The following is a 230,686-nucleotide window of genomic DNA, read 5'->3' as shown; positions in this document are numbered from 1 at the left end:
GCAGGCCGCTCATCACCGCGCGGCCGATGATGCTGTGGCCGATGTTCAGCTCATGCATTTCCGGCAGCGCCGCGATCGGCAGCACGTTGTGGTAGGTCAGACCGTGGCCGGCATTGACCTTCAGCCCGCGCTCGCTGGCGAAACGGGCGCCGTTGGCGATGCACTCCAGTTCGGCACGCTGTTCCAGCTCATTTCCGGCATCGGCATAGGCGCCGGTGTGAATCTCTATATAGGGCGCGCCGGCGCTGACGGCGGCCTCAATCTGACGCGGGTCGGCGTCGATAAACAGGGAAACTTTGATACCCGCCTGCGTCAGGCGTTCGACGGCGCGGGTCACTTTATCCAGTTGCCCGGCCACGTCCAGCCCGCCTTCGGTGGTGACTTCCTGACGCTTCTCCGGCACCAGGCAGCAGAAATGCGGCTTCAGCTCGCAGGCGATACCGACCATTTCGTCCGTCACGGCCATTTCCAGGTTCATGCGGGTCTGAATGGTCTGACGCAGCAGGCGCACGTCGCGGTCGGTGATATGGCGGCGATCTTCACGCAGATGCACGGTAATGCCGTCGGCGCCGGCCTGTTCCGCGATAAACGCGGCCTGAACCGGATCGGGATATTGGGTACCGCGTGCATTACGCAACGTGGCGACGTGATCGATATTTACACCCAGCAATAGCTCTGCCATGACGATTCCTCTGCGCGGAGATGAACGGAAACGGAAAAAGAGTAGTTTATACCCCAGCGCCCCGGACAGAACAGCCCGGCGTTAGGGGACAGCCTCAGGAAGCGCGCACCGGCCGTTTGACGACAAACTGACGAAACAGCTCCCGGCTTTTCAGCGGTTTGCCGCCCAGATAAGGCTTCAGCGCCATACGGGTGAAGCGTTTGGCGGCGCGCAGCGTTAGTACATCAGGGAAACGACGCTCTGACAGGGCGCGCAGTTCGCGCCCGGTGAAACTCAGTTGATCGACCACCAGGCTGGCGATAAATCCTTTTTCCTCACGGTAGCGGTAGGTCATTTCGTCAGCCACCGGTTCACCACTGCCCGCACAGTGCAGAAAATCGACGCCATACCCCAGGTTGCCCAGCAGCGCCAGCTCGAATTCACGCAACGCATGCTCCGGCGAACCGGTGGTGGCCGCCAGCGCCTGAAGACAGTTCAGATAGTCGAAGAAAAGCGAAGGGTAGCTGGTTTCCTGCTCCAGGACGCGGGAAACCAGTTCATTGACGTACAGGCCGCTGTACAACGAGATCCCGCTTAACGGCAGGCTGAGGGAAACCGGCTCCGCGCTGCGCAGCGTTTTTACTTCCCCCTTGCCGCCCCAGCGCACCAGCAGCGGCGTGAAGGGTTGCAACGCGCCTTTCAGCGGCGAACGGCGGCTGCGGGCGCCTTTAGCCAGCAAACGCACCCGGCCATGCCCCTCCGTGAATAAATCCAGCAACAGGCTGGTTTCACTGTAGGGCCGCCCGTGCAGAACAAACGCGCGCTGCCAGCCGTCCATCGGCGTCCCCGTTACAGGTCGTCCACGTAACCCAGGCTGCGCAACGCACGTTCGTCGTCCGCCCAGCCGGATTTCACTTTCACCCACAGTTCCAGGTGAACCTTGGCCTCAAACATGGCTTCCATATCCTGACGGGCTTCGATGCCGATCGTCTTGATTTTGGAGCCTTTGTTGCCGATAACCATTTTCTTCTGCCCATCCCGCTCTACCAGGATCAGGCCGTTGATGTCGTAACCGCCGCGCTCGTTGGCAACAAAACGCTCGATTTCCACGGTAACGGAATACGGCAGTTCTTCGCCGAGAAAACGCATCAGCTTCTCGCGGATGATCTCCGACGCCATAAAGCGCTGGGAACGATCGGTGATGTAATCTTCCGGGAAATGGTGAACGGCTTCCGGCAGATGCTTGCGTACGATCTGCGCGATAGTGTCTACGTTCATCCCTTTTTCAGCGGAGATCGGCACCACGTCGAGGAAGTTCATCTGCTGGCTGAGGAAGGCGATATGCGGCAGCAACGCCGCTTTGTCGGCAACGTTGTCGACTTTGTTGATCGCCAGGATCACCGGGCATTTCAGATCGCGCAGCTTGTTGACCACCATCTCGTCGTCCGGCGTCCAGTGCGTGCCTTCCACCACGAAGATCACCAGCTCGACGTCGCCGATGGAACTGCTGGCCGCACGGTTCATCAGGCGGTTAATCGCGCGCTTCTCTTCAATGTGCAGCCCCGGCGTATCGACGTAGATCGCCTGATACGGCCCCTCGGTATGGATACCCATGATGCGGTGACGGGTCGTCTGCGGCTTGCGCGAGGTGATCGAAACTTTCTGCCCCAGCAACTGGTTCAGCAGCGTCGACTTGCCCACGTTGGGACGTCCGACGATGGCAATAAAGCCGCAATAGGTTTTTTCTTCGCTCATTCCAGCTCCAGTTGCTTCAATGCCTGCTCTGCGGCGGCCTGTTCAGCCTTACGCCGGCTGGAACCAACGCCGACGACCGGTTCGTTCAGTCCGCTGACCTGGCAGTGAATGGTAAATTCCTGATCGTGCGCCTCGCCGCGCACCTGCACCACCAGATAAGAAGGCAGCGGCAGATGACGGCCCTGCAGGTACTCCTGCAGGCGCGTTTTGGGATCCTTTTGTTTATCGCCGGGGCTGATCTCGTCCAGACGCGAGCGATACCAGTCCAGGATCAGTTGCTCCACCTTGTTGATGTCGCTGTCGAGGAAAATGCCGCCGATCAGCGCTTCCACGGTGTCCGCCAGGATCGATTCACGGCGGAAACCGCCGCTTTTCAGTTCGCCCGGCCCAAGACGCAGGCATTCGCCCAGCTCGAATTCACGGGCCATTTCCGCCAGCGTATTGCCCCGCACCAGCGTGGCGCGCATCCTGCTCATGTCTCCCTCGTCCACGCGCGGAAAGCGGTGGTACAGCGCGTTGGCGATCACGTAACTCAGGATAGAGTCACCTAAAAACTCAAGACGCTCGTTGTGTTTGCTGCTGGCGCTGCGGTGCGTCAACGCCTGCAATAACAGCTCCTGCTGTTGAAAAGTGTAGCCCAGCTTACGTTGAAGCCGGTTAATTAAGATGGGATTCATGAGATACCAATAAACGTAGAATGCGTCAAAACCGCAGCATACGGAACAGGCCTGCTTTGCCGTTAGCCAATCCAAAGCTGTTTCGTTTGCAGTGGCTTCCCGAAACGGGAGCCAGCTCGTTGTTACCGCTCAGTTGATTATTCTACAACGACTAAAAACAGAATGCTGCGGTAATAGCGGGTTGTTTATCGGATAAATAAACATTTTGATGATATTTATGTCCGGGCAACCCAAAGTTGCCCGGATAAGGAGGAGAGAAAATTAATGAATGCCGCCGATACGGCTCAGACGAACGCCGGTCGGCCACTGCCCTTCCTGCTTCTCAAAGCTCATCCAAATCGCCGTGGCCTTACCGACCAGGTTTTTCTCCGGCACGAACCCCCAGTAGCGGCTGTCGGCGCTGTTGTCACGGTTATCGCCCATCATGAAGTACTGCCCTTCCGGCACCACCCAGGTTCCCGCCGGTTGGCCCGGCTGACGGTAGTAACGCGCCAGCATGTCCTGCGCCTGCGGTACGGTGAGGATGTTGTGGGAGACGGAGCCCAGCGTTTCCTGGCGCAGGTTCATGCGGTAACCGTCACCGGCGCTCTGATCCACCGGGATCTGGAAAAAGCCGTTGCTGGTTTCGCTGCCCACCCGGCCGAAAGTCTGCACAAAGGTGCTCGGCTCGGTGGTGCTGTAGGTGATCGCCAACGCTTTGTCGCAGCTCCGCCCGCTGTTGCAACCAGGATGCACGGTGATTTCCTTGGAATAGGGATCGTAAGTGACTTTATCGCCCGGCACGCCGATCACGCGCTTGATGTAATCCAACTGCGGGCTGGGCGGATATTTGAACACAGCGATATCGCCACGCTTGGGGTGCCCGGTGGGGATCAGCGTGGTCTGCGTGATGGGATCTTTAATGCCGTAGGCGAATTTCTCGACCAGGATAAAGTCGCCAATCAGCAGCGTCGGCATCATAGAACCGGACGGGATCTGGAACGGCTCATAAATAAATGAGCGAATGATCAGCACCAGTGCCAGCACCGGAAACACCGAAGCGCTGGTTTCGATCCAACCCGGCGCTTTTACCGCAGCTTTGGCGCTTTCCGTATCCAGCCCCGCGGTGGTTTGCGCATTGATCGCAGCGAGTTTGGCTTTGCGTGCCGGCGCCAGCTTAAAGCGATCTATGCACCAGATAATCCCGGTAATCAGGGTCAGAACCACCAAAATCAAAGCAAACGTATTGGCCATGCCAATAACTCCTTAAAATTATTTACCGTCTTTGCCCACGTGCAGAATGGCCAGGAACGCTTCCTGCGGCAGTTCGACGTTACCGACCTGCTTCATGCGTTTCTTACCCTCTTTCTGCTTCTGCAACAGCTTTTTCTTACGGCTTACGTCACCGCCGTAGCATTTCGCCAGTACGTTTTTACGCAGCTGCTTCACGGTGGAGCGGGCAATGACGTGGTTGCCGATAGCCGCCTGAATAGCGATATCAAACTGCTGACGCGGGATCAGCTCTTTCATTTTTTCGACCAGCTCGCGCCCACGGTATTGCGAGTTGTCGCGGTGGGTGATCAGCGCCAGCGCATCGACGCGCTCGCTGTTGATCAACACGTCCACGCGCACCATGTCGGACGCCTGGAAGCGCTTAAAGCCGTAGTCCAGCGAAGCGTAGCCGCGGGAGGTCGATTTCAGGCGGTCGAAGAAGTCCAGCACCACCTCCGCCATCGGAATTTCGTAGGTCAGCGCTACCTGATTGCCGTGGTAGACCATGTTGGTCTGCACGCCGCGTTTCTCGATGCACAGCGTAATGACGTTGCCGAGGTATTCCTGCGGCAGCAGCATGTGACATTCGGCAATGGGTTCACGCAGTTCGTCAATGTTGTTCAGCGGCGGCAGCTTGGACGGGCTGTCGACGAACAGCGTCTCGCCCGCCGTCGTCAGCACTTCGTAAACAACCGTCGGCGCAGTGGTGATCAGGTCCAGATCGTATTCACGCTCCAGGCGCTCCTGGATGATCTCCATGTGCAGCAGGCCAAGGAAGCCGCAGCGGAAGCCGAAACCCAGCGCGGTAGAGGTTTCCGGCTCATAGAACAGGGAGGCGTCGTTCAGGCTGAGCTTGCCCAGCGCGTCGCGGAACGCTTCGTAATCATCAGAGCTGACCGGGAACAGGCCGGCGTAAACCTGCGGTTTCACCTTTTTAAAGCCCGGCAGCGCTTTTTCCGCCGGGTTACGCGACAGCGTCAGGGTATCGCCGACCGGCGCACCGTGGATGTCTTTAATGGCGCAAACCAACCAACCCACCTCGCCGCACTCCAGCACGTCGCGGTCCACCTGCTTCGGGGTAAAAATGCCCAGACGGTCGGCGTTGTAAGTTTGGCCGGTGCTCATCACTTTAATCTTGTCGCCTTTGCGCAGTATGCCGTTTTTGATACGGATCAGCGACACGACGCCCAGGTAGTTGTCGAACCAGGAGTCGATGATCAGCGCCTGCAACGGCGCCTCCGGATCGCCTTCCGGCGGCGGAATGTCGCGCACCAGGCGCTCCAGCACGTCGGGAACGCCGACGCCGGTTTTAGCGGAGCAGCGCACCGCGTCAGTGGCGTCGATGCCGACGATGTCTTCGATCTCCTGCGCCGCGCGATCCGGATCGGCTGCCGGCAGGTCAATCTTGTTCAGCACCGGCACCACTTCCAGATCCATTTCGATCGCGGTGTAGCAGTTCGCCAGCGTCTGCGCTTCCACGCCCTGACCAGCGTCAACCACCAGCAGCGCGCCTTCGCAGGCCGCCAGGGAGCGGGAAACTTCATAGGAGAAGTCGACGTGTCCGGGGGTGTCGATAAAGTTGAGCTGATAAGTCGTGCCGTTCTGGGCTTTATAGTCCAGCGTGACGCTCTGCGCTTTAATGGTAATGCCGCGCTCGCGTTCCAGATCCATTGAGTCGAGAACCTGAGCGGCCATTTCACGATCGCTCAGACCGCCGCAAATTTGAATAATACGGTCAGAGAGGGTCGATTTACCGTGGTCGATGTGTGCGATAATGGAGAAATTTCGTATCTGCTTCATTATTAAGATATTTTGCCTGAATTATTTCTGGATTACTCGCCTAAGGACACGCGGACGGGCTCAAAGCGATGATGTATGTTCATTAGCGCAGTGCGCCGGAATGGGTGCATTCTACACATCGATTCCGGCAAAACCTATACCCTGTTGCAAGTTGTGGCAGGGAGTCAGCCTGCATCCGGCGGCTGAAAATGCAATGCGGAGGGCGGCAGGCCGATTTGTAATACCACCGGCTGGTAGGTTTCACGCGCGCTCAGCGGCACAGCCAGACGGCGCGCCAGCCAGAACCCCAGCCCTGCGCCGAGCAGCGCGCCCAGCGCGGCGCCGGCGTCGCTGGTCAGCCCCCACTGCCCCAGCGCGCCGCCGGCCAGCAGGCCTGCCAACGGCGTCATATAGACCAGCAGCGCCGAACTCAGCAGGCTGCTTTCCGTTAAGCCAATTTCTATTTTTTGCCCCGGCTCCAGCGGTTGTGCCACGGCAATCTGCAACTGATGCTGCGACTGCGGCCCCAGTTTGTTAAGCAACGTCGTGCCGCAGGTATGCTTCGCCCGGCAGGCGCCGCAGCCGGAACGCGTTTCGCAGTTCAGCGTCGCCACTCCCTGATGCCACGCAATCACCGTGGCCCATTCACGCATCATGACGAAAGACTCAGGAACGGCTGCCGTTCAGCGCAATGCTTTCGGCAATCCGTTTGGCGGTGGAAGGCGGCAATTCGCCGACGATGGTGATGTCGGTGTTATTGCGGGTTTCGGTATGAATCGTTTTGCGCCCCTGGCGCAGGTACTGATCGTTGGCCGCGGTGTTCGCCGGGCTGACGTTCACCGAGAAATTAAACAGCCCGTCGCTGAACAGGCGCGACTCCACCGGCACCGACAGCGTAGGCAGCGTTCTGCGGCTGCGCGACACTTCTTTAAAGCCCTGCGGCAGCCAGTTGATCTGCCAGGTGAAGGTCACTTTTTCAGTTTGCGGCAGCGTCAGCAACGGAGGCAGCGACGCCTGTTGCAGCGCCGACATACTGGCGCCGATATCTTCGCCCAGCGCAAACGAGATCACGCGGAACTGCTCCAGCGTTTCGCCGTCGCGATCCAGCAGATCGACACGCAGCGGTAAATGGGATGCATTGTCTACCCAGACCACGTAGCTGTAGCGCAGGCCGTCGCGGGAAACCACGCGGATCACGTCCGTCGGACGATCGGCAACCCTGGCTTCACCCACGGCGATAAAATTGTAATAAGGACGGATTTTATTGACGTCGGCAAAAACCACGGCGGGCAGCGAATCCACAATGTGATCGCCATTGAGGGTAAAAGGCTCAAGACCCGGCTCGAAATAGCTGACCTCATTGCCGCGCAGCAACACCTCGCGCCGCGGGCCGTCCATTTGCAGCATCTGCGCCAGCGAGACGTTGCCCAGCACGGCATGACGGTAGCGCAGCGACTCAATGCCGAGCTTGGAAATGTTGATGTACGCCAGCTCATAGTTAAGCGAACGCGTCGCGCCGCTCATTTGACGCAACAACTCCCCGGTCGCATCCGACTGCGACCGGGGAGTTGTTGGCTGCGTTACCGTTCCGCCCGGCGTAGCCCAGACGGCGGAAGAACTGAGCAGGCTGCCTGTCAAAAAACCGAAGGCTAACCAGAATTGCTTCATTACTGCTGCTGTGTTCCTAATGACAAAGTTCCCGGCACCTGTTGAACCGATGCCTGAGTATTGCTGTTATCCAATTGCAGTTGTTCATTGTGCAGGCGGCGCTGCAGTTCGTAATCCTGCAAAATCGCATTAATGCGTTTACGCTGCTGCAACTGCTGCTGGGCAGCGCTGCTGTTGGAATCAGTCGGGACGCCGAAGCTGACCTGAGAAGCCTGACCGCCGATCGGCAGCGTGTTAAACACCGGAGATTCCGATTCGCTGACGCCGCTGCCCGGCTGGTTGTACTGCTGAACGCCCACCAGCACCGCCAGCGATACGCAGGCGGCAATACCGACCTGAGTCAGCTGACTCGCCCAGGGACGCACTTTGTTCCAGAATGGCATCTTCCGCCACTGGCCGGGATGGGGCTGAGACTCAGTAACAGACTGAGGAACCAGACGAACCGGCTCATTCTCCAGCGCCGCGGCAACGCGGTCTGCAATATCAAAATGAACCACATCGCTCATATCACCGCGCAAGGTGTCACGAATCAGGTGATAACTCTGCCATGTCTGCTGGAGGGACTTATCTTTGCCCAGCGAACCGATCAGTTCACTGTCCAAAACTTCGCCGTCCATCAGAGCTGAAAGCTGTTCTTTCTGCATGCCTTAATACCCTTCCTGTGCCGCCATGTCTAACGCTGTATAAGCGGTTGAACCTTGTTATCGATGGCTTCGCGAGCCCGGAAAATACGCGATCGAACCGTACCCACCGGACAATCCATGATGGCCGCTATCTCTTCGTAGCTCAGGCCATCCAATTCACGCAGGGTAATTGCCATCCGTAAATCCTCCGGCAATGACTCTATCGTGCGAAAAACAATCTGCTTCAGTTCATCTGACAACATTAAGTTCTCAGGGTTCGAAATTTCTTTTAATGCGCCCGCACTTTCAAAGTTTTCAGCGTCATTGGCATCAACGTCACTGGAGGGCGGGCGCCGTCCCTGAGCCACTAAATAATTTTTTGCCGTGTTCACGGCAATACGATAAAGCCAGGTATAGAAAGCGCTGTCGCCGCGGAATGACTCCAGCGCGCGATAGGCCTTAATAAATGACTCTTGCACCACATCAGGTACGTCGCCCGAAGGCACGTAGCGGGATACCAGGCTGGCCACCTTATGCTGGTAACGGATCACCAGTAAGTTGAACGCCTTTTTATCTCCCTTCTGGACCCGCTCGACCAGCACCTGATCCGTTAACTGCTCGCTCATCCGAGGTAATATCTCCCCAAATCTCTCTCCACGCGTAAACAGTATTGCCAGCTATAAAATTTTTTCCTGAGCAAGCACTCGCTTGGAGTTCATACGTGATAAAAAGTTCCGTATATAAATGTATTTCGTATTTACCGCCCGAATTGCCATAGCATTCATATGGCTCCGTAGGCTAGCATGATTTTTACCTTTCAGCTGTACAGATAACAACCTATGCAACCGAATTCCGAATACTTCACCGATGTATTGATTATCGGCAGCGGGGCCGCCGGCCTCTCACTTGCCCTGCGCCTGGCCGACCAGTGTAAAGTCACGGTGCTCAGCAAGGGGCCGCTTAACGAAGGCGCGACCTTTTATGCCCAGGGCGGCATCGCGGCCGTGTTTGATGAGACCGACAGCATTGAATCCCATGTGCAGGATACGCTGATCGCCGGAGCGGGACTGTGCGATCCCTCCGCCGTTGAATTTATCGCCAGCAACGCAAAGGATTGCGTGCAGTGGCTTATCGATCAGGGCGTGCTGTTCGACACCGAAATCACCCCCGGCGGCGAATCGCGCTATCACCTGACCCGAGAGGGCGGCCACAGCCACCGCCGCATTTTGCACAGCGCCGACGCCACTGGTAAAGAAGTAGAGACTACGCTAGTACAGAAAGCAAGCACTCACCCGAATATTTGCATCCGCGAACGCTGTAATGCGGTAGATCTGATCACATCCAGAAAAATCGGATTAGCCGGCCCGTTGCGCGTGGTCGGCGCTTACGTATGGAACCGCCGCCTGGAGCGCGTGGAAACGCTGCGCGCCAAAACCGTCGTGCTGGCTACCGGCGGCGCGGCCAAAGTATACCAATATACCACCAATCCGGATATCTCCTCCGGCGACGGCATCGCGATGGCCTGGCGCGCGGGTTGCCGGGTGGCGAACCTGGAATTCAACCAGTTCCATCCCACCTGCCTGTACCACCCCCAGGCGCGTAACTTCCTGCTGACCGAAGCCCTGCGCGGCGAAGGCGCGCTGCTGAAACGGCCGGACGGCACCCGCTTTATGCCTGACTTCGACCAACGCGGCGAACTCGCCCCGCGCGACATCGTCGCCCGCGCGATTGACCACGAGATGAAACGCCTGGGCGCAGACTGCATGTATCTGGACATCAGCGATAAACCGGCCGATTTCGTGATGCAGCATTTCCCGACGATTTACGAAAAGCTGCTGACGCTGGGGCTGGATCTGACCAAAGAGCCGATCCCTATCGTTCCGGCTGCGCACTACACCTGCGGCGGCGTGATGGTCGACCACTGTGGACGCACCGATCTGAACGGGCTGTACGCCATCGGCGAAGTGAGCTACACCGGGCTGCACGGCGCCAACCGCATGGCCTCCAACTCGCTGCTGGAGTGCGTGGTGTACGCCTGGTCTGCTTCGCAGGATATTCTGAAGCAGTTGCCGCAGATCGAGCTGGTCAGGCAGTTGCCCGAATGGGACGACAGCCGGGTCGACAATTCCGACGAACGGGTGGTGATTCAGCATAACTGGCATGAACTGCGGCTGTTTATGTGGGACTACGTCGGCATCGTGCGTACCACCAAACGACTGGAGCGGGCAATGCGGCGGATTCAGATGTTGCAGCAGGAGATCCATGAATACTACGCCAATTTCCGTATCTCCAACAATTTGCTGGAACTGCGGAACCTGGTGCAGGTCGCCGAGCTGATCGTGCGTTGCGCACTGAGCCGGGAAGAGAGCCGCGGCCTGCATTACACGCTGGATTATCCCGGACAGCTGGAGAATCCGAAGCCGACGATCCTTCAGCCGTAAGCTTAAAAAGACAGATAAAAATCCCGGGTTAAAGCGCGGTACGCCGCGCTGTATTCCCCGTCGTTCCCGCGAATGTCCAGCCGGTTTTCCCGTAATGCGCCGGCAGCGACTTCGCGGCTGAACGTCATCAGCATCCGCCGCGGCGGCCTGGCGCCGTTCTCCGCCACCCGCATCAGCGCAAGCGGGAGCCATCCTGCCTGCTCCGCCAATACGATAAACGCGTCCCCCTCTTCCGCCGGCAGGATCAGGGAAAACAGCCCATTGTCATTCAGCAAACGGGAAACGCAGCCCAACAACTCGGCGTGGCCCAGCGTGGTGGTATAGCGGGCATTGTCACGGCCCGGCGTGCGGCACGCCACGCCCTGCGGGTAATATGGCGGGTTGCTGACGATCAGATCGTATTTTTCCGCCCGGAACGCCTGAATCGTTCCCTGATGTATATGCAGTGCGGAAGCCCAGGGTGAGGCGGCAAAATTCTCTCCCGCCTGCCGCGCGGCGTTTTCATCCAGCTCAACGGCATCGATCCGGGCGCGGTGCGCACTGCGCTGCGCCAGCATCAACGCCAGTAAACCGCTGCCGGTGCCGATATCAAGAATACGACGTGTCTCCGCCGCCAGCGGCGCCCAGGCGCCGAGCAGAATACCGTCGGTGCCGACCTTCATTTCACAGCGGTCGTGCGCGACGAAGAAGTGCTTGAAGGTAAATCCGTTACGCCGCAAAGGCGCCGTATTCACGGCATTCTGATTCATAATAATTCCCGTAATAGCTCACGCCGCGTAGCATAAGGCATCCCGGTGGCAAGGAAAAGCGCGCGCTTCCCGCGTTTTTATGGGTGAACATCTCCGCCAACCCGTCTATAATCTGCGCCCCAAGCGAGGTAAACCATGACTGTCACCCATTTTTCTGAACTCGAACTCGACGAGCGTCTGCTGGACGCCCTGAGCGATAAAGGCTATGAACGCCCTACCGCCATTCAGGCCGTCGCCATTCCTCCGGCGCTGGATGGCCGTGACGTACTGGGGTCCGCCCCGACCGGAACCGGGAAAACCGCAGCGTATCTGTTACCCGCGTTGCAGCATTTGCTCGACTTCCCGCGCAAAAAATCCGGGCCGCCGCGCATCCTGATCCTCACGCCGACCCGCGAACTGGCGATGCAGGTTGCCGAACAGGCGCAGGCGCTGAGCCGTCACACCTCGCTGGATATCGCCACCATCACCGGCGGCGTCGCTTACATGAACCATGCCGAAGTCTTCAGCGAAAACCAGGACGTCGTGGTCGCTACCACTGGCCGTCTGCTGCAATACATTAAAGAAGAAAACTTCGATTGCCGCGCGGTGGAAACCCTGATTCTGGATGAAGCGGACCGCATGCTCGACATGGGTTTCGCGCAGGACATCGAAACCATCGCCGCGGAAACCCGCTGGCGTAAGCAAACGCTGCTGTTTTCCGCCACGCTGGAAGGAGAAGCCATTCAGGATTTCGCCGACCGTCTGCTCAACGACCCGGTCGAGGTGGAGGCGGAGCCCTCACGCCGCGAGCGTAAAAAAATCCAGCAATGGTATTACCGCGCGGATAACCTGCAACATAAGACCGCGTTGCTGTGCCATCTGCTGAAGCAGGAAGACGTCACCAAATCCATTGTCTTCGTGCGTAAGCGTGAACGCGTACACGAGCTGGGCGGCTGGCTGCGTCAGGCGGGGATAAACTCCTGCTATCTCGAAGGCGAAATGGTGCAGGCCAAGCGTAACGAAGCCATCAAGCGCATCGTGGACGGCCGCGTCAATGTGCTGATCGCGACCGACGTCGCGGCGCGCGGGCTGGACATTGCCGACATCAGCCACGTGTTTAACTTCGACATGCCGCGCACGGCCGACACCTATCTGCACCGTATCGGCCGTACGGCCCGCGCCGGTCGTAAAGGCGTCGCCATTTCGCTGGTCGAAGCGCATGACCATCTGCTGCTGGGTAAAGTCGGTCGCTATCTGGATGAGCCGCTGAAGTCCCGCGTGGTTGATGAACTGCGTCCGGAAACCCGTACCCCGAGTGAAAAGAACCGCGGCAAGCCCTCGAAGAAAGCGCTGGCTAAACGGGCTGAAAAGAAAAAAAACGACAAAGAGAAGAAGAAGGTGAAGGTAAAAGTCCGTCACCGCGACAGCAAGAATATCGGAAAACGACGGGCGCCGACGACCGGCAAGCCGGCGGTCGCCGAAGAATAAGTCCTTTCAGCCCTGCGCATCTGTGCGGGGCTTTTTCTGAAAATAGCCGCGAAACCGGATGTGGTGATTTATTCTCCATCGCGCCCTTTATCTGCAACGTTTTCTGCCTTTTCTGACAGAGAAGACGCTGACTTTCATTGCCTTTGTCGCTTTTTTTGATCTAAAACAAGAAAACGCCGCGACCACCTGTACACCTGAAAAAGGGAAAATAATTTAATTTATCAATATCATTAAGTTAAATTATTTTTCCTACCTATTTCATCTGTTCAAAAATCATTCCAAAACGAAATTATCTCCCTGATAAAGCAACATTCAGGCATAAGAAAAGGGACCGTAGTCCCTTGTTATCTTACTTTTTTAACCGCTGCCCGCAATTACAGGCTTTCGGTAAAGGTACGAGCGATGACGTCACGCTGCTGTTCAGGCGTCAGAGAGTTAAAACGCACCGCATAGCCGGACACGCGGATGGTCAGCTGTGGGTATTTTTCCGGGTGCTTAACGGCATCTTCCAGCGTTTCACGACGCAGTACGTTAACGTTCAGGTGCTGACCGCCTTCCACGCGCACGGTCGGCTGAACCTGTAATTCAACTTCACGGTACTCGATCTCGCCGAGATCTTTTACCGGCACAACCTGATCTTCCGCGTAATCGCCTTTGGCGCAGACGCAGCGGGCTTCGCCGGTGTTGCTGTCCAGCAGCCAGAAGGAATTCATCAGGTTCGCATTGTTAGTTTTCGTAATCTGAATACCAGTAATCATTGTGTTGCCTCCGGTCATAGAGCAAAAAAACGGTGAATCTTGTGTTAACTCAGCCCCGGTAATCAGGGCATTTGGTAAAACCAATGTTATCCTGTTGTTCTATATACCAGCATGAAGGGGGTAATTCTTTGACTTAAATCAATTACCGCAGGGCGTTGACAAGTGTCATTGGAGTAATTTTATGTTTTACATCAATTTATGACAACCGTAGGTCTCATTTATTTTTGTAAATTTTCAAAAAAATTTTAATTCTTGCGTTACCTCCACCGCTGAACGCGGCGATCCGGCACATCCCATTTTTGTTAAGGAGAAGTGTTTTACTTCGATTGCTGAGAAGGTAAGCTACCGCTTTAAAATTCCTCAATAAACAAGGGAGAGCATTGATGACCTCCTCATTGACCTGGCACGACGTCATTGGTCCGGAGAAAGAAAAGCCCTATTTTCACGACACGCTGGCCTTTGTGGCTACGGAACGGGCCTCTGGTAAAACCATTTATCCACCGCAGAAAGACGTCTTCAACGCTTTCCGTTTTACCGAGTTCGGCGACGTCAAGGTTGTGATTCTCGGGCAAGACCCTTATCACGGCCCGAATCAGGCGCATGGCCTGTCATTCTCGGTGCGCCCCGGAATCCCGGCGCCGCCGTCGCTGGTTAATATGTATAAAGAGCTGCAAACCGACATCCCCGGATTTGAAATTCCGCGCCACGGTTACCTGAAGAGCTGGGCGGATCAAGGCGTGCTGCTGCTCAATACCGTATTGACGGTTGAAGGGGGGAAGGCGCATTCCCATGCCAACCTGGGCTGGGAACAATTCACCGATCGGGTCGTCGCCGCGCTGAACGAGCACCGCTCCGGGCTGGTTTTCCTGTTGTGGGGTTCTCACGCACAGAAAAAAGGCAGCATCATCGATCGCCAGCGCCATCATGTACTGAAAGCGCCGCACCCTTCCCCGCTTTCCGCCCACCGCGGCTTCTTCGGTTGCCATCATTTTTCCCAGACCAACCAGTTCCTGGAGCAACAAGGGCTTGCCGCCATTGACTGGGCGCCGCGTCTGCCGGAAAACGGCGCCGAAGAATAAAAGCACAGAAGAGCAGAAACAAAAAAGCCAGTCGCAGCGGACTGGCTCATTCTCTGCAGACGGCGTACCGGGATCAGGACTTCGCCTTGGATACCGCAACCATCGCAGGGCGCAGCAGACGGCCGTTCAGCGTATACCCTTTTTGCATCATCATCATAACGTGATTGGGCTCATGGTCTTCTGATTCCATCAGCGTCATCGCCTGATGCACTTCCGGGTTGAACGGTACGTTCACGTCGCCGACCTGCTCGACGCCAAATTTGCGTACGGCGTCCAGCAGGGATTTCAGCGTCAGCTCAATCCCTTCAATCATTGCGGCCAGTTCGGTATTGGATTTATCCGCCAGATCCAGCGCGCGCTCAAGGTTATCGATAACCGGCAGGAGTTCGCCGGCAAACTTTTCCAGAGCAAACTTATGCGCTTTTTCCACGTCCATTTCCGCACGGCGACGGATATTTTCCATCTCCGCCCGGGCGCGTAACACGCTGTCGCGCTCACTTTGCTGAACTTCCAGCAGTTTTTCTTCAAGCTCAGCAATGCGCTCATCGCGCGGATCGGCGGTCTCCACCGCTTCCGTCTGAGCCTGCTCCTGCGGGTTTTGCTCAACGTCCATCTCTTCCGAGACTTGCTCATTCGGCATCTTATGTTCTTTACTACTCATGAAATTCTCCGCGGTTTAGCATTAGAATCGCTTTCTGGATTATTATGGGGATGAAAGTCGGCGATTCAAGCGAAGCGCTCACAGGAGGGCATAAAAATTGCCTCTGAGGGAAATCCACTGCAATGAATAAACTATTTGGATGTATCGGCCTGGTGGGACATCCGCGCCATCCGGCCGCGTTAGCCACGCATGAAATGCTTTACAACTGGCTAAAAAATAAAGGATATAAGGTTATTGTCGAACATCAGGTCGCCCGTGAGCTCGGCCTGCATGACGCACTCAGCGGAAGTCTGGCCGACATAGGGCACCAGGCCGATCTTGCAGTGGTGGTCGGCGGCGACGGCAACATGCTTGGCGCCGCGCGGGTACTGGCGCGTTTCGACATTAAGGTGATCGGCGTTAACCGCGGAAATCTCGGCTTTTTGACCGATCTCGACCCGGATAACGCTAAACAACAGCTTTCCGCCGTTCTTGAGGGCGAATACATCAGCGAACGCCGCTTTCTGCTGGAGGCGCAGGTACGTCGCTCCAGCCAGCAGCGCCGCCTGAGCACCGCCATCAATGAGATCGTCCTGCATCCCGGCAAAGTTGCGCACATGATCGAATTCGAAGTGTATATCGACGAACGATTTGCATTTTCCCAACGCTCCGACGGACTGATCATCTCCACGCCGACCGGCTCCACCGCCTATTCCCTCTCGGGCGGCGGTCCGATCCTCACGCCGACGCTGGACGCCATCGCCCTGGTCCCCATGTTCCCGCACACCTTATCGGCGCGACCGTTGGTGATCGACAGCTCCAGCACCATCCACCTGCGTTTCTCCCACTTCAGCAACGATCTGGAAATCAGCTGCGACAGCCAGATTGCGTTGCCTATCCAGCAGGGCGAAGAAGTGATGATCCATCGCAGCCGGTTCCACCTGGATCTGATTCATCCTAAGGACTATAGCTATTTCAATACGTTAAGCACCAAGCTGGGGTGGTCTAAAAAACTGTTCTGACGGCAGAAATATTTTCATCAGCCTCTTTACTGGATAAAAAACCAGTTTATACTGGTTATCAATACAGTAATGTAACTCCATCCAGGGGAAGGCTGATGCTGACACAACTGACCATTTCCAACTTTGCTATCGTGCGTGAACTGGATATCGACTTCCAGTCTGGTATGACGGCAATTACCGGTGAAACCGGCGCGGGCAAATCCATCGCCGTTGACGCGCTTGGCCTGTGTCTTGGCGGGCGTTCAGAAGCGGCAATGGTCCGGCTAAACACGCCGCGGGCGGATATCTGCGCCCGCTTCTCCCTCAGTGACGCGCCTTCTGCGCGAGCCTGGCTGGAGGAGAACCAACTGGATGAGGGAAGTGAGTGCCTGCTACGTCGGGTAGTCAGCGCGGACGGACGTTCCCGCGGCTTTATCAACGGCACCGCGGTTCCGCTCTCCCAACTGCGGGAGTTGGGTCAGTTACTGATCCAAATTCACGGTCAGCATGCCCACCAACTTCTGCTGCGTCCGGAGCACCAAAAGCAACTGCTTGATGCCTACGGCAATCAGACCGGGCTGATGCAGGAAATGCGGGCAGCCTATCAGCACTGGCATCATGGGTGCCGTGAGCTGGCGCACTCTCAGCAACAGTCCGCAGAGCGCGAGTCACGCCGTCAATTGCTGCAATATCAGCTTAAGGAACTGCACGAGTTTGCCCCGCAGTCCGGCGAATATGAGCAAATTGACGAAGAATACAAACGGCTGGCTAACAGCGGGCAACTTCTTACCGTCAGCCAGCGGGCGTTGCACATTCTGTCTGAGTCAGAAAGTGACAATATTCTCAGCCTGTTGCACACGACACGGCAACAGGTCACCGAGCTGGCGGAAATGGATGATGCGCTTTCACCGGTGCTGAGCATGCTGGAAGAAGCAGCCATTCAGCTTTCCGAGGCCAGCGCGGAACTTCGTCATTACAGCGACAGGCTGGAGCTGGACCCGAATCGTTTATACGAACTGGAACAACGTCTCTCCCGTCAGTTAGCGCTCGCTCGCAAACATCACGTAACACCGGAAGAGTTACCGGCCTACAGCCAGCAATTGCAGGATGAATTAACGGCGCTGGAGCAGCAGGAAAGCGGGCTGGAACAACTCAGCGATGAGATTCAGCAACGCCACCGGCACGCACTGTCGCTGGCGGAGCAACTGCACCAGCAGCGCTGCGGCTATGCGACCGAACTGATGCAGCATATCACCCGCAGCATGCACGAACTTTCCATGCCGCACGGTCAGTTTGCTATCGACGTCACCTACACCCCGGAGCACCTGACCGCGGAAGGCGCCGACCGGGTGGAGTTCAGCGTCACCACCAACCCGGGGCAGCCGCTGCAACCGTTGGTGAAAGTCGCATCCGGAGGCGAGCTATCCCGCATCGCGCTGGCGATTCAGGTTATTACCGCACAGAAAATGGAAACGCCGGCGCTGATTTTCGATGAGGTCGACGTCGGGATCAGCGGTCCGACCGCCGCCGTTGTCGGCAAAATGCTGCGCCAGTTGGGCGAGTCCACGCAGGTAATGTGCGTTACCCACCTGCCGCAGGTCGCAGGCTGCGGACATCAGCACTTCTTTGTCGCCAAGCACACGGACGGCGCGGAAACAGAAACCATGATGCAGGCATTGGACAAACGCGCAAGATTACAGGAACTGGCCCGCCTGCTGGGCGGCAGCGAGGTTACACGCAACGCCCTGGCGAACGCAAAAGAGCTGTTAGCAGCCTAAAAAGCCAACTTTTTTTGATTCCTGAGGTCATATTGGAGTCTGATAAGGTTTCCAACCGTTGCAAGGTCGATTATCATCGGCAACCTATGTCCAAAAGGAATGTAATTACTATGCGCTGTAAAACGCTGACTGCCGCTGCCGTAGTTCTGGTTATGCTGACCGCTGGCTGTTCTACCTTTGAGAAAGTGGTATATCGTCCCGACATCAATCAGGGCAACTACCTGACTACCGCCGAAATCGCGAAGATCCATCGGGGTATGACGCAGCAACAGGTGGCCTATACGCTGGGCACGCCGATGTTGCAGGACCCGTTCGGCACGAGCACCTGGTATTATGTATTCCGTCAGCAGCCGGGACACGAGGCTATTTCACAGCAAACGCTGACGCTGACGTTTGACTCTGCCGGTATTCTGACCGGTATTGATAACTCGCAAAATCTGAAAGATACCAAAGAGTAATCGCTGCTTCGCATCAACGCGAACACGGCGCTACAGGGAAAGGTGTCCGGACAGAGGATGAAAAATAAGGCGCGAATTGCGCCTTATTTTTTGGTGCGTTCCGCGCGCTGGCGCCGCAGCTCTTTGGGATCAACCAGCAGAGGTCGGTAGATCTCTACCCGATCGCCATCCCGAAGAATATCGGAAAGTTTTACCGCGCGGCTGAAGATGCCGACTTTATTCCGGCTCAGATCAATATCCGTGCGCAGCTCCAGCAAGCCGGAACTCACGATAGCCTGCTCAACGTTGGCGCCTTCGGGCAGCGTAACCTTACGCAGGTACTGGCGCTCCGGCAGCGCATAGACGACTTCAACCGAGATATCAGGCACTGTAAACCTCACGGGCACGGCTGGTAAACGCCTGCACCATGCTGCCCGCCAGCTCTTTGAATATTTTACCGAACGCCAGTTCAACCAGCTTATTGGTAAACTCAAAGTCGAGGTGCAGCTCAACTTTGCAGGCATCGTCACTCAGTGGCGTAAATTGCCACCCGCCCATCAACTTACGAAACGGCCCGTCAACCAGCTGCATGCGGATGCTGCTGTTGTCAGTCAGCGTATTGCGGGTGGTAAACGTTTTACTGATCCCTGCCTTGGAAACGGCCACCGCGGCAGTCATGGATTCCGGTCCCGATTCCAGCACGCGTGATCCAATGCATCCCGGCAGGAAGGCCGGATAGGCGGCGACATCGTTGACCAATTGATACATTTGCCTGGCGCTAAAGGGAACCAGAGCTGAACGGCTAATCTGCGGCATAACAATTCCTGAACAAATATAACGAACGCATAATACCATTTATCATCGCTCAGGGAAAAATGCCTTAAGCACATTAGGTTAATCCATTAGAATGAGGTCTCCAGCGAGATGAAGATCTCTCAGGGCGGGAAGATGTTAATCCGCACAGTAACCAGTATAATGACGGTATTATGACGAAGAAAAAAGCACATAAACCCGGTTCAGCCACTATCGCCCTGAACAAACGCGCCCGCCACGACTACTTCATTGAAGAAGAGATCGAGGCCGGGCTTTCCCTGCAGGGATGGGAAGTAAAATCACTGCGGGCCGGCAAGGCCAACATTGGTGAAAGCTACGTAATTCTGCGCGACGGCGAGGCCTATCTTTTCGGCGCCACTTTTACACCGCTCAGCGTGGCCTCAACGCACGTCGTGTGCGACCCGACCCGCACCCGCAAACTGCTGCTCAAAGAGCGTGAGCTGGCATCGCTGTTCGGCAGCGTTAACCGCGATGGTTATACCATCGTGGCGCTGTCGCTCTACTGGAAAAACGCCTGGGCCAAACTGAAGATCGGCGTGGCAAAAGGTAAGAAAGAGCACGATAAACGTTCTGACATAAAAGAACGTGAATGGAAAACGGACAAAGCCCGTATCATGAAGAATGCCGCCCGCTAAACACTGGCGTGGCAGCATAAACTTCTGTTATACTTGCCGATAACATACTTGGGCCTGATTCTGGATTCGACGGGATTGGCGAAACCCAAGGTGCATGCCGAGGGGCGGTTTGCCTCGTAAAAAGCCGCAAAAAAATAGTCGCAAACGACGAAAACTACGCTTTAGCAGCTTAATAACCTGCTCTGAGCCCTCTCTCCCTAGCCTCCGCTCTTAGGACGGGGATCAAGAGAGGTCAAACCCAAAAGAGATCGCGTGGATGCCCTGCCTGGGGTTGAAGCGTTAAAACTAATCAGGCTAGTTTGTTAGTGGCGTGTCCGTCCGCAGCTGGCAAGCGAATGTAAAGACCGGACTAAGCATGTAGTGCCGACGGCGTAGTAATTTCGGACGCGGGTTCAACTCCCGCCAGGTCCACCACATTAAGTTCCGGAGTTGTCCGGAGAAGTACTGAAAACCCGCATTCCACCCAGGTTTGCGGTTTTTTTCTTTCCACGGTAGTCCGGGGAAGTCCAGCCAAATCCAGAGGCTATTAGTATACGTATTGGTATGCGGTAGGATGTAGACCTAAAAACTTAGACCCATTCTGGAAGAATGGTCATCATGGCCCGAACAACACGCCCTCTCACCAATACCAAAGTCCTACGAACAAAAGCCACAGACAAAGATTTAACGCTGCATGATGGTGATGGGCTCTTTCTGATGGTTAAAGACGACCGGCAAAAAAATATGGCGCTTTCGTTACCAACGGCCATCTGATGGTATGTGCAGACCTCAGCGCCTGCGGTACGCCGCTTCACGGATAACCCGGGCGCAGCGTGATACGAAAGCGCCCCCTACCGCCCCAGGCTGAACAGCAGAGCGTTTTGTTATTAAAGGCGTTATCACTTGCCTGTTCATGGTATTCCGGTGTGCGCTATTATTATTTTACTGCGGCAGATAGCCAAGCAATAAATTCACCAAGTAAATATATTCTATTCTTCAAATAGAAGAATAGAATATATTTTGCCAGTCCGGCATGAATACAAAAGCGTAATTAAACAGAACAATAACCAACCAAAAATCACTGCGAAAAATAATTCAAAAAGAAAAGTGCCTCCGGTATCATCATCCGGATGACTCACAGGGAAAGAGTATTTGTCATGTGGCACAAACTTTTTGGCTATTTATACAAGAATATTGTTCCATTGATTCCATGGATAATACTTTATTATCTGATGTCTATACTCTCCACAGAGTTAAATAACTCAGACGAGGAAAGCTGGTATCAGTCCGGCGTGATAATGGCGGCATTTCTCTGGTCACCGAGGCGTCACTGGTTATTGCTGTTTATTGCGTTTTTCCTGGCGGAAGTCACCGCAAACATTCCGGCTCTGGCCCATGAACATCCCGTTATATACACCCTAATCTTCATGGCGCTAACGTCGACAAAGGTGCTCATCGCCCTGTCGGTGCAGTATTTTTCCCGCAAATATGATGAACTGTCAGCCATCGTGACCTGGATTGTTTCGACAATCATCCTTAATCTCATTATGGCTTTTCTGATCTACAGTTTTGTTCAGTATTATCTGAACGTCGCGCTGCTGGATACCTTCTGGGAAAATTATAGCTCTGAAGTCACAGGCATACTTTCTGCAACACCAGTTATCATGGGTTTCCTGTTTACCCATATAAACCAAAAATACATTAATTTAAAAAATGTATCATTAGGAATCACCGCCATCATATTATTAATTGGCGCGGCCGAACTTATTTTCAACGGCACCATCGCTCATGTGGATAAAGCAATATTGCATCTGCCGCCTGGCGTGAGCAGCCTGCTCTCGCTTTGTCTGTTAATTATCCTGAGTATCATTTTGTCCCAGATTTGGGGAAATCCCGGAGGCTCGATCGCGTTACTGATCATCGCTGCGTTCTCCGGCTATTATACACTGCGTGAAACCGGCCCCTTTTTTATTTCCTCGCTCGCCGATGAAGAACCCCTATTGATTGCACAATGCTTCCTGGCCATAGCGGCACTAATGATGATGTTTATACGTGTTCTCACCAGTTATAAGGACAATGGGAAAACCATGTGGCAAATACAGGCGAATTATCATCTCGAAACCGGCAGCGGCAAGTTTCATTGGGATAACCTGCCAGCCTGGTTTAGCGCCGCTCCCCATGAAGACATGGAGGATATCGGCAATGTCTTGCATCATATTCACACCGACGATCGCGATGCCGCCGCGGAACACTGGCAGCAACCCTGGGACGCCGGCGGACCGCGCGTAATACGCTTCCGATTCAAATCCAGGCAGGGCAGTTGGCTGTGGATAACCGACGTAAGCCAGATCCTGCGGCAGGATCCCCATACCCGCACAATTGTCGGATGCTGGAAAGTTTCGTCAACGGCCAACAATGCGCCCGCAAGCATCATGGGCAGGGTGTGGCAATCATGATACAGATCGCATTGCTGCTCCTCGGCGGAGATTTTTTACGTTCCCGGGCGAAATACCTGTGGCTCATGGGGGTGTTATGGAGCATTACCGGGTGCGTCATTTTTCTTGACGGGTTGGATGGCGCCCCCCTGTTTCCACTGAAAACCTTCGGCGCCCTGCTGCTGCTGGAAAGCCTGGTGACGCTGAGCATCGCCTCAAGCGGCATTGGCGCACAGAAGGCGGTGCTCTACTTCAAAGGCGGCATTTTCCTGTTCGTCGCCGTGAGCATGTTGCTGAATCACCAATACAGCAACATGTTGCTGGCGTTTTTCTTTAGCGCCACCTACGCCATCGTCGGACTGTTCATTCTGGCGTCCGCCTGGGTAGTACGTTTTCCCTACTGGCGCACCACCTGCATTACCGGCGTACTGTACCTCGCCTTCGCGCTTTTTTTGGTGATGCATCCCCATAGCGCGGTGTCGTTTTTTCTCGGCGGAATGATCGTGTCCAGCAGCGTCAATATGCTGATTGTCGCAAAGCGACTCCATGGCCTGAAATGGACCACCTCCGTCTTTGAACTGATGCTGCCGGTGGACTTCTTTACCGCGCGCCCGGCCAAAGAGGAGCCGGAAGCAGGCGCAATGCCACAGCCTGCGGCGGCGGGCCCGCTGAACGTGCATGTTTGGACGCCGGAGGGTTCCGCCAAAGGCAGTACGCTGCCCCGTCCCGTGATCAACCGTTATATCGCGGCAGTGGACGTTAACGGGGTCATCTCTACCGGCCATGCCGCACTTGAGGCATCGCCGCTGGTCTACATCAGCCTTTATCCCGCTCAGGATATTGATCGTTCTCCTTCGGAATTCCTGCGCCTGCTCAAGGCGACCCATGACAACGATGTGCCCGGCATTTTTCAGCCTGACTACATCACGGAATCCACCCGTTGGTGCGCTTCAGACCGGAAAATTACTTTCCGGGATTACAACCTGAAGGGACTGCTGCATTTTTGGCAGCGCTATCAGCAGGATATGACCTATAACCTGACGTACCGCAACTGTTCAAGCAGCACGGCTTATGCGCTGGAGTCGGCGCTGGATGGCGTGTTAAGCGCCCGGACGCGCAGCTGGCACGCAATGGTAAAAATGTTGTTTATGCCGGAACTGTGGATCGCAGCGCAGGTACGCCAACGGGCGACGACCATGGCCTGGACGCCCGGTCTGGTGATGGACTACGCCAGGGCGTTGAACGCCATCGTCCACCCCGTTCCCCGTCCCTGGTACCAGCGAATGCCTTGGGGCCAGCGTGCGCAAAAACCGTAAGGGACGTCACTCAACCGGCGGGAAGCACAAGCCGGCTGATGCCAATGCAGATCAGTTAAGGATCAGTTGACCGATCCTTAAACTGCAGCACTATAACGGCTTCCACAACAGGGAGCCGTTTTTTATGCCACTTCTCAACAACCTGCCCAATTTCTGCGACCATCCCTGATGCCTCCGCCCTCTGCACAGACGTTTGCAGAGCATCTTCCTGCTGAGTGGATACAGCATTGCCTGACTCTGCCTGAGTACGCGATCATTCGCCGTCGCCGTTTACCCGGAGATAGGGTCATCTGCCTTCGGAGAAGTCTGGAGGCCGTGTTCATAACAAAACGCCCCCACATCTCTCCCGTTTAGTCCCCCCACTTTATCCCGCTGCAATAACGGCGTGATATGTTCACCGTTAAGTACAATCAGGCCATCTCTTTCCAGCTTGTCCAGCCAACGGATAAACTTTTTAGACACATCAAGCCCCATCGCTGGATTAACGCCACTTGCTGCTTATAAAAAATACTCTTACAAGCTTAAGTTTATCTTCGCTAAAACTTAAACACACTGACCATTATTAATACATTCTGAAAACAGAAAATATCTTGCCAAATAAATACCAGATAATACTGCTGGTATTACCAAATAAAGTAACCATGATTACACGTTTGACAGCAAGTTATGTTAACATTCTCTTTCTTTAACAACAAAACGAACCCTAAAAAGCACATTAAAATAGCACCCCGAAGCCAAAATAACTTTAATTAAGAAGAAAAACCGCGCTTAAGAAACGGCGCATCACATTGATTTAAAAGAAAATAATTAACAGCAAACATATTTAAAACAGTAATAACATTAAATTGATGTAATTAAATAAATTCAAATTGCATCATTTCCTCCCCCTTCCCATACTAACTTCCACAGAGCGTAGTCAGCCTACACATTTACGCTCACTGGAATAATTCACTAAGGGAAGAGTGACCATGTTATAAACATTAATCCTCTGACAATAAGTTTCCCTTGGAAGTATTAGTTAAATGGGTGAAAGTTTATGATATATCTAATTTCTGAAGACTACTATTTTTCATTCGGTATCAGAGAACTCATGAAAGAGCATGACATCATCACCGTCAATGCGAGTAACTCTGGTGAACAAATCAATAAAGTACACCCGCAGAAAAATGATATTTATATCTTTGACCTGGATACCTACAGCGCTTATCAGGGTGATATCTTTCTCGCCATCAAAAACACGTGTAAAGTCATTTTTACTTATAACAACCACCCTAAAATACTAAATCCTGAGTGCCGTGATTTATTCTTATCAAAAAAGGTTGTTTTAGACAAAATTGAATTCATGATAAAAGCAGCAGGCAGAATTAACTTCTTTTCCGCATTGACATTATCTGAGTTTCGTACTTTTTATCAGATCTTAACGGGTAAAAGTATTAATTGCATATCTCGTGAGCTGAACGTCTCCAGCAAACAAATTTATCGTTACAGGGATAAAGCCTTTAAAAAAATGGGATTCAATCGACTGAGTTACCACCATATTAACTTCTGTCGATATGTTTTACCCCAAAGTAATATTTTTGGGAAACAGCACCAAATTAACAGAGAGCGTATGTAACGACGCTCTCCGTTTAATGAACTGGCATCTGGAGAATGAAGCCAGTGTTTAACTGTGAGTTATATAAAAGGAAATTATTTGATGAAAATGAAACATGTTTCTACCGTTTTAGCGCTGGTCTTTTCTTCCGCTGTTACTTCCGCCATCGCAGCGCCAGTAACCGTTGAAGCGGGTACGGTTAACTTTACAGGTTCCGTTGTGGATACAGCCTGTGCGGTAGATACAGCGTCAACAAACCTCAACGTTAACATGGGACAGGTTCGTTTAGCCGCTCTGGGCACCACCGCAGGTACTCAGGCGCCTTCACGTACTGATTTCCAAATCAAATTAGTTGATTGTGATGTTAGCACCATTCAAAACGCGCAGATTACGTTTAATGGCGTTACCTCTCAGGGCGATCCGAGCGTACTGGAAGCCGGTGTCGGTGCAGGGAAAGCCACTGGCGTGGGTGTGCAGATTTTTGATCATACCGGCAGCGCACTTCCGGTAGGTACAGCGTCTACCGCCGTTCAGTTAAATGCCGGTGATAACACGCTGCACTTCCAGTCAGGCTTTATTTCAACCAGCACAAGCCCGACCGCGGGTGATGCCAGCGCATCTTCTACATTCACCATCACGTATTCCTGATAATTCATACCATCAGGTTTTAATTCCAGACGCCGGTTACGGCGTCTGAATTTCATCTCCATAACGTTCATACGATACATTATGAAACTATTGAAGCTCTTCCTTATCACACTCAGCGTCTCTATGGCCGGGATTCATACCGCCAGTGCGGGCGGGGTTTCCGTTGGTGCTACGCGTCTTATCTATCCGGCACAAAATAAAGAAATAACGTTTTCCGTATTGAACAACGATGCAAAAAACGTTTTTCTTATTCAATCCTGGGTTGATGATCAAAAGGGAAATAAAGCCACTGACTTTATTATTACCCCGCCCTTGTTTGTTATTAAATCCAATAAAGAAAACATTCTGCGGATTATGTATACCGGCCCTCAGCTTGCACAGGATCGTGAAACCTTATTCTGGCTGACGGTAAAATCAATACCGCAATCCTCACCAGGTCAGAACAACATGCTCAAACTGGCCATCGCCAGCCGGGTAAAGCTCTTCTATCGCCCTGATAATCTTAGCGGAAACAGCAATGACGCCTACCGGAAATTGACCTTCTCCCGCCAGGGAAATCAGATGAAAGTGAATAACCCAACCCCCTACCATGTCACGCTGATCAAGATGAAATATCAGGGGAAAGATGTCCAAAACATCATGATCGCACCTTTTTCCAGCGGCGGCATTACCTTACCCGCAGCAGGGGCTGGACAGCTTCATTACCAGTCGCTCAATGACTTTGGGGCAAACACCGAGATCCTGACAAAAGCGCTTTAATTTCAGGGAATATGATAAAGAGGGACGTTTATCTTGCGTACTCATAATGTGTTTTCACCCCCTAAGGGTGGGTATCCCATCATTCTGCCTTTCCGGCCTTTGTCTTTAGGCATATTGATTTCTTTGTTATTGTCTCCCCGCGTTGAGGCAAATGGCGATCTCTATTTTGATCCATCCTTACTGAATGCTGATGTCAGTCAGGTTGCCGATCTTGACTGGCTGACAAAAGGCAATGAAATCGCCCCGGGTAAATACTCCGCCGATATTTACCTGAACCGTAACTTCATTAACCGAATGGATGTCGTGCTCACGCCAGGAAAGGAAAGCGGCACGGTCACGCCTTGCTTAAGTGAGGCCCAGATCCGCCTGCTGTCAGTCAATACCAAGGCGTTTCCTGCGTTAGTACAGGCACTTAATGAAAATGCGTGTGTAGATATAACCCAGTATATTCAGGACAGTCGTATAGAAATCGACACGTCGCGCTTACGTTTGAATATCAGTATCCCCCAGGTTGCGCTGAATAAAAAAACGCGTGGCTTTATCCCTCCTGAACGCTGGGAAAACGGTGTGAATGCCCTGCTGCTGAACTATGATTTCAGCGGAGCAAACACCCGCTATGACGATCATCAGAATGATAATAACTACTTTCTTAACTTACGTTCACGGCTGAATTTCGGTCCCTGGCGGCTGCATAACTATTCTACCTGGCGTTATTCCGACTCCGGCCGTAATGACAACAAGTGGAGTAATTTGAGCACCTATCTCGAACGACCGCTGATCAAGCTGCGCTCCAACTTTGTCATCGGGGACAGTTTCTCTTCCGGGGATGTCTTTGATAGCTTCGGCTTTCGCGGTATCGGTCTTGCTTCAGACGACAACATGCTTCCCGACAGCCAGAAAGGGTTTGCTCCCACCGTCAGCGGCATTGCGCAAAGCAATGCCCGGGTAACGATTCGTCAGAATAACAATGTTATTTACGAGACATATGTTCCTCCCGGCGCATTTAATATCACGGATCTCTACCCCACCTCAGCCAGCGGCGATTTGCAGGTGACTATTCATGAAGCGGACGGCAGCGAGAGAAGCTATACCGTACCTTATTCCACCGTCCCCCTCCTGCAGCGGGACGGGCACCGTAAATTTGCCTTTATGGCCGGCGAATTTCATCAGGCCAACAGCAAGAAACGCCAGTTGGATGTCGCTCAGGGAAGCTGGATCCAGGGGATGCCTCATGGCTATACCCTGTACGGAGGCAGCATCGTAGCTGAGGACTATAAGTCCGCCGCATTCGGCGCAGGTAAAAACCTCGGACGATTGGGCGCCCTGTCCCTGGATGTGACCCAGGCCAACAGTAAACTTGTCGATGGCTCAAAGCATCAGGGGCAAAGTTACCGTCTGCGTTACGCAAAATCACTCAACAGCATCGGCACGAATCTCCAGCTGCTGGGTTCACGCTACTCAACAAAAGGCTTTTATAACTTTTCCGAAGTCGCCAGCAACCGCATCCGTGAAGATGATAACGGGCCGTCCGGCAACGCCGGATACGATCTCAATTACGTTAAGAAAAACAACGTCCAGCTCAGCCTTTCGCAAAATATCTCATCGTTCGGTACGGCTTATACGACCATGAGCCGCCAGACGTACTGGCATACGCCCAAAAAGAACGATCTGATGCAGGTAGGGTTCAGTACCAATATCGCCTCCGCCATGGTGAATCTGGCATACAGCCACAGCAGAACGCCCTGGAATACCGAATCCGATAAAATCATCAATCTTTCGGTATCCGTTCCCCTGCACAACTGGATTTCCCCCAAAGGCACCTCCCGCCATCCGATGTATTTCACCGCGAACAGCAATACCAACGCGCGTGGCAGCAATAGCTCGACAGTCGGCATTAACGGGTCGTTGCTGGAAAATAACAATCTTAGCTATAGCGTGCGCCAGGGGCTCAACAATCGCGGAGGCGGCAGCAACATGTCGGCATCAGCGGATTATGACGGCCGCTACGGCAACGTGAATGCCGCCTACTCCGTGAATAAAGATTCCCGTCAACTCAGCTATGGCGTCAGCGGCGGCGCCGTGTTTCACCGCAACGGGCTGGTGTTGTCTCAGCCGCTGGGTGAAACCAATGTGCTAGTCCACGCGGAAGGAACATACGGCACTGGCATTGAAAATGCCGCCGGCGTCAAAACGAACTGGGCCGGCTACGCCATCGTTCCTTACGCCACAAACTATCGTCTCAACCGTATTGCGCTGGATACCACCTCATTGAAAGACGACACCGAAGTGGAGGAACCCGTAACCGAAGTCGTACCTACCCGCGGCGCGCTCGTTCTGGCCCGCTTTAATACCCGCGTCGGATTCCGCGTTCTTTTCAAACTGAAACACCCGCAGCAGGAGGTTCCTTTTGGCGCCATTGCGGCCGTAAAACAGGGTTCTGGTTCGGATACCAACAGCAGCATCGTGAGCGACGGCGGCACGGTCTATTTCTCTGGGCTGGAAGAAAAAGGCGTGATTAACGTGACATGGGGAAAAACGCCGGATAAGCAATGCCAGGCACAGTACGACTTACGTCAGGCCAAGAAACAAAGCGCGGTGCAACAATTAACGGTGAGGTGCCTGTAAATGATGATCAAACGACTCGGGCTTCTGCTTTGTTTACTGGCCCCCCAAAGCCACGCATATGATATCACGCTGTATGTACGCGGCGTCGTCACTGCCGGAGGATGTGCGCTGGCGCAGGAGTCGAAAAGCCAGAATATCATCCTGGGCGCAATAACCAGTGACATTTTGCGCAAACCCGACGCCAGCGGAAACCGGCAACGGTTTCAGATCAACGTCGTTAACTGCACATCGGATACCGGGGGCGTACGAATACAATTTGTTGGCCGTCCCGATGCCGATAATCCGGAATTACTGGCTATAGAACCCGATCCCGACGCAGCAACGGGTGTCGCCGTTGAGCTGCTGGATCACGATGGCGTCCGGCTGCCGATTAATGAACAGGGCCGTTTTCGTTTTATTGAGGACGACTCCGTCACATCCCATTCACTCGAGTTTTATGCGCAATACAAAGCAACAGGAGCTTCGGTTACTTCTGGCTCAGCAAACGCCAGCGCAACTTTTTATGTGGAGTACGAATAATGAAGTTACCCCTGATCGCAACTTTATTGCTTCTTGCCATCAGCAAACCGGCCCTGGCCGCATCCGAAGTTATGTGTCCGGGCGTGTATTTTAATGAAAACGAGATAAATATTACCAGCGGTCCTCATCCCGCAGGCCAGGTTATATCCCGGTCCAAAAACGTGTCGGCATGTTCACTGGGAGCAGGATTGCTGAAATACGGCTTCTATCTGGTGATCGATAATGCATCAAGCGGGCAAACCTACCATGACGGAAACGACAGCTATACCATCTGGAAAACCGGTATTCCGGGCATCGGTTATATCGTTAATGGTTATTACGAGTCAGGCGAGATCGCCGGCGGGCTGGAATGGGGAGATTTAGCCGTTGTTAACGCGGAAAATGTTCTCAGAGAACATACGATACGAATCATTTCATGGGCGAAAGCACGTGCAACGTTCACGCTGGTAACAACCGGCGAAGAAGTCATTCTTCCCGGCCAATATAATGCCAGCCTTAATGGCGCGCGCTTTGGCTTGTCTTACTGGCACGGCACCGGGAAGATTGACCTCGAAACCCGCATTCCGCTGCGCCTGCAATTTGGCGTCAGCGCTCAGTCCTGCTCAGCCTCTGCGGACAGTTACGTTATGGACATGGGGGATATCGCCGCAGCGCACTTCACCGACATAGGTACGGAATATGCCGGCTCGCCGCTGAACATAACCATAACCTGTGTTGATCCTAACGTCGGGGTAGAGGCTGTTTTCAGTGATTTTACCGATTTAACGAATACTTCCGAATACCTGAACCTGACCCAAGACTCTACTGCGCGCGGAATACAGGTCCAGCTAATGCACGATGGTGCGCCAATCGCCTTCGATTCACCGGCGAATGTGGATTCCTCGCTTAACCGTGTTTTGCTGAAACCAGCAACCAACGATCTGACGGCGACGTTCACATTAACCCCCAAATACGTCAGAACGGGCAATAAAGTTACCGGGGGAACGGCAAATGCAACCTCCGTTGTGACGTTCGTTTATTACTGAAGTCACGCAGCCGGTGCATACAGAAGAATATCAGTATAATTGCGGTTAAATTTCAACCTATTGAAATTTAACCAAAGAAAATGACGTTCGCATCACGGGGAGCTTCAGATGCGAACGTTCCATTATATTTCATACGGGAGGCTTATTTCCATAAGACAAGCCTCCTGTATTTCTATAACTTTAGCAACTAGAGTATTTGTAAAAAATAGAAGTACAAACTCAACGCCAGAGATAATAAGCTGATAAAAACTGCCATTGATTGTTTAAACGCACTGGAATGATGAAACTGCCATTTATCATTTATATCACTTACCGTTTGTAAGGGCTTTCCATCAATAATCTCAATATCAACAGAATTTTTTATAATCAGCCCGGAGCGTTTTACCGTTGTCACGATATCCTGCTCCGGAATAATATTGTTAAGCGTCTTTCGTATATTTGAAATATTTTGATAGTACGTGTTTGGCGATACGCAAACGCCATGTTCCTCCCATCCCTTCTGCATTAAAATCTTTTTATCAACAATATTCCCTTGTTTTTCAATCAATAATAATAAACACCGAGCCGCAGGCGCAAACAAAGAAAACTCCTTTCCGCTACTGTAGTATCGAAGTACATTTCGGCTCGGAATAAAATCTGCAAGAGAGTTTATACGGTAAATGACGTTACTATCACTTTCTAATAATGATAACATGTGTGAACAGCCCTATAATAAAGAATGTAACACCAGCAAAATCAACACTCAGAGCATAGCAAAATCCATATGCTATAATTATTTTCGAGGATAAGTTAAAATACTAACTGAAGATATATATGAGATCAACAATCTCGTATACCATGCAAAAGCATATTTAACACAGGTAAATATGCTTGATAATCACAGCAGGTTATTACATATTTTCTTTAAAAATTGTCCATATAAAACAAAACCATATCCTGAATAAATTTTACACTTTGATAATTCATTTTCGCTGAGGTTTTAAATAAATCCCATCAAAAACCGACGCGCCTAACGTCAACAGAAATAGCTTCCGACATCTCAAGATTTTATTTGAGAATTAAAAGCACTACACCAAAGTGAGAAAATAATCACGCTCGTGACGTTTTGAAGGGTAACCAACTCTTTAATCAGCTTCTCTCATTCGGATTACGAAACGCTCGTTTGTTTAAGTATTTCCCACTCAATCTGAAGTCTACTGAACAAAAAAGTTTGCGATACACAGGTACATTTACCTGTACCTGTGCCCGCCAGCTTTCAAAATCAGCGATGGTAAACTCTGAATCTCATGGGGTGATTAACACATCTGGGTGATTCATGACAATACCCATTTATATATAATTGTTCACTAAACATCATATGTCAACATATTTATATTGAGAATGGAAATAATTAAAAACAATTAAGATTAACTTTAATGATTTACCAGCGGATATATTATCAGACTATACATATAAAAATGTAGCGAAATAGTTAATTAGCAACAAAGAAAAATAAAAATACAAGCCAAAATTATAACATGCTGGTTATAATACGTTTATACTTCTACATTAAATCGTGTTTTATCGAAGAATTTCTTGTTGCCATAGCTCAAAGACTGATGCCATAACATAATGCCATAGGGCTATTCCCTCAGAGTTAATGGCAGTACATTTGTATAAAAATAAATCTTTTGTTTCATCTTTTCATTAATTGGTTACAAACATAAATGTAATGAGATAAATAAACACCGAATACACTCACTCGCTATAGTCCCCTGATTTCGCACAGCCAATCCTTTTAGGGATGATCAATATCACAGATATCCTGTTCGTAATCTCAGGATCTGGGCATGGGTGCCCCCCTTTGAATCTGGCAGGCGCCATTAGCCATAATTCTCCCACAGCCATATTTCTCCCTGGGTTCCTTTCTGTCTATCTTCTACAAAACCTATAGTCAGCCGTGATGAAATACCTTATAAAAATTGTGTATTGCCGGACTTACCACAGGGATAAACAAAGTGAAATATGCATCAATACCTTTCAACCCAGGCCCGCCGGGCTGGTCGCTCAACGAGATCGACCGCCGCCGGCACCCGCGTTTACAAGAAGATATCCAGGCCGACTGGGTAATTATCGGCTCCGGCTTTGCCGGTGTCGCCTTTGCCCGCCGCCTCGCCAACCTTGATAGCCGCCTGAAAATCGTGCTGATTGATGCGGAATCCGCAATTGAAAGCTCCGCCGCACGCAACTCCGGTTTTATTATCGGCCTGCCGCACAATATCGGCAGCTCAACTGCAGAGCTGAAAAAAGCGCAAGATTACCGCACGCTGCTGCAACGGGGAATTCAACTGCTGGAAGAAGAAGTGAATACTCACCAGATTGAATGCGAGTGGGAAAACGCGGGCAAATATCATTGTCAGATCGATCCCGCCAGCGAGGCGATTCTGCAGGAGTACATCGACAACCTGGAAAGCATGCAGGAACCGTATCAGTTGCTTGATCGCGAAGCCTTGTATGAGAAGCTCGGCACCCGCCTGTACAGCAAGGGGATCTACACACCGGGTTGTATTCAGGTGAACCCGGCCAAGCTGATCGCCGGGCTGGCGCGTAGCCTGCCGGAAAGCGTCACGGTTTACGACGACACCCCGGCACTGTTCATCCGCAATGAGTCAGGTCCGCATGTCGTCACACCGCAGGGCACGATCCGCGCCCGCAACGTGATGCTGGCAACCAATGCGCTGTCGCCTGAACTGTCGCCGAAGCAGGCGCGCCAGGCATCAATGGCGACCTATGCCAGCATTACCGAACCGCTGACGCCGGAGCAGCGCAGCCGGTTGCCTGAGATGAAAAGCTGGGGCACCACGCCGGTGAATGCCATCGCCGGCGCCACGCTGCGCTACACGCAGGATCACCGTTTTCTGGTACGCCAGTGTGTCGATCCGGCGCTGAACGGCCGAATTACTCCCGCGCAATCCTGGAAAGCCGCCCAACAGCATCTGGCGACCTTCCGTAAAGCTTACCCGCAGTTGAATGACGTAAAACTGGCCCACACCTGGTCCGGCACCATCAGCGTCACGCGCAACGGCGCGCCGGTCTGGGGGCAACTCGCTCCCTGTGTCTGGACTGCCGGAGGATGCAACGGTGCCGGGATCTCCAAGCAAACCGTCGCCGGTAATCTGCTGGCGGATTACGCCCTGGGCCGGGAAAACCCGCTGATCGCCGCCATGAAAGCGCTGGGTCAGGCTAATTACATTCCCCCCTCGCCGCTTCTGGACGTGTTCGTGATCGGTACGTTATGGAAAGAACGTTACTTCGCCAGGAAAGAGGCGTAAGCCGCCTGATTAAGCAACGTATTCAAAAAGAAGTGAAAGTGGCATAACGTTCTATGCCACTTTAATTTTTGCTGCCCGGACGCCCTGCGGGGGAGTAAAAACTATACCTCCCCGTCAGCCGCCTTCTTCAGCCAGCGAATCCCGCTTTCCGGCGACGTCAGCACCGGCACCGGCGGGGCCGGCAGTTGCTGCACCACGCGCGCCATCGACGCCTGCGCCAGCATCACCACGTCACTGTCCGCAAAGGCTTTTTTCAGCCCTTCAGCCACTACAGCGTCATGCGTCGCCATATCCCCTTTCAGCAAGGAATGGAATGCTTCTTCCATCAGCATCGGCGTAATCGTCAACGCGTTCCCGCTCTCCTGCGCTTTTCTCTCGACGTACGCCAGCGTCGGCTTCAGCGTAGTGGCGACGGTCGCCAGCACAGCAATACGGCCGCCGCGGGCGATGGCCTCATCCACCATTGCGCAGTCGATGCGCGCCAGCCGCAAAGGGGTCATAAACTGGCATTGTTCCACCGCGCCGCCGATTGAGGAGCACGCCGTCATGAAAATATCGCAGCCGGCTTTCTCCGCTATCTGAATATAGCCAGCGATGCGAGCGCCGATCGCCGGCGTTACCCCGCCAGCCTTCATCACTTCTTTAATCATCGATTCTTCAACCAGATGCATCACTTCCGTCTGTGGCATGACGTCGCCGATAAGCTGCTGCATCATTTGCAGCGTGGCGGCACTGGTGTGAAACAGGGCGACTTTTTTCATTGGTTTTTCTCCTCATCCAGAAAAGCGGCGACCGCAGCGGCGGCATCATGATCTTCTTGCGCAGACAGCCCGCCAACCGCCACCGCGCCCACGCATTTCCCATCATTAAAAAGCGGAATGCCGCCGGGCAGCGCGGTAAAACGCGCATCCGCAAAGTAACCGATATCCAGTTGCTCGTTCTGTAAGCGCTGTAAGAAAGCCTGCGTGGTGCATCCCAGGCGGCTGCTGGTGCGCGCTTTGCGTTGCGTCAGCTCAATCGTCAGCAGCTTCGCATTATCCATGCGCGCGAAACTGAGCAACTCGCCGTTGGCATCGCACACCGCAACGCTCAGGGGGCGCTGCTGATAATGCGTTTGTGACAATGACAACGCATACTCGACTGCCCGCTGCGCCTGTCGTAACGTTAATGAAATCATAATGTTATCCTTTATAAAGTTGTTCGCCGGAAATGACTTTCTCTGCCGTCTCTGCATCCGTATGCGCCTGGCGCGCGTCCTTCTTACGCCAATAGTTGGCCAGCAACGAACCACTCACGTTGCCCAGCGGCGTCATCACCGCGGAAGCCAGCCCCACCGTCGCCAGCTTGCCCATTGCCGCCGCCAGCCCCGACGCCATACCGCCGTTTTGCAAACCGACCTCAAACGCAACGGTGCGGGCAGACTGTACGTCCATGCGGAAGATCCAGCGGCTCATCAGGTAACCGATAAAGAATCCGCCCAGGTTATGCATCAGCATGGCGACGCACAGCAAGAAACCGACCTGCACCAGATGCTCGCGCCCCGCAGCCGCTGCGGTGGTGGTGAAAAAGATGATGCCTATCATCGAGATCGTCGGCATGACTTTCTGAACCACCGGCGTGCGGCCATGCAGCCAGTTGTAGAACAGCGCCCAGACAATCCCGCCCGCGACGAAGTTAATCACCACGGCGTACATCTGCACATCCGCGCCGGCAGAGCCGAACAGGCTGTCCCAGCCGCCGGCAATCATACAGATCAGCCACAACGCACTGATTCCGGCCAGCATCTGCACCACACGACGCCCACGCGGACCCGCGTAAGTTTTCAGGTAGTCGTGCAAAATAGCGGCCCCGATGGGAATCAGAACGATTTTGATTACATCCATCACCATGGCGGTCAGGTTGATATCAATCATCGAACCGGCCAGCAAATTCACCCAGAACGGCGTCATCACGGTAGCTGCCAGCGTTGACACCGCCGCAATGGATACCGCCAGCGCCAGATTGGCATTCGCGATATAGACCATCACGGTAGAGGAAAGCCCGCTCGGACACGCCCCGATCAGCAGAATCCCGACCGCCACTTCAGGCGGGAAATCGAACATCAGCGTGATGCTGAAACCCAGCAGCGGCATAATGAGGAAGTGGCAGAACGTACCGACAAACACGGCCCAGGGCATTTTCGCCACGTCGATGAAGTCCTGAATCGTCAGTTTGGTGCCCATGCTGAACATGGTGGCCTGAATCACCAGAAACACGATCCACTTGTGGGTAATGTTAAAACCTCCCCATACGATCAGGTCCGTGGAATACGTCATCGCGGCAACAAATCCGGCGATGATCCACAGCGTGAAGCGATAGCTGCGCAAGGCCGGCCAGTGTCCGGCGCCGACGGCAAACCCCGCGATAGACATAACCAGCCCCGGTTGCCACAGCGCCGGCGACTGCATGATTGCGCCCAGGACGGCGAGCGCCACGCCGGCGGCGCAAACGCCCAATCCGGTTTTATTCATTACGCTTTCAATTGTCATGGCCGTTTACCTCAACGCCTGCGGGGCGGAATATTCAGCATTTGCCGTGCGACGGCGGGCGTGGCAACCTGCTTATCCATACTGCGAATAAGATTTGCCAGCTTTTCAACCAGGCGATAATTATTTTCCACGCGTTCATCGGCATTAATGAAATAACTATCTTCAAAACCAATACGCACTTCACTCGCGCCCATTCCCACTGCCGCGGCAATAATACCGAAATCACGCCGACCAAAATGGGTAATACCCCACAGTGCATCTTTAGGAATCATGCCGCGCAAAGCAATTAATGCATCGACGGTTGCCGGTGAGCTGCCGTTATGTCCGAGCACGATATTAAACAGCATGGGCTTTTTAAACGAAATCTTTTCCTGAAGCAGCAGAATATTATTAATCATGCCGATTTCAAAGATCTCGAATTCGGGAATAATATTGCGCTCCACAATCTGCCGTGAGCAATATTCCACATCCGGCGCCGGATTCGCATAGACATAATCACCGAGGTTAACCGAGCCGACGTTCAGCGATGCCATTTCAACCCCCGCGCAATCCAGCGGCGCACAGCGTTCTTCTATATTCATGGCGGAAACGCCGCCGGTTGACGCCTGCATAATCAGGTCAGAGTGCGCCATCACGGGCGCAATTGTGGCCTGAAAATCCGTGACATCCGGGGTCAGCCGGCCCTGGCGATCGCGCACATGCAAATGCACAATCGCCGCGCCGTAATCTACACAGGAAAGTATTTCCTCTGATAAGACGTCCGGTTCCACGCAGGTATTATCCGCGGCAACCGGTGCCAACGAGATGATGACATTATTCGGCATAATGTTCCTCCGGTTCAGAATTTTTAAAGGTAAGAGGTTAACCAGGTTAATTTATTGCTCGTTATTTCTGATGGTTTATATTCACAGCCAATCCATCCCTGAAAAGGCATGCTCGCAATACAGGCCAATATGTTTACATCATTTAATTCACCGCTACCCGGTTCATTACGCCCCGGTACGGAGGCGATTTGAAAATGACGGATAACAGACCGGTAACGCAGAATATTATTCATAATATTGCCGTGAATTTTCTGGCAATGATAAATATCGAATTGCAGACCGATATTTTCCCGCCGCACGTCACGGATTATTTTTTCCGCCAACGGGAAATTATCGATAAAATAATCCGGCATGTCTTCAGGGTTCAGCGGTTCAAGCAACACCGTGATACCGTATTGCTCAGCATAATCACAGGCGTACTGCAACCGCCGGATCAGCAGGGCGTACTGTTCCCCTGCGTCCATTCCGGCAACGCGCTTACCGGCCATAACGTGAATCTGAGCGCAGCCCAGCGTGTAACCGTACCCGCACACCCATTCCAGCCCCTGGCGGAACTCCGGCCCGCGCCCGGGAAGCGCGGCCACGCCCCGTTCCCCTGCCGCCCAGTCGCCGGCCGGCGCGTTCATTAACACCACCGGTAATGCGGTTTCCCGCTGCGCGGCGAGCAGGCTTTCCAGCGGATGCTGCCAGAGAAACAGCCCCTCCACCCCCTGAAAACCATTCGCCTGCGCGTTGGCGAAACGTTGTTCAATCGGTTGATCGGCATATAACCAATCGAGGTTAGCGGCGAATTTAAGCATGAGCCTGCTCCTTGCCACTCCCGACCTGATGCAGTTTGATCCCTTTTTCGGCAATCGCCCGGCACGCCTCCGGCGGCAATTCGGTGTCGGAAATGACGTCCGTCAGTTGCTCCAGCCCGCAGATGTGAAACATCCCGTATTTGCCGAATTTACTGCTGTCAGACACCAACACGCGCCGGCGCGACACCGTCAGCACCGCTTCTTTTACCGAGGCTTTCCCCTCGCTGGGGGTCGACATACCCCGTTCCACATCCCACGACGATGAACTGAGAAACGCGACGTCGATATTGATAGTTCGCAAAAAGCTGGCGGCGCTTTTCCCTAAACATGAACGGTTGCGTTGGTCCACCAGCCCGCCGGTGTGGTACAGCGTGATATGCGGCATATCCATCAGGTAGTGGCTGATGGAGAAGTCGTTGGTCACCACCGTTAGATTAAAACAGTTACTGGCGGCAACGGCCTTCGCCACCTCGAACAACGAGGTGCCCGCGTCGAGATAGAGCGTCTGCCCAGGCTCAATCAGCATGGCCGCCAGCTCCCCCATGCGCCGTTTCACTCCGGCGTGCAGTTCGGCTTTCTCACGCCACGGCAGCTCAATCTTGAGCAGATTGTTCAGCTTCACGCCGCCGTTTATCGCCACCACCTTCCCCTCTTCCTCCAGCATCTGGATATCGCGGCGCACCGTCATGTGCGAAACGTTCATCAGTTCCGCCAGCTCGTTGAACGACGCCACGTTCTTTTCGTGAACGTAGCGGTAGATAAAATCACGGCGTTGTTCGGGGATCATGGCGCACTCCTCAGGGGCGATAAACCTGTTCCAGTTCAGCAATGGCGGCGGCGGAAAGCGGGACGTAGCCCAGCGGTTTGAGCGTCAGCCAGATACGCGCGCTGTCCTCCAGTTCTTCAATGTTAAATACCGCCTCGCGCAGCGTGCCGCCGCTGACGATCGGCCCATGGTTCGCCAGCAGCGCCGCAGAACAGTGCCCGGCAATTTCGCTCAGCGCTTCGCCAATCGCCTCATGGCCGGGGCGGAAATAAGGCAACAGCGGCAGGCGGCCGATGCGCATCACGTAATACGGCGTCAGCGGCGGCAGGCAGTTCTCCGGCGTGTCGCACGGCAGGCAGGCAAGCGCCGTCAGCCAGGGGGAATGCAGGTGCACCACGGCGCCGCACGCCGGACGGCAGCGGTAATACGCCATATGCATCGGCACCTCTTTCGACGGGCGTTCCCCCGCGATATGCCGCCCCTGCGCATCGAGCTTGCTGAGCGTATCGGCCTGCAACTCGCCCAGGCAGGAGTTGGTCGGCGTGACCAGAAAACCGCCGTCGGGCAGCCTGACGCTGATGTTGCCGGAACCGCCGCTGCTGTAGCCGCGGTCAAACAATGACTTGCCGTAATGCACCAGTTGTTCGCGCAGTTGCGACTCGGTAAGGATGTCACTCATAACGGATACTCCTGCGCCCGGAAAAAGAAATCTTCATCGCCGAAGTTGCCGGACTTCAGCGCCAGCGCCAAATCCCGCTCCGTTTCCCGCACCCAGGGCACGCCGGGCACAATCGGCTTCCCGACGATCAGGCGTTTTACCCGCAACGCCTCCACCACCGTGCCCGACGTTTCACCGCCGGCCACGATAAACGTATTCACGCCGCGCGCCAGCAAGCGCGCCGCCAGGCGCGCAAACATCCGCTCCACGGCTTCACTGGCCGCTTGCTCGCCATACTGCTGCTGAATACGGGCCAGCTCTTGCGGCGGCAGGGTCGCGTATACCAATGGCGCCAGGCCCGCAGCATCCTGCGCCATAACCCACTCAGCCAGCGTATCCGCATAGTCCTCGTCATCATTGACGCAGCGGGCGATCGTCAGTGCCTGCCAGGGCGCGTGCACTTTGTAGGCGTTGACCTGACGGTTGGTCATGGAGGAACAGCTCCCCGACAGCACCACCGCTCTCTTCTGTGCCGGAAAAGCGAACGCATGCCGGGCAGTACAGGATGACGGCGTCAGCGCCGCCAATGCACCTCCCAGCCCGGAGCCGCCCGCCAGCAAGGGCGCATCGCGCAGGGCGGCGGCAATAATAAGCAGATCGGCAGGCGTCAGCGTATCCATAATGATGTGCTGCGCATCGCCACGCGCCCGCAGCGCCTGAGCGACGGCCTCTTCGCCGCGCTGAACCGTCGCCAGATCAATGCCGCCGATACGCCTGGCGGTTTGCGGGGCAAGCAGCGCGGTGATACGCGCGTCCTGCATCGGGTTCAGCGGATGATTTTCCATCCCTGACTGATTCAGCAACACGCCGTTTACGAACAGATGCCCGTGCACCACGGTACGCCCGTTCTGCGGCAGCGCCGGACAGTGGGCGATAAAGGGCGCCCCGCTGACCGTCATCAGGGCATCGCACACCGGCCCGATGTTGCCGCGCGGCGTGGAGTCAAAAGTTGAACAGTATTTAACGTAGATTTGCCGGGCGTCGGTCTGCCGCTTAAGCCAGCGATAGCAGGCCAGCGCCTGTTCTGTAGCCTGCTGTGCGGGCAGCGAGCGGCTCTTCAGGGAAATTACCACGGCATCCGCATCGTCCGTCCAGGGCCGATCGGCGTCGGGAAGCCCCGGCAGCAACGCCACCCTCCAGCCCTGTTCGGACATAAAACCCGCGATATCGGTCGCACCGGTAAAATCATCGGCGATAACGCCAATTTTGACAGACATGAATCCTGCTCCCGTCATTCAGCTTTCGAATTAATCACATTATTCAGGAGCGGGTTTCACATTCACATGAGGGTTCTCACAAACGGGCACATCCCTTTTGTCGGGATAAAAACCATAACCTCATGATTTATTACTAATAATGAACAGGGGTGCGATAAAAAACCCTTCACAGGCGAATGTGAAGATTCGTGAAACCACGAAAAAGGATGTTAAAGCACGGCGCGTCTGCTTTTCATTGCCTTTATTTTAGATTATTCTAAATTTAGAATTCACTAAAATACAAAACCATGACTGATTTACGCGAACTTCAGGCCAGCGCCGGTGCTGCTGCCGTACTGCTGAAAGCCATGAGCCATCCCAGCCGCCTGCTTATTCTCTGCATGCTGGTCGACTCGCCGGGCACCGGCGCCGGTGAACTGGCGGCCATCACCGGCCTCAGTCCGTCGGCAACATCCCAGCACCTGACGCGCATGCGGGAGGAGGGATTGATTGAGAACCGCCGGGAAGCCCAGCGCGTACTTTATTTCATTAAAAACGAAGCCGTGCAGCAGATCATCGGCACCCTGAAGAACATCTATTGCCCGTAAGGATAGCTATGAATACCCAAAACCTCTCCCCGGCAGACGCCAAAAGCCTGCTCGATCAGGGCGCACGCCTGTACGACATCCGCGAAACACAGGAATACGCCCGTGAACATATTCCGTCCGCCGTTTCGCTCCCGCTGTCCGCAATTGAAAACGGCGCGCGCGCGGAGAACGCCGGCGAGAACGACAACGTTATTTTTCACTGCCTGTCCGGTATGCGCTCCGGTAAAAATGCAGAGCTTCTAGCCCGCGCGGCGGCGCCGGCCAAGGTTTACCTGATGGACGGTGGTATCAATGCCTGGAAACGGCAGGGATTGCCGGTAGATAAAGATAACAGCCAGCCGCTGCCAATTATGCGGCAGGTGCAGATTGCGGCGGGATCGCTGGTGTTAGCCGGTACGCTGCTGGGCTACTTCGTCACGCCCGGTTTTTTGCTGCTGTCCGGTTTTGTCGGGGCGGGCCTGGTGTTCGCCGGCCTGAGCGGCTGTTGCGGTATGGCGATGCTGCTGGCGCGGATGCCGTGGAATAAATAGCCCCGGCTAAATGCGTTCATCGTTCAGCAGACGCAGAATGAAATCAGCACGTCCGGCGACAGCGAGGCGGGGTATCTCCGTCAACGCATACCCCAGCGCGCCGTAAGACACCACCAGGCGCGCGTACTCGGCGCTGGCCGCGGCAAAATCGTGACGGCGCTGGGCGTCACAAACGTAAATCTCCGGCCAGGGCGGCGTCAGGAAAATGCGCCGGTGGTAGCGACATTCCGCCGCCGGGCCGCTCAGCAACGGTTCTCCGGCAAAGTGCTGCAAACCCGATGCCGCATCCACGATGCCGCGATCGCAGAAGATCCAATCCCGCGCATTACAGGCGCTAAGATAATCCTCCCGTGCCTTTTCCAGCGTACAGAATAAAAAGGCCGTCATATCGACCCAGGGCAACGCCGCGCTGCCGTCACGCTGCGCTTCGTCAACCACCCGCCTGCCGGGTTCTCCGATCACGGTAAATCCCCGCCGGTTCAGCTCGGCCAGCAGCGTTGATTTACCGCCTCCCGAACAACCGGATATCACCACCAACCGATTTTTTACCATGTTGTCCTCCGCCTTGCCACGGTGAATAAAAAGTAAACATATGACGTTTTGTGTTAAGAAAAAATGTTACAGCATCGTTATATTCATAAGCATAATCTCATGAAAAGGAGAACTAATGATGAGTTTCAACGGAAAGGTTGCCATCGTTACCGGCGGCTCCAGCGGCATCGGTCTGGAAACCGTAAAAGCTTTCGCCCGTGAAGGTGCAAAAGTCATCATCGCCGACATCAGCGAGCGCGGTCAGGAAGCCACCCGCGTGCTGCAACAGGAAGGATTTCAGGTTCATTTTGTCAAAACCGACGTCACCCGTCAGCAGGATCAGGAAAAACTTATTGAGGAAACCCTGCGCCAGTATGGCCAATTGGACATTCTGTTCGCGAATGCCGGTATCGCGCGTGACGATGCCATCGATCGCCTGAGCCTGGAGAACTGGCAAACCACCATCGACATCAACCTCACCGGCGTATTCCTCAGCAACCAGTGCGCCATCCGTCACTGGCTCACCGCCGGGAAGAAAGGCATTATCGTCAACTGCGGCTCCATCCACAGCTTCGTCGGTAAACAGCACGTCACCGCGTATGCCGCGGCAAAAGGCGGGGTCAAGCTGCTGACGGAAACGCTGGCCGCCGATTACGCCGCGAAGGGTATCCGTGTGAACGCGGTGTGCCCCGGCTATATCGACACGCCGCTGCTCAGCGCCCTGACCCACGAGCAAAAAGAGGCGCTGGTGAAACTGCATCCGCAAGGGCGTCTCGGCCGGCCGGAAGAGGTCGCCAACGTCGTGCTGTTCCTCGCCGGCGACAAAGCCAGCTTCGTCAATGGCGCATCCGTGCTGGTTGACGGCGGTTATACCGCGCAATAAAGTCGCAGACCGCGACGCTGTCCGCCCTGGTGTACAGCGTCGCCTGCAATCATCATACAATAGTCCCCTCTCGCCCTGGTTACGATGGTCTATACTGGTTTCGGGCAAGAAACATCGACAGTCCATGTTATTTCACAGGAGATGAAGATGAGCACGACCAAGTTGGGAAAAACTAAAGCCGGTGAAGCCAAAGTCAGCGAAGCCAAAAAGATTCGCAGCCGTCCGCTGGCAACCCCTTCCGATTTAGGCGCTAAGGCAACGGAAGCAATTGGTGCGGCAATGAACGCTATTCTGGCGGATATCTACGCTCTTTACCTGAAAACCAAAAACTTTCACTGGCACATGAGCGGACCGCATTTCCGCGATTACCATTTGCTGCTGGATGAACAAGCCACGCAAATATTCGCCATGACTGACGACATCGCCGAGCGCGTGCGTAAAATCGGCGGGCCGACCCTGCACTCCATCGGGCAGATCTCCCGCATGCAGCGCATTAAAGACAACGACGCCGACTACGTTGAACCAGCCGACATGCTGGCCGAGCTTTGTGAAGACAACAAAGCGCTGGCCGCGGAATTCCGCGCGGCGCACGCCATTTGCGACGAGTACAACGACATTTCCACCGCCAGCCTGATCGAGAACTGGATCGATGAAACCGAACGCCGCGTTTGGTTCCTGTTTGAGTCCGGCCGCGCATCAAAAACCTCTGGGCATTAATCCCGCCGGTTTTCTTTTACAGGCCCGCCCGCGGGCCTGTTGTATTTTCCTTCCGTTCTTTTTGGTTCAGCGAATTTTTCTTTCCGCTATAGTAGGCTGAACGTTATTCGTCACCCGTTGGGCCAACATCATGCAAGGCGTTCCCGAACACTTCACCAGCGAAAAAGATCGTGCGCAGTTCCGGCATCTGGCGCATTTGCCGGGGGTGGAGCTGTATCAGGCCCACATTGAGCACTACGCCTTTGAACCTCATACCCATGAAGCCTTCGGCATCGGCGCTATTGAGCAGGGCGCCGAGCGTTTTCGCTACCGCGGGGCGGAACACCTGGCTCCCGCCGGCTCCCTGACACTGATGAACCCCGACGAGATTCATACCGGCCGCGCCGAAACGCCGGGCGGTTGGCGTTACCAGATGATCTATCTGGAACCGGACGTCGTCGAACAGATCAGCGGCGAACGCAACTGGAGCTTTCACGACGTGGTGCGCCATCACCCTGCCGATGCCGGGCATATGTCCCTGTTGCTGAACCGGTTATGGCGCAGCACCGAACCGCTGGAAATCGACGGCCTGCTGCTGGCCCTGCTGACGCTCGGCCGCCGCTACGCGCGCACCGGCCACTCTGCGCCGCCGCAAGCCCGCCATCGCTTTAGCATTGTGCAGGATTACCTACGCGAAAATCTGGAACAGCGCATCACGCTGGCCGAACTGGCAACATTGGTCGATCTCAGCCCTTACCATTTCCTGCGCCAGTTTAAGGCGCAGTACCACGTCACCCCGATGCAGATGCTGATGGCCTACCGCCTGTTCGCGGCCAAACAAATGCTCGACCGCGGCATTCCCGCCGCCCACGTCGCAGCGGCCACCGGTATGACCGATCAGGCCCACCTGACCCGCGCCTTCACCCAGCGCTACGGCATTACTCCCGCCCGTTACCAAAAACAAGTCACGCGCTGACTCCCCGAACAGCAATTTGCTACAAGATTCCGTCTCACCGCCGCCTTACACTCCCAGCGTTCACCCTGCTCAATAATGGAATAAAAATCAACATGCTATCCGGCATTCTTTACGCCCTTGCCGCCGGGCTGATGTGGGGCCTGATTTTCGTCGGGCCGGTCATCGTTCCCGAATACCCCGCGGCCCTGCAATCCGTTGGTCGCTACGTCGCCTTCGGTCTGATCGCCCTGCCCCTGGCCTGGTACGATCGCCGTCGCCTGCGCCGGTTATCGCGCGCGGACTGGGCCGAGGCGCTGAAGCTTTCGCTGGTCGGCAACCTGATGTACTACCTGTGCCTCGCCAGCGCTATTCAGCGCACCGGCGCGCCGGTGTCCACCATGATTATCGGCACGCTGCCGGTGGTCATTACCCTGTGCGCCAACCTTAAATATGCCGGACGGGACGGGCGTCTGCCCTGGCGCGGCCTGGCGCCGTCCCTGCTGCTGATCGCCGTCGGGCTGGGCTGCGTCAACGCCGCCGAACTGCGCCTCGCCCCAGCCGCCCCCGCAATGACGACCTACCTCAGCGGCATTCTGCTGGCCTGCCTGGCCGTCGTCTGCTGGACCTGGTATCCGCTGCGCAACGCCGCCTGGCTGCGCACCCACCCACAGCACAGCCCCGTCACCTGGGCTACCGCGCAGGGCATCGCCACGCTGCCGCTGGCGTTGATCGGCTATGTGCTGGTCTGGGGCGGGATGGCGTTCAGCGGTTCATCATTTCCGCTGCCGTTCGGCCCCCGGCCGCTGGTGTTCATTACCTTAATGCTCGCCATAGGCTTACTCTGCTCCTGGCTGGGCACCCTGTGCTGGAATGCGGCAAGTCAGCGCTTACCCACCGCGCTGGTCGGTCCGTTGATTGTATTCGAAATTCTGGCGGGACTGGCCTATGCTTTCCTGCTGCGCCAGCAGTGGCCGCCGCTGCTGACCCTGGCAGGAATAGTCTGCCTGTTGATCGGCGTCATCAGCACCCTGCGCCTGAAGCCTGAAGCGCGCGCCGCCGCCGGCGAAGCGCAGCCCGGTCAGGGAGAGCGTTAAATTCCCGTCCGGGGATTGTCTAACCCACGCGCACTCCCCTATGATGTGACGACCTGTTTTCCCGGAGAATGTCATGACCTGGTTAATTTTAGCCACGATAGCCGTGGTGTTTGTTGTCGGTTTCCGGGTAATGACCTCTGAAACACGCCGCGCCGCCCAGGCGCTGACCCGCCGGCTGAATATCGAACCGCTTTACGTGGAGTCGCTGCTGAATCAGATGGGGAAGGCCGCCGCCGGTGATTTTACCCGCTATATCGTGCAGGGTGGGGAATCCCATCTGGGCAACGCCGCGGCGGTGTTGCTGATTTATCAGTCTTTCATTATTAATCCGTCGGACGAAAGCCAGACGTTCTGGCGCGGCGTACTGCGTAAGGCGCACCTGCCGGCGGAGCTGACTCAGGAGCACGTACGCCTGACGCTGACGTTCCTGCGTGAGCTGGATGTTGACGCCGCCGAGCTGTCGCAGTTCCGCAGTCAGTACAATGCCCGCTTTACCGTACTGGAAACGCCGGCGGACTACCCTGACAACGTCTATCGCATCCATTGATAAATGCAGATAAACAATGGTGCGACAAGCCCGACAACGACTGAAGACTTCCGCATATAGAAAATGCCATGAACCCACCATCACAAACCGAATTCGTACTGCGTCCGCCGTTGATCCTGCTGATGGCCGTCGCGACCGGGTTATCCGTCGCCGGCATTTACTATGCGCAGCCGTTGCTGGACACCATCGCCCGCGCCTTTGATTTATCGGCCGACCGCGCCGGCCTGATCGTGACCGCGGCGCAGTTGGGCTACGCCGCCGGGCTGATGTTTATCGTTCCGCTGGGTGATATGTTCGAACGGCGCGGGCTGATCGTCACCATGACGCTGCTGTCGGCGGGTGGACTGCTGATCACCGCGCTCGCCCCCGACGTTATCTGGATCGTCATCGGCACGCTGCTGACCGGCCTGTTCTCTGTCGTTGCCCAGATTCTGGTTCCGCTGGCTGCAACGCTGGCGGAACCGCAAAAACGCGGCCGGGTGGTCGGCCTGGTCATGAGCGGTCTGCTGCTGGGGATCTTACTGGCGCGCACCGCCGCCGGCGCCCTGGCCAGCCTTGGCGGCTGGCGCACGGTGTACTGGGTTGCCGCAATTCTGATGGTGATCCTGGCGCTGGTGCTGTGGCGCAGCCTGCCGCGCTATCAGCAGAAGTCCGATCTGAATTACGGCCAGTTGCTGACGTCAATCTGCCGGCTGTTTGTCTCTCATCCAGTGTTGCGTACCCGTGCGCTGGTCGGCGCCTGCTCTTTCGCCAACTTCAGTATCCTGTGGACTTCCATCGCTTTTCTGCTGGCCTCGCCGCCTTACGGCTACAACGAAGGGGTGATCGGTCTGTTCGGCCTGGTCGGCGCGGCAGGCGCGCTGGCCGCCAGCCGGGCGGGACATCTGGCGGACAAAGGGAAAGCAACCCTGTCCACCAGCATCGGCATGGTTTTGCTGCTGCTGTCGTGGGCCGCCATTTACGCCGGCGCCGACCTGCTCTGGCCGTTGCTGCTGGGCATCGTGGTGCTGGATCTGGCGGTACAGGGCATACACGTCACTAATCAGAGCGTGATTTATCACATGATGCCGGAAGCCAGAAACCGCTTAACGGCCGGCTACATGACCAGCTATTTTATCGGCGGCGCAACAGGCTCGTTAGCTTCCGCGTATGCTTATGAACATGGCGGCTGGGCGGGCGTTTGCGCCGCCGGTGCCGTATTCAGCGTACTCAACCTGCTTATCTGGCTGGGCAGCCCGGCAGGCCGCTACAACACGGTGACTCAGATTCATTAATCGCAAAAATATAATCGCATGATTAATAATCCATGATATTGTTTTGACGGTTAACGTTCCGGCAAGGCGATCTACGCTGATCTGTAAGGCAATTTAAACCAACGCCCTATGTCTGCCTCAGGTTGGCGTCGCAACCGATCGCTGTCTGCCGGATCGCCAGATTCATGAGGATTTACAAAGAATTTTTTTCACTAAACCATTGAAGTGAAAAATAATAACAAGATGTTGCATTCACCGATATTAACTAATTACACAAATAGCTAATAATTTAACGCCTGAATCGTTTACATTGTTAGTCCTCATGATTACTATACCGCGCGAAATTAATGGGGTATTACACATGCCAAGCTCGATTTCTCATATCGAAGAAATGCTTAACTTTCGGGCCCAGCGCCAGAAAGATTTTCCTTACCAGGAGATTCTGCTTACCCGGCTCTGCATGCACATGCAGAACAGACTGCTGGAAAACCGTAACAAGATGCTGAAAGAACAAGGCATTAATGAAACCTTGTTTATGGCGCTCATTACGCTGGAAGCACAGGAAAATAACAGCATTCAGCCTTCGGAACTCAGTGCCGCACTCGGCTCCTCCCGCACCAACGCAACCCGCATCGCGGATGAACTGGAAAAACGCGGATGGATCGAGCGTCGTGAAAGCGACAACGACCGTCGTTGCCTTTACCTGCACCTGACGCCTTCCGGTGAAGAGTTTTTAGAAAAAATCCTCCCGCCTCAGCACAAAGCCCTGCATAATTTATGGTCCGTGCTCGATGCGGAGGAACAGCAGCAGTTGGAAGGACTAACGCGCAAGCTGCTGGCGCGTTTGGAACTGATGGAACAGACGGGCTTCGATCAGTAATTCCGTCAGGTAACCCTTATATGCGATTGTCATATCGTTGGCAGTTTTCTTGTCTTACTGCGGTTTTGATATTAGCAGGTTGTGCATCAACTAATGATATCGGGCCGCAGTCCACAATAATTACTTCTCAGCAATTACAGCTTTCACCCCGTTCTGCAACAGCCTCGCCCGTCAGCCTGACCTGGTGGACGGCGTTTAACGATCCTCAGCTCAATGCGCTGATGGACGGCGCGTTGCGCGATTCGCCCACGCTGAAACAGGCGAGCGCGCGGATACGCGAGGCGCAGAGCGCCGTGGGGATGGCAAACTCATTGAACGGCCCGAACCTGGATCTGAACGGCAGTATCCGCCGCGATCGCTTTTCGCAGAATACCATTCAGCCGCTGGCGCCGGGCGCGCCGTCGCAGCCGTTGTATGAAACCACCAATCAGTTGGGGCTGAACTTCAGCTACGAGTTTGACTGGTGGGGGAAATTTCATAACCAGGTCAATGCCGCCAAAGCCCAGGTCAGTTCCCTGCAGGCAGAACGCCAGCAGAGCGTACTGACGTTAACCTCCGCGCTGGCCGCCGCCTATTACCAGTTGCAGAACGATTTTGAACTGCAGAAGTTGCTGCAACAGCAGACAGCGGCCAGCCAGACGACGGCCGACATCCAGCAACGGCAATATCAGGCAGGCGTCGTCGGCGTAGAAGTCTGGCAACAGGCAGCCGCGCAGGTGGAACTGAACCGCCAGCAACTGACGCAGATCGCGGCGCACATCGAAACATTGCAGCATCAGATTGCCGCACTGAGTGGTAAAGGCATCGGCGCCGCCACGGCTGTCCGGCCGGTCACGCTGCCGGCGAGTGACCGCCTGACGCCGCCATCGACGCTGACCACCGACCTGCTCAGCCAGCGCCCGGATATTACGGCGCAGCGCGCGTTGATCGAGTCTTACGAGCAGAGCGTGCAAGCCGCACGTAAAGATTTCTACCCCAGCCTGTCGATTACTGCCTTCGCCGGACTGACCACCGCCAATTTCCACGGCGACAATCCCACGTTTTTCGAAGAAGCGAGCCGGGCCTGGAACTTTGCACCGGCAATTTCCCTGCCTATATTTCATGCAGGGGCATTGCGCAGTAAATTAGGGCAGGAATCGGCGCTGTACGATCAATCAGTGGAGCTTTACAATCAAACCGTGTTGAACGCGGTACAGGATGCTGCCGACGCCATCACACAGCAGCAGAATGCTGAACGCCAGTACCAGCAGTCACAACTGGCTTCACAGGCCATCGCCCGGGCGTACCGGGTGGCGCAGGAGCAATACCGGAGCGGGCTGACCGGACGTCTTCCCATGCTGAACAGCCAAACCCAATTACTGCAACAGCAGCAGGCCGAGATGAATGCACGGAATGTACTTTTGCAGTCCAAAATCGATCTCATCCGTTCGCTGGGCGGCGGCTATCACGCCTCCGCAGCGCAATCGAAAGCATAAAAAAAGAAGACGTGGAGAAACACACCATGAGCGAAAATGCGGCTGCTCAGGCCCCGCAACCGTCAGCGACCAACAAAAAGCGGCAGCGTAAGACGTGGCTGCTGATCCTGACGGCCCTGTTTATTCTCGTCGGCGTAGCCTGGCTGGTGTACTGGTTCCTGGTATTACGCCATCACCAGGAAACCGACGATGCCTATGTCACAGGCAACCAGGTGCAGATAATGGCGCAGGTTTCCGGGAGCGTGACGCAGGTTAACTTCGACGGCACCGATCTGGTCAAGGCCGGCGACGTGCTGGTCATCCTGGACAAAACCGACGCGGAGCAAGCCTATGAACGGGCGAAAACCGCGCTCGCCAGCAGCGTGCGCCAGATTCACCAGCAAATCATCAACAGCAAACAGTATCAGGCCAACATCACTTTGCGCCAAACGCAGTTGAACCAGGCGACCAACGACTACAAACGGCGTCAGATCCTGGGCAGCGTGGACGCCATCGGCCGTGAAGAATTGCAGCATGCCAAAGACGCGGTAGAAAGCGCCCGCGCCTCGCTGGAAGTTGCGGTTCAGCAGTACAACGCCAATCAGGCCATGGTTCTGAATACGCCGCTGGAGAAACAGCCTTCGGTGCTGCAAGCCGCCGCGCAGGTACGCGACGCCTGGCTGGCGCTGGAGCGTACTCAAATCCGCAGCCCGATCACCGGTTATGTTTCCCGCCGCAGCGTTCAGGTTGGCGCGCAGATCACGCCCAGCACGCCGCTGATGGCCGTGGTTCCCGCCGACCAGATCTGGATTGATGCCAACTTCAAAGAAACCCAACTGGCGGACATGCGTATCGGCCAGTCCGCTACCGTCGTCAGCGATATGTACGGCGACGACGTGGTGTATCAGGGTAAGGTCGCCGGTCTGGACATGGGCACCGGCAGCGCCTTCTCCCTGCTGCCGGCGCAAAACGCCACGGGGAACTGGATTAAGGTCGTGCAGCGTTTGCCGGTACGTATCGAACTGGACCCGAAACAGGTCGCGGAGCATCCGCTGCGCATCGGCCTGTCGACGCTGGTCACCGTTGACACCGCCGGTAAAAAAGGTGCCGTCCTCGCTGAGCAGGCTCGCACCACGCCTGCTTATACCAGTAATGTGCTGACGCTGGATCTGGCGCCGGTTAACCAGGTTATCGCCGACATCATCCGGACGAACGCGGGCTAACTACTGACGGCAGAGGTCAACGTGCAACAAAAACCGCTTGAGGGCGCGCGTCTTGCCTGGATGACGGTGGCGCTGGCGATGGCTACCTTTATGCAGGTGCTGGATTCGACCATCGCCAACGTGGCTATTCCGACGATTTCCGGCAACCTGGGGGCATCCAACTCCCAGGGAACCTGGGTCATTACGTCATTTGGGGTCGCCAACGCGATATCTATTCCGATCACCGGCTGGCTGGCAAAGCGCTTCGGCGAGGTTCGCCTGTTCCTGTGGTCCACCGCCCTGTTCTCCCTGGCGTCATGGCTGTGCGGGATTTCCAGCAGCCTGGAAATGCTGATTTTCTTCCGCGTGCTGCAGGGCGTGGTGGCAGGACCGCTGATCCCGCTGTCGCAAAGCCTGCTGCTGAGCAACTACCCTCCCGCCAAGCGAAATATGGCGCTGGCGATGTGGTCGATGACGGTGATCGTCGCACCGATATGCGGGCCGATCCTCGGCGGCTATATCAGCGATAATTATCACTGGGGCTGGATCTTTTTCATCAACATCCCGCTGGCCGCGTTCGTGGTGTTGATTGCCATGCAAACGCTGAAAGGCCGCGAAACCCGTACGGAGATCCGCCCCATTGACACCATCGGGCTGATATTGCTGACGGTCGGCGTGGGCAGCCTGCAGGTGATGCTGGACAAAGGGAAAGAGCTGGATTGGTTCAACTCCAATGAGATCATCGTCTTAACCGTGGTGGCGGTGATTGCGCTGGCGTTTTTGATCGTCTGGGAACTGACGGACGATCATCCGGTGGTGGATTTGTCGCTGTTCAAATCGCGCAACTTTACCATCGGCACCCTGTGCACCAGCCTGGCCTATATGCTCTACTTCGGCGCTATCGTATTATTGCCGCAGCTATTGCAGTCGGTTTTCGGCTATACCGCAACCTGGGCGGGGCTGGCATCGGCGCCGGTCGGGTTCATCCCGATCCTGCTTTCGCCGATCATCGGTCGTTTCGCGCCCAAGCTGGATATGCGCCGCCTGGTGACATTCAGCTTTATCATGTACGCCGTCTGTTTTTACTGGCGCGCCTACACATTCGAGCCATCGATGGATTTCGGCGCTTCCGCCTGGCCGCAGTTTATTCAGGGCTTCGCCGTGGGCTGCTTCTTCATGCCGCTGACCACCATTACCCTGGCAGGACTGCCGCCGGAGCGCCTGGCTGCGGCGTCCAGCCTGACCAACTTCTGCCGTACCCTGGCCGGTTCTATCGGTACCTCGATCACCACAACGTTGTGGGAACGGCGCGAGGCGATGCATCATTCCCAGTTGGCTGAGGCGGTGAATCCTTATAATCCGCTGGCGCAGCAGATGTATGGCGAGCTGGAAAAGATGGGCATGAATTCCAGCCAGTCTTCCGCTTATCTGGCAGGACAAATCACCAATCAGGGGCTGATTATTGCCGCGAATGAAATCTTCTGGATTTCTGCCGGGGTGTTCCTGGCGCTGCTGGTGCTGGTGTGGTTCGCCAAACCGCCGTTTACCACCGCCGGAGGCGGCGGGGGCGGTGCGCATTAAAGATGGTTGAATAACACGCCCGGCGAGATTTGGATTTCGCCGGGCGTTTTTTATTAAATTTTGTTGTATATCGGCAGAATCAGAGAAGCGAAACGTTTATCCTGTGCAAATTCAACGTCAGGGAATTCTGTCGACAGGACGACAACATGAAAATCATCAGATGCTTACTTGCAGCGTTTATTTGCATTAGTTCTGCCGGGTGCCAACAACAAAAAACGGAGAAGGTACTGCTACCCGGCAGCAGTGTCCCTATACATTTTGGCGAAAAGTATACGGGGAATGACATACAGGAATACGCCACGTTACTCCGTACAACCATTCAATATTCTTTCTACGAGCCGTCTAAATGGCAGGGAAAAACCTGTTCATTGAAAATAAATATGGACCTGAGGCTAGCTACCTATGAAAGCGGCGATATCGGGTTGTGTCAGGCAGCCATGAAAGCGGCAGAAAAAGCCAGGTTACCTGAGCCCACAGGGGAACTGAGAAACGCCTTCCGAACTTTTTACCTGGAATTCGCACCTTAACCCGGTGCACATTTATTCTCCTGCGGCTTGATAAAAAGCTGCCGGTCAATATACGCCGGCTATTAGCAGCAACCGCCTTTACCCTTGCTTTCAGGCGCAAGTTGTATGGGCGGACACTGAGGTTCTATTTAGTAAGGTCTGTGATTTTCTTTTTTAGGGATAAGAATTCCCTTAGCGATTAAGCGAGCCTTATGCTCACTCAACCTTCTTCTGAGATACCAGCTTAAAAGCCCAACAGGGGGCATGATTAAACACATAATAACGATATTATGGGGAGAATCTTTGAATACAAAGAATGAAATGACAATCGCGACCACACTCAGCCCCATAAAATAATTAAGCAAAAGACTAACAACAAAAAACAACACACCTATTATTCTATTTCTCATTCTAACCCCATTGATAGTCGTAACACATTGAAACCCTTTCAGTAAGATCTGTAATTTTCTTTTTTTTAGGAGGAAGAACACCCTTATTAACAAAATGGATTTTATATTTCTTCAGTTTACCTCTAAAACACCAACTTAAAACACCGCTAAAAATAAGAATGCTATTCAGTATAAATAAATCACGCAAATTCTCTCTAAATACAAATAATGAGGCAAAGCCTAAAGCAATGCAAAACCACATCAAACAACCTAATATTAAATCACTAATAAAAAAAGCAGCTCTATGATTTTATTTTTCGCCCCACTCCCTAGATAAAAATTATCATTTATCTCATTAAATAATATTGGGTTAGTTTGTTTTATTTGGATAACTTTCACAAAAGGAGTAACCTGCCTCTCTACTAAAAAATAGGACAAATCCAGACCATCTTCAGCCCGAAGTTTCCAATATAGGATGCGCATATAGATGATGCTTGACATAAAAATCCTTTTTATTGATTGAATAACCGTACAGTGCTTAACACTATATTGAAGCATTTCTTATGTCTACAGTGTTATCTAAGCAGGGAGATCCCGCCATAGAAAAGATATTAATACACTGATATAAAAGAGTAAGCCAGAACAGAACGGGCTATCATGTTGTTGGTTATGTCCAGCACTCAACAACTTATCGGTAAAGTTTCCCCCATAAAAAAACCACCCCGAAGGGGGATGATGAGACATATAAAATCAATGTATTAACTCTTAATTATTTAATATCTATATGATATTAAAAAAGTATGGGCAACAAGAAGGTGTACAACAAACCAAAGTTTACAACCACACGCGGTAGCACCTCTTACATAAACTTCCGTCTTCCGAGCGGGAGTTTTTTTCGTCAAGCGTTGGGAACAGATTCTCTCAAAACAACTGAGGCTACGATGTCTCGGCTATCCCCATACATCCCGCTAGTCCAGAGCGGGCCTATGTCTGTAAAGGAATTTCAGAAACGTGTTGCAGGTTTGAGAGAGCTAACACAGTAGAACTCAGTCAGCAGGTACAACAGCACGATACACACGTACAATTTGAGAAGTTGCTCTCAGTAGTAGTATATTTAAGTAAGCTCCTGTTGAGTTAAAAATTTAAAAATGCTTATATGTGAAATTGAGTTAACTTTTGGAATGGATTTCTATGAGCACGCCACAGCAAATTGCAGAAGCTATTCTTGATGTCATCGGCAATAAGAAGAAAAACAATCGAGATGTTTTCTTTTATAGCGTAGGAACGACATTTATTAATACTACAACTGATATTGCCTATCTCGGAATAGATTTTTTTGATACAGAGAATCGAGGGCGGAATCAACAAGAACGTATTAGAATGTTCGCACGGATGAAAAGAGGCGTGACGAAGTTCGATTTAACAAAGATCATTGAGATAATCATAGATGAGTACACCTATAGGCTCTCAGAAGACCAGCTTTCGACTGTTCTAGCTAAAAAAGCTGGCGAAAAGGTCGGGGGATATATAACCAAAACAGTATTAATAACAGAAGTAGCAAGCCTGTTTACGAGTAAGTTTTTAACCAATCTTGTGTTTGGTGCTGGACTTTCAAGCGTCTTTAGTGCTGGCTCCTCTGTTTCCCGTGCTATCTATTCATCTGAGGAGTTACGCAACCGCTTTCCTTCTATATATAACCGGCTGCGGATGAGTGGAGATTTGGATCTGTTCTTTTTTTTAGTAGAGGCTCAAACAAAGCCATTTTTACAGGCCATTGAATTGAAAAATAGAAACCCGGCTGCTTGGAATGAGGTATTTGAGTTAGTAAATAAGGGGCTGCAATAGCCCCTTTATTTTTTCTTTAATCTTTTAAAGAAAAAGTAGGAAATAAAAAACGATATCACAATAAAAAGAAACTTACCTACTAAAACCCCTGAGGTATAGGGGGTGAATCCACCTATGCTAAATACCTCGGAAATCATAGGAAAGGAGTCTATTAGTATAAATAGCGCGATCAACAGAAATACCAGCATCAGAATGCCAGAGGTTGATCTGAATACCTTTGAGAATAGAGTACTTCTGCTCACAATATTTCCCTTATCATCCATTGACTTATGACATACTATGCTAATTAACAAAATATGTACATAAGAATAGTTAACGGAATGGTGTGATTCTTGAGCAGCATTGATCAATATCACTTCGGAAGAAGAGTCAGCCCCGACGAGATGGGCTATCAGCAGATATCTTAGTTGAATCAGTGCTGCTGTCGTAGTCAAGGGAAAAAATGGTGTCGCTGTCAAAGAGGAACTTAACGTTCACATTGCCTTCAGGTGTACTGTTATAGTCGATTGTAACGAGTTGGTGGCCCGCCACACCTTCCAGCTCTGACAAATCGTTGAATATGGTGCCATGTAAAAGCGTAGAATTGACAGAGCTTCCGATCTGAGTTTTATGTCGCCAGAATACCATTGCCGCTTCAAAGCAGATGCTATACCAATAATCCCCGAACTGGAAATACACTACATTAGCCGGATCTGCCAATATAGTTCCTTCATAGTACTGGCAAACAACGAGACCGCTACAAGTCTGCCCAATGATATCCGGAGTCCGTCCATCCCCATTAAAAGTTAAATAGCCAGTGATTGTTACATGCTCGGAGCTTTCATTCATTTGCGTCCATTCTCCTTTGTTTGGACATTCTAACCGGCCACCTCAAGTTGATTTATGGGGTACCGCCTGCATCATATAATAAATAAACACACGTGTGGCAATAAGTTGGGCTATGCGGGATACTTACATATTCTCTCTCACTTGCCTACTTACAGGATGTAATATGGCTAGTGACTCCATGAAGAGCGAGTTATTCCCATGGAATTATCTGAACAGCCTCACCCAATATATCTAGATATAACATCCTATTTGAAATGGTAGCTACAGCTATAGAGTCCATAGATAAAGATATTTTCTAATATGGCCGATAATCCTCCTTCTTAGGATCAATCAAACCTTTTCCGATTAAATAAATTTCAAACCTCTCAAGATTTTTACCCAAATACATACTTGCTATACCAATGACAATAAAGGAAAAATCATATAGCATTAATGCTTCCATATCATCATGCCAAATAAAATACGAAAATAGCACAATGAGTGCACAAGCACCAGCTATATAACCAAATAGCAGATGAAACATAAAGATAAAAAAACGCAACATCAACTTTATTATCATGATATATTCCCTAAAAAATGATCGTTTATTTCATTAAAAATCTCTGGCTCAATATTTTTTATTTGAATCACTTTTACAAATGGCGCAGCATAGCTCTCAACGGCAAAATAAAGTAAGTCTAAATCCCCCTCAGCCCTCAAGCGCCAATATAATGAAGAATCGTCCATCATTAGTTGACGCGATCTATACACAGCTCTAGCAAGTTGCCCTCCAATAATATAAAGACTACTAATAGAGATGATTTATCTATGAGTTTAAGGATGAGTACAGGTTGGTGATTCACATGTTGAGAACGGGTGGTAAGGTGCTGATAGGACAAGACGAAGATATCATCCTCGTGACCTGCCTGGTATTTATTGCCGATAGAATCAAACGAGCCACAACCAGCAGAAATCAGCCCCTGTTTTTTCCCCTTGATGCGCATGTAGATGATACTTGACATAAAAATCCTTTTTATTGATTGAATAACCGTACAGTGCTTAACACTATACTGAAGCATTTCTTATGTCTACAGTGTTATCTAAGCAGGGAGATCCCGCCACAGAAAAGATATTAATGCACTGATATAAAAGGATCTTTATGGAGTAAGCCAGAACAGAACGGGCTATCACTAGTTCGGATAGTCGTTGGGCACAGCAGAACATAGTCAGCAGATACAACTGCCCGCTACACACGTACAATTTGAGAAGCTGCTCCCAGTTGTTGATTCCATCAGTTATGTTTAAGAAATAACAGGTGGATTTATAAATAATAATGTAGTTTCATTATTGGCTTCTTCTGGATTAAGGGATGTTTTGATGGGACAACAACACAAGGAAGGAACAGTACGGCCGCTAACTATTGGTGAGATAGAAATGGCAAGGGAGCTATACGGAAATACGATCAATTATAAGAAAGTTGTTGTGCATTGCGACAGTTATTTCCCTTTTGGGGCACAATCTAAAGACACAGCAATGGCACCCAATGGTGAGTTGTGGTTCAGGAGTGAAAGATACCAACCCGACTTCTCAGCAGCTACCATCGGCAGCAGACACACATTCGTCCATGAAATGGCCCATGTATGGCAACGTGAGAGGGGGATGTGGGTTCGTACCCGCGGACTCTTTAGTGGTGTAGTTGATTATCGCTATCGCCTGGATGGCAAGAAAAAGTTGAAAGATTACGGAATGGAACAACAAGCTTCTATTATCGCTGATTACTGGCTATGGAAAAAACACGGAAATAAAGAATGGTTAGATTTTGCCAAACTCAGGATAGTCCGATTTTTAGGCGTTAGTGATAAAAATACTTTTGAGCTGTATGAGTATACGCTTTCTGATTTTTTTAAACAGCGAGGCTGACAATGAGAAAAAATTTATTTATGAGTCTGCTAGCTTTTTCCCTTGCGGGTTGTGGTATGCATACTAATGACCCAAGTCCGCCTCAGCTTAAATCGTCTGTAACCATAGTTAATAATAGTGTTTGTATTAAGGTTCAGCCAGAAGAGGATGAGCAGATAGCGACAATCAGTATTGGTGAAGTTGGTAATGATAAAAATAGTTCGTATAAACATAATCTAGGTATGCCGGTCTCTTCTGATGAGTGTGTATCAGACTTTGGCTATAAGTTTGAAGCCAGTAAGTCATACCATTTTATGGTCATCCTTGAGTCACCATCAAAAAATAGACAGGGGATTATACCGATGGTGAGAATGTTTAACGCAACTTTTACTCTGAAAAGCAATAACGGAAAGCTGGAAGCAACCACCCCATACTAACTTTTTATAAGTAGCAGAAAACAAAATCTCCCCATTGATTATGTTTTTTATCGAATTATCCCACCCATAAAAAAACCGCCCCGAAGGGCGGCCTGCTGCTTCTCTTCCCGCTACAGGAGATTACTGCATCAGCAGATAAATCGAGTTGTCGCCACGGCGAATATTCAGCGCCAGCACCGGCGGTTTGGAGTCCAGGATCTTGCGCAGTTCGCCCAGGTTCTCAACCGGTTGCTGGTTCACGCCGAGAATAATATCCCCTTTCTGCAAACCGATACGGGCAGCGGCGGAGCCTTTCTTCACTTCGTCCACTTTCACGCCTTTCTGGCCTTCCGCGGCATAGTTGCTCAGATCCGCGCCTTCAATACCGGAGAAGATATTGCCGGAGGAAACCTGCGACTGCTGGCTTTGCTCCAGATTAGCTTCCACGTTCATCGGCTTGCCGTCGCGAATGATGCCCAGCGCCAGCTTGCTGCCGACCGGCATAGTGCCGATCTCTGCACGGAAGGAGGCGAAGCTGGAAATCGACTTGCCGTTCAGGGAAACAATCACGTCGCCGGCCTTCAGGCCCGCCTTGGCAGCGGCAGACTTCGGCACCACCTGACTGATGAACGCGCCGCGCTGAGCGTCAATCTTCATCGCTTTCGCCAGCTCGGAGTTCAGCTCGGTGCCCATAATGCCCAGTTCACCACGTTTAACCTGACCGAACTCCACCATCTGCGCCGTCAGGTTTTTCACCATGCTGCTGGGAATAGCAAAGCCGATACCGATGTTACCGCCGTCCGGCGCCAGGATCGCAGTGTTGATGCCGATCAGCTCGCCGTTCAGGTTGACCAGCGCGCCGCCGGAGTTACCGCGGTTAATCGCCGCATCGGTCTGGATAAAGTTTTCATAGTTCTCCACGTTCAGGCCGCTGCGGCCCAGTGCGGAAACAATACCGGAGGTCACGGTTTCGCCCAGCCCGTACGGGTTGCCGATCGCCACCGTGTAGTCACCCACGCGCAATTGGTCGGAGTCCGCCATCTTGATTGCGCTCAGGTTCTTGGCATCTTTCAGCTGGATCAGCGCAATGTCGGTACGCGGATCGGTACCGATGGTTTTCGCTTCGAATTTACGTCCGTCGCTCAGTACCACCTGAATAGTGTCGGCATTTTCTACCACGTGATTGTTCGTCACCACGTAGCCTTTCTCCGCATTGATGATCACCCCGGATCCCAATGCCTTAAATTTCTCTTTGGCTGGCGCTCCGCCGCCACCGCCCTGACACAGCGGAGAACCGCTGAACGGTGAACCCTGCTGGCAGAACGGAGAGTCGTCGCCGAAGAATTGCTGGAACTGCTGAGGCATACGGTTATTGACCGCCGCACTTCCTTCAACGTTGATGCTCACTACGGAAGGCATCACTTTCTCCAGCATCGGCGCCAGGCTCGGTAGCTGCTGCGCGGCGCCGGTCGCCGACGCGGTTTCCGCCGCATTCGCCGCCACAGGTCCCATCGCCAGACTTAAACTCAATGCAACTGCACTCAATACCAACGCAGATTTTTTCATAGCTCGTCTTTCTCTCAAGAACATAAAACGGTTTGTTGCGCGTCACCCGTCATATACGGTGACTTCGTAACTACTCAGATACGCAGAATTTTGTGAAGTTCACCGCATCACGGTAAGGGAAGCGTAAAAATTTATAGCCGTTCTTTACAAAACTCAACGAAACCTTATTCCGCCGCCATCAACCGACGATATTCATCATACGCGTAGAGGTCGGTCATGCCGCTGATGTAGTCCTGAATCAGGCGGGCGCGATAGTAATATTCGCGGATCTCCTGCTGCTGAGCGGACAAATGGCGCAGCCCCTCAATGGCGCCATTATAGGCAAGGCGATGCTTACGCGAGAGTTTATGAAACAGGCGGGTTTCTATCGGATATCCGCGATGGCGATCATCCTCAACCAACTGACGAAAATCCGCCAGGGGCATCGCCAGCAGCGGGCTGTAGATATCCAGCAGGCCGCCGATAACCCGGTATCCCTGTAACTCCAGTTCCTCAACCTCAGGGTGGTTAAACACCTGCCTGAACGCCACCTCTTTGAAAGTTTGCAGCAAGCGGTTAGGCTGCTCCTGCCCTTCAAGCAGCGCCTGATTAAAGCTGCCTTCAACAATCTGCGGTAAATGTTGAACGAAACGTTTTGCCGCATGAGGAACCAGGTTCTTCATCACATTAACCCGCAGGTACATGAAGAAAACGTCGTCCTCGCTGCGCCGGCCGTAACGGCGCTCCCGCTGATTATAGGCATCCATCACGGTGGTATCGAACAAATCCCCTTCCGTCACTTCGCCCCACTCCTGCTCCAGGCAAGCGCGCAGTTGCTCCACGGTGAGAATATTTTTCTCAACGGCATCTTCAAGATCGGCAACACAATAGGAGATATCGTCCGCCGCTTCCATAATGTAAGTCAGCGGATAACGATGAAATTCCGCCATGCCCAGTTCGTTACGCAGCTTGTGGACAAAGGCTTCCTCCGACAAATAATAGCCGGGTTTCTTCATCAGATAGTCGTACCCGTCCGGCAAATCCCCCTGCCAGTATGCGGGACGGGTATATTTCAGTACGCAGGCGATTTGCGCATACGTCAGGTTCAGTTTCAGCAGCGAATGCAGCAGACGGATAGTTTGGGCGTTGCCTTCGAAATGACACAGATCGATGCAGATACGGTTACGCAGCGTATTCACCGCGTCATCGCCATCAGGATCGCGGCGCAGAAAGGCAACCTGACATTGTTCATTATTACGCGCACGATCGCCGAGGTTCACCCCCAAATGACGACAAAACCAGTCATTGATCGCCGCTTCGCCGAAATGACCGAAAGGCGGATTACCGACATCATGCATCAGGCAGGCCATTTCGACGATGCTTTCAAACGGGTCAAGGAAGCCGGCCAGCCCCAGCTCTTCCAGGCGGTTCTGACGTTTCAGGCGATGAATGATCTCTTTCGCGATCCCCCGCCCGACCTGCTGCACTTCCAGGGAGTGCGTCAGCCGGCTGCGCACTGCGGCATTGCGCTCCAGGGGAAAGACCTGCGTTTTCTGCTGTAAGCGGCGAATGGGGGCGGAATTAATGATGCGTCCGCGGTCGCTCTCGAACTGGCGAACGATATGGTATTCATCCTCCGTCTGGAACGGCGCGCTGTAGAAACGCTGATAGTTAAATTTGCTCCCGAAATTCACCGTCATGTCATCCCTCTGTCGAATGTGATTCCGCGCCGGGCCGGAGCCGGATCGCGGACAATTTACCGGCGATATCGTTACGGCTCACGAATTCCGTAACATCCGCACGATAGCACGCTTCTCACGCCCTCTCCATGATAGACTACGCGACGGATCTGTCGATCTGCGTATCATCTCACTTAACCACGGGTATCATCATGAAAGTAGGCATTATCGGCGCAATGGAGCAGGAAGTGACGCTGCTGCGCGATCGGATAGAGAACCGCCAGACGCTGAAACGCGCCGGTTGTGAAATTTACAGCGGAACCCTGAACGGCGTGGACATCGCCCTGCTGAAGTCGGGAATCGGTAAAGTGTCCGCCGCAATGGGAACCACGCTGCTGCTGGAACATTGCCGTCCGGACGTCGTTATCAATACCGGTTCCGCCGGCGGCCTGGCCGCAACGCTGAAAGTCGGCGATATCGTGGTGTCCGACGAAGTGCGTTATCACGACGCCGACGTCACGGCGTTCGGCTACGAGCCGGGCCAGATGGCCGGCTGCCCCGCCGCATTCGCCGCCGACCCCGCGCTCATCGCCCTGGCAGAACGCTGCATCAGCCAGCTCGGCCTTAACGCCGTACGTGGCCTGGTGTGCAGCGGCGATGCCTTTATCAACGGCGCCGAACCGCTGGCACGCATCCGCCATACCTTCCCGTCCGTCGCCGCGGTCGAGATGGAAGCCGCGGCCATCGGCCACGTCTGTCATGCATTCGGCGTTCCTTTCGTCGTCGTGCGCGCCATCTCCGACGTCGCGGACAAAGAGTCGCACCTGAGCTTTGATGAGTTTCTGGCCGTAGCGGCCAAACAGTCGACCCTGATGGTGGAGACCATGCTGCGCGAACTGGCTTCCGGCGCCTGACCCCGGTAATTTAAAAGGACTTTGCCGGCCTGCGGGCCGGCTGATAATAATAATGATCGTAATAATATTGAGAACCTTCCGTTCGGCTATAACGGCATTGCAAGCGATTTACACCATGAGAACCAGGAACATTACTGCGCATTTACTCTGTATCTGTGCCCTGCTGCTGAGTCAGCCGCTGTCGGCCGCCGTCCAGCGCGTCATCAGCCTCGCTCCGCATACCACGGAGCTGGCCTATGCCGCCGGGCTGGGCGGGAGCATGATCGCCGCCAGCGCTTACTCCGACTACCCGCCTGAAGCCAAACAGCTGGAACAGGTGGCGTCCTGGCAAGGGATTAACCTTGAACGCCTGCTGGCACTGAAGCCCGATCTGGTGCTGGCCTGGCGCGGCGGCAACCCGCAGCGGGTTTTGGATCAGATCGCCGCCCTTGGAATTCCCATTTTTTATTCCGATCCCCGCTATATCGACGACATTGCCGACGATCTGGAAAACCTGGCGCAATACAGCCCGCATCCGGAAATGGCGAAGAATGCCGCGCACGAACTACGCGCGGAGGTCGCCAGGCTGAAACAGCGCTATACCACCGTTCACCCGGTGCGGGTATTCATGCAGTTCGGCACCCAGCCGTTATTCACCGCATCTAAGAACACGCTGCAGAGCGATGTGCTGGCACTGTGCGGCGCTACCAACGTTTTCGCCGACAGCCCGGCGCCCTGGCCTCAGGTCAGTCGTGAACAGGTGCTGATGCGTAAACCGCAGGCCATCGTTATCGCCGGGGATGAGAAACAAACAGGCAACGTCATAAAATTCTGGTCACCTCAGATGAAGGTGCCCGTTATCGCTGTTCCCGAAGACTGGCTGAACCGCAGCGGCCCACGCATCGTCCTGGCAGCACGGCAGCTATGTCATCAGTTATCACAGGTTACCCTGCCTCCGGAGTCCCACTGATGTTGGTGTATTGGTTAGATATTTTAGGAACCATTGTTTTCGCCGTTTCCGGCGTTCTGCTGGCCGGCAAGCTGCGCATGGATCCATTCGGCGTACTGGTATTGGGCGTAGTTACGGCCGTGGGCGGCGGCACCATCCGCGATATGGCGCTGGATGCCGGCCCGGTATTCTGGGTGAAAGATCCGACCGATCTGGTGGTAGCGATGGTTACCTGCATGATAACCATCATATTGGTGCGCCAGCCGCGCCGGCTGCCGAAGTGGATCCTGCCGGTGCTGGACGCCGTGGGCCTGGCGGTGTTCGTCGGCATCGGCGTGAATAAAGCCTTCGCCAGCGGCGCCGGGCCGCTGGTGGCCGTCTGCATGGGCGTCATGACCGGCGTCGGCGGCGGCATCATCCGCGACGTACTGGCGCGCGAGATCCCGATGATCCTGCGGACCGAAGTTTACGCCACCGCCTGCATCATCGGCGGAATGGTGCACGTCACCGCGTATTCTACGTTTGGTATGCCGCTCCAGCAGGCGATGATGCTGGGCATGATGATCACGCTTGGCATTCGCCTCGCCGCCATTCGCTGGCATCTGAAACTGCCGACCTTCACCCTGGAAAACTAGGACATGGCAGCCGGGGATAATCGCCGCTACACTTGAGTGTTGTGGCGATTTTTTGTACACGCCATCGACCCATAGGTACAATCCCCGCGAGGCACACTGCCATGCAAATTCAACCCTACATTTTTTTCTACGGTAACTGCGAAGAGGCACTGAATTTCTACCACACCGCCCTGGGTGGCGAAATCATTCAACTGATGCGCGTCAGCGAAGCGCCGGAAAACGCACAGTGCCCGATGACCGATCCTGACAAAATCCTGCATGCCGCCATCCGGCTCGGCAGCAGCATTCTGATGATGAGCGATGGGCTGAGCGCCCCGCCGCCGCCCGTCGCTACCTATTCTCTCAGCCTTATCGCCCCGACGGTGACACAGGGCGAAACCTGGTTTCGTCAACTATCGGAAGGCGGCGACGTCACCATGCCGTTTGGTAAAACATTTTGGTCGCCGGGCTTCGGCATGCTGGCGGATAAATTCGGCATCCGCTGGATGGTTAACACGGAAGCCTGAAATGACGAAAGCCCGTTTCAGACGGGCTTTCGTATCAGCACAAGTGGCAGGGCGGGATCAAATACTGAACGAGGAACCGCAGCCGCAGGTGGTTTTCGCGTTCGGGTTATTCACCACAAAACGGGAGCCTTCCAGCCCTTCGGTATAATCGACGGAACCACCGACCAGATATTGCAGGCTCATCGGATCAACCACCAGCGTCACGCCCTGTTTTTCAATGGTCATGTCGCCGTCATTCACCTTATCGTCAAAGGTAAATCCGTACTGAAACCCGCTGCATCCGCCGCCGGTAATATATACGCGCAGCTTCAGATCCGGGTTTTCTTCATCCGCGATCAGGTGCTTCACCTTGCTTGCCGCGGCGTCGGTAAATTGCAGGGGCAGCGCTGTTTCTTCACTCATTTTGTCACTCCAACCAGTATTCAACATCACAGTGCCGGCAGATTCGGGTGCGGGGCATTGTGATCAATGGAACCAATTATCTAATACCTGAGTAAATCGTTCAAGTATTCATCACGCGCCAGACAGTTCTTTTCCCTCCCTGGCCGCCTGTTCCGCTGCCTGTTTTTCCTGCTCCTGCCGTTTCAGGGTGCATTCCAGAATACTCGAATACAAAGGTTTTCCCCCCAAAAACTGAGCCAATAGTGTAGCGCCAAGACAGGTAATGATCATCGGCAAAATAAGCTGATAGTTATCGGTCATTTCCAGCACCAGCACGATGCCGGTCAATGGCGCGCGCACCGTGGCGGCGAACAGCGCCCCCATCCCCGCGATGGCGAACGTGCCGGGATCGATGCCGTATTGCGGGAAATAATGCGCGGCGGCCGTACCGAACGCCGTACCCAGCAGGGTGCCGAGCGCCAGCATCGGCGCGAAAATCCCGCCCGGCGCGCCGGAACCAAAACACAGCAGCGTCGTCACCACCCGCGCGATAAAAATAAACAACAGCATGCCGAAAGTGTAGTTGCCTGCCGCCGCAATCGGGATCAGGGCGAAACCGCCGCCGGCCGCTTCCTGCTGAATCAGCCCGAGGATGCCGCACAGGCCGCCCAAAACCCCGCCGGTCAACACCATTTTACGCCAGTCATTGCCGTAAAAACGCCGGAACAGGGCCTGAGAACCGAGCACGCCGCGGTTGAACAAAACGCCCACCACGCCGAACACCATCCCCAGCATCAGATAAAGCCACAGCGTATTCAGCCCGGCGCTGCCCAGTTTGCCCACCTCAATCACCGCATGTTCGCCGTTAAAACAGCGAAAGACGATGCTCGACATAATGACGCCGATAAACACCGCCTTCACCGAGATCAGGTTATAGCGAAACTGTGAACGCATCTCTTCCAGAATAAACAAAATGCCCGCCAGCGGCGCGTTAAACGCCGCGGCCAGCCCCGCCGCCGCCCCGGTTGCCAGCAGGGTATGACGGGCTTCCGCGCCGCGCGCGCGGCACAGGTCGAGTACCATACGCCCGACGTTCCCGCCCATCTGTACCGTCGGCCCTTCGCGGCCAAGCACCATGCCGGCGCCCAGCGTCCCCAGGCCGCCGAAAAATTTCACCGGGATCACCCGCCACCAGCGCACCGGCCGCAGCTCATCCAGCCCGCCTTCAATTTCAGGGATCCCCGAACCGCCGGCTTCCGGGGCAAAGCGACGTACCAGGTAGTAGCCGAACATCGCCAATAACGCGGATAAAATAAACGCCAGCGGCCAAACGAGGATCCAGTCGTCCGCCACCTGCGCCAGCGTATACAGCCGTTGCTGCTGAACCCAGTCCACGCCGCGCTCGAAAGCAACGCCGAGCAGACCGGCCAGCGTACCGACCAGAGCGGCCATAATAAGGATCGCCACCGGCGTTTTATCGCGGCGGATCAGTTGCAGCACCACGTCGCTGCGGCGCAGGCGTTCAGAAGAAGGCAGAGAAGTTTGTCGTTCCGGATGCATTGTCATGAAAGGATGTCAGGCCATTAATCACAAAAACGGCAGCTATTCTACTCCGCCGGCGGTTCGCTGTCCCGGTTCCGTACGCACGCCGGTTTCACCTGCGGGGCGACTTCATTTAGAATAGCGACGTTCTTAAATCCCCTACAGCATAGTTCAGGAGTGAATTCATGAGTAAATCGGAGAGTCTGTACGCTCAGGCTAAAGAGTTAATTCCGGGTGGTGTTAACTCACCGGTGCGCGCATTCACCGGCGTTGGCGGCGTGCCGTTGTTTATCGAGCGGGCGGACGGCGCTTATCTGTACGATGCTGACGGTAAGGCTTACATCGACTACGTCGGTTCCTGGGGGCCGATGGTGCTGGGCCACAATCATCCGGCGATCCGCGACGCCGTGCTGGCTGCCGTAGAGCGCGGACTGAGCTTCGGCGCGCCCACCGAGATGGAAGTCAAAATGGCTCAGTTGGTCACCGATCTGGTGGACAGCATGGACATGGTGCGCATGGTCAACTCCGGCACCGAAGCCACCATGAGCGCCATTCGCCTGGCGCGCGGCTTTACCCACCGGGACAAAATCATCAAGTTCGAAGGCTGTTACCACGGTCATGCCGACCACCTGCTGGTGAAAGCCGGCTCCGGCGCGCTGACGCTGGGCCAGCCCAACTCACCGGGCGTGCCGGCGGACTTCGCCAAGCATACCCTGACCTGTACCTATAACGATCTGGACTCCGTACGTCAGGCGTTTGAGCAATATCCGTCTGAAATCGCCTGCATTATCGTCGAGCCGGTCGCCGGCAACATGAACTGCATTCCGCCGCAGCCGGACTTCCTGCCCGGCCTGCGCGCGCTGTGCGATAAATATGGCGCGTTGCTGATCATCGACGAAGTCATGACCGGCTTCCGCGTGGCGCTGGGCGGCGCGCAGGAGTACTACGGCGTAATACCGGATCTGACCTGTCTGGGCAAGATCATCGGCGGCGGCATGCCCGTCGGCGCATTCGGCGGCCGTCGCGACGTGATGGAAGCCCTGGCCCCGACCGGCCCGGTTTATCAGGCCGGCACCCTGTCCGGCAACCCGGTGGCGATGGCCGCCGGCTATGCCTGTCTGACGGAAATCTCCCAGCCGGGCATCTATTCTCATCTGACCGAACTGACCGACATGCTGGCCGATGGCCTGTTACAGGCCGCGAAAACCGAAGGCGTTCCGCTGGTCGTGAACCACGTCGGCGGTATGTTCGGCCTCTTCTTTACCGACCAACCTACCGTGACCTGCTATCAGGACGTGGTGAAGTGTGACGTTGAACGCTTTAAGCGTTTCTTCCACCTGATGCTGGGAGAAGGCGTTTATCTGGCGCCTTCCGCGTTTGAGGCTGGCTTTATGTCCCTGGCACACACGGCAGAAGACATTCAGCGCACTATCGACGCCGCCCGCCGCTGCTTTATCAAACTGAAGTAATGCCTACTCTTCTCCGGCGCCCTTCGTGGCGCCGTTTTTTTGATTCCGCTCGCATCACCGCTGCTCCGCAGTCAATATGATTGACGTTAATTCAAGGTAATACCAAAGGACACCTCCCTATGGACCCCCTGCATGCGGTAACCCTGACAATAGGCCTGTTCGTGCTTACTTTTCTCAACCCCGGCGCCAACCTGTTCGTGGTGGTGCAAACCAGCCTGGCCTCCGGGCGGCGCGCCGGCGTCATCACCGGCCTGGGGGTAGCGCTGGGCGACGCGCTTTATTCAGGGTTGGGGCTGTTCGGCATGGCGACGTTGATCACCCAATGCGAAGGGGTTTTCTCCGTCATCAAAATCGCCGGCGGCGCTTACCTGCTCTGGTTTGCCTATAACAGCATGCATAAACAGGCAACGCCGCAGTCCCCGACGTTGCAACAGCCGCTTTCTGCGCCGTGGTACGTTTTCTTCCGGCGCGGGCTGATCACCGATCTCTCTAATCCTCAAACCGTGCTGTTTTTTGTCAGTATTTTCTCCGTCACCCTGAGCGTGGATACGCCTACCTGGGCCAGGCTGGCGGCCTGGGCAGGTATCGTACTCAGCTCGGTGATCTGGCGTATCTTTCTCAGCCAGGCGTTTTCCCTGCCGGCGGTACGGCGTTCCTACGCCAGCGTGCAGCGTATTGCCAGCCGGGTCATCGGCGTGGTGATCGGCGCATTTGCGCTAAAGTTGATTTATGAAGGCGTGAGCAGACGTTAAGGGGAAGGCGTTCCCCTTGCGGACACGGCAAGGGGAACAGAATTTATCAGGGTTGTTTCGGTGTTTCGCCGGCTTTGACCGCCGGCAGGGGAATATCCATACCGTAAATCCGCAGCGTTACCGGCGTATCTTCCTGCTGCGCGAACACAAAACGTTCGCGTATCGCCGCATTTTCCGGCACCGTTACGTCCGGATGCGGCATTTTCAGATAGGCGACGAAGCCCTCTTTATCCAGCAGTTGCAGCGATTTACGTTCCTGTAAGTTGGTCAAACGGACAATTTTGTCCGTTTCGTTACGCAGCGCCAGCGTAATCCGGTATTCCTGCTCGCCGATCTTTTCCACCGTACTGGCAGAAATGCCGAGGTACTTTTTCAGGCTGTCGCGATCGTTAACGAGGATGGCGCCGTCCACGCTGTCGCCGCTCTTGCGGCCGTCATCCATGCCGTCCTTGGCACCGCTGATCATATCTTTTCCGGCAGAAATGATGCCGGAAACGGTGCTTTTAACGCCTTCTTTCAGTGCCCCTTCTTCCGCCTGAGCGGAAAATGCCGCCAGCAATCCTAACGCGATAACTATTTTTCTCATCTTGAAATCCCTTTATCCGTGATGCGGATAAGTTACCCAATAAGCACAGGAAAAGCGACTCACGCGTGCGGTTCTAAACGATGGCTTTGTCACGCATTTCCGGTAAATAACGCCAGAAACGTTTGGGCATAAACTGCCGCTGCTGACGCAGATTGGTACGTTCCTTAATGCTCAGCGCCTTAAAATAGCTGCGCCACAGCGCCTCAAACCGCGCGTCATCCTGCGCCAGCAAATCAGCGTTGAGCCGGCCGTTGGTCATCGTTTCTTCCTGATCCAGAACGATCTCCTCCACGCTGTGCAGGTTGTAATAAAAACCGTAGCCGCGGTTGCCGTCATAGATCGCCCATTGCTGATCGGCGAAACGATCGCGGAAGTGGGCGATCGCCAGCGGCAACACGTTGTACTGCGGAAATACTGCGGCAAAGTAGATGCCGTCGCGCGTCTTTTGAAAACGCACAAACTGTTTGATGAACATCTGATCTTTGCTGACTTTGCGCGCCGTTTTAAACATCTGCGTCACGTCGTCGTCGGCGAAGTGGGTTTCTATCGAACGGGGGGAATCCACCACCTTACGGATATAACGAAAAATCAGCATATCCGCCCCCGGTTCCTCCGAGAGCCAGACGTACATGATGTGGTTCAGCGCCTGCCGCGACAGCTTTTTCTCCAGCGCCCGCCAAACCCGCTGCGCCTTTTCCCCGTCGGTCACCACCGTATGTACGACTTCAGCAAACATCGGCAGAATCGCGCCTTCGCCGTGCAAAGCCTGCGGATACAGCTTCAGACGATAAGCGTCGAACACCGCACACAGCAGCCCATCATAGGTGGCGTCGTAGCAGAAAACGTTCATCCCGCCGCACCGTCGCCGAAGCTGAACGCCAGCTGGCGTTCTTCCTTCGCCACCGCCGGTTTGTCGCGCAGCACGTTCGCCACGTATTCCGGCGTGGCTTCATGAATGGTATGCAGCGGCAGTTCATGACAGGTAATGAAATAGCGGGCGCGCTTGAGCACCACGCCGATTTTCTTTAATCCGTCGCTGTTCAGGCGTCCGTGTCGCCGGGCGCTGACGATCATTTTCGCCGACTTCACGCCGATGCCGGGCACGCGCAGGATCGCGGCGTAGTCCGCCCGGTTAACGTCAACGGGGAAAAACTCAGGGTGGCGGATCGCCCAGGCCAGTTTGGGATCCATATCCAGATCGAGATACGGATGCTGTTCGTCGACGATCTCCCGCACGCCGAACTGGTAAAACCGCATCAGCCAGTCCGCCTGATAAAGCCGGTTCTCGCGCTTCAGCTCCGGCGCCTTGATGGCCGGCAGGCGTTTGTCGTAGGTGTTGACCGGAATGTAGCCCGAATAATAAACGCGCTTCATGCTCTGGCGCTGATACAGCGACGAAGAAAGCATCAGGATATCGCGATCGTTCTCCCCGCTGGCGCCGACGATCATCTGCGTGCTCTGTCCTGCCGGAGCAAAACGCGGCGCCGAGCGGAATTTGCGCCGTTCTTCCAGGCTTTGCACCATACCCTGCTGAATAAAATGCATCGGCCGGTAAACGCTTTGGTGATCTTTTTCCGGCGCCAGACGCTTTAGCTCCTGCTCGCCCGGAATTTCGATATTCACGCTGAGCCGATCGGCGTACTGCCCCGCCTGCAACACCAGCTCGCGGCTGGCGCCCGGAATGGTTTTCAGGTGGATGTAGCCGTTGAAGTGGTGATCCTGACGCAGCGATTTCACCACCCGCAGCATTTTTTCCATGGTGTGGTCGGGGCTTTTGATCACGCCCGAGCTGAGGAACAGCCCTTCAATGTAGTTGCGCCGGTAGAATTCGATGGTCAGCTCCACCAACTCCCCCGGCGTCAGCGCCACCCGCTCTACGTCGTTGCTGCGGCGGTTGATGCAATAAGCGCAGTCATACAGGCAGAAATTGGTCAGCATGATTTTCAGCAGGGAAACACAGCGGCCGTCTTCAGTAAAGCTGTGGCAGATCCCCCAGCCACTGGCATTGCCGAGGGTGCCGGGCTGGTTTTTCCGCGTCGTTCCGCTGGAGGAGCAGGAGATGTCATACTTCGCCGATTCGGCCAAAACCGTCAGCTTGTGCAGGATGTTCTCTTTCATGCGCCCTCCCGTTAACGATGATGATTAAATATACTGTATATAAAACCAGTATTCAATCTGATTATCATCGTCGTCAATCTGAGGCGGGGGGAGGATGCGGGGCGTGTCCCGGCCGGAGCCGGGAACCGGTATTACTTTTTCTTCTGGCTCAGCGGGTTATACACCGTATAGCTCGAGCAGGCGTATTCCTGGCCGTTCATGGTCAGGTGATAGAGATCGTTCCCCGGCGTTCCCGGATTGCCTGAGCGGATGCCGAAATTGACGCTGGCGCCGCTGGGGTCCGGTGTAAACGTCCGGGTGGCGGCGTCGTAATTCATCCGCACATATTTCACGGCCTCAGAGTGATCGTCAGTCCGCTTGGCCAGATAGATCGCCGGCGCCTGAGTCTCAGCATCCGGGATCTGCAACACCATGTTGTCATCCACATTAATCGTGCTGGTCTGAATTTTCATACCGTTGCAGGTGAGATACCCAACGGCCTCATAAGGGCCGATCATTTCCTTGGCCTGAACCGCGGCGGGAAGCAGAATTATCAACGCCAAAAGCGATTTTTTCATAGATGTGTTGTTACCCGATGTAGATAGTTGTCTGATGTTTGCATTGTTATACGCAGACCACCGGAAAGTCAGGAGGTTCAGTGTAAAAAATCGTAATATTCGTCCGGTTTTTATGCCTGAATCCTTCCCTTCGTGATCTGTTTCACACTTCATTCTGCCAGGGGGAAAGAGGGATAAATCAGCATCAGACCATCATAACCGGAAGTATCCGTTATTTTAGTGTGTCTGTTACCCTGGTTTCCCCGATTTTCCGTTCCTATAATGCGCCGGTGAGTAATACTCACACAGTAAACGACAAGGACTATGTATGACGCAAAATATTTACGATGACCCGGCCTTTTTCGCAGGTTACGCCCAGCTCAGCCGCTCAGTCGAGGGGCTGGACGGCGCGCCGGAGTGGGAAACCATCCGGGCGATTCTGCCGGACCTGAAGGGAAAGCAGGTGGTTGACCTCGGCTGCGGCTATGGCTGGTTCTGCCGCTACGCGCGCGAACAAGGGGCGGCCTCCGTGCTGGGCTTCGACGTCTCGCACAAAATGCTGGATAAAGCCCGCGCCATGACACAGGACGACGCCATCCGCTATCAGCAGCAGGATCTGGAAACGCTGCAACTTCCGGCGCAGGCTTATCACCTCGCCTACAGCTCGCTGACGCTGCATTACATCGTCGGGCTGGAGCGGCTGTTCGCGACAATTTACGATGCGCTGATTCCCGGCGGGCATTTCATTTTCACCGCAGAGCACCCGATCTACACCGCGCCAGCAGTGCAAGCGTGGCAGGTCACGGCAGACGGGCAAAAATCGTGGCCGGTCAACGGCTATCAGCGGGAAGGCGAACGTGTTTCCAACTGGCTGGCGGAAGGCGTGATCAAGCAGCACCGTATGCTGGGCACCTACCTTAACCTGCTGGTACGACAGGGTTTCTCCATACGCTACCTCAACGAATGGGGGCCATCGGCGCAGCAAATCGCCCGCAATCCTGCACTCGATGAAGAGAAAGAACGCCCGATGATCTTCATTATGGCGGCCCAGAAACCCCGCGCTTAAACCACGCGCTACCCTTCAATGATTCACTATCCGACACCGGGGAGGCTCCCTCCCCCGGATGCCGTCGCCTCAGGGCGTTGCCCGCGGCCGGCTGGCATTCATCGGAATACGCGCCACCACCAGCGCGCCCAGCACCAGGAACGCCGCCACCAGATAAAACCCGGCGTTAAAGCTGCCCGTCACGTCCTTAAGCCAACCGATCAACAACGGGCTGGCCGCCGAGCCTACGTTTCCCGTGGCGTTGATGACCGCGATGCCGACGGCACGCGCACGCAGGCTGATGGACTGATCCGGCGTGGTCCAGAAAATCGCCATCGCGGAAAAAGCCCCGGCGGAGGCCATGATCACCCCCAGCAATTGCAGCATGCTGTTGGGGCCGTGCGCGGCCAGGATCCATCCCGCAGCGGCCAGGAGATAAGGCAGCAGGGTGTGCATTTTGCGTTCCTGCAGGCGGTCCGAGCGCTTACTCCACCAGATCATGGCGACGATGGTGCAGGCATGCGGCACCGCGCTGAGAAAGCCAATCATGATGTTGCTGCTGCCTTCGTTGAAGCTTTTCAGGATCAGCGGCGTCCACACGCTCAGAGCGCTCAGGGTATTGCACAGGAAAAAGTAAGCCAGCGTGTACAGCATCACGGTCGGCGTGAAAATATCGCGCCATATGCCGCCGCTGTGCTGGAGCGCGCTGAGGCTGGCGCTGCCATGCGGCTGCACCAGGCTGAGCTTGTCCTTTTCCATCATCTCGTTCAGGCAGTCTTTATCGTCCTGCGTCAGCCATTTTGCTTTCTGCGGGCTGTCATCCAGGTAGAACCACACCACGATCCCCAGCAGTACCGAAGGAAAACCTTCCAGCAGGAACAGCCACTGCCAGCCCTTCAGCGACAGCAGGCCGTCCATGCTGAGGATATAGCCGGAAACCAGCGATCCCAGCATCATGGTGACCGGCATGGCGATCATGAACAACGCATTGGCCCGTGCCCGGTAGTAAGCGGGAAACCAATACGTCAGGTAAAGCAGCAGGCCGGGCAGAAAGCCCGCTTCGGCAATCCCGACCAGCATGCGCAGCACGTACAGGGTATTCGGACCGGTGGCGAACATCGTCGCCGTGGAGGCGATTCCCCAGATCACCATGATAACGGCGATCCAGCGGCGCGCGCCGACGATGCCCAGCATGATGTTGCTGGGAATGCCGAAAATGACGTACACCGCGTAGAACAGCGTGGTCGCCAGGCCGAACATGGTGCTGGTCAGGCCGAGATCCTGACTCATCGTAAGGCCGGCGAAGCCGATGTTGATGCGGTCCAGGAAAGAGAACACGAACAAAACAAAAAGGAACAGGATCAGGCGCCGGAACAACTTGTTAATCACCGCCTGTTCACGACGGTTCAGATGCGCGGCGTCGTCCGTCTGCGCGGCGGGCGGGGAATGCACCGGCCGGGCCGGAGTGTGATCGGTCATCGGGAGACTCTCCTCGGGTTCATCGGTATTGATAAAAGCGGACGTCAGTGTCCGTTATGCCGCGGATACCGCTGAAACCAGCAGGAGCGCCGGTATGTGTCGTTTTTATGCTGTGTTCAATCCGCCGTGCGGTATTTTTTATAAAGATATTCCTAAGGTTTGGGTATTTAAATTTACAATTTAGATACATTTTTGTAACGAGTGTATCATTTTTTGAATCATAACGGCGGGAAAGTATGTGGCAATGAGGTGCCGTTCGCCCGCCCTTCACCACTGCCCGTAAACAGAAGGGGCAGTGGCAGTCCGGCTGGCGTCGGATCAACGGGTTTTCAGGGTTTGGATGTAGGCGGCAAGTTGTTGAATATCTTCGTCAGTAAGCCGTTTTTTGGGCTGACTGCCCGCCCCCTGGATTTTCCCCGCGCGTCGCTCGGTAAGGGCTTCGGTGATTTGGCCTTCGTTCAGCGTGGTGAGCGCCCTGGCTTTGTTCAGCGCGGGTTTTTCACCGTAGCGACCGTGGCAGGAGGCGCAGTTGCGCTGGTAGAGGCTTTTAACGTTTTGCGCCGCCAGTACGTCGCCGGCCAGCATTAACAACAGCGGCAGGGCAAACGCGGCAATTCGTTTGGCATTCACGAGCGTTCACCCCGCGTACGTTCAAAAATCGCCGTCAGTTGCGCTTCTTTCATCATCCCGGTGTATTGGGCGACCAGCTTTCCGTCCGGAGCGATCAGAAAAGCGGTCGGCGTACCAATCACCTGATAGCGTTCCTGCGTGATCGCCAGTTGGTCGCGCACGTTGGGATACGTGACGTTCAGATCGCGCAGCTGTGCTTCAACGTTGTAATCCGTTTTATCGGTATTCACGCCGACCACCACCATGCTGTCGCTGAAGTCTTTACTCAACCTTTCCAGCACCGGCATTTCGGCCAGGCAGCCGCCACAGTTGGAGGCCCAGAAGTTGAGGTAAACGTATTTCCCCTTCCACTGTTCCAGCGTCGCCTGATTGCCTTGCAGATCATAAGCGGCCAGCGCCGGCGCCGGCGCGCCAACCTGTGCAGTTTCCTCTTTGCAGCCGCCGAGCAGCAGCACGGCGCCAAGCAGGGCGGGAAGCGCCCATGTAGCGATGTCAGGACGCATATTCTTCTCCGCGCAGGTTTACTTCTTCGTTCAGATACTTGCCGTGCTGGAGGCGGATAATCCGGTCGGTAAAGCGCCCCAGCTCCGGGTTGTGGGTCACCATCACGATGGTTGTCCCCTGTTTGTGCAGGTCCGTCAGCAATGCCAGCACCAGTTGTTCATTCTGCTCGTCGAGGTTTCCCGTTGGTTCGTCGGCGAAAATCACCGGCGGCTCGTTCACCAGCGCACGCGCGATGCACACCCGCTGCTGTTCCCCGCCGGAAAGCTGGCTCGGCAGGTGAGCGACGCGGTGCTCCAGCCCCACCTGCGCCAGTACGCGCCGCGCGGCCTCTTCGTCCACCACGCTGTGGTAGTGCTGCGCCAGCATGACGTTCTCCAGCGCGCTCAGAAACGGGATCAGGTGAAACTGCTGGAATACCAGGCCGATCTTGTCGGCGCGAAACGCCCGGCGGCCTTCTTCATCCAGCCGTGCGGCGTCAACGCCGTCCAGCAGAACCTGCCCTTCGCTGGCGGTATCCAGGCAGGTCAGGATATTCATCAGCGTGGTCTTGCCGGAGCCGGAAGCCCCCATGATGGCGACAAACTCGCCGCGCCGGATTTGAATGTTGATGTCGTCCAGCGCCACCACCTGGCCGAAACGCTTATACAGGTGCCGGGTTTCAATCACCCACGGCGATGACGGACTTTGCGGATTCGGTTGCATCACCGTTATTCTCCTTTCAATACTTTGGCCGGTTCGATCTTAACGGCGCGGAAGGTGGGCAGCACGGCGGCGATCAGCGCGACCAGCAGGGAAAGCGCCAGCGTCAGCGGAATCACCTGAATGCGCAGGCCAATCGACGCTGAAAAGACCGTCTGCCCCAGAATTTGGGCCAGCACGTAACCCAATACAATTCCGACGACCACGGCAAACAGCGCGACCGACAGGGTTTCCGCCATAATCTGGCGCACGATGTCGCGACTTTTGGCGCCCAGCGCCTTTTGCAGGGCAAACTCGCGTGCGCGTTCGCTGACGATCGCCATCAGCGTGGTATTCACGCACAGCGTGGACAGCACCAGAATGACCAGGGAAACCAGCCCCATCAGCCCTTTGATTTTCTCCAGCACCACGCCCTCGGAGGCGGAAACCTTACGGATCGGGCGGATCTCCAGATCGGGGTAATTTTGCTGCAACGTCTGCGCGAAGCTCTCCACCTGGCCCTGTTCGTTATTCACGCTCAGCAGCGCATGACTGATGACGCCCGGCCGGTCAAGCCAGCTCTGCGCCAGCGGCAGGTTGATGATCAGCACGTTGTCCGTGGCGTCGCCCGCCTCAACGATTCCTTTGATTTGCAGCGGCTTTTTCTGGTCGCCGTCCACCAGCACCACCGTGTCGCCCAGTTTCAGCTCAAGGCGGTTCGCCAGCTTATAGCCAATCATGGCGTTACGGTCGTCAAAGCTGACGCCGATCCAACTGCCGGTGACCTGCCAGTAAGGCACAATCTGCTTCAGCGACTCGAACCACACGCCCATCACCACCACTTTTTCCAGCTCGGTGCGGGTGGTGCCATACAGATAAGGCGTTGCGGCGTTGACGATTTCCGGCGGCGCGGCGTCCATGATTTTCTGGTACTCCGCCTGCGCCATCGAATGACCGTGGCCGGGACCGATATAGAAGTTAGCGCCGAAGGTGCGTAATTCCTGGCTCATCTTGGCGTTGATGTCAAAATACACCGCCGACATCGCGGTCACGATCGCCGCGCCGACGGTCAGCGCGGCAAACACCACCGCCACGCGTTGCATGCGCAGTCGCAGCGCCCGCCAAACCAGGCGCCAGAACATACTTTGCGCTTTACCGGCCATACAGCACCTCCACCGGATAAAGACGGGCAATACGCCGCGCCGGGAACCAGGTGCCGGCCAGCGCGATCAGCACCGACAGCACCAGTACGCAGGGAACCACGATCCAGGCGAAGCTGAGCGGCGCATCAAACAGCATCAGGCCGATGCCCTTCGCCAGCCCCCAACCCGCCAGGCAGCCCAGCAGGCCGCCGATTACGCCGCTGATAGCGGCCTCCAGATAAAACAGCGCCATAATCTGCCACTGCCGCGCGCCGAGCGCCTTCATCAGGCCAATCTCCCGCGTGCGCTCCATGATGTTGCTGGTCATCAGCGACGCAATCCCCATCGCCGACGCCAGCAGCGCGGCCAGCGTGACCACCGCCAGCAGCAGCTGAATTTTTTCAATCACCACGCCCTCTGACGCGGCCACCTGCCAGATCGGTCGGACGCCGGAACCGGAAATCGCTTCTTCCAGCTGGTGTGCGATGGAGGAGACATATGCCGTGCAGTACCACAGGTCGTACTCCTCGGCATCCAGCGACTCCAGATCGGCGCGCGCCTTACGCGACAGCGCGTTTTCCGGCACCGTCAGCGCCGAAACGCGCACCGCCTGCACTTTGCCCGGCAGCCCCAGCAGCGTTTGCACCTGCGCCAGCGGCATCACCAGTTGCTGCTCCTCATCACCGCCGCTGGCCAGAATGCCGCTGACGACGATCGTCATTTCGCCTTTCGGCCCTTTCACGCGCAGGCTATCCCCGGCCTTCCAGCCGGTTTGCTGCGCCAACAGTTGCCCCACCAGCGTCTGATGGGCCGCGCCGTCCTCTTGCGGCCATGCGCCGCTGATCTGCCAGTAAGGGCTGATGGTTTTCTGCCCGGTGTGGTAATCCTCTTCGTCCGGCACATCGACCGCCTGGTCGAAGAAGGTGCCAAGCACCGCCACGTCCTTGCCGTCAATGCTCACTTCACCGCTGAGCAGCGGCGCAAAGCCGACGATGTTATTGCGCCAGAAGATGTCTTTGATGTTGGGCAACTCCGCCGCATCAAGAAATTCCTGCCCGGCCAACAGGTTATTGCTTTCGCCGAACAGGGCCGGCAGCGTGGCCTGCCCCGCCGGTTCAATCAGAATGTTGGCGCCGTAGGATTTCATCTCGCGCGCCATCTTGTCGCCGACGTCAATCGACACCGCCAGCAGCGCGGAGATCAGCCCGGCGGCCAGAAAGATGGTGATGACCGCCAGCGATTTTTTACCGGTTTTACGCGACCAGGATTGTCGCAACATTCGCCATAACATGGTCAGCGGGCCTCCTGTACGTATTTCTCCGGGTTATCCCTGAAGGCTTCGAAGTTCGCCTCCTTGGAGAAGAAATAGGTTTTTCCGGCAAAGGTATATCGGTACCGGGCCTGGGTGTTGGTCAGCCGGCTGCCGTCCACGGGGTCGGTCACTTCCAGCGTCACCACCGTGTTGAAGTAGTTAAGCCCCGCCTCCAGCGCCTTCTTGCCGATGGTCAGTTCCGTATCGTTCATCGCCCAGTCGTCGATCGGCACCGGGTTACAGCCGCCCGGTTTGCCGATCGACGGAATAAAGATATGCACGTCGCAGGCTACGCAGATCACCTGGTTGCCTTCCATGACGTAGCCCTGATCCCCGCACAGCAGGCAGGCGTCGAACACCACGCCCAGCCGCAGCTTGTCGGGATAACGGTTAATGACGAAGAAACGCACGGCTTTGCCGTCGTCGGCGACCCAGACAAAGCGGTGCAGCTTGCCGTCCTTCACCTGTTCCAGCGGGATATGAATCTGATCGTCGGCCGCCAGCGTGACCGGCTGAGCCTCGGAGAGACGCGGCGGCTGCGAGGCGATCTTATCCCAGTAAAGCTGGGCGCCAATCGCTGCCGCTGCCAACAACAGCGTGACGATCATCGTCCGGCGCGCATCCAGATAGCGGGCTTCCGCCCTGCGCCGTTCGATCGGGTCCTGCTGCGCCCGCGCCTGCCGCAGGGGCAGCACCCTGCGCAGCAGAAAAACCAGGCCGGTCAGCAGCAGCAACCCCGTGCTGACGTAGTTAATCAACGCGCTGGCGTTGGTCACTTTCGCCACATAGCTCAGCAGGGATTTTGTCAGGCCCAGTACCTGGAGCTTCATCAGCGCCAGTATCAGCATGCCGGAAAGCGGCAGCAGCAGTACCAGCGAAAATGCGAACAGCAGCGGCCAGCGCAGGGCGCGGATCCGGCTGACGCAAACGGCGATCAACGCAGCGGACGCGGCCACGAGCGCGATGCCGCACACCACGGCGCTGACGTTAAGAATCAGATCGGTGTTCACCACGCCGGTGGCGGTGATGGCACTCAGATTGGGCGTTTGCCCCCAGCGCACGGCGGCAGCGAACAGCAGGATAAACAGCCAGAAATAACTCAGGCGCACGGAAGAGATGCCGCGGGTCACCAGGAACAGCAGCACGCCCGCCGCCTGAAACAGCGTGAAGGCGAGCATCCACTGTTGTGAACGGGGAAAATGAATACCGGCGGCCGTTCCCGCCAGAAAAGCCAACAGGCTCAGCCACACAACGGGGCGCAATTGCGCCGCCCGCTGCGGCGCCCATCCCACGCCCAGTAAAAGCGAAACGGGTAAAAACGTTTGCAATACCGCAACCAGGAAGTAATTCATCATGGGTCATTGTCCTGCATGGTGTGTTGTCCTGCGTTCCTTGCCCGGCCATCACGATTCTGATGAGCAAAAGGGTAAACACCGGGTGAAGCCGGTATTTACCCTCAGCCCACGGATGGAAAAACCGTCCGTAAGACGATCAGTTCAGACCGACGTATTTGAAGTCGAAGCTGACGTCAAACGGCTTCCACCAGCGGCCTACGCCGGTTTCGCTGTCGGTATGACGATGCAGGCCCGCTTTTGACGGCGGTTCAATGTGGTAGGTGACCTTGTAGTTACCCACGCCCATCATCTTGATGTTGGCGCCGTAGTGCGGGCCGTCACCGGCGACCATCGGCATGAAGGTGCCTTCCTGTTTCTCTCCGGTGTCAGTGTTAACCAGCGTGTAGGAAATCGTCAGGTAGGGCATCCACTCGCCGGCGCCAAAGCCGTTTTTGTTTCCTTCAACGGAATGAATATCCGCTTCCAGATGGATGTCCGCTTTCGCCGCCGGCAGACCCATGCCGCGCGGTTCCATGTCGATCGGTTGCAGATAGACCGCTGCGATCTCCATTTCATTCATCGTAACCGGCTCGCCCGCAGGGTATTCTTTAAAAGCGAATGCCGCCGGTGCGGTTAACAGACCAGCGATAAATGCACCGGTAACAAACGTTTTATTCATTGCCATTATTCCATCCTCATTATCATGTAATCCGTTAACCTTTCAGCGCGTTAACGTCATTGTTTAAAGTGCGCACAGTGCTTCCGGTTATACGTTCGCCTCCTCACGGGGCGAATTTCTTCTCATTACCCACAGGGCGATCAACGCCGCGATAATCAGCACCGCCTGCGGGAGTAAAGTTTCCATATAGGGATAGATGCCCAGCCAGACGATCTCCGGCATCCACGACAGCAGCGTCGGCTCAAACAGCTTGCCTTCAATCAGCTCCAGCACGCCTTTACCGGCGAACACGAAGGCCATCAGGTACATAAAGCAGCCGGTGAACATAAAGAAGGGTTTGAGCGGCAGCCTCACCACGCTGTAGCGCATCACAAAGTAGGCGATCAGCAGAATCACGCAGCCGATGACAAAACCGGCCAGAATCGAGAGATGGCCGCTCACCGTACTGGCATCGCCGACCAGGGCGAAGTAGAACAGCACTGTTTCCGCGCCTTCACGGTAAACCGCCAGGAAGCTGGTCAGCCACAGCCCGACCATTGAGCCGGCCGACAGCGAGTGGGAAAGTTTGCCTTCCAGATAGGCTTTCCAATGGCTGGCTTCCACTTTGGACAGCAGCCAGTAGCTCATGGAGAACAGCATGACGACCGCGATCAGCATCGTCACGCCTTCCAGCAGCTCGCGGCTGGCGCCGGAGTTGGAGAACAGCCACTGGAAGATAAGCGCTGTCGCCACGCTGGCCAGCAGCGCGACGTAAACGGACTGGCGGATCAGCGGCAGCTTGTCCTGATGGTTGTTCTTCACCAGATACGCCACGATCGCCGCGACGATCAGCAGCGCTTCAAGCCCCTCGCGCACGATGATCAGCAGGCTGTAAATCAGCAGACTCCAGACGGTCTGCCCGCCGCTGCCCAGCATTTCCACCGCAGCCTGGAGATCGGTTTGCAGCGCCTGGGATTGTTGTTCAATTACCTCCGCCGGTTGGCCGTCTTTGATTTGGCTGACCATGCGGGTGAAGTGGTTTTCGATTTTGCTCTTAAACGCGGCGTCGCGGGAGCCGATCTTGTTTTCCATGCCGCTGGCTTCGAACAGATCGAAATAGGCGTCCTGAATCGCCATCATCGCGCCTTTGCGATCGTCGCCGCGATATTGCGCCAGCGCCGCCTTCACCGCGCCATTGATGTCGCTGACGACCTTCGCCCAGTCGGAATCCGGCGTGTCGTCTGCAACGGAGGATGCGCCGGGCGCGGCGGCCGTTGGTTGATCTTCGCGCGTCGTAGGCAGGCCGGGCAGGGCGTCTTCAATCTCCTGCAACAGGGCCGTGGTTTGGTAGCTGACGTCGTTCATTTTGCCGGCTTCGCCGCTGATGGCGATCAGCGCGCTGAACTGGCGGTTAATCTCCCCCGCCAGTTGGGAAGAACGGTTCTGGCGAATCGACATCTCCATTTCAGAGTTTTTGAATCCGTCATACTGCGCCTGCTGCACCTTGCGGCGCGCCTGCGCATAGTCGCCTTCCTGATAGAACGCGATGGCTTCGGCCAGCAGATCGTCTATCGTTTTGAAGTTTTGCTGCCAGTACAGCGCAATCTGATCGTTCTGATAGGCGCCGTGCTGCTGTTCGGCGGTCAGCTTATGGCCGTCCTTCAGCACTGGCAGCACGCCATCCAGCTCGTCCTTCAGCCAGCGGATCTTCGCGTCTACCTCGGCCTGCGGTTTGCCGTCGCCGATCATCTTACGGATTTCGCCGAAGGCGGCTTCCATCTGATAGCTTTTCTGCGCGGAAATATTAATGCGGATCGGCCCTTCAAGGTTTTCGAAAACCTCAAAATAGGCCATCTGCACCTCAGTGCGGGCCTCGGCGATTTGCTGCTGTTGGTAGAGCTGGGAAGTTTTGTCCAGGCGTTGGCGAATGTCATCGGCCAGATGCTGATAATCCGTCGCCAGGGCAACCGTACTGAGTACCCACCATCCTATGAGAAAAAACAACGCACTTTTAAGGATACGCATAATTATGATTTTAGATCTAATAGTGATAATCATTCCCATTGTAATTGATGGCGAATGATTATTAACCTGATCTTCGTCAAAATTATGGTTAACGTTCGACGTCAACGCATTGATTAATAAATATTATGAATTAGCACGCACTTACCACGGATAATGTCGGCAGGTTTCCCTCAGGCGAACCAGAAATTGCCGGGCGTTGGTCGTAAGCGCGGATTTCCGCGACCAAACCACGCAATACTGCGCCGCAGGAAGCGTCTGGATCGGCAGGACGACCAGCTTGTCGTCCAGGGTCAGCGGGTGGCTCATCGCCCTGGCGACGATGGTCAGGTAGTCTGCTTCCAGCACCATGCTCAACCCGGTGATTACCGAGTCGGTACGCAGCGGCGTTATGGCGATCTGGTGATAAAATTGGGTCAGCTCATTTTGCAGTTGCTGATAATAGCCGTAAGTGGATTCCGGCAGCAGCCACTTGGCATGACGCAGCGCCATCAAATCGCCGGCCTGCGCCAGAGGATGCCCTTTACGCGCCACGATGCAGAACGGCGCGGTAAACAGCGGTTCGATCATCACGCCCTGCGGCGGCCGCATCGGGTCGATTGAACCGATAGCCAGATCGATTTCGCCATTGCGCACGCCGGGCAGCAATGAGGAAAGCTGCCCTTCCTTGACGGTGAGCCGCACCTGCGGCAACGCCTGCTTGAAGCCGTCTGCGACCGACGGAAACACGGTCAGGGCAATCAATGATGAGAAACCGATCGTCAGCGTACCGTGAGTGAAGTGATTAATCTGATCGACCTCGTCAGCGGCACGCCGCAGCTCCTCCAGGACCCATTCCGCCCGCTGGGAAAACGCGATGCCCGCCTCGGTCAGCGTGATCCCTTCTTTACTGCGTAATAAAAGTTGCGTGCCAAGAGTTTGCTCCAGCTCACGCAACGTGCGGCTCAGCGCGGGCTGGGATTGCTCCAGCTCCCGTGCCGCCGCGCGGATGCTGCCGCTTCGCGCCACCTGCCGGAACGCCTGAAGATGGCTGATTTTGGGTAAATATTTCATTGCTTGCCTATATCAGAAAAAAGCATCACCTATAGAAAAATTATATCTTCCCGCCAATTTGGTAAACCCCTAACCTTTATGCAGGGATACGTTCCCCATACCCCTTCCCCACCTATCCGACGCTCAGGGCGGTAATGATTATGAAAAGCCAGTCGCAGATGATATTCCTGCTGTTTATCGGCTATGTCATTGTTTATATAGACAAGACGGTAATGGGCTTCGCCCTGCTGCCGATAGAGAAAGAGTTCGGCCTCAGCACGACGCAGTTGGGCTATATCACCGGCATCTTTTTTCTCGCCTATTCCCTGTTTCAGGTTCCCGCCGGCTGGCTGAACGATCGTATCGGCTATAAAACAATGCTGATCCTGTCGCTGTGCGCGCTGGGCATTTTTGCCCTGTGCTTCGGCGCGCTGGGCATGAGCTTCGGCCTGTTGCTGCTGTTCCGCTTTCTTTCCGGCGTGGGCCATTCCGGCTACCCCTGTTCCTGCGCCAAGGCCGTGGTCAGCAACTTCAGCGTAGAGAAGCGCACCTTCGCTCAGTCGGTGCTGCTCTCTTCCGCCGGGCTGGCGATGACGGTCGGACCGATTATCGCGGTTTCCGCGCTGGCAGCGTTCGGCTGGCATGCGTCATTCGTCGCGCTGGGCGCTATCGCCTGCGCGATTGCCGTGCTTATCGCGCTGCGCGTGCCTTACCAGCGCCCGGAGCGGACGACTAAAACGCAGGCCGGCGGTCAGGCGCTGTGGCGCAACCCGACCGTGCTGCTGCTGTTTCTCTCTATTTTTTGCGTCAACATTCCCAGCTACGGCCTGATGGCCTGGCTGCCGAAGTTTTTCGTCCAAAGCATGGGCATGCCGCTGGAAATTTCAGGATATATCGTGGCGGCTGGCGGCCTGGGTATCTGGATCTCCTCACTGGGCTCCGGCTGGCTGGTGGGGAAATATTTTCAGAACCGTGAGCCGTTGGTGATCCTGACCTGCGCTTTAATCAGCGCGGCCGCCATTTTCGCGATTTATCACACCACCACGGCCGTTGCCGCCAGCGTTCTGCTGTTTATCGGTGAAATTTTCCTGATGGCGACGTTCGTTACCGCCTTTACCCTGCCGATGAAGCGCCTGCCGGAAAACATCATGGGTTCCGCCATCGGCCTGATTAATACCGGCGGTACGCTGGGCGGCTTCGTTTCCCCTATCGTCATCGGTTACCTGGTGGGGCAAACGCAAAATTACGCCGGCGCCTTTATCTTTCTGGCGCTGGCGATGGTCTGTTCAGGGCTGGCTATCGTGCCGCTGATGAAATCCGGGAAGGCCGCTGCGCTTCCTGTCACTGGCTGAAGGAGAGTTTCATGAATGCCGAAACCGAAAATTTGCTCCACGCCGCCAATGCCGATGTTATTCGTTGGCGCCGGCATATCCATGCGCATCCCGATCTCTCTTTTCAGGAGAAACCAACGGCGGACTACATCGCCGCGGAGCTGGAGCAGTTAGGCGCGCTGGAAATCACGCGCCCGATGGAGAACAGCGTGGTTGCGCTACTGCGCGGCGGGAAACCCGGCCCAACCTGGGCCTTGCGCGCCGACATTGACGCCCTGCCGTTGCAGGAAGAAAGCGGGGAGTCGTTTTCATCCAGCAAACCCGGCATCATGCACGCCTGCGGCCACGATGCGCACGCTGCGATGCTGATGGGCGCAGCGCAGGTGCTGTGCCAAATGCGCGACAGGCTGAGCGGCTGCATTAAGTTTATCTTTCAGCCGGCGGAAGAAGTGCCGCCAGGCGGCGCGCGTGAACTGGTGAAGCTCGGCGTGGTGGATGACGTCGCGAAGATTTTCGGCCTGCACGTTTTCCCTGGTATTCCGGTGGGAAAGATGACGTTAAAAGAGGGGGTGTATGTTGCCTCCAGCGATAACTTCGACATCATTATTCATGGTCAGGGCGGGCATGGCTCGATGCCATATTTGTGTATCGATCCGGTGGTGATCGGTGCTGAAATAGTGTCCGCATTGCAGACTATCGTCGCCAGAAATATCGATCCGATCAATGCGCCGGTTCTGACGATCGCCACGTTCCAGGCTGGCGACAGCTACAACGTTATCCCTGACAGCGCGCGTTTGGCCGGTACGCTGCGTACCCATAATCAGCAGGTGCGTGAGCAGGTCCCTCAGTTGATGGCGCGGATCGTTGACGGCATCGCTCAGGCACATAATGCCCGCTGCGAGATCCGCTGGCAGCAGGGCTATGCGGTGGGAAACAACCATGATGAAACCAACGTCATCGCCCGCGCTGCAATAGAGCAACATTTCCCACAAGGGACATTGCATATTGCCGAACGTCCGTTATTCGGTAGCGAGGATTTTTCGTCTTATCAGGAAAAAGTGCCGGGTACATTTCTGTTTATCGGTTGCGGCAATGAAGAGAAAGGCGCGGTGTGGAACGTACATAACCCGCACTTCTGCATTGATGAAGACGCGTTGGCTATTGGAGTGAAAACGCACGTTGCGCTGGTCAGTGCGTTGATTGACGGGGAGTAAGAGTAAGGTGCGCTGGCGGTGTGGCTTCAGCTCAGGCGGAAGACATCGCTTCCGGCCACCCGTGCGTGGTTTCATCCCGTTCAATAGACTGCGCCGTAATTGCATAGCCTGACACGAAAGCGCTCACGGACGAGCTCCTTTGGTATTCGGTGAAGATGTCGATCATGGCTTCTTTATCAAGACCATATTGCCGGGTCAGACACCCCGCCACCCGCGAGGCCAGTTCTGTGTCGTGGGTTGTCTCCATCAGATGATGGGTATAGCCAATCACGTAACCACGTTTGAAGTCGTCACAGTAGCCCGTAATCCTTTGAGAATTCATCGGTTGTTTACTGTGAATTCCCTTCATCAGGCCCCTTCCGAAGTGATTGTCCATAGGGTTTCTCGCTTGGCGCTTATCGATATGCAAAATAATATATAGCGAGTGACTGAGGGAGGAAATACCTCTTTGGATTTAGTTGGGGGAGACTACACTGCCGCAATGCGTCCGTTTTTTCGCTCCATAACCGAGAGCACAGAGCATATCTGAAAATACCGTAGCATCACGAGCAAATGAGAATTCTTTATTCAGGTTCAAGTATAAGCGTAATGGCATCTGCCAGTCATCGCTGCTGCTCTGATGCTTACCGTGTCTGAAATACTGCTCTGCGCTGCCCAAGAATCACGCCGGTCCGTTAACTATTCTTATATACATATTTTGTTAATTGACATAATATGCCATAAGTCAATGGATGATATAGGAAAATATTGTGAGTGGAAATTCGCTAATATTAAAAAATTTCAGTTCAATATCTGGAGTATTGATGCTGGTGTTTCTGTTAATAGCTTTATTTATCCTGGTAGATTCAATCCCTATGCTCTATGAGGTATTTATTGTAGATGGGTTTACATCATTCACCATTGGAGTATTGGTTGGTAAGTTTTTATTTATTTTCTTTTGCCTGATTATCTCTTATTTCCTCTTCAAAAGACTGAAGAAAAAAAACAAGACGTTGTCATAACCCCTTACCTGTAGAAGTAATAACCTGGTTGTTCAATTCAACTCGTTCATCATCTATCAGCACCAGATTTCGCTGCTCAGCTTCGCTCACACATCCTTCTGAAATAGACACAAAAAACCGGGTCGTAAGACATACCTAGCCCGGTTTCTGATTGCACTAATTACTATCTCTCTAACCTTATCTCATCGCCATTCTTAACAAATACGAAATTTGTTTCATAGGGATACAGGGGGGTTTCAACAATTATGCTGTAAGTCACCCCCGGTACAAAATCAAAATCACTGATTCCGGGAACGCACTTACCTGCTTCCAGAGGGATTGGATTCATAGCATATGATTTATCATAAACATATTTGTTTTCTCCCCCCTTCCAGATTCGCACATTCAGTATATTTTCATTTTTTACAATATCTTTCTGGTCAATAAATATGCATAATTTACCATTCATAACTTCTGCTTGCGCTGAGTGCAGATTAATCTTATCCCCTATGGGGCAACCGGATAAGAAAAAGGGAACAAGGAGGAGTAGATATTTTTTCATAACGGCAGCCCTGCGCTTTTTATAATTGGTTGAAACTTAGATAATGTAGTTTTATCTATAATTCCAATATATCGCCTATCTTTTAGTTTAAAAAAACCACTCACACCATATGTTTTCAGATACCAATAATCGGAGATGATACTTGCCTGTTGCTCCATTCCATAATCGCTCAAACGTGTTTTATCGAGTTTATAGTAGTAAGGCCACGTGTACGAACCCACATCCCCCTCTCACGTTGCCATACATGAGCCATTTCGTGGATAAATGTATGTTGACTGGGAGTACTCGCAATTGAGAAATCCTTCCAATACATCTCCTTTCTAAACTACAACTCACCATTAGGTGCCATTGCTGTGTATTTTGGTTGTGCTCCAAAAGGGAGGTATGAGTCGCAGTGTACGATTACACGCTTGTAATCGATTGAATTGCCGTATAGCTCCCGTGCTATTGCTATCTCACCAATGGTGAGTGGTCGTCGTGTTCCTTCCTTGTGCTCCTGCCCCATCGGTACATCCCTCAATCCAGAAGAAACTACATTATTTCCTATAAATTAATCATGTTACCATTAAATATAACTTATAATAGCATCCCTTGTGTACTCTATTTTTTAGCTTATTTGTGGGGATGTAAAATCGTATTCTTTTTTGTCCATATACATAAAAATTTTATAATCTTTCGACACTAATGCATTGATATTATTAATTTTAATGATATTAACATCTCCATTACATATAAGTATCTCTGAGCAAGGTGAGAAGAAATCCCACCAACACTAAGCACTAAAATCAAAAAGGCCAGATACCAACTAAAATAAATATAATAGCGAGATATATTAAACTTCTCAGCTGATAACAACGCCCCTGATTTTCTCAATGGCCTGACAGAAATTTTTAGATTTACGTTATAGTTTCAATGCACGAAACCGGGGGTTTATATGATGAATATCATTAGGTTAGCCAGAATGGGTGGAGGCCCTGCCAGCTACATCCCGGCACACACGTCGCCTGCTGCGGCTGCTTCCTTCCGGACCTGACCGAGTTCACAGGGTAATGTTGCGGGAGAACCAACAGAGCCTCCATTGATGACGCCGGAAAACCGGCGCGCTGGCATTATCCGTAAAGCTCCGCACAAATGCAAGGCGCGTCAGGCTAAGCGTTGTTTTCTTAAACAGGGATCGCCATACTGGGCCGCTCGGTATGTTCAGACGGATACTCTGCCCATGAAAGATCAACACCCCATCCCCGACGATAATTTCCGCCAACGGGTTTTCACCATCGTCGCGGCAATTCCCTATGGCAAAGTCGCTACTTACGGGCAGGTCGCGCAGTTGGCCGGCGCGGCGCGGGCAGCACGTCAGGTTGGCGGGGTATTAAAACGCTTGCCGGAAGGCTCAGCGTTGCCCTGGTTCCGGGTGGTCAATCGGTTCGGACAAATTTCACTGCCCGGCCCCGGCTATCAGCGCCAGCGTGATGCGCTTCAGGCGGAAGGCGTCGTCTTTACCGATCACGGCGCCATCGATCTTGATATGTTCGGCTGGCGTCCCTGAAACCCCAGGGACGCCGTCCTTCGAATGCATTACGGCGCCAACGTTATTCCGCTGGCGGCTTCATCACGCATCGGAGTGGCCGCTTCAGGCGAAGCCGGTACCAGCAGCAAATCTTTCTGCGTACCCGCGTTATTGTTAATCACTTCGTTAACCGTATCGGTCACAAACAACAACTTGCCATCCACGCTGATCGCCGCACTGAGGATGATGCGGTGCTGCGGCTGAATCAGCTCCTGCTCGTAAGGCAGAGTGAAGTAGAACGGCGCCTGTGAACCTTCGGTACGGAAGGCTTTCTGGGCCACGATCTTAGCCGGCGCATCTGCCAGGGAAATATCAGACAACGTAACGGTAACTACCGCAGTAGGCGGCAGCGCCATGCGCTGGCGGATATTTACCGAGCCCTTAATCGCCGGGCCGTTAACCGGTGCATTTGCTCCCACAGCCGGCGAAGTCGGAAGATCGCCAAACATCTCCACACCACGCGGATTAGAAGAACATCCGGCTACCGCCGCAACGATCATGGTACAACCTGCAATTTTCCAGAGTTTCATCGTGTCAATCTCCTTTCCAGCAGCTCCGCCCCGGTCATTTTCGGATTTTAGCCCGGCCAAAACAGGAGCTTCGTCTAGCTTACATTGTAATTATGGCACAACACACTACACCATTCCTTTTTACTTTCCAAATATACGCAAATACAACGAGATAGGATAGCATTATGAAACGTCATTCAGGCAAGTTTATTTGCTAGAATTGTCTTCACATTATGACGCATACATGCCGTTCACCTAAGGATTTCACCGATGAGTCAGGCCCTGAAAAAACTGTTGGATTTATTGGAACTGGAGAAGATCGAAGAAGGAATTTATCGCGGCCAAAGCGAAGATTTGGGGCTGCGCCAGGTATTCGGCGGTCAGGTTGTCGGTCAGGCGCTGTATGCCGCCAAGCAGAGCGTGCCTGTGGATCGTAACATCCACTCCTTTCACAGTTACTTTTTGCGTCCTGGCGACAGCAACCAGCCCATCATCTATGACGTAGAAAACCTGCGCGACGGCAACAGCTTCAGCGCCCGCCGCGTCAAGGCCGTGCAGCACGGTAAACCCATTTTCTTCATGACCGCCTCATTCCAGACTCATGAGGAAGGTTTTGAGCATCAGAACGTTATGCCGCAGGTTCCCGCCCCGGAAACGTTAATTTCAGAATCGGATATTGCCCGTCAGATGGCGCACCTGATACCGGAAGCCGCACGGGAGAAGTTCACCAGTGAGAAACCGCTGGAAATGCGTCCCGTGGTATTCCATAACCCTTTAAAGGGAAAAGTAGAAAAACCCGAGCGTTACGTTTGGTTCAAAGCCAACGGTGAAATGCCGGACGATCTGCGCATCCATCAATATTTGCTGGGATATGCTTCCGACTTCAATTTCCTGCCCACCGCCCTGCAGCCACACGGCAAAGGCTTTCTCGAGCCGGGGATGCAGGTAGCGACTATCGACCATTCCATGTGGTTCCACCGTCCGTTCCGTCTCGATGACTGGTTGCTTTACGCCGTGGAAAGCCCTTCCGCATCAGGCGCCAGAGGATTCGTACGCGGGCAGTTCTACAACCGCAAAGGCGAACTGATCGCCTCCACGGTGCAGGAAGGCGTCATCCGGGTACGTGGATAAAAAGAAAGGGCGGTCACTCTTCGCCGCCCTTTCCCCTTCAACTGTATTTTATGCTTACTGGTTATACGCATTCTCGCCGTGGCTGTTGACGTCCAGCCCTTCCCGCTCCTGCTCTTCCGGCACACGCAGCCCGACAAACATATCAGCAATCTTGAAGGCGATCAGCGCCGCAACGCCGGACCACACGACGCACACCACAACGCTCAGCGCCTGTACGCCCAACTGATGTCCCATGGTGACGCCCTGCGCATAGCCGGTGCCGCCTAACGACGATGCGGTAAGAATCCCCGTAGCCAGGCACCCGATGATGCCGCACACGCCATGCACGCCGAATACGTCGCAGGTATCGTCAACATGCAGCCAGCGCTTAAGCACCACAACGCCCCACAGCCCGGCCACGCCGGCGATCAGCCCCAGCAGCAGCGCACCGCCCACGCCAACGGTTCCCGCCGCGGGCGTTATCGCCACCAACCCGGCGATGCATCCTGAACAAGCCCCCAGCAGTGAGGGTTTGCCGCGCGCCATCCACTCGGCGAAAATCCAGGAGAGAATTGCACCGGCGGTTGCTACCACCGTATTCACAAACGCCAGTCCGGCAATTTCGTTCGCCATCCCGGCAGAACCGGCGTTAAAGCCGAACCAGCCGATGTACAGTACGGCAGTGCCGAGGAAAACCATCGGCAGGCTGTGCGGTTTGAACGCTTCTTTACCAAATCCGGCACGTTTGCCCAGTAAGTAAGCGCCTGCCAGACCGGCAATCGCGGCATTGATATGCACCACGGTGCCGCCGGCAAAATCAAGCGCGCCATCCGCAGCCAGGAAGCCGCCGCCCCAGACCATATGCGCCATAGGCACGTAGGAAAAGGTGAACCACAGCACGGAAAAGATCAGTACCGCGGAGAAGCGGATGCGTTCTGCAAATGCGCCGACAATCAGGGCAACGGTAATGCAGGCAAACGATCCCTGAAACGCGACGTGGATCATCTTATAAAACGTACCGACCAAATCCGTCAGCCCGATCCCCTTCAGCAGCAGCGCATCCAGGTTGCCGAAAACGGCGTTCCCTTCACCGAAGGCTAACGAATACCCGTAGATGACCCACAGGACACAGACCAGGGCAAACGTCACCGTCACCTGCGTCATCAGCGAAAGTACGTTTTTTGCGCGCAGCAAACCGCCATAAAACAGGGCGATGCCGGGGATGGTCATAAACAAAACCAGCGCGGTGCACAACATCATAAAGGCATTGTCCGCCTTATCGGCCACGGCCGGCGCGGCCAACGCGGCGCCGGGCAACAGCAGGCACCCCAGAAGCAAAACGGATAAACGAGTTTTCATGATTAATCCCATCCCTATCGGTGTGAACGGTGAGTTAAAGTGCAGCTTCGTCGGTTTCGCCGGTACGAATACGAATCACGCGCTGCAACTCGGCAACAAAAATTTTCCCGTCGCCAATTTTTCCGGTGTATGCCGCTTTGCTGATGACATCGACCACTTCGTCGAGCTGATCGTCAGCAATCGCTACATCAATCTTTACTTTGGGCAGAAAATTCACGCTGTATTCCGCCCCACGGTACAGCTCCGCATGACCTTTTTGCCGGCCGAACCCCTTTACCTCGGTGACGGTCAATCCCTGAATACCGATTGAAGATAACGCTTCGCGCACATCTTCCAGCTTGAATGGTTTGATAACCACGGTGACCAGTTTCATATGACCTCTCCTCAACAGTATCCGCAAATATGCATCCACAGGAGTATCAGCAAAGGGTGTGCCAATTTGAGAGAGTGCAGTCTGACGGGGCCTCCGACGGGGGTTTTGCGTAACGGCGGGGCATAAAACCGGGGGAATGGGTACTTAAAGTGCGTAAAATTGCACCGATTTTGTGCGGCACGACATTTAGGAGTGCAGATTTTTCACATCACGGATGGGGCTCAGAAGAACAAAGGCGCCGGTGATATGCATACACCGGCGCCTTTGAAGAATAACTACCGCTTGTTGACAATGAGAAACGTTAAACGTGCGGCGGGCTTTCCTGAAGCTCCGCAGCTAAATCATCACCGGCCAGTTGGAGTTGGTACATTTGCTGATAGCGCCCTTGCTGTGCCAGCAGCGCCTGATGCGTCCCCTGCTCCACAACACGGCCGCGGTGCAGCACCAGAATGCTGTCGGCATCAACGATGGTAGACAACCGGTGAGCGATCACCACCAGCGTGGTGTGCCGGCGGATCACCTTCAACGCCTGCTGAATGGCCTGCTCAGTGCCAGAATCGATGCTGGCCGTCGCTTCGTCCAGAATCAGTATCTGCGGCGCCTGCACCAACACGCGGGCCATGGCCAGCAGTTGCTTCTGCCCTACAGAGAGGTTATTTCCCTGCTCACCGAGACGGGTCATGATGCCTTCAGGCCAGCTACGCACCAGCGGCGCCAGTTGAACGTCCTCCAGCGCCTTCCAGACCTGCTCTTCGCTCAGATCCCGGCCCAGCGTCACGTTATTAAATACGGTATCCGCCATCACCACCGGATCCTGTTGCACCATCGCCACGCCCTGGCGCAACACCTGATGGCTCAGCGTGCTCAGCGGACGATCGTCAAGGCGGATTTCCCCCTCACCCACCGGGTAATATCCCATCAGCAGGCTGGCGAGAGTACTTTTGCCGCTGCCGGTATGACCGACAAACGCCACGAATCCCCTCGGCGCGACATGCAGCGAGACATCCTGCAATACCGGTTTCCCTTCGCGATAGGCGAAGGTAACGTTATCAACGTCGATTTTCCCGTGGCTCAGCGGGGCGATATCCTGACCATAACGCTGCTTTTCGCCGTCCATCAGTTCGAAGATTCGTTCACCGGCCACCACCGCCTGCTGCATGATGGACTGCTGGCTCGTCAGCTCAATCAGCGGTTCGTTCAGTCGTCCCAGGTAGTTGATGAAGGCATACAGTACGCCGACGCCCACACTGCCCTGCGGACTGAAGCCGAACATGATCAGCAGTCCGCACAAAATCAGGGCGGAGAACAGGCTCAGCAGCGGGCGCAGCAGGAAGCCTTCCAACCGCAGCGTCTGCATCCGCGCCAGGTAGTGGGAACGACTGACCGCGCCCATTTTCTCCCCGAAACGGGCCTGTTGACGGAATTGTTGAATCACGCCCATGCCGTTAATCACTTCGTTGAAACCGTCGTTGATATCCGCCAGATAACTGCGCACCTTACGCACCACCGGCGTACTGTAGCGTTGGTACAGCACCATCACCACCATCACGCAGGGGAAAATCGTTATCGCAATCAGCGCCATACGCCAATCGAGCGAGAACATGGCGACCAGCATCGCGCCAATCAGCGCCACGCTGCGCAGCACCGTCGCCACAACGGTGACATAGAGATCCTTAATCACTTCGGTGTCGTTGGTCACGCGGGAAATCAGTTGTCCCACCGGCCGGGTATCAAACGCCGACAGCGGCTGGCGCAGCGCGGCGTCCATAACGTCGGTGCGCAACTGCTGCACCACGCCCACCGCTGCCCGGTTAAACAGCAAAGACTGGCAGTAACGCAGACCCGCCGCCGTCAGTTCCAGCAGCAAATACCCCACGCCCAGCAACGTGACCAGCTTCCAGGGCAACTCCCCCTTCGCCACCACGTCATCAATAAAGTAGCTGATCAGGATCGGACCGCTGACGTCAGCGGCCGCCGCGACCCACAACATCAACACGGCCAGCGATATCGGCTTTTTGTAGGGCCGGCCATAGCCAAGTAAGCGCCGGAGCGTCGGCCACAGGCGTTGCACCTTACTCATGCGTCACCTCCCGCCCGTCGTCATCGTCGCTTTCGTCCGGCGCATCCAGCGCTGCCTCCAGCTGCTGATAACGGTACATTTCCCTATACCAGCCTGGCGCCTGGCTCAGCTCACGGTGCGTGCCACGCTGGGTAACAGCGCCCCGCTGCATTACCAGGATTTCATTCGCCTCCGTCAGGGCGGAAAGGCGGTGCGCGCTGATAATCAGGGTATGGTTACGCCCCCATTCGCGCAGGTTATGCAAAATCTGGTATTCCGTGCGCCCATCTACTGCGGAAAGGGCATCGTCAAGAATCAGGATCTCCGTCTCCAGCAACAGCGCGCGGGCAATAGAAATACGCTGTTTCTGCCCGCCGGAAAGCATTACGCCGCGCTCCCCGACTTCCGTTTGATAACCCTCGGGCAGAAGCAGAATGTCGTCGTGTACGCAGGCCAGACGCGCCGCGCGTTCAATTTCTTCCTGCGTCGCTCCCGGCTTGCCCAACGCAATGTTCATCGCCACCGTGTCGGAAAACAGGAACGGTGTCTGGCTGACAATCGCCATACGCGCGCGCCAGGCGTTCAGCTTCAGCTGGCGCAGGGAAATATCGTGAAAACGGACGTCACCTTCATCGGGATCGAACTGACGCTGAATCAGCGCCAGCACCGCGCTTTTTCCTGCGCCGGTCGGACCGCACAGCCCCAGCATCTCGCCGGGGCGCAGCCGGAAGTGAATATCATGCAACACGGGCTGCGTGCTCTGCGGATAACCAAAACGCACCACCGCCATTTCCAGCGTGCCGCCACCGTCCGGCAGCGCGCCTTCGCCGTCGGCGATGTCATCCTCTTCGGCCAGCAGGCTGATAATCCGGCTGTAGGCTGCGCTTCCGCGTTCAACGATGTTGAACATCCAGGCCAGCGCCAACATCGGCCAGATCATCAGCCCGAGATACATCACGAAGCTGGTCAGCTGCCCCAGCGTCAGAATGCCGTGAACCACCATCACGCCGCCGCCGCCGATAGCCAGCAACGTAGCGCAGCCGATGGCGATGTAGATAATCGGATCGAAGCGGGCATCTACCCGCGCCACGTGCATGTTCTTCGCCCCGGCTTCAGCCGCGACGCCGGCGAAGCGCGCCGACTGGTGATCTTCCAGACCGAACGACTTGATCATGCGGATGCTGGTCAGGCTTTCCTGGGTTTGATCGTTCAGCGCGGAAAACGCCGCCTGAGCGGATTTAAAGCGGTTATGCAATTGGTCGCCCTGATGCCGGATGACCATCGCCATCACCGGCATCGGCAGCAGGGAAAGCAGGGTGAGCTGCCAGCTGATTTGCGTTGCCATCACCAGCAGCACCGCAATCCCCATCACCAGCGAATCGACCAGCGTCAGTACGCCTTCGCCGGCGGCGAACACCACGCGATCGACGTCGTTGGTGGCGCGGGCGATCAGATCGCCGGTGCGGTGGCGCAGGTAAAATGCCGGCGTGTGGCGGCTGAGCCGGCGGTAGAACTGTTCACGCAGTTCCACCGCCAGTTGATAAGACGCCCCGAACAGCAGCACACGCCAGACATAGCGCAGCAGGTAGACGACCAGCGCGATCGCCAGCATCAGGCCGATCCACATCCAGACGGTGCTGCCGGGCATGTGGTTTTTATCCACGCCGTCAATCACCACCCCGACGATTTTCGGCGGCAGAAGCTGTAAAAAGGCGATAAGAATCAGCAGCAGGACGGCGCCCAGATAACGCCGCCATTCGCGGCGAAAATACCATCCCAGTTGAGCAAACAATCTCACGAGTTTTTATTCCATGACCAGGCCGAACGACCAGAAAATACTGTACAAAATCACAGATAAAGGATACCACCGGCAAAAGGAAATTGCTGGTGTTTTTTGTGCAATCACTCTTATTCCGGCACCGGCAACGCCGTCGTATATTTGATTTGTTCCATCGCGAAACTGGAGGTGACGTCCGTCAATCCCTTCACCGCATTCACCAGACGCTTATAGAACGCATCGTAGCTTTTCATGTCGGCGACCTGCACCTGAATCAGATAATCGTACTCTCCCGCCATACGGTAAAACGCCAGAATTTCAGGCATGTACGACACCTGCTCGACGAAGTGACAATACCATTCGCTGTTATGATGCTGGGTTTTAATCATCACGAAAGCCGTCAGCCCAAGCCCCAGCTTCTCTTTGTCCAGCAGGGCGACACGTTTGGTAATGTAGCCTTCCTCTTCCAGATGCTTCAGCCGTTTCCAGCAGGGCGTCGAGGTGAGATTAACGGCATCAGCCAGATTTTGCAGGGAAAGCGTACAATCCTGCTGCAACAGTCTGAGGAGTTTGCGATCGGTTTTATCCAGCATAGGGCGGCACCGGGAGAAAAAATTTCTCCTATTAAGCCAATGGACAGAATAGATGACAACCCACGGGCAGAAAAAAACCGGACATCCATCCTTGCGGGGTTGCCCGGCTGGCTATGAAGATCCTCATCAGTTCGGGGGAAAGGTGAGGTTTGGTGAACGCAGCCAATGATGCAAACGATCGGCGACCGCCTGCTGATCGCAGCGGCCGATGACGTCAAGATGGGGCAGACTCTGTTTCAACTGCGGCAGGGCATTGCCCATGATGTAACCTTTGCCGACCATGCCCAGCATTTCCCGGTCATTCATAGCGTCGCCAAACGCCATGCAATCCGCCGGGTCGATCTCCAGATGCTCGCACAGGTGCCGCAGGCCAGTGCCTTTGTTGGTGCCCACCGGCAGAACCTCCAGGCTGTCGTAGGCCGAAAAGCATAAATCCACCTGCGAGCCGAAATGAGCGAGCAGGTCAGCCTGCAATACCTGCAGTTCCTCATGCTCGCCGCAGAAGCACACTTTGCTGATGCCATACGCTGGTAAAGTGCGCAGATTCACCAGTTGGCAGTGAAAATCATTTTCCGCATGCAGCGCCTGTTCTCTCGGAGCAGCGGAGCCGGTCAGCCAGCCGTCGTCACGAAAAACATGTGGCTGCGCCAAAGTATCCCAATGCATATGCAGCACTTCATGCGCTACGTCCGGCGGCAGATCGCTGGAAAAAATCTGTTCCCCCGCCCGGTTATGCACGCGGGTGCCGTTGCCGGTGATCAGGTATCCCTGCAGGCCCAGACGCCGGGTGATATTGGCAACCTCCAGGTAATGACGCCCGGTGGCAAAAGTCACCGCCACCCGGCGGGCCTCCAATTGTTTCAGCGCATCCAGCGTCTCCGCGCCAACGCGGTGGTCCGGCATCAGCAGCGTGCCGTCCATATCAAAAGCAGCCAGGCGAAACATTGTGGCCTCCGGGGTGAACAGGTGTACGAATTTCACGATGTAGGATAGTATGGCGTGACATTTACTGAACTAATACTGAACAATTCATTTAAAGTATTCAGGATTTATATGCGTCTACTGCAACGCGTTAACCAATATCAGCGGCTTTATCAACACGTTGGCGAGCGCCCCGTAGCGATCACCGTAGCCGAACTTGCCGCCGTATTCTGTTGCAGTGAACGCCATGTCCGGACTTTGCTGATCCATATGCAGTCGCTGGAATGGATTAGCTGGCAGGCCTCCGCCGGGCGGGGAAAACGCGCTCAGTTGCACTGTCTGATCCCCGAACAACAATTGCGCGCCAATCTGCTGCAACAAATGCTGGCCAGCGGCGATCATCAGGGCGCGCTGAAGTTGGCGGAGCGCGATCCGCTGCACCTGAACGCGTTGCTCTCCCCGCACCTCGGCGGCCAGTGGCAATCCGACCTGCCGACCCTGCGCATTCCTTATTACCGGCCTCTGGGAAATATCGATCCGCAAACGCTGAGCGGGCGCGCCGAGCAGCATCTGGCGCATTCCATTCATGCGGGGCTTACCCGCTTCGTGACCGGCAACCCTGAGCCGCAGCCCGATTTGGCGCACCACTGGCAAATCAGCCCGGACGGCCTGCGCTGGCAGTTCCTTTTGCGCAGCGATCTGATCTGGCATAACGGCCAACCGGTGATGGCCGCGCAGTTGCTGGATGTCTTGCAGCGCCTGCTGCGACATCCCAGGCTTACCCTGCTGCTGGACAGCGTGGAGCAAATTTCGCAACCGCACCCCCTGTGCCTGCGCTTTAAGCTACGCAAGCCGGACTATTGGCTGGCGCACCGGCTGGCGGATCTGGTGTGTCTGCTGCCCAATCCGGAACATCCCGAAACCGGCGCCGGGCCTTTCCGGCTGGCGGGAAATTCGCCTTCGCTGCTGCGTCTGGAACAACATCCGCATTACCATTTACAGCACCCTTACCTTCATGCCATTGAGTACTGGATCACCGCGGGGAAAAACAGCCCCGCCCCGGCGCCGAATGCCCAGCATCCGGTGCATATCACCATCGGGGAAAACAGTGAGCAGATCGATACCCGTTTAGCGCAAAGCGGCCTTAGCCTGGGATTTTGTTACATTGCGCTGAATCAGCGTCAGGGGCGCTTGTCGCCTGCTCAGGCGCGCAAGCTGATCGCATTGTTCAGGGGGCAGGAAACCCTGGACAGCCTGCCGCTTGCCTCCGGCCTGATCAGCCGCAGTCAGGAACTGCTGCCGGGCTGGCCACTGCCGCAGGAAGAGGCCGATCTGTCGGTGCCGCTGCCGTCGAAGCTGGTGCTGCTGTACCATCCGCCCGTCGAGCTGACGACGCTGGCGGAATATATGCGCGACCGGCTGGCGCAGGAAGGATGCCGGCTGGAAATTCGCTATCATCACGCCAAACGCTGGCGCAATGTGGAACAATTCACCGACGTGGATATCGTGCTTGGCGACCGGTTAATCGGCGAGTCCCCCGAAGCCACGCTGGAAAACTGGCTGCGTACAGACATTCAGTGGCCGATGCTGTTCGATAATGCGGCATGGGACGATTGCCGGCGTCAGCTTGATCACATCCAACGCTGTGCCGATACGGCACGCCGCCACCGGGAACTGCGCGACTATTACACTTTGCTGATGGCGCAGGGCGTACTGGCGCCCTTATTTAACTACCAATACCGCATCAGCGCCCCGGCGCGCGTGGAAGGCGTACGGCTCACCGCCAGCGGCTGGTTCGACTTCAGCCAGGTATGGGTGCCGGCGCCGGAGTAATCCCGCCGGGCGCTACCACATCAAACAAGAAATCATGTACCCTCATGCAGAAAAGGCGGACAATACCCGCCTTTCAGCCACGAGGCTGGTTTTCAGTGTTATCCGGATAAGGTTTTTCAATGAAGCGCGCAGTTGTAGTATTCAGCGGGGGGCAGGATTCAACAACCTGCCTGATTCAGGCTTTGGAACAATATGATGAAGTGCATTGCGTCACGTTCGACTACGGCCAGCGTCACCGGGCGGAGATCGACGTCGCGCGCGAACTGGCGCAAACGCTGGGCGCTGCGGCGCATAAGACGCTGGACGTGGGATTGCTCAATGAGCTGGCCGTCAGCAGCCTGACCCGCGACAATATTCCTGTACCGGACCAAAGCGAGGATGGCATTCCCAACACCTTCGTTCCCGGACGTAACATCCTGTTCCTGACGCTGGCGGCGATTTATGCCTATCAGGTCGGGGCGGAAGCGGTAATCACCGGGGTTTGCGAAACCGATTTTTCCGGTTATCCGGACTGCCGCGATGAGTTCGTCAAAGCGCTGAACCACGCAGTAACTTTGGGTATGGCCCGTGACGTTCGCTTCGAAACCCCGCTGATGTGGCTAAACAAGGCGGAAACCTGGGCGCTGGCCGCGTATTATCATCGTCTGGAGCTGGTACGCAATGAAACGCTGACCTGCTATAACGGCGTTCGCGGCGACGGCTGCGGTCACTGCGCCGCCTGCCATCTGCGCGCCAACGGGTTACAGCAATATCTGGCCCAGCCGGATGCGGTGATGGCCGCCCTGAAAAGCAAAACCGGTCTCCGCTAACGCCGGCCCGCAATACAGTTTTGCCGTGTGCTGCCCGTTGCGGGCGGCACAGATTTGCCCGCACGTACTGGCCTGCTTATCCGCCATTACAGCTCTGCCTTGCCCGCCAGTTTCAGCAGGTAATCGCGCAGCGTACCTTCCAGTGGTAACGCCCGTTGAGTACGGAGATCGGCGCATACAAACGTCAGCGCCGCGTCCACCACCACTTCGCCGTCTGATTCCCGGCGTATCACCTGATTTATTACGCCGCTGCGCCCTTCCAGCTTCACCAGATTACTGGTGATATTCAGTACGTCGTGCAGAACCGCGCCGCGCCGGTAATTAATGTTGATATTAACGACCATGAACGCCACATGCTCATCCTGCATCCACGCAAACGCACCGGCGTCCTCTATCCACTGCCAGCGGGCTTCTTCCAGGAATTCCAGGTAGCGGGCGTTATTGACGTGTTGATAAACATCCAGATGATAACCGCGAACTTTAATCTGTGTGACCGTACTCATAATCATCCTCTGCCAAAAAAATGCCGACAAAAAAGCCGCAGCATCGCCGCGGCTCAGATGATGATCAGGCTAGCAGAAGATTATCACCCTCAACTGGTTAGACCACTGAAACAAGATATCGATCACAGTTTCAATTTATCGCGATTACGCTCAATAATCGCATTGCCGATCCCCTGCACCTCTTTGAGCTGTTCTATCTGGGTAAAGGCGCCGTTCTGCTCACGGTAGTCGACAATCGCCTGCGCTTTCTTCAGGCCGATGCCGTTCAACGCCGCCGCCATTTCCGCCGCGCTGGCGCCGTTGATGCTTATCGCCGCATCGTTTTCCGCTCCGCGCGTTTCCGCTTGTGCCGCAGCCGCAGTCTCCACCTTCTGTTGCGCCGCCACGGGGGGTTTTACCGCGCCCGACGTTTGCGCCTCCAGCACCGGCGTAAAGAACAACGCTGCGGATAACCAACATCCGAGCAGTACGGTTAGCGTTTGTTTTTTCATACTGAATCCTCCATTTATTAATCAGCAGCGCTACAGTGCCTGCGGAGTAAAAACGGCGCAATCAGCAAAAAACAGATATGGAAAAGGCCACGAAAGTGGCCTTTTTTCATTGCAACAGATTACAGAAGTTTGCGTAGCTTATTGCATATCGCTGGCACCGGAGCCCAGCTTAATTTTCGCTTCGGCACGCAGGTTGCTCATCAGAGAGTCGAAAATAATCCCGGTTGAGCCGGTCAGCATTTGCGACGAGAACGCCTGCAAATCTTTGTCGTCCATATGGCCCGACTTCACGGAGTCCAGTTGGATCAGCACCACGTTATCCTGGCTATCAGCAGACATGCCGTAAACCGGTTTATTGTCCTTCGGCTGCGGCAGGGCGAATACGCTGTCCGCCAGTTGGCGATCTTCCGAAATACGGGTCAGGGTTTGTTCATTGCCGAATGTCAGGCCGGCCGCCTTCATCGCCTCTTCCCCCTTGCCGCTCTGCAACGCGACGAGCAGTTTGTCACCCTGCATACGCGCCTGCTGTTCAGCCTTCTGGCGTTTGACCTGAGCGGTAACCTGATCTTTCACCTGATCCAGCGGCTTAACCGCCTCAGGTTTGTGACTGATGACGCGTACCACAAAAGCGCGATCGCCTTCCACGTTGATCACGTCAGAGTTGCTGCCCGGCGCACCGTCAGAACCAATCAGCGCGCCGTCAAACACGGCCTGAACCAGCGGACGGAAATTCAGCGCGGCCGGTACGGTGTCGCGGGTGAACCAGTCAGTCGTCACGGCTTTACTGCCTGCGGCTTCTTCCGCCGACGCCAGTGATTCGTTGTCGCTGGTTGCCGCCTCGCTGACCTTCTGCTGCAGCGCATAGTATTCATCCAGCGCCTTCTGCTGTTTCACCAGCGTCGCGATATCATTTTTCACTTCGCTCAGCGGTTTCACGACTTCCGGCGTAATGTCGTTGAGACGCACCACCAGATAGCCGACGCTGGATTTCACCACGCCGGAAAGCTGCCCTTTCTCCGTCAGATTCGCGCCGCTGACTTCGTCGGGCGTGGTGGACGGTTCCAGCCATCCCATCTCGCCGCCGTTTTTACGGGAGATGATGTCCGTGGATTTCTCCTGCGCTACCTTGGCGAAATCAGCGCCGTTTTTCAGCTCATCAAGAACGGCTTTGGCGTCATCTTCGGTCTTAAGCTGAATGACGCTGTAGTTCTTGCGCTCCGGCTGCGTGAAATCGCTTTTATGCTGATCGTAGTAAGCTTCGATGTCTCCATCGCTGACCGTGACTTTATCCTGAATCGCCGCGGCATCCATTTCGATATAGGCGATTTTTACCTGCTCAGGTGCAATGAAGCTGTTCTGGTTCTGCTGGTAGTAGGCTTTCAGCTCTTCGTCGGTGACCACCTGTGCCGCAACCAGCCCCTTCACGTTGATGGTCGCCAGGCGCACGTTGCGCTGCTGCATCGTCAGGGCGGCCATCGATTCCACTTCCGCCGGCAGGGTAAAGCCCGTTGCCGTATACGCCTGAATCATCTGCTGACGCATCAGTTGCTGGCGAATCAGTTCGGCATAGTTATCCGGCGTGGTTCCCATCCGGGCGATAACATCCAGATACTTGGCGTTATCGAATTTGCCGTCGGTCAGGAAGTAAGGCATGGTGCGGATCGCGTCTTTGACCTGATCGTCACTCACCCCCAGGCCGAGCTTCCTGGAATATTGATCCAGCAGGGCATCGTCAATCAGGCGGGAAAGCACCTGCTTGCGCAGCTCTTTCATGTAGCCTTCGTTACCTGCCAGGGCAGAAAACTGATCGCCCAACTGCTGTTGCAGCCGGCTGCGCTCACTCTGGACCGCCTGTTCAAGCTGGGCGCGGTTGATGGTTTGCCCGTCAACTTTGGCTGCGTAATCATCAGAACCGCCGATCAAATAGTTACCCACGCCGGTCAGAACGAATGACACGATAATCAGGGCCAGGATGATTTTGAGCACGACGTTGTTAGCCGCCGAGCGTAAATTGTCCATCATAGTGAGGCAACACTCCGCTGTGATTGTTGGTGAATCTTTAATTCCTCCCGGCCTCATCCATTGTGTATCACCGGAAAGCGGAACAAAATTCGGGAAAACAGAACTGAACCCTGATTCCCCAGATTTCAGTCATAAAAAAAGCGCATCTTAATCGATGCGCCTCGTATTTTACCTTACAGACTCTTTAACGCCAGTTGATTGTTGATGACTAAACGGTTCCCGGCGCGAAAAAAGCCCGACGCAGAATCAGTTAACCGCGTCTTTCAGCGCTTTACCAGCACGGAAGCCAGGAACCTTGGCTGCCGGGATTTTGATTTCTTTGCCCGTCTGCGGGTTACGGCCGGTGCGTGCGGAACGCTCACGAACATCAAACGTACCGAAGCCAACCAGCGCAACAGAGTCACCGCCTTTCAGAGACTCGGTAACAGACGCAATAATCGCGTCCAATGCGCGACCAGCTGCCGCTTTGGAAATATCAGCATCTGCGGCAATCTTGTCGATCAGTTGTGACTTATTCACTCTTTCATCCCCTCTAGAAATCTTATGCCGTATCAAATTCCCCCAGAGGGGGTACGGCTGCGCAGCTGTTATATCAATCCTGTCAATTCATAGCAAGCCGCTCGCCTGGGCAGCGGTGCATGAAATGACAGTATCCTAAGTTAGCCGCACAAAAAAAGGCTGGCAAGCCCGAAATGCGCCGCCAGCACTAGTTTTATCAAGGTATTTTGCGATGTATCACTATTTTTCGGTTACAACTTCCATCCCGAAGGGCGAGTTTTGCAACGCGAAGGTTAAAACTTCATCAATCCACTTCACCGGATGGATCGTCAAATCGGCGATCACGTTGTCCGGAATCTCTTCCAGATCGCGCTTATTTTCATCCGGAATCAGCACGGTTTTAATCCCGCCGCGATGCGCCGCCAGCAGTTTTTCTTTCAGACCGCCGATCGGCAACACCTGACCACGCAACGTAATCTCACCGGTCATCGCCACGTCGGCGCGCACCGGGTTGCCTGTCAAGCAGGACACCAGCGCGGTACACATGGCAGTCCCTGCGCTCGGGCCGTCTTTGGGCGTCGCGCCTTCCGGCACGTGAACGTGGATGTCCCGTTTTTCATAGAAATCCGGATTAATGCCCAGTTTTTCCGCACGCGCACGCACCACGGTCAGCGCTGCCTGGATCGACTCCTGCATAACTTCGCCCAGCGAGCCGGTATAGGTCAGCTTGCCTTTGCCAGGTACACAGGCCGTTTCGATGGTCAGCAGATCGCCGCCCACTTCGGTCCATGCCAGGCCGGTCACCTGCCCTACGCGGTTTTCGCTGTCGGCGCGTCCGTAGTCGAAACGCTGCACGCCCAGGAAATCCTTCAGGTTGTCGCCGTTGATTTCAATGTGCTTGACGGTTTTGTCCATCAGCAACATTTTCACCGCCTTACGGCACAGTTTGGAGATTTCACGCTCCAGGTTACGCACCCCGGCTTCGCGGGTGTAATAGCGAATGATGCCGATAATGGCGCTGTCATCCACCTTCAGCTCACCTTTTTTCAGCGCGTTACGCTCAATCTGCTTCGGCAGCAGATGCTGTTTGGCGATGTTCAGCTTCTCGTCTTCGGTGTACCCCGACAGGCGGATAACTTCCATACGGTCCAGCAGCGGCGCCGGAATGTTCATGGAGTTGGAGGTCGCCACGAACATGACATCGGACAGATCGTAATCCACTTCCAGATAGTGGTCGTTGAAAGCGATGTTCTGCTCCGGGTCCAGCACTTCCAGCAGGGCGGAAGCCGGATCGCCGCGCATGTCGGATGACATTTTGTCAATTTCATCCAGCAGGAACAGCGGGTTTTTCACCCCGACTTTCGCCATTTTCTGAATCAGCTTGCCGGGCATGGAGCCGATGTAGGTACGGCGGTGACCGCGGATTTCCGCCTCATCGCGTACCCCGCCAAGCGCCATACGGACGTACTGACGCCCGGTCGCGCGGGCAATGGACTGCCCCAGCGAGGTTTTACCCACCCCCGGCGGCCCGACCAGGCACAGAATCGGCCCTTTTATTTTGCTGACGCGGCTCTGTACCGCCAGATATTCCAAGATACGATCCTTCACGCGCTCCAGGCCGTAGTGATCCGCATCCAAGATTTCCTGCGCCTTGTTCAGGTCTTTTTTCACCTTACTGCGGGCGTGCCAGGGCACCTGAATCATCCACTCGATATAGCCGCGCACCACGGTGGCTTCGGCCGACATCGGCGACATCATCTTCAGCTTTTGCAGCTCGGCTTCCGCTTTTTCGCGCGCCTCTTTCGGCATTTTCGCCGCTTCAATCTTGCGTTTCAGCGCCTCGAACTCGTCCGGCGCATCGTCCATCTCGCCCAGCTCTTTCTGAATGGCCTTCATCTGCTCGTTCAGATAATACTCGCGCTGGCTTTTTTCCATCTGCTTCTTCACCCGGTTACGGATGCGTTTTTCCACCTGCAGCAGATCGATTTCCGACTCCATCATCGCCATCAGATATTCCAGACGCTCAGTCACGTCGGACATCTCCAGCACCGCCTGTTTATCATTCAATTTCAGCGGCATGTGCGCGGCGATGGTGTCTGCCAGACGGGCTGCGTCGTCAATGCTGTTCAGCGACGTCAGGACTTCCGGCGGAATCTTTTTATTCAGCTTGATGTAGCCTTCAAACTGGTTGATCGCCGTGCGCACCAGCACTTCCTGCTCGCGCTCGTCCATTTCCGGCGTTTTCAGATATTCAGCCTGCGCGGCGAAGTGCTCGCCGCTGTCCGACAACGTGGTAATACGCGCGCGCTGGATACCTTCCACCAGCACTTTTACCGTACCGTCAGGCAGTTTCAGCATTTGCAGAATAGAGGCTACCGTCCCCACGGAGAACAAGTCACTGATGCCCGGTTCATCCGTCGACGCTTCTTTTTGCGCTACCAGCAGGATCTTTTTATCGTGATCCATTGCGGCTTCCAGGCACCGGATCGACTTTTCCCTGCCTACAAACAATGGGATCACCATGTGCGGATAGACCACCACATCGCGCAAGGGCAATACGGGGATTTCTATGCGTTCGGAACGCTCAGGATTCATAGAGCTCTCTCTTAGTTTAGCTTCCGCCAAGGTTACGGGAAGCAGCGCAACGTGTCGCAAGCCTGCTTCGCCTGAATGTGTAAATGAGTATATGGGGATGTATTACAGGGATTCAACGGTAACGATAGCAGAAAAAAATGGGAGAACAATTCTCCCATTTTATCGTTAACTGTCTAAATATTGACCAGTTATTCTCCGGAGGCCTGTGCTTCCGGCTTTCCGTAAATCAGCATCGGTTCAGACTGACCTTCGATAACATTTTCGTCGATGACAACTTTTTCAACGTTTTCCATCGACGGAAGATCATACATGGTTTCCAGCAGCGCGCCTTCCACGATGGAACGCAGGCCGCGGGCGCCGGTTTTACGTACCATCGCTTTCTTGGCAATGGCGGTCAGCGCTTCGTCACGGAACTCCAGCTCGACGCCTTCCAGGTTGAACAACGCCTGATACTGTTTGGTCAGGGCGTTCTTCGGCTCTTTCAGGATCTGGATCAGGGCGTCTTCGCTCAGCTCACGCAGCGTAGCGACCACCGGCAGACGACCGATAAATTCAGGGATCAGGCCGAATTTGATCAAATCTTCCGGCTCCGCCTGCATCATCAGCTCGCTTTCCGAGGCTTTATCCTCTTTCCCTTTCACCTTGGCGCCGAAGCCGATGCCGGTTCCGGTGTTTACGCGCATGCCCACCACTTTATCCAGGCCGGCAAACGCGCCGCCGCAGATAAACAGGATCTTGGAGGTGTCCACCTGCAGGAATTCCTGCTGCGGATGCTTGCGGCCGCCCTGGGGCGGAACCGCCGCCACGGTGCCTTCGATCAGCTTCAGCAACGCCTGCTGCACGCCTTCGCCCGACACGTCGCGGGTGATAGACGGGTTATCGGATTTACGCGAAATCTTGTCGATCTCGTCGATATATACGATGCCGCGCTGTGCTTTCTGCACGTCGTAGTCACACTTTTGCAGCAGCTTCTGGATGATGTTCTCAACGTCTTCACCCACGTAACCGGCTTCGGTCAGCGTGGTGGCGTCCGCCATAGTGAATGGAACATCCAGGAAACGGGCCAGGGTTTCCGCCAGCAGGGTTTTACCGCTGCCGGTCGGCCCGATCAACAGAATGTTGCTCTTGCCCAGTTCCACGCCGTCGTTGGTGACGTCGCCGTTACGCAGGCGCTTGTAGTGGTTGTAAACCGCCACGGCCAGCACTTTCTTCGCCTGTTCCTGACCGATCACGTAGTCATCAAGGTGATTACGGATTTCATGGGGCGTCGGCAATGCGCTGCGCTCGCGATGGGGCGCAACTTCTTTAATCTCTTCGCGAATAATGTCGTTACACAAATCGACGCATTCATCGCAGATATACACCGACGGTCCGGCGATCAGCTTGCGGACTTCATGCTGGCTTTTGCCGCAAAAAGAACAGTACAGCAGTTTGCCTGAACCGTCTTTGCGCTTATCTGTCATCAGTAGACCTCTTTCATTTAGTCTCTTTCCGCGCGGAAGCTTCCCGCGCGGCGGGGCGATCGTTCTGTGCAGAACACACTATGCGACCCACGCCGCTTACATTCACTATAGTATATCGGCAAGCGGAGAAAAGTGGCTACACCCTTCGTCTTTCAGAGTGCGGCGGTCACCCGGATATTTCCGCGTCCTTGCTGGATCAGATACGGTGAGTCATGACCTCATCGACCAAACCGTATTCCAGCGCCTCTTGCGCGGACATGAAACGATCGCGCTCGGTATCGCGTTCGATGTCTTCCAGCGTACGGCCTGAATGTTTCGCCATCAGTTCATTCATACGGCCCTTGATTTTCAGAATCTCCTTGGCGTGGATTTCGATGTCCGTCGCCTGCCCCTGATAGCCGCCCAGCGGCTGGTGAATCATCACACGGGAGTTCGGCAGGCAGAAACGCTTGCCTTTGGCGCCCGCGTTCAGAAGGAATGCCCCCATTGAGCAGGCCTGGCCCAGACAAATGGTGCTGACGTCCGGCTTAATGAACTGCATGGTGTCGTAGATAGACATGCCGGCAGTAATCACGCCGCCCGGTGAGTTGATGTACAGGTTGATGTCTTTATCCGGGTTTTCCGCTTCCAGAAACAACATCTGCGCCACGATCAGGTTAGCCATGTGGTCCTCAACCTGACCGGTGAGGAAAATAATGCGCTCTTTTAACAGACGGGAATAAATATCGAATGCGCGCTCGCCGCGGGAAGTCTGTTCAACGACCATCGGCACCAGGGCCATATGGGGTTCTAAATTCTGTTCGCCATTAAAATTAAATGACATTACCGTCTCCTATAAGAATCGCTCTGGCTAATTAGTCCCGATTCTACTTTAGATGAACATCAATGACTATGCTCACGTTTCTGCTCACGTATGGACGCCGCAGGGTGCAAGTCTGGAAACAATCTGAGGGCAAACGGAGGGAAAATAAAGTGCCGGGGATAAAAAAACCTCCGCCGGGGCGGAGGTTTTTACGTTCCGGAAAGATGATTAAGCCTGTTGCGGCTGGTTCATCAGTTCGCTGAACGTGGTCGGTTTTTCCGTTACCTTGGCATTGCTCAGCAGCGCTTCAACCGCTTGCTCTTCCAGGGCGACGTTGCGCATGTTGTTCATCAGCTCTTTGTTCTTGCTGTAGAACTCGATCACTTCGCTCGGATCTTCGTAGGCAGACGCCATTTCTTCGATCAGGGCCTTAACGCGATCTTCATCCGCTTTCAGCTCGTTCTTGCTGATGACTTCGCCCAGCAGCAGACCAACAACAACGCGACGCTTAGCCTGTTCTTCGAACAGTTCGCGCGGCAGTTCCAGCGCCTGCTTCTCGTTGCCACCGAAACGCTGTGCGGCCTGACGGCGCAGCACGTCGATTTCGCCGTCGATCAGCGCAGTGGGAACGTCGATGTCGTTAGCTTTAACCAGGCCTTCGATAACCTGAGACTTGATGCGGTTACGCACCGCGCCTTTCAGCTCGCGCGTCATGTTCTTGCTGACTTCAGCCTTCAGGCCTTCCAGAGAACCGTCGGCTACGCCGAAACGCTTAATAAACTCTTCGGTGAATTCCGGCAGTTCACGCTCTTCCACTTTCTTCAGAACGATGTCGAACTTGGCCGCTTTACCTTTCAGGTTTTCAGCGTGGTAATCTTCCGGGAAGGTTACGTCGATGACGAACTCTTCGCCGGCTTTATGGCCGAGAATGCCTTCTTCGAAGCCCGGGATCATGCGACCCTGGCCCATCGCCAGCGTGAAGTCGCTTGCTTTGCCGCCTTCAAAAACTTCGCCGTCGATAGAACCGGTGAAATCCAGCACAACGCGATCTTCCGCGCTGACTTCGCCGTCTTTCGCCTTCCAGGTCGCCTGCTGCTTGCGCAGGGTGTCCAGCATGGCGTCGATGTCGGCGTCAGCCACTTCAACAACCGGCTTCTCAACTTCGATGGTGTCCAGATCTTTCAGTTCAATCTCCGGATACACTTCGAACTCAACGGCGTAGCTGAAGTCTTCACCCAGTTTGTACTCACCGGGGACATACTTCGGCGCGCCTGCCGGATTCAGTTTTTCTTTGATGATCGCATCAACGAAGTTGCGCTGCATCAGATCGCCCAGGACGTCCTGGCGCACGGAGGCACCGAAACGCTGAGCGATAATGTTCATCGGAACCTTACCTTTACGGAAGCCGTCAATACGGGCTTTCTTAGCCACGTTAACCAGCTCGCTGTTCACTGCTTTTTCAATGCTGTCGGCAGCAACAGTAATATTTACGCGGCGCCCAAGGCCTTGCGTGGTTTCAACAGAAACTTGCATCATATACCTCAAAAAATCACAGTGCTCGGTCAACTCCCGAAGCCGCTCCCAGACAGTGCTGCACCGGCTCCACGTCTGAATCTCCGCAACTTCAAGAAACCGGGACGGCCGCATTAACCAGAACCGTATGTTCCCTGTTTATTCCCTTGGCTCCCTGCGCTATCGCCGCAACGGCAACAACCCGGAGAACCTCAGGTTCAGAAGCGTCCCGAATACATTCGGAAAAAATAGACGCAGCATTATAGCGATGCCTGCCCAGCGAGTCGAGAACCGCTCGACGTACATTGCGGCAAAACTTACAGTTTCATGGCGAAAATCACCTTCCACGTGCCTGGTTTGCGTCAACAGGTCAATGAGTCAGGCTGATTAATGTCTAAAGTAGCGACTATAACAGCGCAGGGAAATGGGAGATGTCCGGTAAATAAAACGGCCCGCGGCGCATCTGCGCTTCGCGGGCCGTTCACCATTCGGCAGCGGGTCTGCGGATTACGCCCGCATCGCCCCCCGGCAGGGCGGAGAGGCGGGAACCACGTCCTGCAAACCCTGCCACTCTTTCTGCGTGTAGGTGTGCAATGCCAGGGCATGAACGCCGTCGGCCATTTCTTCTTTCAGTGCGCCGTAGATCGCACGGTGGCGGGTTAAAAAACGTTCACCGGCAAAACAGTCGCTGACAATCACTACCTTGAAGTGACTTTCCGAACCGGCCGGCACGTTATGACGGTAACTCTCATCGGCAACCTCCAGGAACACCGGCTCAAACGCCGCCTGTAATTTTGCCTCTATCTGTTCTCTGATCATCGATTAACCCCTTAAGACTGCGTCGGTGCAGAGCTCTCTCTAAAAAGCGTAGCTGCTTTTAGCTAAAACAAAGCCCTGCCGTCAACAAAATTCTATTTAACCGCGTAGTTAGAGAAAAATGATTGATAAGCGGGATGAATTCCGCTGATTGCCTATCGGATCCACCTGAAAAGCCTTATCACACGGAATAACACAGCGAACGCGATAAGCTATACGGATGAATAAGGGGAGAAAAAACTTTTCCACGCCGCTTTCACATCGGGAAGTCAATGCTATGATGGCGATAATTTTGTTCGCCGGCTGCGCCGCGGGCACGCATCTCAACAGGAAACCGGTTAATACAATGAATATGATTAAAAAGCTGATTTTTCCCCTGCTGGCGGCCTTCGCCCTGGCAGGTTGCGCGACCAGCAGCAACACGCTGGACGTAAATCCCCAGATCACGCTGCCGCAGCAGGATCCAACGCTGCAGGGCGTCACCATCAGCATCAACGGCGCGGATGTTCGTCAGGACAAGGCGCTGGCTAAAGTGAACCGTGACGGTCAGTTGATTACGCTGACCCCGTCGCGCGACCTGCGCTTCCTGTTGCAGGAAGTGCTGGAGAAGCAAATGACGGCGCGCGGCTATATGGTCGGCCCGAACGGCGCGGTGGATTTGCAGATCATCGTCAATCAGCTGTTTGCTGACGTGTCGGAAGGCAACCTGCGTTACAACATTACTACCCAGGCCGATATTTCCATCATCGCGCAGGCGAAAAACGGCAACAAGCAGACCAAAACCTACCGCGCGACCTACAACGTGCAAGGCCCGCTGACCGCCAGCAACAAGAACATCACCGACGCGGTGAACAGCGCGCTGAACGACATCGTGTCCAACATGGCGCAGGACACCAGCATCAGTGACTTTATCAAAGCCAATGCCCGCTAACTGACAGCCTTTTTACTATTTTACTATCCACTCTGCCCCGCCGGGGCAGAGGGAAACTTCATTAATTATGCCCAACGCTTATTTTGCCGTTTTTACCCACCGCAACGCCGCGATCCTGCTGTTGCTGGGATTCGCTTCCGGTCTGCCGCTGGCATTGACCTCAGGCACCCTGCAGGCATGGATGACCGTCGCCGGCGTCGATCTCAAGACCATCGGTTTTTTCTCCCTCGTCGGGCAGGCCTACGTCTTTAAGTTCCTCTGGTCCCCGCTGATGGACCGCTATACGCTGCCTTTCCTCGGACGGCGCCGGGGATGGCTGCTGCTGACCCAGCTGGCGCTGATGGTGACAGTGCTCGCTATGGGAACAATGGACCCGACGCGCCACCTCTGGTGGCTGGCGGGCCTCGCCGTTATCGTCGCGTTTTGTTCCGCTTCGCAGGACATCGTGTTCGACGCCTACAAAACCGATCTGTTGCCGGCGGAAGAACGCGGCACCGGCGCGGCGCTTTCGGTGCTGGGCTATCGCCTGGCGATGCTGGTTTCCGGCGGCCTCGCCCTGTGGCTCGCCGACCGCTATTTAGGCTGGCAGGCCACCTACTGGCTAATGGCCGGCCTGATGCTGATTGGGATCATCGCCACACTGTATGCCCCTGAGCCGCATACCGACGCCTCGCCGCCCCGCACGCTGGAACAGGCGGTGGCGGAACCGCTGCGCGACTTTTTCGGCCGCAACAACGCCTGGCTGCTGTTGTTGTTGATCGTGCTGTACAAGATGGGCGATGCCTTTGCCGGCAGCCTGAGCACCACGTTTCTGATTCGCGGGGTTGGGTTTGATGCCGGCGAGGTCGGCCTGGTCAACAAAACGCTCGGCCTGTTCGCTACCATCGTCGGCGCCTTATTCGGCGGCGTACTGATGCAGCGCCTGACGATGTTTCGCGCCCTGATGTATTTCGGCATCCTCCAGGCGATCTCCAACTTCGGTTATTGGGTGCTGGCCGTAACGGACAAAAATCTGCTGACCATGGGCAGCGCCATCTTTCTGGAGAACCTGTGCGGCGGCATGGGCACCGCCGCTTTCGTCGCCCTGCTGATGACGTTGTGCAATAAGTCGTTTTCCGCCACGCAGTTCGCTCTGCTGTCGGCGTTGTCTGCGGTAGGGCGGGTTTACGTTGGTCCGGTCGCCGGGTGGTTCGTTGAGCTGCACGGCTGGCCGCTGTTCTATCTGTTTTCCATTATTGCCGCCCTGCCCGGCCTGGCGTTGCTCGCCATATGCCGCCAGACGCTGGAATATACGCAGAAAACGGATGATTTCATGCCGCGCACCGAGTTCGCTTCAGGCTATCGCTGGGCGCTGCGGGCGTTATTGGCGGGAGGGGCGCTGATGCTGCTCTGGCTGGTGCTGACGGCGGTTTTTGCGCTGTATCCCATAGGCGGCGCCCCTTATGCGGAAGGCGTGCTCAGCGCGGGCGCGGCGCTCTGCCTGATCGGCATCTGCGCCGGCGGCTTGCTGGACTTTATGGCGCTGCGCCGTACCCGGTTGATTTAATCTGCACATCCCCGGATCAATGCCGATCCGGGGAAGCTCCTCATATCCCTTCTTGTATCATTCCGCAGGCTTAGGCACCGCCGTAAGCCGCACCTGCCCGCCTTCCGGGTTATTCTGCGCCACGATCCGGGAAATACGGTACACCAGGAAAACGCAGAGAATACTGGTTCCCACAACGACATAACCCACTACATCGAAATACTGCAAAGGGCTGCTCGGGGTGCTCTGAGCCACGATCGCCCCGGCAACCAACGTCCCAAGGCCGTTAGACACCTGTTGCAACGATGAACAAAGGCTCAGGTAAGCTCCCCGATCCTTCGAATCAGGCACGGCGGAGTTCAGGGCCGAACCGGGAATCATCCGTCCCGAAATCCCGGCATACATCACGATATTAATCGCAATCACCCACCACAGCGGGACAACGCCCATATGGGTGTAGATCACCGTCATAACGATGCTGACCACTGAGCCGATCAGGAATATTTGCTGCTTGGGGTATCTGTCGCTCAGTTTCCCGATGTACGGCATGAACAAGGCGCTGGCAAGCCCCGTACACAGGAACACCAGGGGCAACTGGTTCTCCGGGGACACGCCAACGTTATTCACCAGAAATGAGGCGCTGAACGGCATCAGCATCGCGCCGCCCATGCTGATAAACAGAATCAGCGTGTACCCGGTCAGGTATCCCCGGTTCGAAAGCACATGCCACAGGCGTTTCAGCCCGTGCGTTTTATCCTGCAAAGCCAGATGCTGAGTCAGGGGCCTCATGCCGAATGCGATCGCCAGCAACACGACGACGCTCAATACAGCGATCGCCAAAAACGTAGACTGCCAGCCCCAGGCGTTCGCCAGCAGCAGCCCTATCGGGATGCCCACGATTTGGCTGACCGCAAACGCCATCTGGACGTACCCCATCACCCTGCCGCGCTGGTTAATGGTGAACAGGTCCGCGATGATGGCGAAGGAAATAGAGGAAATCACGCCGCCGAACAGGCCGGTAATGCACCGGGCGATCAGCAGCAGGGAATAGGTATCGGATATTCCGCACAGCAACATGCCGAACAGATAACCGACGTAAAAAAACAGCAGGAATTTCTTCCTGTCGAATTTGTCGATGACGGTTGCCGCCATCAACCCGGAGACGCAGGCGCCGAACGCATAGCAGGAAACAAGCAGCCCGAACTGCGCGGTATCAATGCCCATCCCTTTGATCATCATGTCGCCCAGCGGGGCCATGATGGCGAAGCCCAGTACGATGGTGAACTGCATCGTTGCCAGCAGCGCAATGACCAGAATCTGATAGCCCGTAAACCCAGCGGTATTTTTTGTTTTCGTTTTTAATGTATTCATTTGATAGTAAAGACGTCTTATTAGGATGGCCGTGAAAAATCACGCTTAAGAGGCGTCTGCCTTTAATAAGCACGGATTTCGTCACAAAAGCCCGTTAATCATGAAGACGAATGAGCTGCAAAAATATTGCTCAACTTTACCAAAAAAACCGCGTATCCCCGCCTTCACTGGCCTCATGTACGCTTAATTGGCACGAAAACGCAAATTACCCGCGTAATAATGAGAATATATCTCATCATCAATAAGATGATGATAATTCCTACTTTTCTCTGCTTGCAGATCAAAATACTTAAGCTTACGTCAACTGTACGGCACGAATACTTAAATAACGAATAATTCAGACCGCACCGTATTTTTATTGACGTGGACCTTTTTTTATTTTTCGGCCAGATTCACCTTTCATTAACAAATAAGAGTGTAACAAATTGCATCCCTGCATGACATGCATCACATAATGAGAGTTCATGCTTTTTTGGAATGAGAAAAGTCTTGGGTTTTCTGTCCAGAAAACGTGACAAATCATGAATAAAAAAGTCTTCCAGTCAAACTTTGTTACACTTATTTTGAACAACAAACAGTAAACCAATCAATTGATATTTAAATAAAATATATCAATATCCACACAGACAGCATTGACAATACCTGACAGTCAACTGGATTTTTTCAACAATAGCATGACAGAAGCCCAATTATGTTTACAGATCTGCAACCTTCCCGTAAAATGCCCACACATTTAGGGCGACAGAGAGCCTTCCGTGATTGAGGTCGTTAGATGAGACTCAGGAAATATAACAAAAGCGTTGGGATATTGTCTTTGCTCATAGCCACCGGACTGTTAAGCGGCTGTGATATGGCATTGTTAGATCCAAAAGGGCAAATTGGCCTGGAGCAACGATCCCTGATACTGACAGCCTTAGGGCTGATGCTGATCGTAGTGATTCCGGTGATTGTAATGGCCGTCGTGTTTGCGCGGAAATATCGCGCGTCGAACACCAGCGCCACCTACACACCTAACTGGTCTCACTCCAACAAGATTGAAGCCGTCGTCTGGACAGTTCCAATCATCATTATTGTTATCCTCGCCGTGCTGACGTGGAAAACAACCCATGAACTTGACCCCTACAAGCCGCTGGCTTCCGACGTAAAACCCATTGAAGTTGAAGTGGTTTCTCTCGACTGGAAGTGGCTGTTCATCTATCCGCAGCAGGGCATCGCCACGGTGAATGAGCTGGCTTTCCCGGCAAACACGCCGGTGAACTTCAAAGTGACCTCCAATTCCGTGATGAACTCTTTCTTCATCCCGCGTCTCGGCGGCCAGATTTACGCCATGGCCGGCATGCAGACCAAACTGCACCTGATCGCCAACGAGCCCGGTAAGTATGACGGTATCTCCAGCAGCTACAGCGGACCGGGTTTCTCCGGCATGAAGTTCACCGCTATCGCTACGCCGGACAACGCTACCTTCGAGCAATGGGTTGCAAATGCGAAGAAAGCGCCGAATGCGCTGAACTCCATGGGTGACTTCGAAAAGCTGGCCAAACCGAGTGAGTACCACCCGGTGGAGTACTTCTCCAGCGTTAAATCCGGCCTGTTCGTCGACATCATCAACAAATTCATGGGTAGCAATATGGACATGAAACACGATGGGCATATGGACATGAATATGGGTGAACACGCTCACGCAGCAGGAGCCGAGGAATAACAGATGTTTGGAAAATTAACGCTAGAGGCAGTGCCGTACCATGAGCCGATTATCATGGTTACGATTGCCGGGATTATTATAGGTGGCCTGGCCATTGTCGCCTTGCTGACCTATTTCGGTAAATGGAAATATTTGTGGAGCGAGTGGCTGACGTCCGTTGACCACAAGCGTCTGGGCGTGATGTACATCATCCTCGGTCTGGTCATGCTGATCCGTGGTTTTGCCGATGCCGTGATGATGCGCAGCCAGCAGTTCCTGGCGTCTGCCGGTGAGGCGGGTTTCCTGCCGCCTCATCACTACGATCAGATCTTCACCGCACACGGCGTGATCATGATCTTCTTCGTGGCGATGCCGCTGGTTATCGGCCTGATGAACATCGTGGTGCCGCTGCAAATCGGTGCCCGCGACGTGGCTTTCCCGTTCCTGAACAACCTCAGCTTCTGGTTCACCGCCGCCGCCGTCGTGCTGATCAACATCTCGCTGGGCTTGGGTGAATTCGCCCAGACCGGCTGGCTGGCTTATCCTCCCCTCTCGGGTAAGGAGTACAGTCCCGGCGTCGGGGTGGATTACTGGATATGGAGCCTGCAGATATCAGGTATCGGTACTCTGCTGACCGGGGTGAACTTCTTTGCCACCATCATCAAAATGCGCGCGCCCGGCATGTCGATGATGAAAATGCCGGTGTTCACCTGGACCTCACTGTGCGCCAACGTCCTGATCATCGCCTCCTTCCCGATCCTGACCGTCACCGTGGCCCTGCTGACCATGGACCGCTACCTGGGCACCCATTTCTTCACCAACGATATGGGCGGCAACATGATGATGTACATCAACCTGATCTGGGCCTGGGGCCATCCGGAAGTGTACATTCTGATTCTGCCGGTGTTCGGCGTGTTCTCCGAAGTGGTCGCCACGTTCTGTAAGAAGCGGCTGTTCGGCTACACCTCGCTGGTGTGGGCGACGGTGGTTATTACCATCCTGTCGTTCATCGTTTGGCTGCACCACTTCTTTACCATGGGGTCCGGCGCCAACGTCAACGCCTTCTTCGGTATAACCACGATGATTATCGCGATACCGACCGGGGTGAAAATCTTCAACTGGCTGTTCACCATGTATCGCGGCCGTATCGAATATACGTCACCGATGCTGTGGACCGTGGGCTTTATCATCACCTTCACCATCGGCGGGATGACCGGCGTGCTGCTGGCCGTTCCGGGCGCGAACTTCGTGCTGCACAACAGCCTGTTCCTGATCGCGCACTTCCATAACGTGATCATCGGCGGCGTGGTGTTCGGTTGCTTTGCCGGTATCACCTACTGGTTCCCGAAAGCCTTCGGTTTCCGGATGAACGAATCCTGGGGCAAACGCGCCTTCTGGTTCTGGATCATCGGCTTCTTTACCGCCTTTATGCCGCTGTACGTGCTGGGCTTCATGGGCATGACCCGTCGCCTGAGCCAACAGATCGATCCGCAGTTCCATACCATGCTGACCATCGCAGCGGTCGGTGCGGCGCTGATCGCCATCGGCGTACTGTGCCAGGTGATTCAGATCATCGTTACCATCCGCTATCGCGACCAAAACCGCGACCTGACCGGCGACCCGTGGGGCGGCCGTACCCTGGAATGGGCGACCTCTTCTCCGCCGCCGTTCTATAACTTCGCAATTGAGCCGCAGGTACACGATATCGATCCCTTCTGGGAGCTGAAAGAGAAAGGCCTGGCCTACAAAAAACCGGCCGGCTATGCACCGATCCACATGCCGAAAAACAGCGGCGCCGGCGTGATCATCGCCTTCTTCAGCCTGGTATTCGGTTTCGCCATGATCTGGGATATGTGGTGGCTGGCGATCGTCGGGTTCCTCGGCATGATCGTGACCTGGATCGTTCACAGCTTTAACGACGATGTTGATTACTACGTGCAGGTTGATGAGATCGAACGCATTGAAAATCAGCACTTTGACCAGATTAGCAAAGCGGGCGTGAAATAATGGCTACTGATACTTTAACTCATAATCACTCGGTGGATGCCCATGCGGAGCATGAGCATCACGATGCAGGGTCCAAGAAGGTATTCGGATTCTGGATCTACCTGATGAGCGACTGCATCCTGTTCGCGTGCCTGTTCGCGACCTATGTGGTGCTGTCTACCGGAACCGCCGGCGGCCCGTCAGGGAAAGATATTTTTGAACTGCCCTTCGTGCTGGTGGAAACCTTCCTGCTGTTGTTCAGCAGCATCACTTACGGTTTCGCCATGCTGGGCATGAACAAAGGCAGCACCAGTCAGGTTAACGCCTGGCTGGGCCTGACGTTCCTGTTCGGCGCGGGCTTTATCGCGATGGAAATCTACGAATTCCATCACCTGATTATGGAAGGCTACGGCCCGGATCGCAGCGGCTTCCTGTCTGCCTTCTTCACCCTGGTGGGTACCCACGGTCTGCACGTCAGCTCCGGCCTGTTGTGGATCATCGTGATGATGGTTCAGGTCGCCAAAAAAGGCCTGACCAGCACCAACCGTACCCGTCTGATGTGCCTGAGCCTGTTCTGGCACTTCCTGGACGTCGTATGGATCTGCGTATTTACCGTTGTTTATCTGATGGGGGCGATGTAAATGAGTCATTCAACCGCAACCGACCACAACGGGGCAAGCCACGGCAGCTTTAAGTCGTACATGATCGGCTTCATTCTGTCGGTGATCCTGACCGTGATCCCGTTCTGGATGGTCATGGACGGCAGCGCCTCCCACGGAACCATTCTGGCGACGGTGGTTGGTCTGGCCGTAGTGCAGATTTTGGTTCACCTGGTGTACTTCCTGCACATGAATACTTCGTCGGAAGAACGCTGGAACCTGGTGGCCTTTATCTTCACCATTCTGATTATCGCGATCGTCGTCGTGGGTTCACTCTGGATTATGTACAACCTGAACATCAATATGATGGTCCACTAAGCGCGGTTTCCTGATGATGAAGCAATACCTGCAAGTGACAAAACCGGGCATTATCTTCGGTAACCTGATTTCAGTTATCGGCGGATTTTTCCTGGCCTCCAAGGGGAGCTTAGATGTTCCCCTGTTCATCGCGACAATGGTTGGCGTTTCCCTGGTCGTCGCCTCGGGCTGTGTATTCAATAACTACATAGACCGCGACATCGACAAAATCATGGAACGCACCAAGAACCGGGTTCTGGTGAAGGGATTGATTACGCCCAAAGTGACGCTGACGTACGCTACCCTGCTGGGCCTTGCCGGTGTTGCTCTGCTCTGGACCGCGGCCAATATGCTGGCCGCTATGCTGGCGGTGATCGGTTTCATTGTTTACGTCGGCCTCTACAGCCTGTACCTGAAGCGCCGTTCCGTTTACGGCACGCTGATCGGCAGCCTGTCCGGCGCGGCGCCGCCGGTGATCGGCTATTGTGCGGTAAGTAACGAGTTCGATACCGGGGCGCTGATCCTGCTGTCGATCTTCAGCCTGTGGCAGATGCCGCACTCTTACGCCATCGCGATCTTCCGCTACGACGACTACCTGGCAGCACGCATTCCGGTATTGCCGGTGAAGCGCGGCATCAAGGTCACCAAGCAACATATCATTTTGTATATCGTTGCGTTTATGGTCGCGACCCTGATGCTGACCCTGAGCGGGTATGCCGGCTACAGCTACTTCGCCGTGGCCGCGGCGGTCAGCCTGTGGTGGCTGGGTATGGCGCTCTCCGGCTACAAAACGGCGGACGACAACCTGTGGGCGCGTAAGCTGTTTATGTTCTCGATCGTGACCATCACCTGTCTGAGCGTCATGATGTCGGTTGATTTTCAGTCACCGGCCGCCGAGGCGCTGCTGACTTACGTGCACTGACCGAGGTTATAATGCAAAAGGCCGGGCATTCGCCCGGCCTTTTTACTTCTCCTTTTCCCCGCCCTGTTCAAATTACGGTGTCTCAAGTAATCTATGCGGCGCCGCCGGCAGGAGGTTTCTTTTGAAATTCAGGTCTTGGCCGGGAAGCGTCGGGCGGGTTTTATTTTTATGACGGAATGGAATGCCGTAATTTTATCTCCGGAAAATGTCTGCTGCGCCATCCTCTGAAGGCGCGTACGGACCTGACACTGCGCTATCACATCATTGAGGCTGGAATGAATGATTTTCAAATGACGCCGGAGGAAAGGAAGGCCACCTGGGGTTTAGGCACCGTTTTTTCCCTGCGTATGCTGGGCATGTTTATGGTGCTGCCGGTGCTGACCACTTACGGAATGTCATTAGCCGGCGCGACGGAAACGCTGATCGGGCTGGCTATCGGAATTTACGGCCTCACGCAGGCCGTGTTTCAAATCCCGTTCGGGCTGGTTTCCGACCGTATCGGGCGTAAACCGCTGATCGTCGGCGGTTTGTTGATTTTCGCCATCGGCAGCGCCATCGCCGCAATGACGCACTCCATCTGGGGCGTGATCCTTGGCCGCGCGCTGCAAGGTTCCGGCGCCATCGCCGCCGCTGTTATGGCCCTGCTCTCTGATTTAACCCGCGAACAAAACCGGACCAAGGCAATGGCCTTCATCGGCGTCAGCTTTGGCATCACCTTCGCTATCGCCATGGTCGCCGGGCCGGTCATAACCCAGGCCATCGGGCTGTCCGGACTGTTCTGGATGATCGCGGCGCTGGCGCTGGCAGGCATCGTGCTGACCCTGTTTCTGGTTCCTGTGCCGAAACACCACGTGCTTAACCGTGACTCCGGCATCGTTAAAGGCAGCTTCCGTAAAGTATTGGCGAACAGCCGGCTGCTGAAGCTTAATTTCGGCATCCTGTGCGTGCATACCCTGCTGATGTCGAGCTTCGTCGCCCTGCCGCCGCTGATGGAACAGGCCGGGCTGGCGCGCAGCGATCAGTGGAAGGTGTACCTGGTCACGATGCTGATCTCCTTCATCAGCGTTGTTCCCTTCATTATTTACGCCGAAAAGCAGCGCCGCATGAAGCGGGTGTTCCAGATCTGCGTATTGCTGATGTTGATCGCCGAAATCATGCTCTGGTTTGCCGGGTTCCACCTGTGGGGCATCATCGCGGGCGTACAGGTTTTCTTCATCGCCTTTAACGTGATGGAAGCGCTTCTTCCGTCGCTGATCAGCAAAGAATCACCGGCCGGTTATAAAGGCACCGCCATGGGCGTTTACTCCACCAGCCAGTTCCTCGGCGTGGCGCTGGGCGGCAGTCTGGGCGGATTTTTCTATTCTCACGGCGGCGCGGCCATCGTGTTTATCAGTTGCGGCGTACTGGCGCTGATTTGGTTTCTGGTCAGCCTGACCATGCAGGAGCCGCCCTACGTCAGCAGCCTGCGCCTGGTATTGCCTGATAACGTGGCGGTTACGCCGGAGCTTGAACGTGCGCTGAAGCAGCACAGCGGCGTTGCCGATGTGGTTCTGATCCCGGAAGAGCGCACGGCTTACGTCAAAATTGACGCCAGGATCACCAACCGCGGAGAACTGGAATTGCTGGTTGCCGGTCAGGCGACAGCCTGACGATGAGGTTCCCCGCCACGGCGGGGAACTCACGGGAAGTTAATCGTGGTAATTAATCGCGGAAGTTGTTGAACTGGAACGGCTGCCCCAAATCACCGCCGCGCACCAGCGCCATTACCGCCTGCAAATCATCACGGGATTTACCGGTCACGCGCACCTGCTCGCCCTGAATCTGCGCCTGCACCTTCAGCTTGCTGTCTTTAATCAGTTTCACCAGTTTCTTCGCCATCGCACTGTCAATGCCCTGATGAAGCTTTGCTTCCAGGCTGTAGGTTTTGCCGCTGTGTTCGATTTGCTCAGGAATGTCCAGCGCCGCGCCATCGATGCCGCGCTTAGCCAATTTTTCGCGCATGATGTCCACCAGCTGGTTCACCTGGAAGTCGGATTCGCTGGCGATTTTGATACTTTCGTTTTTCTCATTCAGCTCAAAGCTGGCCTGCACGTTACGGAAGTCCCAACGGGTGCTTAACTCACGGGAAGCATTCTCTACCGCATTGCGGACTTCCTGCATGTCAATTTCGGATACGATATCAAATGAAGGCATGGTAACTCTCTCCTGACCAAATTGTTGCCGTGCATCATACCCGCTCCGGCCCGCGATGCAAAACAGCAGGGCGCAATGCGCCATGTACCAGGAAAGTTTATACTATTATCAGTCGCATTAACCTGATTTCCCCGCGAGAGGATCATTGATGAAAATAACCGTTCTCGGTTGCGGCGCGCTCGGTCAGCTCTGGCTTTCCGCGCTGGAACAAGCCGGGCATGATGTTCAGGGATGGATGCGGGTTCCGCAGCCCTATTGCCCGGTAAATGTTATCCAACTGAACGGGCTGGCTTATAACCGGAATCTGCCAACCAACGATACCGCCCATCTGGCCGCCAGCGAAATTCTGCTGGTGACGCTGAAGGCATGGCAGGTTTATAACGCGCTGGTTCCCCTGCTTTCGCAGCTCGATCCGGAATGCCGCATCATCCTGATGCATAACGGCATGGGCAGCCAGGGAGAGCTCCCCGCGTTCGAGCAACCCGTCTTTCAGTGCGTCACCACGCACGCCGCGCGCCGTGACGGCAGCACCATCCTGCACGTTGCCGCCGGCACGACCCACATCGGCCCGACCAATATTGCCGCGCGCCCCCACAGCGAAATCGCCGATACCCTGCATCATGCCCTGCCGGACGTGGCCTGGCACGACGACATCATGCCCGCTATCTGGAAGAAGCTGGCCGTCAACTGTGTGATCAACCCACTCAGCGTGATTTATCTGTGCCGCAACGGCGATTTACAGCGCTATATGCCGCACGTAGAACAAATCACGCGTGAAGTCGCCCGCGTGATGGAAGCCGAAGGCTACAGCACATCCGCCGATACCCTGCTGCGTTACGTGGTCGATATTATTCACCTTACGGCGGACAACTATTCCTCGATGTATCAGGACGTGGCCGCCCAACGCCACACCGAAATCGATTATATTACCGGCTATCTGCTGCGCCGGGCGCGCAAACACGGCATCACCCTGCCGGAAAACACCCGGCTTTTTGATACGATTAAACGCAAGGAACAAAACTATGAGCGCCTCAGTTCTGGTATGTCTGGCTCCTGGAAGTGAAGAGACGGAGGCCGTCACGACGATCGATCTGCTGGTGCGGGCCGGGTTGCAGGTGACGACCGCCAGCGTCGCCGGCGACAGCGCGCTAACGCTGACCTGCTCACGCGGGGTGAAGCTGCTGGCCGACGTCGCGCTGGTGCAGGTGGCCGACGAGCCGTTTGACGCCATCGTGCTGCCCGGCGGCATTAAGGGCGCGGAGTGTTTTCGCGACAGCCCGCTGCTGATTGAAAAACTGCGCCAGATGCACCTGGCCGGTAAGCTTATCGCCGCCATCTGCGCGGCGCCGGCACTGGTTCTCATCCATCACGATCTGTTCCCTGTCGGCAACATGACCGGCTTCCCCGGCCTGAAAGACCGCATTCCGGCGGAAAAATGGATGGATAAACGCGCTTACTACGATGACAGAGTCAACCTGCTGACCAGCCAGGGGCCGGGCACCTCAATTGACTTCGCGTTGAAAATTATTGATTTGCTGCTCGGAAAGGAAAAGGCGGCGGAAGTAGCCGCACAGTTGGTCATCCCCGCGGGTATTTATAATTATCAGGAGTGGTGAGGGGTAAATAAACCGCTGTGCCTTCTTCGCCTGAATCCGCCCGGCCATTCTCTGGCCGGGCATCAGCGCGAATGCTCTCAGGGACGGTAAACCTTCACGTTTTGGTATCCTTGCTCCCGCAGATACAGCGCCTGCAAACGGCTCATCACGCCGCGATCGCAATACAACACGTAGTTCCGCCCTTGGTCGAGATCACCGAACTGCGACGACAGCTTATAGAAAGGAATGCTCTTAACCTCAACGCCTGCCATCACCAGCGGCTTATCTTCCTGCTCGTCGATAGAACGGATATCCAGCACGATGTCGCCGTCTCCCAGCGCCGCCACGGTTTCCACCTCAACCACCTGCTCGCTGGTCTGCTGGGCGATGTCGCGGATATCCATGTTTTGCGCTTCCGCCACCACGCGATCGAGAATAGCGAAGTCGAATCGGGTTTCTTCTTCTTCGATTTTCGCCTTAACTGCCTTCACCGTCGGGCTTTTCGAGATTACGCCGCAGAATTCCGGCATGGTTTTCGCAAAATCTTCAGTGCCGATTTTGCGTGCCAGATTAATGATGTGTTCTTTGTCATGGGAAATCAGCGGACGCAGCACCAGCGTATCGGAAACGCCGTCAATCAGCCGCAGGTTGGTCAGCGTCTGGCTGGAAACCTGCCCCAGCGCTTCGCCGGTGACAAGCGCCTGCACGCCGTAACGCTCGGCGACCTTCGACGCGGCGCGCACCATCATACGCTTGAGCACCACGCCCATCTGGCCGTCTTCTACTTTTTCCAGAATCTCGCCCACCACCGGCTCAAAATCTATCGCAATAAAGCGGACGCGGTGCGAGCTGCCAAAGCGGTTCCAGATATAATGCGCCACCTGCTTCACGCCAATCTCATGCGCGGAGCCGCCTAGGTTGAAGAAGCAATAATGCACGCGACAGCCGCGGCGGATCAGCATGTAGCTGGAAACGCCGGAGTCAAAGCCGCCGGAGATCAGCGACAGCACGTCTTCCTGCGTACCGATAGGGAAACCGCCCAGCCCTTCGTAACGCCCTTTCACCAGCAGCAGACGATCGTCCTCAATCTCCAGATTAACCGTCACCTGCGGGTTGGTCAGCTTCACCTTCGCCGTTTCGATATTCTGGTTCAGCCCGCCGCCCACGTAGCGTTCAACGTCGATAGAGGTAAACTCGTGTTTGCCGCGGCGCTTCACGCGTACGCAAAACGTTTTCCCCTCCAGTTGCTCACGGTACATCTCCAGCGTTTGCTCGAAGATGTCGTGCATATCCGTATAAGGACGATCATCCACTTCCAAAATGTGATGAATCCCCGGTATTCGGGTCAAGGCATCCCGCACGATATCAAGCCGGCTTTCATCTTTGGACCGAACTTCGATATGATCCCAATGGCGCACCACCGCCAGCTCGTCAACGCGCTGCTTAAGAACGTTACGGATATTTCCCGTCAGCATCTTGATAAAACGCAGGCGCACGGACTGGCTCTTGATGGTGATTTCCGGGAACAATTTAATGATAAACTTCATGGTTGTCGTGGCTACTATTCGGTCGAGATAACCTTTGGTCTGTCAGGCATAAACGTGAAAGACTTTGGGCATGGCGGTTAAAAGGATTTACACTGCGTGCCGGAAACCGGATCTTCCGGGAATTTCCGTTATTGGCAAACACGGCATAATATACAGGCCGCGCAGTATACCACTAACTTAACGGGAACCCAGCGGATGACTCAAATTTTCATCCGTACGCCTTGCGCGACGACGGCCGGAGCCGGTAAGGCAAACCCGCTGACTGATGAACCCTGAACGGTAGAACAAAGATTATGGCTAAAAAAGCCCCCGCAGCACCCAGCTTCGAACAGGCGCTTGGTGAACTGGAAAATATCGTGGCCCGCCTTGAGTCCGGCGATCTTCCGCTGGAAGAAGCGCTGGGCGAATTCGAGCGAGGCGTTCAGTTAGCCCGCCAGGGGCAGCAAACCCTGCAACAGGCCGAACAACGCGTGCAAATACTGCTTAACGACGATCCCAGCGCACCGTTGACGCCCTTTGATTCAGGACAGGAATAAGCCATGCCGTTGTTCGCCGAACTGATGACGACTTACCGGCAGCGGAGCGACGACGCCCTGCTGGCCTATATGGACGCATTGCCCTTCAATAACGGGCAACTGGTTGCCGCCATGCGCTACGGCGCATTATTGGGAGGCAAACGCCTGCGCCCTTACCTGGTGTACGCCACCGGCGACATGTTCGGGCTGACGCTGGAAAACCTCGATGCCCCCGCCGCTGCCATTGAGTGCATTCACGCGTATTCGCTGATTCACGACGATCTCCCCGCCATGGACGATGACGACTTACGCCGCGGCCAGCCCACCAGTCACATTAAGTTCGGGGAAGCTAACGCCATCCTCGCCGGCGACGCGCTGCAAACGCTGGCGTTCTCTATTCTGGCCGACAGCCCGATGCCGCAGGTTTCCCCGCGCGACCGGCTGGCGATGATCAGCCATCTGGCCTGTTCCAGCGGCGTCGCCGGGATGTGCGGCGGGCAGGCGTTGGATCTGGAGGCCGAAGGCCGGCAGGTCGATCTCGCCGGGCTGGAGCAAATCCACAAACATAAAACCGGCGCCCTGATCCGCTGCGCCGTTACGCTCGGCGCGCTGGCCGCCGGCGATCAGGGGCGCGCCGCGCTGCCGTTGCTGGATCGCTATGCTTCGGCGATCGGCCTTGCTTTTCAGGTGCAGGACGACATTCTCGACGTCATCGGCGACAGCCAGAAAACCGGCAAACGTTCCGGCGCCGACCAGCAGCTGGAAAAAAGCACCTACCCGGCGCTGCTGGGACTGGAGCAGGCGCAGGCCAAGGCGCACGATCTGTATCAGGAATCACTGAATGCGCTGGAACAGCTTGAACGTGAGCATACGCTCGATGCATCGGCTTTAAAAACCTTGGCTAGTTTTATCATCGAGCGCGATAATTAACAGAATTCCGCGCCGGAGTGCGCGATACGTCATTTTCAGATAGAGCCGCTAATGAGCCTTGATATAGCTAAATACCCGACGCTGGCGCTGGTGGAAACACCGCAGGATCTGCGCCTGTTACCCAAAGAAAGCCTGCCGAAACTGTGCGATGAACTGCGCCAGTATCTGCTAAACAGCGTCAGTCGCTCCAGCGGACATTTTGCCTCGGGGCTGGGAGCCGTTGAACTGACGGTCGCCCTGCACTACGTCTACAACACGCCCTTCGATCATCTGGTCTGGGACGTCGGCCATCAGGCATACCCGCACAAGATTCTGACCGGCCGCCGCGACCGGATCTCCACCATCCGCCAGAAAGACGGGCTGCACCCTTTCCCGTGGCGCGATGAGAGCGAGTACGACGTGCTGAGCGTCGGCCACTCGTCTACCTCGATCAGCGCCGGGCTGGGCATGGCCGTCGCCGCCGAGCGCGAAGGTAAGGGGCGGCGTACGGTATGCGTCATCGGAGACGGCGCCATCACCGCCGGCCTGGCGTTTGAAGCGATGAACCACGCCGGGGACATCAACCCCGATATGCTGGTGGTGCTCAATGACAACGAAATGTCGATTTCGGAAAACGTCGGCGCGCTGAACAATCATCTGGCCCAGTTGCTGTCTGGCAAGCTCTACTCGACCCTGCGCGAAGGCGGCAAGAAGGTGCTGTCCGGCGTTCCGCCGATCAAAGAGCTGCTCAAACGCACTGAAGAGCACCTGAAAGGCATGGTAGTGCCCGGCACGCTGTTTGAGGAACTGGGATTCAACTACATCGGCCCGGTGGACGGTCACGACGTGCAGGCGCTGGCGGCAACGCTGAAGAACATGCGCGACCTGAAAGGGCCGCAGTTGCTGCACATTATGACGAAAAAGGGCAAGGGCTACGAACCGGCGGAGAAAGACCCCATCAGCTGGCACGCGGTGCCGAAGTTCGATCCCGCCAGCGGCACCCTGCCAAAGAAAGCGGACGCCCAGCCCACCTACTCTCAAATTTTCGGCGACTGGCTGTGTGAAACCGCCGCCCACGACGACAAACTGATGGCGATTACGCCGGCCATGCGCGAAGGCTCCGGCATGGTACGTTTCTCGCGCGAGTATCCGCAGCAGTATTTCGACGTGGCAATCGCCGAGCAGCACGCCGTCACCTTCGCCGCCGGGTTGGCTATCGGCGGCTACAAGCCCATCGTCGCCATCTACTCCACCTTTTTGCAGCGGGCTTATGATCAGGTGATTCATGACGTCGCCATTCCGAACCTGCCGGTGCTGTTTGCAATCGATCGCGGCGGCATCGTCGGTGCCGACGGGCAAACCCATCAGGGCGCTTTCGACCTGTCATTCCTGCGTTGCATTCCCAATATGACCATCATGACGCCCAGCGATGAAAACGAGTGCCGTCAGATGCTGTATACCGGTTACCACCACAATGGCCCGGTCGCGGTACGCTACCCGCGCGGCAACGGCACCGGCGCGGCACTGCAACCGCTGGAAGTCCTGCCTGTCGGCAAAGGCGTAATACGCCGTGAAGGGGAAAAGGTGGCGATTCTCAACTTCGGCAATCTGCTGCCGGAAGCGCTGAACGCCGCGGAGCAGATCAACGCCACGGTTGCGGACATGCGTTTCGTGAAGCCGTTGGATGAAGCATTGATTCTGCAACTGGCCGCCGGGCACGAGCTGCTGGTTACGCTGGAAGAAAACGCGGTGATGGGCGGCGCCGGCAGCGGCGTCAACGAACTGCTGATGGCTCAGCGCCAGATCAGGCCGGTGCTGAATATCGGCCTGCCGGATAATTTTGTTCCGCAGGGCACGCAGGAAGAAATCCGTCACGATCTCGGCCTGGATGCTGAAGGTATTCTCTCCCGCATCCGTCGCTGGCAATCTGCCTGAGACTCAACGGGCAGGCGCAAGCCTGCCCGGCTGCAGCAACACTACCAATAATGCCCCACGCCAAAAATCACCGCGGCCGCAAGCACCCCGGCGACAACATCGTCCACCATGATCCCGGTTCCTCCGTGAATCCGCCGGTCAAACCAGCTAATCGGCCACGGCTTTGCCGCGTCCAGAATGCGGAACACGACGAACCCCGCCAGTACCCACTGCCAGCTGTTCACCGGCAGCGCTATCAGCGTAATCCACATCCCGACGAACTCATCCCACACGATGCTGCCGTGATCGTGCACGCCGATGTCCCGCGACGTGCGGCTGCATATATAAATGCCGATGCAGAAGCTGAACATCACCACCAGCGAATAAAGCTGCAACGGCAACTGGATCAGCAACAGCCAAAACGGGATTGCCGCAATCGATCCCATCGTTCCCGGCATCCACGGGCTTAACCCGCTGCCGAATCCCGTCGCCAGCAAATGCCACGGATTGCTCATACGCAGCCGGGCTTTCGCCGCGATGCTATCTTCCTTACTGAGTTTACCCAAAGTGATCGTACCCCCGCCATTGCGGCTCCAGGCGCTGTTCGCCCTGCCACAGTTGTAATCCTTCCGTTGCCGGCGTTATCTGGCCGACGCAGGTGAAATCCACGCCCAGAGAACCCAGGGCAACGTCCAGCGCTCCCCGGTTAAGCTCCGGCACGGTAAAACACAATTCATAGTCTTCACCGCCGGACAATCCCCACTGTAGCACCTGCTCACGCGGACACGCTGCCTGCAACGCCGCAGAAATGGGCAGATCGTCCAGATACAGGTTCGCACCGCAGGCGCTGGCCTTCAGAATATGCCCCAGGTCGGAAATCAGGCCATCTGAAATATCGATCGCCGCGCTGGCTAAATCACGCAGCGCCTGCCCCTGCAACACGCGCGGCTGCGGGCGCAGATGGCGCCGGAGCAGGAAATCGCGCTGATCTTTATCCGCAACGGACAAGCGGTCCTGCAACAATGCCAGCCCGGCGGCGCTGTCGCCCAGCGTTCCGGTCACGTAGATCCAGTCGCCGATGCGTGCGCCGCTGCGCAGCAATGCACGCCCGGCCGGCACCAGGCCGTGCACGGTCAGCGTCATCGACAGCGGGCCGCGCGTCGTATCGCCGCCGATCAACTGCATATCGTAGTAATCCAGTTGTTCAAACAACGCATCACTGAAGGCGGCAAGCCATTCTTCATCGATTTCCGGTAACGTCAGCGCCAGAGAAACCCAGGCAGGATCGGCGCCCATCGCCGCCAGATCGCTGATGTTCACCGCCAGCGCCTTGTGACCCAGATCGGCAGGCGCAATATCGGGTAAAAAATGGTTTCCGGCGACCAACGTATCGCAACTGACGGCAAGCTGCTGCTTTTCCGCCACGGACATCAGCGCGCAGTCATCGCCGATCCCCTGCAGGACATCCCGGCGCACATTGCGCTGCCGGTTAAAATAGCGGGCAATAATATCGAACTCGCCACATGACATGAGGTTATCCTCACTAATCATTGAAGAAAATCACGGAAAAAACGCAAACAAAAGGCCGGTTTCCCGGCCTTCAGGTCTGTATCCGCAGAAACCCCGCATTGACTGCCGGCCGCGTTATTTTCTGTTTTTGCGTACCGTAGGCGCGACTTTATCCAGCACCCCGTTAACAAATTTATGGCTGTCTTCAGCGCCGAACGTTTTTGCCAGTTCGATGCCTTCGTTGATCGCCACTTTGTACGGCACGTCTTCACGTTTGCTCAGTTCAAACAGGGAAACGCGCAAAATCGCCTTTTCCACCTGCCCCAACTCATTTAACTGACGGGACAGCACCGGCGCCATCAGGTTATCGAGATATTCCGCATTGTTGGCAACACCGGCCAACAACTCGCGGAAATAGTTGACGTCCACGTCTTTAACGTCCTGCTCCGTCAGGAACTGTAATTCAACATCGGCAATGTCATTCCCGGACAGTTGCCAGGAGTACAAGGCCTGAACGGCACATTCACGGGCGCGGCGACGAGCGGCAGGTTTCACGGATTTCCCCTTACTAAACTAAATCAGGCCTTGATGGCTTTAATGACGTTGATCATTTCCAGTGCGGTCATTGCGGCTTCGGCGCCTTTGTTGCCGGCTTTGGTGCCCGCACGCTCAATGGCCTGCTCAATGCTCTCGGTGGTCAGTACGCCGAAGGCAACCGGCACGACGCTTTCCATCGCCACGCTGGCAAGACCGGAACTGCATTCCCCGGCCACGAATTCAAAGTGTGCGGTACCCCCGCGGATGACCGTGCCCAGCGCAACGACGGCGTCGTAGCGTTTGGTGTCAACCAGCGCGCGTACGGTCAGCGGCAGCTCATAAGCGCCCGGCACCCATACCACGGTAATATCGTCATCAGAAACCTGACCGATGCGCTTCAGTGCATCAACCGCGCCTTCCAGCAGGCTATCGTTAATGAAGTTATTAAAACGCGCAATGGCGATAGCGACACGGGCACCCGGAGCGGCTACAACGCCTTCAATCGTTTTCATACGGTTTCCTTTATTCGTTACGGTTACGGTGTTCCGCGGAGGGGGCGGATTCTACCACATTCTTTGACAACCTGCGCGCCGGCTTTTCCCCTCCGGCATTCAAACAGGCTGTAAGATCAGGCGGACGTCAGGTCCGACCTGCGTTATTTGTTTAAAGATGAATGACGGACAGTCCGCCAGCGTTTCCAGGCCGGGCAGAAGGCACATCCCGCGGGCGGCATCGCCCAGCAGCCTGGGTGCCATATAGACGATAAGCTCATCCACTACGCCGGCGCGCAACAAGGCGCCGGCCAGCGTCGCGCCGGCCTCAACCCAGACAGAATTCACCTGCATCCGCCCCAGTTGCATCATCAGCGATACCAGGTCGAGATACTCCCCGTGTTCCGGCACGGCAATCTGGCGCACATTATCCGGCCATCCGGCGCCGTCAGGCTGCCTGCACGCCAGCAGGGTTTCCCCCGGCTGAGAAATCAGTTTATGTTCCGGCGTCACGCGGTTGCGGCCATCAACGATCACCCGCAGCGGCTGACGCAGATTTTCCTGCGGGTAAAGGCGGCGCGTTTCTTCATCCAGCTCCGCCCAGCGCACGGTAAGGGAAGGATCGTCCGCCAGCACCGTCGCGCTGCTGCTCAGGATAGCCGAGCTTTGCGCCCGCAGCCGCTGCACGTCCTGACGCGCGGCGGGAGAGGTAATCCACTGGCTTTCGCCGGACGCCATGGCCGTTTTTCCGTCCAGCGACGCCCCAAGTTTTAGCTGCACGAAGGGAAACCCGGTGCGCATGCGTTTGAGGAAGCCCCGGTTGATGGCCTCCGCCTCCGCCATCATCAGGCCGTGGCTGACGTCAACGCCCGCCTGTTGCAGGCGATATAAGCCGCGCCCGGCCACCTGTGGGTTAGGATCCTGCATCGCGGCCACCACCCGGCTGACGCCGGCGGCGACCAGCGCATCAGCACAGGGCGGCGTTCGTCCGTGATGGCTGCACGGTTCCAGGGTAACGTACGCGGTCGCTCCGCGCGCCTTTTCCCCCGCCATACGCAGAGCATGAACCTCCGCGTGAGGCTCCCCCGCACGCAGGTGGAAACCTTCGCCGACGATCTCGCCGTCGCGCACGATAACGCATCCCACATTAGGATTGGGCGGGGTGGTAAAGCGCCCGCGGCGCGCCAGTTCAAACGCCCGCGCCATATAAAATTCATCACCGCGTATTTGTTGCATGCCTTACCCTGCCTGAATGCGCCGCCGGATGCGGCATAAAGGAATTAGTCCTGGAGCCTGGCGATTTCTTCGCCGAATTCACGAATGTCTTCAAAGCTGCGGTAAACCGAAGCAAAGCGGATGTACGCCACTTTATCCAGCTTCTTCAGGGCATCCATCACCAGATTCCCCACCATCTTCGCCGGCACCTCACGCTCACCGGTCGCCCGGAGCTGAGATTTTATGTGGCTGATAGCCATCTCGACGTCGTCTGAACTGACCGGGCGTTTTTCCAGCGCCTTCAGCATTCCTTTACGCAACTTATCCTCATTGAACGGCTCACGGACATCATTGCTCTTGATGATGCGCGGCATGACCAGTTCCGCCACTTCAAACGTAGTGAATCGTTCATTGCACACCAGACACTGGCGACGACGGCGAACCTGGGACCCATCGCCAACCAGGCGGGAGTCAATGACCTTGGTATCAACGGCGGAACAGAACGGACAATGCATAAGGCTCCCTGATAAAAAACATGTTTGGGCATTAGTTTACCCTGCAACCCGGAAGACAATAAAGGCTCAACGTTGATCTGTTTGTTAACGGCGTTAATCTCCGCGTAATGGCAATAAAAAAGCCTCATTTTTCACGGTGAGAAAACGTGACATGACGTGATTACCCAATGTCTGACCCGCCTCTTATTCTTGAGCCGCTTTTGCAACAACGACGTTTCTCAAACAATGACACTAGAGGTTCTGATTATGGCTCTTATTAAATCCGGCGCGGATAACGCCACGTCCATGCCTTCACTGGAAGGCAAAAAAATCATGATGGGTTTCTGGCACAACTGGGCATCCGACGGTCATGACGGTTATCAGCAGGGTACTTCCAAGGCGATGACTCTTCTGGACATCCCGGAAGCCTACAACGTCGTGGCGGTTTCCTTTATGAAAGGCGAAGGTATCCCGACCTTCAAACCTTACAACGCCACGGACGAAGAATTTCGCCGCCAGATCGCCGTCCTGAACAGCCAGGGCCGCGTGGTGCTGATTTCGCTGGGCGGCGCGGATGCGCACATCGAGCTGAAAGCCGGCGACGAGCAGGCATTCGCAGACGAACTGATTCGCCTGGTTGAAACCTACGGTTTTGATGGTCTGGATATCGACCTGGAACAATCAGCGATTATCGCTGCAGACAATAAAACCGTACTGCCTGCCGCGCTGAAAATGGTCAAAGACTATTACAAAGCCCAGGGCAAGCACTTCATCATCAGCATGGCGCCGGAATTCCCCTACCTGCGCGAAGGTGGTAACTACCTGGCGTACATCAATGCGCTGGAAGGCTACTATGACTTCATCGCCCCGCAGTTCTACAACCAGGGCGGCGACGGCATCTGGGTTGACGAAAAGAACGCCTGGATCACCCAGAACAACGACGCCATGAAGGAAGACTTCCTGTTCTACATGACCCAGAGCATCGTTACCGGCACCCGCGGCTACGTGAAGATCCCGGCGAACAAGTTCGCCATCGGCCTGCCGAGCAGCAACGACGCAGCAGCTACCGGTTACGTCGTCGATCCGACCGCCGTTTATAACGCTTTCGCCCGCCTGGACGCAGCTAACCTGACAATCAAGGGCCTGATGACCTGGTCCATCAACTGGGATAACGGTCAGGACAAAGCCGGTAAAGCGTATAACTGGGAATTCTGCAACCGCTACACCGGCCTGATCCACGGCGGCAGCGTACTGCCGGTCGATCCGGAAGAAGAAGAAACCACCGATCCGGTAGACCCTGTAGATCCGGTTGAACCTGTAGAACCCGTTGAACCGGAAACGCCGGACGAAACACCGGTTGTGCCGGATGAAGGCGGCAGCAGCGATGAAGAGTACCCAGCCTGGGAACTGGGTCATCAGTATATGCCGGGCGACAAGTGCACCTACAAAGGCGCGCACTACGTCTGCATCAACAGCAACCTTTCCAACGCAGGCTGGACGCCGGACATCTGCTTCACGCTGTGGCAGGCAGTCTGAGTTTTTCCGCCACGTTTTTGCAACCAAACCCGCCCGCTTCCGGCGGGTTTTTTCTTACTCAGCCCACAAACAGCATGTGACTTTCATCGCAAAGCAGATTAGTCTTTAAGCTATGTCAATAATAAATCAGGTGAAACCATGTCAAAAATTCATTCCGTCGCCCTGGTGACTCCCCTGGTGCTCATGTTGACGGCGTGCGCCTCCGCGCCGGAAAAAGAACAACAGCTTCAGGCCGAAGTTCAGGAGCTGACGCAGAAAGTCGAGCATTTGAACACCCAAACCGCGCTGCTGGATCGCCAGGTACGGCTCAACGCTAACTCTGATAACGGCGTCTATTTGCTGGCCGGCGCCAACGCCGATGCACAGATCATGACCGCCATCGGCCAGCTGCGCGTACGCCTTGACCACGTTGAGCCGGAAGCCGGCGGCAGCAAGGCCGTACTGCAAATCAAAAACGCCACCGGCGCGGTATTGCCGGGCTTCAGCGCCATACTGAACTGGGGCAAGCTCAATCCCGCCACCGGAGAGCCGTCGGAAGGCGACGCCCTGGCGCAAACCCTCACCTTCAGCCCGCCGCTGGTTGCCACTAACGTCACCAGCATGGAAGTACGCCTGAGCGACATAACGCCGGAAGAACTGGGATTCGTTCACTTACATGACGTCCGCCAGCAGTAACCGTGCGCGGCAAAATAAAAAACCCCGGCAAGCCGGGGTTTTTTATTACACGTACGTTCACGCCATCAGGGCAGAATCGAAGGCTGGTCGGCCCCTTCTTTCTCCACCTTCTGCTGCAGCATGTGCTCGCGCTTCATGCCCAGCTTCAGCGCCAGCGCTGATGCTACGTAGATGGAAGAAATAGTACCAATGGTCACCCCGATCAGCATCGTCAGGGAGAAGCCTTTCAGCATCGCGCCGCCGAAGATGTAGAGCATCAGCACCACCACCAGCGTCGTTGCCGACGTCATGATGGTACGGCTCAGGGTTTGCGTCAGCGACACGTTCATGATCTCGTAAGGCGTTCCGCGGCGAATCTTACGGAAGTTCTCACGGATACGGTCGGAAACCACGATACTGTCGTTCAGCGAGTAACCGATAACCGACATCAGCGATGCGATGATGGTCAGGTCAATCTCGATGTGGAACAGCGACAGTACGCCCAGCGTGATCACCACGTCGTGCGCCAGGGACAACACGGCCCCGAGCGCCAGACGCCATTCAAAGCGGAAGCCGACGTAGATCAGGATACTGATCAGCGCAACCAACAGCGCCATCGCGCCGGCCTGCGCCAGATCGCTGCCCACGCTGGGGCCGACGAACTCAATACGCTTAACCGATGCGCTGCTGTCGATCGACTGCTGCAACACGCCAACCACTTTATTGCCCAGTTCCTGACCTTCCGCGCCGGTTACCGGCGGCATACGGATCATGATGTCGCGGCTGCTGCCAAAGTTCTGCACAATCGGATCGGCAAAACCGGCTTTCTCCAGCACGTCACGCATCTCATTGAGATCCGGCGCTTTATCCACGGTCAGTTCGATCACCGTACCACCGGTGAAGTCCAGACCCCAGTTAAAGCCCTTCATGTACATGATGGCGCAGGAAACGATCAGCAACAGGCCGGAAATGGTAAAGGCCACGTAGTCCCAGCGCATGAAGTCATAGACCCTGCGCCCATAGTTCAATTGTTCAACGGTATAATCTTGTGCCACGGCCTGTTCCTCAGATTGACAGCTTGTTGATGCGTTTGCCGCCGTAAAGCAGGTTAACAATGGCACGGGTGCCGACAATCGCGGTAAACATTGAGGTCGCCACGCCGATAGCCGTGGTGATCGCAAAGCCCTTGATTGAACCGGTGCCCACCGCGTACAGAATGATGGCCGTAATCAACGTGGTCAGGTTGGCGTCGATAATACTGGAGAACGCCCCCTTGTAGCCTTCATGAATCGCCTGCTGCACGGAGCGGCCATTCTTGAGTTCTTCCTTGATACGTTCGTTAATCAGTACGTTGGCGTCTACCGCCACCGCCAGCGTCAGTACGATACCGGCAATACCCGGCATGGTCAGCGTCGCGCCCGGCAACAGGGACATCACGCCGACGATCAGCACCAGGTTAGCCAACAGCGCCGTAGTCGCGATCATGCCGAACTTACGATACCAAACCACCATAAAGACGATGGATGCCACCAGGCCCCACAGGCACGCTTCCAGACCCTGAGTGATGTTCTGCATCCCCAGCGTCGGGCCGATGGTGCGTTCTTCCACGATCTGAATCGGCGCGATCAGCGCACCGGCGCGCAGCAGCAGGGAGAGCTGACGGGCTTCGGTCGGGTTATCGATGCCGGTAATACGGAAGCTGTTGCCAAGGCGGGACTGAATCGTCGCCACGTTGATCACTTCTTCCTGCTTAGCCAGAATCGACTTGCCGCTGGCATCTTTTCTGCCGCTGTCTTTGTACTCCACAAACAGGGTCGCCATCGGCTTGCCGATGTTGTCCTTGGTGAAGTTAGACATGGCGCTGCCGCCTGCGCTGTCCAGGGAGATGTTAACCTGAGGGTTATTAAACTCATCCTGGCTGGAGGTGGAGTCGGTAATATGATCGCCGGTCAGGATAACGCGCTTGTACAAGACCACCGGACGGCCGTCACGGGTGTTTTTCACCTCGGAATCGCCCGGCACACGGCCATTGGCCGCCGCGGTTGCATCCGCGTTGGTGTTGACCAGACGGAACTCCAGGGTCGCCGTCGCGCCCAGAATCTCTTTGGCGCGAGCAGTGTCCTGAATACCCGGCAGTTCAACCACGATACGGTCGGCACCCTGGCGCTGAACCAGCGGTTCGGCCACGCCCAGTTGGTTAACACGGTTACGCAGGATATTGATGTTCTGCTGCACCGCGTACTCGCGGGCTTCACGCAGACGATCGTCGGTCATCACGGCGCGCAGAATATTGTCGCCGCTGTTGCTGAAGACCAGATCGCGATGGCGTCCGGAAAGGTAGCTGTTCGCCTGATCGCGTGCAGCGGCATCACGGAAACGCACTTCAACGCTGCCGGTGGTGTCCAGCTTACGCACGGTCGCGTAAGGAATGCCCTTCTCGCGCAGATCGCTGCGCAGGGAGTCCATGGTCTGTTCCTGCAGCTTGCCCAGCGCAGTGTCCATGTCCACCTGCATCAGGAAATGAACGCCGCCGCGCAGATCAAGACCCAGCTTCATCGGCTCAGCGCCCAGCTTCGTCAGCCACAGCGGGGTTGCCGGCGCCAGGTTCAGCGCCACGACGTATTTATCACCCAGCACCGGGATCAGCGCTTCACGCGCCCGGAGCTGGATGTCCGTATCTTTGAAACGGGCCAGAATCGCGCCGTTTTCCAGGGCAATGGATTTGGTTTCGATGTGCTCTTTGTCGAGCACGCCACGGATTTGATCCAACGTTGATTCACTGGCGGCGACGCCGCGCGCGCCAGTGATCTGAACGGCCGGATCCTCACCGTAGAGGTTAGGAAGCGCATACAGCAAACCGACCGCCAGCACGACGATCAGCATGATGTACTTCCAGAGAGGATAGCGGTTTAACACGATAGTTCCCTTCGGGAAAGCGAAAATTACAGCGCCTTCATCGTGCCTTTCGGCAGAACGGCGGCCACGAAGTCACGTTTGATCATCACTTCATTATTTTCGTTCAGTTCGATGGCGATGTAGCCGGTTTCTGACACTTTGGTCACGCGTCCGATCAGACCGCCGGTCGTCAGCACTTCATCCCCTTTGGAAATGGAGTCCATCAGTTTTTTGTGGTCTTTGGCGCGTTTCTGCTGCGGGCGCAGGATCATAAAATAGAAAATCAAACCGAACACGACCAGCATGATAACCAGCGAGTACGGGCTGCCCTGAGCCGGTGCACCGGCAGCGGCGTAGGCGTCGGAAACGAATAAACTCATCTAATGTCCCTCATTATTTTTAACAACGGTTTGAATTTGACGGCAAACAGTCCGAAAGAACGATTATCGCATCATGCCGACATTATGAAACCGTCAATTTTACTAAAAAAACAAATTTAAGCGCCGGTTCACGCACATTGCGCCCGGCGCAGTCCTTACGCAGCATCCAGCGGCGGAACCGGTTTACCCTGACGCTGGTAAAAATCCGCCACAAAGTCGTTTAATTTACCGTCTTCGATGGCCTGACGTAAACCCGCCATCAGGCGCTGATAATAGCGCAGATTGTGGATAGTATTCAGACGCGCGCCCAGAATCTCATTACAGCGATCCAGATGATGCAAATAGGCGCGGCTGTAGTGACGGCAGGTATAGCAATCACAATGCGCGTCAAGCGGAGAAGTATCGTCGCGGAAACGGGCGTTGCGGATCTTGATGACGCCATCGGTCACGAACAGGTGGCCATTACGCGCATTACGCGTCGGCATGACGCAGTCAAACATATCAATGCCGCGCCGCACGCCTTCTACCAGATCCTCCGGCTTGCCCACGCCCATCAGGTAACGGGGTTTATCCTGCGGAATTTGCGGACACACATGCTCCAGAATGCGGTGCATGTCTTCCTTCGGCTCACCAACCGCCAAACCGCCCACAGCGTAACCATCAAAGCCGATCTCTACCAGCCCTTTCAGCGATACATCACGTAAATCTTCGTAAATACTGCCCTGAATGATACCGAACAGCGCATTTTTGTTGTTCAGCTCATCGAAACGCTGACGGCTGCGCGCCGCCCAACGCAATGACAGCTCCATCGAACGTTTGGCGTAATCCCAGTCAGCCGGATACGGCGTACATTCGTCGAAGATCATCACGATGTCGGAACCGAGATCGTACTGGATCTCCATCGACTTTTCCGGACTGAGGAAGATCGGCGAGCCGTTGATTGGGTTACGGAAATAAACCCCCTCTTCCTTAATTTTACGCATCGCGCCCAGGCTGAAAACCTGGAAGCCGCCGGAGTCGGTCAGAATCGGGCCGGACCACTGCATGAAGTCATGCAGATCGCCGTGCAGCTTCATGATCTCCTGCCCCGGACGCAGCCAGAGGTGGAAGGTGTTGCCCAGCAGGATCTGCGCGCCGGTCTCTTTTACCTCTTCCGGCGTCATACCCTTGACGGTACCGTAGGTGCCGACCGGCATGAATGCCGGGGTTTCGACCACGCCGCGATCGAAAATCAAACGTCCGCGCCGCGCGCGGCCGTCGGTGGTTTGTAATTCGTATTTCACTCATGCCTCCGCATCGGAAAAACAGTCCGATGAGTTAAAAAACCCCGCCATGCCGCAGACCTGTGCAACAGGAAGCGGAATCCGGCAGGGAGAAAAATCAGCCGCGGCATTGTACACGCCGCGCCGCCGCAATTTATTGACCAGATACAGTTTCTTGTTCAGCCGCCGCATTATGGGTAATAAACATCGCGTCCCCATAGCTGAAAAAGCGGTAACGCTGCGCTACGGCCTCGTGATACGCCGCCATGGTATTGCGGTAACCGGCAAATGCCGACACCAGCATAATCAGCGTAGACTCCGGCAAATGGAAATTGGTAATCAGGGCGTCAATCACCTGATAGTGATAGCCGGGATAAATAAATATCTGGGTATCATCAAAAAATGGCGCAATCAGCGCATCCTGTGACGCCGCCGCCGCACTCTCCAGCGAACGCACCGACGTAGTGCCCACCGCGATAACCCGGTTACCGCGCGCTTTACAGGCTAACACCGCCTCCACCACCTCTGGCGGCACTTCAGCATATTCGGAGTGCATCACGTGATTTTCGATGGTATCCACGCGCACCGGCTGGAAGGTTCCCGCCCCAACGTGCAGCGTGACGAACGCCATCTCCACTCCTTTGGCGCGCAGTTTTTCCAGCAAAGGCTCATCGAAATGCAGACCGGCGGTAGGCGCCGCAACTGCGCCGGGGCGATCGGCATACACCGTCTGATACAGCTCGCGATCGGCCTCTTCGTCCGGACGATCGATATACGGCGGCAGCGGCATATGGCCGGCGGCGTTCAGAATGCTCAACACGTCGCGCCCGTCGTCAAAGTGCAGCTCGAACAACGCGTCATGGCGCGCCACCATGGTGGCGCGAATATTTTCATCGTCGCCCAGCAGCAGCTCCGCGCCCGGCTTCGGCGCTTTCGACGCGCGCACGTGCGCCAGCACGCGCGTGTCGTCCAGCACCCGCTCCACCAACACTTCCAGCTTGCCGCCGCTCGCTTTGCGGCCGAACAGGCGCGCCGGAATCACGCGGGTATTATTGAAAACCAGCAGATCGCCGGGATTCAGCTTATCCAGAATATCGGTAAAAGTGCCGTGCTCCAGCGCCCCCGTCGGCCCGTCCAGCGACAGCAAACGGCAGCCGCTGCGTTCGGCCTGCGGATAGCGGGCTATCAGTTCATCAGGAAGTTCAAAAGAAAAATCGGCAACGCGCATGGCTTCAGTTCACTCATACCGGATAACGACACAAAAAACAGGCGGCCTAGTCTAGAGCCGCACGACGCCTGCTGCAAGCAAACTCTGGGCGCGGCGGTACGATCTGCTCTATACTCGACGCCATGAACTTTCTCGCCCATCTTCATCTCGCCTCGCTGGCAAACAGCTCCTTGTTCGGTAACCTGCTTGCTGACTTCGTACGCGGCAATCCTGCCGGGGAGTACCCGGAAGCAGTCATCGCCGGCATCTATATGCACCGCCGCGTCGATGCGCTGACCGACAGCCTGCCGCAGGTACTGGCGGCCAAACGCCGCTTCCGCGACGAATCCCGCCGGGTTGCCCCCATTACGCTTGACGTGGTTTGGGATCATTTTCTGGCACGCCACTGGCAGCGTATTGAGCCGGGCATCCCGCTACCCGTATTCAGCGAACAGGCGCAGCGGCAAATCGTTCCGCTGTTGCCGGAAACCCCTGAGCGCTTCCGCAACCTGAACAGTTACATCTGGCGCGAACGCTGGCTGGAACGGTATGCGGAGTTGCCGTTTATCGCAGAGGTGTTGCAGAGCATGGCAAGACGCCGCCCGCGGCTGGCTGCCTTAGCCGGCTCATTCAGCGATGTGGAAGAGAATTACACTTATCTTGAACAGGCGTTCTGGCAGTTTTACCCGTTCCTGATGACGCAGGCACGCCAGGGTGCGCTGTCGTTGCCGAAGTGATCGAACGAACAAAACGTGCGGTTTACCCCGCCAGGGTATTGCCCATTTTTTTAAAGTGGTTAAATTTAGGGCGCTACTGCGTTGTTTAATCTGATTGATAGGTAAAAGCTATATTATCGATTGGAGTTTTACCCTTTATTCACAAACGTTAAATACGTATAGTGATTCCCGTCTTAAGGATTCAATCAACCACTCAAACTATTAACAGGAGTTCTTCAATGGTCCTGGTTACTCGTCAAGCCCCTGACTTTACCGCCGCTGCCGTACTGGGCAACGGTGAAATCGTAGAAAACTTCAACTTCAAAAAGCACACCAGCGGCAAGCCGACTGTTGTCTTCTTCTGGCCGATGGACTTCACCTTCGTATGTCCGTCTGAGCTGATCGCATTCGATCACCGCTATGCAGAATTCCAGAAGCGTGGCGTTGAAGTTGTCGGCGTTTCTTTCGACTCTGAGTTCGTTCACAACGCATGGCGTAAGACCCCGGTTGATAAGGGCGGCATCGGTGAAGTGAAATATGCCATGGTTGCTGACGTTAAGCGTGAAATCCAGAAAGCTTACGGCATTGAACACCCGGACGCCGGCGTTGCGCTGCGCGGTTCCTTCCTGATCGACAAAAACGGCATTGTTCGCCACCAGGTTGTTAACGACCTGCCGCTGGGCCGTAACATCGACGAAATGCTGCGCATGGTTGACGCGCTGCAGTTCCACGAAGAGCACGGCGAAGTTTGCCCGGCACAGTGGGAAAAAGGCAAAGCCGGTATGAAAGATTCTCCGGACGGCGTAGCTAAGTACCTGTCTGAGAACGCTGCCAAGCTGTAATTTCGTTTTACCCAAAACGACAAAAGGCGACCCCACGGTCGCCTTTTCTGTTATTACGACAAGACCCGCCAAAAACCGGCAAACGGGCAGCCGGAATGATGAACCGGAAATGGGACTCACGGGGACTGAAACGCCCGTCCGTGAGCAAACGCCACGCGTCGGGCAACAGAAACCCGGCGGACATATTTCATCTTTAATGTGTTGTTTGTCTAACGTAATTGCTGATGCCGCCGTGACTAATTATGGTATAGATTAGGAAATGCATGATTTTCATGGCTGAATATTTAAACCAATGCATTGTAAGTAAACAAAAAAACCAGCTTTACGCAAAAAAGAAAACGGAGCGGCTATAACCTGCTCCGTTTTTCAATACAAAAATAATGAACGATCAGCCCTGTGCCGATATGCGCCACACCGTCGCACTCTCCGCCGGCAGCGATAGCGCCAGATAGTCTGCCTCGCCGGTGAGCACGCCTTCCCCCTCCTGGCAGATCCACGCCCCGGACGGCAACAGCGGCGTCAATGGCAGCACGCACTCCCCTGTCCGCTCACGTTGCAGAGCCACCAGCCAGGTTTCATGTTCGTAAGTACGCACGAACACCAGCGTTTCACCGCGGCAATAAATCACCTGGCAGCCGCCACGGCGCAGTGCGACGCTTTCCCTGCGCAACGCCGCCATTTTACGGCTGACGTCAAACAGGCCGGCGTCCCAGCGCTGCTCATCCCACGGGAAGGTTTTACGGCAGAATGGATCGTTTTCGCCGTCCAACCCAATCTCGTCGCCGTAATAGAGGCAGGGAATACCAATCCAGGTGAACAGCCAGACCAGCGCCATTTTCATCCGGCGCGTATTGTGGTTCAGCAACGTCAGCATACGTGCAGTATCGTGGCTGTCGAGCTGGTTAAACATCACCAGTTGCTGGGAATGAGAAAGCCCGGCGCGGTAGGATTCCATCCACTCCGCGCACTGCCCTGCGCTGAGCTGCGCCGGCTGATAGGCGACGTCAACACCGGCCAGGAACGCCCTGACCGGCAGGGCGAATCCCATGTAGTTCATGGCGGCGTCTTCCACGCCGGCCTGCAACCAGCGGCGCGCATCGCCGAAGTGTTCGCCCAGAACATACGCCTGTGGATTCTCTTCGCGGATGCTGCGGTAAATCCCGGCCAGATGAGTCAGGTTGCCGCGCGCGCTGCCGCCTTCGCCGAGCATGTGAATCACGTCCAGCCGCCAGCCATCAATACTGTACGGCGGCCGCAGCCAGTAGCGCGTCACGCTGTCCGGCCCCCGGTAGATGCTGTCAACCACCCGCTGGCTGGCGAAGTCCAGCTTGGGCAGATGCGCGTTGCCCTTCCAGTCCAGCACCCGCCCGTCCGGCAGGAAGGTAAAGCGTTCACGGTGCGGGGAATCCGGATGGTGAAACGCCCCGTCCTTGCCGCGCCCCGCACGATCAAACCACGGATGCGTTTCTCCGGTATGGTTGAACACGCCGTCCAGAATCAGGCGCATACCTGCCGCACGCGTCGCTTCACGCAAACGCAGCAGGGCGTCGTTGCCGCCAAAGCGGGGATCGACGTTGTAGTAATCTTCGGTGTCATACTTGTGGTTGCTGGGCGCGGTGAACACCGGGTTCAGATATAGCGCGGTCACGCCGAGCCGTTGCAGGTAAGGCAACCGGGCGCAAATGCCGTCCAGATCGCCGCCGTAAAACGCGGAAGAGCCCTGCTTCGCTTTCAGCGGCGCCTCCCAGGCCAGATAGTCCTCTCCGGCGGCAAGCGGCGCTTTCCCTTCTCCGCGGGCGAAACGGTCGGGGAAAATTTGATAGAACACCTGATCGGCGGCCCACTCCGGCTGCGATCCGGGGAGCTCCAGGGCAAACTGCTCCGTCTGGGGCGGAGGAATAACCTGTAAGCCGCGCGGGCCGCACCACAGTTGCCGGTCCGCCCACAGCATCTTGAAGCAATAACGCCGCAGCGGCTCCCCCTCCGTCAGCGGCAGCGCGCCGTGATAGCTGACGTACTCTCCCGCTTCACGCGCCGTCATCGTCAGCAGCCACTCTTCGTTATCCGGCTCACAGCGCAGGAAAACCTGCTGCGGCAGGTCGCTGCCCTGCAACAGCAGCGTGATGTCCAGCTTGTTCCCGCGCTGCCGGACATAAGGTGGAACCGGTAAGTGCCATGCAAATAACATCAGGATCGTCTCCGTCTGAATACCTTTGTGCGCAGCATGCCATGATGCCGGAACATCCTGCTCATCTGTCTGAAAGTTTTACGGGGAGGAGGTGCGGGGAGGATATTCCGTTATCCCGCGTTGCGGGATGCATCCAGAACAAGTAGCCTATTACGTGCAACATCATAGTTTATCTATCGGAAAATTAAGGAAGATGCATGCAAAAAAACGTAATGAAATGGCTGGAACAATATGGACTGGATTTCACCGACACCTATACCACATCGCTGATTGTGATTCTGGGGCTGATACTGCTCACCGCCCTGGTGATTCATTTTATCCTGCACCGTATCGTACTCACCCGCCTGGAGCGCATGGGGCAGCAAAGCCAGCGTCTGTGGTTGCAGGTGATTACCCAAAACAAACTGTTCCGCCGCATCGCCCTGACCATTCAGGGGATCATCGTCAATATTCAGGCCGTAGTCTGGCTGCATCCGGGCACGCAGGCCGGTGATATCCTGATCCTGTGCGCACAGCTCTGGATCATGCTCTACGCCCTGCTGTCGCTGTTCTCCCTGCTCGACACCCTGCTGGATCTCTCGCATCGGTTCTCTTTTGCCTCCCAGTTGCCGCTGCGCGGCATCTTCCAGGGGGTCAAGCTGGTTGCCGCCATCATTATCGGGATTATGATGATTTCCCTGCTCATCGGGAAATCGCCGCTGATTTTAATCAGCGGTCTGGGCGCCATGACGGCGGTACTGATGTTGGTGTTCAAGGATCCGATTCTGGGTCTGGTCGCCGGTATCCAGCTTTCCGCCAACAACATGCTGCACATGGGCGACTGGCTGGAAATGCCGAAGTACGGCGCCGACGGCGCGGTTATCGACATCGGGCTGACCACCGTGAAGGTGAAAAACTGGGACAACACCATCACCACCATTCCAACCTACGCGCTGATTTCCGATTCGTTCAAGAACTGGCGCGCCATGTCGGAGTCCGGCGGGCGCCGTATCAAGCGCAGCCTGAATATCGACACCACCAGCGTGCACTTTTTATCCGATGACGAACATCAGCATCTGATGAAAAGCCAGCTGCTGGCGCCTTACATCGATGCCAAAACCCAGGAACTGACGACGTACAACAGCCAGCAGCACACCGACCTCAGCTCACCGCTGAACGGGCGCCGCATGACCAACCTCGGTACGTTCCGCGCCTATCTGCAGGCCTACCTGCGCTCCCACCCCCGCATCCGTAAGGATATGACGCTGATGGTGCGCCAACTGGCCCCGACCGCAGAAGGCCTGCCGCTGGAGATTTATGCCTTCACCAGTACTACGGTCTGGGCAGAGTATGAAGACATCCAGTCGGATATCTTCGATCACTCCTTTGCCGTGATCCCGGAGTTCGGGCTGCGTGTACATCAGACACCGACCGGCAACGATATGCGTTCAATCGGACATCCGGCGTAATCATTTCTGCGCCATAAAAAAACGGAGCCCAGGCTCCGTTTTTTCATTTATCGCCGACGTTAACCTTTCATCACCGGTCGCGTCGCCTTCTTCACGAACACATACCCTACCAGCAACAGCACGATCCAAATCGCACCGGCAATCAGTGAAATACGGGTATCCGGGAAATAACCAATCAGGCCGATGATAAACACCAGGAAAATGATGCCAAACACCGACGTCACGATGCCGCCGCGCAGCGGAAACTCCAGCGCTTTCACCTGTTCGGCGGAAAGACGGCGACGGAAGGCGATCTGGGAGCACAAAATCATGATCCACACCCAAACGGTAGCGAAGGTCGCCAGCGACGCAATCACCAGGAAAACACGCTCCGGCATGATGTAGTTCAGGTAGACCGCCGCCAGCAGCGCAGTAACCATCACCACCACCGTCACCCACGGAATGCCGTTACTGGAGATTTTGGTGAAAATCTTCGGCGCGTGCCCCTGTTCCGCCATGCCGTACAGCATACGGCCCACGCCGAACACGTCGCTGTTAATCGCCGACAGAGAAGCGGTGATCACCACGAAGTTCAGAATGCCTGCCGCCGCCGTGATCCCCATATGCTGGAACGTCAGCACGAACGGACTGCCGTTGGTGCCCACCTGATTCCACGGGTAGATCGACATAATGACGAACAGCGTGCCCACGTAGAACACCAGGATACGGAACGGTACGGAGTTAATGGCTTTGGGAATCGACACCTTCGGGTTTTTCGCCTCGCCGGCGGTGATCCCGATAATCTCAATACCGCCATAGGCGAACATCACCATTTGCAGGGAAAGGATCATCCCCATAATGCCGTTACTGAAGAACCCGCCGTTGACCCACAGGTTGTGGATGCCGGTCGGCTGCCCTCCGTTGCCGATACCCCAGACGATAATGCCGATACCGGCCACAATCATGATGATGATGGTCGCGACCTTGAAGAACGAGAACCAAAACTCCAGTTCGCCAAACACCTTCACGCTGACCAGGTTGATCGCGCCGATAATCAGCACCACGCTCAGCACCCACACCCAGTGCGGCACATGCGGGAACCAGACGCCCATATAGATGCCGAATGCCGTTACGTCGGCAATGGCGACGATCAGAATTTCGAAACAGTACGTCCAGCCGGTGATATAGCCGGCCATCGGCCCGAGGTAATCCTGCGCATAGCGGGAAAAAGAACTGGCCTGAGGGTTATTGACCGACATTTCGCCCAGCGCGCGCATGATGATAAACGCCACGACGCCGCCGATCAGATAAGCCAGCAATACGCTGGGGCCGGCCATCTGAATGGCGGAGGCCGAGCCATAGAACAAGCCGGTGCCGATGGCGGAACCCAGCGCCATAAAGCGGATGTGGCGCGCATTCAGACCACGTTTAAGCTTATTGGGTTGCTCTTGCATAGAGATGTATCCGTTATCGCCTGTCAAAAAATCACGGGCCGCAGCCCGTGATGAAAAGAAAATCAGAATTTGTGATTATAAATGCAAGACGTTCGGAATTCATCCTGTTCATGATGGCAGGCTTATTAAAGCCTGCCGTGAATATGAACGATCAGTCGTGTACCGGAACGCTGGGCGTGTGGCTCATGCGATCGTAGATACCGGCAATCACCAGCACCAGCAGCGACGGCAGTAACCACGCCAGCCCCTGCGCCGCCAACGGCAGCTTCTCGGTCCATGCCGGCAGGAAATGCTGCCAGGCGGAGGCTTTAACGCCGTCCAGGATGCCGAACAGCAGGCTGACCAGCATCACCGGCGCAAAGACGCGCGACGCGGAGCGCCAGAAGCGCAGGCTGAAGCTCAGTACGACCATCACGATACAGGGAGGATAAATCGCCGTCAGCACCGGTATGGAAATCTGAATCAGGTGGCTCAGCCCCAGATTGGAGACCAGCATGGCGAACAACCCGAGGATGAACACCAGCGCACGGTAGCTGAGCGGCAGATACTGAGCGAAAAACTCAGCACAGGCGCAGGTCAGGCCGACCGCCGTTACCATACAGGCAATAAAGATTAACGCCGCCAGGAAGAAACTGCCCAGGCCGCCGAAGGTGTGCTGAACATAGGCATGCAGAATCACCGCGCCGTTCTGCGCATCCGGCACCAGAGAAGCGCTGTTGGAGCCCAGCTTGAACAGGCTGAGGTAAACCAGCGTCAGCCCCACGCCGGCAATCAGACCGGCCCAGATGGTGTAGCGGGTCAGCAGGCGTGAATCCTGCACGCCGCGGGAACGCGCGGCGTTGACGATAACGATGCCGAACACCATCGCGCCCAGCGTATCCATCGTCAGGTAACCGTTGACGAAGCCGTTGGAGAACGGCACCGCCTGATAGCTTTCCGTCGCCGGAATCGGCGATCCGGCCGGCCACATCACCGCGGCAACGCCCAGAATCGCCAGGGCGACGATCTTCAGCGGCGCCAGGAAGTGGCCCACGGTGTCCAGCAGCTTACCCGGATAGAGCGAAATCAGGATCACCAGAGAGAAATAGATCACGCTGTAAATGAACAGCGGCAGTGCGCTGTCGCCGGTCAGCGGCGCGATCCCCAATTCAAAGGAAACCGTGGCAGTACGCGGCGTGGCGAACAACGGGCCAACGGCCAGGTAACATACCGTCGCCAGCACCAGACCGGCGGCGCGGCCGATGGGCGTACTGAGCGCGTCAACGCCGCCGCCCACTTTCGCCAGGGCCACAACCGTAATCACCGGCAGCCCTACCGCCGTTACCAGAAAGCCCAAAGCAGCAATCCAGACGTGTTCGCCCGACTGCAAACCAACCATGGGAGGGAAAATGATGTTGCCTGCGCCGACAAACAGCGCAAAGGTCATAAATCCTAACGCGAGGATATCTTTAGATGTTAAACGATGGCTCATAAGTATGGGATGTCGTGTTATTGCCTTAAACGAAAACGATTCAACGGTATCAAGATATCTTGATCTTGCCGCCGGCCGCGTACCGGCGCAGGGAAAGAGGAAAACAACAGAATGATTCTGCCGATGGCACATCCCGGTGATGATGACTCCGCACTCCCCTGGCGCAAAAACTTCCCCTTACCTTCCGGCTATCACGTTCCGGTCGGTGACAATGCTATTTGTATTATTAGTCGGGGTTATCCGGCGACAGCGGCGATAAGTAAAACGTTCTGACCGGAAAAAGACAAGAGCCAAAACCAGATGCGGTATCATCGTCCAGAGATAATCACCGCACCAGCGAATAATGTTGTTTTATGGTAGCATCACCGCGTATATAACCAGCCTGTTTCTGGCATTCTGCTCGGAGAATTGTACAGAAAATCACCTTGCCAAAGAATTATTCTCTGCCATACCAACTTATAACCTTGGTGGATTGACTGCAAAGAAATGAGCAGGCGGTCAGATGTATTGGCATAATTATGCAGACGGGCGCCCTCTCACAACGGTAAGAAAAATCAGCGGCCGGTACGCTGATTTTCTTCAAAAAAAATTCATGGATTACAGCTCAGACAACTGCACCGGCATTCCCAGCAAATACCCCTGAATGTAATCCACGCCCAGCACCTTCAGCTGAAGCCGCTGCGCTTCGGTTTCGACGTATTCCGCAACGACAGTCAGCTTTTTCAGGCGGGCGATCTGGCACATCGCGGCGACGATTTGCTGATCCAGCAGGCTGTCCGCCAGCGGACGGATAAAGCTGCCGTCGATTTTCAGGATATCCGCCTCAATGTGTTTCAGGCGGTCATAACTGGCGTATCCGGTACCGAAATCATCAATGGCAATACGGCACCCCAGCTGACGCAGGCTGGCCAGGGTTTGCTTCGCCAGCTCCAGCGACTGGGCGACGTTGGTTTCGGTAATTTCCAGAATCAGCTGATAAGGCTCAACCTGGTGAGTTTGCAGCAGCTCGGCAATGTCATGTACCAGCGTCGGCCGCACTAACGTTGAAGGCGTCAGGTTGACGGAAAAACAGAGGCCGGGCAGACGCTCACGGTTTTCATCAATAAACGCCAGCGTATGCTTCAGCACCCAGAGATCGATGTCATAGTTCAGCCCGAATTCATCAACCACCGGCAGGAACGCATCTGGCATCACCGCAATGCCGTCTTCGCCCGGCAAACGCAGCAAAATCTCATAATAACGATCGCCGCGGAATCCCTGGATCGGCTGAGCCATGAGGATAAGGCTGTTATCATCCAGCGCCCGCTGGATGTCATGCAGCATATCGACCTTTTTGTTGATGTTATTCTGCAAATGGCGGAAGTTCGCCTGCGAACTTTCCGGCTTGCCTGTCCCGAGGGAAATCTCGGCCATCGTGCTGAGTTCACCGATGATCGCGTATAAATGCTCTACGGGATAACGCACGATGCAATAACCGATACCATGATGCAGATGCAGCGGCAGTCCGTTCCAGCACAGGCGGAATTGCTCCAGCGCGCGCGAAAGCCGTTTCAGCGTGGTTTCCCAGTCATGGATATTCAGACGAATCAGCAGATCGTAGCTCGGCAGCTGATACACCCGCTCATCCTTGTGGTGCATCTCGGCCATCAGCACCTTCGCCAGCCGCTGCTTATACTCAACCCACATCTGCATGCCGTAAGTCCGGCACAGCGCATCCAGGTTGGCGATGCGCAGGAAGCACAATACCGAACGCTCATGCTCCTCAAGCGTATGCTCAAGGCTGCGCACGTTATGCAGTTGCACCATCGGGTCCACCATCGCCGCACGACGGCTTTTAACGTACAGCCGGCGCTGCCGCGTCGTTAACACCGACATCAGGATCACCGTCAGGGTAAACACCATCAGCATCGACATGATGAAGGCCAGGTTGTGCAGCAAATCCTCCTGGCGCACATAGCCCGGGTAGTTATACAGCAACACGATGACCGATGAATGCCACATCAGGCTGGAGAGCTGATACCCCAGGCGCATGGAGCCGAACAGCATCAGCGGGAACAGCAACGTCAGGGTGTAATCGCTGTACAGAATGTTGTCCGAACCGTGAAACTGTACGCTAAGCAAAATAACGATTGCGGCCGTAGACAGCACCCACAACGACAATTCCCACATTGAAACGCCGGGCGCCATTTCACGCCGGATGCGCCGTATGATAACGCGCCAAAAACGGGGCCGGATCAGCGTGCGGATGAGATAGTAGCAAAGCGGTACGCCGCTCAGGCAGACTATCGCCAGTGACTGGTAGTTCAGTAATGACCGGATGGTGAACGGATTGGTGGAAGGCTCACCGACGGTTCGCGGCGATACCCCCAGAATAATAGCGATCTGAACGATCAAAATCAGGAGCAACGGCAAAATCAACGCCAGCCAGAACAGCCGGGCAAACATGGCCGGCGGATTGCCGAACCCCGCCGACCAGCGGCTTCCCGCCTGTTTGGTAAAACCGTACCAACATAACCCGATAGCGAAAGAAAAGGCGAGCGTAACCGCAATACCTATGCCCGGTCCCATGGCATAGGTATAACGAATCATATTCACTAATACGAGCGCAGGAAAGACACGCCAACTGAATATCAGCAGCAGGGACAACGCGACCGCCAGAGGCCAAAACAGCAGATAGGCAGTACCGTCATCTAACGCCAGCGTGGGAGAGATAGTCGACCCCAGCGGCAACAAGACCGCACTGAATAGTAACGGCAACCCCCACCAGTGGTTCAAATGGCGCGCACAGCGCCGGGATACATTATTCATGCACTAAACATACTCACCGATACGGGCTTCATTCTCCGTACCGGTTACGGATAAAAATTAAAGAAGGGCTCCCATCCTTCCTACCGCCTTGCGCCCCACGGGCGTAAAAACCCTACAGGCAAGGTGGCCGGGATTTAGCGTCCCGGAGACGTCCATGATTATATAAGAACTATCCCTTTATATTCAGACAAGGTGATGCGATGTTCAGAGAATGGCCCGAAATCTTATTGACTCACAGGGTTTGCCCTTTGATTCAAATCAACAAACCCTGCATTCCGTATTACATCAACCCGTTATAGCCCCATGAATGTTAAGTAGTTTACCGTATACATTACATGTCATTGCTAAATATTGAGCGAATGTTAAATCAATAATAAGTCATTTCCGGATATAGACATTTTCCATCGGGGAATTAGGTTGGTAAAGGATAAAAATAAATATTTATAATATCTGCTGATAATAATTGTTGAATGATACACTGAAACAATAGTCACGGCGGTTAACCGAAAAGCGCGGCATAACAAAAACTCCGCCCTTAACGTTCCCCGGATTGACGAATCGCCGCCCTTGTGCCTAAATCACGCCAGAGGCGTTGCATAACAGAGAGCAGAATGAAACGACGAACAAGTACAATGACCAAGATAGTGTTGCTGATAAGCTTCATCATCTTATTTGGCCGTTTGTTGTACTCTTCCATCGGAGCCATCTCCCACCATCAGGATAAACGCGCGGAAGCCATTGAGCAAAGCCAATCGCTTCCGGCAAGTCAGGATAAAGCCCCCTGATTCCGCCCGGCGCCGTTAATCAAGCATTCATTCTGCCCCAGGCGTATCGCGCCGGTATACCTGACCACCCTGCCGGCCACGCCCCGTAGTTGTAGTTAAAGGAGCGACACCACCCATGCCAGCCCCCGAAAATCATATCCGCCATCACGGAAATGTGACGATGAAAAACCGCGCCCGACAGCGCGCGGACGATCGTAACCGCATCCTGCATTTGTTGCTGAATAACCGGGTGCTGGTCGACAGCATGCTGGGCCGCATCGTCAACGAAGCGCAGCTGGACGATCCGGAGCTGCTGGATCAGGCCGCTGAGCTGAAGGCCCTGGCGCTCCGGCTGCCGGCGCCCGATATGGCCGATACGCTGGAAGCCCTGCCGCTGGATGAGCGTCATGCGCTGTGGAGCCTGGTCGACAACGAAAAGCGCGGTAAAACGCTGGTGGAAGCGTCGGAAAGCGTTTGGGACAGCCTGATCGACGAAATGAGCGACAAGGATTTGTTGCGCTCCTTACAGACGCTGGACATCGACGACCAGATTTACCTGGCGCAATACCTGCCGCGCAACCTGATGGGGCGCCTGCTCACCTCCCTGGACCCGGAACAGCGCGCGCGGGTGCGCGAGGTGCTGCGTTACGGCAAACATACCGTCGGCGCGATGATGGACTTTGAGCTGATCACCGTTCGCCCCGACGTCACGCTGGCAACGGTACAACGCTTTCTGCGCATGCGCGGCGACGTACCGGCCAACACCGATAAACTTTTCGTCACCGACCGGCGCAATACGCTGCTGGGCGACCTCAGCCTGACGACGATTCTGCTGCATAAGCCGGAAACCCGCGTAGAACACGTTATGAACACCGAACCGGCCACCTTTGATCCGGAAGATAACGATGAGGAAACGGCGCGTAACTTCGAACGTGACAACCTGCTGAGCGCCGCCGTCATCGACGGCAAAGGGAAGCTGATGGGGCGCGTGACCATCGAAGAGATCGTTGACGTCGTCTATGAAGAGAGCGACAGCGATCTGCGCGGCATGGGGGGGTTAAGCGACGAAGAGGACGTATTCGCCCCGGTCAGCAAGGCGGTTAAAACGCGCTGGGCCTGGCTGGCGCTGAACCTGTGTACGGCGTTCATCGCCTCGCGCGTTATCGGCCTGTTCGAACACTCCATCGCCCAACTGGTCGCCCTGGCGGCCCTGATGCCCATCGTCGCCGGCATCGGCGGCAATACCGGCAACCAAACCATCACCATGATCGTGCGCGCGCTGGCGCTGCAACATCTGCGTTCGGGCAACGTTTCCTTCCTGCTGCTGCGTGAACTGGGCGTCGCGCTGATCAACGGCATCGTTTGGGGCGGCGTTATGGGCGTCATCACCTGGTTGTTGTATGACGACCTCCCGCTCGGCGCCGTCATGATGCTGGCGATGACGCTGAACCTGCTGGTTGCCGCACTGATGGGCGTGCTCATTCCGATGACCATGAGCCGGCTGGGGCGGGACCCCGCAGTGGGCTCCAGCGTCCTGATTACCGCCATCACGGATACCGGAGGATTTTTTATCTTTCTCGGGCTGGCGACGCTGTTCCTGCTGTAACCATCCGCCGGATCGCCCTGCGGCGCGATTCGGCATTTTCCCGGTGATTCCACTACAATTTATTTCTGCCCCGGCTCCGTCCGGCCTGTATGCGGAGCCGCGCGTTTGAGCGACCGGTGTCCGGTATGGCGTTCACAAACCAGAAGGAACCGTTATGGATATCAGCTTCGACTCCCCGGACGCGGAAAAACGACGACCGGTTTTCATGCTGCTCGGCTTCGCCGTTCTCATCTACGCGCTGGCCTTTTTCTGTATCTCCCTGACCCAGCACGCGACGGCCCTGGCCTCGTTGTGGTTTCCCCCTTCGGTCACGATCTCTGTGCTGTTTCATACGCCAAAGCGCCAATGGCCCGCCTTTCTGGCGGTCGCGGCCCTGGCCACCATGCTGGCCAGTTGGAGCCTGCTGCCGCTGTCCTGGCTTTCCGTTCAGCTTCCGCTGATTAATCAGTTCGAAGCATTGACGGGCGCCCTGCTGCTGACCCGCTTGCTGAACCCAGACCATCCGTTTGAAGGGTTAAATGACTGGCTGCGCTTTATCGCCTGCGGCGTTATTTTCGCTCCGCTGCTCAGCGCACTGCCGGCGGCTTTCATCATTGCCGGTCAAGCCCACACCTCGTTCGGCAACGCCTTCGGCGTTTGGTTTATGTCGGAAGCCACCAGCATCATGGCGCTGACGCCGCTGGGCCTGCTCTGCTCCCGTGGCTATCTGGACCGGATAATGAAGCACCCGATGCGGTTCGAAACGCTGGTCACGCTGATCCTGACCCTGCTTTACTGCTATTACGCCATGCGCTATCTGCCGTTTCCGTTTATTTTCGTCATTATTCCCATGCTATGGGCGGCGATTCGTTTGCCGCTCATGGAAGCATTTGTGCTCTTTCTGGCGGTTATTTTTCTGCTGGCCGGTCTGATGGCCTACCACACAATTGAGATCCGTAACTTCTATCCCGGGATCAGCGAGCCGCTGCTGTTCACCCCGTTATTGCTGATTTTAATCCCCAGCGGAACCATGGCGGTATTGATGCGCGCCCTGCGTACCGAACGCCGCCACATCAGCGAAAGCGAGCGGCTGTTTCGTAATATGATCGAATATTCGGCCATCGGTACCGCGCTGGTCGCCCCGGACGGCAAATGGCTGCGGGTAAACCAGGCACTGTGCCAGTTGCTGGATTATCCGGCCGAAACGCTGCAACGTATGACGTTTCAGGACATCACCCATCCGGACGATCTGGAAAGCGATCTCAAGCTGTTGCAGCGGCTTTTATCCGGGGAGATTGACCACTATTCGCTCGAAAAACGTTACCTCAGCAGAAATAAGCAGGTTATCTGGGTGCTGCTGAGTGTTTCTCTGGTACGCGATCCGCACGGGCAGCCGCTGCATTTTCTCTCCCAGGTGAAAGAAATCACCGCCCAGAAAAACAATGAACGCCTGAACCAGGAACTGATGGCCCGCCTGTATGAAGAAAAAGAACGGCTGCACATTACGCTCAACGCCATCTCCAACGCGGTGATCTGCACCGATCAGCATATGTCCGTCACCTTTCTGAACCCGGTGGCGGAAAAAATGCTCGGACTGAGCCGGGAACAGGCGGAAGGCCGTCCGATTGACGAGGTGGTACACCTTTCCGAAGGCGTCGAAGGAAAACGCATCGAGAATCCGCTGCTGTGCCTCGGCGCCGCCCGGGAACACGCCACCGAGGAGGGGTTGATCCTGCACGGCACCGACGGACGATGGTTTGACGTTCAGAGCAACGTTTCCGCCCTGAAAGACGTGAACGGCGAACTGATGGGATGCGTGCTGGTTTTCCAGGACGTCAGCGAATCCCGCGAACTGATGCGACGCCTGTCATACAGCGCCCTGCACGATCCCCTGACCGGCTTGCCAAACCGTACGCATTTCGCCCAGAAGCTGAAGAAGGCCCAACAGCAGGCCATTGAGGAACGGCGGGTGCATTCGCTGGTTTTCCTGGATCTCGATCACTTCAAAAACGTCAATGATTCCGCAGGACATGCCGCCGGAGATGAGTTGCTGCGTCACGTCAGCCAACTGATGCAGTCCCATATCCGCCCCGATGATACGTTGTCGCGCCTGGGCGGCGATGAGTTTGCGCTGATCCTGACAGATATGGCGCTTCCTCAGGCGCAGCGGCTTATCGAAACTCTCGTCGGCCAAATTAATGATTACCGCTTTCATTGGGAGGATCGGCTCTATCGCATCGGCGCCAGCGCCGGGATGACACAGATCTCCTCAACGAACGCCATGCCCGCCCGGCTGATGAGCCAGGCGGACACCGCCTGTTACACCGCCAAGCACAGCGGACGCGGCCAGGTTGTGGCCTATGAGTCCGGGCAAAAAGAAGATGCCACCTCCCCCCTGCGCGTACCGGATGCCGCCGAAATCGACGCCATTCTGGATGTCGGGCTGCTGCAACCACTGCTGACAATCACGGCGCCGCCCGCCATGCCGCACACGGCCGCGTTTTTCATCCTTGAAGCGGAAGCCCGGAGAGCGGACGGCACACAGATCCCGCCGGATTTCTTTTTACGCGCCTGCATACAACATCAGAAACAGAAAGAGGTTGAGCGCCGGTTGCTGGATATCCTGCTGCAACATTACGGCGCCGCGCTGAAAAATATCGGTATCAGTCTGGCGATACCGCTGTCGGCCGTCAGCCTGGCGGATGCGGCTTTTTGCCACGATCTGCTGGCGTTGCTGGATCAATCCGCGCTTCCTGCCAGCCGCCTGCTGTTTATCGTCAAAGAGAGCGTCATCACCGACCATACGATACAACTCAGGGACACGCTGAGCGCACTGAAGGCGAAGGGATGTCGCCTGATCGTCGATGAGTTCGGGCTGAACCTTGGCCTGCTGGATCAAATAAAGAGCCTGCAAATTGATTACGTCATCATTAACCGCTCGCTTATCGCCAACGTACACAGCTCGCAGATGGATGAAGTCATGGTGTCAATTATCAACGGCAGCACCGACCGCAACGGAATTCAAACCATCGCCGGGCCGGTGGATTCAGAGGCCAAGAAACAGACGCTCGGCAGCATTGGGGTGAATTTGATTTTCGGCCCGGTCGCCGGTGCGCCGGCATCGCTTCAGGAGCAACTGCGGCGCGGCTATTTCGGCATCAACTAAGATGCGATCTTGCGTTCATGCTCCAGCAGCCAGGCTTTGCGGTTCACGCCGCCGGCGTAGCCCGTCAGGCTGCCGGAGGAACCGATAACGCGGTGGCAGGGCACCACCACCGACCACGGATTACGGCCGATGGCCTGCGCCACGGCGCGTACTCCGCGCGGATTGCCCAGCCCGACCGCCAGCGCCATATAGGAGCAGGTTTCACCGGCCGGGATCGTCAGCAGCGCGCGCCATACCGATTGCTGGAAGGGCGTCCCCCGCACCGCCAGCGGTAAATCAAAGTCGCTGCGCCCGCCGTCGAAATATTCCCGTAGTTGTTGTTCGGCCCGTTGTGCCAACGGATGCGACGGCGACGGATGATGTCCGGAGAAATCCGGCCAATACTTTTGCCCTTCAAAATAGATGCCGTGAACGTTTTCTTCGTCGAACAAAACGCGCAGCAGCCCCTGAGGCGTCATTACATCATGGTAGTTCATCATGCATCTCCGTTTACGGCCGTTGCAGCCGGTTGTTGTTGCAGCCAATTGTCGTTATGCCACAAATGCAGCGTGGCATAAGCCCGCCAGGGCCGCCAACGCTCCGCATAGCGCGCTATTTTCCCCGGCGTCATGCCGGGAAAACGCTGTTTAATCAGGTAGTCATCTTGCAAAAACGCATCCGGCCAGCTCCAGGCGCGCATGGCGACATAGGTCGCCGTCCACTTGCCGATACCGGGAATGGCCGTCAGTACGGCGATCTGGCCTTCAACGTCCAGCACATTGTCCAGCGACAGCCGCCCTTCACACACCGCGGCGGCGAGTAACACCACGCTGGCCGCACGCCGCAGCGGAATGCCGATGCTTTTCAGTTCTTCCGGCGCGACCTGCGCCAACGTGCGCGCTTCAGGAAACAGGTGAGTGATTTCGCCGAACGGCGTCTCGATCGCCTGCCCCCAGCAGCGGGCCACCTCGCCGGCAAAGCGCGCCGCCATACGCACGCTGACGACCTGGCCGAGGATTGCCCGCACCGACTGCTCGAACGCATCGACACACCCCGGCAATCTTAGCCCCGGACTGTCCGCAGCCAGCTCACGCAGGTCATTCAGGATCGCCTGCGGATCGGCGTCCAGATCCAGCAACTGCCGTACCCGGCGCAGCACCTCCGGCACATGGCGCGTCAGCGCGGGCGCAACCTGAACCCTGACCCGCGATCGTTTTTCTTCCGGGACGACCCTGATCCATCCCCACGCCGCCGTTTCCCCGCTCCCGGCGCGCAGGCTGCGCAGGTAGTGCCCTTCCGCGGTCACGCAGTCCACGCCGTCAACGGCACGCGAGGCAAGAAACCTCATCATCCACGGCCAGTCGTAGGGCGGCCGATAGCTCAGGAACAGCGTCAGCCCGTCATCCTGGCCGGTACTTTGCGTTCGCAGTGACGACGGCGTCATACGGTAACGGGCGCTGAACAACTCATTGAAACGCCGCAGACTGCTGAACCCGGCGCTCAGCGCCACTTCCGCCAGCGGCAGCCGGGTATCCATCAGCAGCCGCTTTGCCTGCAGCAGGCGGCAGGACTGGGCATACTCAACCGGAGAAGCGCCGAAGCTGGCGGCAAAAACCCGCCGCAGTTGTCGATCGGAAATCCCCAGCCGGGCCGCCAGTTCTTCACAGCTATGGCTATTCAGGAAACCTTGTTCAATCAGCCGGATTGCGACCTGAATGTAACGTCCGGAGAGATCGACCACCGACAAACCGGGGGCCAGCTCAGGCCGGCACTTCAGGCAGGGACGGTAACCGTCACGTTCGGCGGCGGCGGCGCTCGGGTAAAAATGGCAGTTTTCCGCTTTTGGCGTGCGGGCGCTGCAAACCGGACGGCAATAAATGCCGGTCGATGAGACGCCGACGAAGATCCGCCCGTCGAATTTGGGATCGCGCGCCTTCAGGGCCGCGTACCACAGCGTTTGATCACCGTTCATTTTTCTCTCCCGTCTGTTGATGTTTACAGTCTACTCCCGAACATCGCCGGCGACTCGCGGATTTCGGACATTAATATTCTCCCGCTTGGTTGCTCCCGTTTGCGCAATGAAGTAAAGTCGCCGCCCTTCATTGGCATGGGGAAAAGAGTATGTTTATTGGTTTTGACTACGGAACGGCCAACTGCTCTGTGGCGGTAATGCGGGAAAATCATCCGCAGTTGCTGCCGCTGGAACAGGGATCGCCGTATCTGCCCTCGATGTTGTGCGCGCCCGTGCGGGAGGCGGTGAGCGAATGGCTCAACCGCTGCCGTAACGTGCCCGCCGGCGACGAAGAAAATCAGGATTTGCTGCGGCGTGCGATGCGCTACAACCGGGAAGAAGACATTCAGGTCAATACGGACAGCGTGCAGTTCGGGCTGAAAGCGCTGGGGATTTATATCGCCGATCCGGAAGAGGTCTACTTCGTTAAATCGCCCAAATCATTTCTTGGCGCCAACGGCCTGAAACCGCCGCAGATCGCGCTGTTTGAAGATCTGGTTTGCGCCATGATGCTGCATATTCGCACGTTGGCGGAAAGCACGCTGCAACAGCCCGTCGATCAGGCCGTGATCGGCCGCCCAATCAACTTCCAGGGGAACGGCGGCGAAGAGGCTAACCGGCAGGCTCAGGGGATCCTTGAACGGGCGGCGCGGCGGGCGGGTATTCAGGACGTGGTCTTTCAGTTTGAGCCCGTCGCCGCCGGACTGGACTTCGAAGCTACGTTACAGGAAGAGAAGCGCGTGCTGGTCGTGGATATCGGCGGCGGCACCACTGACTGCTCCATGCTGCTGATGGGGCCGCGCTGGCGCGACCAGCGGGAACGTCAGTCCAGCCTGTTAGGCCACAGCGGCTGCCGCGTCGGCGGTAACGATCTCGATATCATGCTGGCGTTCAAACGGCTGATGCCGCTGCTGGGACACGGCGGAATGACGGAAAAGGGCATCGCCCTGCCCGCACTGCCTTACTGGAACGCCGTCGCCACCAACGATGTACCGGCGCAGAACGATTTTTACGGCAGCGCCAACGGTCGTCTGTTGCAGGAGTTGGTACGCAGCGCGGCAGAACCGGATAAGGTGAAACGGCTGCTGAAAGTGTATCAGCAGCGTCTGAGCTACCGCCTGGTGCGGGCCGCGGAAGAAAGTAAAATCGCGCTGTCACAGCACCATGAAACAGAAACAGCGCTGGACTTCGTCGCCAACGGCCTGCTTCAGCATCTGAACGAAGCCGAACTGGCGGACGCCATCGCTCAACCGCTGGAGCGGATTCTGGAGCAGGTCAGCGAAGCGCTCAGCGTCAGCGGCGAGACGCCGCAGGTCATCTACCTCACCGGCGGCAGCGCACGTTCTCCGCTGATTCGCCGGGCGCTGGCGCACCGCCTGCCCGGCATCCCCATCGAGGGCGGCGATGACTTCGGCTCCGTCACCGCCGGACTGGCGCGCTGGGCGCAACGGATTTTCAGCGCCTAATCATCGTCAGGCGGGAGGCGTCGCGTCGCCCCCGCCGTTTTCCGGCGCCCTCTCACGGGATAACGCATCCAGCCGTTTGGTCAGCAGATTGACCGCCTCCGTCAGCGCCTGCAGTTCCTTCTCTTTCATCAGATCCAGCTTCTCATGCAGCAGCTCGATTTCCAGCTCTGCTTTCACGTTGATTTCAAAGTCATTTTCGACGCGTTTGCGATCCATGTCGCTTTGCCGGGTCTGGCTCATCATAATGGCCGGCGCGGTATACGCGGCCTGGAAGGAGAGCAGTAAATTCAATAAGATAAACGGATAGGGATCCCAGGCGCCGTGCCCGAACCAGACATTGCCGGCCATCCACGCCGCCAGCAGGATGCTCTGGATGATGATGAACCGCCAGGAACCAATCACCTGGGTAACCCCGTCCGCCATCCGCTGACCCAACGTCAGTTCCGGCGTTTCCTGATGCACATTCTTGTGCGCCAGAATCCGCTCACGCCGAGCACGGTGTGAGGCCTGCAATTTTTCCAGCAATGAATGGTCGATCGTATTCATCATCTTTCTGTTTTCATCCGATTAAAATATTAAACAATTTATAAACAACTTTAATAAACTGTGTTCAAACCCGCCTTCCGCATTTTTTGGTGACGATCGCGGCTCAGCCAGCAACTACATTAGTTGCTGAGTATAAGTCATGACAAAACAGGTGGAGCAGAAAGCGCCATGTCTGCATTACACGCTAATACCGCGATCGTTGAACTGCCTTTCAACCGTTGGGATATCCCTGAACAAAATCCGCAGATCCAGCATTCGCTCGAACTGGGTGACGTGCTTTATTTACCACAGTTGGCTTTTCCCCTGACGAAGAAAGAGCATGAATTGCTCACGCCGGCGCTGGTTTCGCCAAAACGCAAAAACATCAGCTATCAGCCTGAAAAGCAAAACATCAACGGCGTCGCGGACGCGAGCCGGACAGAAGAAGTACAGCAGTTGGTCGATCGCTACTATCGCTGCGCGGTCAGCCTGCTCGGCAGTCTGTTGCCCGGCTACCGCCAGGCCCTGCACAGCCCGACCACCAGCCTGCGCCTGCACCCGATCGCCGCCTGGCGCGCTAATACCTCCTGGCGTAAGGACGATACCCGTCTGCACGTAGATGCTTTTCCTTCACGTCCAACCTATGGCGAGCGCATTGTCCGCGTGTTCAGCAATATTAATCCGCACGGAGAAGCGCGCGTCTGGCGCGTGGGGGAAGATTTCGCCAGCCTCTCTGCCCGTTTTTTGCCTGAACTGAAAGCCTATTCACCGTTCAGCAGCTGGTTGCAGGCGGCTGTAGGCATCACCAAACGCAAGCGCAGCCATTACGATCACCTGATGCTGGAGCTGCATGACAAAATGAAGGGCAGCACAGCGTATCAACAGCGGGGTTTGCAGCAATCCATTGAATTTCCTCCGGGAAGCACCTGGATTTGCTTCTCCGATCAAACGCCGCACGCGGCGATGAGCGGTCAGTTTATGCTGGAGCAAACCTTCCTGTTGCCGCTTGACGCCATGCAGGACCCGCAACTTTCCCCGCTGCGCGTTCTTGAGAACGCAACTCAACAAATACTGATATAACAAATTGAAAATAAATGAGAAAATAAAAACAGCACGAAATGCCTAAAAGATTTGCGCCGCCCCCCTCCATACATCTTGTCAGATGCCCGGCTCTGGGGCAAAATACGCGCCCTGCGAGTAGCCGATGTTTATTGATGACGTCGGTTATTTTTTTGCACCAGAGTTAGCGTTTTGACCACTGAGGCCGGCCCGGAGCCGGACATGATAATCATTATTTTAGCGGCATTGCCGTAACGTTATTGAGGACATTGAGATGGGGCAATCTTTTGCTTTCGCACCGGGCTTCACCGGTATGCGCTGCAGCAGCAGCGACTACGGGGCGGGCGCCGCAACGCCTGTTGACGTTTCTTTTTCCCGTCCTCTTTCAGAATATACATCCAGTTATCTCACGCGACGTTTTCCCGTGACTTCTCCGCTTTGTACGTTGTTTGACCCTACAAAGGCTGAGAACATGGGAGGACTTCGTCATGGCAATTAATACCGCCGCTCCGCAGCAAAACCGCGTTCAACTCCGTAAGACCCTGACCCTGATGCAGGTGGTCATGATGGGGCTCGCCTATATGCAGCCGATGACCATTTTCGATACCTTTGGTATCGTCAGCGGGCTGACCGACGGTCACGTTGCCACCTCCTATGCGATTGCGCTGATCGCCATCCTGTTTACGGCAGTCAGCTACGGCAAACTGGTGAAACGGTTCCCGTCTGCCGGTTCCGCGTATACCTATGCGCAAAAGTCGATCAGCCCGCACGTTGGCTTTATGGTCGGCTGGTCATCGCTGCTTGATTATCTGTTCATGCCGATGATCAACATTCTGCTGGCCAAAATTTATCTGGAAGCGATCTTCCCCGGCGTCGCGCCGTGGATCTTCGTGTTCGGGCTGGTTACGCTGATGACGTTGTTCAACCTGCGCGGCATCAATCTGGTTGCCAACCTCAACACCGTTATCGTGGTGGTGCAGGTTGCCATCATGGTGGTGTTCACCGGGTTGTTGATCCACGGCGTATACGGCGGCGAAGGCGCCGGCACGCTGGTCAGTTCACGTCCGTTTACCTCTGAAAACGCCCACCTGATCCCAATGATTACCGGCGCGACGATTTTGTGCTTCTCGTTCCTCGGTTTTGACGGCATCAGTTCGCTGTCGGAAGAAACCCCGGACGCCGGGCGCGTTATTCCGAAGGCAATTTTCCTGACGGCGCTGATCGGCGGCGTGATCTTTATCGCGGTGTCTTACTTCCTGCAGCTGTATTTCCCGGATATCTCACGCTTTAAGGATCCGGATGCGTCACAGCCGGAAATCATGCTGTACGTTGCCGGTAAACTTTTCCAGTCCGTTATTCTGGTGTTCTCCTGCGTCACCGTGCTGGCTTCCGGTATGGCCGCGCACGCCGGGGTATCGCGCCTGATGTACGTGATGGGCCGCGATGGCGTGTTCCCGGAGCGTCTGTTCGGTTACGTTCACCCGAAATGGCGTACGCCGGCGTTTAACGTGCTGCTGGTCGGTGCGGTTGCGCTGTCCGCCGTCTCGTTTGACCTGGTGACGGCAACGGCGCTGATTAACTTTGGCGCGCTGGTTGCGTTCACCTTCGTTAACCTGTCGGTGATCTCCCAGTTCTATATCCGTGAGCGCCGCAACCGTACGCTGAAAGATACGATCAGCTATCTGCTGCTGCCGCTGCTGGGCGCCGCTACCGTCGGGGTGCTGTGGGTGAACCTGGAGCAAAGCTCCATGACCCTGGGGCTGATTTGGGGTGGGATCGGGTTACTTTACCTGACCTTCCTTACCCGTCTGTTCCGTCAGCCGCCGCCGCAGTACGAAGACGTCGAGATCGCTCAGTAATTCTTTCCGTAAAAAAGCGCCGTAAGGCGCTTTTTTTATGCGCGCTTCATCCCTCATACTGAAGGGAGTATGATTTCGGGCACGACCCGAAATATCCTCCACATGCAGGGAGAAACCCATGTCAGACAACACGGAAGAAATTCGTTATCAGGTTAATACGCCAATCAGCGTTGAGCAGTTCGTTCAGTTGCTGACGGAAACGTCGCTGGGCGCCAGAAGGCCTTTGGAAGATCGCGCCTGTATGGAAGCCATGCTTAAGCATGCTGATTTGCTGATTACGGCCTGGTCAGGCGAAAAGCTGGTCGGCGTGGCGCGTTCCGTCACCGACTTTCACTACTGCTGCTATTTGTCTGATTTAGCCGTTTCCGAAGCCGCACAGCATAAGGGCATTGGTAAAGCGCTCATCGCGCAGACCTGCCGTCAGTTACAGCCGAATTGTAAGCTAATCCTGCTGGCCGCGCCGCTGGCTCAGGAATACTATCCTAAATTAGGCTTCGATAAACATCCCAGCGCCTGGACCATTATTTCCTCCTCGTTCTCCTGATATTTCCCCTTATATATTTCTGATAATAAGGTACGGCAAGCTGCATGCCGTCCTTACTCCTGTTTACTATTATAGCTTTCTTATGATTCAGCGGATAATTGACCTAAATTAGAGTGTAATAAGAATTCACCTAAAGAACAAAACTTAGGAGCATTCACATTTTTTTATTTGTCATTTGTCTCTTTGTGCCTTTTTGCATCGTACGATTCGTAATTTTTCTCAGAACAACCAGCAAAAATAATTAATCACACAGATCAAACCAACAATTCATTCGCAAAACAAATAAAGTTTTATTAAGAATAAATATAAGGTTAATGACCCGCGATATTAAAAATTAGCAAAATATATTTTAATTCCAATGAGAAAATACATAGAGAAATTTAACTATTAAACGAGCGCGGAAAAGTCCGGCCGGCTTTTAACGGGGATAAATAACGTATACTGACTTTCTCTGGCCCTTTTTTCCAGGTAGGGAAGCTATGCCTGAATCTATTTTAAATAAGATAAGTCTCACTGGTGCAATTCCTTTATTCTTTTCTTTCACGGTTTCCGCAGCCGGATTAATCGCACCGGATAATGACTTACGTAATGATCTTGCCTGGTTATCTGACCGTGGCGTTATCAGCGTTAGCCTGTCGACCTGGCCGCTCAGTCAGGAAGAAATTGAGCGCGTGGTTTCACAGGCCAAACAAAGCACGCGCAGCGATCAAATTGTTTTGGATCGCGTTCAACGTCGTTTGAAAGAAATAAAGTCAGATATCCGGATCAGTGCCTATACCTCAACCGATCGCCCCGGTTTGCCGCGCGATTTCGCCAATACGCCTTCCAGCGGCCATGGTCTGGGACTGGCAATCGGCGACAGCGGCGAATTTTGGGACGTCAACGTCCAGGGACGCGTTGAAGGGGATCAGTATATTGATGACGAGTCACGCTGGAATCTGGACGGCTCCTACGGCGCGCTGAAAATCTTCAATCAATGGGTTTCATTCGGTTCCATTCCGCAGTGGTGGGGCCCCGGCTATGACGGCAGCCTGATTCGTTCAGACGCGGCCCGTCCGGTCATTGGCTTCATGATGCAACGCGCCGATCAATCTCCCTTTGAAACGCCCTGGCTCTCCTGGATTGGCCCATGGCAGTACCAGCTTAGCGCCGGGCAGTTAGAGCAATATAGCAGCGTACCGGATACCAAACTCATTGGCGGCCGTTTCACCATGATGCCGACTTCTTTCCTGGAGTTAGGCGCATCGCGCATGATGATGTGGGGCGGAGACGGACGACCGCAGTCGTGGCATTCCTTTTGGGACGCCGCAACCGGAAGCGACAACACGGGCGACGCCAGGAACGATCCGGGCAACCAGTTGGGAGGGTTTGACTTCCGCCTCAAATTGCAGCCGCTGCTGAACCTTCCGCTCAGCGTTTATGGGCAAATCGTCGGTGAAGATGAAGCGGGCATGCTGCCGTCCAAGAATACCTACCTGGTCGGTCTTGAAGGTCACCACGCCTGGGATATGCACCAGATCAACTGGCATATCGAAGGGGCCGATACCCGTTCTGAGTTCGATAAAGAAAATATTATCTACACCCACTTTATCTACAAGGGCGGCTATTATCAGCAAGGGTATCCGCTGGGACATGCGATGGGCGGCGACGGCCAGGCTCTGTCCGGTAAAGTCGAACTGGTGCTGGAAGATGGCCAGCGTTGGAGCACCCGCCTGATGTATGCCAAGGTTAACCCTCAAAGCCAAAGCATCAACCATGCTTTCCCGTATGCTGATACCCTGAAAGGCATTGAGCTGGGATGGGGCTATGACTTCGAAAGCCGGGTACGTTTCAATACTTACCTGTGGTACACCGACAGCAAGCACGGTACGTTTGACGATGTCGGCGCCAGCCTCGGTCTGGAAATACCCATCAGCCTTTAAGCCAGTTTCTGATCCCAAAGCCATCCCAGCAGATGGCTTTATTTTTCCCTGCGATGTACTGGTATTCCCCGGGGTATTCAGCACAAAAAAACAGGCGCCTTTTAGCGCCTGTTTATAACCCGCATTTAACGGAATTTAATCTCCGTCTTTATTACTGCTTTCGTATCTGTAGTGGCTATAATTGCCGTAACTGTATGCCCCGGCAGCCCGCTTCTCAACGGCGTTGAGAATAACGCCTTTGATAGAGATACCGTTTTGCTCGAAACGGTTAATACCAATTTCAATCTCTTTCACGGTGCTCATTTCAAAACGGGCAACCATCAGCGCCGTGCCGGCATAACGCCCCACCAGTGCCGCTTCAGTAACCGCAATGATCGGCGGGGTATCCAGAATGATAAGGTCGTATTCAGTGCTTAACGTACTCAGCAGCGTGCTGAACTGGTTGCTCATCAGCAACTCAGACGGGTTCTGCGGAATTCTTCCGCGCGCGATGAAGTGTAAACCTTCAATTTCCGTCTGGTAAACAATATCCGCAATACCTTTCTGCTCAGCCAGATATTCAGACAAGCCGCCTTTATTCGGCCCTTTGAAGATCTTATGGGTATAACCTTTACGCATATCGCAGTCGATCAACAGCACCCGGCGCCCGGACTGGGCAATAGACGCCGCCAGGTTGGTACTGACGAACGTTTTACCGATTCCCGGCGTGGCGCCGCAGACCATCAGAATGTTGTTTGACGACTCCATCATGACGAAATGCAGGCTGGTACGCAGACCCCTGATCGCCTCAATGGCGAGATCCGTCGGATCGCTCTGGGCGAGCAAGTTATGGCTGCCGTCACTGATAGAATTGCGGCGACTTCTGCGCTTAAACAGCTTCTCCGACAGCGGAATCGCGGCAAAAACCGTGATGCCCAGCTCTTCCAGCTGACCCGGATGCGTAATTCCGCGCTTCAGGAAGTCCCGGATGAAGACAAAAGCCGCAGACAGAATCAATCCGCACAGCACCGCCAACACTACGATCAACCCTTTCTTCGGCTTAACAGCCATTGGCTGCGTCATGGCGCGGTCAATGATGCGTACGTTCCCTACCGTACTGGCCTTATTGATGTTCAGTTCCTGCTGTTTATTCAGCAGAATCATATACACATCCTGCCCGGCCTGTACGTCACGGGTCAGGCGCAAAATCTCCTGCTGCGTTTTCGGCATGGAGCTGACGCGCTTGTTCAGTTTATCTTTCTCTTTCTGCAACGTCGCCCGCTTTTCCATCAATGCCTTATAGGCCGGATGCGAACGGGTATACAGCTTGGAGATTTCCGCTTCTTTAAACGTCAGCTCATTAAGCTGAGACTCGACGGACACCATGGTATCCAGTACGGATTTGGCTTCCAGAGACAGGTCGACGGAATCATTTTGCTGCCGGTATTGGTTCAGCTTATTTTCCGCGTTATCCAGACCTTCTTTAATCTGAGGCAGTTGCTCATTCAGGAATGCCAGGCTTTTCCCCGCTTCTTCAGATTTGCGCTCAACGTTCTGTTGCAGGTAGTTATTGCTGATGCTATTGAGAATTTTGCTGATTTTACTGCGATCTTCGCCCAACAGGCTCAGTTGCAGAATACCACCGTCTTTGGTTTTATCCACGACGCTCAGGTTTTTCAACACACCGTTGACGGCAGACAGTTCATCCATCTTGCTTACCGTAAACGTAGAGTCGCCGTCAGCGCGGATATCAGTGATCAATACGGTAAAACCATCGTGGCTGATCGTTTTGCCGACCTGACCGTTAATTTCAATGCTGTCCGCACTCAGCGTATAATGGCCGTCGGTCTTAACTTTCAGCGCCAGCGCTTGGTTCAGCCATTCATCGGGAACGTCCAGTTTGGAAACCACGACCTGATCCGGTTTTTTTCCCGTCAGTCTGGCGAAGCCTTTACCGACGAGCGGAAAGTATTTTTCCGTAACCTGGATGTCCAGCCCCAGCTCACGCACGGTCTTGCCGATCACCATACGGGAGTTGATCAATTCAATCTCCGGCGCGGATTGCGGACGTGTATCCGGCAGCACATCTGATAGCTTGCCCAGCAGGTTGCTTGATGAACTCTGCTCGATCTGAATTAAAGCGTCGCTTTTATAAATCGGCGTGGAAAACAGCGCAAACAGGATCCCCAAGAAAGCAAACACTAGCGTAGTGATTGCGATGACCCATTTGTTATCGAGCAGTAATCCGACTATCTTTCCTAAATCGATTTCATCACCCTGGCTCCGTACGTTAAAAGCCATGTTCTTTTTCTCCGCCATACTTGCTCGCTATTGCGCTCCCATTTACATCACTTAACGCCGAAGCGCTTTGACCCAACCATCAGCGGAGTCAGATAACTGCTGATAAACCAGTTCGAACATTTCGCGACTTTTGCGATAAGGGTCAGCAATTTCCGTCTGCTGGCACCAGTGACCGAACAGTAGCGTCTTGCCACGGGATTCGGGCACCATCTGCGTGATAGCTTCAATGTGCTTCTTTTCCATCACCAACATCAAATCATACTGGCGGCAAAGCTCCGGCGTCAGCTGACGGGCCGTATGTCCGTCAAGAGAAAGGCCGTTGTCTCCGGCGATCTCAGCCGCCATGGACTCGGCCGGATGTCCGACCAACGCGCCCAACCCCGCGGAATCAATCACTTTTCCCGGCAAGCGGGCACGCAACAGCCGCTCCCCGGTCGGGGAGCGGCAGATATTGCCTACGCAAACCACCAATATTGAATCAAACATCAACTACGCTCAGCCTTTAATCCCAGTTTCTGATATATCTGACCGTTTCGGTCATATCGTGAACGCCGGTAATCGTCGGCACCAACTGGCTGATAACACGGTTCCAGCGCACGATCGGCGCCGTAGTAACATACACAATGTCGTAAGGTTGTAATTGGAACTCCGTACCGAGCACCAATGACGTCGCATCTTTAGCATTCAGCTGATAAATGTTTGCCAGCTTTCCGTCATTGTTGGGAACGCCCTTCAGGGAACGGATCACGAACACGCCGCTGGCGTCGCTCGTCATCTGATTCATGCCTTCCGCATTACCCAGCGCTTCGGTCAACGTCATCCCGCTGCGATCCATACGCAATGTAGACTGTTTCTGTACTTCACCCATCACGAACACTTTCAGCCCGTCATTACGCGGGATATAGAGAATGTCTCCGGGATACAGCAGTTTATTTTGCTTCAGATCGCCATTCTGCATCAGCGCCTGAAGAGAAATACGGGTTTCCTTGCCTTCATGCGTCAGAACGGCATTACGCCAGTCAGCGTTTTCCGTCAGCCCGCCAGCCTGGTTGATAGCGTCGATCACGGTCAACGGTACGTTGGTGATCGGCTGCTGACCAGATTTCTCTACCTCGCCGGAAACATAAACTTTCTGCGAGCGGAACGCCGCAATGCTGACGTCAACCTGAGGGGACTCAATGTACTGCGCCAGACGGCCTGCGATCAGTGAACGAATCTCGGTAACGGTTTTATCCTTTACCTTCAGCTTGCCAACGTACGGATAAAAAATCGTACCATCAGAATGCACCCAGTTGCCGGTATCGCTCGCGCTACGGTATTGACCTGCCGGCGTCGTCAGCTCAGGGTGATCCCATACGGTGACCATGATGACATCGCCGATACCGATACGGTACTCATAGTTTTCCAGCGCTGCGTTCAGTTCCGGATTGGGCTGTGCGACCACCGGCGAAGCGCGCATTTTATCGACGAGTTGAGGGGTAATCGGATAAACGTTTACGATCTTGTTGATGTCAAAGTCCGCATCCTTGGTTTTTACAACATTTTTACCCATCGTGGACAAATGACTACCGGGTGCAATCTTACAGCCAGCCAACAATAACACCACGGATATCAGCGTGAGTGCCATCACGGGTTTTTTCATTTTAATCCCTTGTATTGCCAAGTCATAATCATATGAAAGCCTGCATTCAAAACAACCGCCGGCGACCTGAATCTCCGGCGGTTCCATGCAGAAGATCTTAAATTTGCCACATCGTTATTATCCGTGCTTAATGGCCCACCGGGGAAGAAACCGGCGTCCCCTTCATCGCAGCCGCTTGCGGGCTTCTCCGCAACAATTGAGCCAACACATAAAAATAGCTGACGAACATCAGCAAAAACAACGTAACAGAGAACAATTCGGGTACAGCCATCACATCCAGCCCAATACCGATCAACGCAATAAGCGACGCAAACAGTACCATAACCATCAGGGTCTGACGACCCGTCAACCCGCTCCGCATTAAAATATGATGCAAATGCTCGCGGTCGGGTTTAAACGGGCTGTCGCCGCGGCGGATACGGCGGATCGTGATCGCCGTCATGTCCATCAGCGGAATAGCGATCAACCATAGCGCCGTCGCCGGCGCAATCACCGCCATTTCCCCCTGGGTCGCCATGATCAGCAGCCACAATAAAGTAAAGCCAAGCAAGGTACTGCCTGCGTCACCCATGAAAATTTTAAAGCGGCGACCGAAGACGCCCAGGTTGAAAAGCAGGTAAGGCACCAGCGCCCCAATCAGGCATAAGCACCAGATCGCCGGAACCTCCTGCCCGCCCCGGGAAAAACAAAACGCCAGCGCGGCCAGCGAAACGGCCGTGAGCCCGCCCAACAGACCGTCGATGCCATCAGACATATTAAACGCATTGATGGATGCCCACATGGCGAACAGCGTGATGACGTAGCCGATCACGCCCAGCAGCAGCTCTTCACCGAAGGCCAGATTACCGAGAGAATAGAGGTAAGCGCCATCGACCATCAGCAGAATCGCCGCTGCCGCCTGAGCCGTAACGCGGGGCAGCACCGGCAGATCGAAACGATCGTCCAGAATCCCCACCAGCAACAAGAGGGAAACGCTGAATAGATAGGCCGTGCTATGCGGCGGCAGTTGCGGAAACAGGAAATAGAGGACGCATATCGCCAGATAAATCGCGATACCGCCGACCAGAGGAATATTACCGCTATGCAATTTGCGTTGATTGGGTTTATCAACCAAGCCGATCCACACCGCAACTTTGCGGGCAATCAGAATACCGAACGTGCTACTCAGCAGCGCGGCAATCAGTAAAGAGAACATGATGTACTCATCCATTAATACTGTTGTGATACCAATTCTTCTTTCTGTGTCAGGTATCCGACCATCCTGGTTTTCTGCCTCTGACATAACAATAAGCACTCGCTAAGTTTTCCGCCTGAATAGCGCTGCGCAAACGAAAATGGTGACACATACAAAGAAGCCCGACAATACAGGGAATTTACCACCTTTACGGGGTGTCTGTTCATACAGTATTATCTGATTTACCTATCACCATTGGTTAGCATTACTACTACTTATTGTTTCATAGACAAAAATATTTTCTGATGGTGAATAATAACGCATCCGTTAACTGTAGCCATGTGTAACAATAGTTTCTGCTGAAAGCATTATCTGACCTCACACAGGCACACGCCTCACACAGCCATCAAAGAATCGCTTCAACTGTATAATTCGTTTTATCGCTATCAGAAAAAATTGCGAATATCAATTACGCTTTCAGGGAAGTGACTGATGACGCAAATTATTGCGAATAATCCGAAGCCATAGCATTCCACTCCCCGCCAAGCGACAATCAAGCCTGTATTAAGCCATAATATGCTTAAGCCGACAAGCGACCAGCGCAGGTAGTGCCTAAAATTTGACCCACCCTACCTTTTGCATAAAAAACAATAATTTTCAATTAGTTAAAAATAATCCTAAAAGAACCACGTGAAATTACACGCGCAAAAATCCAGCTATCCTTTACAGCATAACATATTGTTCAAACTTATAATTAGCGTATTAAACCCAGTTAATATCCTTATCAAATTCACAAGATAAGTCTCATAAAATATAAGATTAGTCCGTAGTAGTAAGGATGTAAAATCAAACTATCAAAATACAAGAATAGTCTTAAAGGCGAACATTTTCCATCAAAGAAAACATCAGCCAACATTCAGAGGCGAGCATCCCATGTTCTAAGTAATCTCATTGCTCTTTCATATACTGGCATAACAATCCCTTTGTAATTATTCATCACGAAAATGACAAATGGATTAAATATATAAATTTTATCTATGATCCATCTCAAAATGGAGATGTTTTAGTAGGTTATTCTGCTATAGCCATTACAATCGTAGTCGATGTTTGCTTAAGGAGAAGCCTTCTGTGCTAGAGCAGTACCTGAACATTTTTTTTCGCGCTGTTTTTGTCGAAAACATGGCTCTGAACTTTTTTCTCGGCATGTGTACCTTTTTAGCCGTCTCTAAAAAGATAGAAACCGCTTTCGGACTGGGGCTGACGGTCACCGTTCTGCTCGCCATCGCTACGCCGCTAAACAATCTGATCTACCATAATCTGTTAAAGAACGGCGCTCTGATAGAAGGCGTCGATCTCAGTTTCCTCGATTTCATTACTTTCATCGGGGTACTGGCGGCACTGGTGCAAATTCTGGAAATGGTATTTGAACGCTTTTTACCCGCCCTGCAACATACCCTGGGCGCTTTCCTGCCATTGCTGACTATCCATTGCGCCATCTTCGGGGCGACGATTTTTATGGTGCAACGGGAGTACACCTTCCCCGAATCTTTCGTTTACGGTACCGGGTGCGGACTGGGCTGGATGCTGGCCATTGTGGCAATGGCCGGGCTGCGGGAAAAAATGAAGTACGCGAAGATGCCGGAAGGGCTGAAGGGCCTGGGCTCTGTCTTTATCACTGCAGGGTTGATGTCTTTGGGATTCATGTCTTTTGCTGGCATCAACCTCTGAACAACCGGAACAGACAGCCGCGTCCCGGCGCGGCTACCGGATTTATGCCAACAGCAGTGCCTGTAATTCATTCAACGAGCGGACCTGATAGTGCGGCTCAATGCCCTCCGGCTGTTCAGCGCCGTGGACGTTAACCCAGCAGGTATCAATCCCTGCATTCAACCCGCCCTGGATGTCGGAGTGCGGGTTATCCCCCACCATCAGGATGCGATCTCTCGGCGGGTGATCCATCAGACTGAAAGCATACTCGAAAATCCCCGCATCAGGTTTGGCAATGCCGATCTGCTCAGAAATCACCAGCGGAGAAAACATGTCTTTCAGACCCGTTCTTTCCAGACGCAGGCTCTGTAACTCAGTAAATCCGTTGGTAATAATTCCCATACCAACCTTACCGCACAAAGCGCGCAGCAACTCTTCCGCCCCCGGCAATAAAGTGCAGATATCCGCCATTGCCTGTAAAAACGCGCTGTTCAGATCGCGGGCCGACATGGTCATTTGCTCCGCCCAAGGTTCAAAGCGGGTGGTCTGGAGTTGCAGCGCGTCAATTTTGCCGTTCTGATAATCAACCCACAGCGGCTTGTTGATGGCCTGATAAAACGCATAGTCCTCTTCACTGAACACACGTCCCAGCCGGGAAAACATCAGCTTCAGCCCTTCAAAGGCGTCAAAATTAAACAACGTGTCGTCGGCATCAAAAAGGATCCATTGGTATTTCATCGAACTCACTCTCTAACAATTACCCGCAATGCTCCAGAATAAATCAATTACGCCACAATTTCACCGGAGCCATTGCGGTAGTATTCCATTTCAGCGCGAATCCAGTCGCTTACGGCACGGACTGTCGGGCTTAAGCGCCGCTTTTTCGCCCGCACCAGATAAAATCCCCTGTCGCTGGTAATGCCATAAGGGAAAAGCTCAATCAGCTCGCCGCTCTTCAACTCGGCCTCCAGCAGCAGGCTGCTGCTGAGAACCACGCCTTGCATACGCCGCGCGGCATCGATCGCCAGCAGGGACTGATCGAAATAGATACCCGGCAGCGCGGCGGCAACATCAGCGCTTAACGTCGTAAACGTTTCCAGCCAGCGAGGCCAGTACGGGTGCATCGTGGTATGAAGCAACGTTGCGTTGACCAAATCGTTAACGCTTAACAACCGTTGTTTCCGGCAGTAATCGGGATGGCAATAAAGGCGGTATTCATCATTAATCAGCAATGAAACGTCCCGTTTCATGTCATTACCGTCGAAGTAACGCACGGCCAGATCGATGTCATCCCGCTCAATGTCGACAATCGCGCTGGTCGCATTCAGATGGAGGTCGAGTTGCGGAAACTGGCGCAGCAGCACCGGGATACGGGGAGAAAACCAACGCGCGGCAAACGCCGGCGGCATCGAGATAGCAACGCGCGTTTTTCCGCCTGCGGGTTCCAGCACCCGGCCTGCTTCTGCGATTTGCCGCAGAGCCGGGCAGATTTGCTGGTAATAGCGTTCTCCTACCGGCGTTAGCGTCACTTTGCGCACATCACGGATAAACAGTTCCATCTGCGCCCAGGATTCCAGCCTTTTAATCTGTTGCCCTATGGCGCCGGGCGTAACGTTAAGTTCGGCGGCAGCCTGCATAAAGCTGCCAAGGCGCGCCGCCGCCTCAAACGCCAGCAGGGCTTTCATGGGAGGATAACGTTTCATGGAATAGTTTTTCTATCTTATTGTGTAAATTAAATCGTTTGAATCATGCCATGTTGCTGAGCAAAATGCCATCAATGGAGGCATTCTATGATAAACAAAAACTATATTGATAAAAGCTACATCGCTTTTGCGTTTCTCGGCATTGTCTGGGGAACCAACTTCATTTTCATGCGCTGGTCGAGCGAGTTCATCACGCCGGTGCAAATCGTGTTTCTGCGCGTACTGTGCGGATTTATCCCTATCCTGCTGTTTGCCTGCTACAAAAAAGCATTACGCGCAGCGCATCTGCGTTACGTCCATCATTTTCTGGTAATGGCGATACTGGCGACGGTGCTTTATTACTGGGCATTTGCCGCAGGCACGTCTTTGCTGCTGTCCGGCGTTTCCGGCGTACTCAGCGGCTGCATTCCTCTGTTTTCGTTTATTACCGCCCTGCTGTTCCTGCGCCAGGAAAAACTGACGCTGCGTAAAAGCGCAGGCGTGCTGTTGGGGCTGGCCGGCGTCATCCTCATTTCCCGCCCCTGGGAGGCCAGCGGCCAGGCCATCAGCTATACGGGCGTAGGTTATATGGTGCTGGGCGCCTGCAGTGTCGGATGTTCATTCGTTTATGCCAGAAAATATCTGTCGCCGCTGAACATTCCGGCGCTGGCGCTAACCACTTACCAGATTGGTTTGTCGCTGGTTATTCTGACGCTGCTGACGCCGTTTACCGGTCTTTCCGCCATCACCGCCAGCGTTAAAGCGTCGCTGGGGCTGATTTTAGGGCTGGGACTGCTGGGCACCGGGCTGGCTTATCTGACTTACTATTTCCTGATCGCCAGGCTGGGCGCGGTCGCCGCCGCTTCCGTTAGCTATATTCCGCCGGTTGTCGCGTTGCTGTGTGGGTACCTCTTCGCGGATGAGCCGTTGGGGATGTTGGAGATTGGCTCGATGGTACTGATTTTTAGCGGGGTGATTTTGCTGCAGTCGCGTAAGCAGGGGGAGTGATAAAAAAGCCATCCTCACGGATGGCTTTTTCGGCAGGTTTGTCAGGGGATCATTCCCACTCAATCGTCGCCGGCGGCTTACCCGAAATATCATAAACCACACGGGAAATGCCATTAACTTCATTGATGATCCGGTTAGAAACTCGGCCCAGGAAGTCATACGGCAAATGCGCCCAATGTGCCGTCATGAAGTCGATAGTTTCCACCGCACGCAGCGAAACCACCCAATCATACTTACGCCCGTCGCCCATAACGCCGACGGAACGCACCGGCAGGAACACGGTGAACGCCTGGCTGACCTTGTGGTACAACTCAGCCTTATGCAGTTCTTCAATGAAGATCGCATCGGCGCGGCGCAGCAGGTCGCAATACTCTTTCTTCACTTCGCCCAGCACACGCACGCCCAGGCCTGGTCCGGGGAACGGGTGGCGGTACAACATGTCGTACGGCAGACCCAGCTCCAGACCAATTTTACGCACTTCGTCTTTAAACAGTTCTTTCAGCGGTTCAACCAGGCCCAGCTTCATATCTTCCGGCAAACCGCCCACGTTGTGGTGCGATTTGATGACGTGCGCTTTACCGGTCGCCGACGCCGCGGATTCAATCACGTCCGGGTAGATCGTGCCCTGCGCCAGCCATTTCACGTCTTTCCGCTTACCGGCTTCTTCGTCAAAGACTTCAACGAAAACCCGGCCGATGGCTTTACGCTTGGCTTCCGGATCGCTGATGCCTGCCAGCGCATCCAGGAAACGGTTTTCGGCATTAACGTGCACGATATTCAGGCCGAATTGATCGCCGAACATCTCCATCACCTGCTGACCTTCATTCAGGCGCAGCAGACCGTTATCGACGAATACGCAGGTCAGGTTCTTACCGATGGCGCGGTGCAGCAGCAGCGCAGTAACGGAGGAATCCACCCCGCCGGACAAGCCGAGGATAACCTGGTCGCTGCCAACCTGCTCACGCAGGCGTGCTACGGTATCTTCGATAATGGTGGCCGGCGTCCACAGCGCTTCGCAACCGCAGATATCCAGCACAAAGCGCTCCAGCATACGCAGCCCCTGACGGGTATGGGTCACTTCAGGATGGAACTGCACGCCGTAAAAACGTTTTTCATCGTTCGCCATAATCGCGAACGGGCAGGATTCCGTACTGGCGACGGTGACGAAGTCCGACGGAATCGCGGTCACCTTGTCGCCATGGCTCATCCACACATCCAGCACCGGCTTGCCCGCCGCCGTCACGGCATCTTTGATGTCGTGGAACATCTTGCTGTCGGCTTTAATTTCTACCTGCGCATAACCGAATTCACGCTCGGTGGAGCTTTCCACCTTACCGCCCAGCTGCATCGCCATGGTCTGCATGCCATAGCACACGCCGAACACCGGTACGCCGGCATTGAAGACGTAGTCCGGCGCACGCGGGCTGTCGCCTTCGGTGGTGCTTTCCGGGCCGCCGGACAGAATGATGCCGCTCGGATTGAACTCGCGGATCTGCGCTTCCGTCACATCCCATGCCCAAAGTTCACAGTAAACGCCGATTTCACGCACGCGGCGGGCCAGCAACTGTGTGTATTGAGAACCGAAGTCCAATATCAGGATGCGATGCTTATGAATATTTTGAGTCATGTGAGGCCTTGTTTAAAAAATAAAGAGCCGAAAGCCGATAACGGTAAAAATCAGCCCGGCATTATACCGGGCTTTTGATAAAGAAATCAGGACCCCAAACGATAGTTCGGCGATTCTTTGGTGATGGTCACATCGTGAACGTGGCTTTCCTGAATACCGGAACCGGTAATGCGAACAAACTCCGCCTTGGTGCGCAGCTCATCAATGGTGGCGCAGCCGGTCAGCCCCATGCAGGAACGCAACCCGCCCATCTGCTGGTGAACGATCTCTTTCAGCCGGCCCTTATACGCTACACGGCCTTCGATACCTTCCGGCACCAGCTTGTCCGCCGCGTTATCGCTCTGGAAGTAACGGTCGGAAGAACCTTTTGACATCGCGCCCAGAGAGCCCATGCCGCGATAAGACTTAAAGGAACGGCCCTGATACAGCTCGATTTCTCCCGGAGACTCTTCCGTTCCGGCCATCATGGAACCCACCATCACGCAGGCTGCGCCGGCCGCGATAGCTTTGGCGATATCGCCGGAGAAGCGGATGCCGCCGTCGGCGATAACCGGAATACCGGTGCCTTCCAGCGCTTCAACCGCATCGGAAACCGCGGTAATTTGCGGAACACCGACGCCGGTAACAATACGGGTGGTACAGATGGAACCAGGGCCAATACCGACCTTCACCGCGTTCACGCCGGCCGCGGCCAGCGCTTTGGCGCCCGCGCCGGTCGCCACGTTGCCGCCGATGATTTGCAGATCCGGGTATTTGGCGCGCGTCTCGCGAATGCGCTGCAGAACGCCTTCAGAATGACCGTGAGAGGAGTCAATCAGCAGAATATCCACGCCGGCTTCCACCAGCGCGGCAATGCGCTCTTCATTACCCGCGCCCGCGCCCACCGCAGCGCCTACGCGTAAACGGCCATGCTCGTCTTTACAGGCATTGGGCTTACGTTCCGCTTTCTGGAAATCCTTAACGGTGATCATCCCCTGAAGACGGAAATCTTCATCCACCACCAGCGCTTTTTCCACACGTTTTTCATGCATTTTCTGCAAGACGACTTCGCGCGCTTCGCCTTCTTTCACCGTGACCAGACGCTCTTTCGGCGTCATGACCGCCGTGACCGGCTGATCAAGATCGGTGACAAAACGCACGTCACGACCGGTAATGATGCCCACCAGCTCGTTGCCGTTTTCCACCACCGGGTAACCGGCAAATCCGTTACGTTCGGTCAGGGCTTTCACTTCGCGCAGCGTGGTGGTCGGCGTTACGGTCTGCGGATCGGTAACGATGCCGCTCTCATGACGCTTCACCCGGCGCACTTCTTCAGCCTGGCGCTCAATGGACATGTTTTTGTGGATAAAGCCGATGCCGCCCTCCTGTGCCAGCGCAATCGCCAGACGGGCTTCCGTGACGGTATCCATCGCGGCGGACAACATAGGGATATTCAGGCGAATGGTCGCGGTTAGCTGCGTGCCGAGGTCGGCGGTGTTGGGAAGAACGGTAGAATGGGCGGGAACCAGGAGAACGTCGTCAAACGTCAGAGCTTCTTTTGCGATACGTAGCATGGGCAATATCTCACCAGAGTGTTGGACTGAACCAGATTTAATATTGCCGCGGCATTATACAGGCCGAAAACGGTTGCCTCCAGCACTTTTTTCATAAAAGTCTTGCGATGCTCACTGGCTTATGTACTATCAATCAATTAACACGTTGATTTAGAGTTTGATCTGCGTCACATGTCGATACCTTCTTCCCCCCCAATTTTTACCGTCAGCCGCCTGAACCAAACGGTTCGCCAACTGCTGGAAATGGAAATGGGGCAAATCTGGCTTTCCGGTGAAATCTCTAATCTGTCGCAGCCTGCTTCAGGGCATTGGTACTTTACGCTGAAGGACGATCGCGCCCAGGTGCGTTGCGCCATGTTCCGCAACAGTAACCGCCGGGTCACTTTTCGTCCGCAAAACGGTCAGCAGGTATTGATGCGGGCCACCATTACCCTGTACGAACCGCGCGGTGACTATCAGCTGATTGCCGAAAGCATGCAACCCGCCGGCGATGGCGCGTTGCAGCAGCAGTTTGAGCAGTTGAAACAAAAATTGCAGGCGGAAGGCTTGTTCGATCAGGCGCATAAACAGCCGCTGCCGGCACCGGCACGCTGCATCGGGGTAATTACCTCCTCCAGCGGCGCGGCACTGCATGACATTCTGCATATTCTGAAACGCCGCGACCCTTCCCTGCCGGTCGTGATCTACCCGACGCAAGTTCAGGGCAGCGAAGCGCCTGCGCAAATCGTACGCGCGATTGAACTGGCGAATTTGCGTAATGACTGCGATGTCTTGATCGTCGGCCGGGGCGGCGGTTCGCTGGAGGATTTGTGGAGCTTCAACGATGAGCGCGTCGCCCGCGCCATCTTTGCCAGCCGTATTCCCGTGGTCAGCGCCGTCGGCCACGAAACCGACGTCACTATCGCGGACTTCATCGCCGACCTGCGTGCGCCGACGCCCTCCGCCGCCGCGGAGCTGGTCAGCCGCAATCAGCTTGAGCTGCTGCGGCAAATCCAGAGCCAGCAACAGCGCCTGGAAATGGCGATGGACTATTACCTGGTTCAGCGCCAGCAACGTTTTTCCCGCCTGCAACACCGCTTGCAGCAACAGCACCCGCAATTGCGCGTCGCCAGGCAGCAAACGCAGTTATTCCGGCTACAGCAACGCCTGAGTGAGGCGATGCAAACCCGCTTGCGCATCGCCGTCCGTAATCTGGAACGCTTGGGGCAACGCCTGCAACAGCAGCAGCCTGCTCCGCGCATCGCCCGCCAGCAGCAGCGCCTGCAGCAGATTCACTACCGGCTGGAGCAGGTCATCCTGCGCCGCCTCGGGCGGGAACGGGAGCACTTCAAGGTGTTATGTTCCCAACTGGAGAGCGTCAGCCCGCTGGCGACGCTGGCGCGCGGTTACAGCGTTACCCGTACTTCGCAGGGCGAGCTGCTGAAAAGCATCGATCAGGCCCGGAACGGCGAGTTACTGCAAACCCGTGTCCCGGACGGTTGGGTGGAAAGCAGAGTGGAAAACGTCCGTAAAGCCTGACGCTGCAATAAACTACGGCATCGCGTTTTGCTGCATCATGCGCGCCGTTTGGATGGCTTCAATCAGTTTAACCCGGTTAATGCGCGGACTCCCGCCATCCAGCAGCGTCTGCCAGATGTCGATCGCCCGGGCATAATCAGCGGCAAAAAAGGCGTCAGAGGCCAACAGCATCAAGGCGGAAACCTCACCGGGATCCTGCGCCAGCGCACGATCGATCAACGCTCTGGCATCCGCGCTCAGGTGCTGACCGTCGCGGTAGTACAATACCGTCGCCAGCGCCGACAGCAACTCCGCGTTTTCACCACGCAGCGCCAGCGCGCGCTCATAGGCCTTCGTCGCGTGGTCATAGGCATTCAGCAGCAGATATTGCTCCCCTAACTCAGCCCACAGCACGCTGTCCTCCGGCGTCGCCCGCAGCGATGCCTTCAGTTTCTCCAGCCGGCGATCCTCCTTTTGCAGCGGCGTCAGCTCGCTGAAAGGATCGTTTTGTATCGCCGCGATGCCTGCGCGTACCCGGTGATAATCGCCGCTCAGCACGTAAGCGCCGCCGCTCAGCAGAACAACCGATACCCAGAGCAACAGCGCCATACGTCCGGACGGGCGTCCGGCCTGAACTTCAACCGCGGCAGGCGCTGGCAGGATGTCTTTCTCCAGCTCCCTTTGCAGCGCCTGCGCTAAAGCAGGATCCGCCAGCGCGCTTTCCGCCTGACGGCACTGCTGAGCGTAAATCGCCTCCGCCTCCTGCGCCTGCCGGCCATGCGTCACCGTACTCCGGAGACTGCGCGGCCAAAATAAAATGACGCCCAACGTCAATGCCATCAAAGCCAACAGCAATACGAACTCCGTCATTTTTCCGCCTCCTGACGCCACGCACGACGCTGGCGACGCATCGCCAGCCACCATCCCCCGCCCGCCATACCAACCAACAGCAACGGCGCTCCCCAAAGCAACAGGGTATGGCGCGTCAGGGAAGGCGTGTAACGCACAAATTCTCCGTAGCGTTGCGTCATAGACGCCACGATCTCGTCAGCGCTTTTCCCCTGCTCAACCAGGGTAAAAACCTCATGGCGCATAGTGACCGCCACCGGCGCATTCGACTCCATCAGATTCTGGTTCTGGCACTGCGGGCAGCGTAATTCACGTGCCAAATCATAAGCCTGCTTCTGTTGTTCAGGCGACGCGAATTGCCAGGTATCGACGATCTGCGCCGATACGCAAAGCGGCAGGAAAAACAGCAGGCACAAAATCAGGCTCTTCACCGGGATACCCTCCTGCCCATGCGATTCCACATCATACCGGCGATCATCAACACACCGCCGAGCCAAATCCACTGAACTCCCCGCTGGTAATAGAAACGCATCGCATAGCGCTCCCGGTCCGTTTTCTCACCGGCCACCACGTACCAGCTTCCCATCCAGCCCCAGTGAATGCCGGGTTCAATCATCAACTGGTTGCGTGCGGTGTAGTGACGCCGCTCCGGCATTACCGTCGCCAGCGTTTTCCCCTCACGCAGAATATCCACGCGCAAAACTTCGGCGGTGTAGTTCTCTTTGGCCTGCAGCTCCGCACTCACATAACGGAACTGATAGCCGGAGAGCGTCGTTTGCTGCCCCGGCGATAAATTCACGCTGACTTCATGATAAATACTGGCGGAAAATACGATCCCCAACGCGCTCAGCGCCACCCCGGCATGCGCCAGCAGCATACCGCCCAGCCGGGCATTGATGCGCGTAAACGGGCCAGCTTGCGCCACCGTCACGGACACGATGATCCCGACGATCGCAGCAGCCAATACGCCGATACCCGTAAGCCACGCGGCTAACAGCGCGACAATACAGGCCAGCGCCGCCAGCCCCAGGAGCGCCGTTTTACCGGGCGCCGGCGCGGATTTCCAGCGCACGCCGCCTGAACCGGCCATCAGCAGCAGGATTAGCACCGCGATGGGTGCCAGCGACAAGTTGAAATACGGCGCGCCGACGGAAATTTTTCCCCATCCCATCAGGCCGTACAACATCGGGTAGAAGGTGCCAATCAGCACCACCAACGTCACTACCGTGAACAGCAGCAACGCGCCCAGCATCAGGTTTTCACGCGAGAAAGGGAAGTAGCGCGCGGCGGCCGGCCGTAAATCGCAACGCGCGGCGTACAATCCCAACGCCAGGCAACTCAGCCCGGCGAACAAAATCAGCAAAGGCAGCGCACGCTCCGCATCCAGAGCGAACGCATGCACGGAAACCAGCATGCCGGAACGCACGATCAGCGTTCCCAACAGGCTGAGGATAAAGGTGAACAACGCCAGCAACAGCGTCCAGTGACGGAAAATGCCCCGCCGGGCGCTGACCGCCAGGCTGTGCAGCAACGCCGTCCCGCTCAGCCACGGAAGCAGGGAGGCGTTTTCCACCGGGTCCCAAAACCACCAGCCGCCCCACCCCAGCTCACAGTATGCCCACCATGAGCCCAGAATAATTCCCGCCGTCAGGAAGCCCCACGCCGGGCCGGCCCAGCGCCGTACCCAACCCGCAATCGCCGCATCAAAACGACCGTTCAGCACCGCGCCCAGCGCCATCGCCGCGCACAACGTAAACCCGGCATAGCCCAGGTACAGCAGAGGAGGATGAATAATCAACGCGATATGTTGCAGCATCGGGTTCAAATCCCGCCCTTCCCAGGCAGGAGGAAACAGCCGGGCAAACGGGCTGGAGAACCAGACGATAAAAATGATGAATGCCGCATTCACGCCGTTCATCAATGCCAGCGTTAACGCGGAGAAGCGCAGATCATAGCGGCGCGAAAGCAAGGCAAACAGCCCGCCCCACAGGGTCAGGGCCATCAGCCAGAACAGAAGCGAGCCTTCGTGGCCGCCCCAGCTTGCCGCAATTTTTAGCAGCAGCGGGAGATCCCGGTGCGAGTGCTGCGCAACGTACTGCACCGAGAAATCATCCCGGAGGAAGGAGAAAACCAGCACGGCAAAGGCGGCTACTACCAACAAACAGACCGCCACGCCTGCCGCCGGGGCAAAACGCAGCCATTCTTCCCTGCGGCGGACGCATCCCGCCCATACCAGCAGAGAAGAGGCGACGCTCAACATCAGCGCCGCCAGTAAGGCTATCGTTCCCAGTTCAGGAATCATCAACCGCAAAGTATCCCTTTACACCACCGTCATTTGCCCGGCGTACAACACAAAGAAACGTAACAGCAGAACGCCGCACAGGCTGGCGCCAGCCGTTAACCACAGTTGCAGGGAAGAATGCGAGCGCCATACCATGCGCACCAGCAGCGGCAGCACGAGGCCGATACCTACAACGCCGACCCAGAACCACCACGCCCAGAATCCGCCGCCGACGGCGGCCATCAGCGCTTCTTCCTTACCGCCGCCGCCCAGCAGCAGGCCGATCAGGAAGGCGGCCAGCAGGAAAATCTCAAGCCCGACCACCGGTTTTTCCAGACGGTGGACGAAGTGAATTTCCTGGCTGTCCGGTGAAACCCGGAACATTTTCACCGCGGTAAGTATCGCCACGGAGATCCCGGACGAGACGCCGGAAAACAAAAACAGCGCCGGCAACACCGGGTTATTCAGGAACGGATAAGACTTCAGCGCGGACAACAGAAAACCGGTATAGGCGCCCAGCAGCACCGCCAGCACCATCAGCAGGTTTTCCAGCCCGCGGGTAAAACCGGCCAGCCGGCTCACCAGCGTGTTAATCCAGCCCATGCGCGGCACAAAGCGCCGTTGCAGCCCGGCAACTTCCTCATGAAAGATGATCGCCAGCCAAACCAGCAGCACCACGGTATAAACCTGGAACAGCATAACCCCCATCGACATAACCGAGGTGAAGCTGTAGTGGAACATCAGCTTCCAGAACGTCCACGGCCGGGTCAGGTGGAAAATCAGGATCACCAGACCGACGATGATGGAGAGCGGCGCCACGATGGCAGTGGTGCGCATGATGCCGCTCTGCGCAGTACCCGCCTGCGGATGGTAACGGCGCAGCAGAATCGCGACGGTCACCAGCCCGGCGGAGATCCCGATCAGGAACAGATAAATAGCAATCGGCCAATCCCAGACCAGCGAAGGAAAGTGAAAGGCGGAGGACGTTGTCGTGTTCATTCCGCTATCTCCCCGTACTGTGAGGGCACCCGGTAGACCTTAGGCTGCGTACCCAGCGCCGCCTTGGCGCGGTACACCGGCTTCTCGCGCAACAGCACGGAAACGTCGCTGTTGGGATCGTCCAGGTTGCCGAACGTCAGGGCCTTGGTCGGACAGGATTCCACGCAGGCCGGTAACTTGCCCTGGGCCAGATTGGTTTTACGGCAAAAGTCGCATTTGTCCGCGGCTTTGCTCTCCGGGTGGATAAAGCGCACGCGGTACGGACACGCCGCGATGCAATACTGACATCCCACGCAGAGGTCAGGGTTAACGTCGACGATGCCGGTTTTGGCGTCGATAAACGAGGCGCCGGTAGGGCACACGTCCACGCACGGCGCGTTTTCACAGTGCTGACAGGAGTGCCGGTAAAACCGGTAATGCACATCGGGAAACGTACCGACAGGCTCGCTGCGCAGGATCTGCAACCGGCTGACGCCTTCCGGCACCTTGTTGACTTCCCGGCAGGCGTCCATACAGGCGGTACACCCGATGCACAGCGACTCATCATGCACCATGCCGTAACGTATTCCGTTAATATTCAGCGTTTGCGCTACCGTTCGGCCCGCCGGTCCAGACATAAAGATCAGCGCCCCGATGCCGGTAACAAACTGACGGCGAGAGTAGCTCATGGTATGTCCTTCAGGATCTTAACCGATGACGGATTGAAAGCCGGGTTTTCCCGCTGTTCACGGTGACAATCCACGCAGATCTGAATACGCCCCTTGTCGCTGAGCTTCTGCATCGGATCCGTTGCCGGGTGCAACTCGTGGCAGCTTGCGCAGGCAACTTTGTTCACGTGTACGTTATGCGGCCAGAAAGCGGCCTGCAGTTTCTCCGGCAGGTGGCATGCCATACAGACGCTGTTCTGCTGGCTGGCGGTATACACCGGCTCGTTGAAACGCATCACATCTTTCCCGCCTTCGCGGTGCTGCGGCCCCGGATTACCGTGGCAGTTGGTACAGGTTAACGCCTGGCCGTTATTCGGGTTGATGGCCTTCGCATGTTCGCCGTGCATGCCCAAATCCTGCGGCTTATGGCAACGGGTACAGGCATCGTCGGGATTGCGCTGCAATTCCACTTTATACGGCGCGTCGGCTCCGGCGTTTTCCTGAGCACTGGCGGGTAATGCGGAAAACATAAAGCAGCAGGCCAGCACCCCGGTGGCAAATAACGAACGTAATACGCTCATATTGACTCCACTGGTTATTCGCCCCGCTCTGCGGGGCGTTTTTTGGTTATTGGTCTAACAATCCTGCTTTACGAGCCTGTTCATCCCACTGGGGAACAACCGTCTTCAGGAATTCCTGTTTTTCTTTGTTCAGCGCGTCCATGTCCATTCCCAGAGCCAGCTGTGCTTTCGCCTTGGTAGAGATATCCGGCAGCGCGATTTCGTGCGTAATGCCTTTGGTCGCCAGCAGACGGGCCAGTTTGGTTCTGGCATCGGCAGACTTGTTGATCGACGTGCCTAACACCCGCAACGCAACGTCCGGCGCATGCATGGCGACGCCGTGTGAAGCGATGGCGTAATCCCAGCGCCACTGTGCGTGACGGATATCCTGCTGAATCGGCTTCATCTCAGCTTCGGTCGCACCGGCATCCCAGGCGGCTTTCGCTTCGAAGTGCGCGCGCACCAGCTGATCTTCCGCTTTGATCTTCAGGTCATGAATATCTTTCTTGCGCTGATCGACAATCGATTGCAGCGCCGCTTTATCCTGCGTATGGCAGGTGGTGCAGGTTTGATCGAAGTTATCAAACGGGTTGCCGATCTTGTGATCGGTATAAAGCAGGCCTTTCTCGTTTTTCACCTTCGGCATATGGCAATCAATACAGGTAACGTTATTTTTGCCATGTACGCCGTCGCGCCAGGTTTCATATTCCGGGTGCTGCGCTTTAATCATCGGTGTTTTTGACAGGGGGTTTACCCAATCCGCAAAAGCGATATTGTCGTAGTAAGCTTCCATATCATCAACGGTGGTTCCTTTGTCCCAAGGTAATTTCACGGCTTTCTTATCGCCGTCGAAATAATATTCCACGTGACACTGGGCGCAGACCATAGATTGCTGATCGAGACGTCCCGCTTTTTCAAACGGTTTGCCGATGGTGTCCATTGCGCGTGAAATATAAGGACGGGACAGCGTTAATGCCGGTTTGCCTTTGGCGAAATCATCTGATGCCGTATTGTGGCAGTCGGCGCAGCCCAGCGCGTTGACGATTTCCGGTCCGCCGCGCGCCCATTTACCGGTAAAGTAGCCGTCTTCGCCCTGCTCGCTGATTACGCGGGCCACATCGGGGCTTTTACAGCTCCAGCAGGCCATCGGCAACGGGCCGTCTTCCGGCGTTTTCGGCGCGCCGGTACGCAGGGTTTCACGTACGTCGGTCAGCGCATAAAAGTGACCGCGGGGTTTGTTGTAATCTTTGGCAAAAGGATATCCCGCCCACAGAATGACCATGCGGGGATCTTCCCCCAGCGCGTCAACCCGCTCGGACTGCTCGCTGGTCGCCTTCCAGGAGTTGTATTGTGACGGATGCATCGGTGCGAAACGATCGTTACGCGCTTCGACTTTCTGTTCCTTGGCTGCGTTCGCCGGCGGCGCAGTTTCCGCCTGACTCACACCCCAAATTCCCGCCAGCCCCAAAAGCATAACATGCAGTAATTTTTTGCTTTGCCTAGCCATAAGTGCGTCTTCCAGATTAAGGCCGAACCGGGAAAGGATGCCGGCAGCCATTTTATTTTTATCCGCCATCCTGCTGTCGAATAAACAAGGTGGCGTCAATCAGAGGGTTTTATTGCTCATGGATATAAGAACTAAAAACCACAATGAAAATATTGTTTTTAATCAAATCAGTTCAGGTTATGGGCGAAAAAATCGTTTTTTGCGAAGCAGATAGCAGGATGGAAATAGAATGACGGGAAGGCATAAAATAGAAATGCGCAGAGAGTCAGATTTTCGATAATAATTACCTGGTCACTCTCACAGTTAATAATAAATACCACTTTAGGGGTATTGAGTTAATTAAAAATAGCAAATTGGCGATTCAATATATCAGTGAGAATAAAAATCATCCGTTAATCTATTTAGCACAAATTACTTGTTAAGTCACAGCGGAATATAGCTAAAACGTACCCTCTTGCGGGAGATCAATCCGTGACCATTCTGGCAAAGGTAATCAACAGCGCCGCAGGCCTTCAATTCCTGCAATGGCTTTTCACACTCCGGGCACAGTGCCTGGCGTTGGTAACCCTGCCGGCAACGCTCACAAAAGAAGTGACCATCACGCCACAGCATATTCTGCCGGCAAACCGGGCATAGCGCATCCATCAGTTTTCTCCCGTTAAATGACGCCCAAATGGCGCAGTACATAGAGTCCCACAGCGGTGGTAAAAAAGGAACCCAGCGTCGTCAGCGCGATGATATTCGCCGCCAGCGTCGCATTACCGCCCATGGCACGGGTCATTACATAGCTGGCCGCCGCCGTGGGCGTTGAAGTAAATAAAAACATCACGCCGAGCTGCACGCCACGCAGCCCGATCGCCAGGCCGCCCAGCGTCATCAGGCCAGGCACCAGCATCAGCTTGGCAACTGCCGCATAGCCCGCAGTATTGGATGAGTTGAACATAGCGCGCCAGCCAATGCTGGCGCCGGTGCACAACAACGCCAGCGGCAGTGCCAGCGCGGAAATAAAGCTGCCGGTATCCGCGATCACTTTGGGAATCGTCCACCCGCTCTGCGCGTAAGCCAGCCCCAGCACGATGCCGATAATCAGCGGGTTGGTCACCACCCCGCGTGCAATCACGCCAATGCCGATGCCGCGCCGTCCGCTCCCCGCCAGTGAGCGGGTCAGCGTAATGACGGACAGCACGTTAAACATGATCACCGTTACCGCCATATACATCGAGCCGACGGCGACGCCTTCATCGCCATACGCGCTGGCGCAGTAAGCCAGGCCGACAATCGCCGTATTCGACCGAAACCCGCCCTGCACGAAGATCCCGCGTTCACGCGGCTCTTTCACCAGTTTAGTTGCCGCCAGTTCCAGCAATAAAAAGCACGCCAGCGTTGCTACGCCGCCGTACACCACAAAAGTCAGGTTACTGCCCAAATCGGCACGGTTAGCCGCCGTGCTGAAAAACAGCAGACACGGCAGGGAAAGATTGAACACCAACCGGGTGGCGCCGTCGCAAAACGCGTCATCCAATAGCCGGAAGCGCCGCAGCACGACGCCCAACATCAGCATCATCAGGTTGGGTACGGTAACGCCGAATGCAAAACTCCATGTTTCCCAGGACATGACACCATCCATACGCTTTGACAGGCCCAGACCGCACCGGCCGGCAGACAAAAAACAGGGCACATTCTGTGCCCCGTCTATTATTTACTCTTTTTCATATGCTGCATCAAGCGCTTACGTTTACGCATCTGATTCGGCGTCAGCGTATTGCGCTTGTTGGCAAAGGGGTTATCCCCTTCCTTAAACTGAATACGGATCGGCGTCCCCATAACCTTCAGGGAACGGCGGAAGTAGTTCATCAGGTAGCGTTTGTAAGCGTCAGGCAGGTCTTTCACCTGATTACCGTGAATAACGACAATCGGCGGGTTATAACCGCCCGCATGGGCATACTTCAGCTTCACCCGGCGGCCGCGTACCAGCGGCGGCTGGTGATCGTCCTGCGCCATATTCATGATACGGGTCAGTAAGGACGTGCTAACCCGGCGGGTCGCACACTCGTAGGCTTCCTGAATGGATTCAAACAGATTGCCCACGCCGCTGCCGTGCAGGGCGGAGATAAAGTGAATGCGGGCAAAATCGACGAAGCCGAGGCGCAGATCCAGCGTTTCTTTTACCTGATCGCGCGTTTCCTGAGACAAACCGTCCCATTTGTTGACCGCAATAACCAGCGAACGCCCGGCGTTGAGAATAAAGCCCAGCAGCGACAGGTCCTGATCGGAAATACCTTCACGGGCGTCAATAACCAACAACACCACGTTGGCGTCTTCAATCGCCTGCAAGGTTTTAATCACGGAGAATTTTTCCACCGTGTCCGTCACTTTGCCGCGTTTACGCACCCCGGCGGTGTCAATGAGTACGTACTCACGCTCATCGCGCACCATCGGAATATAAATACTGTCACGGGTGGTTCCCGGCATATCGTAAACCACCACCCGCTCTTCACCCAGAATGCGGTTAGTTAGCGTGGACTTACCCACATTCGGGCGCCCGACGATAGCCAGCTTGATCGGCAGGCTCTGCGGATCGAAGGCATCTTCTTCCTCTTCACCCTCCTCCGCCAATTCACCCTCTTCCTCCAGCTCAGCCCAATACGCTGCATTGGCCTCTTCTTCCGTCAGCTCGACTTCAACTTCTTCCGGCGGCATAAACGGTTGCAGAACATGCTCAATGAGCTGGGTGACGCCGCGTCCGTGAGAGGCCGCAATCGCATAGGTTTCTCCCAGCCCCAGGGCGTAGAAATCGCCGGTAACAACGTCAGGATCCAGGCCGTCGGTTTTGTTTACCACCAGAAACGTGGCTTTCTGCCGGCTGCGCAGATGCCGGGCGATGCCCTCATCCGCCGGCATCAGCCCGGCACGGGCATCCACCATGAACAGGACGACATCCGCCTCTTCAATCGCCAAAAGCGATTGTTCGGCCATATGGGTTTCCACCCCGTCTTCTGTGCCATCAATACCGCCGGTATCGATGACAATAAATTCCTGACCATTAACTTCGGCGCGGCCATACTTGCGGTCGCGGGTCAGTCCCGGAAAATCAGCCACCAGCGCATCACGGGTGCGCGTCAGGCGGTTGAACAGCGTGGACTTTCCCACATTCGGGCGCCCGACCAGCGCGACGACAGGTATCATTGTTGCAGCCTCGTTGAAATAATTTCTCTCCCGCATCCGGGCGCTCCGGAGCGGGGGTATTAATAAGACGAAACGGCCCCTGATGTTTGTCAGGAGCCGTTACAGGGCACATCCGTTATGCCCCGCGATAATATAATCAGCGGGTAATGGCGTAAACTTTTCCGCCACGCGCCTGAATAACCAGCTTGTCACCGGCAACCAAAGGCGCGCTCAGGAAGCCTGAACTGTCCACCTTCTGCTGTGCCACGAAGCGGCCGTCGTCGGCATTAACCCAGTGCAGGTAACCTTCACTGTCGCCAACCACCAGATAACCGTTATACAACACCGGCGCCGTCAGGTTACGGTGCAGCAGATCGCTGTTGGTCCACAGGGTCACGCCGCCATCGCTCTTCAGCCCGACCAGGCGATCTTTCTGATCCACCAGGAAAATACGGCCGGCATCTACGATGAAGTCATTCACCGCGCCCATTTCACGTTTCCAGAGCACTTGGCCGGAACGCAACTCCAGCGCCGTCAGGTTACCGTTGTAACCCAGCGCGTACACCACGCCGTCTACGATTACCGGGGTGGTATCTACGTCATTCAGACGATCGATCTCCGTGGCGCCGACCGGCTGGGAAATACGCTGTTGCCAGATCATCTGGCCCTGCTGCATCAGCACGGCGCTGACGCGGCCGTTATCGCCGCCGACGATTGCCGCACCGTAGGCGATTGCAGGCGCAGACTCGCCGCGCAGGGACAAAGAAGGCATATCGAGGTTAACCGTCCAGCGGATGGCGCCGTCAGACTCATTCAGCGCCTGCAACATGCCGTTGGAGGTGTGAATCAGTACCATGCCGTCGCTGATCACCGGGCGGGAAATCGCTTCACCGGCCACGACCGTTTTCCACTCAACGTTCCCTTCCGACGTGCTCAGGGCGTAAACCACCGCTTTTTCCGAGCCGACGTATACTTTGTCGCCGGAAACCGCTAAACCGCCGGACAACAGCGCGGGCGCAGAAGAGGAGAAAAAGCCGGATTTTTCGGCCAGGTTAACCGTCCAGGCAACGCTGCCTTTTTCGGCGTCCATCGCTTTCACGACGCCGTTACGATCGGCGGCGTAGATTTTACCGTCTTGCCAGGCCGGACGCAGGTGCGAATAATACTCACCGATGCCGTCGCCCACCGAGGTACTCCATACCGTATTCGGGCTGAACTGGTTTTCTACTTTAGGCAGGGGAGACATCGTCACCACGTCCGTCTCACTGCTGAACCATGAACATCCGCTCAGCAGCGTTACAGAGACCAGCCCTACCAGGAGCGTCTTACGCACTTGCATTCGTTATCCCCTTAGCTGGACAAATTATTCAGTTTCATTTTCAGCAGCGCCTGCAATGACTGAGACGCTTCCGAGGATGCCAGCCCTTTGCTGTAAGCATTCCGGGCGCCCTGCTGATCGCCTTTGGCAACCAGCACATCGCCGCGCACTTCGTCAGCCATGGCGACCCAGCCCTTGGCCGTAACACGATCCAGCGTCTTCTGCGCCTCGTCGTATTTCTTTTCCTGCAACTGCACGCGGGCAAGACGCAGGTCGATCAATGCGGCCAGGTTCTGATCTTTATTCTGCGCCGCAGCCCAGCTAAGCTGCTTTTCCGCGCCGGCGAAGTCTTTTTTATCAACCTGATGCTGCGCCAACTGCATTGCCGCCAGCACGCCGTAGCTGTTCTGGTTTTCCTTGATGAAAGCTTCCATCCGGGAAACACCGTCCGCTTTTCCGCCGGTCAGCGATTCGCTGGCCTGCTGATAAGACATTGAGGCGCGGGCCATGTTTTCCGTCTGATGGCTCTGCCAGTAGCGCCAGCCAAACAGCGCGCCGAAACCAATCACGATGCCAACGACGATAGCCTTGCCGTTTTCTTTAAAGAAGTTGCGAATGGCGTCAACTTGTTCGTTTTCTGTGGTATAGACTTCCACGGTGTCCTTCTCCTTAACCTAAGATCGTTGCCAGCAGCGTGGTGACGTCATCCTGAGCCACGGTTTGCTGGTCGCCATTACGCAGGTTTTTCACGTTAACCTGACCGGCATGCATTTCGTTCTCACCCAGCACAAGGGCGATGCGGGCACCCCACTTGTCCGCTCTGGCGAATTGTTTCTTAAAGTTTCCGCCGCCGTAGTTGGTCATCAGCTTAACCTGCGGCATAGCATCACGGATTTTTTCAGCCAGTTGCATAGCGGCGCTTTGCGTCCCCTCGCCGGAGGAGATCAGGTAGACGTCCACCTGGCCTTCGGCGCGAAAATCAGGGTTCACCGACTGCACCAGCAGCACCAGGCGCTCCATCCCCATCGCAAAGCCGATGCCCGGCGTAGCATGGCCGCCCAGTTGGCTGACCAGGCCGTCGTAGCGGCCGCCGGCGCAAACCGTACCCTGTGCGCCCAGGCTGGTAGTCACCCACTCAAACACCGTGCGGTTATAGTAATCCAGGCCGCGCACCAGGCGTTCGTTCACCCGGTAAGCGATACCCGCATCATCCAGAAAACGGCACAGACCGGCAAAGTGTTCGCGCGACTCCGCGTCCAGGTATTCGGACAAACGCGGCGCATCGTTCAGCAGTGCCTGTACTTCCGGATTTTTAGAATCCAGCACGCGCAGCGGGTTGGTATACATGCGGCGCTTACAGTCTTCATCCAGCTGTTCTTTGTACTGCTCAAGATAGGCAGTCAGCGCGCTGCGATAGTTTGCGCGGGCTTCTGCAGAACCAATGGAGTTCAGCTCCAGCGAAACATGCCCGGCGATACCCAGCGCCCGCCACCAGCGCGCCGTCATCATAATCAGCTCAGCGTCGATATCCGGACCTTCCAGCCCGAACACTTCCGCACCCAGCTGATAGAACTGGCGATAGCGCCCTTTCTGCGGACGTTCATGCCGGAACGCCTGACCCAGATACCAGAAGCGTTGTTCCTGATTGTACAGCAGACCATGCTCAATACCCGCACGCACGCAGCCCGCGGTTAATTCAGGGCGCAGCGTCAGGCTGTCGCCGTTGCGGTCTTCAAAGGTGTACATCTCTTTTTCGACCACATCGGTTACTTCGCCGATGGCGCGCTTAAACAACGGGGTCTGCTCTACGATCGGTAAACGGATTTCACCGTAACCATAGCTGCCTAATACCTGCTTCAGTACGGCCTCAATACGCTGCCACAGCGCCGTTTCGGCGGGCAGGTAATCATTCATACCGCGAATGGCTTGGATATTTTTTGCCACGACTGTTCTCTGTTCCGTTCTTTGTATAGCGGGTTAGCAAAGTCCCGATTATAGAGGGATTACGCTGCCCGCATCAATCCGGGTAAATAGGCTGCGGGCCGCACAGGCGGCCCAGCTTCCGGTTATTTATCTTCGATCTGGCTGACGTCGATGCGCTTGCTGTCATCCAGCATCAACGCTTTGGCGCGAATTTTCGCTTCCAGTTGGTCAATCATCTGCTCATTATCGAAGCGCTCTTTCTGGCGTACGCCGTCTTCGTAGAAGCCGCTCTTGTTGTGTCCGCCCGTTACGCCGATCGTAGACACCAGCGCTTCGCCGGGGCCGTTCACCACGCAGCCGATGATGGAAACATCCATCGGGGTAATGATGTCTTCCAGCCGCTGTTCCAGCGCGTTAACCGTGCCGATCACGTCGAACTCCTGACGCGAACAGGTCGGACAGGCGATGAAATTAATGCCGCGCGAACGAATGCGCAACGCCTTGAGAATATCAAAACCGACTTTAACTTCTTCGACCGGATCGGCCGCCAGCGAGATACGCAGGGTGTCGCCGATGCCTTCGGACAGCAACATCCCGAGGCCGATCGCCGACTTCACCGCGCCGCTGCGCATGCCGCCGGCTTCGGTAATACCAAGGTGCAGCGGCTGCTCGATGCGCGCCGCCAGCAAACGGTATGACTGCACCGCGAGGAAGACATCCGATGCCTTGACGCTGACCTTAAACTGATCGAAGTTCAGGCGGTCAAGAATATCGACGTGACGCATCGCAGATTCCAGCAGGGCTTCCGGCGTCGGTTCGCCGTATTTTTCCTGGATATCTTTCTCCAGCGACCCCGCGTTGATGCCGATGCGAATCGGGATATTTTTATCGCGCGCACAGTCAACCACGGCGCGGATACGCTCTTCGTTACCGATATTACCGGGGTTGATGCGCAGGCAGTCCACGCCGTATTCCGCTACCTTCAGAGCAATGCGGTAGTCAAAGTGAATATCCGCCACCAGCGGCACTGACACCTGTTGCTTAATCTGTTTAAAGGCTTCCGCCGCATCCATGGTGGGCACGGAAACGCGGACGATGTCCACCCCCACGCGCTCCAGGGCATGAATTTGCTTCACCGTCGCTTCCACGTCGGTGGTACGGGTATTGGTCATCGACTGAACGGAAATCGGCGCCCCGTCACCGACGGGCACCTTACCGACGTAAATCCGCTTGGACTTACGCCGGACAATAGGAGATGGGCTATGCATCTATGAATTCTCCGGCATGGACATGAAATTCAAACCGCAGCGCCGTGGGTCAGCCACCCACGGTCAAACGTGCTACACGGCTTGTTTTAACAAACTGACTCAGATCGACCGGGTTACCCTGATAAGTGACCTGCACCGACGCAGGCGCGCCGATTTTCAGCTTATAGGGTGCGGTTCCCGTCAAATCCAGTCTTCCGCCGGATTTCTGCATACCGCTGAACAACGTTTTGCCCGTAGCATCATGCACCTCCAGCCAGCAATCAGCGGAAAAATTCATCACCAGCCCGTCACCGGACGCTGCAGGAGCCGCACCGTTATCCACGGTAGCGCCGGCGGTCGGCAATGAAGGTACAGGCTCGATGTTCGCCTGACTCGGCGAAACGACGGCCGGTGCGCTATCGACCGGCGCGGCGGACGTATTCGGATTTGCAGCCTGCTCGCTGGCCTGAGGCAGCACAGGCGGCGTTACCGGCGCGGCAACGCTTGCGCTACCCGGGGCGTCGTCGGCGTCACTGTGGTTCAGGGGAACCGCTTGCCCTTCCCCGGCGTTATTACGCGCCAGCTGCGCAGAGGAGTGATCGGCCATTTCAACGATATCCTGCTGCTGGGCCTTGTGATTCTGCCACCACCAGGTGCCGGTAAGGCCAATCACCACGATAATCACCAACCAGGTGAACATCATCAGCCATCCGTCCCGCCTTTTGCGCTTTTTACTCAAAGAGAAATTCTGCATTGACGCGACTTTGATGGTCTTTTGCGTCGTGGGGCGATTCAGCAGCGGAAGTAATTCTTCTTCCGGAATGTGCACCAGTTTTGAATAGGAACGGATATAACCCCTGACGAATGTGGAAGCCAGGTCATCCGGAATGCTGTCTTCTTCGATCTCGCGAACCGTTGAGACCTTCAGGCACAAACGCTCGGCAACGGCCTTCTGGCTCAGCCCTAATTGTTCACGGGCCTGGCGCAGGCGTGCGCCCGGCGTTATTTTTGCAGTCTGATCTTGGGTGGCTTCAGTATTCATTAGCTAGAAACTGTTGGTACTGTTTAGAGTGTGGAAAATTTCGCGCCAGTTGTTTGCCGTAACGATCAATATTCGTCTGGCGACCATCCAACGCAGCGAAACGGATCTGTAACCACAGGCTCTCGGCGCTGGCCGGAAGCGTATGGTTATAAACATCCAACATCAATCGCGCATCCTGGCGTTTACCCTGCTCAAAATCCCGGGTCGCCTGCACGATCAGCGGCGCGCCTTTATCAGGATCGCTCTTCAGCGCCCGGGTAAACTGTTTGCGCGCATCCGCGCTTTGCCCGGCATGAAGGAAGCAATAACCCGCATTTTCAAAACTGTCGGCGACCTGACCATCATCAGGCGCCTGCGCAGCAGCGGTAAACTGTTGTTGTGCCGCTACATACTGCCCTAAACCACAGAGAAACGCACCGTAATTATTCATTACGCTGCCGTTGCCCGGCGCCAGATTCAGCGCTTTCTGATAACTCTGCTGCGCGCCGTCGTTATCACCGGCTTTCTGCTGATATAAGGCCATGGCCAGCTGAGTATGGTAATCGGCCGGCGCTTCATCACGCGCCTTCTCCAGATTTTTGCGCGCCGATGGCATGTCGCCCTGATTCAGGTACTCCAGGCCAAGCTGCATATACGTCTGTGAAGACTGCGTCGCCATCCCGCCGTTGCGCGGCACGGAAGAACAACCGGCAAGCGTCAACACCAGCAAACAGGCGAATCCCTGATACTTCAGCTTCATTGCTTTATCCGCCCGGTACAGGGCAACGTCCCCAGTACCGATATCCGTTAATTACCCTGACACATAAACATAATTTATGCGTCCCCTGACCCGTCGGGCGCACCCTTTGTGCTGTCAGACCTCGCGAACCGAAATAGGTTCACCCGCCATCCTTTTCTTCAGCGTACGTTTGGTCCGGTCAATCACGTCGCCGGCCAATTGCCCGCAGGCCGCATCAATGTCGTCGCCGCGGGTTTTACGGACGATAACCGTAAAACCGTACTCCATCAGTACCTTGGAGAAGCGGTCGATGCGGCTGTTGGAACTCCGCCCGAACGGCGCTCCCGGGAAGGGATTCCAGGGGATCAGGTTGATCTTGCACGGCGTGTTTTTCAGACATTCAGCCAGTTGATGCGCATGCTCGGTTCCGTCGTTAACGTGATCCAGCATAACGTATTCCACCGTTACCCGTCCCTGATTCGCGTTAGATTTATCAAGATAGTTACGCACCGAGGCAAGAAATGTCTCGATATTGTACTTGCGGTTGATCGGCACGATCTCATCACGGATGGCATCCGTCGGCGCATGCAGGGAAATCGCCAGCGCCACGTCGATCATGTCGCCCAGCTTGTCCAGCGCCGGCACCACGCCGGAGGTTGAGAGCGTTACGCGCCGCTTGGACAGGCCGAAACCAAAGTCGTCCAGCATGATTTCCATCGCCGGCACCACGTTGGTCAGGTTCAGCAACGGCTCGCCCATTCCCATCATCACCACGTTGGTGATGGGGCGCTGCCCGGTGACCTTGGCCGCGCCAATGATTTTTGCCGCCCGCCATACCTGGCCGATAATTTCCGCCACGCGCAGGTTGCGGTTGAACCCTTGCTGCGCCGTGGAGCAAAACTTACATTCCAGCGCACACCCGACCTGGGAAGAAACGCACAGGGTCGCCCGGTCATCCTCAGGGATGTATACGGTCTCAACCCGCTGATCGCCGACCTGCAACGCCCACTTGATGGTGCCGTCGGAAGAGCGCTGCTCTTCCGCGACTTCCGGCGCACGGATTTCCGTCAGCTGCTTCAGCTTGGCGCGCAACACTTTGTTGATGTCCGTCATCTCATCAAAGTCATCGCAGCAATAGTGGTAAATCCATTTCATCACCTGATCGGCACGGAACGGCTTCTCTCCGATGGAGACGAAGAACTCCCGCATTTGTTTGCGGTCCAGGTCCAACAGGTTGATTTTTTCCTGCATCGCGGCGCCCGGTTGCGCATCGCTGGCGCAAGACGTGACGTGGGATACTACGGATGCGTCAGTCGCGGATTCAGGCTCGGCGCCCGAATGCTGTGAAGGGGGTTTTTGCATGGTATGTCTCGGCCTCGTTGTTACACTTTCGGCGCAGTCATCAATAATCTGTCAGGGTAAGTTTATACGACTCCCCGGACTCAACAAATAATTCGCCCCGGAGACGCAGGTCATCCGGGGCGGCGTATTGTACAAATTCTCAGGCGGAGATGCTATGCGGGAAACGCTTTCAGCAGAAATATTTCCCGCCCGTCTGGCAATCAGCGGGTACGCGGGCAGATTTCGCCTTCGCTGAAGAAGTAAGCGATTTCACGCGCGGCGGACTCTGCGGAGTCGGAGCCGTGCACCGCGTTTTCCGTCAGGCTGTCTGCATAGTCGGCGCGCAGCGTGCCGGCCAGCGCGTTCTCCGGGTTGGTCGCGCCCATGATTTCACGATGGCGGCGCACCGCGTCTTTCCCTTCCAGAACCTGAAGGATAATCGGGCCGGAGGTCATGAAATCCACCAGGCCGCCGAAGAAGGGTCTTTCCGCATGCTCGGCATAAAAACCTTCAGCCTGTTCACGGGTCAGATGCAGCATTTTTGCCGCAACGATTTTCAGTCCTGCCGCTTCAAAACGGGAATAAATAGCGCCAATCAGGTTTTTTGCCACCGCGTTGGGTTTAACGATGGAAAAGGTACGTTCTATAGTCATGTCAACCTCAATCAAACTTCCGGGAAGCGCCGGTATACTTTTTGTGTAAGTGGCATCAGGGAGATGATTTCCCTCTGCTTTATGCCGGCCGTAAATCGCCGCCGATTATACGGGGGCGGCGAAGCGTTTGCCTATGGGAATGACACAATTTTGTTAAAAAAATATTTCTTTTTTGATTCAGGACACACGGGAGCCGCCCGCAGCCGGTGCATTTTCCACAGACGTCGCCGACGACAATGCGTTAAATAACGCAACATTAACGCTGTCAACATCCAGCGCCGCCATATTGTCTTTCTCACTGCGGGCAATCAGAACCTGGTGCCGCGCCTGATCCTGCTGCGGACGAGTACCTACCGAAGCGCGCAGGCTGGGGAACATGATGATGGTGGGCGTTCTTACCGCGATAGAAATGTGCATCGGGCCGGTATCACCAACGAGCAGGCAGGTTAGCGAAGCGATTTTTTCCGTCAGCTGTTTCAGCGACGTTTTACCGGCGAGATCCGTTATGCGCGCCGCGAGCGGCTCTCCCAGCAGCGTCAGAAACTGGCGGTTGCGCTCCACCTCGCCCGGCCCGCCCAGCAACACGATATCCACGTCGGAAAACGTCTGCATGACCCGGCGGATTACGGTGACAAAGTTTTCAATCGGCCAGCAACGCTCGCCGGAAGAGGCTCCCAAATGAACGCCCAGCGTCCGCCGCGCGCATTTTTCCGCTTTATAGGAAAACGGAATGATCATATCCGTCGGCATATCGTCAATGCCGATCAATTTCAGTAATTTGCTTTTCTGGCTGATAACCGGAATAAAACCGTCACCGCGGTGATCATAATGCCCGGATAAGAAACGGTTCAGAATGAAAGTGTCATGCCCCTGGTAATCATTGAGATAAATATCCTTCAGGATAATATCCGAGCGGGACAGCGTGGCGGCAATGATGTCATACGGCGTATGAGAGTGCAGGATAAACGTCGCATCCGGTTTGTCGCGACGCAACGCCTTTACCAGCCGCAGAACGCCGTTGACTTTCCCGTTCCAGAACAGCACATCATCAAATAAATCGCTGTTTTCCACCAACTGCGCATTACGTTTATTTACGACAAGAATGATTTTTGCCGCCGGAAAATGTTTTTTGATCGCCACAATAGCCGGCGTATTGAGCAGGAGATCGCCCAATGCCGTAGTAGAATAAATTGCAACAGTCCTTATTTCGCCCGCTTCCAAAGGCCGGGTGATCTTCTTTACCCGAAAGCCGGAAAGCTTATAGACATCCATGAATAATGCAGCCAACCGCTGCTTTAATAGTTTACTCATAGTTAAACCGTTTTATCGGCAGAACCCCTTGTTCCGCCCCACGCCTTCAGAAGGTCTATATCTCCGCGTATAATACAATACCCATACAACACTACATCAATGTATTTGAAGGAATGCTATTGCGCAGCCAACTCCCCCACCGCCGCTGATAAAAGGGCTGGGTATGCGTGGTCAGGTAATGGCTGATGCCGTCTGAGGCTTCGCCAATCAGGCAAATATCGACCGGCTCATCCTCCGTTAATGCGGCGCTGGCAATGCTGCCGGTTTCCTGAATCAGGCTTTCGGCGTTATTCTCCCCGGCTTCCAGTTCCAGCCCGATCAACAGGTTTGGCGCCTCATCCACGCTTTTATCATGAATCTGCGCCAGAAACGCCCGGCGCACGATTTTCCGCTCACTGAACAGCTTAGTCAACGCATCCACGACGGCCGACGGGTATTCCTGCGGCTGCCCCAGCGACAGCGTTCCCCCTTCCAGCGTGACCTGTTCCTGCGGCGCCTGAAGCCCGCCGGTTTCCAGCAGCATGTCGATTTCCTGAGGATAAAACGCCTTACCGTACTCGCACTTAGGGTTCAGAAACAGTTGGGCGCCGCGCGTCATGGCGAATAACTCGCGGGCGGGCAGCGTCATAAACGGCTGCTCGTCATCGCCTGCCGCCTGTTGCAGTTTCTCCAGCGACGAGAAAAACGGGATCGTGGATAAGCCGTCCTGCATTTCCCAGTGCTGAATATCCAGCTCGAGGTTCGGCGCGATAATCAAATCACCGCCTTTGTCCGCCAAACCGCTGTCAGCCAGAATGTAGACGGAAGCCTCCAGCAGGTTACGGTAAAACAACGTGCGCTGCGCCGGATCGTTAACGGCCTGCTCCAGGCTCTTTTCCAGCAGTTCTTCCGGTGAATCATGGTGGTGATCGTGGGAACTCATTCAGGCTCCGGTACGGTAAAAAACAAAAACGACGCGCGGGCATCCCCCCGCGCGTAAGGCGTCATCATGCCTTGCTCAGCAACAGATTGGCAATAGCCCTGACGCCCAGGCCAGTAGCGCCGGCGGACCACTGCTCCACGGCGCTCTTGCGGTAAGTGGCGGAACAGTCCACATGCAGCCAGCCGCGACGGTAGTCCGCCACGAAGTGGGACAAAAACGCCGCCGCCGTGCTGGCGCCCGCGCTGTATGCCGCTCCGGCAACGTTGTTAAGATCGGCGAAGTTGGACGGCAGCTGGCTGCGGTGGAATTCCGCCAGCGGCAGACGCCAGAATGCTTCATGCTCTTTTTCCGCGCTGCTGAGCAACTCGGCCGCCAGGGCGTCGTCAAAGCTGAACAGGGCATGGTAGTCATTGCCCAGCGCGGTTTTCGCCGCGCCGGTCAGCGTGGCGCAGTCAATAATCAGCGCCGGCTTCTGCTCCGATGCGTCGATCAGGCCATCCGCCAGCACCAGGCGCCCTTCCGCGTCGGTGTTCATGATTTCCACGCTCTTGCCGTTGCGATAACGAATAATGTCGCCCAGCTTGAACGCATTGCCGCTGACCAGGTTATCGGCACAGCACAGATACAGCTTCACCCGTTGTTTCAGGCCGCGGGATATCGCCAGCGCCAGCGCGCCGGTAATGGTGGCTGCGCCGCCCATGTCGGACTTCATCGAATCCATGAAGGCGCTCTGCTTCAGGCTGTAACCGCCGGAGTCAAAGGTGATGCCTTTGCCGACCAGGCAGGCCAGCACCGGCGCATCCGGATTTCCCGTCGGGTTGTAGTCCAGCGCCAGCAGCACCGGCGGGCGTTCGGAGCCGCGGCCGACGGTATGCAGCCCCATGTACCCCTGCTCACGCAGATCTTCGCCTTTGGTGATGCGGTAGCTGACGCTGTCGCAGGCAACGCCGCACATCAGATCGACGGCACGCTGGGCCAGTTGCTCCGGCCCCAGCTCTTCCGCCGGCGCGTTGATGACGTCACGCACCCAGTCAATGATGTGCAGACGGCGATCCAGCTCGGCGCGATCCGCCTCGCCCAGCGGCGCCCACTCTACCTGGAATGCGCCTTTGGGGGCGCGGAAACCCTGCCAGAACGCCCAGCTGTACTCCACGTTCCAGCCTTCTCCCGTCAGGCGTACGCGTTTGATGCCCTGCCCGCTCAGCTTACGCCCCGCGCGTTGTACCGCGCCGAGTTTGCCGCTGTTCAGGTGGATCACCATGCCGTCCGGACCGGCGCTCAGCAGGGCATTCTCGCCCCAGCAGGCATCGGCCGGCTGCTGTGACAGGCTGACGTTCATCAGTTCACTGGTCATAACTTTGCTCCCAATAATTATTTTATATTCTGTAAGAAAGGTGACGCGATATAAACAGCGACAGCTCAGAATGAAACAACGGGCCGCCCTGAAGCAGCCCGTTGTGTGATGCGATTATTCGGCTTCTTCCAGCCAGACCAGCAGAATCGCTTCCAGAATTTTTTCGTTCGACTTTTGCGGATCGTCGTCAAAATCTTCCAGATCGCAAATCCACTGATGCAAATCGGTGAAACGCACGGTTTTCGGGTCGGTGTCCGGAAACGCGTCGTACAGCGCTTCCCCGATCTCACGACTGTCTTGCCATTTCAGTCCCATCGCGAAGGCTCCTCAGTGTTCTCTGGCGTGGTTGATGGTATAACGCGGAATCTCCACGACCAGATCCTCGTCGGTTACCTTCGCCTGGCAGCTCAAACGGCTTTCCGGCTCCAGCCCCCAGGCTTTGTCCAGCATGTCGTCTTCCAGCTCGCTGCTCTCCGCCAGTGAATCAAACCCTTCACGGATAATGCAGTGGCAGGTGGTGCAGGCGCAGGATTTTTCACAGGCGTGTTCAATTTCAATTCCGTTGCGCAGCGCAACGTCAAGAATCGTTTCGCCTTCCTGAGCCTCGACAACGGCCCCTTCCGGGCAGTGTTCCTGGTTCGGAAGAAATACGATTTTTGGCATGGTTAAACCTCATCCACAGAATGACCGGCCAGCGCCCGGCGGATAGATTCATCCATCCGGCGCGCGGCAAAATTTTGCGTCAGTGCGTCGAGCGCTTTGATCGCGAGTTCAATAGCGGCGGCGTCTTCCCCGGCAGCGGCTTGCTGCAACCCGGCAACGCCCTGTTGTATGTCCGCCAGTTCCTGTTCGCCAAGCAGCGCGGCGTCCTGCGCCAGCGCTCCCTGCAGGCTTTCCAGCACGCGCGCGGCCTCAACTTTTTGCTCCGCCAGCATACGGGCGCTGAGATCTTCCGCCGCGTGCGACATCGAGGCCTTGATCATGCCGGCGATCTCCGTGTCGGTCAGGCCGTAAGACGGTTTTACCTGAATCGACGACTGCACGCCGGTGGATTTTTCCATCGCGGTCACGCTGAGCAAGCCATCCGCATCCACCTGGAAAGTAACCCGAATGTGCGCCCCGCCGGCGGGCATCGCGGGAATGCCGCGCAGCGTAAAGCGGGCCAGAGAGCGGTTGTCCTGCACCAGTTCTCGCTCCCCCTGCACCACGTGAATCATCATGGCGTTCTGACCATCTTTAAACGTGGTGAACTCCTGCGCCCTGGCGACCGGAATGGTGGTATTGCGCGGAATGACTTTTTCCGTCAGCCCGCCCATGGTTTCCAGCCCCAGCGACAGCGGGATGACGTCCAGCAGCAGCATTTCGGAGTCCGGCTTATTGCCGGCCAGAATGTCCGCCTGGATCGCCGCGCCGATAGCCACAACGCGATCCGGATCGATTGAGGTCAGCGGCGGACGGCCGAAGAATTCGCCGACCTGGTTGCGCACCAGCGGCACGCGGGTAGAACCGCCGACCATGACCGCTTCAATCACTTCGTCATTGCTGACGCCGGCATCTTTCAGCGCACGGCGGCAGGCCAGCAGCGTACGTTTCACCAGCGGCGCAATCAGCGCGTCGAACTGGTCGCGCGTCACCTGACCACGCCAGCCGGCGACCTCAACGTCGGTTTGTTGAGCGTCGCTGAGCGCGATTTTTGCCGCAATGGCGGCGTCAAGGAACTGGCGCTGCACGCGGTGATCGCTGCGATCGCTGACGCCCGCCTGCTCACGCAGCCAGTCGGCCAGCAGATGATCGAAATCATCGCCGCCCAGCGCGGAGTCGCCGCCGGTCGCCAGGACTTCAAACACGCCGCGGCTCAGACGCAGTATCGAAATATCAAACGTGCCGCCGCCCAAATCGTAAACGGCGATCACCCCTTCCTGGCCGGAATCCAGACCGTAAGCGATAGCCGCTGCGGTCGGTTCGTTCAGCAGGCGCAGCACATGCAGGCCCGCCAGACGCGCAGCGTCTTTGGTGCCCTGGCGCTGTGCGTCATCAAAATAGGCAGGTACGGTGATCACCACGCCGTCCAGCGTACCGCCCAGCGTCGCTTCCGCGCGCGCGGCCAGTGCCTTCAGAATATCGGCGGAAACCTGTACCGGGTTCACCACGCCCTGCGCGGTCACCAGCTGCGGCAGGCCATTTTCGCTGGCCTGGAATTGATACGGTAAGTCGGGGTAGCGGTGACGCAGATCGTCCAGCGAACGCCCCATCATGCGCTTCACCGAGCTGACGGTATTGACCGGATCCTGAGAAGCGTAAAGACGGGCGTCAAAGCCGATGCTGCTGCCTTCCGGGGCATAATGCACTACGGAAGGCAGCAAATGACGGCCATGCTCATCGGGCAGGGTTTCGGCCTGCCCGCTGCGCACGGTCGCCACCAGTGAGTTGGTTGTACCAAGATCGATACCCGCGGCCAGACGGCGCTGATGCGGTGCGGCGGTTAACCCCGGTTCGCTGATTTGTAATAAAGCCATGTGGCGCTTCCAGTCAATGTTGCCATTTTCTCCGCCGTACGCGGGCGGAACGGGATTACGGGAGCAATCAGTTATCCAGCAGGCGCTCTTCGAGCGCGTCTATCTGTTGCCGGAGCTTATCCAGAAAACGTAGCTTACGTACGCTGTCCGCAGCCGGCTCCCAGCTTTGGGCATCCAGCCGTTCAATCATTTGCGCGCTGCGCGACTGCGTCATTTTAGCGATCCGCGCAGAAAAGGCCATCAGAGCCTCTTCCGGCTGTGCGCTGCGTTCAATGCTGTCTAATTCTTCCCGCAGTTCAAGCTGTTCCATCAGGAAAGCCGTATCATGCATGGTATGTTGTTCATTATTCAGATCGAAACCATGCAGCGACAGCATGTATTCAGCGCGCTTCAGGGGATGTTTCAGAGATTGGTAAGCGTCGTTGATCGTCGCCGCCTGTTGGATGGCCTGCAGGCGCTCGCGTTCGGGCTTACTGGCGAAACGGTCGGGATGAAACTGGCGTTGCAGTTCCTGATAGCGTGAAGCAAGAAGGCTGCCGTCCACTTGATAGCGAACCGGCAGCCCGAATAACGTGAAATAATCCATGCCGTGCTCTGAAGAGATAAGTTATCGGGGCGGCAAAACGCCCCGGAAAAACCGACGGGAGAACGGTCAGACGTTGAAGCTTTCGCCGCAGCCGCACTCGCCTTTTACGTTCGGGTTGTTGAATTTAAAGCCTTCGTTCAGCCCTTCTTTCACGAAGTCCAGCTCCGTGCCGTCAAGATAAACCAGGCTTTTACCGTCGACAATAACCTTCACGCCTTTGTCTTCGAACACCACGTCGTCATCGTTCAGTTCGTCAACAAATTCCAGCACGTAAGCCATTCCCGAACAGCCGGAGGTTTTCACTCCCAGCCGCAGCCCCAACCCTTTACCGCGGTTGGTCAAAAATGTCCGTACGCGCTCAGCGGCGCTGTTGCTCATGGCGATCGACATACAACAACCTCAACTTTAAATCCGGCGTTTCTCACTTATGCCCGCCTTATGACGGGCGGGCATACAGGTTATTTCGCGTTATGCTTATTTTTATAGTCCGCAATCGCGGCTTTAATGGCGTCTTCGGCCAGGATCGAACAGTGAATTTTAACCGGCGGCAGCGCCAGCTCTTCCGCGATATCGGTGTTTTTGATCGCTTCCGCTTGTTCGATAGACTTGCCTTTTACCCATTCAGTCACCAGCGAGCTGGACGCGATGGCCGAGCCGCAGCCGTAAGTCTTGAAGCGGGCGTCTTCGATGATACCCTCTTGGTTGACTTTAATCTGCAACTTCATCACATCGCCGCAAGCCGGCGCGCCGACCATGCCGCTGCCCACGGAGGGATCTTCGTTGTCGAAGGACCCTACGTTGCGCGGGTTTTCATAATGATCGATTACTTTTTCGCTGTAAGCCATGGTGCTAATTCCTTAAATCGGGTCCGGGAGATTAATGCGCGGCCCACTCAATGGTGTTCAAATCCACGCCCTGCTTGAACATGTCCCACAGCGGGGAAAGCTCGCGCAGACGACCGATGGACTTATGCACCAGCGCAATGGCGTAATCAATCTCTTCTTCCGTCGTGAAACGGCCCAGGGAGAAGCGGATGGAACTGTGAGCCAGCTCATCGTTCATACCCAGCGCACGCAGCACGTAGGAAGGTTCCAGACTGGCGGAAGTACAGGCGGAACCAGAAGACACGGCCAGATCCTTAAGGGCCATAATCAACGACTCACCTTCCACATAGTTAAAGCTGACGTTCAGAATATTGGGCGCACCCTGCTCCAGAGAGCCGTTCAGGTACACTTCTTCAATATCTTTCAGGCCGTTCCACAGGCGATCGCGCAGCGCGCGCTGGCGCGGAACGTCCGTCGCCATTTCTTCTTTGGCGATGCGGTATGCTTCGCCCATCCCGACGATCTGATGCACCGGCAGAGTACCGGAGCGCATGCCGCGCTCGTGGCCGCCGCCGTGCATCTGCGCCTCGATGCGTACGCGCGGTTTACGGCGTACGTACAGCGCGCCGATGCCTTTCGGGCCATAAATTTTGTGGCCGGAGAAGGACATCAGATCCACTTTCAGGCTGCTGAGATCGATAGGCAGTTTACCCACGCTTTGCGTGGCGTCAACGTGGAAAATGATGCCGCGTGCGCGACACATTTCGCCGATCTTTTCGATATCCTGAATCACGCCGATCTCGTTATTCACATGCATGATAGACACCACGATGGTGTCGTCGCGCATCGCGGCTTCAAGCACGTTGAGATCGATCAGGCCGTTGCTCTGCGGCGTCAGGTAAGTGACTTCAAAACCTTCGCGCTCCAGCTGACGACAGGTATCCAGCACGGCTTTATGTTCGGTTTTACTGGTGATGATGTGCTTGCCTTTTTTCTGATAGAAATTGGCTGCGCCTTTAATCGCCAGGTTGTCGGCCTCGGTCGCGCCAGAGGTAAACACGATCTCGCGCGGGTCGGCGCCAACCAGTTCGGCAATATTATTGCGTGCGACATCAACCGCCTCTTCCGCCTGCCACCCGAAACGGTGCGAACGTGAAGCAGGGTTACCGAAAGTACCGTCCAGGGTTAAAAACTGCATCATCTTTTCGGCCACGCGCGGGTCAACCGGCGTCGTCGCGGAATAGTCCAGATAAATCGGTAATTTCATTCTTTTGCTCCGTACATCACTTCCGAATTCATTCATCCAGGAAAAAAGTGTTTTGACTCCGTCGTCTTCCGCTTATTTATGCGTGCAGATTGACGTTAATCGTGTCCTGCAAGCGGCCGTTTCCGCTGCGAACGGCATCCATGTTGTTCTGACGGTCGGCGACATCCAGAATTTCCTGGTTATTCACCAGCTCTGCCAACGTGATGTTATTAAGGAAGCCGCTGATGCGCTCGCTCAGATCACGCCACAGGGCATGTGTTAAACAACGGGTTCCACCCTGACAACCTTCCTTTCCCTGGCAGCGGGTTGCATCGACTGACTCGTCAACCGCCGTAATAACCGTACCAACGGCAATCTCACCGGCTTCTTTGCCCAGCAGATAGCCGCCGCCCGGACCACGCACGCTGGAAACCAGTCCATTTTTGCGCAGGCGGGAGAACAGTTGTTCTAAATAAGAAAGCGAAATACCCTGACGTTCCGAGATATCGGCCAGGGGTACAGGGCCCTCCTGGGAATGTAATGCAACGTCAAGCATGGCGGTAACGGCGTAACGGCCTTTGGATGTCAGTCTCATGGCAAATAGTACCTGTGGGTCGGATGGAATGAAAACACTTACTTTATTACCGGTTATTGGCCGGCTATGGGGCTGATTTTGTCATTCCCTAGTGTTTTAGTCAACTATTTAACCAAGTAATTTACTCAAGTATTACCGTTACGTTATCAAGTCCGTTACAACACATTAACACTCCATTGATTCCTCAGGAAAAATACCTGAGGAGTTTACTATGATATTCCAATCTTCCCGTCGAGAGCTAACGTTTTGCGTGCTCTTGTTTCTCTATCGACGTCAAAATTCCGCGTAAGATATTCAGTTCCTGCGCTTCCGGACGAGCGCGGGTAAACAGGCGACGCAGTTTGTTCATGACCTGCCCCGGATGCGCCTGACGGATAAACCCGGTCGTCAGCAGCATCTGCTCGAGATGCTGATAAAAACGCTCCAGATCGTCCACCAGCGGATACGGCGCTTCTTCGTAAGCAACCGCCGGCGTCGGCGCCTGCTGCTGCTCCAGCCAGGCCACGCGGACCTCATACGCCAGAATCTGCACGGCCATCGCCAGGTTCAGGGAGCTGTATTCCGGATTGGCGGGGATCGCGACATGGTAGTGGCATTTCTGCAGCTCTTCGTTGGTCAGCCCGACGCGTTCACGGCCGAAGACTAACGCCACCGGCGCATGCGCTGCTTCTGCCACGCTGCGCTGGCCGCATTCGCGGGGTTCCAGCATCGGCCAGGGAAGCGTGCGGGAACGGGCGCTGGTTCCCACCACCAGGCTGCACCCGGTCAGGGCTTCGTCCAGGGTGTCGACGATCGTGGCGTTGCCAATGACGTCGCTGGCGCCTGCCGACAGGGAAATGGCCTGAGAGTCGGGCCTTACCAGCGGATTGACCAGATAAAGGTTGGTCAGTCCCATTGTTTTCATAGCCCGTGCGGTAGAGCCCATATTCCCCGTGTGGGAGGTCTCCACCAGCACGATACGAACGTTATCCAGCATACTTATCCTGATGCGGCGGTGAAAAATGGCCGTATCTTAGCATAAGAGGCCGCCGATCGAAGCAGCTGATTTCGTTTGTTCCGGGAAATGTCTTAAAACGGTGAAAATCAGGCGTGGCTGTTTGATTCATGCTCTGTTATACTCCGCGCCGTCCTTCGTTCTTTAACATCCTAGTGGAAGATTCTCATGCATCCGATGCTGAACATCGCCGTGCGCGCCGCGCGCAAGGCCGGTAACCTGATTGCTAAAAGTTATGAAACCCCTGACGCCGTAGAGGCCAGCCAGAAAGGCAGCAATGATTTCGTCACCAATGTCGATCGCGACGCTGAGCACCTGATTATTGAAACGATCCGTAAATCTTATCCCAAGCACACCATCATCAGCGAAGAGCGCGGTGAGCTTATCGGCGAAGATCTGGATATTCAATGGGTAATCGATCCGCTGGATGGCACCACCAACTTTATTAAACGTCTCCCCCATTTTGCCGTTTCCATCGCCGTGCGCATTAAAGGCCGCACCGAGGTGGCTGTGGTTTACGATCCCATGCGCAACGAACTGTTCACCTCAAGCCGTGGTCAGGGCGCGCAGCTTAACGGTTACCGTCTGCGTGGCTCCAGCGCGAAGGATTTGGACGGCACCATTCTGGCGACCGGTTTCCCCTTTAAAGCCAAACAGCATTCCGCCACGTATATCAAAGTGCTGGAAAAACTGTTCACCCAGTGCGCCGACTTCCGCCGTACGGGTTCCGCCGCGCTGGACCTGGCCTATGTCGCCGCCGGCCGCGTGGACGGTTACTTCGAGATTGGCCTGAAACCCTGGGACTTTGCCGGCGGTGAACTGCTGGTACGCGAAGCGGGCGGCCTGGTGACCGACTTCATCGGCGGGCATAATTCCCTGGTTTCCGGCAACGTGGTCGCCGGTAATCCGCGCGTGGTGAAAGCAATTCTCGGCGCAATGCGCGACGAACTGAGCGACGCACTGAAGCGTTAATTGTCAGTAACGTATTGATGAAATGCCCGCCTTTCCGGCGGGTATTTTTTTATCTAGCTGCGGCCAAATGGCCGGATTCCGCCGCCCGGCGGCACCGCTCCCTGGTAAAGTAAAACGCCGGCAACGATCAGGATAATCCCGCCCGCCAGTATGATCAGCAGCGGCAGATACCCCGATGTTTTTTTGCCGCTCTGTGCCGCCACGCGCTGTGCCAGCCCGCGCGCCGCATGCACCAGCAACGCAATGCCGGAAATCGTCATAGCCGTTCCCGCCGACATCGCCAGCGCGGCCGCCACGCCCCAGCCATAAACACCGATCACCTTGGCGAACAGCAAAACCAGAATGGCGCCTGAGCACGGGCGAATTCCCATCGCGACGATAACCGCGAGCCGGGTGCGCCAGGACACCGCCGCTTCAGTTTGCCGGGCGCTGGGAACATGCTGATGACCGCAACCGCAGTTTTCATCATGCACATGCCCTTCTTCCAGAGGACGCAGCGTACGGATGCGCATACCCCCCGCATTGCGCCGCCGCAGCGCCACAGCCTGCTTCAGCGCCCGCAGGCACAGCATCGCGCCGAGCAGGATCACCAGCACATAGCTTCCCTTTTCCAGCCAGAAACTGCTCTGATGGAGAAGCCGCGACGAGAGTTGCAGCACGCCCAGCACCAGCGTCACCAGCGCAATCGCCACGATCCCCTGCAGCAGCGAAGCCGCCAGGGTCATTGCCAGGCTCCCGCGCAGCCGCGAGGGGTGCGTCGCCAGGTAGGTCATGATGATAACTTTGCCGTGCCCCGGCCCCAGGGCATGCAGAACGCCGTATAGAAAGCTGAATGCCGCCAGCGTGATCCCCGCACGCGGGCGATTCTCGCCGACTTCCTGCAACAAGAGCGTCATCACCTGATGCAAACGCCGTTGCAGATCGACGGAGATCTGCTGCCAGACCACCCAGTTATGCTGAATAAAGAAAACCAGCGCCACGCACACCGCCAACAGCATAATGGCGATGAACATCCGGCGGGCGCTTACCGGCATTGCAGCGTCACCTTCTGGGCAAATTGTTTACCTAATTCCATGTCTTCTTCCGGGGCGTCGTTTTTATCCAGGCTGAGCGCATAAGTGCGCAATGCGTTATCCGGCTGCGGCGTCGACAGTTCAAGCTGACAGCCCTGCGGCGCATCAGCGGGCAACGTCACGGCCTTAGCATCCGGATAGCGCATGTCGACGTAGTAAGCCGGATCGTAAGTCATAAAAGAAAACGCGCCGCTCAGCGGCTGGGGATGCGCGAAGGGAAGAACGAACTCCAGCACCGCTTTGTGTCCGCTCCGGAATAAGCGGTATTCGGTCGGGCGGTTAAGGTATTTCAGCGCCTGGCCGTCACGGTATGCCTCGGTAAAATAGTGCTGGCCCAGCACGTTGGCCATCACCTCCGCCGCCAGTTTTTTCCACACCTCGGAACCGGGTTTCGCATCTCCTGCGTCATACAGCAGATCAGCGGACGTCATCTCATCCATCTCCCATTCCATTTTCATGCCGGTCAGTTGCCCTTCCTGAATGTCCAGGCTGGCCTGCATGTTTATAAAGCTGTGGGGGTGCGCACAGGCCATGCCGCAGCACGCCAGCCACACCCAAATGAGCATCACGCCCTTATGCAGCATAAATACCCTTCATTTTCACCTCCTGAGGAAAAACCCAATAACAACAAATCAATTTTCAGTTTTTTCTGCGTCACAAAACCGGAAAATCATGGAGTAATGTCCGGCAGGTTGCCACAGTTTTGCTATTCTTAGCCAACGACAGATGACTTCTTTTACCTTCACGAGCGAGCAAACATGAGTTTAGACACCCCGGCCGTGCCTGAGCTCTCGGCACAACAGCGGCGTTGTCACCTGATGCTGCTGCTGTTTACCCCCTCAGCTCCGGTCGGGCTTTGCGCGCTCAGCCGGATAAACCGCGTTTCGCCCGACGTTTCACGCCAGGATGTCGCTGACGTTAATCATGAGATCGCGCATTTCCACGCCCTGCATATCACCAGCCCGACGCCCGATGAATATCAGCTCGAAGGCAGCCTGTATGACCGGCGCCAATGCCTGATTCACTGGCTGAGGCGGGCGCTGCGCCTGACGCCCAACGGCGTGGAAACGCTGTTTATTCCCCGCCTGAATACCTGCCACGGGCACTGGGATACGGTTTATCATTCGCGGCAGATCAATACCCTTCTCACCGACGCCGAACGCCCGCTACAACGCACCTTTAGCGAACACAACCGTCAGTTTATCCTGCACTTTTTACATTATTGCCATTATCAGCACGCTCATTGCCAGCATCAAACCGGAACGCTGCATACGTTCGCTCCCGCACAGCAAAAATGGCTGCGGCAAAAACCGGAATATGCCCTCGCCCGGCAGTTATGCCGCAGCACATTCGGCCCCCTTGGCCGGGAACGTTTCGCAGACGAATGTGATTTTATTACATTTATCCTCTCCGTAATCAAAACCTACTGCTATTCCCCCGCCGCCCCGGAGAGTGAACAACGGCTGATGGGGCAGATTGAGCGCGTTATCGATCGGGTGGAGATATTAACCGGCTGCCATTTCAGCCAGCGGGAAACGCTGCGCCAGCGCCTGTTCGCCCACATGGGTGCGGCAATTGAACGCTGCCTGTTTGAACTGAAGATTGATAACCCGTTACTCAACGAAATTGAGCAGCTTTATCCCGGATTGCTTTCCGTCACCCGTCAGGCGCTGAAAGATCTGGAGCAAACCTACGGGCTGCGCATCCCGGAGGAAGAGTTGTGCCTGGTGGCGATAACCTTCGGCGCCTGGCTGATGCAGGAAGGCGTGGTGCAGGAGAAATAAAAAACGGCCCCGTTTTGGGGCCGCTTCATGGTCAGTCAGAATGCTGCGTTATGCATAAACCGGGTAACGGGCGCAGATATCCAGTACCTTTTTCTTGGTACGTTCAATGGTCGCTTCGTCATTCAAGTTATCCAGCACGTCGCACATCCAGCCCGCCAGCTCACGCGCTTCCGCTTCTTTGAAGCCGCGACGGGTGATGGCCGGCGTACCGACGCGCACGCCGGACGTCACGAACGGGCTCTTCGGATCGTTCGGCACGCTGTTTTTATTTACGGTGATGTTGGCGCGGCCCAGTGCGGCGTCGGCATCTTTACCGGTGATATTTTTGTCTACCAGATCCAGCAGGAACAGGTGGTTCTCAGTACCGCCGGACACCACGTTGTAGCCGCGTTGCAGGAACACGTCCACCATCGCTCTGGCGTTTTTGGCAACCTGATGCTGATAAACCTTAAACTCCGGCTCCATAGCCTCTTTCAGCGCCACGGCCTTGCCCGCGATAACGTGCATCAGCGGGCCGCCCTGCGCGCCAGGGAATACGGCGGAGTTCAGTTTCTTATACAGATCTTCGTCGCCGCCTTTCGCCAGGATCAGGCCGCCGCGCGGCCCTGCCAGGGTTTTGTGGGTGGTCGTGGTCACAACATGAGCATGGGGAACCGGGTTCGGATAGACGCCAGCCGCCACCAGGCCCGCCACGTGCGCCATATCGACAAACAGGTAAGCGCCGATGCGATCGGCGATTTCACGCATTTTCGCCCAGTCCACCACGCCGGAGTACGCAGAGAAACCGCCGATGATCATTTTCGGCTTATGTTTTTCCGCCTGCGCGGCCAGATCGTCATAGTCGATATGGCCGGTCGCATCAATGCCGTAAGGCACGATGTTATAGAGTTTGCCAGAGAAGTTAACCGGCGAGCCGTGCGTCAGGTGACCGCCGTGCGCCAGGTTCATGCCCAGCACAGTGTCGCCCGGCTGCAGCAGCGCGGTGTAAACGGCAAAGTTCGCCTGAGAGCCGGAATGCGGCTGCACGTTGGCGTAATCCGCGCCAAACAGTTCTTTGGCGCGATCGATGGCCAGTTGTTCCACGATGTCGACGTATTCACAGCCGCCGTAATAACGCTTGCCCGGATAGCCTTCGGCATACTTGTTGGTCAGCTGAGATCCCTGAGCCTGCATTACGCGCGGGCTGGTATAGTTTTCTGACGCAATCAGCTCAATATGCTCTTCCTGACGCACGACTTCCTGCTCCATTGCCTGCCACAACTCGGCATCGTAATCAGCAATGTTCATTTCACGCTTTAACATCCGCTTCTCCTGACTCAGCTAACCTGAATTGACCAATACACATTCCAACGACAAAAATGGCCGCCGTCAGATAACTGCCCAACAGTGTAATATGTTTTCCCCCTGCGACGATAGACCTAAAACCAGCTTTTTACGCAAACGATTGGCAAGCAGGAGAGACAAGGGTTTGTTCCTTCATGGAAAGTCGGTTTCCACCTGTATTTTCTTCATCTTCAACATGCTGTTTTTTCATCAGGAAATGACATTACGTTAAACGGGGATTTACATCAATGATAAAACCCAATAACATGCATTAAAAATACAACATTAGCTGCACACACCTTCAGAAGGATGATCCCATGCTGGATGAACAAACTATCGCCATCGTTAAATCCACGCTCCCGGCACTGGCCGAAACCGGTCCGGCCCTGACGGCGCACTTTTACGATCGCATGTTTCACCATAACCCCGAGTTGAAAGACATTTTCAACATGAGCAACCAGCGTAACGGCAACCAGCGCGAAGCGTTGTTTAACGCCATCAGCGCTTATGCAGCCAACATCGACAACTTACCGGCCCTGCTGCCCGCGGTGGAACGCATCGCGCAGAAGCACGCCAGCTTCACCATCAAGCCGGATCAGTATCAGATTGTGGGTCACCATTTGCTGAAGACGCTGGAAGAAATGCTGAATCCGGGTCAGGAGGTGCTGGATGCCTGGGGAAGGGCTTATGGCGTGCTGGCGGACGTGTTCATTCAGCGGGAAGAGCAGATCTATCAGGAAAGCGAGTCCACTGCCGGCGGGTGGCGCGGCCTGCGGGCCTTCAGGGTGGTCAGCAAGGAATCACAGAGCGACTGCATCACCAGCTTTACGCTAGAGCCTCAGGACGGCGATCACCTGCCGGCATATCAGCCGGGCCAATACATCGCCGTGTATATCAATCATCCCAGTCTGCCGCATCAGGAAATCCGCCAGTATTCCCTGACGACCGCGCCCAACGGCCGTTACTATCGCATCGCGGTGAAGCGTGAAGATCAGGGGCTGGTTTCTAACTACCTGCATAATACTGTTCAGGAAGGCGATACGCTGCAACTCGCGCCGCCGCATGGCGATTTCTTCCTGACGATTGAAAAGGATGCGCCGGTAGCGCTGATTTCCGCAGGCGTCGGACAAACGCCGATGCTGGCGATGTTGCATACCCTGCACCAGCGTAAACATCAGGGAGAAATCCTGTGGCTGCATGCGGCGGAAAACGCTCAGGCGCGGGCGTTTACCCAAGAAGTGAAAACGTTGGCTGAAGAGCTGCCCGGCTTAACCTGCCATAGCTGGCTGCGTGAGTCACAGCCGCAGAACGTATCGGAACATGCCGGCCTGATGGATTTGAGCCTGGTCGGCGATCGGTTGAAAACGCCGGATATGCACTACTATTTCTGCGGCCCGGTCGGTTTTATGCAGTTTGTCGCCCGCCAGCTTTTGGATATGGGTATTGCGCCGGAACAGTTGCACTATGAGTGTTTCGGCCCGCACAAGGTGCTGTAACCGGCTAAACCGTCGGCGCAACGCGCGCCGGCGGCTCCTCTTCAGGTGATGTCCTCTGCCAGAATCTGCATGGAAAAATGCAGCGTCTCTCCTTTTCCCAGCATCACCAGCCCCGGGTTTCCCGGCATATGATGCGCATCCACCGGATGGCTCTGCGGCTCCAGGCAGATAACCCCCCCTTCTCCGTCCTGATAAAGCATCAGGTATGGCGTCTGGCTGCGCAACCTCAGGCACAAATTGCGTGAAGGCGTCTGCATCACCGCTTCTCCGGCCCAGCCGGAATAACCAATATTCAGCCAACTGCGCGGCGGTCGCTTCCCCCGGCGAAAATCCGCCTCATCGGGGAACATACCGCACCATTCCTGCGGCAGATGGTTTTCATCTTCAGGCCAGTAGCCGGATGCGCTGAAGCGCAGCGTCGTATCACGCCACAGGGTGAAAAAAGGGTGGAATCCGGCGCCGTACAGCATCGGTTCTGCGCCGCAGTGACGCAGGCTGAGACTCGCCGCCATCCCCCGCTCCGTCAGCCGGTAAACAATACGCGCCGCATAGTCAAAGCCGCACTCATGCTGAATCCTCAACTCCAGAACGATGCGCTCTGCTCCGAGGGTCTGAAGCTGCCAGCGCTGTATCCAGCCGTCGCCATGCAGAAAAAAATGCGGGTCCAGCGGACTGCCCGGCAGCAGAATCTCCCTGCCATTGCAGGTAAACCGGTTATCCCGTACCCGGTTTGCGACCGGCAGCATCGGGAAACAGGCGCTTTCGCCCGGGTGCCACCCCGTTGCCGCCTCCCGGGGGCGTAACAGCGGCAGCGCGTCCGCCAGACGCTCGAAGCTGAGCAACGCCGCGGAGTCCGGCGTCACCCGCAGCCGAAACTGCGGGTTAACAAGGGTATAGACGTTCGTCATGATGCCGCACGTTCCGCCGGTTGCGTAGCGCCGCGGTTAGCGGAAGCCAGGCGCTGCTCCAGCACTTCCAGCGTGACGCCTTTGGTTTCCGGCACCTTGCGCAGTACAAACAGGAAACCCAATGCGCAAATCACGCCATACAGCAGGAAGCTGCCCGAAGCGCCCAGCCCTGCATTCAGCAGCGGGAAGGTGTACGTCAGCAGGAAGCAGGCGATCCATAACGCCAGCGTTCCCAATGACATCGCCAGGCCGCGCACCCGGTTGGGGAAAATTTCCGCCAGCAGTACCCAGGTTACCGGCGCCAGCGTCAGGGCATAAATCGCAATCGCCGCCAAAACCAGGATCAGCACCGGCAGCCCCAGAATGCCCATGCCGTAAGCCAGCGCAATCAGCACATAGATGATCGTCAGGCCGGAAGCCCCCAGCAGCATCAGCTTACGCCGTCCGAGCTTGTCCACCAGCGGCAGTGCCACGATGGTAAAAATCAGGTTAATCAGCCCGGTCGCCACGATGGATTTCAGCGTACTGTTAATATCAAATCCGGCGGAAGCAAAAATCTCCTGCGCATAGTTGAAAATGACGTTAATTCCGCACCATTGCTGGAAAACCGCCAGTACGATCCCGATCAGTAAGACGGGACGCACCCTGGCGCTGAACAGTTCGCCAATGGCGACTTTACGGGTATCGTTACCGAGCGTTTGGCGAATCTCGCTCAGCGTAGCGCTGGCATAGTGCGCGGTGCCGATACGCCGCAACGTCTGTTCCGCCTTTTCCATCCGCCCCGCTTTTGCCAGCCAGCGGGGTGATTCCGGCACAAAAAACATCAGGATCAGAAACGCCAGCGCCGGTACCAGTTCTGCCCCAAACATCCAGCGCCATCCCATCTGACCGTTCCAGCTCTGCAAAATGTCATTCATCGTGGCGGAAGAGGCGACGGGTTCTGCAATCATCAGGTTCACCAGTTGTGCAGCCAGTACGCCAATTACGATAGTTAACTGGTTAACGGCAACAAATTTCCCGCGTTTTTCCGCCGGGCTGACCTCGGCGATGTACATCGGGCTGAGGGCGGAAGCAAGCCCGATTCCCACGCCGCCGACGATACGGTAAAACACAAACCAGTCAAAGTTGGTAGCAACGGCGGTGCCCCAGGCTGACGCGCTGAACAAAATCGCTGCCAGAATCAACGGCAGGCGGCGGCCGAATTTGTCGGCGCTCCAGCCGGCGATCAGTGCGCCCAATACACAACCGGCAAGCGCGGAGCTCATCGCCCAGCCGGACATCGCAGGATCGGTGATGTTGAAATAGGCTTCATAAAAGGGTTTTGCTCCGCCAATGACCACCCAGTCATAGCCGAACAGTAAGCCGCCGCAGGCGGCGACCAGGCATATCATCCAGACATACCCCATGTTGAGATGCTGCTGCGTATTATTCATTATTATTCCTCGTGCAGGGTTGTGCAGAGGGCGGGCCTGACGGCCCGTCCGACCGTCAGTGCTTGAATACGCCGGCCTGTTGCGCCAAACGTATCAGGTGAGCCTTATCATGAGCCGGGTTGCGCCGGAGCAATTCATCCAGCGTTTGCCGGAATCCCGCTGCGTCGTCCAGACCCAGCAGCCCCAGGGCCTCAACAAACAGGCAGTGTTGCTGATAGCGCTCTGCCGGGGATGCATCCAGCGCAATCAGGTCCGGCAGGGAAACGGCGAAGAAGTCAGCGTCCACGGGATCGTCACGGTGCTGGCGCGCCCATGCCACCATCGCTTCGCTGCGCTGACGTGCTGCCGCGTCTTTACCGCACAGCTTCATCGCCATCACCTGATAGAACGGATAATCCACCGGCTGATCGTTGTAATAACGGCCTGCCGACAGGGAATCCTCCCCGCGCAGGGCCTGCTTCAGGCAATCATCGGCCCGTTGCCGGTCCCCCAGGCGTAAAGCGCATACCGCCAGCAAGTACCAGATATCATTGTCGGTTTGCCCCACCAGACGCCCTTCGCCAAGGTTCAGCGGATAGTGCAGCGCTTCGTCCAGCAGCGTGACGGCGGCATCGTAGCGGCCTTCTGCCATTAGCGCCAATGCGCGCCGCTGGCGGTTGATCAGGTACTGACCGGTGACTTTCCCTTCGCCGCCTTCCCAGGGATGGAACTGGCGTCGTTGCAAAATCTCCGCCGCCACCGCCGTTTCGCCGGCGATATGAAGCAGGCTGAGCAGCTCAGCGGTTAAGTCGTCGCGCCTGAGCGCGGTGTCGCGGCGTTCCAGCAGCAGTTGAAGACGGGATTCCGGCGCCGTACCGCGCAGCTTGTGCAGGCAGTCAAGCTCAAACAGCAAACGCGGATTTTCCGGCTCCAGCGCCAGCGCCTGCCGTAAATGGCTTTCGGCCAAAGCTTCATCGTGAAGTTTGTTGTAAGCGTGAATACCCAGTACGCGCCAAACACCGGCGAAGTCAGGCAGTTTTTCCTTCGTTGTCTGCCAGCATGCCAGCGCCTGTGCATAGTCCCGCTTGCTGTAGAAAAAGCATCCCAACAGATACTGGGCAAAGCCGTCGTCCGGCAGACGACGCAGAATGTCCACTTCGTCCAGCGTATTGGGGAAACGCACGCGCAAATGGAAATTTTGTTTTGCCTGAACCAGCAGGGGCGCACGTAAAGCAGCATCCTTTTCTAACGCGGCACGGAAGAGCAGCGGCAATGTTTCCTGGTTGTCCAGCAGAGTCAGTAAATCAGCCGCTTCACGGCATTGCCCGAAGCTCAGCAACCATCCGGCAAGTACGCAGGCGTTCATGCCGCGGTCGTTGGTGACCCGCTTAAGCTCCTGCTCATCAGGCTGTGATCCCGTTATGGCATAGCGTGCGTAATAAAGGACATAGCTCAGCGGATACGCCTTCAGGCATCGCTCCAACCACGCCTGCGCTTCCTCATGCTGTCCGAGACGATGCAGGCACAGCGCCTGCAAACCCATGGCTAAATTATTGGCGCCGTTAAACGTCAGGCTCTGGCGCACAAACGCCAGCGCCTGCGCGGCATCACCTTTACGCAGGGCCAGACGGGCCAGCCCGTAAAACGCGGCATCACGACAATCGCCGCTCCAGCTGGCTTTGAAATAGTCGTCGTAAGCGTCGTCATAATGTCCGCTGCGCTCATTCGCCGAAGCCCGCAGCAGACTGGCCTGACCATTTTGAGGGTTTTTGTTCCAGCGGTGCGCCCGTTGCAATGCCGCATCGGCATAACGCCGTGTTTTCTCATAGTCGCCCCGGTTGTATTCCAGCGTGGCCAGCGCAACGTTGCAGCGGTAGTCCTGAGGATCCAGTTCCAGCGCACGCAGGTAGTAGTCAAACGGTGAACGGCTGGCATGGAGGTACTGTTCGAGATGCTGACCGATGAAATAAAGCTCATCGCAGCAGGTCAGCGCTTCCGGCTTAGCCGGCGCGGTTGCCGCATCAGGTAACGGTACGTCCTGCGGAATATGTTCCTGATACAGGATCACCTCCTGGCCTTCGCCGTCAACGATCCGCAGCGTAAGGCGATCTGCGCTGTTGTCCGCGATCCGGCGCTGCCACACCTGCGCTGGCGCTAATGTTATGGACTCCTGAAAAACCTGACCCGCCGCATTTTCCAGTAACAATGTCGCCGCTTCCAGCGGAGCAATGGCGTAAACGCCGAGAGAAAGCCGATCGTTCTCCCGCTCCAGTTTCACCGCAACCCGGGTATTGGCGTTTTGCAGCGTTCCTAACCGGCTGTAAGGCAGGAAGTTTTGTACGAATACTTTTTCTTCATACGGCGCCAGCCAGGTGAAGTCCGGCTGGTTATCGGTAAAGACGCCCGTCATCAGTTCAATGTAAGGGCCGTTGTTATCGGTCAGGTTGCGATCCCAGGCCAGACCGAAGTCGCAGTTGCCCCAGGTCCACTGTTTCTTGCCCGGGGAGATGTGGTGATCGGCAACGTGCAGTAGTCCGCCCTCTTCACCGTGATGGTACGCACCGACGAAATCGTAATTTGATTTGTCCGCCATATACGATGTGGGAACCGGGACGTTTTTGTAGCGGGAAATATCCACGCCGGCGGAGTAGTCCACTTTGTAGTAAGTACCGGTGGCTATCGGGAACGCCGAGACGTCGCGTTTGCCGTGGTCGTATACCGCCGTCACATCCGGGGGAAAGACGCTCTGGTGATCGTCGCCGCCCTTCACCGCCGGGTTGGCCCACCAGAGGAAATGGCGCGGCGTGGCGTTGCCGTTAAACACCTTGCCGGTAATTTCAATCAGGGCTTTATCGGGGTACAGGGTGAATCCGGTCATCACCTGCAAACCGCGCATCGGCTCCACTTCGCCCAGCCAGACGGTTTGGGCGCCGTCGTCGTGGGTGCGGAACGTTACGTCCACCGGCATAAACGTCGTCGGGCGGTGATGCTGCGGCCAGTTGAACTCGATTCCGCCGGAAATCCACGGCCCAACCAGGCCAACCAGAGCAGGCTTTACCACCTCGTTATAGTAAACAAAGTCACGCTGCATCACTTTGTCATAGGCGCGCTGAATTCTGCCCCCCAGTTCGGGCAACAGCATAATGCGGATAAAGTCATTCTCCATCCACACCGCCTGATAATCGCGATCAACGCATTCGCCGGTCAGCGTGTCGATCACGCCATAGGGATAGACCGCACCGGATGACCCCTGATAGACCCGCTTTTCCAAAAACATGGGGTTGGGATCTTCCGCGCCGGTCAGGTAGGTCGGTAAGGTTATTTTTTCCTGCCAGACTTTTACTTCACCGTACATTTCATCGCCTCTATAGTAAAAAAATGAGAGTGAACTCAGGTATGCTTGAAGTGTATGGAAGTAATACCGGCCTGTAGCGCCGAAAGATCACGCAATATAGTTAACGGAATTTAGTGAAATGTTTGAACCCGGCCTGAATAACTCACGTATCCGCAGCTACAACAAGCGCGTGCTGCTGACGCTCATTTATCAACATAAGCAGGTCAGCAAATCGCTGCTGGCAACGCAGACCGGCCTGTCCATTCCCGCGGTGGGTAACATTCTGGAGGAACTGCTGGCGGAGAGGCTGATTGATCATTTAAGCGAAGGATTGAGTAAACGCGGCGTCAGCGGCGGCAGCTATCAGATTGCCCAGAACAACCGTCTGATCCTGTGCATGAACGTAACGCCGACCGGTATTGAAAGCCTGACGGTCGACAGCCGGATCATGCCGCAGGAGACGCTCTGTTCCTCAGGGACCGAAGCGCCACACCCGCAGGCGCTGCTACAGGCCATTGAACGGATTTATTACGCACGGCGTAAACAATTCCCCGGCTGGCGGATCGATCTGGCTCTCGCCATCCATGGGCAGGTCGATCCGGTAACCGGCGTTTCGCAAACCATGCCGCAGGCGCCGTGGAAAGAGCCGGTGGAAATCAAATATTTGCTGGAAGAGAAACTGGATACGCGGGTGCTGCTGGACAATGACTGCGTGATGCTTGCCCTGGCGGAAAAATGGCAGAATGCCGAAAACAGCCGGGATTTTTGCGTCATCAACGTGGACTACGGCATCGGTTCGTCGTTCGTTATCAACCGGCAAATCTATCGCGGCAGCCTGTACGGCAGCGGGCAAATCGGCCATACCATCGTCAACCCGGACGGCGCTGCCTGCGACTGCGGGCGTTATGGTTGCCTGGAAACCGTCGCCTCTCTCACCGCGCTGAAAAAACGTGTCCGTACCTGGTACAAATCCCAACCGCCCGGTGAAACCGGCATCGACTGGGATACACTAACCAGCGCGCAGTTAATCAAACGCTATCATGAGGGCGACAGGCTGATTCAGGGATGGGTCGAGCAGGCCGCCAACGCCATCGGACTCAGCCTGTATAACTTCCTCAATATCCTGAATATCAACCAGATATATTTTTATGGCCGCTGCTGCGCTTTTGGCGACCGCTGGCTGCAGAGCATCATCCGCCAGACCGGCGCTAATCCGTTTGACTCTTCCGATCCGCATATGGTCAATGCCACGCATATCGGTTTTGGGCAGCTCAGTCGCACGCAGCAGGTAATGGGGATCGGCTATTTATATGCAGAGAAAGCGCTGGCGGGCGTGTAAATTTGCGCGGATCGCCAGAAAGCAAAAAGCCCTGAATCATTGCTGATTCAGGGCTTCGGAATATTGGCGGAACGGACGGGACTCGAACCCGCGACCCCCTGCGTGACAGGCAGGTATTCTAACCAACTGAACTACCGCTCCGCGTTATCCCATCAGGGACGATGCGGATATTACGGATAGCGCCTAGTTCCGTCAACTCTTTTTCTTCCCGTGCAGGCCATTTGTTCGGTTTTTAGTCTTTTCTGTTTATTTTCAGTACATTCAGGCACGCCACAGGCAGCTTCCGCCTTTTTTCTGCACCAAATCAAGACGTTTTTCATGCGCCTCCAGTTCGGCCTCGCTGGCGGCGATCACGCGCAACGATGTCGCACGCTGAACCGCACGAAGTTGTTCACCGGTCGCCGCCTCTTCTTTCGACTCATTTTCCATCGAAAACGCCAGCGACGTTTGCCCGCCGGTCATCGTCAGATAAACGTCGGATAGAATCTGGGCATCGAGCAATGCGCCGTGCAGGGTTCGCTTGCTGTTATCTATTTCATAGCGTGAACAGAGCGCGTCAAGGCTGTTCCTTTTGCCGGGAAACAAACGGCGCGCCATCACCAGGCTGTCGGTAATGGTGCAAAAGGTCGACGTTTTGGGGATATCACGCTTCAGCTTGCTGAATTCATAATCCATGAAGCCGATATCAAACGGCGCGTTATGGATGACTAACTCAGCACCCCGGATATATTCCAGGAACTCGTCGGCAATGTCGGCGAACGAAGGCTTATCCAGCAGAAAATCGTCGCTGATGCCGTGAACGCCGAATGCCTCCGGATCCACCAGACGATCCGGCTTGATGTAGACGTGAAAGTTACGTCCCGTCAGACGGCGGTTAATGACCTCCACGGCGCCGATTTCAATAATACGGTGCCCTTCGTAGTGAACCCCGAGCTGGTTCATACCCGTGGTTTCCGTATCAAGAACAATCTGTCGCGTTAATGTTGTGCTCATGGTGTCACTTTATGTCAGACTTAACGTTTGTGATTTTTACTGAGGGGTAGTCTACCAGAGATGCAGAAACAGGTAGAGATTTTCACTGACGGTTCATGCCTGGGTAACCCCGGCCCGGGTGGCTATGCCGCGATCCTGCGTTATAAGCAACATGAAAAAACCATGAGCGCGGGTTACCGCCTGACGACCAACAACCGCATGGAGATGATGGCCGCGATCGTAGCACTGGAAGCGCTCAAAAGCCCCTGCCGGGTCACGCTGTGCAGCGACAGCCAGTACGTGCGTCAGGGGATCACCCAGTGGATCCACAACTGGAAAAAACGCGGCTGGAAAACCGCGGACAAGAAACCGGTTAAAAACGTCGATTTATGGCAGCGCCTTGATGAAGCTATCCGGCCTCATGACATCAATTGGGTCTGGATTAAAGGGCATGCCGGGCACCCGGAAAACGAGCGCTGCGACGAACTGGCGCGCGCCGCGGCCGGCAGCCCGACGCGGGAAGATACCGGCTACCAGCCGGAATAAACGTTTTCAGGGGCGGTCGCGAAAGCTTTTCGTCGCCCCTACGGCCCGCCGCCAGCCGGGGCGGATCAGTTTTCCCTTCAGCATCATCGGCGTTAGCGGAATGGTGCGTTTGCGGGCAATAATCATGCTTTCACAGCCCAGGGCCGGCAGGTGCCGGCTCAAAAACTCACCGCCTTTCCGGCTCCAGGGCAACACCTGAAAACGCGACAAATGCAGCACCTCGAAATTCAGAACGTGCAACCAGTCCACCACGCGCATCAGGGTAAACATCCGGCTAACGTAGGGCTGCCTGCCCCGGACATAAGGCAACAATTTTCCCATGCCCAACAGGCTGACGGGGTTAAACCCGCTTAAGATAACCCAGCCATCGTCGATCAAAATCCGGTCAACTTCGCGTAATATACGGTGAGGGTCGCCGGAATAGCACAAGGTATGCGCCAGCAGGCAGGCATCAACGGACTTCGGCGCAAAGGGAAGATAGCAGGGATCGACGACAACCTGAGCGTCCTGCTCACCGTATCCCGCGTTGATCTGATGAGAGATCGCGCACTTATCCGTTGCAATCTCCGCGCTGAGCGGACCAAGCTTCAGTAAGTGATACCCGAACAATTTCGGCCACCAGGGTTCCAACTGACGCTCCAGCGCGGCACGATAATATTCTCCCCATGGGATTTCGCTCCATGAGTGGGGAATATCTATCAACTGTGCTGTTTGCGCGGGCTTCATTCACAACCTTTTTCTGGGGAAAGAATATCCATGAATCTTATCAGCATTCCGGCCTTTCAGGACAATTACATTTGGTTGTTGCGCAATGAACAGCATGATTGTGTGATCGTCGATCCTGGCGAGGCCGGGCCGGTCTTACATGCGCTAAGCGAAAATCAGCTAACTCCTAAAGCCATCCTGCTCACCCATCACCATAATGACCACGTTGGCGGCGTTGCGGAAATTGTTCGTCACTACCCGGATCTTACGGTATACGGCCCGCAAGAGACGGTGGGGAAAGGATGTAACCGGGTTGTCGGCGACCGGGAAAGCATCAGCGTATTAGGCATGAATTTTACCGTAATGGCTGTGCCGGGCCATACGGCGGGCCATATCGCTTATTATGCCGCGCCCTATCTGTTTTGCGGCGATACTCTCTTTTCCGCTGGCTGCGGACGCCTTTTTGAAGGCACTGCGCAGCAGATGTATGACTCGCTGCAACACCTTGCGCAACTTCCTGATAACACGCAGGTCTGTTGCGCACACGAGTATACGCTTTCAAATCTGCGGTTTGCGCGCCATGTTTTACCAGAAGATAGCCAAATAGAAACATATCAGAAACAAGTTGAGCTGATAAGGTCAAAAGGACAGCCCAGCGTCCCCTCTTTACTGCAAACCGAGCGTTCAATTAATCTTTTTTTACGTTCCCATGACACTGATTTACAAGAAAAACTAGGCTTTACTATTCCTCCTGAAAATGCTTGGCAAGTGTTTGCCCGTTTACGCATCATGAAAGATAACTTTTGAAGCTTTTAGTTGTGTTATTTGATCAGGCAAAGTATTATTGCTCGTCTTTTAATCACCAGTAGACACACACATGAAGGCTAAAGCAATACTACTTGCCTCTGTGTTGTTAGTCGGGTGTCAGGCTGCCAAACAGCAGCCTGTGCAAGAGCCCGAGCAGCATGCGCAGAGTTTGTCTTCAGCGGGTCGAAGTGAAGCAGGACGCCCTGCAAACGGATCTAAGTGGCTTAACGGCAACGTCAGTTACGAAGATCAAGATTTGTGGGACTTCATTAGTGACGAACTGAAGATGAAGGTTCCGGATAATCCCCGGATCCGCGAACAAAAAAATAAATATTTACGCAGTAAGAGCTATCTCCACGATGTAACATTACGGGCAGAGCCGTACATGTACTGGATAGTCGAGCAGATTAAGAAACGTAATATGCCGATGGAACTGGTACTGCTACCCATAGTGGAGAGCGCTTTTAACCCACACGCGACATCTTCCGCCAACGCCGCAGGGCTATGGCAGATAGTGCCGCAAACGGGACGCAATTATGGACTGAAACAAAATCAGTGGTACGATGGCCGCCGCGACGTTGTCGCTTCAACCACCGCAGCACTGAACATGATGCAGCGTATGAACCGGATGTTTAACGGCGATTGGTTACTGACCATCGCAGCGTTTAACAGCGGTGAAGGGCGTGTCATGAAGGCTGTTAAGGCAAATAAAGCTCAGGGACGCCCGACTGATTTCTGGTCGTTGTCACTGCCGCGCGAAACATCATTGTATGTACCAAAGATGCTGGCGCTGAGTGACATCATCAAAAACAGTAAGCGTTATGGCGTTAAGTTGCCGAAGGCCAATGAACAACGGGCATTAGCCCGGATAGATGTCGGGCAGCAGATTGGGTTGTCACAGGCAGCGGAAATGGCGGGGATGTCCCTGACCAAAATCAAAGCCTATAACCCCGGCTACAAACGTAATGTAACCGCGCCTAACGGGCCGCATTACATCATGGTGCCGAAGTCTCACATGGAGAAGCTGAAAGATTCTCTGGCAGTGGGTGAGATTGCTGCAGTATTACCGTCACAAATTGCAGCCGCGGAAGAGTCCATTTCCGCAGGCAAGCGTTCAACCTATAAGGTTCGCTCGGGCGACACGGTGTCCTCCATCGCCAAGCGACTGAACGTCAGCCAGAAAGATCTTCTGAGCTGGAACCGGTTGAATGGCAAGAGCAAACTGAAAGTCGGTCAAACGCTTCAGGTGGCTAATAATACGGCATCAAAATCAAGCAGCAAGAGCAATAGCGGCATCACCTACCAGGTACGTAAGGGTGACTCTATTGCCAGCATTGCTAAACGTCACGGTGTTAACATCAATGACGTAATGCGCTGGAACAGTGTTATTGCCAAGAGCAGTAAGATTAAACCCGGAGACACATTGACGCTTTACGTCAATAACAAGTCCCGGCCCAGCAGCTGATAAGTGTTGTTCATAAAAAAGCACCTTTATAAAGGTGCTTTTTTTACGTCTGCGTTTAAGCCGGGTCAGGCATGAAAATCGGGTTTGAACTCAACAATCAGCGGGTTGTGATCGGAGGCTTCCGTCACTAGTACCGAAGCTTCAACAACCCCCAGACCGCGGTAAAAAACAAAATCCAGGGGCCGGCCAAAGGCTTTACGGCGATTATCGTCGGTAAACCTCACCTCCTGTAACTCTACGCCGCTGGCAAAACGGTATAGCGCATTAATACGCTGCCGGCTCCAGGCATTGAAGTCGCCGGCCATGATCACCGGGCCTTTATGCTGGGCAATTTGCTCGCCGATCGGATCAAGTTGTTTGCTGTAGACATCGACGCCAAGACTGAAGTTAACCGCATGGATGTTCACCACCATCAGTAAGCGACCGTCATAAAGCGGGTAGACGGTCACCAAAGCAGATTTAGACAATCTCAATAAAGGCTCGCGTTCACGCAGCGGGCAGCAATAGACAGGATGCGCCGCCGCCAGCGTCATCACGCCGGAGGGATGCTGTGGTAACGCAAATGCCGGCACCTGATCCGCCGTCATATAGTTACTGGTGGCAAAGCGTACGAGTTCTGGCGTTGTTTGCGCTTCCTGCAACAAAACCAGTTGAGAATCTTTACCGTACTCCCGCAGTACAGACAGCCAGTCTGCACGCTGTTGTTTGAAAATATTCCATACCATCACCCGCAACACATCATCCGAAGGCAATGTCTGAATGGGTGGAATCTTCTGCCCCAGCTCATTCATCGCACCGGGAAAAACTCGCTCTGCGGGAAGGCCTGCGACATAGCGCATGGCAAAGTTTTTTTTCCTCACCTTACCGCCTATACATCAAATCATCTGTTTCAATATGCCCGTTACTACACATAGCCAGTATACGCCTTTGCGCCTGGCGTACCCAAACGCTTGGTATATGTCTTTTGTTATAAGGACTGGAAGGACAAAAAACAACCGCAATATGGAAATAGAAAGGTAAATATAGGTCAATAACGCAAAAGACCTGTGCATAGCACAGGCCTTTTGGAAAATTAGTGGCGGAACGGACGGGACTCGAACCCGCGACCCCCTGCGTGACAGGCAGGTATTCTAACCAACTGAACTACCGCTCCACCGTATTTCTTTTCATCACGGATACCTCGACCCGCAATCGATATTAAAAGCCTGGCAGTTCCCTACTCTCACATGGGGAAGCCCCACACTACCATCGGCGCTACGGCGTTTCACTTCTGAGTTCGGCATGGGGTCAGGT

The 230,686-nt window shown here is 55.4% G+C and carries 215 protein-coding genes, 2 tRNA genes, 1 rRNA gene, 2 other RNA genes and 2 pseudogenes (1 of these 222 cut by a window edge); 84 read left to right on the top strand and 138 right to left on the bottom strand.

Annotated features, from left to right (window positions below):
- The 10 genes from pdxJ to rpoE all read right to left on the bottom strand — a co-directional run.
- On the bottom strand, window positions 1–682 hold the 5' portion of the coding sequence (gene pdxJ, locus C8D90_RS14290; RefSeq protein ID WP_115459124.1) for a pyridoxine 5'-phosphate synthase. The gene continues 50 nt to the left of window position 1, outside the view; 682 of the gene's 732 nt are visible here — the first part of the coding sequence; its start codon is at window positions 680–682; the stop codon falls past the left edge of the window.
- A gap of 94 nt (window positions 683–776) precedes the next feature.
- A complete protein-coding gene (gene recO, locus C8D90_RS14285) occupies window positions 777–1,499 on the bottom strand; it encodes a DNA repair protein RecO (RefSeq protein WP_115459123.1) in 723 nt (240 codons plus the stop codon).
- Window positions 1,500–1,510: 11 nt separating this feature from the next.
- Window positions 1,511–2,416, bottom strand: a complete 906-nt coding sequence (gene era, locus C8D90_RS14280; protein WP_115459122.1) for a GTPase Era — start codon at window positions 2,414–2,416, stop codon at window positions 1,511–1,513.
- The gene (rnc, locus tag C8D90_RS14275; RefSeq protein ID WP_115459230.1) at window positions 2,413–3,093 is read right to left on the bottom strand and encodes a ribonuclease III; all 681 of its coding nucleotides are present in this window, start codon (window positions 3,091–3,093) and stop codon (window positions 2,413–2,415) included. The genes era and rnc overlap by 4 nt, the downstream gene beginning before the upstream one ends.
- Window positions 3,094–3,354: 261 nt before the next feature.
- The gene (gene lepB, locus C8D90_RS14270; RefSeq protein ID WP_115459121.1) at window positions 3,355–4,326 is read right to left on the bottom strand and encodes a signal peptidase I; all 972 of its coding nucleotides are present in this window, start codon (window positions 4,324–4,326) and stop codon (window positions 3,355–3,357) included.
- A gap of 18 nt (window positions 4,327–4,344) precedes the next feature.
- Entirely contained in the window at window positions 4,345–6,144 is a 1,800-nt protein-coding gene (gene lepA, locus C8D90_RS14265; protein ID WP_115459120.1) for a translation elongation factor 4, read from the bottom strand.
- Window positions 6,145–6,308: 164 nt separating this feature from the next.
- Window positions 6,309–6,779 (bottom strand): SoxR-reducing system protein RseC, encoded by a 471-nt coding sequence (gene rseC / locus C8D90_RS14260; RefSeq protein WP_115459119.1) that lies wholly within the window; start codon window positions 6,777–6,779, stop codon window positions 6,309–6,311.
- Window positions 6,780–6,789: 10 nt separating this feature from the next.
- The gene (gene rseB, locus C8D90_RS14255) at window positions 6,790–7,791 is read right to left on the bottom strand and encodes a sigma-E factor regulatory protein RseB (protein WP_115459118.1); all 1,002 of its coding nucleotides are present in this window, start codon (window positions 7,789–7,791) and stop codon (window positions 6,790–6,792) included.
- Entirely contained in the window at window positions 7,791–8,435 is a 645-nt protein-coding gene (rseA, locus tag C8D90_RS14250; protein WP_115459117.1) for an anti-sigma-E factor RseA, read from the bottom strand. The genes rseB and rseA overlap by 1 nt, the downstream gene beginning before the upstream one ends.
- 29 nt (window positions 8,436–8,464) lie before the next feature.
- Window positions 8,465–9,040, bottom strand: a complete 576-nt coding sequence (rpoE, locus tag C8D90_RS14245; RefSeq protein WP_115459116.1) for an RNA polymerase sigma factor RpoE — start codon at window positions 9,038–9,040, stop codon at window positions 8,465–8,467.
- A gap of 213 nt (window positions 9,041–9,253) precedes the next feature.
- On the opposite strand from rpoE, the gene nadB reads away from it, so the two are divergent.
- Window positions 9,254–10,855: an L-aspartate oxidase gene (gene nadB / locus C8D90_RS14240; RefSeq protein ID WP_115459115.1), complete on the top strand. Its 1,602-nt coding sequence runs from the start codon at window positions 9,254–9,256 to the stop codon at window positions 10,853–10,855.
- A 2-nt stretch (window positions 10,856–10,857) separates the two neighbouring features.
- On the opposite strand, the gene C8D90_RS14235 is transcribed toward nadB, so the two are convergent.
- The gene (locus tag C8D90_RS14235; protein WP_115459114.1) at window positions 10,858–11,604 is read right to left on the bottom strand and encodes a tRNA1(Val) (adenine(37)-N6)-methyltransferase; all 747 of its coding nucleotides are present in this window, start codon (window positions 11,602–11,604) and stop codon (window positions 10,858–10,860) included.
- Window positions 11,605–11,739: 135 nt separating this feature from the next.
- On the opposite strand from C8D90_RS14235, the gene srmB reads away from it, so the two are divergent.
- Window positions 11,740–13,071 (top strand): ATP-dependent RNA helicase SrmB, encoded by a 1,332-nt coding sequence (srmB, locus tag C8D90_RS14230; protein WP_115459113.1) that lies wholly within the window; start codon window positions 11,740–11,742, stop codon window positions 13,069–13,071.
- 374 nt (window positions 13,072–13,445) lie between these two features.
- On the opposite strand, the gene grcA is transcribed toward srmB, so the two are convergent.
- Entirely contained in the window at window positions 13,446–13,829 is a 384-nt protein-coding gene (gene grcA / locus C8D90_RS14225) for an autonomous glycyl radical cofactor GrcA (RefSeq protein ID WP_115459112.1), read from the bottom strand.
- Window positions 13,830–14,212: 383 nt separating this feature from the next.
- Between grcA and ung the strand changes: the two genes are divergently transcribed.
- Window positions 14,213–14,908, top strand: a complete 696-nt coding sequence (ung, locus tag C8D90_RS14220) for a uracil-DNA glycosylase (protein ID WP_115459111.1) — start codon at window positions 14,213–14,215, stop codon at window positions 14,906–14,908.
- 73 nt (window positions 14,909–14,981) lie between these two features.
- Here ung and grpE read toward each other — a convergent pair whose 3' ends face one another.
- Entirely contained in the window at window positions 14,982–15,569 is a 588-nt protein-coding gene (gene grpE, locus C8D90_RS14215; protein ID WP_115459110.1) for a nucleotide exchange factor GrpE, read from the bottom strand.
- Between the two features lie 122 nt (window positions 15,570–15,691).
- Between grpE and nadK the strand changes: the two genes are divergently transcribed.
- The 3 genes from nadK (at window position 15,692) to bamE (ending at window position 18,785) form a co-directional block, all read left to right on the top strand.
- A complete protein-coding gene (gene nadK, locus C8D90_RS14210) occupies window positions 15,692–16,570 on the top strand; it encodes an NAD(+) kinase (protein ID WP_115459109.1) in 879 nt (292 codons plus the stop codon).
- Window positions 16,571–16,665: 95 nt separating this feature from the next.
- Window positions 16,666–18,327, top strand: coding sequence for a DNA repair protein RecN (recN, locus tag C8D90_RS14205; RefSeq protein ID WP_115459108.1), 1,662 nt, complete (start codon window positions 16,666–16,668; stop codon window positions 18,325–18,327).
- Between the two features lie 110 nt (window positions 18,328–18,437).
- Window positions 18,438–18,785, top strand: a complete 348-nt coding sequence (gene bamE / locus C8D90_RS14200; protein WP_115459107.1) for an outer membrane protein assembly factor BamE — start codon at window positions 18,438–18,440, stop codon at window positions 18,783–18,785.
- 83 nt (window positions 18,786–18,868) lie between these two features.
- Here the strand turns inward: bamE and C8D90_RS14195 are convergent, their stop codons facing one another.
- Both C8D90_RS14195 and C8D90_RS14190 read right to left on the bottom strand, forming a co-directional pair.
- A complete protein-coding gene (locus tag C8D90_RS14195; RefSeq protein ID WP_115459106.1) occupies window positions 18,869–19,153 on the bottom strand; it encodes an RnfH family protein in 285 nt (94 codons plus the stop codon).
- On the bottom strand, window positions 19,146–19,580 hold the full coding sequence (locus C8D90_RS14190) for a type II toxin-antitoxin system RatA family toxin (RefSeq protein ID WP_196238513.1): 435 nt from the start codon (window positions 19,578–19,580) through the stop codon (window positions 19,146–19,148). The genes C8D90_RS14195 and C8D90_RS14190 overlap by 8 nt, the downstream gene beginning before the upstream one ends.
- 170 nt (window positions 19,581–19,750) lie before the next feature.
- On the opposite strand from C8D90_RS14190, the gene smpB reads away from it, so the two are divergent.
- The 12 genes and pseudogenes from smpB to C8D90_RS14125 all read left to right on the top strand — a co-directional run bounded on the left by smpB (window position 19,751) and on the right by C8D90_RS14125 (window position 31,133).
- A complete protein-coding gene (gene smpB / locus C8D90_RS14185; RefSeq protein ID WP_115459104.1) occupies window positions 19,751–20,233 on the top strand; it encodes an SsrA-binding protein SmpB in 483 nt (160 codons plus the stop codon).
- Window positions 20,234–20,283: 50 nt separating this feature from the next.
- Window positions 20,284–20,647: a transfer-messenger RNA gene (ssrA, locus tag C8D90_RS14180) on the top strand.
- A gap of 183 nt (window positions 20,648–20,830) precedes the next feature.
- Window positions 20,831–20,984: pseudogene (locus C8D90_RS22265) on the top strand (integrase arm-type DNA-binding domain-containing protein); the annotation flags it as partial.
- Between the two features lie 385 nt (window positions 20,985–21,369).
- Window positions 21,370–22,668, top strand: a complete 1,299-nt coding sequence (locus C8D90_RS14170; protein ID WP_162844405.1) for an MASE1 domain-containing protein — start codon at window positions 21,370–21,372, stop codon at window positions 22,666–22,668.
- Window positions 22,665–23,963 (top strand): MFS transporter, encoded by a 1,299-nt coding sequence (locus C8D90_RS14165; RefSeq protein ID WP_115459102.1) that lies wholly within the window; start codon window positions 22,665–22,667, stop codon window positions 23,961–23,963. The genes C8D90_RS14170 and C8D90_RS14165 overlap by 4 nt, the downstream gene beginning before the upstream one ends.
- A gap of 124 nt (window positions 23,964–24,087) precedes the next feature.
- Window positions 24,088–24,254 (top strand): annotated as a pseudogene (locus C8D90_RS14160) (transposase domain-containing protein); the annotation flags it as partial.
- 799 nt (window positions 24,255–25,053) lie between these two features.
- A complete protein-coding gene (locus tag C8D90_RS14150) occupies window positions 25,054–25,578 on the top strand; it encodes a helix-turn-helix transcriptional regulator (protein WP_147291366.1) in 525 nt (174 codons plus the stop codon).
- Window positions 25,579–25,659: 81 nt separating this feature from the next.
- Window positions 25,660–26,205 (top strand): fimbrial protein, encoded by a 546-nt coding sequence (locus C8D90_RS14145; RefSeq protein WP_230473021.1) that lies wholly within the window; start codon window positions 25,660–25,662, stop codon window positions 26,203–26,205.
- An 81-nt stretch (window positions 26,206–26,286) separates the two neighbouring features.
- Entirely contained in the window at window positions 26,287–26,964 is a 678-nt protein-coding gene (locus C8D90_RS14140) for a fimbrial biogenesis chaperone (RefSeq protein WP_115459099.1), read from the top strand.
- A 123-nt stretch (window positions 26,965–27,087) separates the two neighbouring features.
- The gene (locus C8D90_RS14135) at window positions 27,088–29,589 is read left to right on the top strand and encodes a fimbria/pilus outer membrane usher protein (protein ID WP_147291365.1); all 2,502 of its coding nucleotides are present in this window, start codon (window positions 27,088–27,090) and stop codon (window positions 29,587–29,589) included.
- A complete protein-coding gene (locus C8D90_RS14130) occupies window positions 29,590–30,108 on the top strand; it encodes a fimbrial protein (RefSeq protein WP_115459097.1) in 519 nt (172 codons plus the stop codon). It abuts the gene before it with no gap.
- Between the two features lie 161 nt (window positions 30,109–30,269).
- A complete protein-coding gene (locus C8D90_RS14125; RefSeq protein ID WP_162844404.1) occupies window positions 30,270–31,133 on the top strand; it encodes a fimbrial protein in 864 nt (287 codons plus the stop codon).
- 187 nt (window positions 31,134–31,320) lie between these two features.
- Here C8D90_RS14125 and C8D90_RS14120 read toward each other — a convergent pair whose 3' ends face one another.
- Window positions 31,321–31,827, bottom strand: a complete 507-nt coding sequence (locus tag C8D90_RS14120; protein WP_115459095.1) for a winged helix-turn-helix domain-containing protein — start codon at window positions 31,825–31,827, stop codon at window positions 31,321–31,323.
- A gap of 1,303 nt (window positions 31,828–33,130) precedes the next feature.
- On the opposite strand from C8D90_RS14120, the gene C8D90_RS14115 reads away from it, so the two are divergent.
- Window positions 33,131–34,444, top strand: coding sequence for an NAD(P)/FAD-dependent oxidoreductase (locus C8D90_RS14115; protein WP_115459094.1), 1,314 nt, complete (start codon window positions 33,131–33,133; stop codon window positions 34,442–34,444).
- A 101-nt stretch (window positions 34,445–34,545) separates the two neighbouring features.
- Here the strand turns inward: C8D90_RS14115 and C8D90_RS14110 are convergent, their stop codons facing one another.
- Genes C8D90_RS14110 through otnK form a run of 8 tightly spaced genes read right to left on the bottom strand, consistent with a single transcriptional unit; the run spans window position 34,546 to window position 41,297 of the window.
- Window positions 34,546–35,205, bottom strand: coding sequence for an aspartate/glutamate racemase family protein (locus tag C8D90_RS14110; RefSeq protein ID WP_115459093.1), 660 nt, complete (start codon window positions 35,203–35,205; stop codon window positions 34,546–34,548).
- Window positions 35,202–35,621: a GlcG/HbpS family heme-binding protein gene (locus tag C8D90_RS14105; protein ID WP_115459092.1), complete on the bottom strand. Its 420-nt coding sequence runs from the start codon at window positions 35,619–35,621 to the stop codon at window positions 35,202–35,204. The genes C8D90_RS14110 and C8D90_RS14105 overlap by 4 nt, the downstream gene beginning before the upstream one ends.
- Window positions 35,622–35,625: 4 nt before the next feature.
- The gene (locus C8D90_RS14100) at window positions 35,626–36,972 is read right to left on the bottom strand and encodes a bile acid:sodium symporter family protein (protein ID WP_115459091.1); all 1,347 of its coding nucleotides are present in this window, start codon (window positions 36,970–36,972) and stop codon (window positions 35,626–35,628) included.
- Between the two features lie 11 nt (window positions 36,973–36,983).
- Window positions 36,984–37,796, bottom strand: coding sequence for a BKACE family enzyme (locus C8D90_RS14095; RefSeq protein ID WP_115459090.1), 813 nt, complete (start codon window positions 37,794–37,796; stop codon window positions 36,984–36,986).
- 23 nt (window positions 37,797–37,819) lie between these two features.
- Window positions 37,820–38,596, bottom strand: a complete 777-nt coding sequence (locus tag C8D90_RS14090; RefSeq protein ID WP_115459089.1) for a hydroxypyruvate isomerase family protein — start codon at window positions 38,594–38,596, stop codon at window positions 37,820–37,822.
- Window positions 38,589–39,383, bottom strand: a complete 795-nt coding sequence (locus C8D90_RS14085; RefSeq protein WP_115459088.1) for a DeoR/GlpR family DNA-binding transcription regulator — start codon at window positions 39,381–39,383, stop codon at window positions 38,589–38,591. Before C8D90_RS14085 ends, C8D90_RS14090 begins: the two co-directional genes overlap by 8 nt.
- A gap of 10 nt (window positions 39,384–39,393) precedes the next feature.
- The gene (gene otnC, locus C8D90_RS14080; RefSeq protein ID WP_115459087.1) at window positions 39,394–40,041 is read right to left on the bottom strand and encodes a 3-oxo-tetronate 4-phosphate decarboxylase; all 648 of its coding nucleotides are present in this window, start codon (window positions 40,039–40,041) and stop codon (window positions 39,394–39,396) included.
- Complete coding sequence (gene otnK, locus C8D90_RS14075; protein ID WP_115459086.1) at window positions 40,038–41,297, bottom strand: 3-oxo-tetronate kinase; 1,260 nt, start codon at window positions 41,295–41,297, stop codon at window positions 40,038–40,040. Before otnK ends, otnC begins: the two co-directional genes overlap by 4 nt.
- Window positions 41,298–41,584: 287 nt before the next feature.
- Between otnK and C8D90_RS14070 the strand changes: the two genes are divergently transcribed.
- Entirely contained in the window at window positions 41,585–41,884 is a 300-nt protein-coding gene (locus C8D90_RS14070; RefSeq protein WP_115459085.1) for an ArsR/SmtB family transcription factor, read from the top strand.
- Window positions 41,885–41,892: 8 nt separating this feature from the next.
- The gene (locus tag C8D90_RS14065; protein WP_115459084.1) at window positions 41,893–42,414 is read left to right on the top strand and encodes a rhodanese family protein; all 522 of its coding nucleotides are present in this window, start codon (window positions 41,893–41,895) and stop codon (window positions 42,412–42,414) included.
- A gap of 6 nt (window positions 42,415–42,420) precedes the next feature.
- Here the strand turns inward: C8D90_RS14065 and C8D90_RS14060 are convergent, their stop codons facing one another.
- The gene (locus C8D90_RS14060) at window positions 42,421–42,966 is read right to left on the bottom strand and encodes an AAA family ATPase (RefSeq protein ID WP_115459083.1); all 546 of its coding nucleotides are present in this window, start codon (window positions 42,964–42,966) and stop codon (window positions 42,421–42,423) included.
- A 115-nt stretch (window positions 42,967–43,081) separates the two neighbouring features.
- Between C8D90_RS14060 and C8D90_RS14055 the strand changes: the two genes are divergently transcribed.
- From C8D90_RS14055 to C8D90_RS14005, 11 genes are all read left to right on the top strand, one after another.
- The gene (locus tag C8D90_RS14055) at window positions 43,082–43,828 is read left to right on the top strand and encodes an SDR family NAD(P)-dependent oxidoreductase (RefSeq protein ID WP_221810498.1); all 747 of its coding nucleotides are present in this window, start codon (window positions 43,082–43,084) and stop codon (window positions 43,826–43,828) included.
- Window positions 43,829–43,969: 141 nt separating this feature from the next.
- Complete coding sequence (locus C8D90_RS14050) at window positions 43,970–44,545, top strand: Dps family protein (protein WP_115459082.1); 576 nt, start codon at window positions 43,970–43,972, stop codon at window positions 44,543–44,545.
- Window positions 44,546–44,675: 130 nt separating this feature from the next.
- Window positions 44,676–45,500, top strand: a complete 825-nt coding sequence (locus C8D90_RS14045; protein ID WP_115459081.1) for an AraC family transcriptional regulator — start codon at window positions 44,676–44,678, stop codon at window positions 45,498–45,500.
- A gap of 92 nt (window positions 45,501–45,592) precedes the next feature.
- Window positions 45,593–46,573, top strand: a complete 981-nt coding sequence (locus tag C8D90_RS14040) for a DMT family transporter (protein WP_115459080.1) — start codon at window positions 45,593–45,595, stop codon at window positions 46,571–46,573.
- A gap of 73 nt (window positions 46,574–46,646) precedes the next feature.
- Entirely contained in the window at window positions 46,647–47,120 is a 474-nt protein-coding gene (locus C8D90_RS14035; protein WP_115459079.1) for a DUF1198 family protein, read from the top strand.
- A gap of 68 nt (window positions 47,121–47,188) precedes the next feature.
- Window positions 47,189–48,394, top strand: a complete 1,206-nt coding sequence (locus C8D90_RS14030) for an MFS transporter (protein WP_115459078.1) — start codon at window positions 47,189–47,191, stop codon at window positions 48,392–48,394.
- A gap of 340 nt (window positions 48,395–48,734) precedes the next feature.
- The gene (gene mprA / locus C8D90_RS14025; protein ID WP_115459077.1) at window positions 48,735–49,253 is read left to right on the top strand and encodes a transcriptional repressor MprA; all 519 of its coding nucleotides are present in this window, start codon (window positions 48,735–48,737) and stop codon (window positions 49,251–49,253) included.
- A gap of 20 nt (window positions 49,254–49,273) precedes the next feature.
- A complete protein-coding gene (locus tag C8D90_RS14020) occupies window positions 49,274–50,728 on the top strand; it encodes an efflux transporter outer membrane subunit (protein WP_115459076.1) in 1,455 nt (484 codons plus the stop codon).
- Window positions 50,729–50,754: 26 nt separating this feature from the next.
- Window positions 50,755–51,930, top strand: a complete 1,176-nt coding sequence (gene emrA, locus C8D90_RS14015) for a multidrug efflux MFS transporter periplasmic adaptor subunit EmrA (RefSeq protein WP_115459075.1) — start codon at window positions 50,755–50,757, stop codon at window positions 51,928–51,930.
- A 21-nt stretch (window positions 51,931–51,951) separates the two neighbouring features.
- On the top strand, window positions 51,952–53,490 hold the full coding sequence (gene emrB, locus C8D90_RS14010) for a multidrug efflux MFS transporter permease subunit EmrB (RefSeq protein WP_115459074.1): 1,539 nt from the start codon (window positions 51,952–51,954) through the stop codon (window positions 53,488–53,490).
- Window positions 53,491–53,636: 146 nt separating this feature from the next.
- Window positions 53,637–54,017: a cell envelope integrity TolA C-terminal domain-containing protein gene (locus C8D90_RS14005; protein WP_147291364.1), complete on the top strand. Its 381-nt coding sequence runs from the start codon at window positions 53,637–53,639 to the stop codon at window positions 54,015–54,017.
- Window positions 54,018–54,661: 644 nt separating this feature from the next.
- Here the strand turns inward: C8D90_RS14005 and C8D90_RS14000 are convergent.
- Window positions 54,662–54,886: a hypothetical protein gene (locus C8D90_RS14000; protein ID WP_115459072.1), complete on the bottom strand. Its 225-nt coding sequence runs from the start codon at window positions 54,884–54,886 to the stop codon at window positions 54,662–54,664.
- 690 nt (window positions 54,887–55,576) lie between these two features.
- Between C8D90_RS14000 and C8D90_RS13995 the strand changes: the two genes are divergently transcribed.
- Window positions 55,577–56,230, top strand: a complete 654-nt coding sequence (locus C8D90_RS13995; RefSeq protein WP_115459071.1) for a hypothetical protein — start codon at window positions 55,577–55,579, stop codon at window positions 56,228–56,230.
- Between the two features lie 369 nt (window positions 56,231–56,599).
- Here the strand turns inward: C8D90_RS13995 and C8D90_RS13985 are convergent, their stop codons facing one another.
- The 4 genes from C8D90_RS13985 to tssD all read right to left on the bottom strand — a co-directional run bounded on the left by C8D90_RS13985 (window position 56,600) and on the right by tssD (window position 58,059).
- Window positions 56,600–57,058, bottom strand: coding sequence for a hypothetical protein (locus C8D90_RS13985; protein WP_115459069.1), 459 nt, complete (start codon window positions 57,056–57,058; stop codon window positions 56,600–56,602).
- A 295-nt stretch (window positions 57,059–57,353) separates the two neighbouring features.
- A complete protein-coding gene (locus C8D90_RS13980) occupies window positions 57,354–57,617 on the bottom strand; it encodes a hypothetical protein (RefSeq protein WP_115459068.1) in 264 nt (87 codons plus the stop codon).
- On the bottom strand, window positions 57,614–57,787 hold the full coding sequence (locus C8D90_RS22105) for a hypothetical protein (protein ID WP_162844403.1): 174 nt from the start codon (window positions 57,785–57,787) through the stop codon (window positions 57,614–57,616). Before C8D90_RS22105 ends, C8D90_RS13980 begins: the two co-directional genes overlap by 4 nt.
- Window positions 57,787–58,059, bottom strand: coding sequence for a type VI secretion system tube protein TssD (tssD, locus tag C8D90_RS13975; RefSeq protein WP_115459067.1), 273 nt, complete (start codon window positions 58,057–58,059; stop codon window positions 57,787–57,789). Before tssD ends, C8D90_RS22105 begins: the two co-directional genes overlap by 1 nt.
- 355 nt (window positions 58,060–58,414) lie before the next feature.
- On the opposite strand from tssD, the gene C8D90_RS13970 reads away from it, so the two are divergent.
- The gene (locus C8D90_RS13970) at window positions 58,415–58,957 is read left to right on the top strand and encodes a type IV secretion protein Rhs (protein ID WP_115459066.1); all 543 of its coding nucleotides are present in this window, start codon (window positions 58,415–58,417) and stop codon (window positions 58,955–58,957) included.
- Window positions 58,958–58,959: 2 nt separating this feature from the next.
- The gene (locus tag C8D90_RS13965; RefSeq protein WP_115459065.1) at window positions 58,960–59,373 is read left to right on the top strand and encodes a putative T6SS immunity periplasmic lipoprotein; all 414 of its coding nucleotides are present in this window, start codon (window positions 58,960–58,962) and stop codon (window positions 59,371–59,373) included.
- A 120-nt stretch (window positions 59,374–59,493) separates the two neighbouring features.
- Here C8D90_RS13965 and degP read toward each other — a convergent pair whose 3' ends face one another.
- Together degP and dgt are read right to left on the bottom strand one after the other, a co-directional pair.
- Complete coding sequence (gene degP / locus C8D90_RS13960) at window positions 59,494–60,918, bottom strand: serine endoprotease DegP (RefSeq protein ID WP_115459064.1); 1,425 nt, start codon at window positions 60,916–60,918, stop codon at window positions 59,494–59,496.
- A gap of 164 nt (window positions 60,919–61,082) precedes the next feature.
- Entirely contained in the window at window positions 61,083–62,597 is a 1,515-nt protein-coding gene (gene dgt / locus C8D90_RS13955) for a dGTPase (RefSeq protein ID WP_115459063.1), read from the bottom strand.
- A gap of 191 nt (window positions 62,598–62,788) precedes the next feature.
- On the opposite strand from dgt, the gene mtnN reads away from it, so the two are divergent.
- The 4 genes from mtnN to C8D90_RS13935 all read left to right on the top strand — a co-directional run bounded on the left by mtnN (window position 62,789) and on the right by C8D90_RS13935 (window position 65,559).
- Window positions 62,789–63,490 carry a 5'-methylthioadenosine/S-adenosylhomocysteine nucleosidase gene (mtnN, locus tag C8D90_RS13950; RefSeq protein WP_115459062.1) on the top strand — a complete coding sequence of 234 codons (702 nt, stop codon included), beginning with the start codon at window positions 62,789–62,791 and terminating at the stop codon, window positions 63,488–63,490.
- A 115-nt stretch (window positions 63,491–63,605) separates the two neighbouring features.
- Window positions 63,606–64,439 (top strand): vitamin B12 ABC transporter substrate-binding protein BtuF, encoded by an 834-nt coding sequence (gene btuF, locus C8D90_RS13945; protein WP_115459061.1) that lies wholly within the window; start codon window positions 63,606–63,608, stop codon window positions 64,437–64,439.
- Window positions 64,439–65,053, top strand: coding sequence for a TRIC cation channel family protein (locus tag C8D90_RS13940; RefSeq protein WP_115459060.1), 615 nt, complete (start codon window positions 64,439–64,441; stop codon window positions 65,051–65,053). Before btuF ends, C8D90_RS13940 begins: the two co-directional genes overlap by 1 nt.
- Window positions 65,054–65,154: 101 nt before the next feature.
- Window positions 65,155–65,559 carry a VOC family protein gene (locus tag C8D90_RS13935; protein ID WP_115459059.1) on the top strand — a complete coding sequence of 135 codons (405 nt, stop codon included), beginning with the start codon at window positions 65,155–65,157 and terminating at the stop codon, window positions 65,557–65,559.
- Between the two features lie 57 nt (window positions 65,560–65,616).
- On the opposite strand, the gene erpA is transcribed toward C8D90_RS13935, so the two are convergent.
- Both erpA and clcA read right to left on the bottom strand, forming a co-directional pair.
- Complete coding sequence (gene erpA / locus C8D90_RS13930) at window positions 65,617–65,961, bottom strand: iron-sulfur cluster insertion protein ErpA (protein ID WP_115459058.1); 345 nt, start codon at window positions 65,959–65,961, stop codon at window positions 65,617–65,619.
- A 111-nt stretch (window positions 65,962–66,072) separates the two neighbouring features.
- The gene (gene clcA, locus C8D90_RS13925; protein WP_115459227.1) at window positions 66,073–67,500 is read right to left on the bottom strand and encodes a H(+)/Cl(-) exchange transporter ClcA; all 1,428 of its coding nucleotides are present in this window, start codon (window positions 67,498–67,500) and stop codon (window positions 66,073–66,075) included.
- Window positions 67,501–67,667: 167 nt separating this feature from the next.
- On the opposite strand from clcA, the gene hemL reads away from it, so the two are divergent.
- Together hemL and C8D90_RS13915 are read left to right on the top strand one after the other, a co-directional pair.
- The gene (hemL, locus tag C8D90_RS13920; protein ID WP_115459057.1) at window positions 67,668–68,951 is read left to right on the top strand and encodes a glutamate-1-semialdehyde 2,1-aminomutase; all 1,284 of its coding nucleotides are present in this window, start codon (window positions 67,668–67,670) and stop codon (window positions 68,949–68,951) included.
- 119 nt (window positions 68,952–69,070) lie between these two features.
- Window positions 69,071–69,703, top strand: coding sequence for a LysE family transporter (locus tag C8D90_RS13915; protein ID WP_115459056.1), 633 nt, complete (start codon window positions 69,071–69,073; stop codon window positions 69,701–69,703).
- A gap of 46 nt (window positions 69,704–69,749) precedes the next feature.
- Here the strand turns inward: C8D90_RS13915 and C8D90_RS13910 are convergent, their stop codons facing one another.
- The 4 genes from C8D90_RS13910 to C8D90_RS13895 all read right to left on the bottom strand — a co-directional run bounded on the left by C8D90_RS13910 (window position 69,750) and on the right by C8D90_RS13895 (window position 72,964).
- Complete coding sequence (locus C8D90_RS13910; RefSeq protein WP_115459055.1) at window positions 69,750–70,289, bottom strand: hypothetical protein; 540 nt, start codon at window positions 70,287–70,289, stop codon at window positions 69,750–69,752.
- Window positions 70,290–70,362: 73 nt separating this feature from the next.
- The gene (locus tag C8D90_RS13905; RefSeq protein WP_115459054.1) at window positions 70,363–71,139 is read right to left on the bottom strand and encodes a TIGR03915 family putative DNA repair protein; all 777 of its coding nucleotides are present in this window, start codon (window positions 71,137–71,139) and stop codon (window positions 70,363–70,365) included.
- Window positions 71,136–72,407, bottom strand: a complete 1,272-nt coding sequence (locus C8D90_RS13900; protein WP_115459053.1) for a putative DNA modification/repair radical SAM protein — start codon at window positions 72,405–72,407, stop codon at window positions 71,136–71,138. Before C8D90_RS13900 ends, C8D90_RS13905 begins: the two co-directional genes overlap by 4 nt.
- Window positions 72,408–72,538: 131 nt before the next feature.
- Window positions 72,539–72,964, bottom strand: coding sequence for a hypothetical protein (locus C8D90_RS13895; RefSeq protein WP_115459052.1), 426 nt, complete (start codon window positions 72,962–72,964; stop codon window positions 72,539–72,541).
- 307 nt (window positions 72,965–73,271) lie between these two features.
- Here C8D90_RS13895 and C8D90_RS13890 point away from each other — a divergent pair, with 307 nt between their 5' ends.
- A complete protein-coding gene (locus tag C8D90_RS13890) occupies window positions 73,272–74,009 on the top strand; it encodes a class I SAM-dependent methyltransferase (RefSeq protein ID WP_115459051.1) in 738 nt (245 codons plus the stop codon).
- 69 nt (window positions 74,010–74,078) lie between these two features.
- On the opposite strand, the gene hpaX is transcribed toward C8D90_RS13890, so the two are convergent.
- The 10 genes from hpaX to C8D90_RS13840 all read right to left on the bottom strand — a co-directional run bounded on the left by hpaX (window position 74,079) and on the right by C8D90_RS13840 (window position 84,800).
- Window positions 74,079–75,467 carry a 4-hydroxyphenylacetate permease gene (gene hpaX / locus C8D90_RS13885; RefSeq protein ID WP_115459050.1) on the bottom strand — a complete coding sequence of 463 codons (1,389 nt, stop codon included), beginning with the start codon at window positions 75,465–75,467 and terminating at the stop codon, window positions 74,079–74,081.
- Between the two features lie 318 nt (window positions 75,468–75,785).
- On the bottom strand, window positions 75,786–76,097 hold the full coding sequence (locus tag C8D90_RS13880; RefSeq protein ID WP_115459049.1) for a c-type cytochrome: 312 nt from the start codon (window positions 76,095–76,097) through the stop codon (window positions 75,786–75,788).
- Window positions 76,094–76,600 carry a TlpA family protein disulfide reductase gene (locus tag C8D90_RS13875; protein ID WP_115459048.1) on the bottom strand — a complete coding sequence of 169 codons (507 nt, stop codon included), beginning with the start codon at window positions 76,598–76,600 and terminating at the stop codon, window positions 76,094–76,096. The genes C8D90_RS13880 and C8D90_RS13875 overlap by 4 nt, the downstream gene beginning before the upstream one ends.
- The gene (locus tag C8D90_RS13870; RefSeq protein WP_115459226.1) at window positions 76,590–77,303 is read right to left on the bottom strand and encodes an ABC transporter ATP-binding protein; all 714 of its coding nucleotides are present in this window, start codon (window positions 77,301–77,303) and stop codon (window positions 76,590–76,592) included. Before C8D90_RS13870 ends, C8D90_RS13875 begins: the two co-directional genes overlap by 11 nt.
- A 5-nt stretch (window positions 77,304–77,308) precedes the next feature.
- Window positions 77,309–78,421, bottom strand: a complete 1,113-nt coding sequence (locus C8D90_RS13865; RefSeq protein ID WP_162844408.1) for an ABC transporter permease — start codon at window positions 78,419–78,421, stop codon at window positions 77,309–77,311.
- Window positions 78,422–78,431: 10 nt separating this feature from the next.
- A complete protein-coding gene (locus tag C8D90_RS13860) occupies window positions 78,432–79,712 on the bottom strand; it encodes an ABC transporter permease (RefSeq protein WP_115459046.1) in 1,281 nt (426 codons plus the stop codon).
- Between the two features lie 2 nt (window positions 79,713–79,714).
- A complete protein-coding gene (locus tag C8D90_RS13855; protein ID WP_115459225.1) occupies window positions 79,715–81,085 on the bottom strand; it encodes a Fe-S-containing protein in 1,371 nt (456 codons plus the stop codon).
- A gap of 139 nt (window positions 81,086–81,224) precedes the next feature.
- Window positions 81,225–81,752, bottom strand: a complete 528-nt coding sequence (locus C8D90_RS13850) for an iron transporter (protein ID WP_115459045.1) — start codon at window positions 81,750–81,752, stop codon at window positions 81,225–81,227.
- Between the two features lie 81 nt (window positions 81,753–81,833).
- Window positions 81,834–83,750, bottom strand: a complete 1,917-nt coding sequence (locus C8D90_RS13845; RefSeq protein WP_115459044.1) for an FTR1 family iron permease — start codon at window positions 83,748–83,750, stop codon at window positions 81,834–81,836.
- A 141-nt stretch (window positions 83,751–83,891) separates the two neighbouring features.
- Window positions 83,892–84,800 (bottom strand): LysR substrate-binding domain-containing protein, encoded by a 909-nt coding sequence (locus C8D90_RS13840; RefSeq protein ID WP_115459043.1) that lies wholly within the window; start codon window positions 84,798–84,800, stop codon window positions 83,892–83,894.
- A 140-nt stretch (window positions 84,801–84,940) separates the two neighbouring features.
- On the opposite strand from C8D90_RS13840, the gene C8D90_RS13835 reads away from it, so the two are divergent.
- Window positions 84,941–86,131, top strand: coding sequence for an MFS transporter (locus tag C8D90_RS13835; RefSeq protein ID WP_115459224.1), 1,191 nt, complete (start codon window positions 84,941–84,943; stop codon window positions 86,129–86,131).
- An 11-nt stretch (window positions 86,132–86,142) separates the two neighbouring features.
- The gene (locus C8D90_RS13830; RefSeq protein ID WP_115459042.1) at window positions 86,143–87,324 is read left to right on the top strand and encodes an amidohydrolase; all 1,182 of its coding nucleotides are present in this window, start codon (window positions 86,143–86,145) and stop codon (window positions 87,322–87,324) included.
- 31 nt (window positions 87,325–87,355) lie between these two features.
- Here the strand turns inward: C8D90_RS13830 and C8D90_RS13825 are convergent, their stop codons facing one another.
- The 3 genes from C8D90_RS13825 to ffs all read right to left on the bottom strand — a co-directional run bounded on the left by C8D90_RS13825 (window position 87,356) and on the right by ffs (window position 89,935).
- Complete coding sequence (locus C8D90_RS13825) at window positions 87,356–87,700, bottom strand: DUF2623 family protein (protein ID WP_115459041.1); 345 nt, start codon at window positions 87,698–87,700, stop codon at window positions 87,356–87,358.
- 788 nt (window positions 87,701–88,488) lie between these two features.
- Window positions 88,489–88,866 carry a putative T6SS immunity periplasmic lipoprotein gene (locus C8D90_RS13815; protein ID WP_115459039.1) on the bottom strand — a complete coding sequence of 126 codons (378 nt, stop codon included), beginning with the start codon at window positions 88,864–88,866 and terminating at the stop codon, window positions 88,489–88,491.
- A gap of 972 nt (window positions 88,867–89,838) precedes the next feature.
- An RNA gene (gene ffs, locus C8D90_RS13805) (signal recognition particle sRNA small type) lies at window positions 89,839–89,935 on the bottom strand.
- Window positions 89,936–90,085: 150 nt separating this feature from the next.
- Here ffs and C8D90_RS13800 point away from each other — a divergent pair.
- Window positions 90,086–90,412 carry an MGMT family protein gene (locus C8D90_RS13800; RefSeq protein ID WP_147291363.1) on the top strand — a complete coding sequence of 109 codons (327 nt, stop codon included), beginning with the start codon at window positions 90,086–90,088 and terminating at the stop codon, window positions 90,410–90,412.
- A 29-nt stretch (window positions 90,413–90,441) separates the two neighbouring features.
- Here the strand turns inward: C8D90_RS13800 and C8D90_RS13795 are convergent, their stop codons facing one another.
- Window positions 90,442–90,963 (bottom strand): YbaY family lipoprotein, encoded by a 522-nt coding sequence (locus tag C8D90_RS13795; RefSeq protein ID WP_115459037.1) that lies wholly within the window; start codon window positions 90,961–90,963, stop codon window positions 90,442–90,444.
- 249 nt (window positions 90,964–91,212) lie between these two features.
- Here C8D90_RS13795 and tesB point away from each other — a divergent pair, with 249 nt between their 5' ends.
- Window positions 91,213–92,073 (top strand): acyl-CoA thioesterase II, encoded by an 861-nt coding sequence (gene tesB / locus C8D90_RS13790; RefSeq protein ID WP_115459036.1) that lies wholly within the window; start codon window positions 91,213–91,215, stop codon window positions 92,071–92,073.
- Between the two features lie 54 nt (window positions 92,074–92,127).
- Here the strand turns inward: tesB and amtB are convergent, their stop codons facing one another.
- From amtB to cof, 6 genes are all read right to left on the bottom strand, one after another.
- Window positions 92,128–93,411 carry an ammonium transporter AmtB gene (gene amtB / locus C8D90_RS13785; RefSeq protein ID WP_115459035.1) on the bottom strand — a complete coding sequence of 428 codons (1,284 nt, stop codon included), beginning with the start codon at window positions 93,409–93,411 and terminating at the stop codon, window positions 92,128–92,130.
- A gap of 34 nt (window positions 93,412–93,445) precedes the next feature.
- A complete protein-coding gene (gene glnK / locus C8D90_RS13780; protein WP_038627577.1) occupies window positions 93,446–93,784 on the bottom strand; it encodes a P-II family nitrogen regulator in 339 nt (112 codons plus the stop codon).
- Between the two features lie 301 nt (window positions 93,785–94,085).
- Window positions 94,086–95,864, bottom strand: coding sequence for a SmdB family multidrug efflux ABC transporter permease/ATP-binding protein (locus tag C8D90_RS13775; RefSeq protein WP_115459034.1), 1,779 nt, complete (start codon window positions 95,862–95,864; stop codon window positions 94,086–94,088).
- Window positions 95,857–97,641 (bottom strand): SmdA family multidrug ABC transporter permease/ATP-binding protein, encoded by a 1,785-nt coding sequence (locus C8D90_RS13770; protein ID WP_115459033.1) that lies wholly within the window; start codon window positions 97,639–97,641, stop codon window positions 95,857–95,859. The genes C8D90_RS13775 and C8D90_RS13770 overlap by 8 nt, the downstream gene beginning before the upstream one ends.
- 110 nt (window positions 97,642–97,751) lie before the next feature.
- The gene (locus C8D90_RS13765; protein ID WP_115459032.1) at window positions 97,752–98,213 is read right to left on the bottom strand and encodes an Lrp/AsnC family transcriptional regulator; all 462 of its coding nucleotides are present in this window, start codon (window positions 98,211–98,213) and stop codon (window positions 97,752–97,754) included.
- A gap of 126 nt (window positions 98,214–98,339) precedes the next feature.
- Window positions 98,340–99,158, bottom strand: a complete 819-nt coding sequence (gene cof / locus C8D90_RS13760) for an HMP-PP phosphatase (protein WP_115459031.1) — start codon at window positions 99,156–99,158, stop codon at window positions 98,340–98,342.
- Window positions 99,159–99,266: 108 nt separating this feature from the next.
- Here cof and C8D90_RS13755 point away from each other — a divergent pair, with 108 nt between their 5' ends.
- Window positions 99,267–100,967, top strand: coding sequence for an SgrR family transcriptional regulator (locus C8D90_RS13755; RefSeq protein WP_115459030.1), 1,701 nt, complete (start codon window positions 99,267–99,269; stop codon window positions 100,965–100,967).
- Window positions 100,968–101,086: 119 nt separating this feature from the next.
- The gene (gene queC / locus C8D90_RS13750; protein ID WP_115459029.1) at window positions 101,087–101,776 is read left to right on the top strand and encodes a 7-cyano-7-deazaguanine synthase QueC; all 690 of its coding nucleotides are present in this window, start codon (window positions 101,087–101,089) and stop codon (window positions 101,774–101,776) included.
- An 86-nt stretch (window positions 101,777–101,862) separates the two neighbouring features.
- On the opposite strand, the gene C8D90_RS13745 is transcribed toward queC, so the two are convergent.
- The 9 genes from C8D90_RS13745 to bolA all read right to left on the bottom strand — a co-directional run bounded on the left by C8D90_RS13745 (window position 101,863) and on the right by bolA (window position 112,481).
- Window positions 101,863–102,279, bottom strand: a complete 417-nt coding sequence (locus C8D90_RS13745; RefSeq protein WP_115459028.1) for an acyl-CoA thioesterase — start codon at window positions 102,277–102,279, stop codon at window positions 101,863–101,865.
- Window positions 102,280–102,401: 122 nt separating this feature from the next.
- Window positions 102,402–102,770: a ComEA family DNA-binding protein gene (locus tag C8D90_RS13740; protein WP_115459027.1), complete on the bottom strand. Its 369-nt coding sequence runs from the start codon at window positions 102,768–102,770 to the stop codon at window positions 102,402–102,404.
- Between the two features lie 138 nt (window positions 102,771–102,908).
- Entirely contained in the window at window positions 102,909–104,792 is a 1,884-nt protein-coding gene (ppiD, locus tag C8D90_RS13735) for a peptidylprolyl isomerase (protein ID WP_115459026.1), read from the bottom strand.
- Window positions 104,793–105,038: 246 nt separating this feature from the next.
- Window positions 105,039–105,311: a nucleoid-associated protein HU-beta gene (gene hupB / locus C8D90_RS13730; protein WP_115459025.1), complete on the bottom strand. Its 273-nt coding sequence runs from the start codon at window positions 105,309–105,311 to the stop codon at window positions 105,039–105,041.
- Window positions 105,312–105,530: 219 nt separating this feature from the next.
- On the bottom strand, window positions 105,531–107,885 hold the full coding sequence (lon, locus tag C8D90_RS13725; RefSeq protein ID WP_170143779.1) for an endopeptidase La: 2,355 nt from the start codon (window positions 107,883–107,885) through the stop codon (window positions 105,531–105,533).
- A 188-nt stretch (window positions 107,886–108,073) separates the two neighbouring features.
- Window positions 108,074–109,348, bottom strand: coding sequence for an ATP-dependent protease ATP-binding subunit ClpX (gene clpX / locus C8D90_RS13720; protein ID WP_115459023.1), 1,275 nt, complete (start codon window positions 109,346–109,348; stop codon window positions 108,074–108,076).
- Window positions 109,349–109,544: 196 nt separating this feature from the next.
- Entirely contained in the window at window positions 109,545–110,171 is a 627-nt protein-coding gene (gene clpP, locus C8D90_RS13715; RefSeq protein WP_115459022.1) for an ATP-dependent Clp endopeptidase proteolytic subunit ClpP, read from the bottom strand.
- A gap of 207 nt (window positions 110,172–110,378) precedes the next feature.
- Window positions 110,379–111,683 carry a trigger factor gene (tig, locus tag C8D90_RS13710; RefSeq protein ID WP_115459223.1) on the bottom strand — a complete coding sequence of 435 codons (1,305 nt, stop codon included), beginning with the start codon at window positions 111,681–111,683 and terminating at the stop codon, window positions 110,379–110,381.
- A 486-nt stretch (window positions 111,684–112,169) separates the two neighbouring features.
- Window positions 112,170–112,481 (bottom strand): transcriptional regulator BolA, encoded by a 312-nt coding sequence (gene bolA, locus C8D90_RS13705; RefSeq protein WP_115459021.1) that lies wholly within the window; start codon window positions 112,479–112,481, stop codon window positions 112,170–112,172.
- Window positions 112,482–112,830: 349 nt separating this feature from the next.
- Between bolA and C8D90_RS13700 the strand changes: the two genes are divergently transcribed.
- Together C8D90_RS13700 and ampG are read left to right on the top strand one after the other, a co-directional pair.
- The gene (locus C8D90_RS13700; RefSeq protein WP_115459222.1) at window positions 112,831–113,409 is read left to right on the top strand and encodes a lipoprotein; all 579 of its coding nucleotides are present in this window, start codon (window positions 112,831–112,833) and stop codon (window positions 113,407–113,409) included.
- A gap of 67 nt (window positions 113,410–113,476) precedes the next feature.
- Window positions 113,477–114,955, top strand: coding sequence for a muropeptide MFS transporter AmpG (ampG, locus tag C8D90_RS13695; RefSeq protein WP_115459020.1), 1,479 nt, complete (start codon window positions 113,477–113,479; stop codon window positions 114,953–114,955).
- Window positions 114,956–115,012: 57 nt separating this feature from the next.
- Here ampG and C8D90_RS13690 read toward each other — a convergent pair whose 3' ends face one another.
- Window positions 115,013–116,305, bottom strand: coding sequence for an MFS transporter (locus tag C8D90_RS13690; RefSeq protein WP_115459019.1), 1,293 nt, complete (start codon window positions 116,303–116,305; stop codon window positions 115,013–115,015).
- A gap of 772 nt (window positions 116,306–117,077) precedes the next feature.
- Here C8D90_RS13690 and cyoA point away from each other — a divergent pair.
- From cyoA to C8D90_RS13660, 6 genes are all read left to right on the top strand, one after another.
- Window positions 117,078–118,007 (top strand): cytochrome o ubiquinol oxidase subunit II, encoded by a 930-nt coding sequence (gene cyoA / locus C8D90_RS13685; protein WP_115459018.1) that lies wholly within the window; start codon window positions 117,078–117,080, stop codon window positions 118,005–118,007.
- 3 nt (window positions 118,008–118,010) lie between these two features.
- Window positions 118,011–119,993, top strand: a complete 1,983-nt coding sequence (cyoB, locus tag C8D90_RS13680; protein WP_115459017.1) for a cytochrome o ubiquinol oxidase subunit I — start codon at window positions 118,011–118,013, stop codon at window positions 119,991–119,993.
- Window positions 119,993–120,613 carry a cytochrome o ubiquinol oxidase subunit III gene (locus tag C8D90_RS13675; RefSeq protein WP_115459016.1) on the top strand — a complete coding sequence of 207 codons (621 nt, stop codon included), beginning with the start codon at window positions 119,993–119,995 and terminating at the stop codon, window positions 120,611–120,613. The genes cyoB and C8D90_RS13675 overlap by 1 nt, the downstream gene beginning before the upstream one ends.
- Entirely contained in the window at window positions 120,614–120,949 is a 336-nt protein-coding gene (locus tag C8D90_RS13670) for a cytochrome o ubiquinol oxidase subunit IV (protein ID WP_115459015.1), read from the top strand. It begins immediately after the preceding gene.
- Between the two features lie 13 nt (window positions 120,950–120,962).
- Window positions 120,963–121,850, top strand: a complete 888-nt coding sequence (gene cyoE, locus C8D90_RS13665; RefSeq protein WP_162844402.1) for a heme o synthase — start codon at window positions 120,963–120,965, stop codon at window positions 121,848–121,850.
- 275 nt (window positions 121,851–122,125) lie between these two features.
- Window positions 122,126–123,499: an MFS transporter gene (locus C8D90_RS13660; RefSeq protein WP_115459221.1), complete on the top strand. Its 1,374-nt coding sequence runs from the start codon at window positions 122,126–122,128 to the stop codon at window positions 123,497–123,499.
- Between the two features lie 52 nt (window positions 123,500–123,551).
- Here the strand turns inward: C8D90_RS13660 and C8D90_RS13655 are convergent, their stop codons facing one another.
- Window positions 123,552–124,043, bottom strand: coding sequence for a YajQ family cyclic di-GMP-binding protein (locus C8D90_RS13655; protein ID WP_115459013.1), 492 nt, complete (start codon window positions 124,041–124,043; stop codon window positions 123,552–123,554).
- 148 nt (window positions 124,044–124,191) lie between these two features.
- On the opposite strand from C8D90_RS13655, the gene panE reads away from it, so the two are divergent.
- On the top strand, window positions 124,192–125,106 hold the full coding sequence (gene panE / locus C8D90_RS13650) for a 2-dehydropantoate 2-reductase (protein WP_115459012.1): 915 nt from the start codon (window positions 124,192–124,194) through the stop codon (window positions 125,104–125,106).
- Complete coding sequence (gene yajL, locus C8D90_RS13645; protein ID WP_115459011.1) at window positions 125,066–125,659, top strand: protein deglycase YajL; 594 nt, start codon at window positions 125,066–125,068, stop codon at window positions 125,657–125,659. Before panE ends, yajL begins: the two co-directional genes overlap by 41 nt.
- A gap of 77 nt (window positions 125,660–125,736) precedes the next feature.
- Here the strand turns inward: yajL and thiI are convergent, their stop codons facing one another.
- On the bottom strand, window positions 125,737–127,185 hold the full coding sequence (gene thiI, locus C8D90_RS13640; protein ID WP_115459010.1) for a tRNA uracil 4-sulfurtransferase ThiI: 1,449 nt from the start codon (window positions 127,183–127,185) through the stop codon (window positions 125,737–125,739).
- A 293-nt stretch (window positions 127,186–127,478) separates the two neighbouring features.
- On the opposite strand from thiI, the gene xseB reads away from it, so the two are divergent.
- From xseB to dxs, 3 genes are read left to right on the top strand one after another with little or no spacing between them, the layout of a single operon-like run.
- Window positions 127,479–127,721 carry an exodeoxyribonuclease VII small subunit gene (xseB, locus tag C8D90_RS13635; RefSeq protein ID WP_115459009.1) on the top strand — a complete coding sequence of 81 codons (243 nt, stop codon included), beginning with the start codon at window positions 127,479–127,481 and terminating at the stop codon, window positions 127,719–127,721.
- A gap of 3 nt (window positions 127,722–127,724) precedes the next feature.
- Window positions 127,725–128,630: a (2E,6E)-farnesyl diphosphate synthase gene (ispA, locus tag C8D90_RS13630; RefSeq protein ID WP_115459008.1), complete on the top strand. Its 906-nt coding sequence runs from the start codon at window positions 127,725–127,727 to the stop codon at window positions 128,628–128,630.
- A 51-nt stretch (window positions 128,631–128,681) separates the two neighbouring features.
- Window positions 128,682–130,544 carry a 1-deoxy-D-xylulose-5-phosphate synthase gene (gene dxs / locus C8D90_RS13625; RefSeq protein ID WP_115459007.1) on the top strand — a complete coding sequence of 621 codons (1,863 nt, stop codon included), beginning with the start codon at window positions 128,682–128,684 and terminating at the stop codon, window positions 130,542–130,544.
- A gap of 41 nt (window positions 130,545–130,585) precedes the next feature.
- Here the strand turns inward: dxs and pgpA are convergent, their stop codons facing one another.
- From pgpA to nrdR, 6 genes are all read right to left on the bottom strand, one after another.
- Entirely contained in the window at window positions 130,586–131,089 is a 504-nt protein-coding gene (pgpA, locus tag C8D90_RS13620) for a phosphatidylglycerophosphatase A (RefSeq protein ID WP_115459006.1), read from the bottom strand.
- On the bottom strand, window positions 131,082–132,053 hold the full coding sequence (thiL, locus tag C8D90_RS13615; RefSeq protein ID WP_115459005.1) for a thiamine-phosphate kinase: 972 nt from the start codon (window positions 132,051–132,053) through the stop codon (window positions 131,082–131,084). Before thiL ends, pgpA begins: the two co-directional genes overlap by 8 nt.
- A gap of 114 nt (window positions 132,054–132,167) precedes the next feature.
- On the bottom strand, window positions 132,168–132,587 hold the full coding sequence (gene nusB, locus C8D90_RS13610) for a transcription antitermination factor NusB (protein WP_115459004.1): 420 nt from the start codon (window positions 132,585–132,587) through the stop codon (window positions 132,168–132,170).
- A gap of 23 nt (window positions 132,588–132,610) precedes the next feature.
- Window positions 132,611–133,081 (bottom strand): 6,7-dimethyl-8-ribityllumazine synthase, encoded by a 471-nt coding sequence (ribH, locus tag C8D90_RS13605; protein WP_115459003.1) that lies wholly within the window; start codon window positions 133,079–133,081, stop codon window positions 132,611–132,613.
- Between the two features lie 99 nt (window positions 133,082–133,180).
- A complete protein-coding gene (gene ribD / locus C8D90_RS13600) occupies window positions 133,181–134,287 on the bottom strand; it encodes a bifunctional diaminohydroxyphosphoribosylaminopyrimidine deaminase/5-amino-6-(5-phosphoribosylamino)uracil reductase RibD (protein WP_196238514.1) in 1,107 nt (368 codons plus the stop codon).
- A gap of 53 nt (window positions 134,288–134,340) precedes the next feature.
- A complete protein-coding gene (gene nrdR, locus C8D90_RS13595) occupies window positions 134,341–134,790 on the bottom strand; it encodes a transcriptional regulator NrdR (RefSeq protein WP_115459001.1) in 450 nt (149 codons plus the stop codon).
- A gap of 246 nt (window positions 134,791–135,036) precedes the next feature.
- On the opposite strand from nrdR, the gene C8D90_RS13590 reads away from it, so the two are divergent.
- Both C8D90_RS13590 and C8D90_RS13585 read left to right on the top strand, forming a co-directional pair.
- A complete protein-coding gene (locus C8D90_RS13590; protein ID WP_376744970.1) occupies window positions 135,037–136,305 on the top strand; it encodes a glycosyl hydrolase family 18 protein in 1,269 nt (422 codons plus the stop codon).
- Between the two features lie 138 nt (window positions 136,306–136,443).
- The gene (locus C8D90_RS13585) at window positions 136,444–136,980 is read left to right on the top strand and encodes a DUF3251 domain-containing protein (protein WP_115458999.1); all 537 of its coding nucleotides are present in this window, start codon (window positions 136,444–136,446) and stop codon (window positions 136,978–136,980) included.
- A 65-nt stretch (window positions 136,981–137,045) separates the two neighbouring features.
- Here the strand turns inward: C8D90_RS13585 and secF are convergent, their stop codons facing one another.
- The 5 genes from secF to queA form a co-directional block, all read right to left on the bottom strand.
- Window positions 137,046–138,014 (bottom strand): protein translocase subunit SecF, encoded by a 969-nt coding sequence (gene secF, locus C8D90_RS13580; RefSeq protein ID WP_115458998.1) that lies wholly within the window; start codon window positions 138,012–138,014, stop codon window positions 137,046–137,048.
- Between the two features lie 10 nt (window positions 138,015–138,024).
- Complete coding sequence (gene secD / locus C8D90_RS13575; protein ID WP_115458997.1) at window positions 138,025–139,875, bottom strand: protein translocase subunit SecD; 1,851 nt, start codon at window positions 139,873–139,875, stop codon at window positions 138,025–138,027.
- A 26-nt stretch (window positions 139,876–139,901) separates the two neighbouring features.
- Window positions 139,902–140,234 carry a preprotein translocase subunit YajC gene (gene yajC, locus C8D90_RS13570; protein WP_115458996.1) on the bottom strand — a complete coding sequence of 111 codons (333 nt, stop codon included), beginning with the start codon at window positions 140,232–140,234 and terminating at the stop codon, window positions 139,902–139,904.
- Between the two features lie 155 nt (window positions 140,235–140,389).
- Window positions 140,390–141,517 (bottom strand): tRNA guanosine(34) transglycosylase Tgt, encoded by a 1,128-nt coding sequence (tgt, locus tag C8D90_RS13565; RefSeq protein ID WP_115458995.1) that lies wholly within the window; start codon window positions 141,515–141,517, stop codon window positions 140,390–140,392.
- Between the two features lie 133 nt (window positions 141,518–141,650).
- Window positions 141,651–142,724: a tRNA preQ1(34) S-adenosylmethionine ribosyltransferase-isomerase QueA gene (gene queA, locus C8D90_RS13560; protein WP_115458994.1), complete on the bottom strand. Its 1,074-nt coding sequence runs from the start codon at window positions 142,722–142,724 to the stop codon at window positions 141,651–141,653.
- A 122-nt stretch (window positions 142,725–142,846) separates the two neighbouring features.
- On the opposite strand from queA, the gene C8D90_RS13555 reads away from it, so the two are divergent.
- On the top strand, window positions 142,847–143,440 hold the full coding sequence (locus C8D90_RS13555; protein WP_115458993.1) for an acyl carrier protein phosphodiesterase: 594 nt from the start codon (window positions 142,847–142,849) through the stop codon (window positions 143,438–143,440).
- 218 nt (window positions 143,441–143,658) lie between these two features.
- A complete protein-coding gene (locus C8D90_RS13550) occupies window positions 143,659–144,261 on the top strand; it encodes a peroxiredoxin C (RefSeq protein ID WP_115458992.1) in 603 nt (200 codons plus the stop codon).
- Between the two features lie 388 nt (window positions 144,262–144,649).
- Here C8D90_RS13550 and malZ read toward each other — a convergent pair whose 3' ends face one another.
- On the bottom strand, window positions 144,650–146,449 hold the full coding sequence (malZ, locus tag C8D90_RS13545) for a maltodextrin glucosidase (RefSeq protein WP_115458991.1): 1,800 nt from the start codon (window positions 146,447–146,449) through the stop codon (window positions 144,650–144,652).
- A 197-nt stretch (window positions 146,450–146,646) separates the two neighbouring features.
- Between malZ and C8D90_RS13540 the strand changes: the two genes are divergently transcribed.
- Window positions 146,647–147,897, top strand: a complete 1,251-nt coding sequence (locus tag C8D90_RS13540; RefSeq protein WP_115458990.1) for a mechanosensitive ion channel family protein — start codon at window positions 146,647–146,649, stop codon at window positions 147,895–147,897.
- A 59-nt stretch (window positions 147,898–147,956) separates the two neighbouring features.
- Here C8D90_RS13540 and proY read toward each other — a convergent pair whose 3' ends face one another.
- From proY to C8D90_RS13525, 3 genes are all read right to left on the bottom strand, one after another.
- Entirely contained in the window at window positions 147,957–149,330 is a 1,374-nt protein-coding gene (gene proY / locus C8D90_RS13535; RefSeq protein ID WP_115458989.1) for a proline-specific permease ProY, read from the bottom strand.
- A gap of 151 nt (window positions 149,331–149,481) precedes the next feature.
- On the bottom strand, window positions 149,482–150,801 hold the full coding sequence (gene brnQ / locus C8D90_RS13530) for a branched-chain amino acid transporter carrier protein BrnQ (protein WP_115458988.1): 1,320 nt from the start codon (window positions 150,799–150,801) through the stop codon (window positions 149,482–149,484).
- 597 nt (window positions 150,802–151,398) lie between these two features.
- The gene (locus C8D90_RS13525; RefSeq protein ID WP_115458987.1) at window positions 151,399–153,609 is read right to left on the bottom strand and encodes a sensor domain-containing phosphodiesterase; all 2,211 of its coding nucleotides are present in this window, start codon (window positions 153,607–153,609) and stop codon (window positions 151,399–151,401) included.
- Between the two features lie 611 nt (window positions 153,610–154,220).
- Here C8D90_RS13525 and C8D90_RS13520 point away from each other — a divergent pair.
- The 3 genes from C8D90_RS13520 (at window position 154,221) to C8D90_RS13510 (ending at window position 159,124) form a co-directional block, all read left to right on the top strand.
- The gene (locus C8D90_RS13520) at window positions 154,221–154,394 is read left to right on the top strand and encodes a YfgG family protein (protein ID WP_196238512.1); all 174 of its coding nucleotides are present in this window, start codon (window positions 154,221–154,223) and stop codon (window positions 154,392–154,394) included.
- A 160-nt stretch (window positions 154,395–154,554) separates the two neighbouring features.
- On the top strand, window positions 154,555–155,979 hold the full coding sequence (gene mgtE, locus C8D90_RS13515) for a magnesium transporter (RefSeq protein WP_376744971.1): 1,425 nt from the start codon (window positions 154,555–154,557) through the stop codon (window positions 155,977–155,979).
- Window positions 155,980–156,133: 154 nt separating this feature from the next.
- Entirely contained in the window at window positions 156,134–159,124 is a 2,991-nt protein-coding gene (locus tag C8D90_RS13510) for a diguanylate cyclase domain-containing protein (RefSeq protein ID WP_115458985.1), read from the top strand.
- Here the strand turns inward: C8D90_RS13510 and C8D90_RS13505 are convergent.
- A complete protein-coding gene (locus tag C8D90_RS13505; protein ID WP_230473019.1) occupies window positions 159,121–159,603 on the bottom strand; it encodes a methylated-DNA--[protein]-cysteine S-methyltransferase in 483 nt (160 codons plus the stop codon). The two genes, C8D90_RS13510 and C8D90_RS13505, sit on opposite strands and share 4 nt — an antisense overlap.
- On the bottom strand, window positions 159,600–161,075 hold the full coding sequence (gene alkA / locus C8D90_RS13500; protein WP_115458983.1) for a DNA-3-methyladenine glycosylase 2: 1,476 nt from the start codon (window positions 161,073–161,075) through the stop codon (window positions 159,600–159,602). Before alkA ends, C8D90_RS13505 begins: the two co-directional genes overlap by 4 nt.
- A 149-nt stretch (window positions 161,076–161,224) precedes the next feature.
- Between alkA and yegD the strand changes: the two genes are divergently transcribed.
- Window positions 161,225–162,580, top strand: a complete 1,356-nt coding sequence (yegD, locus tag C8D90_RS13495; protein WP_115458982.1) for a molecular chaperone — start codon at window positions 161,225–161,227, stop codon at window positions 162,578–162,580.
- Between the two features lie 6 nt (window positions 162,581–162,586).
- Here yegD and C8D90_RS13490 read toward each other — a convergent pair whose 3' ends face one another.
- The gene (locus tag C8D90_RS13490) at window positions 162,587–163,129 is read right to left on the bottom strand and encodes a DUF1003 domain-containing protein (RefSeq protein WP_230473018.1); all 543 of its coding nucleotides are present in this window, start codon (window positions 163,127–163,129) and stop codon (window positions 162,587–162,589) included.
- Window positions 163,130–163,294: 165 nt separating this feature from the next.
- Between C8D90_RS13490 and C8D90_RS13485 the strand changes: the two genes are divergently transcribed.
- The 4 genes from C8D90_RS13485 to C8D90_RS13470 all read left to right on the top strand — a co-directional run bounded on the left by C8D90_RS13485 (window position 163,295) and on the right by C8D90_RS13470 (window position 168,489).
- A complete protein-coding gene (locus C8D90_RS13485; RefSeq protein ID WP_115458981.1) occupies window positions 163,295–164,185 on the top strand; it encodes a Kdo hydroxylase family protein in 891 nt (296 codons plus the stop codon).
- 467 nt (window positions 164,186–164,652) lie between these two features.
- Window positions 164,653–166,023: an APC family permease gene (locus C8D90_RS13480; RefSeq protein WP_115458980.1), complete on the top strand. Its 1,371-nt coding sequence runs from the start codon at window positions 164,653–164,655 to the stop codon at window positions 166,021–166,023.
- Between the two features lie 118 nt (window positions 166,024–166,141).
- Window positions 166,142–166,567 (top strand): GNAT family N-acetyltransferase, encoded by a 426-nt coding sequence (locus tag C8D90_RS13475; RefSeq protein WP_115458979.1) that lies wholly within the window; start codon window positions 166,142–166,144, stop codon window positions 166,565–166,567.
- A 479-nt stretch (window positions 166,568–167,046) separates the two neighbouring features.
- Window positions 167,047–168,489 carry a capsule assembly Wzi family protein gene (locus C8D90_RS13470; RefSeq protein WP_115458978.1) on the top strand — a complete coding sequence of 481 codons (1,443 nt, stop codon included), beginning with the start codon at window positions 167,047–167,049 and terminating at the stop codon, window positions 168,487–168,489.
- A 135-nt stretch (window positions 168,490–168,624) separates the two neighbouring features.
- Here the strand turns inward: C8D90_RS13470 and C8D90_RS13465 are convergent, their stop codons facing one another.
- From C8D90_RS13465 to wecA, 4 genes are all read right to left on the bottom strand, one after another.
- Complete coding sequence (locus tag C8D90_RS13465) at window positions 168,625–170,787, bottom strand: polysaccharide biosynthesis tyrosine autokinase (RefSeq protein WP_115458977.1); 2,163 nt, start codon at window positions 170,785–170,787, stop codon at window positions 168,625–168,627.
- Window positions 170,788–170,820: 33 nt separating this feature from the next.
- Complete coding sequence (locus C8D90_RS13460) at window positions 170,821–171,255, bottom strand: arsenate reductase/protein-tyrosine-phosphatase family protein (protein ID WP_115458976.1); 435 nt, start codon at window positions 171,253–171,255, stop codon at window positions 170,821–170,823.
- Between the two features lie 16 nt (window positions 171,256–171,271).
- Complete coding sequence (locus tag C8D90_RS13455) at window positions 171,272–172,411, bottom strand: polysaccharide export protein (RefSeq protein ID WP_115459218.1); 1,140 nt, start codon at window positions 172,409–172,411, stop codon at window positions 171,272–171,274.
- Between the two features lie 127 nt (window positions 172,412–172,538).
- Entirely contained in the window at window positions 172,539–173,606 is a 1,068-nt protein-coding gene (gene wecA / locus C8D90_RS13450) for a UDP-N-acetylglucosamine--undecaprenyl-phosphate N-acetylglucosaminephosphotransferase (RefSeq protein WP_115459217.1), read from the bottom strand.
- A gap of 1,107 nt (window positions 173,607–174,713) precedes the next feature.
- Between wecA and nqrE the strand changes: the two genes are divergently transcribed.
- Window positions 174,714–175,313, top strand: coding sequence for an NADH:ubiquinone reductase (Na(+)-transporting) subunit E (gene nqrE, locus C8D90_RS13445; protein WP_115458975.1), 600 nt, complete (start codon window positions 174,714–174,716; stop codon window positions 175,311–175,313).
- A 42-nt stretch (window positions 175,314–175,355) separates the two neighbouring features.
- Here nqrE and yjjG read toward each other — a convergent pair whose 3' ends face one another.
- Entirely contained in the window at window positions 175,356–176,030 is a 675-nt protein-coding gene (gene yjjG / locus C8D90_RS13440) for a pyrimidine 5'-nucleotidase (RefSeq protein WP_115458974.1), read from the bottom strand.
- Between the two features lie 47 nt (window positions 176,031–176,077).
- Complete coding sequence (locus tag C8D90_RS13435) at window positions 176,078–176,995, bottom strand: LysR substrate-binding domain-containing protein (RefSeq protein WP_115458973.1); 918 nt, start codon at window positions 176,993–176,995, stop codon at window positions 176,078–176,080.
- Between the two features lie 87 nt (window positions 176,996–177,082).
- Here C8D90_RS13435 and C8D90_RS13430 point away from each other — a divergent pair, with 87 nt between their 5' ends.
- Complete coding sequence (locus C8D90_RS13430; protein WP_115458972.1) at window positions 177,083–177,982, top strand: DMT family transporter; 900 nt, start codon at window positions 177,083–177,085, stop codon at window positions 177,980–177,982.
- A gap of 49 nt (window positions 177,983–178,031) precedes the next feature.
- Here C8D90_RS13430 and guaA read toward each other — a convergent pair whose 3' ends face one another.
- Both guaA and guaB read right to left on the bottom strand, forming a co-directional pair.
- On the bottom strand, window positions 178,032–179,609 hold the full coding sequence (gene guaA, locus C8D90_RS13425) for a glutamine-hydrolyzing GMP synthase (RefSeq protein ID WP_115458971.1): 1,578 nt from the start codon (window positions 179,607–179,609) through the stop codon (window positions 178,032–178,034).
- Between the two features lie 86 nt (window positions 179,610–179,695).
- The gene (guaB, locus tag C8D90_RS13420; RefSeq protein WP_115458970.1) at window positions 179,696–181,162 is read right to left on the bottom strand and encodes an IMP dehydrogenase; all 1,467 of its coding nucleotides are present in this window, start codon (window positions 181,160–181,162) and stop codon (window positions 179,696–179,698) included.
- Window positions 181,163–181,333: 171 nt separating this feature from the next.
- On the opposite strand from guaB, the gene xseA reads away from it, so the two are divergent.
- Window positions 181,334–182,680, top strand: coding sequence for an exodeoxyribonuclease VII large subunit (gene xseA, locus C8D90_RS13415; protein ID WP_115458969.1), 1,347 nt, complete (start codon window positions 181,334–181,336; stop codon window positions 182,678–182,680).
- A 12-nt stretch (window positions 182,681–182,692) separates the two neighbouring features.
- On the opposite strand, the gene ccmI is transcribed toward xseA, so the two are convergent.
- The 30 genes from ccmI to trmJ all read right to left on the bottom strand — a co-directional run bounded on the left by ccmI (window position 182,693) and on the right by trmJ (window position 211,239).
- Entirely contained in the window at window positions 182,693–183,529 is an 837-nt protein-coding gene (ccmI, locus tag C8D90_RS13410) for a c-type cytochrome biogenesis protein CcmI (protein WP_162844401.1), read from the bottom strand.
- A complete protein-coding gene (gene nrfF / locus C8D90_RS13405; protein ID WP_196238511.1) occupies window positions 183,526–183,939 on the bottom strand; it encodes a heme lyase NrfEFG subunit NrfF in 414 nt (137 codons plus the stop codon). Before nrfF ends, ccmI begins: the two co-directional genes overlap by 4 nt.
- Window positions 183,936–185,810, bottom strand: coding sequence for a heme lyase CcmF/NrfE family subunit (locus tag C8D90_RS13400; RefSeq protein ID WP_115458967.1), 1,875 nt, complete (start codon window positions 185,808–185,810; stop codon window positions 183,936–183,938). The genes nrfF and C8D90_RS13400 overlap by 4 nt, the downstream gene beginning before the upstream one ends.
- Window positions 185,811–185,828: 18 nt before the next feature.
- Window positions 185,829–186,788 carry a cytochrome c nitrite reductase subunit NrfD gene (nrfD, locus tag C8D90_RS13395; RefSeq protein ID WP_115458966.1) on the bottom strand — a complete coding sequence of 320 codons (960 nt, stop codon included), beginning with the start codon at window positions 186,786–186,788 and terminating at the stop codon, window positions 185,829–185,831.
- Window positions 186,785–187,456, bottom strand: coding sequence for a cytochrome c nitrite reductase Fe-S protein (nrfC, locus tag C8D90_RS13390; RefSeq protein WP_115458965.1), 672 nt, complete (start codon window positions 187,454–187,456; stop codon window positions 186,785–186,787). Before nrfC ends, nrfD begins: the two co-directional genes overlap by 4 nt.
- Entirely contained in the window at window positions 187,453–188,016 is a 564-nt protein-coding gene (gene nrfB, locus C8D90_RS13385; protein WP_115458964.1) for a cytochrome c nitrite reductase pentaheme subunit, read from the bottom strand. The genes nrfC and nrfB overlap by 4 nt, the downstream gene beginning before the upstream one ends.
- Window positions 188,017–188,062: 46 nt before the next feature.
- Window positions 188,063–189,469, bottom strand: a complete 1,407-nt coding sequence (nrfA, locus tag C8D90_RS13380) for an ammonia-forming nitrite reductase cytochrome c552 subunit (protein ID WP_376744973.1) — start codon at window positions 189,467–189,469, stop codon at window positions 188,063–188,065.
- A gap of 456 nt (window positions 189,470–189,925) precedes the next feature.
- Entirely contained in the window at window positions 189,926–190,147 is a 222-nt protein-coding gene (locus tag C8D90_RS13375; RefSeq protein ID WP_115458963.1) for a zinc ribbon domain-containing protein, read from the bottom strand.
- Window positions 190,148–190,160: 13 nt separating this feature from the next.
- Window positions 190,161–191,117, bottom strand: a complete 957-nt coding sequence (locus C8D90_RS13370; RefSeq protein WP_115458962.1) for an AEC family transporter — start codon at window positions 191,115–191,117, stop codon at window positions 190,161–190,163.
- Between the two features lie 80 nt (window positions 191,118–191,197).
- Window positions 191,198–192,688 (bottom strand): ribosome biogenesis GTPase Der, encoded by a 1,491-nt coding sequence (der, locus tag C8D90_RS13365; RefSeq protein WP_115458961.1) that lies wholly within the window; start codon window positions 192,686–192,688, stop codon window positions 191,198–191,200.
- A 136-nt stretch (window positions 192,689–192,824) separates the two neighbouring features.
- Complete coding sequence (bamB, locus tag C8D90_RS13360; RefSeq protein WP_115458960.1) at window positions 192,825–194,006, bottom strand: outer membrane protein assembly factor BamB; 1,182 nt, start codon at window positions 194,004–194,006, stop codon at window positions 192,825–192,827.
- Window positions 194,007–194,017: 11 nt separating this feature from the next.
- Window positions 194,018–194,641 carry a YfgM family protein gene (locus C8D90_RS13355; RefSeq protein ID WP_115458959.1) on the bottom strand — a complete coding sequence of 208 codons (624 nt, stop codon included), beginning with the start codon at window positions 194,639–194,641 and terminating at the stop codon, window positions 194,018–194,020.
- A gap of 13 nt (window positions 194,642–194,654) precedes the next feature.
- Window positions 194,655–195,929 carry a histidine--tRNA ligase gene (gene hisS / locus C8D90_RS13350; protein WP_115458958.1) on the bottom strand — a complete coding sequence of 425 codons (1,275 nt, stop codon included), beginning with the start codon at window positions 195,927–195,929 and terminating at the stop codon, window positions 194,655–194,657.
- Between the two features lie 122 nt (window positions 195,930–196,051).
- A complete protein-coding gene (gene ispG / locus C8D90_RS13345; protein ID WP_115458957.1) occupies window positions 196,052–197,176 on the bottom strand; it encodes a flavodoxin-dependent (E)-4-hydroxy-3-methylbut-2-enyl-diphosphate synthase in 1,125 nt (374 codons plus the stop codon).
- 49 nt (window positions 197,177–197,225) lie between these two features.
- On the bottom strand, window positions 197,226–198,197 hold the full coding sequence (gene rodZ, locus C8D90_RS13340; protein ID WP_115458956.1) for a cytoskeleton protein RodZ: 972 nt from the start codon (window positions 198,195–198,197) through the stop codon (window positions 197,226–197,228).
- On the bottom strand, window positions 198,187–198,936 hold the full coding sequence (pilW, locus tag C8D90_RS13335; protein ID WP_115458955.1) for a type IV pilus biogenesis/stability protein PilW: 750 nt from the start codon (window positions 198,934–198,936) through the stop codon (window positions 198,187–198,189). Before pilW ends, rodZ begins: the two co-directional genes overlap by 11 nt.
- Before the next feature lie 114 nt (window positions 198,937–199,050).
- On the bottom strand, window positions 199,051–200,277 hold the full coding sequence (locus tag C8D90_RS13330) for a bifunctional tRNA (adenosine(37)-C2)-methyltransferase TrmG/ribosomal RNA large subunit methyltransferase RlmN (protein WP_115458954.1): 1,227 nt from the start codon (window positions 200,275–200,277) through the stop codon (window positions 199,051–199,053).
- Between the two features lie 200 nt (window positions 200,278–200,477).
- Window positions 200,478–200,909, bottom strand: a complete 432-nt coding sequence (ndk, locus tag C8D90_RS13325; RefSeq protein ID WP_115458953.1) for a nucleoside-diphosphate kinase — start codon at window positions 200,907–200,909, stop codon at window positions 200,478–200,480.
- A gap of 177 nt (window positions 200,910–201,086) precedes the next feature.
- Complete coding sequence (locus C8D90_RS13320; protein WP_115458952.1) at window positions 201,087–202,220, bottom strand: glycosyltransferase family 9 protein; 1,134 nt, start codon at window positions 202,218–202,220, stop codon at window positions 201,087–201,089.
- Window positions 202,221–202,311: 91 nt separating this feature from the next.
- On the bottom strand, window positions 202,312–203,142 hold the full coding sequence (locus C8D90_RS13315) for an enhanced serine sensitivity protein SseB C-terminal domain-containing protein (RefSeq protein WP_115458951.1): 831 nt from the start codon (window positions 203,140–203,142) through the stop codon (window positions 202,312–202,314).
- A gap of 64 nt (window positions 203,143–203,206) precedes the next feature.
- Window positions 203,207–204,496, bottom strand: coding sequence for an aminopeptidase PepB (gene pepB / locus C8D90_RS13310; protein ID WP_162844400.1), 1,290 nt, complete (start codon window positions 204,494–204,496; stop codon window positions 203,207–203,209).
- 114 nt (window positions 204,497–204,610) lie between these two features.
- A complete protein-coding gene (gene iscX, locus C8D90_RS13305) occupies window positions 204,611–204,811 on the bottom strand; it encodes a Fe-S cluster assembly protein IscX (RefSeq protein ID WP_115458950.1) in 201 nt (66 codons plus the stop codon).
- A 12-nt stretch (window positions 204,812–204,823) separates the two neighbouring features.
- Window positions 204,824–205,159: an ISC system 2Fe-2S type ferredoxin gene (gene fdx / locus C8D90_RS13300; protein ID WP_115458949.1), complete on the bottom strand. Its 336-nt coding sequence runs from the start codon at window positions 205,157–205,159 to the stop codon at window positions 204,824–204,826.
- A 2-nt stretch (window positions 205,160–205,161) separates the two neighbouring features.
- The gene (gene hscA, locus C8D90_RS13295) at window positions 205,162–207,012 is read right to left on the bottom strand and encodes a Fe-S protein assembly chaperone HscA (protein ID WP_115458948.1); all 1,851 of its coding nucleotides are present in this window, start codon (window positions 207,010–207,012) and stop codon (window positions 205,162–205,164) included.
- Window positions 207,013–207,079: 67 nt separating this feature from the next.
- Entirely contained in the window at window positions 207,080–207,598 is a 519-nt protein-coding gene (gene hscB, locus C8D90_RS13290) for a co-chaperone HscB (protein ID WP_115458947.1), read from the bottom strand.
- A 66-nt stretch (window positions 207,599–207,664) separates the two neighbouring features.
- The gene (iscA, locus tag C8D90_RS13285) at window positions 207,665–207,988 is read right to left on the bottom strand and encodes an iron-sulfur cluster assembly protein IscA (protein ID WP_115458946.1); all 324 of its coding nucleotides are present in this window, start codon (window positions 207,986–207,988) and stop codon (window positions 207,665–207,667) included.
- 68 nt (window positions 207,989–208,056) lie between these two features.
- Window positions 208,057–208,443: a Fe-S cluster assembly scaffold IscU gene (gene iscU, locus C8D90_RS13280; RefSeq protein ID WP_115458945.1), complete on the bottom strand. Its 387-nt coding sequence runs from the start codon at window positions 208,441–208,443 to the stop codon at window positions 208,057–208,059.
- A gap of 31 nt (window positions 208,444–208,474) precedes the next feature.
- A complete protein-coding gene (locus C8D90_RS13275; RefSeq protein WP_115458944.1) occupies window positions 208,475–209,689 on the bottom strand; it encodes an IscS subfamily cysteine desulfurase in 1,215 nt (404 codons plus the stop codon).
- A 76-nt stretch (window positions 209,690–209,765) separates the two neighbouring features.
- A complete protein-coding gene (gene iscR / locus C8D90_RS13270; RefSeq protein ID WP_115458943.1) occupies window positions 209,766–210,263 on the bottom strand; it encodes a Fe-S cluster assembly transcriptional regulator IscR in 498 nt (165 codons plus the stop codon).
- A 238-nt stretch (window positions 210,264–210,501) separates the two neighbouring features.
- Complete coding sequence (gene trmJ / locus C8D90_RS13265; RefSeq protein ID WP_115458942.1) at window positions 210,502–211,239, bottom strand: tRNA (cytosine(32)/uridine(32)-2'-O)-methyltransferase TrmJ; 738 nt, start codon at window positions 211,237–211,239, stop codon at window positions 210,502–210,504.
- Between the two features lie 186 nt (window positions 211,240–211,425).
- Between trmJ and suhB the strand changes: the two genes are divergently transcribed.
- Complete coding sequence (suhB, locus tag C8D90_RS13260; protein ID WP_115458941.1) at window positions 211,426–212,229, top strand: inositol-1-monophosphatase; 804 nt, start codon at window positions 211,426–211,428, stop codon at window positions 212,227–212,229.
- 53 nt (window positions 212,230–212,282) lie between these two features.
- On the opposite strand, the gene C8D90_RS13255 is transcribed toward suhB, so the two are convergent.
- Both C8D90_RS13255 and C8D90_RS13250 read right to left on the bottom strand, forming a co-directional pair.
- Complete coding sequence (locus C8D90_RS13255; RefSeq protein WP_147291362.1) at window positions 212,283–213,263, bottom strand: nickel/cobalt transporter; 981 nt, start codon at window positions 213,261–213,263, stop codon at window positions 212,283–212,285.
- On the bottom strand, window positions 213,254–213,886 hold the full coding sequence (locus C8D90_RS13250; RefSeq protein ID WP_115458940.1) for a DUF1007 family protein: 633 nt from the start codon (window positions 213,884–213,886) through the stop codon (window positions 213,254–213,256). Before C8D90_RS13250 ends, C8D90_RS13255 begins: the two co-directional genes overlap by 10 nt.
- A 174-nt stretch (window positions 213,887–214,060) precedes the next feature.
- Between C8D90_RS13250 and csiE the strand changes: the two genes are divergently transcribed.
- Entirely contained in the window at window positions 214,061–215,086 is a 1,026-nt protein-coding gene (gene csiE, locus C8D90_RS13245) for a stationary phase inducible protein CsiE (RefSeq protein WP_115458939.1), read from the top strand.
- A gap of 48 nt (window positions 215,087–215,134) precedes the next feature.
- Here csiE and glyA read toward each other — a convergent pair whose 3' ends face one another.
- Complete coding sequence (gene glyA / locus C8D90_RS13240) at window positions 215,135–216,388, bottom strand: serine hydroxymethyltransferase (RefSeq protein WP_115458938.1); 1,254 nt, start codon at window positions 216,386–216,388, stop codon at window positions 215,135–215,137.
- A gap of 338 nt (window positions 216,389–216,726) precedes the next feature.
- Here glyA and hmpA point away from each other — a divergent pair, with 338 nt between their 5' ends.
- A complete protein-coding gene (gene hmpA / locus C8D90_RS13235) occupies window positions 216,727–217,905 on the top strand; it encodes an NO-inducible flavohemoprotein (RefSeq protein WP_115458937.1) in 1,179 nt (392 codons plus the stop codon).
- Window positions 217,906–217,946: 41 nt separating this feature from the next.
- On the opposite strand, the gene C8D90_RS13230 is transcribed toward hmpA, so the two are convergent.
- The 3 genes from C8D90_RS13230 to C8D90_RS13220 are packed head-to-tail and all read right to left on the bottom strand — an operon-like array spanning window position 217,947 to window position 223,580.
- A complete protein-coding gene (locus C8D90_RS13230) occupies window positions 217,947–218,813 on the bottom strand; it encodes an aldose 1-epimerase (protein WP_115458936.1) in 867 nt (288 codons plus the stop codon).
- The gene (locus C8D90_RS13225) at window positions 218,810–220,249 is read right to left on the bottom strand and encodes a sugar porter family MFS transporter (protein ID WP_268991129.1); all 1,440 of its coding nucleotides are present in this window, start codon (window positions 220,247–220,249) and stop codon (window positions 218,810–218,812) included. The genes C8D90_RS13230 and C8D90_RS13225 overlap by 4 nt, the downstream gene beginning before the upstream one ends.
- Before the next feature lie 52 nt (window positions 220,250–220,301).
- Entirely contained in the window at window positions 220,302–223,580 is a 3,279-nt protein-coding gene (locus tag C8D90_RS13220; protein ID WP_115458934.1) for a DUF5107 domain-containing protein, read from the bottom strand.
- Between the two features lie 118 nt (window positions 223,581–223,698).
- On the opposite strand from C8D90_RS13220, the gene C8D90_RS13215 reads away from it, so the two are divergent.
- Window positions 223,699–224,898, top strand: coding sequence for an ROK family protein (locus tag C8D90_RS13215; RefSeq protein WP_115458933.1), 1,200 nt, complete (start codon window positions 223,699–223,701; stop codon window positions 224,896–224,898).
- Window positions 224,899–224,962: 64 nt separating this feature from the next.
- On the opposite strand, the gene C8D90_RS13210 is transcribed toward C8D90_RS13215, so the two are convergent.
- Both C8D90_RS13210 and dnaQ read right to left on the bottom strand, forming a co-directional pair.
- A tRNA-Asp gene (locus C8D90_RS13210) sits at window positions 224,963–225,039 on the bottom strand.
- Window positions 225,040–225,159: 120 nt separating this feature from the next.
- Complete coding sequence (dnaQ, locus tag C8D90_RS13205) at window positions 225,160–225,891, bottom strand: DNA polymerase III subunit epsilon (RefSeq protein ID WP_115458932.1); 732 nt, start codon at window positions 225,889–225,891, stop codon at window positions 225,160–225,162.
- Between the two features lie 60 nt (window positions 225,892–225,951).
- Between dnaQ and rnhA the strand changes: the two genes are divergently transcribed.
- A complete protein-coding gene (rnhA, locus tag C8D90_RS13200; RefSeq protein WP_115458931.1) occupies window positions 225,952–226,416 on the top strand; it encodes a ribonuclease HI in 465 nt (154 codons plus the stop codon).
- A 6-nt stretch (window positions 226,417–226,422) separates the two neighbouring features.
- On the opposite strand, the gene C8D90_RS13195 is transcribed toward rnhA, so the two are convergent.
- Window positions 226,423–227,142, bottom strand: a complete 720-nt coding sequence (locus C8D90_RS13195; RefSeq protein ID WP_115458930.1) for a class I SAM-dependent methyltransferase — start codon at window positions 227,140–227,142, stop codon at window positions 226,423–226,425.
- Between the two features lie 30 nt (window positions 227,143–227,172).
- Here C8D90_RS13195 and gloB point away from each other — a divergent pair, with 30 nt between their 5' ends.
- Both gloB and mltD read left to right on the top strand, forming a co-directional pair.
- Window positions 227,173–227,928: a hydroxyacylglutathione hydrolase gene (gene gloB / locus C8D90_RS13190; protein ID WP_115458929.1), complete on the top strand. Its 756-nt coding sequence runs from the start codon at window positions 227,173–227,175 to the stop codon at window positions 227,926–227,928.
- Window positions 227,929–227,998: 70 nt separating this feature from the next.
- Entirely contained in the window at window positions 227,999–229,393 is a 1,395-nt protein-coding gene (gene mltD, locus C8D90_RS13185; protein WP_115458928.1) for a murein transglycosylase D, read from the top strand.
- 65 nt (window positions 229,394–229,458) lie between these two features.
- On the opposite strand, the gene C8D90_RS13180 is transcribed toward mltD, so the two are convergent.
- The 3 genes from C8D90_RS13180 to rrf form a co-directional block, all read right to left on the bottom strand.
- A complete protein-coding gene (locus C8D90_RS13180) occupies window positions 229,459–230,253 on the bottom strand; it encodes an endonuclease/exonuclease/phosphatase family protein (protein ID WP_115458927.1) in 795 nt (264 codons plus the stop codon).
- A 216-nt stretch (window positions 230,254–230,469) separates the two neighbouring features.
- Window positions 230,470–230,546: transfer RNA gene (locus C8D90_RS13175), tRNA-Asp, on the bottom strand.
- A gap of 50 nt (window positions 230,547–230,596) precedes the next feature.
- Window positions 230,597–230,686: ribosomal RNA gene (gene rrf / locus C8D90_RS13170) — 5S ribosomal RNA — on the bottom strand; the annotation flags it as partial.

This window comes from Enterobacillus tribolii, assembly GCF_003363015.1.
Classification (GTDB): domain Bacteria; phylum Pseudomonadota; class Gammaproteobacteria; order Enterobacterales; family Enterobacteriaceae; genus Enterobacillus; species Enterobacillus tribolii.
The sequence above is the reverse complement of the archived record's forward strand: the minus strand, read 5'-3'. Positions and strand labels throughout refer to the sequence as shown.

Excerpts from the sequence above, each read along its gene's own strand:
- recO (WP_115459123.1), bottom strand. The coding sequence starts at position 1,499 with ATGGACGGCTGGCAGCGCGCGTTTGTTCTGCACGGGCGGCCCTACAGT.
- era (WP_115459122.1), bottom strand. The coding sequence starts at position 2,416 with ATGAGCGAAGAAAAAACCTATTGCGGCTTTATTGCCATCGTCGGACGT.
- rnc (WP_115459230.1), bottom strand. The coding sequence starts at position 3,093 with ATGAATCCCATCTTAATTAACCGGCTTCAACGTAAGCTGGGCTACACT.
- lepB (WP_115459121.1), bottom strand. The coding sequence starts at position 4,326 with ATGGCCAATACGTTTGCTTTGATTTTGGTGGTTCTGACCCTGATTACC.
- lepA (WP_115459120.1), bottom strand. The coding sequence starts at position 6,144 with ATGAAGCAGATACGAAATTTCTCCATTATCGCACACATCGACCACGGT.
- rseC (WP_115459119.1), bottom strand. The coding sequence starts at position 6,779 with ATGATGCGTGAATGGGCCACGGTGATTGCGTGGCATCAGGGAGTGGCG.
- rseB (WP_115459118.1), bottom strand. The coding sequence starts at position 7,791 with ATGAAGCAATTCTGGTTAGCCTTCGGTTTTTTGACAGGCAGCCTGCTC.
- rseA (WP_115459117.1), bottom strand. The coding sequence starts at position 8,435 with ATGCAGAAAGAACAGCTTTCAGCTCTGATGGACGGCGAAGTTTTGGAC.
- rpoE (WP_115459116.1), bottom strand. The coding sequence starts at position 9,040 with ATGAGCGAGCAGTTAACGGATCAGGTGCTGGTCGAGCGGGTCCAGAAG.
- nadB (WP_115459115.1), top strand. The coding sequence starts at position 9,254 with ATGCAACCGAATTCCGAATACTTCACCGATGTATTGATTATCGGCAGC.
- C8D90_RS14235 (WP_115459114.1), bottom strand. The coding sequence starts at position 11,604 with ATGAATCAGAATGCCGTGAATACGGCGCCTTTGCGGCGTAACGGATTT.
- srmB (WP_115459113.1), top strand. The coding sequence starts at position 11,740 with ATGACTGTCACCCATTTTTCTGAACTCGAACTCGACGAGCGTCTGCTG.
- grcA (WP_115459112.1), bottom strand. The coding sequence starts at position 13,829 with ATGATTACTGGTATTCAGATTACGAAAACTAACAATGCGAACCTGATG.
- ung (WP_115459111.1), top strand. The coding sequence starts at position 14,213 with ATGACCTCCTCATTGACCTGGCACGACGTCATTGGTCCGGAGAAAGAA.
- grpE (WP_115459110.1), bottom strand. The coding sequence starts at position 15,569 with ATGAGTAGTAAAGAACATAAGATGCCGAATGAGCAAGTCTCGGAAGAG.
- nadK (WP_115459109.1), top strand. The coding sequence starts at position 15,692 with ATGAATAAACTATTTGGATGTATCGGCCTGGTGGGACATCCGCGCCAT.
- recN (WP_115459108.1), top strand. The coding sequence starts at position 16,666 with ATGCTGACACAACTGACCATTTCCAACTTTGCTATCGTGCGTGAACTG.
- bamE (WP_115459107.1), top strand. The coding sequence starts at position 18,438 with ATGCGCTGTAAAACGCTGACTGCCGCTGCCGTAGTTCTGGTTATGCTG.
- C8D90_RS14190 (WP_196238513.1), bottom strand. The coding sequence starts at position 19,580 with ATGCCGCAGATTAGCCGTTCAGCTCTGGTTCCCTTTAGCGCCAGGCAA.
- smpB (WP_115459104.1), top strand. The coding sequence starts at position 19,751 with ATGACGAAGAAAAAAGCACATAAACCCGGTTCAGCCACTATCGCCCTG.
- C8D90_RS14170 (WP_162844405.1), top strand. The coding sequence starts at position 21,370 with ATGTGGCACAAACTTTTTGGCTATTTATACAAGAATATTGTTCCATTG.
- C8D90_RS14165 (WP_115459102.1), top strand. The coding sequence starts at position 22,665 with ATGATACAGATCGCATTGCTGCTCCTCGGCGGAGATTTTTTACGTTCC.
- C8D90_RS14150 (WP_147291366.1), top strand. The coding sequence starts at position 25,054 with ATGAAAGAGCATGACATCATCACCGTCAATGCGAGTAACTCTGGTGAA.
- C8D90_RS14145 (WP_230473021.1), top strand. The coding sequence starts at position 25,660 with ATGAAAATGAAACATGTTTCTACCGTTTTAGCGCTGGTCTTTTCTTCC.
- C8D90_RS14140 (WP_115459099.1), top strand. The coding sequence starts at position 26,287 with ATGAAACTATTGAAGCTCTTCCTTATCACACTCAGCGTCTCTATGGCC.
- C8D90_RS14130 (WP_115459097.1), top strand. The coding sequence starts at position 29,590 with ATGATGATCAAACGACTCGGGCTTCTGCTTTGTTTACTGGCCCCCCAA.
- C8D90_RS14120 (WP_115459095.1), bottom strand. The coding sequence starts at position 31,827 with ATGTTATCATTATTAGAAAGTGATAGTAACGTCATTTACCGTATAAAC.
- C8D90_RS14110 (WP_115459093.1), bottom strand. The coding sequence starts at position 35,205 with ATGAAAAAAGTCGCCCTGTTTCACACCAGTGCCGCCACGCTGCAAATG.
- C8D90_RS14105 (WP_115459092.1), bottom strand. The coding sequence starts at position 35,621 with ATGATTTCATTAACGTTACGACAGGCGCAGCGGGCAGTCGAGTATGCG.
- C8D90_RS14100 (WP_115459091.1), bottom strand. The coding sequence starts at position 36,972 with ATGACAATTGAAAGCGTAATGAATAAAACCGGATTGGGCGTTTGCGCC.
- C8D90_RS14095 (WP_115459090.1), bottom strand. The coding sequence starts at position 37,796 with ATGCCGAATAATGTCATCATCTCGTTGGCACCGGTTGCCGCGGATAAT.
- C8D90_RS14090 (WP_115459089.1), bottom strand. The coding sequence starts at position 38,596 with ATGCTTAAATTCGCCGCTAACCTCGATTGGTTATATGCCGATCAACCG.
- C8D90_RS14085 (WP_115459088.1), bottom strand. The coding sequence starts at position 39,383 with ATGATCCCCGAACAACGCCGTGATTTTATCTACCGCTACGTTCACGAA.
- otnC (WP_115459087.1), bottom strand. The coding sequence starts at position 40,041 with ATGAGTGACATCCTTACCGAGTCGCAACTGCGCGAACAACTGGTGCAT.
- otnK (WP_115459086.1), bottom strand. The coding sequence starts at position 41,297 with ATGTCTGTCAAAATTGGCGTTATCGCCGATGATTTTACCGGTGCGACC.
- C8D90_RS14070 (WP_115459085.1), top strand. The coding sequence starts at position 41,585 with ATGACTGATTTACGCGAACTTCAGGCCAGCGCCGGTGCTGCTGCCGTA.
- C8D90_RS14065 (WP_115459084.1), top strand. The coding sequence starts at position 41,893 with ATGAATACCCAAAACCTCTCCCCGGCAGACGCCAAAAGCCTGCTCGAT.
- C8D90_RS14060 (WP_115459083.1), bottom strand. The coding sequence starts at position 42,966 with ATGGTAAAAAATCGGTTGGTGGTGATATCCGGTTGTTCGGGAGGCGGT.
- C8D90_RS14055 (WP_221810498.1), top strand. The coding sequence starts at position 43,082 with ATGATGAGTTTCAACGGAAAGGTTGCCATCGTTACCGGCGGCTCCAGC.
- C8D90_RS14050 (WP_115459082.1), top strand. The coding sequence starts at position 43,970 with ATGAAGATGAGCACGACCAAGTTGGGAAAAACTAAAGCCGGTGAAGCC.
- C8D90_RS14045 (WP_115459081.1), top strand. The coding sequence starts at position 44,676 with ATGCAAGGCGTTCCCGAACACTTCACCAGCGAAAAAGATCGTGCGCAG.
- C8D90_RS14040 (WP_115459080.1), top strand. The coding sequence starts at position 45,593 with ATGCTATCCGGCATTCTTTACGCCCTTGCCGCCGGGCTGATGTGGGGC.
- C8D90_RS14035 (WP_115459079.1), top strand. The coding sequence starts at position 46,647 with ATGACCTGGTTAATTTTAGCCACGATAGCCGTGGTGTTTGTTGTCGGT.
- C8D90_RS14030 (WP_115459078.1), top strand. The coding sequence starts at position 47,189 with ATGAACCCACCATCACAAACCGAATTCGTACTGCGTCCGCCGTTGATC.
- mprA (WP_115459077.1), top strand. The coding sequence starts at position 48,735 with ATGCCAAGCTCGATTTCTCATATCGAAGAAATGCTTAACTTTCGGGCC.
- C8D90_RS14020 (WP_115459076.1), top strand. The coding sequence starts at position 49,274 with ATGCGATTGTCATATCGTTGGCAGTTTTCTTGTCTTACTGCGGTTTTG.
- emrA (WP_115459075.1), top strand. The coding sequence starts at position 50,755 with ATGAGCGAAAATGCGGCTGCTCAGGCCCCGCAACCGTCAGCGACCAAC.
- C8D90_RS14005 (WP_147291364.1), top strand. The coding sequence starts at position 53,637 with ATGAAAATCATCAGATGCTTACTTGCAGCGTTTATTTGCATTAGTTCT.
- C8D90_RS14000 (WP_115459072.1), bottom strand. The coding sequence starts at position 54,886 with ATGTCAAGCATCATCTATATGCGCATCCTATATTGGAAACTTCGGGCT.
- C8D90_RS13995 (WP_115459071.1), top strand. The coding sequence starts at position 55,577 with ATGAGCACGCCACAGCAAATTGCAGAAGCTATTCTTGATGTCATCGGC.
- C8D90_RS13985 (WP_115459069.1), bottom strand. The coding sequence starts at position 57,058 with ATGAATGAAAGCTCCGAGCATGTAACAATCACTGGCTATTTAACTTTT.
- C8D90_RS13980 (WP_115459068.1), bottom strand. The coding sequence starts at position 57,617 with ATGATAATAAAGTTGATGTTGCGTTTTTTTATCTTTATGTTTCATCTG.
- C8D90_RS22105 (WP_162844403.1), bottom strand. The coding sequence starts at position 57,787 with ATGATGGACGATTCTTCATTATATTGGCGCTTGAGGGCTGAGGGGGAT.
- tssD (WP_115459067.1), bottom strand. The coding sequence starts at position 58,059 with ATGTCAAGTATCATCTACATGCGCATCAAGGGGAAAAAACAGGGGCTG.
- C8D90_RS13970 (WP_115459066.1), top strand. The coding sequence starts at position 58,415 with ATGGGACAACAACACAAGGAAGGAACAGTACGGCCGCTAACTATTGGT.
- C8D90_RS13965 (WP_115459065.1), top strand. The coding sequence starts at position 58,960 with ATGAGAAAAAATTTATTTATGAGTCTGCTAGCTTTTTCCCTTGCGGGT.
- degP (WP_115459064.1), bottom strand. The coding sequence starts at position 60,918 with ATGAAAAAATCTGCGTTGGTATTGAGTGCAGTTGCATTGAGTTTAAGT.
- dgt (WP_115459063.1), bottom strand. The coding sequence starts at position 62,597 with ATGACGGTGAATTTCGGGAGCAAATTTAACTATCAGCGTTTCTACAGC.
- mtnN (WP_115459062.1), top strand. The coding sequence starts at position 62,789 with ATGAAAGTAGGCATTATCGGCGCAATGGAGCAGGAAGTGACGCTGCTG.
- btuF (WP_115459061.1), top strand. The coding sequence starts at position 63,606 with ATGAGAACCAGGAACATTACTGCGCATTTACTCTGTATCTGTGCCCTG.
- C8D90_RS13940 (WP_115459060.1), top strand. The coding sequence starts at position 64,439 with ATGTTGGTGTATTGGTTAGATATTTTAGGAACCATTGTTTTCGCCGTT.
- C8D90_RS13935 (WP_115459059.1), top strand. The coding sequence starts at position 65,155 with ATGCAAATTCAACCCTACATTTTTTTCTACGGTAACTGCGAAGAGGCA.
- erpA (WP_115459058.1), bottom strand. The coding sequence starts at position 65,961 with ATGAGTGAAGAAACAGCGCTGCCCCTGCAATTTACCGACGCCGCGGCA.
- clcA (WP_115459227.1), bottom strand. The coding sequence starts at position 67,500 with ATGCATCCGGAACGACAAACTTCTCTGCCTTCTTCTGAACGCCTGCGC.
- hemL (WP_115459057.1), top strand. The coding sequence starts at position 67,668 with ATGAGTAAATCGGAGAGTCTGTACGCTCAGGCTAAAGAGTTAATTCCG.
- C8D90_RS13915 (WP_115459056.1), top strand. The coding sequence starts at position 69,071 with ATGGACCCCCTGCATGCGGTAACCCTGACAATAGGCCTGTTCGTGCTT.
- C8D90_RS13910 (WP_115459055.1), bottom strand. The coding sequence starts at position 70,289 with ATGAGAAAAATAGTTATCGCGTTAGGATTGCTGGCGGCATTTTCCGCT.
- C8D90_RS13905 (WP_115459054.1), bottom strand. The coding sequence starts at position 71,139 with ATGAACGTTTTCTGCTACGACGCCACCTATGATGGGCTGCTGTGTGCG.
- C8D90_RS13900 (WP_115459053.1), bottom strand. The coding sequence starts at position 72,407 with ATGAAAGAGAACATCCTGCACAAGCTGACGGTTTTGGCCGAATCGGCG.
- C8D90_RS13895 (WP_115459052.1), bottom strand. The coding sequence starts at position 72,964 with ATGAAAAAATCGCTTTTGGCGTTGATAATTCTGCTTCCCGCCGCGGTT.
- C8D90_RS13890 (WP_115459051.1), top strand. The coding sequence starts at position 73,272 with ATGACGCAAAATATTTACGATGACCCGGCCTTTTTCGCAGGTTACGCC.
- hpaX (WP_115459050.1), bottom strand. The coding sequence starts at position 75,467 with ATGACCGATCACACTCCGGCCCGGCCGGTGCATTCCCCGCCCGCCGCG.
- C8D90_RS13875 (WP_115459048.1), bottom strand. The coding sequence starts at position 76,600 with ATGCGTCCTGACATCGCTACATGGGCGCTTCCCGCCCTGCTTGGCGCC.
- C8D90_RS13870 (WP_115459226.1), bottom strand. The coding sequence starts at position 77,303 with ATGCAACCGAATCCGCAAAGTCCGTCATCGCCGTGGGTGATTGAAACC.
- C8D90_RS13865 (WP_162844408.1), bottom strand. The coding sequence starts at position 78,421 with ATGTTCTGGCGCCTGGTTTGGCGGGCGCTGCGACTGCGCATGCAACGC.
- C8D90_RS13860 (WP_115459046.1), bottom strand. The coding sequence starts at position 79,712 with ATGTTATGGCGAATGTTGCGACAATCCTGGTCGCGTAAAACCGGTAAA.
- C8D90_RS13855 (WP_115459225.1), bottom strand. The coding sequence starts at position 81,085 with ATGAATTACTTCCTGGTTGCGGTATTGCAAACGTTTTTACCCGTTTCG.
- C8D90_RS13850 (WP_115459045.1), bottom strand. The coding sequence starts at position 81,752 with ATGGCAATGAATAAAACGTTTGTTACCGGTGCATTTATCGCTGGTCTG.
- C8D90_RS13845 (WP_115459044.1), bottom strand. The coding sequence starts at position 83,750 with ATGCGTATCCTTAAAAGTGCGTTGTTTTTTCTCATAGGATGGTGGGTA.
- C8D90_RS13840 (WP_115459043.1), bottom strand. The coding sequence starts at position 84,800 with ATGAAATATTTACCCAAAATCAGCCATCTTCAGGCGTTCCGGCAGGTG.
- C8D90_RS13835 (WP_115459224.1), top strand. The coding sequence starts at position 84,941 with ATGAAAAGCCAGTCGCAGATGATATTCCTGCTGTTTATCGGCTATGTC.
- C8D90_RS13830 (WP_115459042.1), top strand. The coding sequence starts at position 86,143 with ATGAATGCCGAAACCGAAAATTTGCTCCACGCCGCCAATGCCGATGTT.
- C8D90_RS13825 (WP_115459041.1), bottom strand. The coding sequence starts at position 87,700 with ATGGACAATCACTTCGGAAGGGGCCTGATGAAGGGAATTCACAGTAAA.
- C8D90_RS13815 (WP_115459039.1), bottom strand. The coding sequence starts at position 88,866 with ATGAAAAAATATCTACTCCTCCTTGTTCCCTTTTTCTTATCCGGTTGC.
- C8D90_RS13800 (WP_147291363.1), top strand. The coding sequence starts at position 90,086 with ATGAAAGATCAACACCCCATCCCCGACGATAATTTCCGCCAACGGGTT.
- C8D90_RS13795 (WP_115459037.1), bottom strand. The coding sequence starts at position 90,963 with ATGAAACTCTGGAAAATTGCAGGTTGTACCATGATCGTTGCGGCGGTA.
- tesB (WP_115459036.1), top strand. The coding sequence starts at position 91,213 with ATGAGTCAGGCCCTGAAAAAACTGTTGGATTTATTGGAACTGGAGAAG.
- amtB (WP_115459035.1), bottom strand. The coding sequence starts at position 93,411 with ATGAAAACTCGTTTATCCGTTTTGCTTCTGGGGTGCCTGCTGTTGCCC.
- glnK (WP_038627577.1), bottom strand. The coding sequence starts at position 93,784 with ATGAAACTGGTCACCGTGGTTATCAAACCATTCAAGCTGGAAGATGTG.
- C8D90_RS13775 (WP_115459034.1), bottom strand. The coding sequence starts at position 95,864 with ATGAGTAAGGTGCAACGCCTGTGGCCGACGCTCCGGCGCTTACTTGGC.
- C8D90_RS13765 (WP_115459032.1), bottom strand. The coding sequence starts at position 98,213 with ATGCTGGATAAAACCGATCGCAAACTCCTCAGACTGTTGCAGCAGGAT.
- cof (WP_115459031.1), bottom strand. The coding sequence starts at position 99,158 with ATGTTTCGCCTGGCTGCTTTTGATATGGACGGCACGCTGCTGATGCCG.
- C8D90_RS13755 (WP_115459030.1), top strand. The coding sequence starts at position 99,267 with ATGCGTCTACTGCAACGCGTTAACCAATATCAGCGGCTTTATCAACAC.
- queC (WP_115459029.1), top strand. The coding sequence starts at position 101,087 with ATGAAGCGCGCAGTTGTAGTATTCAGCGGGGGGCAGGATTCAACAACC.
- C8D90_RS13745 (WP_115459028.1), bottom strand. The coding sequence starts at position 102,279 with ATGAGTACGGTCACACAGATTAAAGTTCGCGGTTATCATCTGGATGTT.
- C8D90_RS13740 (WP_115459027.1), bottom strand. The coding sequence starts at position 102,770 with ATGAAAAAACAAACGCTAACCGTACTGCTCGGATGTTGGTTATCCGCA.
- ppiD (WP_115459026.1), bottom strand. The coding sequence starts at position 104,792 with ATGATGGACAATTTACGCTCGGCGGCTAACAACGTCGTGCTCAAAATC.
- lon (WP_170143779.1), bottom strand. The coding sequence starts at position 107,885 with ATGAATCCTGAGCGTTCCGAACGCATAGAAATCCCCGTATTGCCCTTG.
- clpX (WP_115459023.1), bottom strand. The coding sequence starts at position 109,348 with ATGACAGATAAGCGCAAAGACGGTTCAGGCAAACTGCTGTACTGTTCT.
- clpP (WP_115459022.1), bottom strand. The coding sequence starts at position 110,171 with ATGTCATTTAATTTTAATGGCGAACAGAATTTAGAACCCCATATGGCC.
- tig (WP_115459223.1), bottom strand. The coding sequence starts at position 111,683 with ATGCAAGTTTCTGTTGAAACCACGCAAGGCCTTGGGCGCCGCGTAAAT.
- bolA (WP_115459021.1), bottom strand. The coding sequence starts at position 112,481 with ATGATCAGAGAACAGATAGAGGCAAAATTACAGGCGGCGTTTGAGCCG.
- C8D90_RS13700 (WP_115459222.1), top strand. The coding sequence starts at position 112,831 with ATGATTAAAAAGCTGATTTTTCCCCTGCTGGCGGCCTTCGCCCTGGCA.
- ampG (WP_115459020.1), top strand. The coding sequence starts at position 113,477 with ATGCCCAACGCTTATTTTGCCGTTTTTACCCACCGCAACGCCGCGATC.
- C8D90_RS13690 (WP_115459019.1), bottom strand. The coding sequence starts at position 116,305 with ATGAATACATTAAAAACGAAAACAAAAAATACCGCTGGGTTTACGGGC.
- cyoA (WP_115459018.1), top strand. The coding sequence starts at position 117,078 with ATGAGACTCAGGAAATATAACAAAAGCGTTGGGATATTGTCTTTGCTC.
- cyoB (WP_115459017.1), top strand. The coding sequence starts at position 118,011 with ATGTTTGGAAAATTAACGCTAGAGGCAGTGCCGTACCATGAGCCGATT.
- C8D90_RS13675 (WP_115459016.1), top strand. The coding sequence starts at position 119,993 with ATGGCTACTGATACTTTAACTCATAATCACTCGGTGGATGCCCATGCG.
- C8D90_RS13670 (WP_115459015.1), top strand. The coding sequence starts at position 120,614 with ATGAGTCATTCAACCGCAACCGACCACAACGGGGCAAGCCACGGCAGC.
- cyoE (WP_162844402.1), top strand. The coding sequence starts at position 120,963 with ATGATGAAGCAATACCTGCAAGTGACAAAACCGGGCATTATCTTCGGT.
- C8D90_RS13660 (WP_115459221.1), top strand. The coding sequence starts at position 122,126 with ATGAATGATTTTCAAATGACGCCGGAGGAAAGGAAGGCCACCTGGGGT.
- C8D90_RS13655 (WP_115459013.1), bottom strand. The coding sequence starts at position 124,043 with ATGCCTTCATTTGATATCGTATCCGAAATTGACATGCAGGAAGTCCGC.
- panE (WP_115459012.1), top strand. The coding sequence starts at position 124,192 with ATGAAAATAACCGTTCTCGGTTGCGGCGCGCTCGGTCAGCTCTGGCTT.
- yajL (WP_115459011.1), top strand. The coding sequence starts at position 125,066 with ATGAGCGCCTCAGTTCTGGTATGTCTGGCTCCTGGAAGTGAAGAGACG.
- thiI (WP_115459010.1), bottom strand. The coding sequence starts at position 127,185 with ATGAAGTTTATCATTAAATTGTTCCCGGAAATCACCATCAAGAGCCAG.
- xseB (WP_115459009.1), top strand. The coding sequence starts at position 127,479 with ATGGCTAAAAAAGCCCCCGCAGCACCCAGCTTCGAACAGGCGCTTGGT.
- ispA (WP_115459008.1), top strand. The coding sequence starts at position 127,725 with ATGCCGTTGTTCGCCGAACTGATGACGACTTACCGGCAGCGGAGCGAC.
- dxs (WP_115459007.1), top strand. The coding sequence starts at position 128,682 with ATGAGCCTTGATATAGCTAAATACCCGACGCTGGCGCTGGTGGAAACA.
- thiL (WP_115459005.1), bottom strand. The coding sequence starts at position 132,053 with ATGTCATGTGGCGAGTTCGATATTATTGCCCGCTATTTTAACCGGCAG.
- ribH (WP_115459003.1), bottom strand. The coding sequence starts at position 133,081 with ATGAAAACGATTGAAGGCGTTGTAGCCGCTCCGGGTGCCCGTGTCGCT.
- nrdR (WP_115459001.1), bottom strand. The coding sequence starts at position 134,790 with ATGCATTGTCCGTTCTGTTCCGCCGTTGATACCAAGGTCATTGACTCC.
- C8D90_RS13590 (WP_376744970.1), top strand. The coding sequence starts at position 135,037 with ATGGCTCTTATTAAATCCGGCGCGGATAACGCCACGTCCATGCCTTCA.
- C8D90_RS13585 (WP_115458999.1), top strand. The coding sequence starts at position 136,444 with ATGTCAAAAATTCATTCCGTCGCCCTGGTGACTCCCCTGGTGCTCATG.
- yajC (WP_115458996.1), bottom strand. The coding sequence starts at position 140,234 with ATGAGTTTATTCGTTTCCGACGCCTACGCCGCTGCCGGTGCACCGGCT.
- queA (WP_115458994.1), bottom strand. The coding sequence starts at position 142,724 with ATGCGCGTTGCCGATTTTTCTTTTGAACTTCCTGATGAACTGATAGCC.
- C8D90_RS13555 (WP_115458993.1), top strand. The coding sequence starts at position 142,847 with ATGAACTTTCTCGCCCATCTTCATCTCGCCTCGCTGGCAAACAGCTCC.
- C8D90_RS13550 (WP_115458992.1), top strand. The coding sequence starts at position 143,659 with ATGGTCCTGGTTACTCGTCAAGCCCCTGACTTTACCGCCGCTGCCGTA.
- malZ (WP_115458991.1), bottom strand. The coding sequence starts at position 146,449 with ATGTTATTTGCATGGCACTTACCGGTTCCACCTTATGTCCGGCAGCGC.
- C8D90_RS13540 (WP_115458990.1), top strand. The coding sequence starts at position 146,647 with ATGCAAAAAAACGTAATGAAATGGCTGGAACAATATGGACTGGATTTC.
- proY (WP_115458989.1), bottom strand. The coding sequence starts at position 149,330 with ATGCAAGAGCAACCCAATAAGCTTAAACGTGGTCTGAATGCGCGCCAC.
- brnQ (WP_115458988.1), bottom strand. The coding sequence starts at position 150,801 with ATGAGCCATCGTTTAACATCTAAAGATATCCTCGCGTTAGGATTTATG.
- C8D90_RS13525 (WP_115458987.1), bottom strand. The coding sequence starts at position 153,609 with ATGAATAATGTATCCCGGCGCTGTGCGCGCCATTTGAACCACTGGTGG.
- C8D90_RS13520 (WP_196238512.1), top strand. The coding sequence starts at position 154,221 with ATGAAACGACGAACAAGTACAATGACCAAGATAGTGTTGCTGATAAGC.
- mgtE (WP_376744971.1), top strand. The coding sequence starts at position 154,555 with ATGAAAAACCGCGCCCGACAGCGCGCGGACGATCGTAACCGCATCCTG.
- C8D90_RS13510 (WP_115458985.1), top strand. The coding sequence starts at position 156,134 with ATGGATATCAGCTTCGACTCCCCGGACGCGGAAAAACGACGACCGGTT.
- C8D90_RS13505 (WP_230473019.1), bottom strand. The coding sequence starts at position 159,603 with ATGATGAACTACCATGATGTAATGACGCCTCAGGGGCTGCTGCGCGTT.
- alkA (WP_115458983.1), bottom strand. The coding sequence starts at position 161,075 with ATGAACGGTGATCAAACGCTGTGGTACGCGGCCCTGAAGGCGCGCGAT.
- yegD (WP_115458982.1), top strand. The coding sequence starts at position 161,225 with ATGTTTATTGGTTTTGACTACGGAACGGCCAACTGCTCTGTGGCGGTA.
- C8D90_RS13490 (WP_230473018.1), bottom strand. The coding sequence starts at position 163,129 with ATGATGAATACGATCGACCATTCATTGCTGGAAAAATTGCAGGCCTCA.
- C8D90_RS13485 (WP_115458981.1), top strand. The coding sequence starts at position 163,295 with ATGTCTGCATTACACGCTAATACCGCGATCGTTGAACTGCCTTTCAAC.
- C8D90_RS13480 (WP_115458980.1), top strand. The coding sequence starts at position 164,653 with ATGGCAATTAATACCGCCGCTCCGCAGCAAAACCGCGTTCAACTCCGT.
- C8D90_RS13475 (WP_115458979.1), top strand. The coding sequence starts at position 166,142 with ATGTCAGACAACACGGAAGAAATTCGTTATCAGGTTAATACGCCAATC.
- C8D90_RS13470 (WP_115458978.1), top strand. The coding sequence starts at position 167,047 with ATGCCTGAATCTATTTTAAATAAGATAAGTCTCACTGGTGCAATTCCT.
- C8D90_RS13465 (WP_115458977.1), bottom strand. The coding sequence starts at position 170,787 with ATGGCGGAGAAAAAGAACATGGCTTTTAACGTACGGAGCCAGGGTGAT.
- C8D90_RS13460 (WP_115458976.1), bottom strand. The coding sequence starts at position 171,255 with ATGTTTGATTCAATATTGGTGGTTTGCGTAGGCAATATCTGCCGCTCC.
- C8D90_RS13455 (WP_115459218.1), bottom strand. The coding sequence starts at position 172,411 with ATGAAAAAACCCGTGATGGCACTCACGCTGATATCCGTGGTGTTATTG.
- wecA (WP_115459217.1), bottom strand. The coding sequence starts at position 173,606 with ATGTTCTCTTTACTGATTGCCGCGCTGCTGAGTAGCACGTTCGGTATT.
- yjjG (WP_115458974.1), bottom strand. The coding sequence starts at position 176,030 with ATGAAATACCAATGGATCCTTTTTGATGCCGACGACACGTTGTTTAAT.
- C8D90_RS13435 (WP_115458973.1), bottom strand. The coding sequence starts at position 176,995 with ATGAAACGTTATCCTCCCATGAAAGCCCTGCTGGCGTTTGAGGCGGCG.
- C8D90_RS13430 (WP_115458972.1), top strand. The coding sequence starts at position 177,083 with ATGATAAACAAAAACTATATTGATAAAAGCTACATCGCTTTTGCGTTT.
- guaA (WP_115458971.1), bottom strand. The coding sequence starts at position 179,609 with ATGACTCAAAATATTCATAAGCATCGCATCCTGATATTGGACTTCGGT.
- guaB (WP_115458970.1), bottom strand. The coding sequence starts at position 181,162 with ATGCTACGTATCGCAAAAGAAGCTCTGACGTTTGACGACGTTCTCCTG.
- xseA (WP_115458969.1), top strand. The coding sequence starts at position 181,334 with ATGTCGATACCTTCTTCCCCCCCAATTTTTACCGTCAGCCGCCTGAAC.
- ccmI (WP_162844401.1), bottom strand. The coding sequence starts at position 183,529 with ATGACGGAGTTCGTATTGCTGTTGGCTTTGATGGCATTGACGTTGGGC.
- C8D90_RS13400 (WP_115458967.1), bottom strand. The coding sequence starts at position 185,810 with ATGATTCCTGAACTGGGAACGATAGCCTTACTGGCGGCGCTGATGTTG.
- nrfD (WP_115458966.1), bottom strand. The coding sequence starts at position 186,788 with ATGAACACGACAACGTCCTCCGCCTTTCACTTTCCTTCGCTGGTCTGG.
- nrfC (WP_115458965.1), bottom strand. The coding sequence starts at position 187,456 with ATGAGCTACTCTCGCCGTCAGTTTGTTACCGGCATCGGGGCGCTGATC.
- nrfB (WP_115458964.1), bottom strand. The coding sequence starts at position 188,016 with ATGAGCGTATTACGTTCGTTATTTGCCACCGGGGTGCTGGCCTGCTGC.
- nrfA (WP_376744973.1), bottom strand. The coding sequence starts at position 189,469 with ATGCTTTTGGGGCTGGCGGGAATTTGGGGTGTGAGTCAGGCGGAAACT.
- C8D90_RS13375 (WP_115458963.1), bottom strand. The coding sequence starts at position 190,147 with ATGGATGCGCTATGCCCGGTTTGCCGGCAGAATATGCTGTGGCGTGAT.
- C8D90_RS13370 (WP_115458962.1), bottom strand. The coding sequence starts at position 191,117 with ATGTCCTGGGAAACATGGAGTTTTGCATTCGGCGTTACCGTACCCAAC.
- der (WP_115458961.1), bottom strand. The coding sequence starts at position 192,688 with ATGATACCTGTCGTCGCGCTGGTCGGGCGCCCGAATGTGGGAAAGTCC.
- bamB (WP_115458960.1), bottom strand. The coding sequence starts at position 194,006 with ATGCAAGTGCGTAAGACGCTCCTGGTAGGGCTGGTCTCTGTAACGCTG.
- ispG (WP_115458957.1), bottom strand. The coding sequence starts at position 197,176 with ATGCATAGCCCATCTCCTATTGTCCGGCGTAAGTCCAAGCGGATTTAC.
- rodZ (WP_115458956.1), bottom strand. The coding sequence starts at position 198,197 with ATGAATACTGAAGCCACCCAAGATCAGACTGCAAAAATAACGCCGGGC.
- pilW (WP_115458955.1), bottom strand. The coding sequence starts at position 198,936 with ATGAAGCTGAAGTATCAGGGATTCGCCTGTTTGCTGGTGTTGACGCTT.
- C8D90_RS13330 (WP_115458954.1), bottom strand. The coding sequence starts at position 200,277 with ATGCAAAAACCCCCTTCACAGCATTCGGGCGCCGAGCCTGAATCCGCG.
- ndk (WP_115458953.1), bottom strand. The coding sequence starts at position 200,909 with ATGACTATAGAACGTACCTTTTCCATCGTTAAACCCAACGCGGTGGCA.
- C8D90_RS13320 (WP_115458952.1), bottom strand. The coding sequence starts at position 202,220 with ATGAGTAAACTATTAAAGCAGCGGTTGGCTGCATTATTCATGGATGTC.
- C8D90_RS13315 (WP_115458951.1), bottom strand. The coding sequence starts at position 203,142 with ATGAGTTCCCACGATCACCACCATGATTCACCGGAAGAACTGCTGGAA.
- pepB (WP_162844400.1), bottom strand. The coding sequence starts at position 204,496 with ATGACCAGTGAACTGATGAACGTCAGCCTGTCACAGCAGCCGGCCGAT.
- iscX (WP_115458950.1), bottom strand. The coding sequence starts at position 204,811 with ATGGGACTGAAATGGCAAGACAGTCGTGAGATCGGGGAAGCGCTGTAC.
- fdx (WP_115458949.1), bottom strand. The coding sequence starts at position 205,159 with ATGCCAAAAATCGTATTTCTTCCGAACCAGGAACACTGCCCGGAAGGG.
- hscA (WP_115458948.1), bottom strand. The coding sequence starts at position 207,012 with ATGGCTTTATTACAAATCAGCGAACCGGGGTTAACCGCCGCACCGCAT.
- hscB (WP_115458947.1), bottom strand. The coding sequence starts at position 207,598 with ATGGATTATTTCACGTTATTCGGGCTGCCGGTTCGCTATCAAGTGGAC.
- iscA (WP_115458946.1), bottom strand. The coding sequence starts at position 207,988 with ATGTCGATCGCCATGAGCAACAGCGCCGCTGAGCGCGTACGGACATTT.
- iscU (WP_115458945.1), bottom strand. The coding sequence starts at position 208,443 with ATGGCTTACAGCGAAAAAGTAATCGATCATTATGAAAACCCGCGCAAC.
- C8D90_RS13275 (WP_115458944.1), bottom strand. The coding sequence starts at position 209,689 with ATGAAATTACCGATTTATCTGGACTATTCCGCGACGACGCCGGTTGAC.
- iscR (WP_115458943.1), bottom strand. The coding sequence starts at position 210,263 with ATGAGACTGACATCCAAAGGCCGTTACGCCGTTACCGCCATGCTTGAC.
- trmJ (WP_115458942.1), bottom strand. The coding sequence starts at position 211,239 with ATGCTGGATAACGTTCGTATCGTGCTGGTGGAGACCTCCCACACGGGG.
- suhB (WP_115458941.1), top strand. The coding sequence starts at position 211,426 with ATGCATCCGATGCTGAACATCGCCGTGCGCGCCGCGCGCAAGGCCGGT.
- C8D90_RS13255 (WP_147291362.1), bottom strand. The coding sequence starts at position 213,263 with ATGCCGGTAAGCGCCCGCCGGATGTTCATCGCCATTATGCTGTTGGCG.
- C8D90_RS13250 (WP_115458940.1), bottom strand. The coding sequence starts at position 213,886 with ATGCTGCATAAGGGCGTGATGCTCATTTGGGTGTGGCTGGCGTGCTGC.
- csiE (WP_115458939.1), top strand. The coding sequence starts at position 214,061 with ATGAGTTTAGACACCCCGGCCGTGCCTGAGCTCTCGGCACAACAGCGG.
- glyA (WP_115458938.1), bottom strand. The coding sequence starts at position 216,388 with ATGTTAAAGCGTGAAATGAACATTGCTGATTACGATGCCGAGTTGTGG.
- hmpA (WP_115458937.1), top strand. The coding sequence starts at position 216,727 with ATGCTGGATGAACAAACTATCGCCATCGTTAAATCCACGCTCCCGGCA.
- C8D90_RS13230 (WP_115458936.1), bottom strand. The coding sequence starts at position 218,813 with ATGACGAACGTCTATACCCTTGTTAACCCGCAGTTTCGGCTGCGGGTG.
- C8D90_RS13220 (WP_115458934.1), bottom strand. The coding sequence starts at position 223,580 with ATGTACGGTGAAGTAAAAGTCTGGCAGGAAAAAATAACCTTACCGACC.
- C8D90_RS13215 (WP_115458933.1), top strand. The coding sequence starts at position 223,699 with ATGTTTGAACCCGGCCTGAATAACTCACGTATCCGCAGCTACAACAAG.
- dnaQ (WP_115458932.1), bottom strand. The coding sequence starts at position 225,891 with ATGAGCACAACATTAACGCGACAGATTGTTCTTGATACGGAAACCACG.
- rnhA (WP_115458931.1), top strand. The coding sequence starts at position 225,952 with ATGCAGAAACAGGTAGAGATTTTCACTGACGGTTCATGCCTGGGTAAC.
- C8D90_RS13195 (WP_115458930.1), bottom strand. The coding sequence starts at position 227,142 with ATGAAGCCCGCGCAAACAGCACAGTTGATAGATATTCCCCACTCATGG.
- gloB (WP_115458929.1), top strand. The coding sequence starts at position 227,173 with ATGAATCTTATCAGCATTCCGGCCTTTCAGGACAATTACATTTGGTTG.
- mltD (WP_115458928.1), top strand. The coding sequence starts at position 227,999 with ATGAAGGCTAAAGCAATACTACTTGCCTCTGTGTTGTTAGTCGGGTGT.